Here is a 230,686-nt window from a genome sequence, read left to right as displayed (position 1 = left end):
GACCGCCTCCTCCGGCGAGATCTTCGGCTACAACGAGATCACGCGCCAATATTACGAGCGCTACGGCCTGCCGGTGATGCATACGGAAACCAACACCAGCGAAGGCCCGTGCTGCGACGAGGCTGTGCGCTGGCTTCGCAAGGAATGGGCGAATGTGCTGCGCGTCAGAAACTCCGGCATGCCGATCGTCGGCTTCACATGGTATTCGCTGATCGACCAGATCGACTGGGACATTGCCTTGCGCGAAGCGCGCGGCAGGGTGAATCCGCTTGGTCTCTATGATCTCGACCGCAAGCCCAGAGCGGTCGGAAAAGCCTATAAGCAGCTCATCAAGGACTGGCGCGAAGTGCTGCCGGCGCAAAGCGTCTGCCTCAAGGTGCCGCTCGCGCCCTATGGCCCCGAACGCGCCGAGCCCCGCGCCGTCCAGCAGAAAACGGAAACATCGGAAAATCGGTAGGGGCGCCGAAAAAGCGCCGCGCCTGTTGCCGCGCGCGGCGCGCGTCTCACATGTCTGTCGCGGGCGGCTGAATGGAGTGGCCCCATGTCACGAGAGTCTGCCCCGAATGAGGAAGCCCCCGTCGCGGTCGTCACCGGCGCCTCGGCAGGAATCGGCCGCGCGGTAGCCGTCGCCTTCGCGCGCTGCGGCTATCGCGTTGCTCTCCTGGCTCGAAGCCCGGAGGGCCTGGACGGCGCCTATCACGACGTCGCCCATGCGGGCGGCCAGCCCTTCGAGCTTCTGGCGGATGTCTCCAAAGCCGACGACGTCTTCGCCGCGGCGGAAGCGGTCGTCGCGCGCTGGGGTCACATTCACGTCTGGGTGAATGACGCCATGGAAACGGTCGTCGCCCCCGTCGATATGGTTACCCCTGAGGAATATCGCCGCGTGATGGAAGCGACTTTCCTCGGTTACGTTCACGGGACGCTCGCGGCGCTGAGGCACATGCGCCAGCGCGACGCGGGCCACATTATTCAGATTGGCTCCGCCCTCTCCTATCGCGCCATCCCGCTGCAATCGGCCTATTGCGCAGCGAAATTCGCGATCCGCGGCTTCACCGATTCGCTGCGCGCCGAGCTTATTCACGATCGCAGCAACATCCGCCTCACCATGGCCCAGCTTCCCGGCGTGAACACGCCGCAATTCGACTGGTCGCATACGCATTTTGCAAAGCGGCACCAGCCGATCGGGACCGTCTATGAACCGGAAGCCATCGCGCAAGCGATTGTCGAGGCGGCGCAGGCCCGGCGCGCGCCGCGCGAATTGTGGCTTGGCGCGCCGACCGTGCAGTCGATTGTCGGGCAGATGGTCGCGCCGGGCTTTCTCGACCACTATCTCGCGTGGAACGCTTACGAGAAGCAGCTCTCCAACGACCCGGTTTTACCGGGAGACCCGGACGAGCTCATCGGCCCCGACCACCGGGATCATGGTCCGCGCGGCCGCTTTACGCAAAGGTCGAAGGATCACATTATGGCGGTCGATCCGGCGCATTTGCGCGGCGGCGCCATTATGGCGGGGCTGGGCTTGCTGACGGGCGCCTTTTTATGGGGGCGCGCCTCACGCCCCCATTGAGACGCCGCCTCAGGCGAAATCGGAGTTGAGCTTTTTCGCGGCCTCGATCAGCGTTTTCACGCTGTTCACCGATTTGTCGAACATAGCCTGCTCGATGACGTCGAGCTTGATCTCCATCACCTTCTCGACGCCATTGGCGCCGATGATGGTCGGCACGCCGGCATAAAGGCCGTTCACGCCGTATTCGCCATTGAGATAGGCGGCGCAGGGCAGCACCCGGCGCTTGTCCTTGAGATAGCTCTCGGCCATGTCGATGGCCGCGGTCGCCGGCGCATAATAGGCCGAGCCGGTCTTGAGCAGGCCGACGATCTCGCCGCCGCCTTTGCGCGTGCGGTCGACGATGGCGTCGATGCGCTCCTGCGTCGTCCAGCCCAAGGCGATGAGATCGGGCAGCGGGACGCCGCCGACGGTGGAGTAGCGGACCGAGGGCACCATGTCGTCGCCGTGGCCGCCCAGCACGAAGGCGCTGACGTCCTCGACCGAGACATTGAATTCCTCGGACAGGAAATAGCGGAAGCGGGCCGAATCGAGCACGCCCGCCATGCCGACGACGCGGTTGGTCGGCAGGCCCGAGGCTTTCTGCAGCGCCCAGACCATGACGTCGAGCGGATTGGTGATGCAGATGACAAAGGCGTCCGGCGCATATTGCTTGATGCCGCCGGCGACTTTCGACACGACGCCGAGATTGACGCTCAGAAGGTCGTCCCGGCTCATGCCCGGCTGGCGCGGCACGCCCGCGGTGACGATGACGACGTCGGCCCCCGCGATGGCCGAATAGTCCGAAGCGCCCGAGAGATGCGCGTCGAAGCCGGCGACGGGCGAAGACTGGGCAATGTCGAGCGCCTTGCCCTGAGGCACGCCATCAACAATGTCGAAGAGAACAATATCGCCAAGCTCCTTCAGGCCCGCGAGGTGAGCGAGCGTTCCGCCGATGTTGCCGGCGCCGACCAGAGCGATTTTCTTTCGCGACATAATCAATCTCGTGCTGGGATCTTCGCGAAAACTGCTAGCGCGGTTTGGCGCCGGATGGAAGACGCGCGGACCGCTTTTTCGACACAAGAAAGGCCCGGCGTAACAAAGGGCCCAACTCTGTCGCACTTCGCCCAAATCCATGGCGCCCGCAGGACGGCGCCTCAATCCCGCGCATCCCGCCCCCGGGCGCATGAGCGCAGGGCTTGCGGGCGCAAGCGCCGCTTCCCACCTGCCAAGAAGCGCGTTTCGCAGCGCCTGGAGGGGAACATAAATGGGCGTTTCTGTTTTTCGCAGCCTTATCGTCGCCGCCGCTCTGATGGCCGCCGGCTCCGCCATGGCCGCCCAGGACAAGGACGAGGCGGACCTTTTGCAGCAATTCGACAAGGTCGATGTCTGGCATTTCCCGGTCGATACGACGGTTCGCTACAATAATCAGGACACCATCGTCACGCGCGAACTGGTCTTCCAGCCGGCCCCGCCCAAGGGCGAGCTTTGCTATGTGCGCTTCGACCTCGTGAAGGGCGAAGGCGACTATGGCTATGGGTTCAAGCCCGGCGTCGCCCCGGCGGAACGCAAAAATACGGTCTGGGGCGTGAATGTGCTGAAGCGCGGCACGGTGCTCGACCAGCATTATTCGACGCTGAAGCTGAACGTCGTCTATTTCTTCGTGGAGGGCCCGAAATCGGCCTCGGCCAAGGACATTTGCGAGAAAAAGCAATCCGCGGCGACGGCGGAGGCCGGCAACGCCTACCAGGGTCCCTGGGCCGATCTCGTCACCAAGGCGCGCGCTATCCATGGCTGGCCGGCGCAAAAATAGGGGATAAGTCCCCGCACGACAGAAATTTGACGGCGGACGCAAGACGGCGCTGGACAGGGGCGCCGGCATTTGTTATTCGCACCCTCGTTCCGAGGGCGTGAGCCCGCCGGACGGGCGCATAGCTCAGTTGGTAGAGCAGCTGACTCTTAATCAGCGGGTCCAAGGTTCGAGCCCTTGTGCGCCCACCATTAAAAATCATAGGCTTATATCGCTGATGACTTAAGCCTAGGACCGCGTGGCGCACGGGCGGCGAGCCCTCCCTCGTATCCGTAATAGCCCATCGTGGCAGGCGCAACGAACCATCCAGCAACGACAGATGGACGTGGCCCCAGTCTTAATCGGCGGCGGGTCAGCATGGATCAATCGAGCTACCCCTGAATCTCGCTTGTCCGAAGCGCCGACGACAATAGTCTGATCCGTCCCGGAGGATCGGACAAATGATCGTGAGCAAAATTAAATCACTCGTTCAGAAGGGTCTCGGGCGCTGTGGCTACCGGCTCTCGCCAATCAAACGGCGAATGGAGGCGCCGATCGATTTCCTGGAGCTGGCTCTGATCCAGGCGTCGACGAACCGGCCAGGCTTTTCTTTCGTGCAGATCGGAGCCAATGACGGGATCAAGGACGATCCGCTTCGTCGCTTCGTGCTGAAACATCACTGGCGCGGCCTGCTTGTCGAACCCCAGCGGCGGGTCTTCGAAAGCCTCAAGCAAAACTACGCCTTCGAACCGCAGCTCTCTTTCGAAAATGCGGCGATCGGCGACGTCGACGGCGTCGCAAAGCTGCATGTCGCAGACTCGCCGGATGGCTCGGCGAACCTGACGGTCTTCGCAAGCCTCAAGAAAGACGCATTGCAGCGCGCGGTGCACGATTTCGACGCTGAGACGCGGTCGATCGAGGTACCCTGTCTATCGGTTCGCTCCCTGCTTCGAAAGCACGGCATAGAGTCGGTCGATGTGCTGTTGACCGACGTCCAAGGCTATGACGTCGAGATCGTCGACCAATTCCTCGATTGCGGCGTGAAGCCGCAAATCATTCATTTCGAACATTGCCACTCGACGCGCGCGACGCTCGAGAAGCTCTACCGCAGGCTCCTGAAGGAAGGCTATCGCTTCAGCGAGCTCGAGTTCGACACACTTTGTCTCCTGTCTCAGCTCGGCGAGAGCGTCGCGAATCCCGCCAGCGCAAGGGAAGCGGCGTGAGGGAATGCACGCCCGGCAATGCATCACTTTGTCTTTCCCCGCGATGGGCTGACACGCCCCGCGACGGGCTGATACGAGATCCGCTCCATTGGTTCGACGTCACCCCGACGCTCGCTCGAGCGAGCGACGGGGAATCCAGCGCCGAACCAGCGCTTTTGCGGCGCTAAATTCCCGGTCGGGCTTTCGGCCCGCCGGGAATGATGAAAAAGCCCCAAGCGAACTGTTCAATCGCGAACCGATCACGCCGGACAAACGTCGCTCTCGGCCGCTTTTATCACCTCGGTCAGAATATGTTCGGCAAGGGCGATCCGCCCGCTGTCCTTGTAATAGTGATAGTAGAAACCCGGATCGCCATTTATGTCTATGACTGCGCCATGCGCTTCCCCGAGAGGCTTGCTGATATCCGGCGTCATTATATCCAGACCCACCAATTTCAGGCCGAATATCGCTGCAATATGTTGGCCGATTTCGATCGTCGACACCGCCACACTATCGATCATCGACACATTCTCGTTTGCGGAATTGTCGTTGGCGACATGCTTGATCATGAACTTCTGACCGTCTGTCGGGACAGAGTTCAGGCCGAGCCCTTGCGCGGCGAGCGTCGCTTTCATGTCCCGGTCGATCTTCAGAAGGGATTGGCTGCGTTTGAACCCCTCGGAAAGCCGCAAACGATTCTCCTCTTCGACCAGCTTTCGGACAGTCGAGGTTCCGTCGCCCACGAGACTCGGCGACATTCGCAGCACGCAATCCAAGAGATTGCCATTCAAATAAAGGAGCCGGTATGTGTCTCCTTCGATTTGGCGCTCAACGAGCACGCGGGAGCAATAAGCCCCAGCCCACGCCATTGCATGTCTCAGCTCCGACGCAGTGCGAACATTCGACGTCACCCCGACGCCGCCCGCGGTTCCCGACGCCGGTTTTACAACGAACGATCCGCCGTGGGACTGAATGAACTCCAAAGCCGCCTTGTGCGCATCGGCGCGCAGCACGACGTGGTCTGGAACAGGCGCCCCGAGTTCTCGAACCAGCCGGTAGGTCGCCGGCTTGTCATCCGTTGCCTGAACCGCGGCGTGACTGTCGAGCACGTTCAAGTTTCGGTCCACAAAAATCGGCCGGCGGACGATCTTGTGGGTAATCCGGGAAACGCCTTCCCCGATGCGCGCAAATTCTCCGCCACACGATTGAGCCGCCTCTCGCCAGCATTGCTCATAGAACTGATCGCGAATCCTGTCCGCCTGCGCCTGTTTTTCGTTACGGCGAGCTGAAGTGAGAAACCGGCGAATAAGGTAAGCCCCGCGCAAAATCATTCTGCCTCCAAAATCACAGGGCTTCTCCAAACACCCCGCCGCCTGTACGTTCTCGAGCGCCTTATAATTACGCCTCCGACCTTCTGAGAAAAGGCGCTTCGAGGAGTAGCGCACGGCAAAAACGAATTACGCATCATGACCCGTTCCTTTGCGCGACGGCTTGTGCGAGCAATTCGCTGTCGCAAGAGGGCTCGAGCTATGATGAAACTGTTCGGATCGTGGCGGGACAATTTGAGCGCGTACGCGGATGATTTCGCCGCGAATGGTTTTATCGTCGTCAAACAAGGAATGCACACCGAGTTCCTCGACTATGCGAAGGCGCAGATCGAGCGCTGCATCAGCGGCGGCGACATCTCCCGCTCGAAGCGGCGTCTCAAGCAGGAATATCTCTTTACGTTCCCCGAGCAGCGAGAAGCCGTCGCGGAATTCGTCGAGACGATCGGCCGATTGACCGGGCTGCCCTACACGGATCTCATCATCTCGGAACGGCATTTGAAAGTCTATCGTGAGGACGCGCCGCAAAACCCGCCGCCGCACAAGGACAGGCACGGAACGCAACTCTCGATCGGCGTTCCGCTGGAGGTCGGAGCCGCCTCGCGTCTCATTCTTTATCCCTATCACGAGCGTAGCGAAAACACCTTCGACAGCTACGACGAATTCCTCGCTTCGCTTTCCGAAAGCGAGAAACCCGAAAACGCGTTGAGGGGCGTAGACCCGGTGACGATAGACACGCGGCCAGGCGATTTGATCGTTTTCTGGGGCTCCACGATCTGGCACGAGCGAACCAATGCGGCGGGCGCCAAGGTGCTTTACTTCAAAATGAACGCTTTGGGCCTCGATCCGCTCGGCGAAAACCTGGCGGCTTTACCGCTTGCCGCGCAGCGAGAGCCGCAGAGCGCCGCCGTGAGTTAGCATGTGGCCAGCGCGCGGCCCTCGAATGCGCCGGGTTCCAGCCCCGACATATTCACGCCGACGCATATGTTTCATGACGATCCAAGCCGGGCGGCGACACGAAGATGCGGGCGCATACGTTCGCGCGCTGCGAGGGGCTATGCGCCATGAAGACAGCGCGCCCGCGTGCCGACCCATAAAACCAGCCGGAGAGCGGTTTTACGGCGGACCCCGGCGTCGACGCGGCGTATACTGACGGCGACTCTCCTATCGTCGCCGTAGCGGATCAACGACATGTCCAGCATCGCCGTCGTCAACGCCGGCTCCTCCAGCATAAAATTCGCGGTCTTCGACGCGGCGGCCGCGCCTCGATTGCGGCTCAAGGGGCTCGTCGAAGGCATTGGCGCGACGCCGCGCGCCAGGCTCTCGAACGCGGCCGGAGAAACGCTTTTGACGGAAAGCCCGCCGCCCGAAGGCTTCGACCACGCCGCCGCCACAAGAACAATGATGCGCATCGCCGCAGACTGGCTCGACGGCAAGGACATCTCCATCATAGGCCATCGGGTCGTGCACGGCGGGCCGGATTTCGCCGCGCCCTTGATCGTGACCGGGAACATCGCCGACAGGCTTGCGTCCTTCATTCCACTCGCGCCGCTGCATCAGCCGCATAATCTTGCGGTCATCCGCGCCATGCACGCCGAGCATCCCAACCTGCCGCAGGTCGCCTGTTTCGACACGGCCTTCCATCGCGTTCAGCCGCCGATCGCCCAGGCTTTCGCGATTCCCCGGAAATATTCGGAAGCGGGCGTCAGACGTTACGGCTTTCACGGCATCTCCTATCAATATGTGACGGGCCGATTGAGAGAGATCGCGCCCGAGATCGCGAAGGGCCGCGTCATCATTGCGCATCTGGGCAATGGCGCGAGCCTCTGCGCGGTAAAGGACGGACGCAGCGTCGCGAGCACCATGGGATTCACCGCCGTCGACGGGCTGATGATGGGCACGCGCTGCGGTTCGATCGATCCCGGCGTGCTGCTGCATATGATCGACCAATACGGTTTCGGCCCGCGCGAGATCGAGGATTTGATCTATCGCAAATCGGGGCTCCTCGGCGTCTCCGGCATATCCTCCGACATGCGAACGCTGCGCGCTTCATCCGAGCCCGCGGCGCGGGAAGCGACCGCGCTTTTCGTCTATCGCATCCTGCGCGAGATCGGCTCGCTCGCCGCGGCGCTCGGCGGGCTCGACGCCATCGTCTTTACCGGCGGAATTGGCGAGAACGACAAAGAAACCCGCGCGGAGGTCTGCGAAGGCTGCGCCTGGCTCGGCGTCGCGCTCGACCCGGCCGCGAATCAAACGGGAGAGCAAAGAATTTCCGCCGCGCGGTCCCGCGTGGCCGTTTTTGTCATAAAAACCAATGAGGAACTCGAAATCGCGAAAAGCGCCTGGGAGATCCTGAGCGCCGGATGACGCTTCGCCATCTCCTGTGAACAAGGGCGCCAATGGCCCTGCTCCCGCCGAAAAAATGCTAGTGTTCCGCTCGCGGATGGAATCGCTCCGTTGTGGCGGCGGCCGGGGAATTTGCTCCGATGTCTCGAAGAACCACTTTGATCATCGTCGCGGCTGTCGTCGGCATCGGCGGCTATTTTGGTTATCAATATTGGCTTAGCCGGCAGAATGCGCTGCCCGCGGGCATTGCGTCCGGCAATGGGCGCGTCGAGGCCAAGCTCGTCGACATCTCGCCGAAGGAATCCTTGCGGGTCAAGGAAATCCGCTTTCAGGAAGGCGACCTCGTCAAGCCCGGCGACATTTGCGTCCTGATGGACACCAATACGATTGAAGCGCAGCTCGAGGAAGCCAAGCTCAATGTCGTCGCCACTCAGGAAAAAGAAGCGGTTGAGAAGGCGACGATCGAGCGCATCAAGGCGCAGATCGAGCTTGCAAAAGTAGAGGTCGTTCGCAGCAAGAATCTCGTCGCCCAGCGCGCTGGCTCCCAGCGTGAGCTCGATGTGCGCAATACGCAACTGAAGACCACGACCGCCAGTCTTCAGGAAGAAGAAGCCAAGTTGCGCACGATCCTGCAGGAGGTCGCCGTCGCGCAGGCGAAGGTCGCGACGATCCAGACGCGAATCGACGACGCGACGCTGCGCTCGCCGGTGCTCGGGCGCGTGCTCTACAAGCTCGCGGAGGTGGGCGAAGTTCTCGCGGCCGGCGGCAAGGCGATGACGCTGGTCAATCTCCAAGACGTCTATATGGAAATCTATCTTCCCGCCGCCGACGCGGCGCGCGTGAGGCTCGGCGCGCAAGCGCGCATCGTCCCGGATCATGTCGAGGGCCGCACTGTCGCAGGCTATGTGAGCTTCGTCTCGCCGGAAGCGCAATTCACGCCCAAGCAGGTCGAGACGCGCAGCGAGCGTGAGAAGCTGATGTTCCGCGTCAAGATCAAAGTGCCGGAGAAGACGGTCTCGGCTTTCATCGAATATTTGAAAACCGGCGTGCGCGGGGTCGGCTATGTGAAGCTCGACGATTCCGTCGAGTGGCCGTCGTGGCTGCAGAAGACGCTGGAGCCGCCCGAGACCAATGGCAAGGCGGCCGCCGCCAAAGAGAACGGCCAGTGAGCCGGCGCTGATGCGCCCAACCGACACGCGCGCAGAAGCTCGGAGACCATGAGCACAGAGCCGCCGCTCTCCGCCACAAAGACTGAAACGCCGGGCGCCGTCGTCTCGATCGAGAGCGTCACCCATCGTTATGGCGCGACGGTCGCCGTGGATAATCTGTCACTCGAGATCCCGTCAGGCCGCATGGTCGGGGTGATCGGTCCCGATGGCGTTGGCAAATCGACTCTGCTGGCGTTGATCGCTGGCTCGAAGCAGATTCAGCAAGGCAAGGTGATCGCGCTCGGCGGCGATATGTCCGACGCGCGCCACCGCCGCGAGGCCTGCCCGCGAATCGCCTATATGCCGCAGGGCCTCGGCAAGAATCTTTATTTCGAGCTGAGCGTGCAAGAGAACGTCGACTTCATGGCGCGGCTCTTCGGGCTCGCGAAGCAGGAGCGCGCGAACAAAGTCAAAGAGCTTCTCGACGCCACGGGTCTCGGCCCCTTCCCTGATCGTCCGGCCGGCAAGCTCTCTGGCGGCATGAAGCAGAAAGTGGGCCTGTGCGGCGCGCTGGTGCACGAGCCGGACCTGCTCATACTCGACGAGCCCACGACCGGCGTCGATCCGCTGTCGCGCCGCCAATTCTGGAGCCTGATCGACGACATCCGCGCCAGCCGTCCGTCGATGAGCGTCATCATCTCGACGGCCTATATGGACGAAGCCCAGCAATGGGATTGGATCGTCGCCATGGACGCGGGCAAGGTGCTCGCAACCGGCGCGCCCGCCGAGCTGATGGCGCGCACGGGCGTCAGCGATCTGGAGAAATGCTTCATCCAGCTTCTGCCGGAAGAAAAGCGCACGGGGCATGTCGATCTGACGATTCCGCCGCGCCCGGCAGGCAAGACGGACATCGCGATCGACGCAAAAGGATTGACGCGCCGCTTCGGCGATTTCGTCGCGGTCGACCATGTGACGCTCACCATCGAGCGCGGCGAAATCTTCGGCTTCCTCGGCTCGAATGGCTGCGGCAAATCGACGACGATGAAGATGCTCACCGGCCTGCTGCCGCCAACGGAAGGGACAGCGACGCTGTTCGGCCAGTCTGTCGAAGCCGGCAGCATCGAGGTGCGCAACAATATCGGCTATATGACGCAGGCCTTTTCGCTCTATGGCGAACTGACCGTGCGTCAGAACCTCCTGCTCGACGCGAAGCTCTATCATATCCCCGATGAAACGGCGCGTGCGCGCATCGACACTCTCGTCGAGAAATTCGGCCTCGGCCCCTATATGGACGCGCTTGCTGGCGATTTGCCCATGGGCCTGCGCCAGCGCCTGTCGCTCGCCGTCGCAGTTCTACACGATCCGCCGCTCCTCATTCTCGACGAGCCGACCTCCGGCGTCGATCCGGTCGCGCGCGACAGCTTCTGGGAACTGCTGATCGATTTGTCGCGCAATCAGGGCGTGACGATTTTCGTCACCACCCACTTCATGAACGAGGCGATGCGCTGCGACCGTATCTCGCTCATGAACGCCGGCAAGGTGCTCGCCTGCGACGCGCCGCAGAAGCTCATCGAAGCGCGCAGGGCCGCAACGCTGGAGGAAGCCTTCATCGGCTATATGGAAGACGCAATCGGCGCGGGCGCAGCGGGCAAGAGCGAGGCCGCCGCCACATCCGCGGGTGAGAGCCAAGAAAAGAAAACGCCGCCCCCTCTCTCCGGCATTGCGCTGCGGCTCGAGCGCATGCGCGCCTATAGCGCCAATGAGGCCATGCAAATCCTGCGCGACCCGGTTCGCCTCGCCTTTGCTTTCGTCGGCTCGGCTTTGCTGATGCTCGTGTTCGGTTTCGGCATCACGACGGATGTCGAGCATGTCCGTTACGCGACCTTCGATCACGACCAATCTTTCGAGAGCCGCGCCTATCTCGACGAGTTCCGGGGAACGCCGCGCTATTTCGTCGAAACGCCGGCGGTGGAGTCCGCCGAGCAGGCGCTGAAGCGGCTGCAAGCCGACGACATATCGCTGGTCCTGGAAATTCCGCCCCGTTTCGGACGGGATCTGCGCAAAGGCGCGCGGCCCGAGGTGATGGCCCAGGTCGACGGCGCCAATACGTTTCGCGGCGAGACAGTGTCGCAATATGTGCAGAATGTGCAGAGCACGGCGCTGCGCGATCCCGCCAACGGGCTCGATCTGAAGCCGCAAAAATACAGCGCGAATTTTCAGGAACGCTACATGTATAATCCGACGTTCGAGAGCGTCTATGCGATGGTCCCGAGCGTCCCGCCGATCCTGCTGATCCTGATCCCCGCCATTCTGATGGCGATCAGCGTGGTGCGCGAGAAGGAGCTCGGCTCGATCATCAATTTCTACGTCACGCCGACGCGGCGGATCGAATATCTGCTCGGCAAGCAGCTTCCCTATATCGCCATCGGCATGCTCAATTATTTCATCCTCGTCGCCATGGCGGTCACCGTATTCGGCATACCGATCAAGGGGAGCTTTCTGATGCTCACCCTGTGCACCCTGCTCTATGTCACCTCGACGACCGGCATCGGCCTCGTGATCTCGACCTTCGTGAGCAGCCAGGTGGCGGCGGTCTTCATCACCGCCATCGTCACGCTGCTGCCCACGATCCAATTCTCCGGCATGTTGCAGCCGGTTTCGACGCTCGCCGGCAACGCCAAGATCATCGGCTCGATCTGGCCCACCAGCTACTACATGCATGCGAGCACCGGCGCCTTCACCAAGGGGCTGGGCGCCGATCTCCTGATGCGCGACGTGATCTTCCTCGCCTGCTGCATCCCCGTTCTCTGGACCGTGAGCACGCTCGGACTCAGAAAGCAGGAGAAGTAGCGATGAAGTCGCTGCTCAATATTTTCTGGCTCGGATTGAAGGAGCTTCGCAGCCTCGCCAGCGACTCCGTCATGCTCTTCTTCGTCGCCTATGCTTTCACGGGCTCGATCTATGCGCAGGCCACCGGCACGTCGAGCGAGGTGAATAACGCCTCCATCGCTTTCGTGGACGAAGACCACTCGGCGCTCTCCAAAGAGCTGATGAACGCCTTTTATCCGCCGCGCTTCCAGGAGCCGGAAATGATCACCGCCGATGAGGCGGAGCCGGCGATGGACGAGGGCCGCTATATGTTCGTTTTGTCGATTCCACCGCGTTTCCAGTCGGATCTCAGCGCCGGACGCCATCCCGATATTCAGCTCAGCATCGACGCCACCGCCATGCAGCAGGCGTCGATCGGCGCCGGCTATATCAAGAATATCGTCAATCAGCGCATCACGTCCTTCTTCAGCCGCGCCAGCGGCGCGACGCCCCAACCCATCGACCTCGTCATTCGCCGCCTGTTCAACCCGAACGGCGTCACCGCATGGTTCGCAAGCATTGTCGGCATCATCAATGAGATCACCATATTGACCATCATTCTCACCGGGGCGGCGGTGATCCGCGAACGCGAGCATGGGACGCTGGAGCATCTCCTCGTCATGCCGCTCACCGCCTTCGAGATCGCGATGGCGAAGGTCTGGGCGAACAGTCTCGTGATCCTCTTCGCCACAGGGGCGTCGCTCTATCTCATCGTGATGAAGGCGCTGGAGGTTCCCTTCGCGGGCTCGGTGGCCTTATGGTTCTCCGGCGTCGGGCTCTATCTTTTCTTCGCCACCGCGCTCGGCATCTTCCTCGGCACGATCTCACGCTCCATGGCGCAATTCGCGCTGCTCATCATTCTCGTGGTCGTCGTGCTGGAATTGCTTTCGGGCGGCAACACGCCGGTCGAAAGCCAGCCGGTGTGGCTGCAATACATCACCGTCTTTCTGCCGTCGCGGCACTTCGTCAGCTTCTCGCAGAAGATCATCTATCGCGGCGGCGGCTTGAGCGCCGTCTGGCCGCAATTTGTCATGGTCGCGGCGATCGGCCTGGCCTTTTTCAGCTACAGCCTCTCGCTGTTTCGAAAATCCATCACGGTGACGAAATGATGCGCGCAAAGAAAAAGCCGCGGCCGTCGGCTACTTTCGTCGGAAGCGCCCTTTCTGCGATGGGCCTGGCGTTCGCAATCAGCGGCTGCGCGGTCGGCCCGGATTTCCAGCCGCCGGAAGCCTCGGTCCAGGACAATTGGATCGAAAAGAGCGACAAGCGCGTTTCCAATAAACAAGTGATGAGCAATTGGTGGCGGACCTTCAAGGATCCGGCGCTCGATCGGCTCGTCCATCTCGCCGCCGAGCAGAACCTGCCCGTGCAGATCGCCGGGCTGCGTATTCTCGAAGCGCGCGCCCAGCTCGGCGTCGCCATCGGCCAGCTCTTCCCGCAGCAGCAGGAGGGCAATGGCGCCGCGACCTGGAACAAGATCAGCGAACAGGCCGCGAATAGAGCCAGCCTGCCGACGCACGCCTTCGCCGATTATTCGATCGGCTTCGACGCGAGCTGGGAGATCGATTTCTGGGGCCGCTACCGCCGCAATGTCGAGGCGGCGGAAGCCCAAATGTCGAGCGCGATCGCCGATTACGACAATGCGCTCGTTTCTCTCACGGCGGAAGTCGCGCGCAGCTATGTCAGCGTACGCACTTTCGAAAGGTTTATCGAGATCGCGCGCGAGAACGTGCGGCTCCAGAAAGAGGGCCTGCAGATCGCCGAAGCGCGCTTCCGCGCGGGCGCAACGTCCGAGCTCGACGTCGCCCAGCAGCGCGCTCTGCTCGAAAATACGATCGCCAGCATTCCCGATTTGGAGACGGGTCTGCAGCGCGCCAAGAATGCGTTGAGCGTGCTGCTCGGCCGACCGCCGGGCGGCGTGGATAAATTGCTGCAAGGGCCACGGCAAATCCCCTCCGCCTCGCCGCGCGTCGCCGTCGGCCTGCCGGCGGAGTTGCTACGGCGCCGGCCGGACCTCCGCAGGGCCGAGATGAACGCGGCCGCCGAGAGCGCGCGCATCGGCATTGCGGAAGCCGATCTCTATCCGCGCTTCTTCCTCTTCGGCGAGATCGGCGTGCAGGCCTCGGATTTAGGCAAAATCTTCGCGCCCGGCAGTCTTTTCCTGTCGACCGGACCGAGCTTTCGCTGGTCGCTTCTCAACTATGGCCGCATCGCCAACAATATCCGGGCGCAGGACGCGCGCTTCCAGCAGGCGCTGGTCAATTACGAAGATACGGTGCTCAAAGCCGCCCGCGAGGTCGAGGACGCGCTCATCGGCTTCCTGAAGGCGCAGCAACGCGCCGCCAGTCTGCAAAATTCGGTGAAAGCCGCGGAGCGCGCCGTCGAGCTTTCCTTCATCCAATATCGCGAGGGCGCCGAAAATTTTCAGCGCGTGCTCGACGCGCAGACGCGATTGCTCGAGGAGCGTAACCGGCTCGCTGACACGCGCTCGAACATCGCCACCAATCTTGTCGCCCTCTACAAGGCTCTCGGCGGCGGTTGGGAAATTCGCAATGGCAAGCCGATCGTGCCGGAGATCATGCAGGCCGGCATGATGAACCGCACCGATTGGGGCAATCTTCTACCCGCCGAAACCCCGCCGCCGGCCGATCAACTGACGCTGCCCACGCCGGCCGGGCAAACGCCGCTTCTGCTGCCGCCCGATTACGAAGCGGCGCCCATGCCGCCGGGCAGACCCGCGAATTAGAGCGGGTCCTTTGGCCGGCGGCGGACGGGTTTAAATAGCGCTGGCGTCCGCGCGGGCTTGCGATGCGAAAGCCTCGCTCCTGGCCTTTGATGATCGCCATGCAGCTCCGATTATGAGCACGACGGCTGCGAGAAATCCGACCGTCGTGCAGGTGAAAGTCGCCGCTCCCTGAAGCGAGAAATGAGGCTCGATCGGCGGCGCGTCTGCAGGGGGCTTCGCAATTAGCGCCCACTTCAGAAATCCTAGGGGATTGAAGAAAGCGCCATAACAGCTAGCGCCCATCACCCACCACGGCGGAGTGATCGAATACTGCCGGAAAAGCAGCGCAAAGAGAAATATGAATTGGGCCATCATCAGGTAGTCTATATGCGATCTGATGAGACTGTTGCGATCGACAATGAGCCCTGCGAGTTGCCCGTGCGGGAAGAACAGCGTTACCGCCAAAACCCAGGCGATCGTAAGGGCGATTGCCAGCAACAGGCCGGCAAACGCTAAAAGAAAAGTAATCCGCATTTTTGGCCTTCTTTAAATGACGACGCGTTTCAGCGTCGAATTGCGATCTGAGGAGATTATCGATGGCGGATGCGACGCGCTTGTATAAACGTGCTGCGGGAGTGGAGCAGCCAGCGCCAATTCTGCACGTCGGGAGGGGCTGCGCCTTCTGGGCCGGCGCCACAGCCTACCTCGGCGATCACCAGGGGGGCGCGCCGGTTCTTTTGGCCGGCCTTTACGGGAAGTTTCGTTTGCGCTTGCAAGGCGGCCCTTGGCTTACGTGCCGCGCCGCAATCATTCCCCCTGGCGTCTCGCATGAATTGGATTTTGCCGGAGAGCCTTTCGCCGCTCTCTATTTGGAGCCGAATTTGGGCGCGTCGGGGGTTCTGTCTCCGCTTCTTCGCAATTTTTCGGAGACCAACCGCGCCCTGATCGGCGACTCGGCCGAAATCCCGCTGTTCCGCTCGTTTTATGAAGACTCATCGAGCGTGCAATGGCTTGAAGATGCGCTGTCAGACATAACGATGTTTGCAAGGGAAACATCGAATGCAGAGCTCATCGACCCCCGTCTTTCCGCCGCAGTCGATTTGCTCCACGCGCATTACGCCGACCTGACGCCGGTGGACGATCTTGCGCGGAGGGTTGGATTATCCGCCTCTCGCTTTCAGCACCTGTTTACGCGACAGATCGGCGTTCCGTTTCGTCGGTATCGCGCCTGGAGCAGGCTGCGCGGCGTCTGGCGTCAAGTCGCCGAGGGGGCCTCTCTCACCGAGGCCGCACACGCATCGGGCTTTTTCGACTCGGCCCACTTTGCTCACGCGTATCGGAGGACCTTTGGCAAAGCGGCCTCCGATGGTCGGCGGATCGCACGAACAACGCAATCGACCGACGATCCCAAATGAGATGAGCGTGGAAGCCCAATCGGGCCAGCGCCGCTATTTGTAGCCTCGCGCGCCGGCGCTCGCACAGGCCATTGTCAAAGAGAGCCGGCGACAGCACAAGCACGTCCCGTCCCGAGGAAAACTCAAATACAGATACATTCGCGGGCCAAAACAAAATATTAATCGCCGCGTTCACAATCAATGTATACGTCAGATAAACAAATAAAGGACGCATCCAAGCTGTTTACTATTATAATTCTCTTGACCTGAGCCTTATCTACACATTTAATCTTGAGACAGGTCAATGCCGCTCCGACATCTCGTTCTCCTATGGAGAAGGACGTCGCCCGGATTTTTCCGACCCCGCCCTGGCGGGGCGTGGCGCGTCGACATTTTACCGCGGAGCGCGGCAATAGACGGCGGACATAACGATGAATTATTTCAGCAAAGCCACCAATGGGGATTTCTTCATTGCGCGAGGAGAAGCGGAGCTGTGCGACAACCTGCCTCCGTCATCCGCAAAGAACCGCATCTGGTACGTTTCCGCCTTACATCCAGAAGCGAAGCTCGTGCATTTATCAACTGATCTGAGCCGGATCGTGAGCGCGGAGAGAAGCCGCCTGGCGGGGACGCGGACCTCCTGTCTGTATCGGGTGATCGGCGTCGAGGACAAAAACAAATCCAGACAGCATGCCTACCACAAGAAATACGACCCTGCCGCGTCCGACAATGAAATCGCCTGCCTGTTGAGACTGCTCGACAGCGTCACCGACGGTATTTTGGACACATGCGTCAAGAACGAGGAAATCGACGAAAAAACCAGTCGTTTGATCGATTCGACGCTGAAGTTATTTGTGATCGACAGCGTTTCCTACCTGCTGAACGCCTGCGAGGATCGGACGGCGCCACCCGGGCTGACGGGCTTGCCCGCGAAGCATATGAGCAACATTTTAAGGGAAATTCAGAGGAACTACACAGACCCGCAGCTCTCACCGAGGAGGGTGGCGCGGAACCTGTCGATCACCGTTCGATATGTGCATGCGCTTCTCAAGCAAAGCGGAAAATCATTTTCGGAACGCTTGCAGGAGCTTCGTCTGACCGCCGCCCTCCGCATGCTGAATTCTTCCTGTTTCGATACGAGCCGCATTGGAGACATCGCCTATCAGGTCGGCTTCTCGGACCAATCCCACTTCAATCGCTGCTTCAAAAAACGCTTCGGCGCATCGCCGCGCGAGATAAGGAGGCAGGGCCGCGCCAAGCATGGTCGATATACGCCCCTTGCTCCGCATGGCGCGGTGGTGGAGCCCGAAGACTATCCCAGCGACTGAACGCGCGAGCGCCCATCCTCGCTAGCGCCCGTCCTCGCTAGCGCCATGTCGTAAAACTTGCGAACGCGAGTATCCGGCGTTGCCGGGCGGCGCAGGAGACGCCATTCTTACGACATGAGCTGCTCACTGATGATCCATGGCGGCGCCGGCGCCATAGGCGCGCCCGAGCGCTTCGCTCCCTCGCTGCGCGCCATTGTCGAAACCGGCGCCGACATGCTGACAAAAGGCGCTTCCGCGCTTGACGCTGTGACAGAGTGTGTGCGCCTGCTCGAAGACGATCCGCTCTTCAACGCTGGCCGTGGCTCTGTGCTCAACGCGGATGGCGCCGTCTATTGCGACGCATCGGTCATGGATGGACGCGGCTTATCGGCCGGCGCCGTTGCTGGCGTCAGACGCGTGCGCAATCCGGTCCTGCTCGCCCGGCTCGTGATGGAACGGACGCCGCACGTCTTTCTCATTGGCGAAGGCGCCGAACGCTTCGGCCGCGACCAGGGCGCGGTCTTTGAAGAAGACGCCTATTTTCTCACGCCCGAGAGGCAAGCGCAGCTCGCCCGCGCGAAGGCGCGCAGCGCAACGACGCTCGATCACGCTGCAACAGAGGACGGCAAGCTCGGAACTGTCGGCGCGGTGGCGCGCGACAAAGCCGGCAATGTCGCGGCGGCGACCTCGACGGGCGGCCTCGTCAATCAAATGTTCGGCCGGATCGGCGATTCGCCGGTGATCGGCGCGGGCGTCTTCGCCGATAACGACTCCTGCGCGATTTCCTGCACGGGGATCGGGGAGCAATTCCTGCGCACCTCGCTGGCGCGCATTGCTTCTCTCTTTGTCGAGACGCAAGGCATGACCGCGACGGACGCGGCAACGGCTGCGATTGCCTATCTCGTGAGAAAAGTGAAAGGCTCGGGCGGCCTTATCATCGTTGATCGCAACGGCGGATGCGGCGCCGCCTATTCGACCCCGGGAATGCTCAGGGCCTCTTTCGAGAACGGCAAGATCTCCGTCGCCGCAGGCTGATCCAGCCCGATGGTTGCGCCTCCTGCCTCGACACGCGAGAAGGCTCCCAGACTGTCGATCTTGGAGAGTTTTATGGACCAGTGGATTGCCCATATCGCCAATTCCGTCGGGACCGACCCCGCCATTGCGCGTCTTGCGGTCGGCAACGTCTTCGGCTTCCTCCTCAAGCGCTATCCGCACGGCCCCGCCGACGAATTGATCGACGGCGTTCCCGGCTCGCGAGCGGCCATCGCCGAGGCCGAGGCGGCGCCGCGCAAGAAGAGCCTGCTGAGCGGCGTGCTCGGCGGGATGGGCGGGCTGATGGGCGGCGCCAAGGGCGATATGCTTGCGCTGACCTCCGAGCTTTCGGCGCTCGGCCTCTCGGCGGATCAACTCAAGCGCCTCGCCCATGAGATTTTCGGCGGCGCGGAGCTCATCATCGGCAAGGAGAAGCTGCGCGTGATGACGGACCCTATTCCGGGCCTTTCGCAATTCCTGTGGCCAAACGGATAAAGGCGGTAGGCCGCTGACCGAGGAAAGATCGGCCGCCAAGGTCGCCTCTGAATTCGATTAGCCCTTGCGCTGATATGGCCTCAAAGCGGCGTCACGTGGGGTGTAAAGCGGGTGACGGGGCTCGCCGCGCCACGTGACGCCGAGGCAAACCATATCCTGGACCATGGCCGCCACCTGAGCGCCCCGGCCCTGTAGGTGGCCGTGCACCCCCCACGCGGCGAGCGTTGTTTTCGAGCGGGCGACAGCCTCGTAAATAGCTGTGTCGTTGTCGGCCCCCACGATGTCCAGATGCTTGGCGGCGGCAATCAGGTCGCGCGGATTTGTTGCGCGGTAGGCGAACAGATTCACCACGACAACGCCGTGCAGGCCAAGCTTCCCGGCCAAACCCATGACCTTGCGCAATGTCGGGCGAGGACGATGCGTTGCGTCGCCCGTGCTTGGGTTCAGCCCGATCCAGCAAAGCAACGGCCCGTCGCCCCAACGGCGCTCAAACGACCAACGGTAACGAGGGACGGCTTCAGGCGAATAGCGAGATGTGTCTTCGAAGTCGGATTGCATTGGATCGGAACCCCGCTGGGTCGAGGAGCAACGAGCTTGTAGACGCCTCTGCGGGGTTGAAGTCTGCATCGAAAACAGGCTCCGGGGAGCCTGTTTTCCCATCCTTGGCAGTTTTCTTCTGCGCTGCCCCGACTTTTGAGCGCCGCCGAGGCGAGCGTGCGCCCTAATAGTGAAGCTTTGCCCGGCTAGAGGTGCGATGGCTAAGCCATTTAACCCCCAGCAATTCCGGGAGCCTAGAATTACTGGTTATAATAGGCGACGCAGACGCGCTGGCCGTAATAATCATAGCCCCATTTGGCGCAGCGCGGCGCCGGAGCCGTCGCCGCGCCCACAAGCGCGCCCGTGCCCGCGCCAATCGCCGCGCCCGCCAGCGTGCCGGTGGCGCTTCCGCCCGAGGCCAGCGCGCCGATGCCGGCGCCGCCCAGGCCGCCGATCGCCGCGCCGCCAAGCGCGCGGTCGGTGGGCGAGTTGCAGCCGGCAAGCGGCGCCGCAACGATCGCCGCCGTCAGCAGCAGAATCTTTTTCATATCCGTCTCCTTTCGGGAATGACCGCGCGCGCCTCGCGCGGCGGCCCCAAGTCGTCGCCAAAACCAAGTTTTGAACTCTTCGGCGAAACCGAGTCTTCGACGCAAACGCCCAGGAACCCGCCGCGCAGCTTGGCGACATTTCGATCGACCCGCCGCGCGGGTGACGCGCCAGCGATGCCTCTGGCGCGACGGGAGACTAAAGAAAAGCTCCGCGCGTCGCTGTCGCGAAAATACAACAGGCCGTTTGTTTCCGCCGGGGGCCATTCTAACTTGGCCTTTCGGGCGCCTTTGCGGCGGCGACCGCCTCGGTTGGCTTGGGCGGAGGGCTTGGGCTCGCCAGCCAAATTTGGTAGCAGGGGCGCACCCCTTAAGTTGCAAAGGATAGCCAATGGACGCCGCCCACCGCGCCGAAGAGTTTCGCCGCCGCCTGGATTCCGCCGCCGAAGCGACGGAAGCCGCGCTCGACGCCTTGCTCGGCCCGGCGGCGCTGCCAGACGAAATCACCCGCCCTGCGCGCCTGCTGGAGGCGATGCGCTATTCGACGCTGGGCGGCGGCAAGCGGCTGCGGCCGTTTCTCGTCATCGAGAGCGCGCGCCTCTTTGGCGTCGAAGGCGCGAGCGCGCTGCGCACGGCCTGCGCGCTTGAGATGATCCACTGCTACTCGCTCGTCCATGACGACCTCCCGGCGATGGACGACGACGATCTGCGCCGCGGCCGCCCCACCGCGCATAAGGCCTTCGACGAAGCGGCCGCCATTCTCGCCGGCGACGGCTTGCTGACCTACGCCTTCGACGTCGTGGCTGATCCCGCGACCCACGCCGACGCTGCTCTGCGCGCCGCCTTGGTGCTGGCGCTCGCCCGCGCCGCCGGCCTCGGCGGCATGGTTGGGGGCCAGGCGCTGGACCTCGCGGCCGAGACGGCGGCCGTGCCTCTGACCATCGAAGAGACGCTGCAGATGCAGGCCATGAAGACGGGCGCGCTGCTGCGCTTCGCCGTCGACGCCGGCGCCATTCTCGGCGGCGCGACAGCCGCGCAGGCGTCGGCGCTCACCCGTTACGGCAAGGCGCTCGGCGCGGCGTTCCAGGTCGCCGACGACATTCTCGACGCCGAAGGCGACAGCGCCGCGCTCGGCAAGCGCGCCGGCAAGGACGCCGAACGCGGCAAGGCGACGCTGGTCGGACTTCTGGGATTGGACGGCGCAAAGGCGCGCTGCGATACGCTCGTGAAAGAAGCGACAACCGCGCTCGCCGACACCGGGCTGGCGGAAAAAACCGAAATCCTCGCCGAAGCCGCTCGCTTCGTCGCCGCACGGCGCAATTGAAACGACATGCCCGCGCGCGAAACGAAGCCGCGCCGGTCGCCATTTCTCGCGCCGTGGCGAGTGCTGCGCGCGCACGACAGGCTTGCCGTCTGCGGCGCGATCGGCGCCGCCGCCGGGCTTGCCATCCCGCAAGCGATCGATCGAGCCGAGGTCGCCATCGACTGGCTTCCAACCGAATTTGCGCTCGTGACGCGCGCGCTGATCGGCTGGGATATCGCCGTGCTGCTCTATCTCCTCACCGCGGCGCGGATCCTTCTACGCGCGACGCATGAGTCGATCCGCCGCCGCGCCCAGCTTTCCGACGAAGGCCGCAGCGCGGTGCTTTTCCTCACCGCCACGACAACTTTCGTGGCGATCGGAGCCATCATCGCAGAGCTTGGGCAGTCGAAGATGCTCTTCGCCGACGAAAAAGGCGCGCATATTGCGTTGGCGGTGACAACCGTCGTCGCCTCATGGACCTTCATGCATCTGATTTTCGCATTCCATTACGCCCACGAATATTACAGTGAAGAAGCCCATGCGTCGGATAGCGCCTCGCCGTCGCGCGGCGGCCTGAACTTCCCGAACACGCCCGCGCCGCACTATATCGACTTCCTCTATTTCTCTTACGTCATTGGCGTCGCCTGCCAGACCGCCGACGTGAACATCTGCTCGCGGCCGATGCGGGCCGTGGCGCTCGTGCATGGCGTCGTCTCGTTTTTCTTCAACACCACCATCCTCGCTTTGATGGTGAATATTGCGAGCCAATTCGTCTGATGCTCGGCGCCGACGACAAAGCGCGCATCCGCGCCATTCTCGTTGGCTCGATCGGCAATCTGGTGGAGTGGTTCGACTTCTACGTCTATTCGGCGTTCTCCCTCTATTTCGCCGACGCTTTCTTTCCCGGCGACGATCCCGTGGCGCAGATGCTTTCAGCTTCGGGCGTCTTCGCGCTCGGCTTTTTCATGCGGCCCATCGGCGCCTATATTTTCGGGCGCATTGGCGACGGGCGTGGCAGGCGCGCGGCTTTGATGCTCTCCGTGCTTCTGATGTGCGCAGGCTCGCTCATCATCGCCTTTGCGCCGACCTACGCCACGATCGGCGCGGCGGCGCCGGCGCTGCTGCTGTTCGCGCGGCTGCTGCAGGGCGCGAGTCTGGGCGGCGAATATGGGTCGAGCGCCACCTATCTCGCGGAGACGGCGACGCCGGAAAAGCGTGGTTTCTACGCGAGCTTCCAATATGTCACGATGATTGCGGGACAGCTCCTCGCCCTTGTGGTGCTGCTCGTGCTGCAGAATGTCTTGCTCGACGACCATGCGCTGCGCGCATGGGGCTGGCGCATTCCTTTCGCCATCGGCGCGCTTCTCGCCATCGTCGCTCTGCTGATGCGCCGCGATCTTGTCGAAACCGCCGCTTTCGAAGCGGCGCGCGCGGAGAAGACGCGCGGCTCGCTACACGCGCTGCTCTCGCATAAACGCGAGACGGCTACAGTGGTGGGGCTGACGCTGGGCGGCACGATCGCTTTCTATGTCTATACGACTTATATGCAGAAGTTCCTCAAGCTCTCGGCGGGGCTGAGCGCTGCCGAGACCACATGGATTTCGGCTGGCTCTCTGCTTTTCGCGCTCCTACTGCAACCGATCTATGGGGCGCTCTCCGACCGGATCGGACGCCGCCCCATGCTCATCGCCTTCGGCCTCCTTGGAACGCTCTGCACCGCGCCGCTACTGACAGCCATTCAAGACGCGCGCAATGCCTGGACAGCCTTCGGCCTCATCTGCGTGGCTTGGCTGATCGTCGGGCTCTACACGTCGATCAATGCGGTGGTGAAGGCCGAACTCTTCCCCGCTGCGATCCGCGTGACCGGCGTCGCTTTGCCCTATGCCGCCACCGTCTCGGTGTTCGGCGGCTCGGCGGAATATGTGGCGCTGTGGTTCAAGACGCAGGGCCATGAGAGCTGGTTCTATTGGTATGCGAGCGCGGCGATTTTCGTGTCGCTGGTTGTTTATGCGACGATGCCGGAGACGAGGGAGAAGATGCGGAGCTAGCCGGTAAGCCTGGATTCTTCTAGGGACATATAAATGAGTTCGGCGGCTTCGTTAACACCAACACGATCGAAAGCGTCTGGGCGCTCCTAAAGCGCCTTGCGTTGAGGGCCCACTGACCTGCAGGGCGCTGATCGCGAGAAGAAGAAAACTAAACCGCCCCTGAGGCTAGATATGGCCTTTGGGGAGTTTCTAGCCCGCGCGCTTCAGACTGACCTGACAGAGGTTGAGGAAAGCATCCAGCGTGCGAAAACGAAAAAACCGCCGCAGGAACCCCAGCGGCGGCCACAACGCTCTAAGCGTCAATCAGACGAAAGTCCTAACCGCAGCAGCGTGAATGGGCGCTGACATGCTCAAGGCGGCCAAAGCGGATACGCGTATAGGCGCGCACGCTATGGCAGGCTCGTTTAGCCATGATCCACCCCTCTCATAGAAAGGAGTTGCAAGGTGGGCGGCAGACGTGCGATTCTTGCGGTGCAGTGTGCGCAGGAATCGTGGCCTAACCACCCGGTTGCTTTGCCACCACGAAGGCCGTTACCCGTTGGCGCGGGTGCGGCCTTCTTCGTTAGTAGCCCCTGCGGCACCGGGCGGGACGGCGGCGGGGCTGAACACGTCTGACCATCACTCCTCCAATCTGATTCTTATGTTACGGCCACGTCGGAATCTTGTCAATCAGGACTGATAGTGCTATCAGATAAGCAATCAGCCAATTTCACGCGGCTCGGCGAAAGGTTTATCAGATGGCAGACGATAAGGTCGGCTCCGCTGCGGCGTCTCCTGCAAACAAGAAAGAGCGTAGCCCCTCTTTCCCATACATCGGGCTCCCGAAGGCCCTGGAACGAGCCGGAGAACTATACCTGCATGCGAAGAGGCATGAGGCTCGAACCGCAGACGTCGCCGCTGCGTGGGGGCTTGCCGCCAAAAGCAGTGCGACATTGCAGACGATCGGGGCGCTTATTGCCTTCGGGCTCATTGAGGATCAAGGATCTGGTGACTCACGTAAATTCAAGATTTCAGATCTTGGCTTCCGGGCGCTTCAGGATCAACGACCGGGTGCAAAGGACGCCGCATTGCAGGAAGCGGCGACCCGCCCGAAGCTTATCGCCGAATATGCAGAGATCTGGAAAGGGGGCCGTCCCGCCGACGGAATATGCATAAGCGAACTGCATGTAGAGAGAGGCTTCACAGAAGAGGGCGCGCGAAGCTTTCTACGCGTCTTTGATGATACGATAGGATTCGCAAAAACGGGCGTTGATGATAAGAAAGAAGATAGGAGCGAGCCCGCGCTCGCCGCGAAAGGTCCAAATGCTAAGGTCGGCGACGTTGTTCAGTGGACTAGCGGGGGTGTCGATCAGTTTAGGAACCCGGCTACAGTCGTCGGCGTTTCAGAAGACCGCCAATGGCTATGGGTAGCGGAGAGCCAAACAGGCATCCCGATGAATGAAGTTAAGGTTATCGCGCAAGGTTCGGATCATACCGCAGGAGCGGCTCCACCTAAGCCGGCGACACATCTCGCTAGTGCAAACCCAGCGGCTCCTGCTCTCGGAGAGCGCGAAGAAAAGTTCGCATTGCAAGAAGGGGACGTTACAATTCGTTTTCCTGAGAACTTGTCAGCAGACAGCGTTGAGGACCTAAGCGCCTACATCGACGTTTTTTTGAAAAAAGCTCGGCGCTCTGCCACAAAGAACTGAGCTAGTTACCGTTTATCTATCAGAAAGCCCGGCCCTTGAGCCGGGCTTTTTTCTAGCAGGGTACGACGGGGATAAAGGACAAAAAATGATGCGCTACGCTATCGTCATTGAAAAAGCAGCCGGTAATTTCTCCGCCTACGTCCCAGATTTGCCCGGTTGCATCGCCACGGGCGCCACGCTGGAAGAGATTAAGCAAGAGATCCGCGACGCCATTCGTTTCCACATCGAGGGGCTCGAAGCGGACGGGCTTCCGGTTCCGGCTCCAGCCGCAGTCGCCGAGTATATCGACGCCTGAATCGAAATCGCGCCGTGTTCACGGCTCGACGGTCGGACGGGCACTCACACCGTTACCGTTTGAACAGCTCGCATTCGGCCTTGTCATTCCCGACGCGCGCAGCGCGATCGGGAATCCAGAGCCACAAAAGCGCTGGTTTGGTTCTGAATTTCCGATCGCTCGCTTCGCGAGCGTCGGGAATGACACCGAACCGATCAAGCGGATCTCGTATCAAACCGAAACCGGGCCGACGCCCAAATCCGCCAAGCGGACAGCAAGCTCGGGCGCAAGCATCGGCGTTACCACCGCGCTCGCCGGCGCCTCTATAATTTCCGCATAGCCTGCCGCCCCCAAATGGCGATGAACCCAGATCGTCGCTCGCAGGGCGTCGACGACCCAGACTTCTCGAATGCCATAGGCGGCGTAAATGCCGATCTTGCGGCCCTTGTCGTAATTCAGGCTCGAATCCGCGACCTCGATCGCAAGCAAAACCGCCGCTCCGTCGAGCGCGCTCAAATCGAGGTCGCGCCGAAAGACGCAGAAATCGGGCTCGACGAAGGTTGAGGCGTCGAGACGCAGCATTGTCTCCGGCGCGACGGTCAAATGCTGCGGCGCCACTCTTTGAAAGAAACGGTTGAGCTCAATTTTGATCCACTCATGCCGGGCGCCTTTTGGCGACATGGGCACGACGTCCCCGCCGATCAGCTCGAAGCGCTCGTCCGCGTCGATGATGCCGACGCGGACCATCGCCTCGATCTCGCCCACGCTGAAGCGCCGCCGGAGCATGCCGTCGGCGGCCTGGGTGACGAGAGGCAAAGCCTCTGGTCGCAGATGTGGGTTCATGGCGCAGGATGATAACACGCCGCGCGCCAGGACGGCGTGGTTTTTCTAAATGTGGCGAGCCTGAAGGCTCGCGGTCCTGGGCGCCTCTGGACCGCGAGCCTTCAGGCTCGCATTATCTTCCCTAACTGGGACTCAGTTATCCAAGAAGCTCCGCAGCTTCCTCGACCGACTCGGATGCTTCAGCTTCCGCAGCGCCTTCGCCTCGATCTGGCGGATACGCTCGCGGGTCACCGAGAACTGCTGGCCGACTTCCTCCAGCGTATGATCGGTGTTCATGCCGATGCCGAAGCGCATGCGCAGCACGCGCTCCTCGCGCGGGGTGAGTGACGCCAGAACGCGCGTCGTCGTCTCGCGCAGATTCGACTGGATCGCCGCCTCGATCGGCAGCACGGCGTTCTTGTCCTCGATGAAATCGCCGAGATGCGAATCTTCCTCGTCGCCGATCGGCGTTTCGAGCGAGATCGGCTCCTTGGCGATTTTGAGCACCTTGCGCACTTTTTCGAGCGGCATGGCGAGCTTTTCGGCCAGCTCCTCCGGGGTCGGCTCGCGGCCGATCTCGTGCAGCATCTGGCGCGAGGTGCGGACGATCTTGTTGATCGTCTCGATCATATGCACCGGAATGCGGATCGTTCGCGCCTGATCCGCGATGCTGCGCGTGATCGCCTGACGAATCCACCAAGTGGCGTAGGTCGAGAATTTGTAGCCGCGGCGATACTCGAACTTATCGACCGCCTTCATCAGGCCGATATTGCCTTCCTGAATGAGGTCGAGGAACTGCAGGCCGCGATTGGTGTATTTCTTGGCGATAGAGATGACGAGACGCAGATTGGCCTCGACCATTTCCTTCTTCGCCTGACGAGCCTCGCGCTCGCCCTTCTGCACCATATGCACGATCTTGCGGAACTCGGAGATCTCCAAGCCTGTCTCGGTCGCCAACGCATGGATTTCCGCGCGCAGATCCTTGATGCGGTCCTTCTCCTCGGCGACGAATTCCTTCCAGCCCTTGGAGCGAAGCTGCGCGACGCGCATCACCCATTTGGGGTCGAGTTCGGAGCCGTGGAACTTGTCGAAGAAATCCTCGCGCGCGACGCCATAACTGTCGGCAAGGCGCAGCAGCTTCGTCTCATAGCCGATGAGACGCTTGTTGATGTCGTAGAGCTGCTCGACCAGCGCCTCGATGCGATTCTGGTTCAGGGAAAGAGACTTGACGTCGGTGACAATCTCTTTCTTGAGCTGCTTGTATTTGCGCTCCTGAGCGGGCGTCAGCGTCTCGTTCTTGAGCTTGTTCTCGACATTCTGGTCCTGCAGACGGCGCAGCTTCTTATAGGCGTCGGCGACGCGCGCGAAGGTCTCCAGAACCTTGGGCTTGAGCTCGGCCTCCATGGCTGACAGCGACACGGAATTCTCCATGTCGTCTTCTTCCTCGAAGGTTTCCTCTGAGGGAGCGCCCTCGGCAAGACCTGCCGGCGGCGTGCGCGGCGCGGTGGCCGGCGCCATCTCGCCGCCCTCGCCCTCTTCCTCCTCGGCGGGTTTCGCGCCCGCCTTGCCCTCGGGGCCGGCGTAGGTCGCCTCGAGGTCGATGATGTCGCGCAGCAGAACCTTTCCGGCCTCGAGCTCCTCGCGCCAGATGATGATCGCCTGGAAGGTCAGCGGGCTCTCGCAGAGGCCCGCGATCATCGCCTCGCGGCCGGCCTCGATGCGCTTGGCGATGGCGATTTCGCCCTCGCGCGAGAGCAGCTCGACCGATCCCATTTCGCGCAGATACATGCGCACCGGGTCGTCGGTGCGATCGGCCGGCTCGGACGAACGCGTGGCCACCGCCGTCGCGCGCGTGTTCTCGACGAGCTCGCCGCCCTCGGCTTCCTCTTCCTCGGCGGCCTGCTCTTCCTCGGCGTCGTCCGGATCCTCGCCCTCGGAGACGGTGATGCCCATCTCGGAGAGCATCGCGTAAACGTCCTCGATCTGGTCGGAGGAAACCTCCTCCGACGGCAGGACGGCGTTCAATTCGGCATAGGTGACGAAGCCGCGCTTTTTGGCGGACTTGATCATCCGCTTGACGGCGGCGTCATTGAGGTCGAGAAGCGGCCCATCGGCGGCGTCTGCCGTCACGGCGCCTTCATTATCGACCTTGTCTTCGTCTTTCTTCGCCATACACAGCTCCACACGCTCCCGACCGCAGCGCCTCATGGGGCTGCTGGCCAGGCCTCGTATCTGTCGATCGAGCCGGAGGTCGCGAACTCCGGCTTTCCCCTGCCCGGCGCGCCAAAAGCCCAGGCGCCGGCTCGTATTCCACATTCCGCGCGGGGTCTTAAAGTCCCGCTAACCACACTCAAATTGCGCGCTGGGTCCAGAAAGTCAAAGCGAGCGCGTCGAACGGCCCGAAGAGGCGCCGAACCCCTCCAGAGCCGCTTCCGCGCCATCTAGCGCGGAGAGTTGCGTTTGAATATCCCTCAGGCGCGCTAAATCTTGCTCGCTGGAGTTCGCCGCCAGTCGGGCTTCCACCGCGCGAAGCTCCTTATTTAGCGCCCAGAAACGGCGATGCAAGACCAAAGCCTGACGCAGGCTCTCTGCGGCGTCGGCGGGCGAGGCCTCCGGCCGCACGCTCCAGAGCGCGGCATGCGCGACCATGCCCTCGAGCCGCGACGCGACGCCGCCAAGACCAGACTCTTCAAGGTGTTGCATCAGATCGGCGCGTTCGCCGCCGCCGGTTTCGGTCCAGCGCACGAAGGCGTCGCGCAGGGCGGCGGCCTCGTTCGAGGCAAACTCCAGCCCCGCCACTTCTTCGACCTGGGCGGCGAGCACGTCCGGGTGATTCATCAAAATGAGCAGAATCAGGGCGTCGCGCGGCGCGATCGCCGGCTTGACGCCGCGAAAGAGCGGGGAATTGGCGAGCGACTGGCTGATCCGGACTGGCCCCGCCTCCGCCGCGCCGGGACGGAAGGGGGGACGGCCGCGCCGCGGCGTAAAATCGCGCCCCCTGGCCGGCGCCGCGGGCGCGCGGCCGAAAAGACGGCCGAGGCGGTCGCGCAATTCCTCGCCGTAGTAGCGGCGCAAAGTTTCATCGCCGATCTGGCCGGTGATCTCGCGCAAGCGCCGTTCGAGCCCGGCCCGACGCTCGGGCGTATCGAGGGCGACGCCCTCGGTCTCGCGCATCCAGAGCAAATCGACGAGCGGCAAGGTCTGGCTCACCGCCTGCTGCACGGCGCCCGGGCCGCCGGCGCGCAATAATTCGTCCGGGTCTTGCCCGTCCGGCAGCAGCACGAAGCGCAGCGTCTTGCCGGGACCAATGAGCGGCAGCGCCGTATCGACCGCGCGGAAGGCCGCCTTGAGCCCCGCCTTGTCGCCGTCGAAACAGAGGATGGGCTCCTCGGCCATGCGCCACAGGAGATTGCATTGTTCGGGCGTCAGCGCGGTGCCGAGCGGCGCGACGGCATGCGCGAACCCGGCCGCCGTGAGGGCGATGACGTCCATATAGCCCTCGACGGCGATGACCGTCCCCGCGTCATGGGCGGCTTTGCGGGCATTGTGGAGATTGTAGAGCGTGGCTCCTTTATGGAAGAGCGGCGTCTCCGGGGAGTTCAAATACTTCGCCTGCGCGTCCGCCTCCATGGCGCGCCCGCCGAAAGCGATGACCCGCCCGCCCCGGTCGCAGATCGGGAACATTACGCGGTTGCGGAAACGGTCGTAGGGAACCGGAATATCGTCGCCATGGATGAGGAGCCCGGCCTCGATCATAATCTCGACCGTCGCGCCCTTGCCCGCGAGATAGTCGCGCAGCGCATGGCGTTCGGCCGGCGCGAAGCCGAGGCGGAATTTTTCGCGCGAGGCGGCGGAAACTTGCCGGCGGTCGAGATAGGCGCGCGCCTCGCGCCCGGCAGGGCCCGCGAGCTGCTTTTGGAAGAACTCGGCCGCCCAATCCGAAACCTCTTGCAGCGTTGCGCGCTTTTGCTCCTCGACCCGCTGCTCGTTCGTTTCGAGCGGCATAGGCAGGCCCGCCATGGCCGCCAATCGCTCGACAGCCTCGGGGAAAGAGGCCCCTTCGGATTCGGTAAGAAAATCGAAGATGTCGCCACTCTTGCCGGCCGAGAAATCGAACCAGCGCATTTTCTGGTCGTTGACGTAAAAGGAAGGCGTCTTCTCGGCGTTGAAGGGCGAGAGCCCGCGCCACTCGCGCCCCTGCTTCTTCAGCTTCACCTTATAGCGCACCACCTCGGAGACGGGCACGCGCGCCCGGATTTCGTCGAGGAAGGAGGGAGAGAAGCGCATGAGGGGGGTTTAGCACGAAGGGCGTCGATTTAAGCGCCACTTTTGGTTCTGCTCTCGCGCCAGGCGCGCCAATCCACAGGCTGTGGCTCGGACTCCTCCAGGATTATGGCCCCCGGCGCGCTCCGATCGGTGAAAAGCATGGCGTTGAGGCAGTCCCAGCGGGCGCTCGGCGCCACCAACCCGTCGAAACCCAGGAAATAAGCGGCGTCAGCGACCTCCTGCGTGCGGGCGTAATCACGCTCGCGATAGCGCGCGACGTCGACGCCAAGCGCGGCGAGCGTCGGAAGATCGGCGATGCGCAGCGTCTCCCGGGCCTCGACCTTCAGTCTGTGAGCGTATGAAACGAGCTTGGACGGAAAAACGGGCTGAAGGCTCAGAAGCGCATGGATTTCAGCCAGCGCGCCGTCGCGTTCGAGCGACGTATAGAGGACGTCAAAGGCCCCGTTACACCAACGGCTATTCGAGGCGGAGCCGAGCGTCGGGTCTCGTCCCTCACGGCATATCCGCCAGACCGGCTGGGCAAAGGGTTCTCGCTTGAAAGCGTCGATAGCGTCGAGAAGCGTGATGTCGCGGGCGCGCCGCGACTCAGACATAGGCGCCGGAGTCCAAAGCCTCGATCACGGCGAGCACTTCTTGGGTGCGGCCGGCGTTAATCAGATCGATCGCCCGCTCGCCCTTAAGTAGCGGATGCGGCGTATGCAGCCAGAGGCGCGTCTCCTCGGGCGTATAGAAATCCCCAAGCCTGTCGACCACGTAGCGCAATTCGGCGATGACCGTCTGGGTGCGTAAATCCGGCGTCGCCTTGCCGCTGGACCAGCGGGAGACCGTGGCGGGAGAAACCTCGACAATATTGGCGATGTCCTTCCCCTGAAGGCCGCCGTCCTCCCGAAGGTGGTCGATGATTTTTGCAACTGCCGTGGCCATTTTCCGCTCCGATCCGGGGAACATCATATGGCCAAGGATTTCATGAAATCAATTCCTGAAATCAATATGCAACCCTCAGTTCTTCGCAAACGCCCGGAACGGCTCGGCGAAATTCGGCAGCGTCGTCACCGGCCCGCCGTCGAAGTTCAGCGGCCCCGAGAAGGTCACGCGCACCGCCGGCGGCTCCACGGGCTTGAAATGGCGATCCATCACGCCGACGCCGCAGACCGCGCTCGGCGCGACGCCCGCGCGGCACTGGCCGTAGAGAGGATCGCTCGGCAGCAGCGAGCCATAGCCATAGGTGATCTGGTCGGAGCGCGAATTGAAGATGTTGAAGGCGTCGAGCTGCAGGCGCCAGCCGTCCGCCCAGCGATAGCCGAGCCTGGCGTTGACCGTGCCCGTCGCCGGCGACTTCAGATAGCCGTCCTCGGTCAGCGGGCGGGGGCCGATGTAGCGATATTTGATCGCCCCGAACCAGCCCGTCGCCTCGCCGATCTCCAGTCCGCCCATGGCCGTTATGGCGACTGAATTTTGCAGATAATTGCCGGGCGCATTGCCGAGAAAGGTTCCGTAAGGGAGAGCCTCCGGCGTCAGCAGATCGGCGTAGGCCAGCGCCTGGCCTGTGTCGAAGCCGCGATAGCGCGCATGCACCAGCGCGACGTCGCCGTCGAAATTGATCCAAGACACGGGACGGTAATGGTTGGCGATTTCGACGCCGTAGCGGCGGCTCGGACGGCCGTATATCGTCGTGCCGCTGTCGCCTTCGAATTGGTTCTCGGAGTCGAGATTGAGCCAGAAGAAGCTGACGCTCGAATCGAGACCCTCGATGAATTTGGTGCGCGCGCCAATCTCGGCGCCCCGCGACTTCACCAGCAGCGGAATGGGCGCGACAACCGAGAAACTATCCTGGTCCGAGAGCTCCGAGGTCGAGAAACGCTGCACCGTCCCGCGCGCGTCGGTCGAATGGAAGCCTTCGCCGTAGTTGGCGAAGAGCTCCGTCTTCGCCCAGGGCCCGAGGATGATCGAGGCTTTGGGGCTGAAGAGGGCCGAGTCTTTCGAGCCGCTGTTGAAGGGCCCGGTCCAGAGAAAGGCGGGCAGGCCCGCGCTCGTCGCAACGACAGGAGAGCCCCAGAGCGACTGCAGCGAATTGACGTTGGCGTTGAAATAATCGAAGCGCCCGCCCGTGACCGTTTTCAGCCAGGGCGTCCAACGCACGGTCGTATCGGTCCAGAAGCTGATGCTGCCCTCGCCCACGCCGTCGTTGCGGACCGTCTCGAAGGGCGTGCGGCGGAACGCGTTCTGCAAGCCGAGGCGAATATCGTCATAGCGGCCCTGGAGGCCGATGCGCGTCTCGACCGGCAGGCCGAAACTGTCCCATTTGATACTGTGCTGCGCATTGACGCCCGCCATCCAGCGCCGGTCGAACTGGCGGAACTGGTCGCCCAGATTCTGGTTCGATAGGAAATAAGTGAAGTCGTTGTAGAGATCGAGCGTGGAGCGCACGACATAGGCTTCGACGCGGCTCGAATGATTGCCCTCAGTCTGACTCCATCGGCCCGAGAGTGAGAAGCGGGTGGTGTCGCCGCCGTCCGTCGGGTTCAACGTGCCCCAAAGCGAGAGAAGCCCGCTATTGACCGCCCGCTCGGGGATTTGATCCGTCGAATACCAGCGGTTGGCGTAGCCCATGAAGGTGACCGCCGCGCCGTCTTCCTGCGTGCCGCGCTGCCAGCGAAACACGCTGTTGATGCGGCGCAGATTGTCGCCGCGCTCCCAGGGCCCGTTGTAATATTGAGATTCGACGGCGCCATAGGCCGAGCCGCCGGCAAAATCCTTATAGGGCGCAATGGCGAGCGCGCGGCCATAGCCGAAGCTGCCGCCGGTGACCTGATAGAAGCCCTTGTCGATCTTGTCTTTGTATTGGAGATAGATCGAGCCGGCCGAGGAGAAATCGCCGTCCTGCGCGTCATAGGGCCCCTTGCGGGCGAGCACATAGCCGAGCAGCTCGGGGATCATGAAATTGGCGTCCGCATAGCCCTGCCCGTGGCCATGCGTGCGCATGTTGAGCGGCATGCCATCGAGATAGAGCGCGAGGTCGCTGCCGTGATCGAGGTTGAAGCCGCGTAGATAATACTGATTCGCCTTGCCCTCGCCCGAGTGCTGGGTGACCGCGAGCCCGGGCACGATCTCCAGAGCCTCGCCCGGACGCGCGAAGGGGATGGAATTGACTTCCTTGCCGGTGAAGAATTTCTCGCTCGAGGAGGTGATCGGCGGCGGCGTAGGGCCGGCCGGCGCGGCGGGCGCCGGCTGAGCGACGGTCAAACGCGGCGCCGGCACGACATGGGTGTGGTAAACCTCGTGGGTGTGCGTCTTGCCGCCATGCGTATGGGAAACGGCATGGGTATGGCCGATGGTGATCGTCGGCAACGCCTGTTGCGCATGGGCCGAAGAAACGCCGAGAGCCGCCCCTATAGCGAAGACAGAGACGGACGTGAGACGGTGCTTCATTAGCCTCCCCCAGTCAAACTTTATGCGTGTGATCTTTTTTTAAAAGTTTCTTACGCCAAGTTCAGGCTGTCAATGACGCCGCAACCAAATTGAGGATCACGTCACATTTTTGCAACAGAAATACAGCGTTGCAAAAATCAACGATGCGCATGGCCCGCGCTGGCGGGCCCCAAAGACGGCTTCTCATCCTCGGGCTGCGCGGGAACCACGACAAGCTGCCCATAACGCACGCCGCGCTCGCCGATGAGATGGCTCGCGAAATGTTCGACCTCGGATTTCCGCCCCTTGAGCAGCGAGACTTCGAGACAACTGGCTTCGTCGAGATGCACATGCAGCGTCGCGATGGACATATCGGCGTGGCTGTGATGGTCGTGAACGAGCTTCTTGGAGAGCTGCCGGGTCTCGTGGTCATAGACATAGACGAGCGCGGCCACGCAATTGCGCGCCTCGTCGTCAACCTTGGGCTCTTTGAGCAACCCCGCCCGCACGAGGTCGCGCACGGCTTCCGAGCGGTTCCGATGGCCGCCGGCCTCCATGTAGAGATCGAGCGCGCTCATCAGCTCGTCGTCGATCGTCACCGTCACGCGCTGCATCGTCTTTCCCGCAATGGCCGCCGCCCGCATCCGACGAGCCTTCTAGCTTCGCCCTCCCTGCGCCGCAACGCTCGGGCGATTCGCTCCGCCTTATCACTTGGCCTTGTCGGGGCGAAGCGCCTTTGGCATGGTGCGCGCCAACCATAACAAAAAGGAACGTCGAGATGACCGGGTTCGGGAGGAAACTGGCCGCCCTTCTACTCTTCTGCATGGGGATCGGACTTGCCGCGCCGGCGCTGGCGCATACGCCGGATATTTCCACCGCCAAGATCACGCCGCAGGCGAACCGCGTCTATGTGGTGGACGTCGGCTTCCTCGCGACCGACCTCGAGCGCATGTTCCAGGACACGATGGACGAGCGCGCTGGCGTCGATCTCTCGCCGCCGGGCGTGCTGGAGGAGGAGATCGGCAAATTCGTCGCCAAGCGCGTCGCCATGCGCGACGAGGCTGGCCGCGCCTGCCTCTCCAAGGTCGAGAAGGCCGGCGAAGACCCGACGAACCAGGACAGCGCCCTGATCGTCATGCGCTTCGACTGCTCGGGGACGACCGGCAAGGCCTTCTACGACGCGACCAAGCTTCTCGCCGCCCAGGGCTCCAAGGGTAAGCACCTCGTCTCGCTCTTCGGCGAGAACGCCGGCGAGACCATGCTCTATCCGCAAAATCCGCCGCTCGACCTCTCGCAGCCAATGGAGACGACCGGCCAGCTCATGGTGAAATTTTTCGAGGCGGGCGTCGAGCATATCGTCACCGGCTACGACCACCTCTGCTTCCTCTTCGCGCTGATCCTCTGGGCGCATAGCATCATGCCCGTGGTGAAGATCGTCACGGCCTTCACCATCTCGCATTCGATCACGCTGTCGCTCGCGGCGCTGAACATCTTCACCTTGCCGTCCACGCTGACCGAAGCGGCGATCGCGGCCTCGATCATCTTCGTCGCGGCGGAGAATTTCTGGTCGCGCAAGGTTGATCAGCGTTGGCGCAACACCTTTCTCTTCGGCTTCATCCACGGCTTCGGCTTCGCTTCTGCGCTGACCGAGATGGGCGTGCCGCAAGGGGCGGTCGTGCCGGCGCTCGCGGCCTTCAACATCGGCGTCGAAGCCGGCCAGATCGCCATCGTCATGGCGGTGCTGCCGATCCTGTTCTACATAGACCGCCACACCGACGGGAAACGCCACGACAAGCTCGTCTACGCCCTCTCGGGCCTGATCGCGCTCGCCGGCGCCTTCTGGTTCCTGCAGCGCATCGGGGTCATTCCGGGGGCGTGAGCCAATCCCTCCCCTTTACGGGGAGGGTGGCGCAGCGAAGCTGCGACGGGTGGGGTAAAGCCCCACCAGAGTCGTTGCGGCTTGAACCCCACCCGTCGGCCTTCGGCCGCCGACCTCCCCGTAAAGGGGAGGTATGGGGCCGATCACGCCAGATCGCTATTCGGATAGCTTGCCCGCCGCTCCCCCTGCCCTATCTGCCGCCGCCAACCGGAGCGGCTGCAATGAACGCGCTGAAAACCGACGACTTCCGTGTCGAAAAACAAAACGCCGAATGGATCGTGACCTTCACCCCCACCGGCGCCCGTTTCTTCTTCGGCGACGATGGCATGGAGACGCGCACGAGTGAATCCGACGTGCCGCCCGAAGATTTGCCGACCGACTATGATCCGCTGGAGATCGAACGGATGGCCGCGCGGCTCGCTTATCTCGCCCGTGGTCACGCGATTTGAATTCGGACAGCGACGCCGACATGGCGCGACCGCCGTCATTGCGAGGAGCGTCGCGACGAAGCAATCCAGAGCCACATCACGGCTCTGGATTGCTTCGCTTCGCTCGCAATTACGGCGGAGGTCCACGGCGCTCGCAGTATTACGCCTTCACGCGCACATAGTCGCCCGGCGCGTCGCACAGGATTTCGAGCTTGCCGCCGCCGGGCTCGCGCGCGGGAACCTTGCGCGGCGCCTGGGCGGTGATCCACTCCAGCCAATGCGGCCACCAGGAGCCGGGATGCTCCTCGGCCGCTGCCACCCACTCGTCGAATCCGCCCTTCACCGGCCCGCCGGTCATATAGCCATATTTGCCCTTCGCCGGCGGATTGATGATGCCGGCGATATGGCCCGAGCCCCCGAGCACATAGGTGACGTCGCCGCCGAAGAATTTGTCGCCGCGGAAAACCGAGCGCGCCGGCGCGATGTGGTCTTCCTTCGTCGCGACGGAATAGACGGGAATCTTCACGAGGCGCAGATTGATCGGCACGCCGCTCATCACCATCTCGCCGCGGGTGATGCGGTTTTCGAGATAGCAGCTCCGCATATAGAAGGAGTGATTGGCGCGCGGAATGCGCGTCGAATCCGAGTTCCAGTAAAGCAGATCGAAGGCCACGGGCTCGACGCCCTTCATGTAATTATTGACCACATAGGTCCAGATCAGCTCGTTCGGCCGCAGCATGTTGAAGGCGTTGGCCATCTTCACGCCTTCGAGATAGCCGGTCTTCGCCATGGCCTCGTCGAGCGCCGCCATGCGCGCCTCGTCGATGAGGATTTGGAGATCGCCCGCCTCGCTGAAATCCACCTGCGTCGCAAAGAAGGTGACGCTCTCGATGCGGTCGTCCCCCGTCGCCGCCATATAGGCGAGCGTCAGCGCCAGCAGCGTGCCGCCGACGCAATAGCCCGCCGCCGTCACCTTGCGCTCGCCCGTCGCCTTCTCGATGACGTCGAGCGCCGTGAGAATCCCCTCGTGCATATAGGCCTCGAAACCCTTCTCGGCCTTGCTCTCGTCGGGATTGACCCAGGAGATGATGAAGACGGTGAAGCCCTGCTCGACCGCCCAGCGCACGAAGCTCTTGTCCTTGTTGAGATCGAGCACGTAGAACTTATTGATCCAGGGCGGCATGAGCAGCAACGGACGCGCATAGACCTCCTCGGTCGTCGGCGAATATTGGATGAGCTCCATCACATCGTTGCGCCAGATGACCTTGCCGGGCGTGTTGGCGAGATCGATTCCGAGACGGAATTTGCTGTCGTCGCTCTGGCGAATCTTCAGCACGCCGCCGCCGGCGTTGATGTCCTCGGCGAACATCTTCAGGCCGCGGATCAGGTTTTCGCCCTTGTTCTCGATCGTCGCGCGCAGCAGCTCGGGATTGGTGGCGACGAAATTCGACGGCGACACCGCGCTCGCCAGCAGCCGCGTGTAAAACGCCGCCTTGGCGCGCGTTTGCGGATCGAGCCCCTCGGCCTTGTCGACCATCTCGCCGGCCCAGCGGGACGTATAGAGATAGGATTGGCGCAGCCAATCGAAGAAGGGATTCTGCTCCCATTCGGGCGAGGCGAAGCGCTTGTCGGCGGGATCGGGCGGCACGATCGGCGGAACATTCTCGCCCGTATAGCGGCGCATGGTCTGGCGCCAGATTTCGCTCAAGCCGCCGTAAAGCTCGGCCTGCGCCACGGCGGCGCGGTCGGGTTTCGCCAGCCAATATTCCGCGACGACGCCCAGCGTCTTGGTGGCGTCGGCGACGCTCGCCGCAAGCTCGCTGCGCGGCCCGCCCGCATCGACATTGCCGATGGCGGCGGCGATGGCCTTGCGGCCCTGGTCGACGAGCTTGGCCATGTTCTCGGCCATGAGTTCGAGCTCGGCGCTCGTCATCGGCGATGGAATCGGCGGCATCAGCACCGATTGCGCGCGGGCCTCTGAGGCGCGCGACTCGGCCTTCCGTTCCTTGCGCGGCGCGCTGGCGGCAGGCTCCGCCGCCGTCTCCCGCGTCTTGGCGGCCGCCGCCTTGGCTTTCTTCTCGCCCTTCTTCTTGGATTTCTTCTTGCGCCCCGTCGCCTCCGACGCCGCCTCGATCCCTGGCGGGGCCTTCCGCCCCTCGACCGCAGGCTCTTCGTCGCGCGTGACCGTCATGCTTTCTCCTCGAAGTTTTCCCGCGGGCGGCGGCTTTTAGCGGCCTGGGCGCTATGCCCATAACGACCCGGCGCGCCTCGGTCTATCGGCGTTTTGGCGGTCAAGAAAGCGGCTGGCCGGCCGCGCCGCGCCTCCGCGCGAGCCGAAGGAAGGTATCGTCTATTTCTTACAATCACATAGAACTCCGGACGCCGCCACTCCGCCATGATGTCGCGGGATCGGGCCTATCGCTCAATAGAAAACACCGGGCAATGGCGTGAGCGGCAGCTCATGCGCCGCCGCGACAGGGGCCGAGACGACACGCCCGTCGAAGATGTCGAGCCCCGCGCGCAGATGGGGATCGTCCGCAAGCGCCGCCCGCCAGCCCTTGTTCGCGATCGCGAGGACGAAAGGCAAAGTGGCGTTGTTGAGCGCGAAGGTCGAGGTGCGCGGCACGACGCCCGGCATATTGGTCACGCAGTAATGCACCACGCCGTCGACGACATAGACCGGGTCGGAATGGCTCGTCGGGCGCGAGGTCTCGCAGCAGCCGCCCTGGTCGATGGCGACGTCGACAATGACGGCGCCGCGCTTCATCGTGTGCAACATGTCGCGCGTGACGAGAATGGGCGCGCGGGCGCCCGGCGTCAGCGCGGCGCAGATGACGAGATCGGCGCGCTTGATTGTTTCGGCGACGGATGTGCGGGTGGAATAGATGCTCCGTACAGTCGACCCGAATCTCGCTTCGAGACGGCGCAGGGCCTCGACGTTGCGATCCGCGACGAGCACGCTCGCGCCCATGCCCAGCGCTATCGCCGCCGCCTGCAAGCCGACATTGCCGGCGCCGAGAACGAGAACCTCCGCCGATGGAACGCCCGGCGCGCCAGCGAGCAGCACGCCTCTCCCGCCCTCGCCTTTTTCGAGAAAGCGCGCGCCCACCTGCGGCGCAAGACGGCCGGCGATTTCCGACATCGGCGCCAGCAGCGGCAGACCGCCGCCGGCGGACGTCACCGTTTCATAGGCGATGCAATTGGCGCCGCTCTGCATCAAGCCCCGCGTGAGCGCGGCGTCGGCGGCAAGATGCAGATAGGTGAAAAGGACCGTTCCCGGCCGCAGCAGCGCGATTTCGCTCGGCTGCGGCTCCTTGACCTTCACGATCAATTCGGCGCTCGCAAATATCTCCGCCGGGCCTTCGACGAGTCGGGCGCCGGCCAGCGCATAATCGTCGTCCGTCAGGCCAGCGCCCGCGCCCGCGCCTTTCTCGATCAGCACGTCGTGGCCGGAATGAACCAGCTCCGCGACGGACGACGGCGTCAGGCCGACGCGATGTTCATTGTCCTTGATTTCCCTGGGCGCGCCGACACGCATCCGCCGCTCCGCAAAATTTCTCCATCACTATATGCGAAGCGCGCCGGTCGGGGACAAGGGCTCCGGTGAAGCCGCGTTCACGACGCGCGCGTCGGGCGCGCGCGTCGCATTTGTCGATATTGCTAAGCCGCCCTCGCGCGCTCGACGCTCCGGCCTCGAGCCGCCTGCGAGATGATCTGGCAGTAAAGATCGGCGGTCTGGGCCATGTTTACCAGAATGTCGCTCTTCTGGCTCGCCGACAGGCCCTCGAGCTGGGCGAAGGCTTTCGGCAGATGATCGACGTCCTCCTCGACATGAACCCTCAAGAAGTTGGCGCAGCGCTTGCCGTGCGCGCGCAAAACGCGCTGATAGATTTCAGGGCAAACGGACACCGCGACGCCTTCCAGGAGAAGGATGTAACCAAAGAGCGCGGTCGGATCGAGGCGCTCGATCTTGTAGTATTGCGACTCGTAAAACGCCTTTGTTATGGAATGTTCGGGAAAGTCCTCGAGCTTCGACCCCAGGCCGCGCAGATCGTTCAACGCCAGGCGCTCATGCAGTTTTTCCTCGCCGATATGCTGAACGAAGCGGCGGTGAAGCAGGTCTCTGTCGACCCGGCAAAGGCCCGCCGCAAGACCCAAAAGCCGCGTCGAGTGGCAGACGTAGTAATAGGTCTGCGCGAGAAAATCGGCGTAGGCGTAGGGATTTTCCCAAGGGCATGCCGACATTTCTTTTTTCACGTTGTTGAGAAGAACATCGAGCGCTTCACGCATTTTTCGCCCCCTTGTATCGAGCCCTTTGGATGGGATGTTGCCGCTTGACGCCCCAGAGGTACCGTACTGCGCGGGCAACCTCCGCTTCCCCGCCGGTCATGTTTTGCGGAAAGAAGGCGACGAGATCGACCGGCGAATTGTGGTGGACCAAACCGGTCGCCAGAGGCGTCGCGCCGAGCCGATAGGTCGTCTTGTGCATGCCGCGATCGGCGCGCATGGCGCCCGTCATGGCGTCGGCGCCCGACTCCAAAAAGCGCTGGATGAGAAGGCCCATCATGACGTCTTTCATCGGCAGCCCGAGGGAGTTGCTCCGCGCCATCGGATGGATTGTCAAATTGCAGCAGATGATGATGTCTTTGCCATTGGCGCGCAGCCCATCGATGGCTTCCGTGGGCCACATCTGAAAATAGGAATCCTCGCGCACGCTCGGGAGCTCGATATCCCGCCAGCGCATGAGGCCCAGCGCCAAACATACGGGGCCGCGAAAGACGCAGAGGATTTCGTCTTGCCGGGCGAAATCGTCCGAGAACATTTTGTCGAGCCCATCCAGCTCCCTGAATGTCTCCGACCAGACCATCTTCCACATGGCGTAAGCGCTTTTGTAGTCGCTCAATTGAGCAGACGACGGGTTGGCGCCGGGAAGCGAAACAACGCGTAATGTTGGTAGAATGTCGCTGGCTATCATGTCATTTTTACTCCTAATAATTACAACAATTAAGTATTGCATGGATCTCATGGCATAATGTTGGCAAAAAGTTGACTATTTTGCGAGTTTATTATAGAGTTAATACATAGTACAAGAATCAAACTTCTTTCTCATAAATATATACTGTAACAGCTTGACTATATACTTCAGCAATAAGTGATTGAATGGATATGACTTGATTTCTAGACAGCCATGCCGTGCAATAAGCTCGGCAGAGGCCGCCTGCGGCCTCTCCCAGGCGCAGGGCGCTCGAGCGCCTCGCAAAATTGTTGCCTCGAGACCGGTCTAATTGGGCAGGATGAATATATGCAAAGGGCGCCGCTCGCGAGAGCGGCCACGGTAAAGCCGCCGGCTCGCATTGAAACGGAGAGGAACGGCCATGCCCACAATCAATACCGACAAGGTTTGCTTCATCGTCGTCAAAGCGCGCGAACTCGAAAGCGAGGACGAAGGCATGGACGCCGACGCCTCCAACGCCACCGACGACAATTTCGTGAGCGTCATGACCGAAGAGGCCTTTGCTACGGTGCGTGACGAAATTGCTTCCTTCATCGACGCCATGGACGAAGACGAACAGGCTGAGCTCGTGGCCCTCACCTGGATCGGACGCGGCGATTATGCAGCGGCGGATTGGAACGAGGCGGTGCGTGAGGCGCGCGCCCGGCGTCAGGGCTCGACCTCGGCCTATCTCATCGGCATCCCCCTTCTTTCCTCTCTGCTCGAAAATGGCCTCGGCGAATTCGGCGAAAGCTGCGCGCTCTACGCGGCCGACAGACAATAGAGCGCGCGGGCGCCAAGGGCGACGCTGGAAGGATGACGCGAGCGCGCCATATCGCTTCTGCGGCACGTATTTGAGGAGTCGGTCAAATGAACCGCAGAGTTTTCGCTCTTGCGCTTTCCCTTTCGCTCGGACTGGCCTTCGCGCCACGACTGGCCTTTGCGGAAAACCATCTTTCCGAAGCGATCGCGCATACCAAGCAGGCGATCGACCACGGCAAGCAGGGTCATGGCGACGTGCTCGCCACCCACGCCGAACAAGCGCTGAAACACGCCGAAGCGGCCGAGAAGGAAAAGGCGAACCCGCATATCAAGCAGGGCATCACCCATCTCGAAAAGGCCATCGAGACGGGCAAGGAGAAAAAAGCTGAAGCCGCGACCAAACACGCGGAAGAAGCGCTGATGCATCTCGAGCAAGCAAAATAAGCCGCGCAAAAGGGCGGCTTTGCCCGCTCTTTTGTCGAACATGACAGCGCTGGCGCGATCGCTTATGTGAAGCCTCGGGTATGAAGGGGGCGAGCATGAGCCTGCGCGAACTGGCGCGCGCCAAATCCATCGAGCGTCTTCGATCGGAAGCCGACGGCGCAGGCGGCTTCCCCCGCGTGTTGGGCGTGTGGCAGCTCACCAGCATCGGGCTCGGCGGATTGATTGGCGTCGGCATTTTCGTGCTGACCGGCGTCGTCGCCGCGACGCAGGCCGGCCCGGCCGTCGCCTTGTCCTTTTTGATCGCCGGCGTCGCCAGCGCCGCCGCCGCGCTGTCCTATGCGGAATTCGCCGGGCTGATTCCGGTCGCGGGCAGCGCCTACACTTATTCTTATGCGGTGCTCGGCGAGCTGGTCGCCTGGATCATCGGCTGGGACCTGCTGCTCGAATATGCGCTGGTCGTCGCCGTCGTCTCCATCGGCTGGTCGGGCTATTTGCAGGCGCTGCTCGCCCAACTCGGCATTCCCCTTCCCGATTGGGCGGCCGGCGCGGCGGGGACGGGCCCCGGTCATATGGTCGATCTTCTCGCGGCGCTCGGCGCCTTGGGCGTCGCTGGGCTGCTGACGCTGCGCATCGAATGGGGCGCGCGTTTCAACACGGCGATGGTGGTTGTAAAGGTCGCGGCCGTGCTCTTCGTCATCGCCGCTGGCCTGCCCTATGTGCGCCTAGAGAACTGGCGGCCTTTCATGCCCTTCGGCTTCTCGGGTGTCGCCGAGGGCGCGGCAGTCGTGTTCTTCGCGGTCTTTGGCTACGATACGCTGACGACGGCGGCGGAAGAAGCGCGTCATCCGCAACGCGACCTGCCCCGCGCTGTGCTGCTGTCGCTGGCCATATCGCTCACCCTCTATGTCGCCATGTCGCTGGTGCTCACCGGCATTGCGCGCTTCGACACGCTGGACACGCCGGCGCCCGTCGTCGCCGCTTTTGCCTCGATCGGCCTGCCCTGGGTGGCCTTCATCGTGTCGATCGCCGCCGTCGCCGGCATCACCAGCGTGATGCTGGCGTTTCTCCTGGGCTGCGCGCGCATCTGGTTCGCGATGAGCCGCGATGGTCTGCTGCCGCAGTGGTTCGCGGTGGTGCATCCGCGCTTTCGCACGCCCTATCGGCCGACGCTCATCGCCGGCGCGCTGACGGCGATCGTCGCCGCGCTTTATCCGATCAAGGAAGTGGCCGAACTCGTGAATATCGGCACGCTGTCCGCTTTCGTGGTCATTTGCGTCGCCGTCATCGTGCTGCGCAAAACCCGGCCGGACGCGCCGAGAAGCTTCCGCACGCCTTTCGTGCCTTTCACGCCGCTCGCCGGCGTCGCCTTCTCGCTGTGGCTTTTATCCAGGCTCCCAGCCATCGCCTGGGAGCGCTTTCTTATTTGGATGGCGATCGGGCTGGCGATTTATTTCTTATACAGTCGACGCCATAGCCGACTGGCGCACGGGCTGGGGTAACCCACTTGGTTGGTTCCGTGTCATTCTCGACGCTCGCAAAGCGAGCGATCGGGAAATCCAGAGCAAAACCAGCGTTCTTGTTAGCGGCAGCTCACGGCCACCTGGTCACCTGCAACTCGTGCGTATAGCCCACCGCCTTTGCATTGCGGACGCACGCTTGATGGGTGGCTTCGAAAGCCCTTCTGGAAATCGCGGGTGCTGAAGCGTTAATACGCCCTCCACACACAACAACTTGCCCAGTGTTAGGATTTTTCAAAACATCCTGGCTGAACTTGACAGTTGGATTTCCCGACGTTGCACATCCGCCGACAAATAAAGCAACAATCACCCAAGAGAACTTTAACGCCGCATTTTTCATTTTCTTAGTCCTTGAAATACCGACACAAATAAGTCGCTCGCAGACTGGTGGCCGCTTGTCTGCTTAGATATTCTGGCGCGCTTGAGAACTGGAAAGCCTATAACAAACGGCTAAGCTACTGGCAAGGACTGGAGCGGTCGCGTGCTTCCCAGTGCAGCTATGATCAACTGTCGTTTCTGCCGAAGAAGCGGACGCGCAAGCGCGCCAAAGACGCGCGCACAACGGGCAGCCAGATATGGCGAGTCTCGCCCTGCTATCCCCCGAACAAATCCTTCATCCGCGCGAAGAAACCATGCTCCTCGGGATGCGTCTCGTGCGATGATTCCTTCTCGAACTCCGCGAGCAGCTCTTTCTGCCGCTTTGTGAGCTTCTGCGGGGTCTCGACGCTGAGCTGCACATGCAAATCGCCGTGGTCGCGCCCACGCAGGACGGGCATGCCCTTGCTCTTGGCCTTGATCTGCCGGCCGGACTGGGCGCCCTCCGGCACCTTGATCTTGACCTCCGAGCCGTCGAGCGCATGGACCTTGATCTCGCCGCCCAGCGCGGCGCGGACCATCGAGATCGGCACGCGGCAATAAAGGTCGGCGCCGTCGCGCTGGAAGAAGGGGTGCGGCTTCACGGAAAGGAAAATGTAGAGGTCGCCGGGCGGTCCGCCGCGCATGCCGGCCTCGCCCTCGCCGGCAAGGCGGATGCGGGTCCCGTCCTCGACGCCCGGCGGCACATTGACGGAGAGCGAGCGCTCCACCGTCTTGCGGCCCGAGCCCGAGCAGGAGGGGCAGGGATTCTCGATGATCTCGCCGCGCCCCTGACAGGTCGGGCAGGTGCGTTCGATGGCGAAAAAGCCCTGCTGCGCGCGCACGCGGCCATGGCCGGCGCAAGTGGTGCAGGTCTTGGGCTTGGAGCCCTTCTTGGCGCCCGTGCCGGCGCAGGCCTCGCAGGTCGCCGAGGTCGGAATCTGGAGCGAGGCGGTCTTGCCGTGATAGGCCTCCTCCAGCGTGATCTCCATATTGTAGCGCAGGTCGGAGCCGCGCTCGCGTCCGCCGGAGCGACCGCGCCGCCCCATCACGTCGCCGAAGAGATCCTCGAAAATATCGGCCATGGAGGCGCCGAAGCCTTCCGACGCGCCGAAGCCCCCCATGCCGCCTTGCTCGAAGGCGGCGTGGCCGAAGCGGTCATAGGCCGAGCGCTTCTGCGGATCGGTGAGGGTCTGATAGGCCTCGTTCAATTCCTTGAAGCGCGCCTCCGCCTCCGCGTCGCCGGGATGGCGGTCGGGATGGCACTGCATCGCCATCTTGCGAAAGGCGATCTTCATCTCGACTTCCGTCGCGGTCTTCGAGATGCCGAGGACTTCGTAATAATCGCGTTTGGACATTTCAGACGTCGTCTGTTCCTGCAATGGCGGCAATGCCGATCCTTGGCCGCTGCCGATACACCACTTCACGCGTGGATGTAAGCGCTCGCCGCTAATCTGTCATCGCGTAAGGGTGATCCACGAGCGCGCGGTCGATGGTCACGAGCCTCAATCCCTCGACTTTGCATTGCGCGAGTAGCAAGCGGTCGAAGGGATCCCGGGTCGGAGGCTCCGGCTCGACCTGAATCAAGACGTGCGCAGCCGTAATTTGAAGGAGTTGGAGCTCCATCTGGCTTATCGCCTCGGGAAGCGCCTCTAGCGGCAGCGAGACAGGCAACTTGCCGAGCCGGTTTTTGATCGCGATCTCCCACAAGCTTGCGACGCTGATAACGCCGGAATTTTCGTCGACGAGCCTTCTCACCCGACCCGGCAGGTTGTGCGTCCGATTTTCTGTGATCGCCAGAAGAATATGGGTGTCGAGCAGCAGCCTCATTGTTCCGGCAGCGGTCGTAAAAGAATATCTTCAGGAAGCGGATCATCGAAATCGGCTGGAATATGCGGGAATATCTTTTCAACTCCATATTTTTTCTTAAATTCCTCGATCCCCTCCCAGCGTATCCCCTTGCCGCGCCGATGCGGCACGAGTTCCGCGACAGGCTCCCCGTTACGAGTGAGCACGATTGTCTCTCCCGCCTCGGCCTTTTCAATGAGTTCCGAGAGATGTTCCCGGGCGTCGCTGATCGAGATCTTTTCCATGGGGTTCAGAATGTGGGGCCGGCGCGCGGCGGTCAAGGCGCGGAGGGGCAGAAGCAGAAGGGGCGGCTCGCGCCGCCCCTCAGCCTGCTTACTTCTTGTGGTCGTCGCCGACGTCCTTGAACTCGGCGTCGATCACGTCGTCCTTGGGGGCCTCGGCTGAGCCGGCGCCGGTCGCGTCGGCCTGCTGGGCCTTGTACATCGCCTCGCCGAGCTTCATCGAGGCCTGCGCCAGCTCATTGGTCTTGGCCTTGATGGCCTCGACATCATCGCCTTCGAGCGCGCTCTTCAGCGACGCGATTGCCGCCTCGATCGCGCTCTTGTCGGCGCCGGAGACCTTGTCGCCGTAATCGGCCACGGCCTTCTCTGCCGTATGGATTCCGGCCTCGGCATGGTTCTTGGCGTCGACCAGCTCGCGGCGCTTCTTGTCCTCGGTCGCATGCAGCTCGGCGTCCTTGACCATCTTGTCGATGTCGGCGTCCGACAGACCGCCAGAGGCCTGGATGCGGATCTGCTGCTCCTTGTTGGTGGCCTTGTCCTTCGCCGTGACGTTCACGATGCCGTTGGCGTCGATGTCGAAGGTCACCTCGATCTGCGGCATGCCGCGCGGGGACGGCGGAATGCCCATCAGATCGAACTGGCCAAGCAGCTTGTTGTCCGCCGCCATTTCGCGCTCGCCCTGGAAGACGCGGATGGTCACGGCCTGCTGATTGTCTTCAGCGGTCGAGAACACCTGGCTCTTCTTGGTCGGGATGGTCGTGTTCCGGTCGATGAGGCGCGTGAACACGCCGCCGAGCGTCTCGATGCCGAGCGACAGCGGGGTCACGTCGAGCAGCAGCACGTCCTTCACGTCGCCCTGCAGAACGCCCGCCTGGACCGCGGCGCCGATGGCGACGACCTCGTCCGGGTTGACGCCCTTATGGGGCTCCTTGCCGAAGAACTGCTTCACCACCTCCTGCACCTTCGGCATGCGGGTCATGCCGCCGACGAGCACCACTTCGTCGATCTCGGCCGCCGTGAGGCCGGCGTCCTTGAGCGCCTTCTTGCAGGGCTCGACCGTGCGCTGGATCAGATCGTCGACCAGCGCCTCGAACTTCGCGCGCGTCAGCTTCAGGGTCAGATGCTTCGGACCCGTGGCGTCGGCGGTGATGTACGGCAAGTTGATCTCGGTCTGCGTGGCCGAGGAGAGCTCGATCTTGGCCTTTTCAGCCGCTTCCTTCAAGCGCTGCAGGGCGAGCTTGTCCTTCGTGAGGTCGATGCCCTGCTCTTTCTTGAACTCGCTCGCAAGATATTCGACGAGCCGGTTGTCGAAGTCCTCGCCGCCGAGGAAGGTGTCGCCATTCGTCGACTTCACCTCGAAGACGCCGTCGCCGATCTCGAGAACCGAGACGTCGAAGGTGCCGCCGCCAAGGTCATAGACCGCGATCGTGCCCGATTGCTTCTTGTCGAGCCCATAGGCGAGCGCCGCCGCCGTCGGCTCATTGATGATTCGCAGAACCTCGAGGCCGGCGATCTTCCCGGCGTCCTTGGTGGCCTGACGCTGGGCGTCGTTGAAGTAGGCGGGAACCGTGATGACGGCCTGCGTGACGGTCGAGCCGAGATAGGCCTCCGCCGTCTCCTTCATCTTCTGCAGGATGAAAGCCGAAATCTGCGAGGGCGAATATTGCTTGCCCGCGGCTTCCACCCAGGCGTCGCCGTTATTGGCCTTCACGATCTTATAGGGGACGAGGCCGATGTCCTTCTTGGTCATCGGGTCTTCGAAGGTGCGGCCGATGAGGCGCTTGATGGCGAAGAAGGTCTTGTCGGGGTTCGTCACCGCCTGACGCTTCGCCGGCTGGCCGACCAGACGCTCGCCGTCGTCGGTGAAGGCGACGATCGAGGGGGTCGTGCGCGCGCCTTCGGCGTTCTCAATGACTTTGGGGCTCGACCCTTCCATGACGGCCACGCAGGAGTTGGTCGTGCCGAGGTCGATGCCGATAATTTTGGCCATATGTCGTTCCTTTCGCTTTCGAATTTGGACCCCGAAGCGGTCCCTTCGACGCTGCTGGACGGCGGCTCGCCATGAGCCCGCCGCGCGATCCAGAAGCGCTATCGTTCCCCAAGATTGTGTTCGCCCGAGCCTGCCGCAAGGGTTGGCCGCATATAGAAGAAGGAAACCTCCTCGACAAGCGGCATGGAGCCGGCGCTCAGGGCGCTAGCAAGATTCTGACCGTTCGCCGCCCGTCAGGGCTTGACCGCGCGTGACGAGTGATGAATATTGAAATTCATCAGACGTTACTCCTCCAGGCGAGCGGAGGCTCCCTTCATACAATGGCCAAGCTTCATTCATCAATTCCTTCGGCGGTTGCTGGACTTATCGTCGCCCTCGGGCTCGCGGCCTGCGAGCGTCACGACCAGGCGGGCGACGCGTCCAATGATCGGCCCGTGCTTGTCGCTCAGCCACGGCTCGCGGCGCAGTCGCAGCCGCGGGATTTTGTCGCGACCATCCGCCCGCGCGTCGAATCGGACCTCGGTTTCCGCGTCACCGGCAAGGTTGTGAAGCGTTTCGTTCAGGCCGGCCAAAAGGTGAAGGCCGGCGCCCCCCTGGCGGCGCTGGACGAAAACGACCTCAAGCTCCAGGCGGAGCAGGCCGAAGCCGAATTTGCCGCCGCCAAAATGGTCCTGGCGCAGGCGCAAGGCGACGAGAAGCGCGCGCTTGCCTTGCGCAAGAACGGCTGGACGACCGACGCGGCGCTCGATCGCATTCGCGCCGCCGCGCAGGAGGCGCGCGGACGCCAGCAACGGGCCGAGCGCGCGCTGGAGCTGGCGCGCAACTCGCTCGAATACGCCACCCTTCGCGCCGACGGCGACGGCGTGGTGACTCAAACACTGGTCGAGCCGGGTCAGGTCATGATTGCCGGGCAGACGGCGATCAAGCTCGCTCATTCCGGAGAGCTCGAGGCGGCGGTCGCGCTGCCGGAGGATTTCGTCCCCCTGGCCGACAAAGGGACCGCGACGCTGACGCTATGGTCCAACAAGGGGAAGACCTATCAGGCGAAGCTTCGCGAGCTGAGCCCCGCCGCTGACGCCGCGACGCGCACTTTCGCCGCGCGCTATTCGATCCTCGACCCCGACCAGGCGGTGCAGCTCGGCATGAGCGCGACGCTCGCCATCGCGGCCCCTGGCTCCCAGACCGTTATGAGCGTGCCGCTCTCGGCCCTCTATAATCAGGGCGACGGCCCCTCGGTTTGGAAGGTCGAGGCCGACGGCCGCCTGAAGCTCGCGCCGGTCAAGCTCATCCGCTACGCCTCGGATGCGGCGTTGGTCGCGGGGGAGATCTCCGAAAAAGACCAGATCGTCATGCTCGGCGTCCACAAGCTGGAAGCCGGCCGGAAAGTGCGCGTCATGACGCGCCAGTCGCTTTAGGAGACCGGCGCCATGGGCTTCAACCTGTCGAAATGGGCGGTCTCGCGGCCGGCCCTCATGCTCTTCCTGATGCTGGCGATCGCCGTCGCAGGGGGCTACTCCTATTTGCGTCTCGGACGCGCGGAGGATCCGTCCTTCACGATCAAGGTGGCGAATGTCACTGCGCTGTGGCCGGGAGCGACGGCGAGCGAGATGCGCGACCAGGTTGCGGATCTATGCGAAAAGAAGCTTCAGACGCTGCCCTATCTCGAGAAGATAGACACTTACACGAAGCCGGGCTTCCTGGCGATGCAGGTGACCTTCAAGGATAATACGCCGCCGAAGGAGATTCCCCAGCTCTTCTATCAGCTCCGCAAGAAGCTCAACGACATCAAAGGCGATTTGCCGGCAGGGGTGCAAGGGCCGCTGGTCAACGACGAATATGGCGATGTCGACGCCGTGCTCTACGCCGTCACCGGCGACGGCGCCGATTATAATATGCTGGACAAGGTCGTCGAAGCGCTGCGCCAGCGGCTCATCGAGACGCCGGACGTCGTGAAGGTCGATGTCTATGGCGAGCAGCTACGGCGCATTTTCGTTGAGTTCAACGAAGCGAAAATCGCCAATCTCGGCGTCGAGCCGCAGGCCATTTTCGACTCGCTCGCTAAGCAGAACGCCGTGAACGACGCCGGCGTCTTCGAGACCTCCTCCAATCGTGTCCGCATCCAGGTCACGGAAGAGTTGAAAGGCTCCGACGCGATCGCCGCCATTCCCGTTCCGGCGAATGGCAAAGTGATCCGGCTGGGCGACATCGCCAATGTCTATGCGGGCTTCGAGGACCCGCCGTCATTTCTTGCGCGCTACAAGGGCCAGCCGGCGCTCGTCGTCGGCGCCGTCATGGCGAAGGGCGGGAATGTCTTCAAATTCGGCAAGGCTGTGACGGCCGCCGTCGACGAGATTCGCGCGAAGCTGCCGATCGGGATCGACATAGACCAGATCGCGGATCAGCCGAAGGTCGTCGAGGACGCGGTTGGCGAATTCACCCGATCCTTCCTCGAAGCGCTCGTCATCGTTCTTGGCGTCAGCTTCGTTTCGCTGGGCTTTCGCACGGGCATCGTTGTCGCGCTCTCGGTGCCGCTGGTGCTCGCCTTCGTGTTCATCTTCATGAATCTGATCGGCGTCGATCTTCAGCGCATCTCTCTCGGCGCGCTCATCATCGCGCTCGGCCTTCTCGTCGACGACGCCATCATCGCGGTCGAGATGATGATGGTGAAAATGGAGCAAGGCTACAGCCGCATCAAGGCCGCGACCTTTGCCTGGGAGTCGACCGCCTTTCCCATGCTGAGCGGCACGCTCATCACCGCAGCGGGATTTCTGCCTGTGGGCTTCGCCAATTCCGCGGTCGGCGAATATACGGGCTCCATGTTCTGGGTGCTGCTCATCGCCCTTCTCGCGTCCTGGGTCGTCGCGGTCATGTTCACGCCCTTTCTCGGCGTGAAGCTCCTGCCCGATTTCGGCAAGGGGCATGCCGCGCATGATCCGGACGAGATCTATCGCACGCCGTTCTACAAACGTCTGCGGGCGCTCGTCACTTGGGCGGTGGACCACCGGCTTCTCGTGATCGCCTCGACGGCGGGCGTCTTCGCTCTGGCGATTCTCGGCATGATCGTCGTGCAGAAGCAGTTCTTTCCCTATGCCGAGCGGCTGGAGCTCTTCTTCCAACTGCGGCTGCCGGAGGGCTCCTCGATCAGCGCGTCTTCGGAAGCGGCGCGGCAAGCCGAGGCGCTCATCAAGGACGATCCCGACGCGGCCTTCTACACGAGCTATATCGGCCAAGGACCGCCGCGCTTCTGGCTCGGCCTCAATCCGCAACTGCCGAACGAAGCCTATTCCGAGATTGTCATCGTCGCGAAGGACATTGCGGCGCGCGAACGGTTGAAGAAAAAGATCGAGGCGGCGATCGCCAATGGCGCCGTGCCGCAAGCGCGCGCCCGCGTCGAACGCTTCAGCTACGGCCCGCCGACAGGCTTCCCCGTGCAGTTCCGCATCATCGGCGACGATCCCGAAAAAGTGCGCGCCATCGCCTATCAGGTGCGCGACGTGATGGCGACGGACGAGGGCGTCGACGATCCGCATCTCTCGTGGAACGAGCAGACGCCGAGCGTGCGGCTCGTCATCGATCAGGATCGCGCCCGCCTTCTCGGCGTAACGCCGCAGGACGTCTCCAATCGCCTGCGCATGGTGATCTCGGGCGTCACCGTCACGACGCTGCGTGACGGCATCGACCAGATCGACGTCGTGGCGCGCGCCGAGCCCGGCGAGCGCGGCGACCTTGCGCGGCTCGGCGACATGGTCGTCTATTCGCGCGACGGCAAGCCGGTGACGGTCTCGCAGGTCGCCAAGATCGTCTATGAGCACGAGGAGCCGATTTTCTGGCGGCGCAACCGCAACATGAACATAACGGTCCGCTCGGGCGTCAAGGACGGCGTGCAGGCGCCCGACGTCTCGACGCGCCTTTGGCCGAAGCTCGCCGAAATCCGCGATCAGTTGCCGCAAGGCTATCGGATGGAGATGGGCGGAGCCATCGAGGAATCGGCCAAAGGCAACACCTCGATCTTCGCGGTCTTCCCCATCGTCGGCCTCGCCATGCTGACCATCGTGATGTTCCAGCTCCAGGACTTCACGCGCGTCGCGCTTGTCATGATGAGCGCGCCGCTCGGCCTTATCGGCGCCTCGCTCGCGTTGAATCTGGCGCATGCGCCCTTCGGCTTCGTGGCGCTTCTCGGCCTTATCGCGCTTTCAGGGATGGACATGCGCAATTCGATCATCCTCGTCGACCAGGTGCGGCAGGACCTCGAAAGCGGCGCCAATTATCGCGAGGCGATCATCGGCGCGACGGTGCGGCGCGTGCGTCCGGTGGCGCTGACCGCGCTTGCCGCGATTCTCGCCATGATCCCGCTGTCGCATTCGGCCTTTTGGGGGCCGATGGCGCTGACCATCATGGGCGGCCTGTTCGTCGCGACCTTCCTCACCGTGCTGTTCCTGCCGGCGCTCTATGCGATCTGGTTCCGCAAGCATCTCGACGAGGGCGCCAAGCTCGCGGCGCCGGATGAAGCGGCCCTCCCCGCCGGATTCATCGGCGAGGCGGCGGAATGAGCGCAGTCGAAGACGCCCCCAACGCACGCGAGAACGAGCAGCGCGCGCGGATCGTCGCGACAGCCGAGCGTCTCTTTCGCGAGATCGGCTTTCAGAAGACGACCGTGGCCGATATTGCGCGCGAGCTGCGCATGTCGCCGGCGAATGTCTATCGCTTCTTCGGCTCCAAGTCGGAGATCCATATGGCCGTCGCCCGCCAGTTGATGGGGGAAGTGGAGGCGGCCGCCGAGCGCCTCGCCTCTGGGCCGGGCCCCGCCGCCGAGCGGCTGCGGACGCTGGTGCTGGCGAGCGAAGCCATGAACGCCGAACGCTATTTGGCCGATCGCAAGCTGCACGAGATGGTCGAGGCGGCGCTGAATGAACATTGGCCCTTGATCGACGACCATATCGACCGGTTGGACGCGATCTATGAGCGGATCATCGCCTCGGGCATGGAAAGTGGCGAATTCGCCAAGGGCGACGCCAAGCTCGCCAGCAAGCTCGTTCGCACCGCCTGCGTGCGTTTTTGCCACCCCCACCTGATGGTCGAATTCGCACACCGCCCGCATCCAACGAGCGCGGAAATGGTCGATTTCTGCCTCACGGCCTTACGCGCGGGCGTGGGCTCCTGACCGCGAGGATTTAGCCTATACGCCGCCCGCGGCGCCTGTATAGAATGTCTTATTCGGGTAGAGACGCGCCGCCGCGCGGCTTCAGGAAAACAGCAGAGCGGTAATGAAAGTCACACTGGTTCAGATGAATTCGATTGGCGACAAGGCAGCCAATCTCGCCGCCGCCCGCGCCCTCATCGAGCGGGCCGTCTCCCAGGAAAAGCCGGATTGGATTTGCCTGCCCGAGGTTTTCGACTTCATCGGCGGCTCGCGCGTCGAGAAAATGGCCGCGGCCGAGGAGTTGCCCGGCGGCCCCGCCTATGAGATGTGCCGCGCTCTGGCGCGCGAGCATAAGGTTTTCATCCACGCCGGCTCGATCCTCGAGCGGATTGCGGGCGAAGAGCGGCTCCACAACACCAGCGTCGCCTTCGACCGCGACGGCAAGGAAGTCGCGCGCTACCGCAAAATCCATATGTTCGACATCACCGCGCCGGACGGCGCGAAATATCACGAGAGCGCCGCCTTCAAGCCGGGCGACGAGGTCGTGACCTATGACTGCGAAGGCGTCACGGTCGGCTGCGCGATCTGCTACGATCTGCGCTTCCCCTATCTGTTCCAGGCGCTCGCCGAAAAGGGCGCCGACCTCATCGCGCTGCCGTCGGCGTTCACCCTCGTCACCGGCAAGGACCATTGGGAAGTGCTCTGCCGCGCCCGCGCCATCGAAACGCAGACCTATTTCTGCGCGCCGGGGCAGACCGGCGCCCATAAGGCCGGCCATGAAACGCGCTTCACCTATGGCAATTCGCTGATCGCCGACCCGTGGGGCCATGTCGTGGCCAAGGCGTCGGACGGTCCGGGCCTCGTCTCCACCCACGTCGACGTGGATCGCATCCGCAAGGTCCGGGCGATGATTCCCGTCGCGCAGCATAGGGTGAAGCTGGCGGTTTAGCCGAATCGGATGAGGTTGTGCGGCGCCGTGGCCCCATAAATGTGGCGAAGCGGCGCCACGGCCTTGCATCCCTCTGATTTTTGATTACTATATGGCCTCGTAAGCTGTTCTGCTTGCGAAAATAATCAGTTTCGTCGCGTTGGCCTGAAATTAGAGGAATAGCGTGTCTACGCCGATCCGAAATGATGTGACCGACGCTCGCTTTCGTGTTCGTCCCGCATGGTAAGAAAAATCGACCCAGGCAACACGTTGACGCGCGCCTCTTTGCGGGAGGCCGTCTATAGCTGCTGCCCCACACTCTCCCGTGCGGAAGCGCGCAAGATTCTCGACGCCACATTCGAGGAGATCGGCGAGGCTTTGCTGCGCGGCGAGCCGGTCAAACTGCGTTCATTCGGCACCTTCAACGTGCGCTCCAAGCGGGAGCGCGTGGGCCGTAATCCAAAAACCGGCGTCGAGGCCACAATTACGCCGCGCCGCGTGCTCACTTTCAAAGCGTCTCCCGTGCTTGTCGCGCATGTGAACGGCGACGCCATCATTCCCATAGAGGAAGATTGAGAAGTCGCGCCGGCCGTGCATAGGTGAGGGGAGCGTTATTGCGTCCGCGCCTGTGCGCGCTGACGCCGCCATTCCTTCAAAGGGCCAAAGATGCGAAAACTGAGCGCGGCCGTCGCCGCCTTCGCCGTTCTTGCCGCGCTGGTCGGCGCGCATAGGGCGGACGCCGATCTCTTCATCCTCGCCGTCGCCGCCGGACTCTGCGCCGTCACTACTTGGCGTGGGGCCGAGATGTCGACCTTCATGAAGATTTTCGCCGCGATCTTCTCGACCGAAACAATCGTCTTCGGCCTCACGAAGCTTCTCCAGTCAGAGGAGCTGTGGCCTCAGGCGCTCGCGGATTTCGCGCCGCCCGAGAGCATGGCGGTCACCGTCGCGGTATTCTCGATCCTCGTCTACGCCGTCTCCCGCATCGCTGTCGTCCAGGAGATGACGCGCATCGCGGATCTTTATTTCGACGCGCCCGATCGCGGAGAAGCCCGCGTCTGGCCCTTCCCGCGCTTTACGGCCGGAGAGGCCGCGATCGCGACGGCGATGATCGTCGTTCTCGTGCTGATCAATCAGGGGCAGGTCGGCATCTCCGTGCGCCTCTCCTTCTTCAACCGCGACTGGTTCAACGCCATCCAGGAGAAGAACTCGGCGGAGTTCTGGCGCCAGCTTCTCTTCGTCTTCACGCCATGGGCATTCTTTTACGTCGCCATCGCCGTGATCGAATATGTGCTGAAGTCCATGCTGGTCATTCGCTGGCGCCGCTGGCTCACCGAGCATTACATCGAGCGCTGGCTCAGCTCGCATACGCATTACGGCATGGCGCTGGCGGGCGGCGACGCCGACAACCCGGATCAGCGCATCGCCGAGGACGTGAATCGCTTCATCGACGGCGGCGAGGAAGGCTACGGCATCTATTCCTATTCGATCCTGCTCATCTCGACGATGAGCTCGCTCGTCTCCTTCGCCTTCGTCCTATGGGGGCTTTCGGGCGCCTATCCGCTGCCCGGCACGGATATTCACATTCCCGGCTTCTTGTTCTGGGTTGCGCTCGCCTATGCCTCTCTGGGCACGTTGGTGACGCATCTCATCGGCCGGTCGCTGACGGGGCTCTTCTTCGAGCAGCAACGGCGCGAGGCCGACTTCCGCTTCTCGCTCGCGCGCCTGCGCGAATATAGCGAGCAAGTCGCGCTTCTCTCGGGCGAGCACGCCGAGCAGGGCTCGCTGGTGCAGCGCTTCCGCGGAATCGTGTTCAACTATCTGGGGATCGTGCGCAAGCGCAAGCAACTGGTGAGCTTCACCGCTTCCTATGGCCAGCTCTCGCCGATCATTCCCTATGTGATCACCGCGCCCTTCTATTTCGCGGGGAAGATCCAGCTCGGCGTGATGACGCAAACGGCCAGCGCCTTCGGGCGGGTGGAAGGCGCGCTGACCTTCTTCATCACTTATTACACCTCGCTCGCGCAGTACAAATCCGTGCTGGATCGTCTCGCCTCTTTCGACGCCGCGATCGATTCCGCCGAGGCCAACCGCGCCCATGTCGTTTCCCGCGCGCCCTCCGATCGGCTGGCGCTCGACGACCTCACTTTGTCGCTGCCGGACGGTCGCCGCATCGTCCATATCGACGCGCTCGTCTTCGAGCCGCGTCAGGCGGCGCTGCTCACCGGTCCGTCAGGCTCGGGCAAATCGACGCTGTTCCGCGCCATCGCCGGCATCTGGCCGCATGCCGCGGGCTCGGTCGTCGTGCCGCAGGGCGCGCGGGTGATGCTCGCGCCGCAGCGCCCCTATATCCCGATGGGCACGCTGGCCCAGGCGGTCGTCTATCCGGCGGACATCGAGGATTATGCGCGCGCCGACATCGAAGAGGCGCTCCGCGCCGCGCGGCTGGCGCCCTTCGTCGAGCGGCTGGACGAAAGCAATAATTGGGGCCAGCGCCTTTCCGGCGGCGAGCAGCAGCGCGTCGCCATCGCCCGCGCCCTTCTCGCCAAGCCCGATTGGCTGTTCCTCGACGAGGCCACCTCGGCGCTCGACGAGAAGCTGGAGGGCGAGATCTACCGCATGCTGCGCGAGCGCCTGCCGCAGACGACGATCGTCTCGATCGGCCACCGCTCGACGCTGCTCGATTACCACGACCGGCAAATCGAGATGGAAGCCGGCGCCGACGGCCTCTTCGCGCCACGCGACAAAGTGCTGGCGTAACAGGCCAGAGGGCGACCGGCCCGCCGTCATTGCGAGGAGCGTAGCGACGAAGCAATCCAGAGCAGCTATAGCGGCCCTGGATTGCTTCGCTTCGCTCGCAATGACGATATTCCCCACAGGCTGAAGGTCTGATCTGGATTCCAGCGCAAAACCCGCAAGACTGTGCTACTGGCCTCTGGTTCCCGGTCGCGCGCCGGGAATGACATGCGGAGCGAATGGACATGGCCGAAGGCAAGGGATCGGGGCGCGAGGGCGGACGCTCGCTGAAGACGCGGGTGAAGACCGCGCGCAAGCGCTCGCTCTCCTCCACCCTCTGGCTGGAGCGCCAGCTCAACGACCCCTATGTCGCGCGCGCCAAGCGCGAAGGCTATCGCTCGCGCGCCGCCTATAAGCTCATCGAGATGGACGACCGCTACCATCTCCTCAAGCCCGGCGCGCGCATCGTCGATCTCGGCGCCGCGCCGGGCGGCTGGTCGCAGATCGCCGCCGACCGCGTAAAGGCCAAGGACGGCCGCGGCAAAGTCGTCGGCGTCGATCTCCTCGACATGGAGCCAATCCCCGGCGTGCAATTCGCCGTCAAGGACTTCAACGACGAAGACGCGCCGGATTTCATCAAGGAAATGCTCGGCGGCGAGGCCGACGGCGTGATGTCCGACATGGCCGCCAACGCCACAGGCCATAAGCAGACCGACCATCTTCGCATCGTCGCGCTGGCCGAGCTCGCCGCTGACTTCGCCATGGACGTGCTGGCGCCGGGCGGTTTCTTTGTCGCCAAGGTGCTGCAGGGCGGCACCGAGGGGCAATTGCTCACGCGCCTGAAGCGCGATTTTGCCGCCGTGCGCCATGTGAAGCCCGCCGCGAGCCGGGCGGATTCAGCGGAGCTTTACGTGCTGGCCACGGGGTTCAGGGGCAAGCGCGCAGAGCCCGAAGATATGCGCGCCTGAAGGCGCGCGCAGACTGCTGACAAAGTGGCGGTGACGCCCCTCGTGCTTCGAGACGCCTGCTGCGCAGGCTCCTCAGCATGAGGGGCTTCTGCATCTGGGTCAAACACTTAGGCCTCATCCTGAGGAGCGAGCGAAGCTCGCGTCTCGAAGGACGAGGCCGCCTCGGAGGTTTGTCAACAAACTGAGCGCGCCGCTTTGGACCGCGCGCCTTCAGGCGCGCAAAGCCTTCCGCCCCGTCAGCTCGTCGCCCGCATTCGGCGCAAGGCGCACAAAATTCACGATCGACACCGCCGAGATCGACGCCACCACAAAAAACGCCGGCGGGAAATCCAGCGCCATCAACGTCCCGCCGCCGTGCAGCGCCCGCGCCATCTCCAGCGCCGCCGCGCCGATGGCGACGCCGGTCGAGAGCGACAATTGCTGCCCGACCGCCGCAAAGCTTGTCGCATTGCTCATCGATTCCTGCGGAATGTCGGCGTAGCAAATCGCGTTCAGCGCTGTGAATTCCAGCGAGCGGAAGAAGCCGCCGATAAGCAGCATGGCCATGATCAACCAATGCGGCGTCGCCTGTGTGAAAGAGCCGTTGGCGGCGAGGAAGCCCGCGCAGATCAGCGCATTCACGATCAGCACGCGGCGGAAGCCGAAGCGCTTCAGGATCGGTTGCGCCGTCGTCTTCATGACCATGGCGCCGGCGGCGGCGACGAAGGTCAGCAGGCCCGATTCATAGGCGCTGAGTTCGAAGCCAACTTGCAGCAGCAGCGGCAACAAAAAGGGAACGGCGCCGAGCCCAACGCGAAACAAAAATCCACCATAGATCGACGCCCGAAAGGTCGGGATGCGCAGCAGCGCAAGATCGATGATCGGATGTTCCGCGCGTTGCGCGTGAATAAAATAGGCGTAGAGCGCCGCGGCGCCGACGGCGACGATCGCCGCAACCACGAGAGGCGGCGCGAAGCCGCGGCCGAGAATCGTGAAGCCGAAGACGATGAAGGAGAGGCCCACGCCCGACAACGCGGCGCCGGTCACGTCGAGCGGCCGCACATTCTCTTCGTAGAGATCGGGAATGAAACGCGTCGTCAGCGCGGCGCCGATGAGGCCGATCGGCACATTGATCCAGAAGATATAGCGCCAGTGAAAATAGGTGGAGAGGAAGCCGCCGAGCGGCGGGCCGATCAGCGGGCCGACAAGGGCCGGAATGGTCAGATAGGCCATGGCGCGCACGATCTCTTGACGCGGCGCCGTGCGCAGCAAAACCAGCCGCCCCACCGGCACCATCATGGCGCCGCCCAACCCCTGCACCACGCGCGACGCGACGATCGCCGCGAGTGAATCAGAGAAGCCACAGAGGATGGAGCCAAGCGTGAACACGCCGATCGCCGCGCGAAACACGCGCCGCGCGCCGAATTTATCCGCCGCCCAGCCGGAGAGCGGGATGAAGACCGCAAGCGACAGGAGATAGGCGGTGAGCGCGAGTTTCAGCGCCACCGGGTCTTCGCGCAAATCCGCCGCCATCGCCGGCAGAGCAGTGGCGAGCACCGTGCCGTCGAGTTGCTCCATGAAGAGCGCAGTGGCGATGATGAGCGGGGTGATGACGAAGGCGGGCAAACGGTCGAACTCCGTCATTGCGAGCGAAGCGAAGCAATCCAGGGCGTCATTACGGCTCTGGATTGCTTCGTCGCTACGCTCCTCGCAATGACGGCAGGACTTTTCAAGATGGCGAGGATTGTCAAATCAGCTTCAGCCCCCTGAAGCTGGTCTGCCCATTGCGTCCAACGATCAAATGATCATGCACGGCGATGCCGAACGGCTGTGCGATGACCACAATGTCCTTGGTCATGCGAATATCCGCCGTCGAGGGCGTAGGATCACCGGAGGGGTGGTTGTGCGCGAGGATCAGAGCGCTTGCGCCAAGCTCCAGCGCGCGGCGCACCACTTCGCGCGGATAGACGGGCGTGTGGTCCACCGTGCCGACGCCCTGCACTTCATCGGCGATGAGCGCGTTGCGCTTGTCGAGGAAGAGGATGCGAAATTCCTCGCGCTCGGCATAGGCCATGGCGGTGCGGCAATAATCCGTCACGGCAGAGAAGGAGGAGAGCACCGTGCGCTTTTCCAGCGCGCCCCGTGCGAGGCGCCGCGCCGCGGCCTCGGTGATCTTCAATTCGGCGATCGCGCCCTCGGAGAGGCCGTCGATCTCGCGCAGACGTTCGGGCCGCGCCGCGACTGCCTCCGCAAAGGAGCCGAAGCGCTCGATGAGCGCCTTGGCGAGCGGCTTCACGTCGCGTCGCGGGATGGCGCGAAAGAGCAGAAGCTCCATCAGCTCATAATCGGCGAGGGCGGCGTCGCCGCCCTCCATGAAGCGATCTCGCAAGCGTTGGCGATGGCCGTGGAAATGGGGGGCTTGCGCCTCCTCCAGGCCTGCCGTCGCGTTCTTTGCCGCCTTGCCCTTCGGCTGCTTCATGAGGCCGCGCGAGGCGCGGCCGAGGGATTGTCGAGACCTTTGGGGGAGAGCGTGAAAATTTCCGCTCCCGTTTCGGTGACGCCAATCGAATGTTCAAATTGCGCCGAGAGCGAGCGGTCGCGCGTCACCGCCGTCCAGCCGTCTGAAAGAATTTTCACCTGCGGGCGGCCGAGATTGATCATCGGCTCGATAGTGAAGAACATGCCCGGACGCAGCTCAACCCCCTGCCCCGGCTCGCCGTAATGTAGAATATTGGGCTCGTCGTGGAAGACGCGGCCGAGCCCATGGCCGCAGAAGTCGCGCACGACGGAGCAGCGCTCGCTTTCGGCGTATTTCTGGATGGCGGCGCCGATGTCGCCGGTCGTGGCGCCGGGCTTCACCACCGCGATGCCGCGCAGGAGCGACTCATAGGTGACGTCGATCAGCCGCTGCGCCTTGCGGGGGATTTCCCCCACGGCGAACATGCGGCTGGCGTCGCCGTGCCAGCCATCGACGATGAAGGTCAGATCGATATTGACGATGTCGCCCTCGCGCAGCGGCTTGTTGTCCGGCACGCCGTGGCAGACGACATGGTTGATCGACGTGCAGATCGACTTGCGATAACCGCGATAGTCGAGCGGCGCCGGATAGGCGCCGTTGGCGACGGCGAAATCGAAGACGAGGTCGTCGAGATATTGGGTAGTTACGCCCGGCTTCACGTAAGGAACGAGCATATCGAGCCCCTCGGCGGTCAGCCGGCCGGCCTTGCGCATGCCCTCGAAATCTTCCGGCCCATGCAGCTTGATCTGACCGCTCTTGCGGCCGGCGGGGGCGAGATGGGACTCGATGAAGGTCATACGCGCTCGTTTTCGTGTTTTCGGGGGTCGATGGTTATCGACAAGGTAGTGATTTGGGCGCGCAAAGCAAGGACGGCGCGAAAGGCCCCAAGACTGGGTGAATGGCGATCTGGCGTCGTTAGCCCCAATACCTCCCCTTTACGGGGAGGTCGGCGGCCGAAGGCCGCCGGGTGGGGTTCGCGCCGCAACAGCAGTGGTGGGGCTTTACCCCACCCGACCCCGCCATAGCCCGTCTTTTAAGACGGGCGTCTTAAAAGACGCCCTATGGCGGGGCCACCCTCCCCGTAAAGGGGAGGGATACGCTCACGCCCCAGCGAGCGCCGCAGCCTTATACCCCGACCTTATCGTGCCCTCGATCGTCGCCGGCAGCCCCGTCGCGGTCCAATCGCCCGCGAGGAACAGATTACGCCATTGCGTCGCCGTTCCCGGACGGCGCGCCTCCTGCGCGGGCGTTGCGGCGAAGGTCGCGCGCTTTTCCTTCACGATCTGCCAGGGCGGCAGCTCCCCCGGCAGGCTGGACGCGGTCGCGACCTCGGCCCAGATCTTCTCGGCCAAAGCCTCGCGCGGCGCGTCCATCAGCCGGTCGGCGCCGCTGATCGTGACCGAGAGCCGGTCCTCGAAGGCGAAGAGCCATTCGGAGAGCGAGCCCACCATGCCGAGCAGCAAGGGCTGGCCAGGCGGCGGCGCGATCTTGAAATGCACGTTGAGAATCGCGCGGTGATCGTCCGGCGTGACGAGCCCGGGGATCAGCTCCTCAGCAATCCAGGCCGGAACCGCCAGCACAACGCGATCCGCATCGCCGAGCGCAATCTCCTCATCCGCAAAGCGCAGCGCGCGGGCGCGGGCGCCGTCGAAAACGATCTCGCGCAGCCGGGCGCCAAAGCGCGGCTCAACGCCCTGCGACTGCAGCTTGCGCAGCGCCGGCTCGATGAAGGCGTGGCCGAGCCCGCCCTTGGCGACGAGCGGCCGGCAGGCCGCGCCGCCAGCCGCAAGCGTCTCGCGCAGCACGGCGCCGGCGAGCGTGGCGGCGGCTTCGCTGGGCTCGATATTGAGCGCCGAGAGCATCACCGGACGCCAAAGCTTCTCCCAAAGCAGGCCCTCGCAACGCATGGTCGCGCCGATGGTCGCGCCCTCTTTGGCGAAGAGCAGCTTGCCGGCGTCGAGATAATCCAGCGGTCCCGTGCCCGGCACGCGGCGGTCGGCGAAGAACACCCACCAGGGGAGCTTCGAGTCATTGGGGCGCAGCTTCCAGCGCCGGCCCGTCTCAAAATCCATGAAGTCGAATTGGCACTGTTCAGGGCCCACGAGCGCGTCGCTCGCGCCGATGCGCGCGCCATAATCGCGCGCGGCGGTATTGCCCGAGAGCAGCAGATGGTTGCCGTTGTCGATCGTCAGGCCGAGCGTCGCGTCGACATAGGAGCGGCAGCGCCCGCCCGCCATGCGCGCGGCTTCATACAGCCTGACGCTCTTGCCGTCGTCGGCGAGGCGCACGGCGCAGGAGAGGCCGGCGAGCCCCGCGCCGATGATGTGAACCGCGCCGCTCACAGGAAGGCGTGCCGGACCAGAGCGCCGACGAGCTTCAGCTTGGAAACCCGAACGGGCGCGCGCGGCGGCGCGAAGCCGCGCGTGGTGAGGCCGTCGAGGATGGAGCGGTAGCCGGCGGCCATCAAATAAGGCGCCTTCACCGCCGCCTTCGGCAGGCCCGCCATCACCAGGTCCGCCTGCTCGAAATGTTCGCGCGCGCGCTGCATCACGGGCGCGCAGACCTGATCGAGCGCCGGGCTCGCAAGAGCGGCGTGCGGCGCCTGCGTCGTGACGCCGGCGTCGTCCAACGCCTCGCGCGGCAGATAGAGTCGTCCGCGAGCGGCGTCTTCGTCGAGGTCGCGCAGGATATTGGTGAGCTGCAGGGCGCGGCCGAGATGATAGGCGAGGAGCTTGGGGCCGGTGGGCAATTGGGCTTCGTCTTCTTCGACAAGGCCGAAAGCGCGCACCGACAGACGCCCCACGGCGCTCGCGACGCGGTCGCAATAAAGCTCGAGCGTTTCCCAATCGGGCGCGCAAATGTCTTCTTCGACATCCATCGCCATGCCGTCGATGATCGCCTCGAAATCGGCGCGATCGAGCCGGTAGCGGCGGACGGGGTCGGCGAGGAAGGCGCTGCGCGGGCGGATGCGGCCGGCGTAGAGCTCGTCGAGATCGTAGCGCCAGTGATCGAGCGCCTCCCGGCGCGCCTCGCGATCGCCTTCGTCGTCGGCGATGTCATCCACGGCGCGGCAGAAGGCGTAGATGGCGAACATGGCGTCGCGCCGCGCCGGCTCCAGAATGCGCATGGCGAGATAAAAGGAGCTTTTGACCGCGATGGGCTGCGTGTTCAAAGGCGCGATGTCGTTGAAGCTTTCGATGGTCATTGGGGAACATCCGCCGTTTTGCGGCGCGGGCGGGAGATGCGCCGGATCAAGGCGCCGGCTGCGCCCATCGCGCCCGCGAGCGCAAAGCCGAGCTTGCCTTCATGCACCTTCTCGCACAGCGGATCGGCGATCCGCAACCGCAAGACGAGCCGCTCGGCGAGCGTTTGAATCGCGCCGACTTCCATCGCCAGCCGCGTGTCGTCGATCAGATCGGCGAAAATGCGCGACTCGTCGAGCAGCGCGGCGGTTTTCTCGTTGAGGTCGCGGATAGCGGCCAGAAGCGGCGCGGGCGCGCGCGCCTCGTTCAGCATCTCGACCGCCCCGCCATGGGCGGCGAGCGCCTCGGCGGTGATGTAGACGCGGTTCAAATTGCGATAGTCCTTCGCGCAATCCTGCAAATGGTTGATCACCTGCAAGGCGGCGCAAAGCGCGTCATTGGCGGCCCAGACGCGCGCCGGGTCTTCGCCATGCACGTCGCAGACGAAGCGGCCGACCGGCATCGCCGAGTAGCGGCAGTAGTAGATGAGATCGTCCCAATCGCGATAGCGCAGATAAGTGACGTCGCGCTTGAAGGCGACAATGAGATCGCGGGCGTGCTGCGGATCTAGGCGGCGCTCGCGGCATTGCTCACGCAGCCGCGCGGCGACGGGCTCGTCCGGGCCGCTGCCGATGAGGGCGGCGTCGAGCCGGTCGAGCAGGTCGAGCTTCTGTTCGGGCGTCAGCTCGGCATGGTCGGAGATGTCGTCCGCCGCCCGCACGAAATCATAGAAGGCCAGAATCGGCGCGCGATGGCGCGGCGCGATGAGCGCCGAGGCGACGGGAAAATTCTCGTCGCGATGCGTCTTGCCGGAGCTTGTATCGGCAATCTCGATCATAATGCCTCTCGCTCAGGCGGGCGCCTGGAAACGACCTTTCCACTCGCCGCCACGGCCGCGCATGTGCCGCCAGGCCGAAACGGCGGTAAACCACGTATAACACGCCGCGATTAACGGCAAAGCGAAGGCCCTCGCGCGCGACAGGCCGTAGAAGCGCAAGCTCGGCATATAGGCCTGCGCCATGATCATCCAGGCGACGAGCCCGATCTCCCGGGCCGGCGGCGCCCCGAAGATGGCGAAGAGCGGCGGCGCAAGATAGACGACGATCATGCCGAGCAACGCGCCGGCGAGCTTCACGGGCGAATAATCGAGCTGGGCGTAGGCCGAGCGCGTCACCATTTTTTCGATGTCCGCAAGACGCGGATAGGGGCGCAGGCTGTGGACATCGTCGGTGAGGCCGAGCCAGATCGGCCCCTGGCGCTTCATCAGCGCGCCGAGCGCGCAATCGTCGATCAGCGCCTCGCGTATCGCCGGCAGGCCGCCAGCCTCGGCCAAAGCCTCGGGCCGCACCAGCATCACCCCGCCCGCCGCGCCCGCGACCTTGCTCTTGGGGTCGTTCACGGCGCGGAAGGGGTAGAGCATCTGGAAAAAGAAGACGAAGGCCGGGACGAACCATTTCTCCGCCGCGCTCTCGCAGCGCAGCTTCACCATCAGCGAGGACAGCACCGTCCCGCGCGCCGTGGCGCCGGCGACGAGGCGGGAGAGAACCGGCGGCGCGAAGGCGATGTCGGCGTCGCAGAAGAGCACGAAGTCCGGCTGCTTTTCGAGGCCGCGCACATAAGTGACGCCCCGGTGCATGGCGGCGATCTTGCCGGTCCACCCGTCCGAGGGGCCGCCGGACTGCAGCACGGTGAGGCGCTCGGCGGCGCCAAACTCGGCGGCTTTGGCCCGGGCGACGTCGGCCGTGCCGTCCGTGCTGTCGTCGTCGACGAGAACGACCTCGAAACGGCCGGGAAATTCCTGTTGCAGCAGAGAGGCGACGCTGGTCGCGATCACCTCCGCCTCGTCGCGCGCCGGGACGATGGCGACGACATGGGCGCCCTGCGGAACGACCGCGCCTGCGGGCGCGAATCTTCGGTCGTGCTCGGTGAGCCGCCAGAAACCCGAATTGAAAATCAGGAGATAGAGCCAGGCGGCGAGCGCGGCGAGAGCGAGGAGGGTCAAAACCATGGCGCGGCGGTTTCTACCATCGCGGGCGCCGGCTGGCCAGAGCGGCGCTTCAATCCTCCCGTGCAATCCGGCGAAGGCTGGAAGCGAACCAATCCCTCCCCTTTACGGGGAGGGTGGCCCCGCGAAAGCGGGGTCGGGTGGGGTCAGGCCAAACGGAGTCGATGCGGCTTGGACCCCACCCGGCGGCCTTTGGCCGCCGACCTCCCCGTAAAGGGGAGGTATTCAGCGGCTAATGACGAAAGATGCCTGTGTTCAATCCTCCCGCCGCCGCCAGCCTTCCTCCGTCTTCACATAGCTGCGCTTCACCGCCGCCCAGGCGATCCGATGCGCCGCCTCCTCCTGGCGGGGATCGCCTTCATGATCGGCGAAAGCGTGGTTGAAGGCCTCGCGGAAAATATCCTGCGCGTGCAGCGGCAGAAGCCGCTGGAGATTTTCGGGCAGGTCGTCATTCGTCCGATAAGGCAAGCTTTTCTCCGACAGTTGAATTTGTTTTCGCGCGACGCAAAACTAAAAATAGAGGGCTGGCTGAATTTGGCGCGCCAGCGCCAGAGGAGAGGCCGTCTTGTTTTATCTTGCTGCCTTCTTTCTTCTTGCCGCCGGCGCCGCGCATTGGGCGGCGAATCGCGAGGCGCAAAAACACGGCGAGACGGTCCTGGCGCGGCGCTGGGAGACCTCTGTTTTTTATCGCGACGAGGAATTCATCGGCTGGGTGACCAGCGGCTCCGCCTCCGTCGACGGATATAGAAGCGTCCTTGCGCCTTATGATTTGGCGCTGCTCGCCTGTCTCGGCGCGGCGCTGGCGGCGGGATCGCTCGCGGCCGCCGGATCGCTGCAATGCGTCGACGGCGGCCGTTGGGTTCTTTGTGTGGCGCCCGTCGCCTTCAGCGCGGCTGATTTCGTGGAAGACCGCCTGCTGCTCGCCCGCATGGCCGCGCGGTCGGCCTCGCCCGCCGAGGTGCAGAAGCTGCGACGGGCGACGCTCGGGAAATTCCTGGCTTTGGCGGCGGCCGTGAATCAGACGGTCGCCCTCGCCCTCTGGGCGTTTTTCGCCTGAGAGACGGCTCGTTGTCATTCCCGACGCTTGCGAAGCAAGCGATCGGGAATCCAGAGCCACAAAAGCGCTGGTTTTTACTCAGAGCCCGTCATTGCGAGCGAAGCGAAGCAATCCAGGGCAGCGATGCGGCCCCTGGATTGCTTCGTCGGCTCTGCCTCCTCGCAATGACGGCGGTGGTTTCCTGTGTGTCCAAACTGCGCGAGCGTCGGGAATGGCGCCGATTTAGGCGCCCTCGATCTCCGCCACGATGGCCTGCGCCGCCGCGCGCGGGTCGGCTGCGCGGATGATCGGCCGGCCGACGACGAGATGATTGGCGCTCGCGGCGATCGCCTGGGCAGGGGTGGTAATACGCTTTTGATCGCCGACCTCGGCCCCCGCAGGACGCACGCCGGGGGTGACGAGCAGCATATCCGGTCCGACCAGCGGCCGTATCGTCGCAAGCTCCAGGGGCGAGAGGATGAGGCCGTCGATCCCCGCCGCCTTGGCCTGCCCGGCGCGACGCGCGACGAGGTCGGCGACGCCATAGGCGTAGCCCGCCTCTTTCAGATCGGCGTCGTCATAAGAGGTCAGCGCCGTCACGGCGAGGAGCTTCAGCTCGCCCGCCCCGGCGCGCGCCGCCGCCATGGTCTGCGGATAGGCGTGGATGGTGAGGAAATCCACGCCCATGCGCGCGATCTGCCGCGTGGCGCGCTCGACGGTGGCGCTGATGTCGTGGAGCTTGAGGTCGATGAAGACGCGCTTGCCGGCGTCCTTGAGCTCCTGCGCCAGCGCCAGCCCGCCGCCATAGGCGAGCTCCATGCCGATCTTGTAGAAAGAGACGGTCTCGCCCAGCGTCGCGACCAGCGCGCGGGCGTCCGCGACGGTTTCGAAGTCGAGGGCGACGATGAGGCGGTCTCTGGCGGCTTCCTTCGGCACTCGGCCTCTCCAACGTGAGTTAAAGGACGTCCTCATCCTGAGGAGCTGCCGAAGGCGGCGTCTCGAAAGACGGAGAAGTCCGATCGCGACGTGCTTTTCCTCCGCTTCGTCCTTCGAGACGGCCTCTTCGAGGCCTCCTCGGGATGAAGCGGAGGAAAAGGACCCCTCACCCGACTGCGCTGCCATGGCCGGCCTTGCGATAGCGCCAGACGCGGGCCGGGGGGATGTTCAACAGAACGGGCGCCGAGCCCTTCCCGACATAGGAGCCTTTGAGCCCATGGGCATGGATCGGCATGGGCGAGACGGTCAGGCCATAGGTGAACTGGATGAACAGACCGTCCTCGCCCATCAGCTCGAAGGCCTGATGCAGCAGCTCGACGCGATCACGTTCCGGGCGCACGAGAAGCGGAAGGCTGGAGACCACCGTCGCCACCTGCCCGTCGATCTTGTCCGCGAGCGTCTTCTTCAGCCCATAGGCGTCGCCCTGCACGATCTTCACGCCGGGATAGCGCTCGGCGAGCATGTGGCAGAAGCGCCCCTCATATTCGACCAGCACCAGCCGCTCGGCGGGAATGCCGCGCGCGAGCAGCGCCTTGGTGACGGGCCCGGTGCCCGGTCCAAGCTCCACGATCGGACCTTCGCGGGAAAGATCGACAAAGCTCGCCATGGTTTTGGCGAGCGCGGGCCCCGAGGGCTGGACGGCGCCGATGAGCCGCGGATTTTCGATCCATTGCTTGATGAATCGGGCGCTGTCGGCGAGCGAGGCTTTGGCGTTCTGCAAGGGCGGTTTCCCCGAATGCGGCTGTTATTTTTTGGTTTTGCGGCGCGCAAACGGCCCCGCTGCGGGGGCCGTGGGCGTAAGAATAGAAGAGAGCCCGGATAAAGACAACGCGACGGGTCGCTGGGTTCGCGCCGGTTCGCGAGACAGAAACGAGAATAGCCCCAGCCAGTCCTGCGTTTCATGCGACCCGGGCCGCATGGCGCGGTTCGATCAGTTGGACGCCGCGAGCGTCGGGCCGCCAGTCGCGCCGATATGCCTGGCCAGCGCGCCCCATTTGCGGAACAAGAATTCCATGTCGCGGCGCAGCGGCAGGAAAGCGGCGTCGATGTCGAGGCCCTGCCCCACGCGCTCGGCGACGGCGTTCACCTGCGGCATGCCGAGACACAGGCGCAAGGCCGCCCGGCCGCCGATCAGCACGGGCTGACCGACATGGCAGGCGCGCGGATAGTCGTCGCCGACGAGCGCGCCGCGCGTCGCGCGCAGCGACTCGTAGATCAGGCGCGTCTGGGCCGGATCGCCCTGATTGGCGAGGATCGGAAAGAGCGTCGCGGGCTTGCCGCCAAGACGCCAGTTCTCGGCGTCGAGGAAGTCCAGCTCGGCGTTGCTGGCGACGCCGCGACGGGCGGCCTCCACAAAACGCATCTTGATCTCGTCGCGCAGGCCCGCCTCTATTTTTGCGTAAGTCTCGATTTCCGCCAGCGCGGCGGTCCAGCGCAGCCCCAGTCCGAGATTGGCGGGCGCGAAATTCTCCGCCTCGAAGGCGCGGCCGAAGGATTGCGGCCAGTCGGATTGCGCGGCATAGGCGGCGAATCCCGGCGGCAAGGCCATGTCGCGCAGCGTTTCGGCCTTGTCGGCAGGAATGAGCAAAGCGCCGCAGAACGGCGGCCCGCCGGCGAATTTCGATCCCGTGATCATCACCAGAAAGCCGGCCGCGAGATCGGCCTTGATGTCGTCGAAAGAGCAACGAAGCTGGCTGGCGTCGACGAGAACGAGCGCCCGGCCTCTGGCGCTCGCAAGAATTTCGCGCGCGGCGGCGCGGCGCGGCCCGGCCCGGCCGGTCTTCGAGGAATCGAGCAGATGCAACAGCGTGGCGCGGCCCATGCGCAGGGCTTCGGCGACGGCGAGACCGGCGGCGCGGTCGACTTCCGCCGCCGCGCGCGGATAGCCCGAGGGGTCGCGGATCGCGACGCGGCGCATGACCACATCGTCATTTTCCCAGCCGGCGAGCGGGGCCCCTTTTTCGACATTCGGCTCGAAAGCCGCCGTCCCGGCAAAATGCGCGCCCGTGGCCGCCAAAGGCACGCCGCTGCCGGTTTCTTCCGGCGCGACGACAATCGTCGCGATCGGGCGGCGCAGCAGCGCCTTGGCTACTGCGAGCGCGGCGAGCCCCGCCTCCGTGCCCGAGGCGGTGAGAACGACCTCGACGCCCGGCGCGCCGAAGAGCGCAACGATCCGCGCGCGAATCTCGTCGAACCAGCCCGCAAGATCGGCGCCCGGTCGCGACAGGGCGTCGAGGGCGCCGCCGGCGGCGTCGTAGCCACGCGGGCTGACGGCGCTCGTCGTCGAGGAAGAAAACCAAAGCTCGTCCGGCGCGGGCGCCGCGGGAACGCCGTAGCGGTTGCGGCGCGTGACGGGATCGAGCCAAATCCGCTCGTCGCCGCCGGAGACGAGCATCATATCGAGCCGCGGATTTTTGGCGGCGCGCGCGTCTTTGCCGGCGCGGGAAGCGCTCGCAAAAGCCGGGTCCGCCAATAATCGCCTCGCTGCGTCGCTCATCAGTGCCCGTCGAATCATGGCCGCGCGACCATCGCGCGCCCGGCCAGTCTTGGCGGCGAGTGCTTAACAAAGGCTATGGATGTCGACGCAGGCGCGCCTCAAAACATATCGACGTAGAAGCTGTAGGAAACGCTCAGGCCGAGCATCCATTGATTAGCCGAGCCGAGATTGGTGACCAATGGGCTGGCCGCCGCGCTGCCGACGAGGCGGTTGTAGCGAAGGAAGGCGGTCGTCGACCAATCCTGCGACCAGTCGTATTTCACGGCGGCCATGGCGCCGAAGGATTTCACGCCCCAGGCCGCGACATAGGGTGGAACGGAGCCATTGCCCAGCGCGTCCTTCCAGGTGACGCCGAAAAGCTTGTTCATGTAAGCCTGATCGCCGATCGTCAGGCGCGGGCCGATGGAAAAGGTCCAGGCGCCGTGCTTTTCCACCCAGTCGAGATAAATCTCGGCGATCATGCCGTGATGGCCGAGGAAGCCATGGCGTAGCTCGGCCCGCGCGCGCAGCTTCTGGAACGTCCAGAATTCGGCAAATCCGCCCGCTTCGACCGTCCAATCGATGTCATGGACGCCATGGAGCTCTCCCCATGACGATTGTTGGCGCGGGCCGCGCAACCGGCCGGAAACGCCCGCTTTCAAAAAGCCGTTGTCATAGAGCGCAAAGCCGGGCGCTTCGTCCGGCGCGCTGAAGCCGACCGACGCGCCAGGCCGCCGCATGGACAAGCCCGGCAGAAGGAAAGGCGACAGATTTTTCGACCCCTCCCAGGTCTGCGAGAAACCGCCATGGGCGCTCACGGTGACGATCCATCCGGAGACCGGCTTGGGATCGGCGAGACTTTCCGCTTTTGCAGCCGACACGGAAACAAGGGCGGCCAGACAGCATTTTCCAAGTAATTTCGACATCGACCCGACACGAGGCTCCCCAAAAGGCCCCGCGAAGGTGCGCCGTTAAGCTTACCGCGATGGAAACGAGCATCGTAAACAGAAGGTTACGCGATATAAGCTGAATGGCGCGCGCGATTATCTTTGCAAAATATTTTTTGGCGTCACGATCGAAGCCACATTCCCCTTCCGTTTTGAGCAGCGCGCATTTGGGGCCTTGTCATCCCATGCCCGTCATTGCGAGCGAAGCGAAGCAATCCAGGGCGGCGATGCGGCCCTGGATTGCTTTGTCGGCTCCGCCTCCTCGCAATGACGGCGGCGATTTCCTCTGTTGGCCTTCAGACCGGCGTCAATTCACGAGCCGCGGCACGGCGCCGCCCGTAGAGCCGCCTGCGCCGGCAATCGAATAGGCGGAGCTCTTGAAGCTCCAGTTCAGCGTGTTCAAAATGACCGAGTTGACCACGATCGTCAGGGCGTCCGAGGTGACGTTGGACATGCTGTTGAAGGTGATGTTTCGGCTCGGCAGGTAAATGAGCCCCTGGAAGCTGTGGCCCGCCTGTCCGTTGATGGTGAACCCTGACTGCGCCAGGCCGACGGGCTCGTACATCAGGATATTCGCGTAGGTTCCGGAGGTCGGGGCGGTCAGATTCGCCGTTACGCCGCTGTTGATCTGCATGTAGGACGAATCGGCGAAATAGAAGGTCACCCCATTGCCGTTCATCGTCCAGCCGCTGTTCATGTTCCAGCCGACGCCCTTTAACACATAGAGACCGGGATTGAAGGTGACCGTCCCGCTGCCGTTGAAATTGAATCCGCCGCAATAGACCCCGGGGTTGAGCGTCACATTGCCCGAGTAATTCTGATTGCTGACGGTGCAGGCCCCGACGGAGACCGCCGGCAGCTTGCCCGCAAAGGGATCGGAGACGACCGGGCACCCCGTGCTGAGCGCCGGGATCGATCCGGCGTTGTTGAGGATTTGCGTGCCCGCGACGCAGAGCTTGGAAACGGAGAAGCTGTCGCCGCCGTTGAAGGTCGCCGCAGGCCAGCCCTTGGAGGCGACGTCGATCTCGCAGGTCGGCGCATCGATGACGACACTGGAATTGGCGAGCAATCCAGGGCTCGCGGTCGTGCTGAGCGCCAAGAGGCAAACGCTGTTCGAGCTCGCCGCCCCCGCTGTCCCGAGGCTCGCGGCGGCCTTCGCGCTGACCGTGGTCGAATTGATATTCACAATTCTCATGACCGTCGTCGGGACGACGAGAGCGCCGTTCACCTGATAGAGGCCAGCGGACGGCTCTGTTTCAGAGACGGTCAAACTCAAGCCGCTCGCCGCCGAGCCCATATTCGTGATGACGGACGACTGAGCCAGTTGCTGGCGCGCCGCCTGGGTGAGGCTCGCGTTTCTGGCCGCGACGAGCGCCGCCTCGTCGACCGCGTGCTGCAAACGCGACTTCATCATGGACGCAGAGGCGAGGTCCAAGGCGGCGCCGATCGACGCCATGACCGGCACGGCCGCGAGCGCGAAGATCATCGCAACGGAGCCCGAGCGTGAGCGCCGGAAGAGTCCAGCCAAGTGTGAGATGCAGCGTTTCGCGCGATTCATAACCCCCGCTCCCGATAGGCGTAAGCACAGCGACTAGCTTGACTATGTAAATCCCTTTCCTTTGCAATGGCTTAACTGGATTGGACAGCCGACGGGAAATTGCTCGGGCCGCGCTCGGCCGACGCGACGGCTTCCTTGGGCGCTAGACGGGCGGCGCGTTCGCCGAGCAGAGGGGTTGGCGCCGGCGGCGGGAAACAGCATATTCCCACGAGCTAATGTTTTTACGTTAGATTTTTACTGTGCAATAGCTGCATGTCCAACCGACAGCTCCAGCAGCCTATTGGAGGGATGGTCACCAAACCCTCGGCGCAGCGCAGATTCTATCCCCTTTGCTTTGAACGCATTTTCGCCATGCGTTCAATTTGGGTTCAAGGTCGTGGGCGCGAGTTTCAAAATTGAACGAAGTTTGCGCCAGGCATCTCGTGACAAGCCTCCGATCATCATTAAGGCGAAGCATTCTCCAAGACCTATGAATACGGGAATAAAAAGCACAAGTCTGCCCAAAGCGCTTCTGCCGGAACCTGAAAGGAAATCATCCGTCACGAAGAATGAAACCCACGTGAAGGCGGCAGATGATACAAAAAATATCGATAAGCCCCACCCTGCCAGCCGAAATTTAAACACGTCATATGTCTCGAATAAGCCCTTTCGTAAGGACCGTGAAAACACCATCATCATGAAGATCGCGATTATTTCCACGTAATTCAAAAATACGGCCCCAGTTAAGACTCTACGTAATGGATAGTCGCTCGCGGCGACCTTCGGGGCGAAAATTTCGTTGATCTGCAGCAGGGGCGGCCAACGCCCGACATCGTCCCAGAATGGCAATACCACTAGCAGAAGATATGTGGGGATTCCGAGCATTAAGTAGAAATGAAACCCTAGTTTCGCTGTATTGCTTTCGTTTGCGGACGTTTTGTCGCTGGGGTCGGTCATTGTCCAAATCCCTTATTGAAATGCTAGCATAAGTCGACAGCAGCTTTTATAACTTATACGAGATCCGCTTGATTGGTTCGCAGTCATTCCCGACGCTCACAAAGCGAGTGATTGGGGTCCAACGCAAAACCGGCGCTTTTTGTGGCTCTGGATTCCCTGTTGGGCTTTCAGTCCGCCGGGAATGACACGTGCCCATGCGAGCTATTCAAACGAAAATGGTATTATGTGTGTAGCCCAACCGCAGGATAACCATCAAAACCGCATCCCCCGATTTGCTCTAGATTTCGAGGCAGCCCTGCCCCGATTGACGAAGTTTAGACAAGACCGGAGCTTCAACAGTCCTGCCCGCTAATTTTCAATTGAATCAAACCACTCCGCCTGTGGATAAGTTTCTGGTGCGGGCGGCCGGAATCGAACCGGCACAGGCCTTGCGGCCCTACGGATTTTCATACCCGCTACGGCTTTCGCCGCCCCGCATGCGCGGGTTTGGGGTCTGGACTATCCCTTCGCCGTAGCGCGTTTCGCGCCTTAGGCGCCGCCCGTCTAGTCTCTACACCTTCCCGCCCAAAGGGCGGGCTTGGCTCGGGATCGCCACTTTCGAGGGTTCCCCGACTTTGAGCGGTTCTACTCCGTCGGTTTCCCGGGTGGAGCACTCAAATTTCTTCAAGTCCGTTGCGTCTACCAGTTTCGCCACGCCCGCGATCTGGAACGTCAGGCGCGTTATAGGGCGGCTCCGGCGACGGCGCCAAGCCTCATTTTAGTCTCACCGCCCCCGCGCCGGCTTGTGGATCGGCGCCTGAAAGGAGAGCCCCGTGTCCCAGGGGAAATAAATCCATGTGTCCTGCGAGACTTCGGTGACGAAAGTGTCCACCATCGGCAGGCCCTGCGGCTTGGCGTAGACGGTGGCGAAATGCGCTTTTGGCAACATTTCGCGCACGGCCTTGGCGGTCGCCCCGGTGTCGACGAGATCGTCGATGACCAGCACCTCCTCGCTCGGGCGCGACAGAATGGTTTGCGTGAGCGGCTTCAAAACCTCGAGCGCTTCGCGTTCGGTTTCCTCGTGATAACTGGCGACGCAAATCGTCTCGATGACGCGAATCCCCAATTCGCGCGCGATGATGCCGGCCGGCACCAGCCCGCCGCGGGTCACCGCGACGATCGCCGAGAAGCCGCCGATCGCCGCGAGCCGCCAGGCGAGCGCCCGCACGTCCCGGTGGAACATGTCCCAGGAGACGGGAAAGATTTTTTCCGCTCCATCCTGCATTTGAATCATCTTTTCCGGGCTCATGGCGCGAGTTCTACGAGCATGGCGCGGACGGCGCGCGTGGCAAGGTCGAGACTGGCGGCGTCGCGGCTGCGCAGCACGATCTGGTTTCTGATGCCGGCGCTGGAGAAACGGGGATAGGAGCCGATGCTCACCCCCTCATGCGCCAGCGCGATTGCCTCGAGCTTCAATGCGTAAGTCCCTTCCGGGATCGCGCCCGCTTCGATGGTTTCAACCTGGATGGGCGGGCCGGACCTGAGCAGCGGCCCGACCGTATCCATCATCGATTGCATGATAACCGGCACGCCCGCCATGACGATGACATTGTCGATCCAGAAGCCCGGCGCCTTGGAGGCCGCGTTGCGCACCAGCGCCGCTCCCTTAGGCACCCGCGCCATGCGGCGGCGGGCGGAGTTGAGCTCTTGCTCGGTGAAGCGCTCGCTCAGCAAGGCGATGGCGTCCGGGTCTTCCACAACCTCGACGCCAAAGGCTTTCGCCACGGCGTCGGCGGTGATGTCGTCGTGGGTTGGGCCGATGCCGCCCGTGGTGAAGACGTAACTATGCCGCGCGCGCAGGGCGTTGAGCGCCGCGACGATCTCCGCCTCGTTGTCCGGCACGACGCGCGCTTCGCGCAGATCGACGCCGATCTGCGCCAGATAATTGGCGATGTAGCGCGTGTTGACGTCCTGCGTGCGGCCGGACAGGATCTCGTCGCCAATGATGAGAACCGCCGCCGTCGCGGGCGCCTCGCCTGTTGCGGCTTCTGTCATTTCTGCCGGCCTCCCTGGAGGCATTATGGCGATGACAGTCCGGAACGCCAAGCCTGGCGCCAGAGAAGCAGGCGTGATCTTCGCCGCTCGCTTCCGCGTTCAGCCTTGGCGTGCGGGCGGCGGCGGCGTATCGCCGGCTCTGCGCGGAATGAGATGCAGATGGGCGTGAAAAATTTTCTGCCCCGCCGCCGCGCCGATATTCGAGCCGAAATTGAAGCCCCCCACACTGGGGTCGGCGCGCATGATGTCGCCACGCAGCGCCTCCGCCAGACGATGCATGCATTCGCGCTCGTCCAGCGTCGTATCGAAAACATCGAAAGCGTGTCGCTTCGGCAGAATCAGACTGTGGAGCGGGCGGACTGGATATTTGTCGTGCATGGCGAAAGCGAGATCATTCTCGCAAAGGACAGACAATGAAGCTCGATCGCAAAAAGGGCAGGAAGCGTTCGTCATTTTTAATTCCCATAGAAACAAAAAAGCGCGGAGCCAGGCGCCGCGCGTAGTTTATCAACAAACCTCCGAGGCGGCCTCGTCCTTCGAGACGCGAGCTTCGCTCGCTCCTCAGGATGAGGCCTAAGTGTTTTAGAAGCCCCTCATGCTGAGGAGCCTGCGCAGCAGGCGTCTCGAAGCACGAGGGGCGTCAACGTCACTCTCTCAGCAATCCGAGCGCGGAGCAACGCCTCGCGCGCTGTAAAGATGCAGCCCAAGTGATACTGGATCCGCTTGATTGGTTCCGTGTCATTCCCGACGCTCGCTTGAGCGAGCGATCGGGAATCCAGAGCAACCAGCGCTTTTGTCGCTCTGGATTCCCGGTCGGGCTCTCAGCCCGCCGGGAATGACATCTCCCGATGCGAGCCATTCAAACGGAAAGGGTATGAGCGTTGTCTCGCTACGCGCGACGCGCCAGCGATCTCAAAAACCCTTGCATATCGTCGCTCAAATCCTGCTCGATCGCCGGCGCCATTTTCAGCAGCATGTTGGCGATAAAGGCCTGATCGTTGCGCGTCTCGGCGAGCGCTTCCTGCAGCACCGGAACGCTGTCTTCGATATGCGCAAGGAAGGAGACGCCTTTCTCCAGCGTCTCGCTCCACTTGGCGCGCGTCCACACGGCAAGCGGAAACATGATTTCCTGCACGAAATTGGATTGCCGCGCCTTTTCGAAGAAGCGCAACCCCGCATTCCAATTCTCCCGCGCGCGCATCGGCGGCGGCGGAATATCGCCGCCGAGCATCTTATACGCCGCGGCGCCGACGTGATCTTCGAGGCTCATCGGCGAGTCGTTCGCGGCGCGGAAGCCCCAAAACGCCACCGAACCCGGAAAATCCTTGCCCAGACTTTCAGCCAGCGCGGTCTCGACCTTGTCCACCGCGGCCTTGTCGCCTTTCAGCGCGGCGGTCATGCAAAAGGCGAAGACGGCGTCGTTGCCATAGTTGGCCGCGACGCCGCCCTTCATCTGCTGCGGCGTGAGGGTCGGCGTCACGCCATCGGCCGGGGCTTGAACGTCGCCCGCGCGCAGCGCCGTGATGAAGGTCGTGATCTCCAGCCAGGGGACATAATTGGCGATGAAAGCGTCGGGATCGACATAGACAATCGCAAGATTGATGAGCTTCTTACGCCTTTGCAGCTCGGCCATATCCGTCATGAAAGCGTCCCCTTTCTCATTCGTCTGCAAGCATCACGCCGGTCACGCAGACGTCGCCGTCGTCGATGACGAGCTTGACGGGAGCGAGACGCCGCCCCTGGCAGGGACCGATGAAACATTCGCCCGTGTCGATGTCGAATTGCGCGTGATGCCGGCCGCATTCGAGGAAATTGCCTTCCTCGTCCATGAACTGGCCCGGCTGGGAGTCGAGCCGCAGCCCCTCGTGCGGGCACACATTTTCGAAACCGTAGAAGTTGTTGCCCTTGCGCGTGACGATGATCGGCCAGGGCGAGGTCTCGCCGCTCTCTTCCGCCTTCATCAGCACGAAGCCGTGGGCCTGCGCGTCGTCGATCTCGACTGTTCGACAAATCACAAAAAGCTCGTCCATGGGTCTGCCCCTTTCGAACAATGTCGAGCGCCTCGGGTCGAAAGAGGCGAGTTCGAATTTCGGGTAGCAAGCGATGCGCCATCCGCTTGGACCGCGCGCCTTCAGGCGCGCATTCTGGCGGCGCGCGCAGACCGCTGACAAAGCGCCGCCGACGCCCCTCGTGCTTCGAGACGCCTGCTGCGCAGGCTCCTCAGCATGAGGGGCTTTTGCATCTGCGCCAAACACTTAGGCCTCATCCTGAGGAGCGAGCGACGCTCGCGTCTCGAAGGACGAGGCCGCCTCGGAGGTTTATCGCCGCTGAGCGCGCCTGAAGGCGCGCGGTCCAATCTGCTGGGCCCAGCCTTGACCATATGGTTAAATCACTATAGTTGAACCACGCTCGCGAGCCGAGCGGAAGAACAGGCTCGAACAGGCTTGATAAGATGAGTGAAAGCCAGCCGACGCCGCGACATGCGGAGGATCACATCCTCAAGGCGCAGTTGGTCCATAAGATCGAGGCGCTCCTGAAGGCGCGCGGTCTCAAACAGGTCGAGGCGGCGCGGCTTTTCGGCGTCAGGCAGCCCGACGTCTCCAAGATGCTGCGCGGCGACTTCCGGCAGTTTTCCCTGGAGCGGCTCCTGCGCTTCCTCGTCGCGCTGGGCCAGGACGTCGAGATCGTCGTCACGCCGCACGGCGAGGGCGGCGCGGCGGAGACCGCCACGCTTCGCATCGCATAGCGCTATGAAATTGAGCAAAAAGGACAAACCATGACCGCAGCCCTTCGCGCCAGTGACGCCTCGACCGCAGATGCGCTCGAAGCGAGCATCCAAAGCGCCAAACACGCGCTTCTGGACCTCGGCAAGGCGGACGGCCATTGGTGCTTCGAGCTGGAGGCCGACACCACCATCCCCGCCGAATATGTGCTGATGCGCCATTTCCGCGCCGAGCCGGTCGACGCCGAGCTGGAGCGCAAGATCGCGGCCTATCTGCGCCGCATGCAGGGCGATCACGGCGGCTGGCCGCTGTTCCAGGACGGCGCCTTCAACATCTCGGCGAGCGTAAAGGCCTATTTCGCGCTCAAAATGATCGGCGACGACATCGACGCCCCGCACATGGCGCGCGCCCGCGCGGCGATCCTCGCTCATGGCGGCGCGGCGACCTCCAATGTCTTCACCCGCTCGCTGCTCGCGCTCTACGGCCAGATCCCGTGGCGCGGCGTGCCGGTGATGCCGGTCGAGATCATGCTGCTGCCGAGCTGGTTCCCCTTCCATCTCGACAAGATTTCCTATTGGGGCCGCACCGTTCTCGTGCCGCTCCTCGTGCTGATGACCTATAAGCCGTGCGCGAAGAACCCGAAGGACATTCATATCCAGGAGCTCTTCACGACGCCGCCGGAAGAGGTGAAAGTCTGGCCGAAGGGCGAGCATCAGACCTGGCCCTGGGCGCATATTTTCGGCGAGATCGACAAGCTGCTGCGCCTGCTCGAGCCGCATATGCCGAAGCGCTCGCGCCACTACTCCGTTCAGCTCGCCGAACGCTGGACGACCGAGCGCCTGAACGGCGTCGATGGCCTCGGCGCAATCTTCCCGGCGATGGTCAACAGCCTGCTGATGTATGACGTGCTCGGCATCCCGCAGACCGACCAGCGCGTCAAGGACGCGCGCGAGTCGATCGAGCGGCTGCTCGTCGTCAATGAGACCGAAGCCTATTGCCAGCCCTGCGTCTCGCCAGTGTGGGACACCTCGCTCGTGGCGCATGCGCTGCTCGAGACCGGCGACGCCGACGCGCGCGAAAAGGCGCGAGCCGCCTGCGACTGGCTCGCGCCGCTGCAGGTGCTGGACGTGAAGGGCGACTGGGCGGTTCAGCGGCCCGATTTGCGGCCCGGCGGCTGGGCCTTCCAATACGCCAATGCGCATTATCCGGACGTCGACGACACCGCCGTCGTCGCGACCGCCATGGACCGTCTCACCAGCGCCGAAGAGAAAAAGCCCTATGCCGAGCGCATCGCCCGCGCCAAGGAATGGGTGATCGGCATGCAGTCGAAGAACGGCGGCTGGGGCGCCTTCGACGCCGACAATGTCTATCACTATCTGAACCACATCCCCTTCGCCGATCATGGCGCGCTGCTCGATCCGCCGACGGTGGACGTCTCGGCGCGCTGCATCTCGATGCTGGCGCAGCTCGGCGACACGGTTGAATCGAGCGAATGCGTGCGGCGCGGCGTGGAGTATCTCTTGAAGGAGCAGGAGAAGGACGGCTCCTGGTTCGGCCGCTGGGGCGCCAATTACATTTACGGCGCCTGGTCGGCGCTCTGCGCGCTCAACGCCGTCGGCCTGCCGCATGCGCACGAATCCTATCGCCGCGCGGTGGACTGGCTCGTCTCGATCCAGAACGCGGACGGCGGCTGGGGCGAGGATCTTTCGAGCTACAAGCTCGACTACAAGGGCTATGAGCCCGCGCCCTCGACCTCTTCCCAGACAGCCTGGGCCCTGCTCGGCCTGATGGCGGCGGGCGAGGTCGACCATCCGGCGGTCGCGCGCGGCGTCGCCTATCTGCAGGCGACGCAGGCGCAGGATGGACTCTGGAACGAGCCGCGCTTCACGGCGACCGGCTTCCCACGGGTCTTCTACCTGCGCTACCACGGCTATCGGAAATTCTTCCCGCTCTGGGCCCTGGCGCGTTACCGCAACCTGCTGCAGACGAACAGCAAGCTGGTGCAGGTGGGGCTGTAGGGCCTTTCCGCCGATCGACAATTTCGGTGCGCACCATCCCTCCCCTTTACGGGGAGGGTGGCCCGGCGATAGCGGGGTCGGGTGGGGCCCGGCCGGGATCACGCCCAAAATTGTCGACCCCCACCCCTACCCCTCCCCGCAAGGGGGAGGGAACGATGCGGCCAGCACTGTCGATCGCTTCCCCCGCCTTGCGATCAGCGTTCTTGATGAAGGCCACGCTCAGCCCCCTCTCCCGCGAGAGCGGGGGAGGGTTGGGGAGGGGGCAACCCCCGCCTGCGTCCCTGTTTACCGTTGACTTCGCCTTCCGAAACATCGGAGGTAGGCGCGGTTGCAAAGCAGGGAGACGCCATGACGCTCGTTCAGAGCCGACGCAGGGAGGCGGTGCGGACAGAAGCGCGCGGCCCCGTCCTTGTCGTCACCGGCATGAAGCGCGAAGCCGCCTGCGCGATGGCGGAAGGCGTCGTCGTCCTGTGCAGCGGCGCCAGCGTCGCCCGCCTGCGCGTCGAGCTCGACCGCCTGCATGGGCGGCGTTTCTCGGCCATTGTGAGCTTCGGCCTCGCCGGCGGCCTCGATTACGCGCTGCGCCCGGGCGATATCGTCGTCGCGGACGCCGTCGTTTCCAATGGCGCGCGCCACGAGACGCATGAGCATCTCTCCGGCGCATTGGCGGAAGCCATCGCCGCCAAGGGCTGCAAGGCCGTTTCGGGCGCGATCGTGGGCGTCGATGAACCGGCCATGGATACGATGAGCAAGGCGTGGCTGCGCGAATCGTCGCGCGCCCATGCGGTCGACATGGAGTCCCATCTCGCCGCCGAATACGCCCGCGACTGGAAAATCCCCTTCGTCGCGCTGCGCGCCATCAGCGATCCTGCCTCGCGCGCCCTGCCCCCGCTCGCCGCCAAGGCGCTGACGCCCGAGGGCGACGTGGACGGAAAAATTGTGGCGCGCGAACTGCTCCGCGCGCCACGTCAAATCGGCGAATTGATCCTCGCGGGCCTCGATTCCCGCGCGGCCTTCGGCTCCTTAGGCCGCTGTGGACCGCTTCTCGGACCGCTCGCGCGCCTCATGCTCGCGGATCTCTGAGAGCCGGGCGATGTTCTCGTCATAGACATATTCGGCCGGGCGCTGGTTCTCGAGCGAGATGTCCGCCGCCATCGGTCCCTCGGTGCGCACGCCGAAGAGCGCCACGGCCGCCGCCTTCCACGGGCGCTTCACCGTATCGGCAACGGCGCTCGGCTCGAAGCCGCAATGGACCATGCAGTCGGCACATTTCTCGTAGTTGCCGACGCCATAGGCGTCCCAATTGGTCTCTTCCATCAGCTGCTTGAAGGTCGGCACATAGCCTTCGCCGAGGAGATAGCAGGGCCGCTGCCAGCCAAAGACCGTGCGCAGCGGATTGCCCCAGGGCGTGCAGGCGTAGCTTTCATTGCCGGCGAGGAAGTTCATGAACAGGCCGGACTGCTGAAACGCCCAGGCGCGCCCGCCGCGGCCGCGACGCAGGATGTCGCGGAACAGCTCCTTGGTCTTCTGGCGGTTCAGGAAGTGGGTCTGGTCCGGCGCGCGCTCATAGGCGTAGCCGGGCGACACCGTCATGCCGTCGATGCCGAGCGCCGTGGCCTCGTCCAGGAACTTGGCGACCTTGGCCGGATCGGCGTCGGCGAAGAAGGTGCTGTTGGTGGTGACGCGGAAGCCCTTGGACTTGGCGAGTTTGATCGCCTCGACGGCGCGCTCGTAGACGCCTTCCTGGCTCACCGCCCGGTCGTGCATCTCCTTGTCGCCGTCGAGATGGATCGACCAGGTGAAATAGGGCGAGGGCTTGTACTGGTCGATTTTCTTGGCGAGCAGCAGCGCATTGGTGCAGACGATCGCGAATTTACCGCGCTTCGCAATGCCCTCGACGATCTGCGGCAAATCCTTGTGCAGCAGCGGCTCGCCGCCCGCGATGACGACGACCGGCGCGCCGCATTCGTCGACCGAGGCGAGGCATTCGTCGACCGAGAGCCGCTTGTTCAGGATGTGGTCGGGATAGTCGATCTTGCCGCAGCCGGAACAGGCCAGGTTGCAACGAAACAGCGGCTCCAGCATCAAAACGAGCGGATAGCGTTTCCTGCCCATAAGATGCTGCTTGACGAGATAAGAGCCGATCTTTGCAACGTAACGGAAAGGTATGGACACGGCTTGTTCCTGCTATGGTGCGCGAACCGTCAAGGGGCCGCGAGACAAGAGGCGCCGGCGCGCGTCCTGCTGCGACCATCGCGCCGGTTCGGCCGTCTAACACGAAAAAGCTAGGGAGGAAAACCCGCCCAGCCAAGGGCCTGCAAGCTACTTGGACCGCGCGCCTTCGGGCGCGCATTTGGGCGGCGCGCCTGAAGGCGCGCGGTCCAAAGAGCAGACAGCTTGCGAAGCGGCAAAAATAGGTCTCATTTCCATCGCATCAACCGCGACGGTTAGCGAGCTGGCGGCCGCCGACCTCCCCGTAAAGGGGAGGTATGGGGACAGGCTAGCCAGATTGCCGAGGCCCATGATGCGGGGCTGATTGGAGGAGCGCTATTCAATGACTGCCGCGAGCCCGCCCGCCCGTCCCGCCGTGAGTCCGGCCCCGCGCCGCCTTGCCGCGCTTTTCGCGCCGCTCAAGCGCTTCTGGGCGGGGGACATCGACCTCGGCCGCATCGGCATGGCCGTGACCCTGCCCGTCCTCGCCTGGGTTTTCTACACGACCTCCTCCGGCATGATCGACATCATGCAGAAGGAGCAGGGCGACGTGGTCGGGATCGCCGGCACTTTCGTCGCCACCACGGCGGTGCTCGTCATGCTCGCCTCGACCTCCTGGTCGCTCGGCGCCGACCTCGCGGCGCTGATCGCGCGGCGCCGCATGGCCCGCGAGCGCATGGTGGTGAAGACGGCCGTGACGGCGGCGGTCTTTCTGTTCGTCTTCTCGATCTCGGCCTTTTTTTCTTTCACTTATTATTACAACAACATCTTCAAGCTCTCCTCGCGCAAGATCGTCGCCGAGCTGCAACCCATGGAGCTGGCCGCCGACGTCATCCTGCCGGCGACGAAAGAGATCAACGCCGCCTATGAGGCCGCCTCCGGCAAGATCGTCGCCGACCCCGCCTTCAAATCCTATCTCGACTCGCTCGACGCGCTGATCGACACGGCGCGGACCGCCGGCCCCGCCTTACGCGAGACCATCCGCAAGAGCCAGGAGGCCCAGCAGGCCGTGCTGGCGAAAGCCGCGCAACAGGCGGCGGCGGAGCTCGAAAGCGCCAACGCCGCGCGCCGCCAATTTGACGAAGGCCGCGCCGAGATCGCCGCGCTGGAGAAAAGCGTCGAGAACCTCGACGCCACCATCAAGGCCAAGCAGGAAGAGATCGCCGCTCTTAGCCTCACCGCGCGGCAGGAGGAGCAGCTTGCGGTCGACGCCGAGCACGGCCTCGACAATCGCGGCGCGGCCTGCGGGGTGAACTGCCGGACCCATCGGCTCAAGGCCGAGGAAGCCAATCGCCGCATCGCCGCCATCCGCCAGACCCTCGCCGGCCCGACCGCCGAGCGGGCCGCCGCCCTGAAGAAACGCGACGCGCTGGCCGCCCAGTCCATCTCGCTCAAGCAGAAGGCCGAGCTTGCCGGCGACGCCGCCAAGCGGCCCATGCCCAAGGCGGAAGCCAGCCTCGATCTCGACGCCACGCTGCGCGATCTCACGACGCTGCGCGACCAGCTTCGCGTCGAGCCGACATGGGCGCGCGTCCATGAGGCCAAGCCGCTCTGCGAGCCGATCCTCGCCGCGGCGCGCCAGTCCAATGCGCTGCCCGCGGCGGTCGGCGGCGACTTCGCCTGCGAGCCGCAAGGCGCGGCGCGGGACCTCCTTTCAGCGCGCGAGGAGGCCATCGCCGCCCGCGCCGCCTTCGACAAGAAATGCGGGCTGGAGACGGGCCTGCGCGACGAGCTGACCGCCGTCGTCGCCAAGATCCGCGCCGCCCCGGCCGCCGACAGAACCGCCGCCGCCAATGGTTTCAACGAAGCGAAGGGCCTTGTCGACGCCTGCGTCATGGCCGGCAAGGCGGTGGGCCTCTCCGAAGACGACGTGCGGGAGCTGTTGAAGAAAAGCGACGCTTATTTGCGGGCGCATTCCACCGAGCGTAACAAATTCGAACTCGCCCGCGAGGCCTTCTGGAGCTTCACGCCCGATTCGACCATGGCGATTTGCGTCGCGATGGCGCAGGACGCCTTTCTCTTCATCATGAAGTTCCTGTCGGAAATCTTCAAACGCGGCTTCGAGCCGCGCGAACGGCGTCAGTTCATGACGCCCATGGATTTGACCGACGACGAGGAGGAGCCCGTCGAAATTCGCGCCATGAAGGCAATCTTGCGCGTCGCCCGGCCCATGCGCGGCGATATGAGCACGATCGACCCCAAGGACCCAGCGCTGCAGCTCCTTGCGCAAAATGTGCAGGACAATCTCGTCGCCATCCTCAACCGGCTGGTGCGCGACGAGATCGCCCATGTCGACCGCAAGGGCGCCTATGTCGTCGATAACGTCACGATTTCCCAGGTCGAGTCGCGGCTCTTCGCCGCGAGTAAACCCAGAACCCGCGGGCGTTATGGTTTTGACGGCTTTGCAGCGAACAGCGGTCCCCGCGCCTATTACAGCGATCCTATCCTCGCGCAGGCCCGCCGACGCCGGCCCGCGGCGCTGGAGCGCTATCTGGCGCGGGAAGATGCGGAGTCGGCCGGTCAGCCGGGCGCCCCGCCGGCCTAATTCGTCCTGTCGTATTGGACGGCAGCGCTCAGCGATGCATATTATATGGGCGGTCGAGCGATTGGCCGCCTTTCGCCCGCCCAGGCGCCCGGAGTTCTCCTATGCGCTACTGGCCCTTGCTCCTTGCGCTGCCCATGGCGCTCGCCATTGGCGGGACGGCGCAGGCCGTCGTGCGCGTGCATATCGATCTGTCGGCCCAGCGGATGTATGTCGTCTCGTCCTCGGGCAGTTACGTCTGGCCGGTGTCGACCGCGCGCCGGGGCTATCGGACGCCGCGCGGAAGTTTTGCTGCGAAATCGCTGCAGCGCCTCCATTACTCCAGCAAATATGACAACGCCCCCATGCCGCATTCGATCTTCTTTTCGGGCGGCTACGCCATCCATGGCACTTATGCGACCCGCTCGCTGGGCCGGCCCGTCTCGCACGGCTGTGTGCGCCTTTCCCCAGGGCACGCGGCGATGCTTTACGACATGGTGCGGCGAGAGGGCGCGCGGATTTCGATCAGCGGGGGACGCTAGCCTCCCAGTCTTCCCAACGCAGCGCCCTTGCTTGCCTTGCTGACAGAACGGCTTTCAAATGCGCCGACAAAAAGAAAGAAGAGGGAGGAGATCATGAACAAATGGGTTCTTGCTACGGTCGCGGCCGTGCTGGCGATCGGCGGCCCCGCATCGGCGGCCGGGACGACATGGCTCGTCACCGAGGAGAATATCGCCGGCGTTCGGGGCGCTCAGGGCTCATGGACCGTCAAGAAGGACGGAGACAGACTGACCGGCGACGCCTCGATGCAGACGGACAATGGCAAGTCGCTGACCTACAAGGTCGAGGGCTCGTTCGAGGGCGGCGTCTACACCATCAAGCTGAGCGACCGTAGCGACGGCAAGAAGGACTGCGTCTGGACCGGACACGCCCCGGCCGCCGGCGGCGCGCAGAGCAGCGGGCTGCTCGGCTACGCGGAATGCGAAGGGACAAAGCTCATCATCCGCGCGAGCATCGTGCAGTAAAGACGGGCGGCTTCAGAGCGAGAGCTTCTTCACCATATAGCAGGCGCTTGGCCCGTAGCTCTGCAGCTTTTCGGCGAGCCTGTCGCTGGAAGCAGCCGCGAACCCCATCGCGCGCCAGAAGCGGCCCGTTCCATAGACAGACGCCAACGCAATAAAACCGACGCCCTCCCGGCTGGCGAGGAGGCCGAGCCGGTCCATCAATTGCGCAGCCGCCCCGCGCCCGCGCGCGGCCGGGATCACCGCGGCGTCGTGCAGATAGAGACAGTCGGGCGAGGGCGGCAATCTTTCGAGAAAAGCGTCGAGCGGCGGAATCTCGAAAAGCGCCCAGGGATGGGAAATGGCGTAGCCGACGAGCGACCCGCCCTGCTCCAGAGCAAAGCAGCCGGCGGGGAACAGCCTGAATTTTTCTTCGAAAACCTCCTGCCGCTCGGGCAGTCCGGGATGGACGCCAACGGCGATCCGGCAGACCTCTTCGAGATCGCCTGGTCTCATCGCCCGCCACAAGGGCTTCTCGGCGTCTGATTCCATTTCCGTTTGATTGGCTCGCATGGGGAATCTTATTCTTGGCGATCGGGAATCGAAAACCACAAAAGCGCTGGTTTTGCCCAGAGCCCGTCATTGCGAGCGACGCGAAGCAATCCAGGGCCGCATCGCTGCCCTGGATTGCTTCGTCGGCTCCGCCTCCTCGCAATGACGGCGGTGATTTTCCTGTGTGTCCAAACGATGCGAGCGTCTCGACTGAACTCACACGACCAGCCCTTCCAACACGCTCATCGGCGCCCGCGAGCCCTTCACCCCGGTCACCAAAATCCGCACCGCCGGCGCGCCGGGGCGGGAATAGACCGGCTGCACCGTGACGCCGCCGAGCCGCCCCGCAACCGAAGCGAGGCACTCATATAAAGCGTCGGCGCGGTGGACCATGGCGAAGACGCCGCCCGGCGCAAGCAAGGCCAGGCAGCCGCGCACCCATTCGGCCAGCGGCACGGCGGCGACATGGGCGCGGGCCTTGTCCGGGTCGGGCGTCACCCGCACGCGGTCGGCTTCGTAAAAGGGCGGGTTGGTGAGCACGAGCGCCGCCTTTTCCTCCGCAAGCCCCGCCGCGCGGCGGGATTTGGCCGAGGTCGCGTCGCAGCAGTAAACCGACACGCGCCCCGAAAGCGCATTCAGCGCGACATTCTCCTGCGCCAGCCCGCAGCTCTCGGGGTCGATCTCCACGAGGCCGACAGTCGCAGCGGGCGCGAGCGTGGCGGCCATCAACCCGACAGCCCCCGCCCCCGCGCCAATGTCGAGAATGAGCCCAGATTGATTCGCGTCCGTGAGGGAGGCCAGCAGCACGGCGTCATGGCCGGCGCGATGGCCGCGCCCCTGCATCAGGCGCAGCCTGCCGTCGAGAAAACCATCCGCCGCTTCAATGCTCATTGTCCGGACAGTTCCACGCGCGTCCGCTGTCCACAAGCGTGACGTCGACAATATGAAGTATTTTTAACTTTCCCCCGACCGGGCGGGCATCCCGCTGAAATCCATCGGCTTATGTCTTTGGCGCGGCCGCGCCTTCACGCGCTCGGTAAAATTTTAGCCATTCGATTAAGCTTACGCTCGCGCGCCCCGTGGCAAGACGACGCATGTTCTGCCGCTAATCTCGCCAAAACCGGTCTTTGCCATGACGATCCGCCTCTACGGCAATGTTAAGAATCAGGGTCCCGTCCCGCAAGCGGAGCTCGGCGCCCGGCTGAGCCAATTAGCCATATGCTGCCGTGGCTTGGAATGGGCGATCCAGGATTTATGCGCTGGCGCCGAGACCGACTCCGGCCGCCGCCTCTCCGAACTCGCCTCGCGCCTTGCCGAGCAAAGTGAACGGCTGGCCCAGACGCTGGCCGCCGAGATCGAGGAGCCGCTCGACTAACCGCTTGCGGCGCCCCAAAAAAGCCGGCAAGCAGGCAGGGGAGCCGTCGACTTGCCGGTAAGGACGCAAGGACGTAAATTCCCAAAGCTAGGTTGTTTTGTCCGCAGGGGGGTCCGTGGGTATCGTTATTCCGCTCGAAGAGAAGAAAAGCGCGGGCCTCGAGAGCCTTCTCGAACTCATCCGCCCGGACCTCGAGCGCACCAATCAGCTCATCATCCAGCGCATGGGTTCCGACGTCACGACGATCCCGGAGGTCGCCAACCATTTGATTTCGGCTGGCGGCAAGCGCCTGCGGCCGATGCTGGTGCTCGCGACGGCCAATATGTGCGGTTATAAGGGCGACGGGCATCTCAAATTCGCCGCCGGCATCGAGTTCATGCACACGGCGACGCTGCTGCACGACGACGTGGTCGACGAATCGGACATGCGCCGGGGCAAGATCGCCGCGCGCATGCTCTGGGGCAACCAGACCTGCGTGCTCGTCGGCGACTTCCTGCTCGGTCACGCCTTCAAGATGATGGTCGAGCCCGGCATGATCCCGCCGCTCAGCATCGTCTCCCAGGCCGCCGCCGTCATCGCCGAGGGTGAAATCCTGCAGCTCAACGCCGCCAAGGACACGACGACGACCGAGGACGCCTATATGGGCGTCATCCGCCGCAAGACGGCGGAGCTCTTCGCCGCCGCGGCCGAGGTGGGCGTCATGCTCTCCGGCAAGCCCAAGGCGGATGAGGCCGCCGCGCGCAGCTACGGCATGAATCTCGGCATCGCCTTCCAGCTCATCGACGATGCGCTGGATTATGGCGGCTCCTCCGCCAAGCTCGGCAAGAATGTCGGCGACGATTTCCGCGAGGGTAAGATCACTTTGCCGGTCGTGCTCGCCTTCCGCCGCGGCAGCGAGAAAGAACGCGAGTTCTGGCGGCGCACGCTGGAGAAGGGCGAAATCAACGACGGCGACGTCGAGACCGCCTGCGGCCTGATGAAAAAGCACAAGGCGCTCGACGACACGATCGAGCGGGCCGCGCATTACGGCGCGATCGCGCGCGACGCCATGGAGATTTTCCCGGCCTCGCCGTGGAAGGACGCGCTGCTCGAAGTGGTCGATTTCTGCATCGAGCGCGTCTACTGAACAACGCGCCACGCAAGCATTCGAGACGCCGGCCGCGAGCCCCTCGCGGCCGGCCTATTTTTTAGGCCTTGACGCATTCGGCCTTGAACTGGCGCTTCGCCTTGCCCTTGAGGCCCTTGGCGACAGCCTGATCGGCGCAGCTCTTTTCCTTTTCGGCCTTCGACACGGGCGCAGCAGGCGCAGCCGCCGGAGCGGGCGCGGCAGGGGCGGCGGCGGCCGGAGCGGCGCCAGCGTCGCCAGCCTTCTGGGCGATTTCCGCCGGCGGCTTCCAAACGGTCTCGGCATGGGCCGAAACGACGAGCAGCGCGGCGCAGGCGCCGGCGGCGGAAAGAATCTTGATGCTCTTGTACATGACGTCTCTTTTATTGTTATTGAAGCCCGCGCGGCTTCGTGACTCCCTCGACCACACGCTTACGCGAGCGTGGCCGGGCCAAGATTATGACATTTTTGAGAAAATGTCTCGACAACGCCAGCAAGTTGGAAAACAAGGGAAATATGATCGAGATCAAGAAAAGAAGCTCGGCGCAATTCGATCTGACCGCGACGCCGCCGATCGCCGAACGCCGCCCTTTTCAGAAAACCACCCATGATCGCGTTCTGGACGACGGCTATACTTGGCTCGCCGCGCAGAATTGGCGGGATGTGCTGCGCGATCCGAAGACTTTGCCAAAAGACATCGCCGCGCTCGTGAAAGCCGAGAACGCTTACTGCGCCAAGGTCGTTGCGCCGTTGAAAGAGCTGCGCAAGACACTGGTGACGGAAATGCGCGGCCGCATCAAGGAGGACGACGCGGACGTCCCCGACAAGGACGGCCCCTACGCCTATTACGGCCGTTTCCGCGACGGCGCGGAACATCCGCTCTATTGCCGCACGCCGCGCGACGGCGGGCCGGAGACCGTGCTGCTCGACGGCGAGGCGCTGGCGGAGGGCCACGACTTCTTCGACATCGGCGACACCGCCCAATCGCCCGATCATGCGCAGCTCGCCTGGAGCGTCGACGACAAGGGCTCCGAGCTTTACGCCATTCGCACGCGCGCGCTCTGCGACGGCAAGGATCGCGACGACGTCGTTGAAGACACTGACGGCTCCATCGTCTGGAGCGCCGACTCGACGGCGTTTTGTTATGTGCGCGTCGACGAGAACCATCGCACGGCGCAAATCTTCCGCCATATCGTCGGCGCCGATCCGAAGAGCGACCGCCTCATACTCGAAGAGACGGACAGCGCGTGGTTCGTCGGACTGGACGAAAGCCGCTGCCGGCGCTTCGCCATCGTCACGATCCACGGCCATGACGCTTCCGAATGCTGGCTCGTCGATCTGCGCGACGCCGAGGCGCGCCCGCGACTCGTCGCCAAGCGCGAGCCGAAGTTGCGCTACGGCGTCGAGCCGCACGGCGAGCTTCTCTATATCCACAACAACGCCGACGGCGCGGATGACTTCCGCATTTGCGTCGCGCCGCTCGACGCGCCGCAGCGCGCCAATTGGCGCGATGTCGTCCCCCTGCGCGCCGGCGCCATGATTGTGACCTTCACGGTCTTCAAGCGCTATCTGGTGTGGATGCTGCGCGAGAATTCGTTGCCGCGCATTGTCGTGCGCGATCTCGAAACCAATGACGAGCACGCCATCGCCTTCGAGGAAGAAGCCTATGCGCTGGAGCTCGACGCCGGGCTCGAGTTCGACACCACGCAATTGCGTTTCGTCTACGCGTCCATGACCACGCCGGAAGAAACCTACGACTACGACATGGGCGCGCGCACGCGCGTGTTTCGCAAGCGGCAGGAAATTCCTTCCGGGCACGATCCGAAGAATTACGTGACGCGCCGCGTCTTCGCGCCGGCGCAGGATGGCGAAAGCATCCCGGTCACGCTCCTGCACCGCGCAGATTTCACGCCTGGCGGAAACGGCGCGCCGCTGCTGCTTTACGGCTACGGCGCCTATGGCCATTCGCTCGCGGCGGATTTCGACGAGGATGCGCTCTCGCTCGTCGATCGCGGCTTCGTCTATGCGCTCGCGCATACGCGCGGTGGAACCGATAAGGGCTGGAGCTGGTACGAAGACGGCAAACTCGATAAGAAGACGAACACTTTCTCGGACTTCATCGCCTGCGCCCGCCATCTCATCGCTTGCGGCTATACGCGCGAAGGCGCCATTGTCGCGCAAGGCGCCTCGGCGGGCGGGATGCTGATGGGCGCCATCGTCAATGAGGCGCCGCAGCTTTTCGCGGGCGTTATCGCCGGCGTGCCCTTCGTGGATGTGCTCAACACCATGCTGCGCGACGACCTGCCGCTGACGCCGCCCGAATGGCTCGAATGGGGCAATCCGATCGCCGACGCCGAGGTCTATGACCGGATCGCCTCTTACTCCCCTTACGACAATATTCGCGCGCAGAACTATCCGCCGATCCTCTCCATCGCGGGGCTGACCGATCCGCGTGTGACCTATTGGGAGCCCTTGAAGTGGGTCGCGAAGCTGCGCGCGACCATGACAGGCGGCGGGCCCGTGCTGCTCCATACGCATATGGGCGCGGGCCACGCCGGCGCGTCAGGCCGTTTCGAGGCGCTGGAGGATACGGCGCTCGAATACGCCTTCGCCATCGCCTGCGCGGCGCGCCTTACATAGAGGGGCGCTTGCGCTGGATTTCCTCCGGCGGCAGCCATTCCCGCCCGCCCTGCGTGCCGCGCTTGGCTTCGATGCCGGGCGACCCCGCCGCCGTTCCGCTCGGGCCCGCGACGCCGGCAGGCGACGCGTGTTTCTGCGCCTCCGGATTATCCTTCTGCACCACGGTCGGCGGCTGCACATTCGTGCCCGCGGCGGGGCCCGAGGTGTCGCCGGCTCCATGCGACCCGGCGGCCGTTGCGGGGCCCGAAGCGTCGCCGGTTTCCTGCGAGACGACGGCCGGCCCGGCGCCGCCCGATTCCTCGTTCATCGCGGGTTTTTTCTGCGGCCCTGGGATGACGGGCGGATTGGGATCTCCCTGATCCTGCGCGAGCGCCGGCGCAAAAGCGCCCGCCGCGAGAAGGGCGGAGATCACGACAAACTTCTTCATGGCGTCCACTCCTGCCGCCGCCCCCCGAGGCGGACCGGGCAAGCCCCAAGAGCCTAGATGGGAGAGCCGCCAAAGCCGGCAAGAAAAGATCGCCTTGCGCCGCGTTTTTCGTTTAATTGAGCTTTGCAGGAGGAAATTGCCATGGCCATCGAATCAAAACATCCTGAAACGCTTGCGCTTCATGCAGGCTGGCGCGCGGATAAGTCTACTGGCGCCGTCGCCGTGCCGATCTATCAGACGACATCCTATCAATTCCGCGACGCCGAGCACGCCGCCAATCTTTTCGCCTTGAAGGAGCTCGGGCCGATCTATACGCGCATCGGCAACCCGACGACCGACGTTCTGGAAGCGCGCCTCGCCGCGCTCGAAGGCGGCGTCGCCGCGCTGGCGCTTTCCTCCGGCCAGGCGGCTTCGGCCTTCGCGATCCAGAACATCGCGCGCGTCGGCGACAATGTCGTGTCCTCCACCGGTCTTTACGGCGGCACCTGGAATCTCTTCGCCAATACGTTAAAGGACCAGGGCATCGAGGTGCGCTTCGTCGATCCCGCCGACCCCGAGAATTTCCGCCGCGCCACGGACGAGCGCACCCGCGCCTATTACGCCGAGACGCTTCCCAACCCGAAGCTCGAAGTCTTCCCGATTGCAGAAGTGGCGGCGATCGGCCGCGAATATGGCGTTCCGCTCATCATGGACAATACGGCGGCGCCGCTTCTTGCACGCCCCTTCGATCACGGCGCGGCGATCGTCGTCTATTCCACGACGAAATATCTCGGCGGCCACGGAACGTCGATCGGCGGCGCCATTATCGACGGCGGCAATTTCGACTGGGAGAAGTTCCCGGCGCGCCAGCCGGCGCTCAATACGCCTGATCCGAGCTATCACGGCGCCGTGTGGGTCGAGGCGGTCAAGGCGCTCGGTCCCATCGCCTATATCATCAAGGCGCGCACGACGCTGCTGCGCGATCTCGGCTCCGCGCCCTCGCCCTTCAACGCGTTTCTGACCTTGCAGGGGATCGAAACCCTCACGCTGCGCATGGAGCGCCATGTGAGCAATGCGCAAAAGGTCGCAGATTTCCTCGGCCAGCGTAGCGAGATCACGAAAGTCATCTATCCCTCGCATCAGAGCGGCGAAACGCGCGCCCGCGCCGACAAATTTCTCAAGGGCGGCTATGGCGCGCTCATCGGCTTCGAACTCAAGGGCGGCGCAGACGCCGGCCGGCGTTTCATCGACGCGCTGGAGATGTTCTATCACGTCGCCAATATCGGCGACGCACGCAGCCTCGCGATCCATCCCGCAACAACGACGCATTCGCAGCTCGGCGAGGAAGCGCAGCTCGCGAGCGGCGTGACGCCCGGCTATGTGCGGCTTTCGATCGGCCTCGAGCATATCGACGATATTCTCGCCGATTTGGAGAAGGGGCTGAAAGCGGCGGGGGTTTGACCCCCTCGACTTAGCGCCCCCTCCCCAGCCCTCCCCCACTTCGTGGGAGAGGGAGCGGGTTGTCGCCATCATCGAGAATGCGGATCGCGAGCGTCCCCTCTCCCGCTTTAGCGGGGGAGGGACAGGGAGGGGGCTCTCACGACTTCACCTTCATCGGATACCCAGCCACAACCAGCGCCACATCCTTAGCGATCCTTGCGACCTCCTGATGCAGCAGGCCGGCCGCGTCGCGGAAGGCGCGGGCGAGCGCGTTTTCGGGCACGATCGACAGTCCCACCTCCGGCGACACCACGACCGTCGGCGCCTCGCGCGCAGATAAAGCGGCGACCAGGGCGGCGCGATCCGCAATAAGATCGGCTTCGACAAACATTCTGTTGGAGAGCCAGATGGCAAGGCAATCGATCAGCAGCGGCAAATCCGCGGGCGCGGCGCTAATCGCCTCGGGCAAATGCTGCGGCGCCTCGACGGTGCGCCACTCGCCGCCACGACGCGCCTGATGCGTCGCGATGCGCGCGCGCATCTCATCGTCGAAGGCTTGCGCCGTCGCAATATAGGTCCACGGCCCGGGATGCGCCATCACGAGGCTTTCGGCATAGGCGCTCTTGCCCGAACGCGCGCCGCCGAGGACGAAAGTGAGACGCGGATTCTCAATCATCGCGCACCGTCATTGCGAGCGAAGCAAAGCAATCCAGCAGCCGCGCGGAGACTCTGGATTGCTTCGTCGCCTCCGGCTCCTCGCAAAGACGGGCCCTTGCGGTCATGCCACCCGTCATTCCCGGCGGGCTGAAAGCCCGACCGGGAATCCAGAGCCATAAGTGCGCTGGTTCGGCGCTGGATTCCCGATCGCTCGCTTTGCGAGCGTCGGGAATGACACCGAGCCAATGGAGTGAAATCCGTATTAGACATGCTCGGCTCTTTTGAATCCGGTGCGCGCCAAAAGGCCGCCCTCGCGATCGAAGACGATCACCTCGACCTCTGTTTCGCTGGCGCCCAGCGTCTGCGCCGCTGTCGCATAGGCAAGCCTGGCGATTTCACCCGCGAGATCGACATGCGCACGCTGCGCGATCTGCAACGCCTCCAACGCGCTGTTTGCATCTTCGATCTCGCGCGCAATCTCATCACTCGCGCCGGCCGCCCGCGCGCTCTGCGCAAGCCGCGCGAAATCCACGCTCGACCTGCCAGAATGCAAATCCAACCGGCCCTGCGCGAGCTTGGTCATCTTCGCAAATCCACCGCCGATCGTGACGCGCGCGACCGGATGCGTGCGCAGATATTTTAAGAAACCGCCGACGAAATCGCCCATTTCGATCAGCGCGGCGTCCGGCAAATCATAGAGCTTCTTCACCGCAGCTTCCGACGTCGAGCCTGTCGTTCCCGCAATATGCGTGAGGCCGCTCGCGCGCGCGACATCGACGCCGCGATGAATGCTGTCGATCCAGGCCGCGCAGGAGAAAGGCGTGACGATGCCCGTCGTGCCGAGAACAGACAGGCCGCCGATAATGCCCAGGCGTCCGTTGAGCGTATGTTTCGCCATCTCCTCGCCGCCGGGAATGGAAATCTCGATTTCGGCGTCTGCGCCAACGCCGAGCCGCGAAGCAGCCTCCGCGATTGTCTGGCGCATCATCTGGCGCGGCACGGGATTGATGGCGGGCTCTCCCGGCGGCAACGGCAGGCCGGGACGCGTGATCACGCCCACGCCCTCCCCCGCCTTGAAAGACACTCCCGCGCCCGGCGCCGCGCGGCGGACAGTGGCGCGGATCAACGCGCCATGGGTGACGTCCGGGTCGTCGCCGGCGTCCTTCACGACGCCGGCGCGGGCAAAATCATCGCCGCGCGTAAACTCCGCCAGCGCGAAGGCGACGCGCTTGCCGGAGGGTAGAGCGATTTCCACAGGGTCCGGCGGCGGCGCGCCCGTGAGAAGCGCTTGATAAGCCGCGCGCGTCGCCGCCGTGGCGCAGGCGCCGGTGGTCCAGCCCCGGCGCAGCGGTCGATCTTTTGGCGCGTCTGTCATGCGTCTTCTTTAGCAATTAGCGGCGCAACGCGACACCGGCCGAACGATCCGCTAAAAGGAGCGCCGGTTTCATTCGACAGGAGCTTGGCCCATGAGACGCAGCCTTTCGTCCTTCTTCGCCTTTGCGGCGCTCGCGGCGGCGGACGCCGGCGGCGCGCAGGCCTTCGAGCTGAAAAGTCCGGACCTCGCCGAGGGCAAGACCATTGACATGAAACATGTCTACAACTCCTTCGGCTGCACGGGCGGCAATCTCTCGCCCGCGCTCAACTGGACCGACCCGCCGGCCGGCACGAAGAGCTTCGCCGTGCTTGTCCACGATCCCGATGCGCCGACGGGCGGCGCCGGCTTCTGGCACTGGCTCGTTGTCGATATTCCGCCGGACGTGCGCAGCCTGGCGCAGGGCGCCGGCGACGCCTCGGGCAAGAAGCTGCCGCCCGGCGCCCATCAGCTCGAAACCGATTTCGGCGAGAAGGCCTATGGCGGCCCCTGCCCGCCGCCCGGCAAGCCGCATCGCTACATTTTCACGGTCTATGCGCTGAAGATCGACAAGCTCGGCGACGCGGCGCACGGCCGCACGGCGGTCGCCGGCTTCACCATCAACGGCAATGCGCTGGCCAAGGCGTCCATAACTGGGCTGTTCGGGCGATAAAGGGCGTGGCGCATCCGTCATTGCGAGCAAAGCGAAGCAATCCAGAGCGCCATCACGGCTCCTGGATTGCTTCGTCGCTTCCGCTCCTCGCAATGACGGGGTTGTCATTCCTGGCGGGCCGAAGGCCTGACCGGGAATCCAGGGTGACCGCGCGCGCCTTCGGCTCTGGATTCCCGATCGCCCGCTGCGCGCGCGTCGGGAATGACAGGGTCGTCGTCATGGGTCGTTGCTGACGACCGCATGACCAACGCCGCCACCGCGCTCCTCGCGCTCGCCATCGAAGCTCTCTGCGGCTATCCGGACCGGCTCTTCCGCCGCGTCGGCCACCCTGTCACATGGGCGGGCGCGCTCATCCTAGCGCTCGACAAGCGCCTCAATCTTGAAAGCGACCCCTTCACTCTGCGCCGCGCCAAGGGCGCCGCCGCGCTCGTCGCGCTCGCCGCGACCGCGCTCGTCGCCGGTTCGATTATCGAAAGCCTCGCCCTCTCGCTCCCTTACGGCTGGATCGCGCTCGCCGTCCTCGCATCGAGCCTCCTCGCGCAAAGGAGCCTCTACGCCCATGTGGCCGACGTCGCGCGTGGGCTTTCCCGCTCGCTCGACGATGGGCACCGCGAGGTCGGTAAAATTGTGGGCCGCGACGTTACCCTGCTCGACGAAGCCGGCGTCGCCCGCGCGGCGATCGAAAGTCTTGCCGAAAATTTCTCCGACGGCGTCGTCGCGCCGGCGCTGTTTCTCGCGCTCTTCGGCCTGCCCGGCGCGCTGCTCTACAAAGTGGTCAACACCGCCGACAGCATGATCGGCCACAAATCCGCGCGCTATCTTGCTTTCGGCTGGGCGGCGGCGCGCTGCGACGATCTTTTCAACCTGATGCCCGCCCGCTTGGCGGCAGGGCTAATCGTCGCAGCCGCATGGGCGACCGGCGCGCCGGCGCGGGACGCCTATGAGACCGCCTTGCGCGACGCCTCCAAGCACGCCTCGCCCAATGCCGGCTGGCCGGAGGCGGCGATGGCCGGCGCCTTGGGACTTTCGCTCGGCGGTCCGCGCCGCTATCACGACCTCGAAATCGTTGGCGCTACCCTGGGGACCGGACGGCGCAAGGCGACGGCTGAGGATATTTTTCGCGCCCTGAGGATTTACAAGGCTGCGCTGGCCATGCTTTGGCTTATTATGGTCGTCGGCGCCCTCGCGGGCGCTAGATAGTCTGTTTTTCAAGGATAAACGCGAGATCCTTTCCCCCGGACAACCGGATGGAGCTCGCCCTTTCATTTTCCCGGAATTCGAATATGTTAAGGGGAGATTGTGCAGCGCAACATAACGGAGGCGTAGAAGCGCCAGGAGACGCGTGATTATGGACCGTATGTCGTACCAGGTTTATGAGATGCTGCATCTGGCCTTCGCGCCCGCGCGCGCGGCGACCGACGCCCTGCTCCATACGATCAAGAGCCCTCTCAACCCATTTTCGCATACGTCATTCGGGCGCAGCATCGCCGCCTCCGCCGAGCTCTTCGAGCGCATGACGCGCCGCTACGGCAAGCCCCTCTTCGGACTCGATACGACGACCATCGACGGCGTCGAGGTCTCGATCGTCGAGGAGCATGTCTGGATCAAGCCCTTCTGCGGCCTGCTGCATTTCAAGCGGGCCTTCGAGGGCGAGGAGCCGAAGCAATCGAAGCTGCTGATCGTCGCGCCCATGTCGGGCCATTACGCCACGCTGCTGCGCGGCACGGTCGAAGCCTTTCTGCCGACCCACGACGTCTACATTACCGACTGGGCCGACGCCCGCACCGTGCCGCTGATAGACGGCGGGTTCGATCTCGACGACTACATCGATTATCTCGAGGACATGCTGCGCCATCTGGCGCAGGACGGCAGGCCGGTTCATACGCTCGGCGTCTGCCAGGCCTCTGTCCCGCTGATCTGCGCCATCGCCGCGTTGGAATCCGCGAATGACCCCGCCGCGCCGGACTCCATGGTGCTGATGGGCGGGCCAATCGATCCGCGCGTGAATCCCACGGCCGTGAACCAGCTCGCCGAGAAGCGCGGCATCGACTGGTTCCGTCGTCACTGCATCCACACCGTGCCCTTCCCGCATGCCGGCATGGGCCGCGAGGTCTATCCGGGCTTTCTGCAGCTTTCGGGCTTCATGGCGATGAACATCGAGCGCCATGTCTCGGCGCATCTCGAAATGTTCAACCATCTCGTCGAAGGCGACGGCGACTCGGCCGAAAAGCACCGCGATTTCTACGATGAATATCTCGCGGTGATGGACCTCACCGCCGAATTCTATTTGCAGACGGTCGAGCACGTCTTCATCCGGCATGAGGTGCCGCTCGGCCTGTTGCGCCATCGCGGCGAGCTTATCGACCTCGCGGCGATCCGCCGCACGGCGCTGCTGACCGTCGAGGGCGAGAAGGACGATATTTCAGGCGTCGGCCAGACCTACGCGGCGCAAGCGCTCTGCCCCGGCATCCCCGATGCGCGTAAGGCGCATCATCTGCAATTGGGCGTCGGCCATTACGGCGTCTTCAACGGCTCGCGCTTCCGCCGCGACATCGCGCCGCGCATCTGCGCCTTCACGAGCGAAATCGAGAAAGTCGAAGCCTGAAGGGGACCGCGCGCTTTCAGGCGCGCTAAAGAAAGGGCAGCGAGCCTGAAGGCTCGCCAGCTTTTCGATAAACCTCCGAGGCGGCCTCGTCCTTCGAGACGCGAGCGTCGCTCGCTCCTCACGATGAGGCCTAAGTGTTTGGCGTAGATGCAGAAGCCCCTCATGCTGAGGGGCCTGCGCAGCAGGCGTCTCGAAGCACGAGGGGCGTCATGGCGCTCTGGCGAGCCTGAAGGCTCGCGGTCCCCGCTGCGCTGCTTACAACGTCGGCGTCAGCCCTGCTTTGAGGTTTTCGCGGGCAAGACCAAGGAGCAGATTTTTCGTCTGCTCATCCGCAATCCACGCATCGACGCGCGCATTGGAGAGCCGCTCCGGGCCCGCCTTTTCATAGGTCTTGAAAGACGCCGCGAGATATTGCGGCAGGTTGAGAAAATCGCCGACCGAATTGGCGAGATGGTGGTTCTGCAGCTTGAACAGATAGCCGCCCTGCGCGCCGAACACTTTGGCGATTCCCGGATAGACCGGGAAGATTTCCGCACGCGCGAGGTCGTGGATTTCGTAATAGCTGAAATCCGTCGACGGCGGCTTCAGGCCGACTTTCTCCCACATCCGCCGCGCAATATCGAAGAGCACGAAGCTCTTGGGATGCAAGATGCTGTACATGAAGACGCCGCGGCGCGCCCATTTCATGAGATCTTCCGAGAGATCGACGCCGAAACGCGCTTTCGACGTCTCGAGCAGCTCCCGCGCAGCGTCGTTCCAGACATCGAAATAGCCCAGGGCCTGAAAGACATTCTCATTGAACAGCGCCCGCGCTTCCTCGACCGAAAGCCCCGCGCGGTAGGCGAAAAGGGCGAGCGCCGAATGATAGGGCCCGACCGGCCCGAAGATGAAGCCGTGCAGCGGTTGCGATTTGTCCTCGATATAGATGAGGTCGGGATGAAACGCCGCGAAACTGATCGCGGGCGTCAGCGTCGTCTTCGGCAGACGGCTGCGCAGCTCCTCCGAATCTCCGCCGCCGCGCAAATGGCCGGCGAGAAAATCATGCGTGAAGATGTAATCATACGTATCCAGCGTCTTGACCAGAAGGTCCATCGAGGCCTTGGCGTGGCCGATCGCCGAGAAGTGATCGACCACGGCGCTCGGATTCATGACCTTCATCGCATAGGCGATCCCGAAGGCCTGACAATTGCCGATAACGGCGATTCGCGGCCCCGTGGCGCGGATAACGCGGCCGGTCAGCTTGGCGATGTGCGGCTCGACCGCATATTGGCGCCACGTGCGGAAAATCTGCTTGTCGATTTGAGATAACATACGGTCATTCACCAGTTTCGCCGGGGCGCGTCCCGTCTTCCGGCCCTGGGCTGGTGACAAGAGGCGGCGCCGCGTCTATGGTCCGCTCACACGCAACGGCGCGCCATATGCGCAACGAAGACGAGCGCTACGAGGTCCGTTTGCGAAGATCGATTCGAATCGACGAGGAGTTTGCCCTTGGCAGACAACCCCTATAGCTCCCTACCCGACCATCGCTTCTGGCGCAAGGCTGTGACCGGACTGCCGCCCTTCGCCATCGACCCGGTGATTTCCATGCCCTTCAAGATCGCCCGCGAAGATCGCGTGGCGACTGCGGGAAGCTGCTTCGCGCAGGAAATCGCCCATCGCCTGCAGACGAGCGGCTACACCTATTATCTTGCCGAAAAACCGCCGCAGGGGATGTCGGCCGAGGAAGCGCTGCGGCGCAACTACTCGATGTATTCCTGCCGCTATGGCAATCTCTACACGACCGCGCAATTGCGGCAGTTGATCGAGCGCGTCTATGGGCGTTTCACGCCGTCGCTCGATTACTGGAATCGCCCGGAGGACGGCCGCTTTGTCGACCCCTTCCGCCCGCGCATCGAGCCGGACGCCTATGAGACGGTCGAGGCGATGCGCGCCGATCGCGAAAGCCATTTCGCCGCCGTGCGTCACATGCTGGAGACGATGGACGTTTTCGTCTTCACCTTCGGCCATACCGAGACCTGGCGCCACAAGGCGGATGGCGCGATCTTGCAGCTCGCGCCCGGCGTCGCCGGCGGGACATGGGACGAAAACGTCTACGAGTTCTACAATATGACGGTGAGCGAAGTCGTGCGCGACTTCCTCGCCGCCGTGGATCGTATTCGCGAGGTCAATCCGAAAGTCCGCATCATCCTGAGCGTGTCGCCGGTCGGGATCATCGCGACCTACGAAGACCGGCACGTCGCCGTCTCCAATGTCGCCGTCAAATCTATTTTGCGGGCGGCGGCGGACGAGGTCGTGCGGGCGCGGCCGAACATCGCCTATTTCCCGTCCTTTGATCTCGTCAACATCTCCCCCAATACGGGACGCTTCTATCGCGACGATACGCGGCGCATCAATGCGCATGGCATCGACCGCACGATGAAGATGTTCTTCGATCACTTCACCGACAAGGCGCGCGAGGAGGAGGCGATTCGTTCGCTGAAATTCGACGTCGCGGCGGAAGCGGAAGCCAGCGCCCGCGTCGTCTGCGACGAGGAGGCGATCGAGTCTGCGTGAGACGGCGATCGGCGGATCGGCGTCAGCGCCGATCCGCTGAATTCTTCATCGACCACCGAGCCGACAGCCGATTTCCAGAGGATCGAACATGATCGTAGCTTCGCTTGCGCTCGCCGCTGCGGGGGCTTTTACCGGCGCCTCTCTTTACGTGAATTACGTCGAGCAGCCGGCGCGTCTCGCCTTGAGCGACGATGCGCTCATCAAGGAATGGGAGCCCTCCGATCATCGCGGCTTCATTGTGCTCGCGGGATTGGCGGCGATTGCCGCATTGTTCGGCTTCATCGCCTTTCGCGAGCTCGACGACATTCGCTGGCTGTTCGGCGCCCTGGTTATTCTGGCGTCATGGCCCTACACCTATTGGGCGATCGTGCCGCTCAATAACCGCATCCTCGGCCTCATCGCCGCCGACGCCGCGCATGAGGCGCGCAAAGTGATCGATCTTTGGGGCAAGCTGGAAATCGGCCAGACAGCGATCGGCGTCCTTGCCCTCGCGATCTTCCTTTGGGCGGCCGGCTAAAACCTTTCGTCTGAACCGCGCCCCACGCAAGCAGACTGCGCCTCAGGGCCTTCGGCGCCAATCTTGAAGAGCGGCATTCATGATTTATGATCTTGTCGTGATCGGTTCGGGTCCGGGCGGCTATGTCTGCGCGATCCGGGCCGCGCAATTGGGCCTGAAAACCGCCGTCGTCGAGAAAGACCCGACCTATGGCGGAACCTGCCTCAACGTCGGCTGCATTCCCTCGAAAGCGCTGCTGCACGCTTCCCATATGTTCGAGGAGGCCGGCCACGGCCTTGCGCCGCTCGGCGTGATCGTCGATCCGCCGAAGCTCGATCTCGCGGCGATGATGAAGCACAAGAACGAAACAGTCGGCGCGAATGTAAACGGCGTTGCCTTTTTGTTCAAAAAGAACAAGGTCGACGCCTATCGCGGCGTCGGCCGCCTTGCTGGCGCGGGCAAAGTTGAAGTGACCGGCGCCGATGGCGCGTCGCAGACCCTCGAAACCAGGAATATCGTGATCGCCACCGGTTCGGCGGTCGCGCCTTTGCGCGATGCTTCCGGCGCCGAAATTCAGATCGACGAAAAGCTCGTCGTCTCCTCCACCGGCGCATTGTCGCTGGAGAAGGTTCCGCAACGGCTCGTCGTCATCGGCGCGGGGGTCATCGGCCTGGAGCTCGGCTCGGTCTGGCGGCGGCTCGGCGCGCAAGTGACGGCGATCGAATATCTCGACCGCGTGCTGCCGGGCTTCGATCTCGAAGTGGCCAGCCGCTTCCAGAAGCTCCTCGAAAAACAGGGCTTCGCCTTCAAGCTCGCGTCGAAGGTCACCGGCGTCGCGCGCGAAGGCGATGGCGTCGTGGTCTCCTATTCCTCCGTCGACGGCGCAACCTCGGATACAGTCGCGGCGGACGTCGTTTTGGTGGCCACCGGCCGCATCCCCTATACGCAGGCCCTCGGGCTCGAAGAGGCGGGCGTCGCGCTGGAGCGCGGGCGCGTCATCATCGACGACCATTTCGCCACCAATGTCCCGGGCGTTTACGCCATCGGCGACGTCGTGCGCGGGCCGATGCTCGCCCATAAGGCCGAGGATGAGGGCGTCGCCGTCGCCGAAATCCTCGCAGGCCAGGCCGGCCATGTGAATTACAACGTCATTCCGAGCGTCGTTTACACGAGCCCTGAAGTCGCCTCGGTGGGAATCACCGAGGAAGACGCCAAGGCCAAGGGCCTCGACGTCGCCGTCGGCAAATTCCCCTTCTCGGCCAATGGCCGCGCCCGCTCCATGCGCGAGACCGACGGCTTCGTGAAATTTATCGCCGACGCCGCCACCGACCGGGTGCTGGGGGTCCATATCCTCGGCGCCGGCGCCGGCGAGCTGATCGCGGAAGCGGCTGTGCTCATGGAATTCTCGGGCTCCTCCGAGGACCTCGCGCGCACCTGCCACGCCCATCCCACCATGTCGGAGGCGATGAAGGAGGCGGCGCTCGCCGTGGCCAAGCGGGCGATCCATATCTGACGCCATTTCCGTTTGAGCAGCTCGCATTGGGCCTTGTCATTCCCGGCGGGCTGAAGGCCCGACCGGGAATCCAGAGCCACAAAAGCGCGGGTTTCCCGATCGCTCGCTGCGCGAGTCTCCGGAAGGGGCGCCGAACCAAATTGGCGTTCACGATCGGACGCTTACATTCTTGCCGGACTGCTGCTGGAGCGCCCGATGGAACAAGTGAATGCATTTCTCGGCTGGTTGAAGCCGCGGCTGGCGCGGGCCTTCTGGTTCACGCTGGCGCTTCTCTTCCTGATCGAGAGCTGGCTCTGGGACCATCTCAAGGACGGGCTGCACGCGCTCGAGCGCTGGCTCGGCGTGGAACGGTTAGAGCCCTGGCTGAAAGCTCTTGTCGCGCAGCTCTCGCCGCCCATGGCGCTGGTCCTTTTCGTGGGCCCGATCGCTGGAATATTGCCGCTTAAAATAGCCGCCTTGGCGCTGCTGGCGCATGGCCATATTCTGGCGGGCGTCGGCGTCATTCTGCTGGCGAAAATGCTGGCGCTGGGCGTCGAGGCCTTCCTGTTCGACATCTGCCGCGACAAGCTTTTGCAGATGCCATGGTTCGCACGTTTCTATGCGACGGTCCTCGACGTGCGCGCCTGGGCGTCTCAGCTCGTGAAGCCTTACAAAGAGCGCTTGGCGGAAGGACTCGCCAAGCTGCGCGCCAATCTCGCAGCCTACCTGGGCGGGGACGGGGAACTCTTGAGAAAACAGATCGCCCGCCTGCGCGCCCTGGTGAAATCGCGGGGCGCGGCGTAAGCGCTCATACCGTTTCCGTTTGAGTAGCTCGCATGGGGACGTGTCATTCCCGGCGGGCTGAAAGCCCGACCGGGAATCCAGAGCCATAAGTGCGCTGGTTTTGCTCGGAGCCCGTCATTGCGAGCGAAGCGAAGCAATCCAGGGCAGCGATGCGGCGCGGGATTGCTTCGTCGGCTCCGCCTCCTCGCAATGACGGCGGTAATTCCGATCGCTCGTCTGCGAACGTCGAGATCAACACCGAACCAATCAAGCGGATCTCGTATCACTCGCAGATGGCGTAGCCGAAGCAGAAATCGGCTGCCGCCGCGGAGGGCGATTTGAACAAGGCCCCCGCGCTCGCGAAGCTTGCCGCCACCATCAGCGATAGAAGGCCGAAAATAAGTGATTTTCTCATAAGCCCCTCCCCGAAATGCCTTGCGCCGCAATATCGGGGCTGCCTCGCCTCTCAATTTGCGCGCCTGCGCCCCCTTGGCCGACTAACGCCGATCCTACGGCTCCGGTTCCGAGAAACCGTCCAGGCGCCCTCGAGCGTGCTTAACGACAAAGCGCATAGCCGAAGCAAAAATCGCTCGCATCCGCATGAGCGCTCGAGACGACATAAGCGCCAGCGCCAGCCAATTCGAGCGCGAGAACCAGAAAGACCACGAGCAAAGCGCCCAATCCCGCTGTCTGTCGCATGGAAGCCTCCTTCTATCTCCGCCTCGCCCATCGGCGAATAAGCGCAGATTAGGGAGGCAGGGACGCAGACACAGTGCGCGGGCGCACGGGCCGAAGGGTGGCTCGAAATGAAAGAGCCTCCCCCCGCGGCGGAGGAGGCTCGTCCCGCGGTCATTGTGCGGGATCTGCTCGACTGGTTCGGCGCCATCCCCGACGCTCGCGCCGTTTGGACACACAGGAATCACCGCCGTCATTGCGAGGAGGCGGAGCCGACGAAGCAATCCAGGGCCGCATCGCCGCCCTGGATTGCTTCGCTTCGCTCGCAATGACGGGCTTTGAGTAAAACCAGCGCTCTTGTGGCTAGATTCCCGTCGGGCTTTCAGCCCGCCGGGAATCACAATAGTTTAGATCACGACGACCTTGGTGCCCACCTTCACGCGGCTGTAGAGGTCGATCGCGTCGATGTCGCGCATGCGGATGCAGCCCGAGGAAACGCCCTGGCCGATCTTCTCCGGCTCATTGGTGCCGTGGATGCGGTAGAGCGTGTCCTTGCCCTCCTGATAGAGATAGAGGGCCCGCGAGCCGAGCGGATTGTCCGGGCCGCCCGGCAGGCCGCCGGCGTCGGCGGTCGGCTGCAGATGCGGCCAGCGCTGGAGCATGTCCTTGGGCGGAATCCAGCGCGGCCATTCCTGCATCGCGCCAACATAGGCGCGGCCGCTCCAACCCATCGCGTCCTGCCCTGTCGCAACGCCATAACGAACAGCCTTGCCGCCGGGCATCACGTAGTAAAGGAAATGCGACCTGGAATCGACGATGATCGAGCCAACCGGCTCGTTCGTCTTGTAATCCACGAGATAGCGATCGAATTCGGAGCTGATTTCGGCTTTCGGCGCGAGCGCCAGAAATTCGGCGTCGCGACCCGACAGCTTCGGCTCGGGCAAACGCGTCCCGCTGTAACAGCCAGCGAGCGCGAGCGCGGATAGCGCCGTTGCAACCAAAAGCCTCGAATTCATGCCAACGCTCCTTTCCGCCGCAGGATAGTCACGAAAAATGCTTATCACGAACTCGCCCGGGACAATCCGCCTCACCGCCATATTGGAGCCAATATTCCCTTGGTGTTGCCAGGGCGCCACGTTGCAGCGCGAAGAAATTGTCCCAAGCCGCCCCAAATGAGGACTTGACGTCTTTCATTTTTCACAGACATGGGCGAAAAACACAGGAACAGGGCGGGAATCGTCCGCCCCTTTAGCGGCGATCTTGTGAAAACGCTTCTCGTCACGCATGCGAGCGGTCTCGATCACGAAATGGGTCCGGGGCATCCCGAGCGCCCGGATCGGCTGCGCGCCATAGAGCGCGAGCTGGACGCCGAGCGCTTCCAATCCCTTACGCGCGTGAATGCGCCGCGCGCGTCCCTCGAAGCAGTGCTGCGCGTGCATCCGCAAAGCTATCTCGATGCGCTCGAACAGGCCGGGCCGCGCGAAGGCTATGCGGCGCTCGACAGCGACACGCTGATGTGCGCCAAGACGCTCGAGGCGGTCTGGCGTTCGGCGGGCGGCGCCGTCGCCGCGATCGACGCGGTGATGAGCGGCGCGGCCGACACCGCTTTCGTCGCCACGCGCCCGCCGGGCCATCACGCGAGCGTGCAGACGCCCATGGGATTCTGCTTCATCAATAATATCGCCATCGCCGCGCGCCACGCCCAGGCGGCGCATGGCGTCGAACGCGTCGCCATCGTGGATTTCGACGTGCATCACGGCAACGGCACTCAGGATATTTTCTGGGCCGACGGCAGCGTTCTTTACTGCTCCCTCCATCAGGCGCCGTTTTACCCCGGCACCGGCGGGCGCAACGAAACCGGCGAGCACGACACCATCGTCAATGCGCCATTGCTGGCCGGCTCGTCTGGTTACGCCTTCCAGGAGGCGTTCGTCGACCGCGTCCTGCCGCGGCTGCGCGACTTTGGCCCGGACATCATCCTCATCTCGGCCGGCTTCGACGCCCATGAACGCGACCCGCTCGGCGGGCTTCTCCTCACCGAGCGGGATTTCAGCGAGACGACCAAGCGCCTGATGGACGTCGCCGACAAGAGATGCGGCGGGCGGCTCGTCTCTCTTCTCGAAGGCGGCTACGATCTCGAAGGCTTGAGCCGCAGCGTCGCGGCCCATGTTCAGGCCTTGATGGGCGCCTGAGCGGCGGCCAGAGCCTCCGCCTCGAGATGGGCCCTTTCCGCCCGGGCCAGAATATCGGCGAGGATAAGATCGTCGCGCGACGGCTCCTCCTCGCGGGCCTGCAGCAGCCGCTGCTGCCGCGCCGCCTCCAGGGCGCCCGCCGTCACCTTGCCGGAGGCGCGCTCCCTTTCGAGTTGCTCCACCAGGTCGCGGTTCGCCTGTTCGAGATGCGCCTTCTGATCGGCGAAGCGGCTGCGCTCCGCATTCAGCCGGTCGCCGGCGAGCGCGGCTTTCTGCTCGGATTTTTCGAGCCGGGCGGAGAGGTCGCGCATCGCCCGGATCAGTGAGCGGGCGCGCCTGCTGAGCCGCGCATGGGCGCGCTCGCGGGCGTCCAGCTTTTCCTTGAGCGCCAGCATATCGGCGGCCGTGGCTTCGGAATGTTCCGAAAGACGCAGGAGTTTCTGCTCCAGGTCCTGAACCAGACGCTCGCCGACGCGGCACTGGTCGCTCTTCTCCTGCAGCTCGGACCGCGCTTCGACAAGAAGCCGCTCGGCGGCCTGCGCGCGCGAGACCTGCTCGTCGAGCTTGGCTTCCAGCTCGGCGATCTGACGGCGATGCTCCTCGAGCTCCAGGCGCGAGGCGGCCTGCGCCCTTTGATGCTCCATATGGGTCGAGGCGATCAGCTCCTCGAGCTTGCCGATCTGGCGCCGCTCGGTTTCGAGCGCGATCTCCAATTCGCGGATGCGCTCGACAAGCCCTCCGGCGTAGACCTTCCCCTCCGCCAGCTCGTTCTGCAGCGCGCCTGCGTGCGTCTGAACTTCGACGAGATTTGCTTGCAGGACGTCGGCATGTTGGCGCGCGAAGGCGGCTTCGTCCCGCGCCGCGGAAAGATCGAGCTGCAACTGCGTGATGAGCCGGTCGTTCTTGGCCACCGCGTCCTGCAATTCGTCGAGGTCGCCCTTGAGATGATAGACTTCGGCGCGCTCGGCTTCGTAAGCCTCCTGATACTGAGCGCCGACGCCCTGAGCCTGGCGCAGATCCGCCTCCAGCGTCTCGATCCGCGCTTCATGAGCCTGCGTCGCCTCGCGCAGCCGCGCAGTCTCCAAGGTTAGCAGGCTGTTTTCGGTCCGCGCCTCGTCCCTCTCCTCGTAAAGCGCGCGATTTTCTTCCTTCATGTCGGCGAGCGCGCCCTCGGTCAGCGCGATCATCATGCCGCGCTCGACCAGGGCGGCGTTGGTCTCCTCGCGCGCCGCGAGGATATGGCCGATCCAGTTCGAAATCTCGACGAAATGCGCCTTGACCGCGCAAAGCTCCTCGACCTTCTGGACAAGGTCGATGCAGCGGTTCTTGATCTCCTCGTCCTCCGCGCCAATCTGGTCCAGCGTCCACTCGGGAAAGGACGATGGATTTTGGACGCCGGCGTCGACATGGGCGACGCCCGCGTCCGGAACGACGTATTGCGCGGGGAGATGAAGAAGATCGTTCATATCGAGCCTTCCTGCTGTGCCTTATGCGCCGCCAGGAGGGACGCGGTCGGCAGACCTCTAGGATTTGTCTCGAGCTGAAGATATTCAGGAAAGCATAGCCGACGGAATTCGGCCTTTCGGACACGACCGATACTGGAGAACTACTTAGACCTTTTGGAATAAGCAAAAGCCGCGAGCCTGTCGGCGTCGCGGCTTTTGAAAAAGCTCAATTGCGGGGAGAGCCCCGGAGGCTCAGCCCTGGCGGGCCTTGTAGCGCTTCTGAACCTTGTTGATGACGTAGACGCGGCCCTTGCGGCGCACGATCTGGTTGGCGCGATGGCGCGAACGCAGGGACTTCAGAGAGTTGCGGACTTTCATGGTCTATCCTCGGCAATAGAACACTGGCCGGGATAACGCCCAGCGCCTCGTTACGGCCGGATATGCCAAATTTTACGCCGCCGATCAAGTCGAAACTGCTTGAATGGCGGTACGTTCCAATCTGGCGTCGTTAGCCCCCATACCTCCCCTTTACGGGGAGGTCGGCGGCCAAAGGCCGCCGGGTGGGGCCACGCCGCAACAATTGTGTTGGGGCTTTACCCCACCCGACCCCGCTGACGCGGGGCCACCCTCCCCGTAAAGGGGAGGGATGAGCTCTCGCCCGGCGTTCGCCCGAATTGTCCCTCACAGCGTCGCCACAAATTTCTCCCAGCCCGCCGCGCGCAGCTTGCAGGCGGGGCACTCGCCGCAGCCATAGCCCCATTCGAAGCGCTTGCCGCGCTCGCCCAGATAGCAGGTGTGCGATTCCTCCACGATGAGCTCGACGAGCCCTTCGCCGCCGAGGTCGTGCGCCATGCGCCAGGTCGCCGCCTTGTCGATCCACATCAAAGGCGTATGGATTTCCACATCGGTCGCCATGCCGAGGGTCAAGGCCCGGTTCACGGCGCGAATCGTGTCGTAGCGGCAGTCCGGATAGCCGGAGTAATCGGTCTCGCACATGCCGCCGACGAGGTCGGCGATGGAGCGCCGATAGGCGAGCGCGGCCGCGAAAGTGAGGAAGATGATATTGCGGCCGGGAACGAAGGTATTCGGCAGGCCGCCCTCCCCGAGCGCGACTTCGGCCTCCCGCGTCAGCGCGGTTTCGGAGACGGCGCCGAGCGCCTCGAGCGAGATCGTATGGTCCTCGCCGAGCCGCGACCGCCACAGCGGCGAGAGCGCGCCGAGGCCGTCCCGCAAAGCGGCGCGTTGCGCCAGCTCGATGCGATGGCGCTGACCGTAATCGAAGCCCACGGTCTCGACGCGGGAGAAATGCGCCAGCGCCCAGGCGAGGCAGGTGGTCGAGTCCTGTCCGCCGGAGAAAAGCACGAGCGCCGCGGAGTCCCCGGCGGGATTTGCGTCATGGGTCGTCATGACACGAAGCTAGCGCGCTTTCCGCTCGCATGGAATTAGCGTTCGCCGCGCGATGCGAGCGAATCACGCCGCCGTGCGGCGGGCGGGGCTCTGGGCTGTCGGCGTCTCGAACTTGGGCAGGGCGTTCATCACGCGCTGGGGCGGGAAGATCACGATCGCTTCGGTGCCCTCGCGCACTTTGGACTTCAGCATGAACTGGCCGCCATGCAGCTCGACGAGGCCCTTGACGATCGGCAGCCCCAGGCCCGTGCCCTCGTCGGCGTTCTTCTGCGCGAGCGTGCCGCGTCCGAAGGACGCCATGACGACGGCGATTTCCTCCTCGGGGATGCCGGGGCCCGTGTCCTTGATCGCGACATATTGGCCGCCGGCGCTGGTCCAGCCGACCTTCAGCGTCACCTGCCCGCCCTGCGGCGTGAATTTGATGGCGTTGGTGAGAAGGTTGAGAATGACCTGGCGCACGGCCCGTTCATCCACCCAGATGCGCGGCATGCTCGGCTCCAGCGCCTCGATCAAATTGATGTCGCGCTTCTGGGCGCGGATCGTCAAAAGATGGCGGCACTCCTGCGCGACATTGACGAGCGAGACGCTCTCCTCCTTCAATTCGTAGCGGCCCGCCTCGACGCGCGAGAGATCGAGGATTTCATTGATCAGCATCAGCAGATGCTGGCCGCTCGAATGAATATCGGAGGAATATTCCTTGTAAGCTGGGTTGGAATGCGGGCCGAAAAGCTCGTTTTTCAGCACCTCGGAAAAGCCCAGTATGGCGTTGAGCGGGGTGCGCAGCTCGTGGCTCATGGTCGCGAGGAAACGCGACTTGGCGAGATTGGCCTCTTCCGACCGGCGGCGCGCCTCGTCGGAATTCGCCTTGGCCTGCTCCAGCTCGGCGATGAGCTCGTTCTTCTCGGCGCGGAAGAACAGGCTTTCGGAGGCGAGCTGGTGGAAACGCCTGGCCAGCACGTAGAAAAACACCTGGCTCGCCGCCACCATTGCGACGAGGGGGGCGATGGTTTGGGCGCCGCGCGCGGCGACGGCGATATAGGCGACGCTCGCCAGCGAGGCCGGCAGAATGGCGGCGTAGACGGCGGCCGGAATCGTCGCCGTCACCATGGTGTTGAACGCCGAGGACATCAGCATCATGCAGATGACCAGCGTGCGGGCGTTGGGGTCGTTGACGCTCAGGAGGGTCGCCGCGACGCCGGCCCAGACGAAGCCATGGATAAGCTCGGTCGCGACGAATTTGGTGCGCCACTCCTTGACCGTGATCTTGGAGTCGTCCCGGCTCAGCAGGCTCTTGGCCGTGCCGTAGCAGAGGATGAGGCTGGAAAAGGCGAGAACGAGCCAGACGATGATCCGTTGGCTCGGGACCCAATACAGGGCCAGGAAGGACATCATCAGAATGAGCGCCACCGCCGATACGGCGGAATTGACGCGCGTCTCGGCATAGGCCCGCAGCAGCTCGAGATCAGCGCCGCGATACCCCGTGTCGGAGGTCGTCAGGCGCTCTCGCGCCTGGCGCACGCGCGCGCCGAGCCGACGCTTTTGCGTCGCAGTCTGAGGATCGAGCCCACGACCACGCTCGATCATTTCCGCGGTGATTTCACTCATTTTACACACGCAAGACGTTACTGCGTCGGAAGCCGACGAATGCGATAATTCCCGGTAAATGTTAACAGCCCCCTCACAAGCAGCCACGCTTTCGACTAAATTCTGAATTGCAAGTAAAGAGAAAGGTCCAAAATGCTTCTTTACGATACGGCGCTCGCCCCCAACGCCAAGAGGGTGCGGATTTTCCTCGCGGAGAAGGGGATCTCCATCCCCACGCGCAGCGTCGATCTGCTCGCGCTCGAACAAAAAGGCGAGGATTTCAGGCGTATCAACCCGATGGGCGCCGTCCCGGCCCTGGTTCTCGACGACGGAGAAGTCCTCACCGAATCCGTCGCCATCTGCCGCTATATCGAATGGCTCCATCCTGAGCCGCCGCTCTTCGGGCGCGACGCGCGCGAGCAGGCTTTCGTGGAGATGTGGCAAAGGCGCATGGAGTTTTCCCTTTTCCTGGCGGTGGCCATGATTTTCCGTCATACCCATCCGAAGCTCGCGGCGATGCAGCAGCCCCAGCTCCCGGACTACGCCGAGTCGCTGCGTCCGCGCGCGATCTGGGCCATGCGCTTCCTCGACGGCGAGCTGTCGAAGCGCCCCTATGTCGCGGGAGAGGCGTTCACCATCGCGGACATCACCGCCTTCGTCTCGATGGAGCTGACAGCGCCTGCGGGACTCGCGGTCCCCGACGACCTGCCCCACCTCGCCCGCTGGCGGCAGGAAATCTCGGCGCGTCCGAGCGCGGCGGCCTGATGGCCTCAGGCGCGCGACAGCGGCTGGAGGCGCTTGCGACACGGATTCGCGCCTGCCGCCATTGCGCCGAGGCGCCGTCGCCGCTACCGCACGCGCCGCGCCCGGTCTTGCGGGTTTCGCCCACGGCGCGCCTTCTCGTCGCGAGTCAGGCGCCCGGCAATCTGGTCAATCAGACCGGCATTCCTTTCAACGATCCGTCTGGCGAGCGGCTGCGCGATTGGATGGGCGTCGACCGCGACACATTCTACGATGTGTCGCGCGTCGCCATCGTCCCCATGGGCTTCTGCTTTCCCGGCAATGACGCGACGGGCGGCGATCTGCCGCCGCGCCCGGAGTGCCGCAAACTGTGGCACGACGCCCTGTTCGAGGCGATGCCGCAGATCGAAACCGTGCTCGCGATCGGGCGCTACGCGCAGACCTACCACTTCGCCCGGCTCGGCCATGCGCTGCCCAAATCAGCGGGCGTCTCTGAGACCGTCGCCGGCTGGCGCGCCTTTCAGGGCGGAAAGCCGCTGATCTTCCCCCTGCCCCACCCCTCCTGGCGCAACACCGGCTGGCTCAAGAAAAATCCCTGGTTCGAGGCGGAGGTCCTGCCGGCGCTGCGCGCCGAGGTCGCGCGGCTCGTCGGCAAGCCGGGAAAAGCGCCATGAGCATTGTCTCTGTGGGAGAGGGCGCGCGCGCGGTTTCATTCTGCAATGACCGGCCTCTGGCGCTGATCGCCGGGCCCTGCGCGCTGGAGAGCCGGGAGATGGCGCTCGAGGTCGCGAGCGAGTTGGCGCTTCTGTCGGACCGGCTCGGGATCGGCGTCGTCTTCAAGGGCTCCTTCGACAAGGCCAATCGCACCAGCGGCGGCGCGCCGCGCGGTCTGGGGCTGGACGCCGCGCTGCCCATCCTCGCGGAAGTAAAGGAGAAGACCGGCCTTCCCGTCACCACCGACGTGCATGAAAGCTGGCAGTGCGCCCGCGTCGCCGCGGTCGTCGATCTCCTGCAAATCCCCGCCTTCCTGTGCCGGCAGACCGATCTTATCGCCGCGGCGGCGCAGACCGGGCGGCCGGTGAACATCAAGAAGGGCCAGTTTATGGCGCCCTGGGATATGGAATATCCCGCGCAAAAAGCCCACGCCGCGGGCGCCGCCGGCGTTCTCCTCACCGAGCGCGGGACGAGCTTCGGCTATAATGCGCTCGTCACCGACATGCGCGGCCTCCCCATCATGCAGGAGACCGGCGCGCCGGTGATTTTCGACGCCACGCATTCGGTCCAGCAGCGGGGCGGGCGCGGCGGCGCCTCGGGGGGAGAGCGGCGCTTCGTGGCCGCGCTGGCGCGAGCGGCGGTCGCCGTGGGCGTCGCGGGGCTGTTCTTGGAAACCCATCCTGATCCAGACGCCGCCCTCTCCGACAGCGCCACGCAGCTCCCGCTGCGCGAGCTCGCGGCCTTGGTCGAGACGCTCATGGCGTTCGACCGCCTGGCCAAATCGTTCACGGGAAGTTCATGAGCCAGAGACGAACATCGCCGGTGGCTCCAAGGAAATCCGCCTCGGGGAAGAATGTCTCCCCGGCGCGCCCGCCCGAAAGGAAATGCAGCATGGACAAGAAGACAGCCGGCCTTGTCGGCGCCATATCGGCGCTGACCCCCTTAGCGGCGAGCGCCGCCCCGGCGGTCAAGACGCTGGCGGAAGTGATGGCTCCGACCTCATACGCCGAACTTCTGCAGCCCATTCCCAATGCCGCCGAACTGCTGAAGCAAGCCGCAACCGCGGCGCCCGAGCCGGAGGCCAAGGTCGAGCAGGCTCAGTATTACTATCCGAACTACAACTATTACTATCAGCCGCGCCGGCGCTATTATCATCATCACCACCATCATCATAGCAATTATTGGGGCGGCTACGGCGGTTACGGCGGTTACGGCGGTTGGGGGCGGCCCTATTACCACCACCATCACCATCACCACCACCATCATCATCACTGGGGCGAAGACTGAAGAACTCGCATCGGGAGCCTGTCATTCCCCTCGGGCTGAAAGCCCGGCGGGAATCCAGAGCCTCAAGAGCGCTGATTTTGCTCTGAGCCCGTCATTGCGAGCGACGCGAAGCAATCCAGGGGCGGCGATTCGGCCCTGGATTGCTTCGTCGGCTCCGCCTCCTCGCAATGACGGCGGTGATTTCCTCTGTGTCCAAATTGCGCGAGCGGATGGCGCCGAACCAATCGAGCGGCGCCACGACGAGCGCGCCTTACCCTTCCGATAATTTCCGCGCCGCGCCATGCATGCGGCGATAGGTGCCGTCGAACACCGTGTCGGTCGTCGAAAGCCATTGCGAATCGGCGCCGAGCGTCTCGCGGCTTGCGTAGATGCGCCGCGACTGCAGCTCCCGCTCCGCCGCCTCCTCTTCGCTCATCGCAACCAGCTCGACGTCGCACTCAGCCGGGACCATGGTGAATTGCGCCATGGGCGCGCCCGGCCGGAAGATATGCGTCTGCCCCTCCGGCGGCGCTTTGAAGACGATGAAATAGAGCATCGGCCACCATTCGCGGATCAGCGCCGGCACGGCGATCGGCGCCGTTCCGGTGGTGTCCGTATAGAAGGCCGGATGCGTTTCGACCTTGATCGCATGGCCCGGCTCGGGCTTGAGATCGAGCAGGATCTGATAGGTGTAAAAAGACTCGCCGAAGTTCCGGAACGGCGGCCAGCTCCGGCCGGGCGAGGGCGGCGGGCCGAAGTCGCCCGCCATCGCCAGCTTGCCGCCCCGAGTCGTGACGTGAAGCTCGTTGTCATAGGGGTAGAAGACCTCCACCCCATATTTCGCGGCCTCGGTGAAGGGCACGCAGTGCCAGGCGTATTCATGCGAGCCGTCGGTCCGCCGCTCCGGCTCGCCCGCCCAGCCCGGAATTTCGAGCCTGGTGCGGCGCGGGCGCAAATCCTCGCCGCTCATCCGATATTTGATCTTTTGCATTTCGCGCCTCCGAGCGGTCGAACGCGTTCAAGCACTCTCAAAAAGCGGCAAATTCGGGAAGTGCGCTAACCGCGCCCGCGATAGGGCGGCACGCCCTGATCCGGCAGCCAGAGCCCCTCCGGCGGCGCGCCGGTCTGCCAGAAGACGTCGATGGGAATGCCCCCGCGCGGATACCAATAGCCGCCGATCCGCAGCCATTTCGGCGTCATCGCCGCAACGAGATCGCGCGCGATGCGCAGCGTGCAATCCTCGTGAAAGGCGCCGTGATTGCGGAAGCTTCCCAGATAGAGCTTTAAGGATTTCGACTCGACCAGCCACTCGCCCGGAACATAGTCGATCACGACATGGGCGAAGTCGGGCTGGCCGGTCACCGGGCAGAGCGAGGTGAACTCGGGCGCGGTGAAGCGCACGAGATAGGCCGCATCCTTGTGCGGATTGGGCACGAGGTCGAGCTCGGCCTCGTCCGGCGAAGCGGGCAGCGGCGCTTTCTCGCCGAGGAGAAGCGCGCCTTCATGAGTCTTGGTCATGGGCGTAAAGATAACGCCGCGCCGCGCCCGTCAAGCGCGCCATCCGTCATTGCGAGCGAAGCGACGCACTCCAGAGCCGCGACCACGCCCCTGGGTTGCTTCGTCGCTTCGCGCCTCGCAATGACGGGCGGGAGATCAGGGATCGCGGTCATCCGCGCATTCCCCCGTGCGCAGCGTGATCGGATGCGCCGTCATCCAGCCCGAAAGAAAGCGATTGCCGTCGCCCTTGAGCGCTGCCTGCATCTCGGCGCGGATGATCTCCAGCCATTTCTGACGCCGGTCCGGCGTGTTCATCTCGGCGGGCACGCCAAGATCGATGGCCTTGATCGCGAATTGGAACGGCATGGTGTGCCAGAAGGCGACCGCGCCGCCGCCCTGCATGGCGTCGACAGCCGACTCGGGCGTCTTTGCGAGCTTCTCCTGCTCGGCGAGCGGCACGGGGTCGCTCTTGCCATTGGCGGGCGCGGCGATGACGACGCCATTACGGTAGAACATATTCGTCACGGCGCCCTTGCGCTGGGCGGCGAGATTGCCGCCGACGACGAAAGTGGCGTTGGACTTCTCGACCGCGCATTTCGTCATGCGGTCGAAACAAGCCGCCACGCCGGACATATGGGCGGCGCAGCCGGTCTCGATCCATTTCGCCATTTTCTCGGGGCTGACGTCGAGGATATAGGCGACGTTGCCGCCATAGTCGCAGCGCTGCACCAGCGCCGCCGGCCAGCCCTGGAAATCCTCCGAGACAGGGGCGCAAGTTCCCGCGCGGACGGGAGATTTCTCGAAAATGGCCTTGACGGCGGCGACATGCTCCGCCGTCTGCGCCGCCGCGCCTTGCGCGCTGAAGAGCGCTACAGCCGCCGCTAAGGCGATTTTTCCTTTATCGAAAGCCATTCCCAATTCCTCCCAGCCTATTCTTTGCTTTTCGGGCGTTTCGAGGGCGCCCTATATTTGGTAAAACGCACGGTAACGGCGGCCCCGCGCCAGTCAACCGGCTCGGGAGCCCAGCGCAAAAACCCCGAATACGTCACCTGCCGCGTGACAGCGGGGCGCTTAATGTACGCTTGCCGCGTTAATCCGCCCAGCTAGGCTTCCCCGCGCCGCTTAATGGGGCTAAAAGGCGGCGGCTCGCTTCGCGGCGCATCGAAAAGAGGCCCATATATGACCGAAATCATCGACATCCACGCCCGTGAAATTCTCGACTCGCGCGGGAATCCGACCGTCGAGGTCGATGTGACGCTGGAGGATGGGTCTTCGGGCCGCGCCGCCGTGCCGTCCGGCGCCTCCACCGGCGCCCATGAGGCCGTGGAGAAGCGCGACGGCGACAAGTCGCGCTACCTCGGCAAGGGCGTGCTGCAGGCGGTCGATAATGTGAATGACGAGATCGCCGGCGCGCTCCTGGGCCTCGAGGCCGAGGATCAGGTCGCCCTCGACCAGACGATGATCAAGCTCGACGGCACGCCGAACAAGAGCCGCCTCGGCGCCAACGCCATTCTCGGCGTCTCGCTCGCCGTCGCCAAGGCCGCCGCGGAAGCCACCGCTTTGCCGCTCTACCGCTATATCGGCGGCACGCAGGCGCGCGTCCTGCCGACGCCCATGATGAACATCGTCAATGGCGGCGTCCACGCCGACAACCCCATCGACTTCCAGGAATTCATGATCATGCCGACGGGCGCGGACAGCGTGCGCGACGGCATCCGCTGGGGCGCGGAGATTTTCCACACGCTGAAGAGCGCGCTGAAGAAGGCCGGCCTCAGCACTTCGGTCGGCGACGAAGGCGGCTTCGCGCCGAACCTTCCCTCCGCCGAAGCGGCGCTCGACTTCATCATGAAGGCGATCGAGGACGCCGGCTTCAAGCCGGGCGTCGACGTCCATCTCGCCTCCGACTGCGCGGCGACCGAGTTCTTCAAGGACGGCAAATATGTCTATGAAGGCGAGGGCGTGACCCGCACCATCGACGAGCAGGTCGCCTATCTCGCCAAGCTCGCCAGCGCCTATCCGATCGTCTCCATCGAGGACGGCATGGCCGAGGACGATTGGGAAGGCTGGAAGAAGCTGACCGACGCGCTCGGCAAGAAAGTGCAGATCGTCGGCGACGATCTGTTCGTGACCAACGTCACCCGCCTGTCGCAGGGCATCAAGAGCGGGACGGCGAATTCGATCCTGGTGAAGGTCAATCAGATCGGCTCGCTCACCGAGACGATCGCCGCCGTCGATATGGCGCATCGCGCCGGCTACACCAGCGTGATGTCGCATCGCTCGGGCGAGACCGAGGATTCGACGATCGCCGATCTCGCCGTCGCGCTGAACTGCGGCCAGATCAAGACCGGCTCGCTCGCCCGTTCGGACCGGATCGCCAAATACAACCAGCTCATCCGCATCGAGGAGGAGCTGGGCGAGGCGGCGATCTACGCCGGCAAGAGCGCGCTCAAGCAGCTCGCCTGATCGCGAGCCGCGATCTCGGGGCTCCCCTCCCTCCCCTTTACGGGGAGGGTGGGCGCAGCGAGCCGGGTGGGGCCCGGCCTTGCTGTCCGCATCGTCATTGCGAGCGAAGCGAAGCAATCCAGAGCCCGCGTGACGCCGCTGGATTGCTTCGGAGCTTCGCTCCTCGCAATGACGGAGGGCCCACGCTTACCCCACCCGACCCCGCTTCGCGGAGCCACCCTCCCCGTAAAGGGGAGGGATTTTTGTAACAAACGCCCGGCTTACCCGATGACCATGGAAAAAACCTTCGATCCCCGCTCCATCGAGAGCCGCATCCGCGCCACCTGGGAAGACGCGCAGGCGTTCCGCGCCGGTCGTCCCGAGCGCGCGGACGCCGCCCCCTATTCCATCGTCATTCCGCCGCCCAACGTCACCGGCAGCCTGCATATGGGCCATGCGCTCAACAATACGCTGCAGGACATTCTCGTGCGCTATCACCGCATGAAGGGCCTCGACGTCCTGTGGCAGCCGGGCACGGATCACGCGGGCATCGCCACGCAAATGGTGGTCGAGCGCCAGCTCATGGAGCGCCAGGAGCCAGGCCGCCGCGAGATGGGCCGCGAGAAATTCCTCGAGCGCGTCTGGGAATGGAAGGCGGAATCGGGCGGCAAGATCGTCGAACAGTTGAAGCGCATCGGCGCCTCCTGCGACTGGTCGCGCGAGCGCTTCACGCTCGATGAAGGCCTGTCGCGCGCCGTCGCCAAAGTCTTCGTGCAGCTTTATCGCGATGGGCTGCTTTACAAGGACAAGCGCCTCGTCAATTGGGACCCGGTGCTGCACACCGCGATCTCTGACCTCGAAGTGCTGCAGCAGGAAGTGAAGGGCCATCTCTGGCGCTTCAAATATCCGGTCGTGGACGACGCCGGCAAAGAGACCGGCGACTATATCGTCGTCGCGACGACGCGCCCTGAGACCATGCTCGGCGACACGGCGGTGGCCGTGCATCCGGAGGACGAACGCTACAAGGCGCTCGTGGGCAAGAGGTTGCGCCTGCCGCTCGTCGGCCGCTTCATTCCCATCGTGGCGGACGAATATTCGGACCCTGAAAAGGGCACCGGCGCGGTGAAGATCACCCCGGCGCATGACTTCAACGACTTCGAAGTCGGCAAGCGGCACGGGCTGCGGCTCATCAATGTGCTCGACGCGCAGGCGCGCATGACGCTCGCCGCCAACGCCGAATTCCACGAAGGCGTCGCGCCCTCCGAAGAGCTTGTCACGACTGTCGCTGCGCTCGACGGCCATGATCGTTTCGATGCGCGCAAGCGCGTCGTGGAGATGATGGAAGAGCGCGGTCTTCTCGACGGCATTGACGACCACAAGCATATGGTCCCGCATGGCGACCGCTCCAACGCCGTGCTGGAGCCGCGCCTCACCGACCAATGGTATGTGGACGCGAAGACGCTCGCGCAGCCGGCGCTCGCCGCCGTGCGCGACGGCCGCACGAGCTTCGTGCCGAAGAATTGGGAAAAGACCTATTTCGATTGGCTGGAAAACATCCAGCCTTGGTGCGTGTCGCGCCAGCTTTGGTGGGGCCATCGCATCCCGGCGTGGTACGACGCCGACGGCAATGTCTATGTCGAGGAGAGCGAAGAAGCGGCCCATGCCGCCGCCCGCGCGCGCACCGGCGAGAATGTGACGCTGACGCGCGACGAGGACGTGCTCGACACTTGGTTCTCCTCCGCGCTCTGGCCTTTCTCGACGCTCGGCTGGCCGGATGAGACGCCGGAGCTTGCCCGCTTCTATCCGACGAATGTGCTCGTCACGGGCTTCGACATCATCTTCTTCTGGGTCGCCCGCATGATGATGATGGGCCTGCACTTCAAAAAGGAGATTCCCTTCCACGACGTCTACATCCACGCCCTCGTCCGCGACGAGAAGGGCGCGAAGATGTCGAAGTCGAAGGGCAATGTCATCGATCCGCTGCAACTCATCGACGAATATGGCGCGGACGCTTTGCGCTTCACGCTCGCCGCCATGGCGGCGCAGGGGCGCGACATCAAACTCTCGACGCAGCGCGTCGAAGGCTACCGCAATTTCGCGACCAAGCTCTGGAACGCCTCGCGCTTCGCCGAGATGAACGGCTGCGCGCGCGTAGCGGGCTATGATCCGCGCGCCAACAAAGTGACGCTCAACCGCTGGATCGTCACGGAAGCCGCGCGCACGGTGCGCGACGTTTCCGCCGCGATCGACGCCTATCGCTTCAACGACGCGGCGGGCGCGGCCTATCGCTTCGTCTGGAACGTCTTCTGCGACTGGTATGTAGAGCTCACGAAGCCCCTCCTCACCGGCCCCGACGGCGCCGAAAAGGACGAAACGCGAGCGACCACGGCCTTCGTTCTCGACCAGATTTACGCGCTGCTGCATCCCTTCATGCCTTTCATCACCGAGGCGCTGTGGGCGATTAAGGGCGCGGAGGGCCCCGCGCGCGACAGCCTGCTCGTTCTCGCGCAATGGCCGTCGCTCGAAGGTCTGGATGACGCCGAGGCCGAGAGCGAGATCGGCTGGGTGGTCGACCTCATCTCGGAAATCCGCTCGCTGCGCGCCGAGATGAATTTGAACGTCGAAACCGAGCTTCTGCTGATCGGCGCCGACGCCGGCCTTCAGACGCGCGCGACGCGCTGGGAGGAGACAATCCGCAAGCTCGCGCGCCAGTCGAAGATCGGCTTCGCCGAGGCGGCGCCGAAGTCGTCGGCGCAGATCATCGTGCGCGGGGGCGTCGTCGCCATCCCGCTCGAAGGCGTGATCGACCTCGGCGCCGAGAAGGCGCGTCTCGCCAAGGAAATCGGCAAGCTCGAAGGCGAGGTGAAGAAGCTCGACGCCAAGCTCGCCAATCCGGGCTTCCTCGCCAAGGCGGATGAGGATGTCATCGAGGAGCACAAGGAGCGCCGCGACGAGGCGCAGGCGCGCATCGAGAAGCTGACGGCGGCGATGGGGCGGCTGGGTTAAGAGCCCCCTCCCCAACCCTCCCCCGCTTCACGACGCTTCACGGGAGGGGGAGTTGATTATCGCCTTCATCAACCGCGCTGATCGTGAGCCGCCTCCCTCCCCCTTGCGGGGAGGGGTTAGGGGTGGGGGTCGACAATCTTCGTCGTTATCTCGGCTACCCCCACCCTACCCTCCCCGCAAGGGGGAGGGATGGATCGTGGCCTTCATCACGCGCTACACCGTCATTGCGAGCGCAGCGAAGCAATCCAGAGCTGCAATGACGGAAGACGCCAGCGAAAGTCGGCGCTAAAATGCGCCCATGACACTCACGCACAAGCCCGTCGGCCCAGGCTCTCACGTCTTCCTCGTCGACGGCTCCTCCTTCGTCTTTCGCGCTTATTTCCAGTCGATCCGGCAGGATGCGAAATACAACTATCGCTCCGACCGGCTGCCGACCGGCGCCGTGCGGCTCTTCTGCACCAAGCTCCTGCAATTCGTGCGCGAGGGCGCGGCGGGCGCGACGCCGACCCATCTCGCCATCATTTTCGACAAGAGCGAGAACAGCTTCCGCAAGGAAATCTATCCCGAATACAAGGCGCATCGCAGCGAGCCGCCGGAAGACCTCGTCCCGCAATTTCCCCTGATGCGCGCGGCCGTGCGCGCCTTCGGCCTCACGCCGATCGAGCAGGACGTCTACGAGGCCGACGACCTCATCGCCACTTACGCCGCACAGGCCCGTGAGAAGGGCGCGGATGTGCTCATCGTCTCGGCAGACAAAGACCTTATGCAGCTCATCGGGCCGGGCGTGACCATGTACGACCCGGCCTCGGGAACCGCCGGCGCAAAGGGCTCCCGCGAAGAGCGGCTCATCAATGAGGCGGAGGTCTTCGACTATTTCGGCGTGACCCCGGACAAGGTGGTCGACGTGCAGGCGCTCGCCGGCGATTCGACGGACAATGTGCCGGGCGCCAAGGGCATCGGCATCAAGACCGCCGCCCAGCTCATCAATGAATATGGCGATCTCGACTCGCTGCTGGAGAAAGCGCCGGGCATCAAGCAGCCCAAGCGCCGCGAGGCGCTGACGGACCCGGAAGCGGTCGCGCTCATCCGCCTCTCCAAAAAGCTCGTCGAGCTCGTGCGCGACGCGCCGGTGGAAACGAAGCTCGACGATCTCGGCCTGCATCAGCCCGATCCGAAAAAGCTCGTCGCCTTCCTGCAGGCGATGGAGTTCACGACGATCACGCGTCGGGTGGGCGAACTTTATGGGGTCGACATCCACGAGATCGAGCCCGACCCACATTACCTCGGCCCCGCGGGCTGGCGCGCCCGCAATGGCGAGGTCGATCACGCCGCGGCGCCTACGGCGCCAAAGCCGAAGGAGCCGCGTGCGCCCGCGGCCGAGAAGGCGACGGAAGGCTTCTCGCCCGCGACGCTCGTCGGCGCCCGCAAAGCGGCGGCGCTCGCCGAGAAGATCGACCGCTCGACCTATGAGACGGTCATGTCCGTCGAACGGCTCGAGCAATGGGTCGCCGACGCCTTCGAGGCGGGGATCGTCGCACTCGACACGGAGACGACATCGCTCGATCCGCTGAGCTGCGATCTTGTCGGCGTGTCGCTGGTGCTCGGGCCGGGCCGCGCCTGCTATATTCCGCTTCAGCACCGCGAAGGCGGAAATGGCGATCTCTTTGGCGGCGCCGATCTCGTCGCCGGTCAGATACCGCTCCAAACCGCGATCGAAAAACTCAAGCCGCTCTTTGAGGACGACGCCGTCCTCAAAGTCGCGCAGAATATGAAATATGATCTGCTCGTGCTCTCGCGCTACGGCATCGACGTCGCGCCGATGGACGACACGATGCTGATCTCCTATGCGCTGGATACGGGCCGCAATAATCACGGCCTCGACGAGCTTGCGCAAAAACATCTCGGACATGAGAACATCACTTTCGCGCAGGTCGCGGGCTCGGGCCGCAGTTTCATTGGCTTTGCGCGCGTCGCGCTCGATAAAGCGACGGAATATGCGGCCGAGGACGCCGATGTCTCGCTGCGCCTGTGGCGTGCGCTGAAGCCGCGCCTCGCCGCCGAAGGAAAGACCGCCGTCTATGAGACGCTGGAGCGCCCCATGGTGACGACGCTGGCGCATATGGAGCGGCGCGGAATCACCATCGACCGCCATATGCTCTCGCGCCTCTCGGGCGAGTTCGCGCAGGACATGGCGCGGCTGGAGGCCGATATTTTCGATCTTGCCGGCGAGAGCTTCAATCTCGGCTCGCCCAAGCAACTGGGCGACATTCTCTTCGGCAAGATGGGCCTGCCCGGCGCCAAAAAGACCGCGACCGGCGCTTGGTCGACCTCCGCCAGCGTGCTCGAGGATCTCGCGGCGGAAGGCAATGAATTCTGCCGCCGCATTCTCGATTGGCGCCAGCTTTCGAAGCTCAAAAGCACTTACGCCGACGCGCTGCCCGGCTTCGTGAACAAGGAAACCGGCCGCGTCCATACCTGCTATTCGCTCGCGGCGACGACGACGGGGCGGCTTTCGTCGTCTGAACCCAATCTGCAAAACATTCCCGTGCGCAACGAGGCTGGCCGCAAGATCCGCAAGGCCTTCGTCGCGCCGCCGGGGCGTGTGCTGATCTCGGCGGATTACTCGCAGATCGAGCTGAGGCTGCTCGCGCATATCGCCGATATTCCGCAACTCAAGAAGGCCTTCGCCGACGGCGTCGACATTCACGCCATGACCGCTTCGGAAATGTTCGGCGTGCCGGTGAAGGATATGCCGCCGGAAGTGCGCCGGCGCGCCAAGGCGATCAATTTCGGCATTATCTACGGCATCTCGGCCTTCGGCCTGGCCAACCAGCTCTCCATTCCGCGCGAGGAGGCGGGGGCCTATATCAAGCGCTATTTCGAGCGCTTCCCCGGCATTCGCGACTATATGGACGCGACCAAAAAGACCGTGCGCGAGAAAATGTGCGTGACGACGATTTTCGGCCGCGCGCTGCATTTCCCGCGCATCGCCTCGGCCAATGCGTCCGACCGCGCCTTTTACGAGCGCGCTGCGATCAACGCGCCGATTCAGGGCGCCGCCGCCGACATCATCCGCCGCGCCATGGTGCGCATGGACGCCGCGCTTGTCGAAGCGGACCTTTCCGCGCAGATGCTCCTGCAAGTGCACGACGAACTCGTCTTCGAGGCGCCGGAAGCGGAAGCCGAGGCGACAATCGCCCTCGCCCGCCGCGTGATGGAGGAGGCGCCCCTGCCCGCCGTGGAACTCACAGTGCCACTACAGGTCGACGCTCGCGCGGCCAAGAACTGGGACGAAGCGCATTAGCGCCCACCCTTGATTAAAGCGCTCGATCCTTTAAGGGGATCGGGGGCTTCGTTGTCTTGGGCGGATTTCAATATCTCCGAAATCCAGCTTAGCGATTGCAGGCAGGGGCGTTGAATGCGCGTGCTCATCACCGGCGGAGCCGGCTTCATTGGCTCGGCGGTCGCAAGACGATTCATTTCGCAGACATCCGACGAGATTCTCGTTTTCGACAAATTGACCTATGCGGGGAATCTCGATTCCCTGGCGCCAATTGCGGATGATCCAAGATATTCGTTCCGCCACGCGGATATTTGCGACCGCGCCCAAGTTGCGCAGTCGTTGGCGGAATTTCAACCGGATGTCGTGATGCATCTCGCCGCCGAGAGCCATGTCGACCGCTCTATCGACGGTCCCGCGGCCTTCATCGAGACGAATGTCGTCGGCACATTCACAATGCTCGCCGCGGCGCTGGATTATTGGCGCAGTCTCCCCAAGGAGAAATCTGCGGCTTTTCGCTTCATGCATATTTCAACGGACGAAGTATTCGGCGCCCTGGGCAAGGAAGGTTTTTTCCGGGAGGATACGCCCTACGCGCCAAATTCGCCTTATTCGGCGTCGAAAGCGGGCTCCGATCACCTTGTCCGCGCTTGGCGCGAGACTTATGGCCTGCCGACAATCGTCACCAACTGCTCCAATAATTATGGCCCCTATCATTTCCCTGAAAAACTCATTCCACTGACCATCCTCAACGCAATCGAGGGAAAGCCGCTTCCTGTCTATGGACGCGGAGAAAATATCCGCGACTGGCTCTTCGTCGAGGACCACGCCGCGGCGCTGATGCTGGTCGCGCGCAAAGGCGCCGTCGGCGAGTCGTACAACGTCGGCGGACGCAATGAGCGAACCAACATCGAGGTGGTCAACGCCATCTGCGACATTCTCGACGAGCTGCGGCCGAGCGGCAATGGCTCCTACCGCAATCTTATCACATTCGTGACGGATCGTCCCGGACACGACCTTCGCTACGCCATCGACTGCTCGAAGATCGAGCGCGAGCTTGGGTGGCGTCCGACCGAGACGTTCGAGACCGGCCTACGCAAAACCGTGCAGTGGTATCTGGACAATCCATCCTGGTGGCAGGCGATACGCTCCGGCAAATATCGGGGCGAGCGGCTCGGCCTCACAGCTTAGCGGAACGCCCATCTTCCCGTCTTTCAGACCAATCGAGAGAGCGATGCAATTTCAGGTCACCGACATTCCCGCCGTCATCATCGTCACGCCGAAAAAGCATGGCGACGCGCGCGGCTTCTTCTCTGAAGTTTACAAGCAATCGGAGTGGGAAAAAGCCGGTCTGAACTACGCCTTCGTTCAGGACAACCACTCCTTCTCCGCCCCTGTTGGCACGCTGCGCGGCTTGCATTTCCAGACGCCGCCTTTCGCGCAAGACAAGCTGATCCGCGTCACGCGCGGCCGCATCCTCGATGTCGCGGTGGACATCCGCCGCTCATCCCCGACCTTCGGCAAGCATGTCGCCGTCGAACTCTCCGCGGAAAATTGGCGACAGCTTTTCGTGCCGGTCGGATTCGCCCATGGCTTTGTCACATTGGAGCCGGATACCGAGGTGCAATACAAGGTCACGGCGCTCTATTCGGCTGCGAATGATCGCGGTCTCGCCTATGATGATCCGGATCTCGGCATAGAGTGGCCATTGCCGCCGGGCGGCGCCCTTCTTTCCGAAAAAGATAAGCAATGGCCGCGTCTGCGCGATCTTACGGACGCTTTCGAGTAAGTGGCTAGTTTTCGGCCGGTTCCAACAATTTTGAGGGGCGCCATGCGCGGAATCGTTCTTGCCGGGGGCTCCGGCACCAGACTCCATCCCATGACGCTGGCGGCGTCGAAGCAATTGCTGCCTGTCTACGACAAGCCGATGGTCTATTATCCGCTCTCGGTGCTCATGCTCGCTGGCGCGCGCGACATATTGGTGATTTCGACGCCGGAGGATCTTCCTGCGTTCAAGCGCCTGCTTGGCTCGGGCGCACAATGGGGCGTCGCTTTATCTTACGCCGAGCAGCCGCGTCCGGAGGGGCTCGCTCAGGCCTATACGATTGGCGCGCCCTTCGTGGAGGGACATAATTCCGCGCTCGTCCTCGGCGACAATATTTTTTATGGCCACGGCCTGACGAATACGCTCGCCGCCGCGGCGGCGCGCAAGGACGGCGCGACGGTCTTCGCCTATCATGTGAAGGACCCCGAGCGCTATGGCGTGGTCGAGTTCGGGCCCGACAAGAAAGCCGCGTCGCTCGAGGAAAAGCCCGCGACGCCGAAATCCAACTGGGCGGTGACCGGGCTTTATTTTTACGACCGACGCGCGCCGGAATATGCCGCCTCGCTGAAACCCTCGGCGCGCGGGGAATTGGAGATCACCGATCTCAACCGCGTCTATCTCGACGCCGGCGCGCTGAATGTGGAGCGACTGGGCCGCGGCTTCGCCTGGCTGGATACCGGCACGCCCGCCTCCCTGCTCGAAGCTGCGCAATATGTGCAGGCGGTCGAACAACGGCAGGGCCAACGGATCGCCTGCCTGGAGGAGATCGCCTTCCAAAACGGCTGGATCGGCGCGCAGGAGATGCGCGAAGCCGCCGCGCGCCTCTTAAAGAGCGGCTACGGCGCCTATCTTCTCCAGGTTCTCAAGGAAGCGGAAGACCGGTAGGACTGAGACCGGATTCCCGCCATCGTAATGGCGTAAACGTCGGTTTTTTAGGGGCTACGCTGAAGGCGCCGCCTCGCCGGAGGCGAATCGTCCAACGATCCTAAAAAAGGTCTTCCAATGCAAAACATCGCTCTCCGCCCCCCGGCCAAGAAGGCTTTTCTCGTCGCCGCCGTCCTGATGGGGGCCCTGCCGCTCTATGGCTGCTATACCCCCGGCGAACGCGCGCTCGGCGGCGGTCTCATCGGCGGTCTGGGCGGCGCGGGCATTGGCGCGCTGGCCTCGGGCGGCATGGCTGGTCCGACGCTCGCCGGCGCGGCCATCGGCGCGGCCGGCGGCGCGCTCGTCGGCGCGGCCACGGCGCCCCAGCCGCGGCGTTATTACCGCCGTCCGCGCTACTACTACTGAGCCACTTCGCGGCCCGGCTCGAGCGCCGGGCCGCAGTCAAACGATCTTGCAGAGCTTTTGGGAGCCTTAAACCTAGGCGAAAGGCGCGCGCGGGCCACGGGCGGCGCTGCCCAAACAGTCACATAGCCTCATTCGACAACGATAGACCCATCCCGCCCAACCGCCGGGCGCTGCGCCAAGAGACTGGCGCCCTCATGTCTTATCGCTCTGTCTCATATTGAAATCAGCGCCAGCTTGCTCAGGTACCTTCTGTTGGAACGCGCATCATCCCGCGTCCATGCTCAGGGGGCCCATCTATGGCGAACACCGACGTCTTCGCAGATTTCGTTCACTTCTATAGAGAACGTCAGGCGGCAGAGATGTCGCTCGAGTCCTATCTCCAGCTTTGCCGGGGCAATCCAAAGACCTACGCGAGCGCCGCCGAGCGTATCCTGGCCGCCATCGGCGAGCCCGAGCTCGTCGATACGTCGAGAGACCCGCGTCTCGGCCGGATTTTCATGAACCGCACCATTCGGGTCTATCCGGCCTTCGCCGAATTCTACGGCATGGAAGAGACGATCGAACGCATCGTCAGCTTCTTCCGCCATGCGGCGCAGGGGCTGGAGGAGCGCAAGCAAATCCTCTATCTGCTCGGGCCCGTCGGCGGCGGCAAGTCGTCGCTCGCCGAGCGCCTCAAGGCGCTGATGGAAGCCAACCCGATCTATGTGCTGAAGGCGGGCTCCGAGCTCAGCCCGGTCTTCGAGAGCCCGCTGTCGCTTTTCGATCCCGCCGAAGCCGGCCCCCTCCTCGAAGAGCGTTACGGCATCCCGCGGCGGCGCCTCGGCTCGATCATGAGCCCCTGGTGCCTGAAGCGGCTCGATGAATTCAATGGCGACATCACGCGCTTCACCGTCGCCAAGCTCGCGCCCTCGCGCCTGCGCCAGATCGCAATCGCCAAGACAGAGCCAGGGGACGAGAATAATCAGGACATCTCCTCGCTTGTCGGCAAGGTGGATATTCGCAAGCTCGAGGCGCATGCGCAGGCCGATCCGGACGCCTATAATTATTCCGGCGGCCTGAACCGCGCCAATCAGGGCCTTCTCGAATTCGTCGAGATGTTCAAGGCGCCCATCAAGATGCTGCACCCCCTGCTCACCGCGACGCAGGAGGGCAATTACATCGGCACGGAGAACATCGGCGCGATCCCGTTCTCGGGCATCGTCCTCGCCCATTCGAACGAGGCCGAGTGGCAAAGCTTCAAATCCAACCGCAACAATGAAGCCTTCATCGACCGCATCTACGTCATCAAAGTGCCCTATTGCCTGCGCGTGACCGAGGAGCAGCGCATCTATGAGAAGCTGCTGCGCGAATCCGAGCTGGCGAACGCCGCCTGCGCGCCCAACACGCTGGAGATGCTGGCGCGCTTCATCGTGCTGTCGCGCCTGAGCCCGCACGAGAACTCCAACCTCTTCTCGAAGATGCGCGTCTATGACGGCGAGAGCCTGCGCGAGGTGGACCCGCGCGCGCGCAGCATTCTGGAATATCGGGAAGCGGCGGGCGTCGACGAAGGCATGACCGGGCTTTCGACGCGCTTCGCCTTCAAGGTGCTCGCGGCGACCTTCAACCACGATACTGTCGAGGTTGCGGCTGATCCCGTTCATCTCATGTATGTGCTGGAGCAGGCGCTGCGGCGCGAACAGCTTCCCGCCGAGACGGAGAAGCGGTATATTGAGTTCATTAAAGGCGAACTTGCACCGCGCTACGCGGAATTTATCGGCAAGGAAATTCAAAAAGCATATCTCGAATCTTATCAGGACTATGGCCAGAATCTTTTCGACCGCTACATCGATTATGCAGACGCTTGGATTGAGGACCTGGATTTCAAGGATCCCGACACCGGACAGATGCTCGACCGCGAGCTGTTGAATCAGGAACTAACAAAAATCGAAAAGCCGGCCGGCATCGCCAATCCCAAGGACTTCCGCAACGAGGTGGTCAAATTCGCGCTGCGCTGGCGCGCCTCGAACAAGGGGCGCAACCCGTCCTGGGCGAGTTACGAAAAGATCCGCGACGTGATCGAAAAGAGAATGTTCTCCCAAGTGGAAGACCTTTTGCCGGTCATCAGTTTCGGAACGAAGAAAGACAACGAAACAGAAAGCAAGCATACAGAGTTTGTTAGCCGCATGGTCGCTCGCGGCTACACCGAGCGGCAGGTGCGGCGCCTGGTGGAATGGTACATGCGCGTGAAGCAGGCAGGCTGATAGGGTTTTGCCGGCGACGCGCTTGCAAGGATCGTGAAGGAAGAGATGCGCATCGTCGATCGCCGGCTCAATCCAGGGGGCAAAAGCTTCTCGAACCGTCAGCGTTTTCTTCGCCGTGTCCGAGACACAGTCGAGCGCGCGGTTCGTGAAGCCAGCCGCGAACGCGCAATCGAAGATCTGGAAAACGCGCAGGAAGTGACCGTGCCGGCGGACGGCGCGCGCGAGCCGATGTTCCGGCATACGCGCGGCGAACGCCGCGACTATATCCTGCCGGGAAACCGCGAATATATCGAAGGCGACCTCATCGACCGGCCGACAGGCGAAGGCGGCGGCGGGGGCTCGGAGCCGGGGCGCGGCAACGGCCAGGAGGACGCCTTCAGATTCGTGCTCACGCGCGAGGAATTCCTCAGCATCTTTCTCGACGATCTGGAGCTGCCGGATTTCGCCAAGCGCGGTCTTGTCGACGCGCAGAAGCTCGGCTCGCGCCGCGCCGGCTATTCGACGAGCGGCACGCCGGCCAATCTCGCGCTTGGCCGCACCATGCGAATGTCGCTCGCGAGGCGCATCGCCATGGGTCGGCCGCCGCGCGCGACGGTCGAACAGCTCGAAGAGGAGATTGCCGGGGCAAAGGAAAGCGACTCGCTCGACGTCATGGACGAAAGATTGCGCGCCGTGCGCGCGCGGCGGATGCGCATTCCCTTTTTGGACCCCGTCGATCTACGCTACCGCCATTTCGAGCGCTTTCCCAAGCCGGTGGCGCAGGCGGTGATGTTCTGCCTCATGGACGTCTCCGGCTCGATGACGGAGCATATGAAGGATCTCGCCAAGCGCTTCTTCATGCTGCTGCATGTGTTTCTCACGCGCCGCTATGAGCGGGTCGAGATCGTCTTCATCAGACATACCGACGAAGCACAGGAGGTCGACGAGGAGACATTCTTCCGGTCGACCGAGACCGGCGGCACGATTGTGTCGTCGGCGCTCGCGGAGATGGACCGCATCATCACCGACCGTTTCGATCCGGCCAATTGGAACATCTACGGCGCGCAGGCGTCGGACGGCGACAATATGATGAGCGACAATCAGCGCACGCGTGAGCTGCTGCAGGACAAGATTCTGCCGCTCTGCCAATATTTCGCCTATCTCGAAGTCGCGAACTCGCATGAGGGCTCTCCCCTCTCCTATGTGGGCGGCAGCTCGCTGTGGAACGCCTATGCGCCGCTCGCGACGAGCGAGCGCAATTTCCAGATGCGCCGCGTCTCGCGCCGCGAACATATCTACCCCGTGTTTCGCGAGCTGTTCCAACGCCGCGAAGGCGCGCGCGCGGAGCCCGCCACATGAGCGATGCGCTTCTCTTCACAGGCAAGGACTGGAGCTTCGAGACGCTCCAGCACATTCACGACGCCGTCGAAGTCGTCGGCAAGGGCGAGCTCGGCCTCGATACTTTCCCCAATCAGATCGAGGTGATCACGGCCGAGCAAATGCTCGACGCCTATTCATCGACCGGCATGCCGCTGCTCTACCGGCATTGGTCGTTCGGCAAGCGCTTCGCTCAATATGAAGGGGTTTATCGCGCCGGCCTGCAAGGGCTCGCCTATGAGATCGTCATCAACGCCAATCCTTGCATCAGTTATGTGATGGAGGAAAACAGCGCCACCATGCAGGCGCTGGTGATCGCTCACGCCGCCTTCGGCCACAATCACTTCTTCAAAAACAACTACCAGTTCCGCCAATGGACGGACGCCTCCGGCATTCTCGATTATCTCGCCTACGCCAAGAACTATATTGCAGCCTGCGAAGAGCGCTATGGCGAGCTGGAAGTCGAGCGGCTCCTCGACTCCGCCCATGCGCTTGCGCCGCAAGGCGTCGATCGCTATCCGCGCAAGCGGCCGATTAGTCTTTCAGACGAAGAAAGGCGCGACCGCGACCGCCGCGAGGAGCACGAGCGGTTGTACGACGATCTCTGGCGCACCGTGCCGCGCGGCGCCGAGAAGACAAAAAAGAGCATCGACCACCAACGCGCGCTCTTGCGTCTCCCGCAGGAGAACGTCCTTTATTTCCTCGAAAAGACCGCTCCCAGGCTGCAACCCTGGCAGCGCGAGGTGCTGCGCATCGTGCGCCTCATCGCTCAATATTTCTATCCGCAGCAACAAACCAAGGTCATGAACGAAGGCTGCGCGACCTATTGCCATTACCGCATCATGAACCGGCTGCACGAGAAGGGGCAGATCAGCGACGGCAGCTTCCTCGAATTCATCCATTCCCACAGCAACGCCATTCGACAGCCGACGGCGCATGATCCCTCCTATAGTGGGGTCAATCCTTACGCGCTCGGCTTCGACATGATGTGCGATATTGCGCGCATCGTGCGCGAGCCCACCGAAGAGGATCGGCTGTGGTTCCCCGAGATTGCCGGTCGCAAGGATGAGATGGCGGTGCTCAAGGAGGTCTGGGCCAATTACCGCGACGACAGCTTCATCGCGCAATTCCTCAGCCCGCATTTGATGCGCAAATGGCGGCTGTTCCACATCGTCGACGAGGAAGACGCGCCGAAGCTCAAAGTGGAAAAGATTCACAATGAGCGCGGCTATCACGATCTGAGGCGCGGCCTCGCCGCCGAATATGAGGTCGGCCGGCACGCGCCGGATATTCAGGTCGTCGACGTCGATCTCGCGGGCTCCCGCAAGCTCGTGCTGCATCACCGCGTGTTTTCCGGCAAGCTGCTCGACGTCGTCGACGCCGCGCTGGTCCTGCGCCATCTCACTTTGCTCTGGGGCTATGACGTTCTGCTCGAAGAGGTCGACGCGACGACGAATGAAGTGCTAAAGGCGCATCTGGCGTCGCCCGACCAGTAAGGCGCGCGCCCTCACGAGGGAAAATGTCGACCTTTCGCGCTGAACTTCCGCCCGGGCTCTGGGAGCGCTGGATTTCGCATTCGGCTGATCTGCTCAATTCCTATCACAAGGCCACGGGCCGCGATCTCATGCCACGCGGCGGCGACGCCCACGCGGAGGCCGAGCGCCTGCTCGCCGCGCCTTTCGTCGTCGTCTCGCACGGGACCGAGGACGACCCTATCCTCAACTACGGCAATCGCGTCGCGCTGGCGCTGTGGGAGATGACCCCAGCGCAACTGATCGCGACGCCATCGCGTCTGACCGCAGAAGCGCCGCTCAGGGAAGCGCGCGAGCAGTTTTTGGCGCAAGCCGCGCGCGACGGCTTTGTGCACGGCTATGAGGGCGTGCGCATCAGCGCGACCGGCCGCCGCTTCCATATCGCCAACGCCACGATTTGGAACGTGACGGACAACGCCGGCCATCCCGCCGGGCAGGCGGCGACTTTCGCGCGATGGACTTTTCTGTGAGAGATTGACCCTCGGGAATCGTCATTGCGAGCGGAGCGAAGCAATCCAGGGCCGCCGTGGCTGCCCTGGATTGCTTCGTCGCTTTGCGCCTCGCAATGACGAAAATACGCAGCTCGCCGAGTGTCATTCCCGCGAAAGCGGGAATCCAGAGCAGCAACGCAACGCGCGGGAGTTTCCTTCGCTCGGGCTCATCACAGAGACCCCAGCAAGTCCTGCAGCGCGTCGAGCCCCGCGGGCTTGGTGAGCTGGCGGTCGAAGCCTGCTTCCCTGGCGCGGTCCCGTATCTGGTCCTGCCCCCATCCCGTCAGCGCGACAAGCGTGATGCGGGCGCTATTCGGCAGCGCGCGAATACGTCGCGCCGTCTCATATCCGTCCATGCCGGGCATGCCGAGATCGAGGAAGACCAGCTCGGGCTCGAACGCCTTCACAGCCTCCACGCCGTCCGGGCCGCTGTAGGCGACGCGCACGTCGGCGCCGAATGTCTCCAGAAACATCACGAGGCTGTCTGCGACGTCGTGGTCGTCGTCGATGACAAGGATGCGCCTTGCGCCGCTCGCTTCAACTCCGGTCGTCGCCGGCATAGGGGCCTCCGAACTTTGATTTGTGCCGATGGGCAGACGCACGAGGAAGACGCTGCCGCGGCCCAGGCCGTCGCTATGCGCCTCCACGGTTCCCCCATGCAATCGCAGCAGGCTTTTCACCAGGGCGAGCCCGATCCCGAGACCGCCTTGCGCGCGGCCCAGAGAGCGATCGACCTGCGTGAAGAGATCGAAAACGCGCGGCAGCATTTCCGGCGGTATGCCGACGCCGCTGTCGCGCACGGCGATCGCCGCCTCCCTGCCGCGACGCTCGGCGACAAGCTCGATGATCCCGCCCTGCTCCGTGTATTTCGCCGCATTGTTGAGGAGGTTGGTGAAGACCTGCGCGAGGCGCACCGGATCGGCGTCGAGCTCCATAGGTTCGCTGGGCAGCTCGACCTTCAGCTCGTGGCCGCCGGCGTCGATCATCGGCTGCGCCGTCTCGATCGCATGCCGTAAGACCTCGCCGAGATCGATGCGGCGCTTCTTGAGTTCGATCTTGCCGCGCGTGATGCGCGACACCTCGAGCAGATCGTCGACGAGGCGAATAAGGTGCTCGACCTGCCGGTCCACCATCGAGAGCAGGGTGAGATCGCGTTTTCCCTTCGTCGTCTCCCCCACGTCGTGGCGTAGAATATGGACGGCGTTGCGAATGGGCGCCAGCGGATTGCGCAGCTCATGCGCAAGGGTGGCGAGGAATTCATCCTTCCGTCGATCTGCGGCTTTGAGGGCATCCTCTGCGCGCTTACGCGCCGTTATGTCACGGCTCACCGTCGCGAGGCCGATCCGCGCGCCGGCCTCATCTCTCAGAACGAAGACGTTATAAAGCATCCACAAGGCTTCGCCGGTCTTGAAGTGGCGGAAGCGGATTTCGACATTGGCGTGGTCGTCGCGCATCAGGCACGCGTGAAACTCGTTGAACACGAAGGCGCGATCTTCGGGAAAGAAGTAATCCTGAATGGGCGTGTGCGGCGCCTTCTCTCTCTCCAAGCCAACCAGTCTCGCGCCCGCGGGGTTGATGTAGAGCGGCTCGAATTCGAGGCTGCAAATGCCGATGAATTCCATGCTCTGTTCGGCAAGCGACACGAACTTTTGACGCTCCGCCTCGGCGCGCTTTCGTTCCGTCACGTCCTGAGCGGTGCCGACCATGCGGATCGGTCGACCATTCTCGAAAAACACGGCGCCTGTCGTCGCGATCCAACGCTCCGCCTGGTCGGGTCTCGCCAGACGATATTCGAGAGAGAGACTCCCGCCGCTTTCGGGATCGAGCGAGCGCTCCACCGCGTCCTGCACGCGTTCGCGATCAGCGGCGTGAACGCCCTGCAGGAACAGGGCGTAGCTCACCGCAGCGCCAGCGGGCAAATTCCATTTCTTGCGCAGCCAATCGTCCCAGATCAGCTCGTCGCTTTCGATGCGCCATTCATAGATGCCGATGTTGCCCGAACTCAAAGCGAGCTGCAGGCGGAATTCACTTTCGCGCAACGCCTCCTGCGCGCGGGCGCGTTCGCAAGCGGCCCAGACGCGCTCTCCGACTTCCTGAATCAAGGCGATCTCGAAAGGCGTCCATGCGCGCGGCGCGCCATGCTGCGCGCAGAGGGCGCCGACCCATTGCCCCTGCTTCGTGAGCACGGCGCAGAGCAATGCGGCGACGCCTGTCGATCGCAGGCGCTCCTTCTCTGAGGCGCTGAGACGTTCGTCCCTTGAAATATCCTCAGTGGCGAAAGCCTCTCCGCTCTGAAACGCCGCAAGCGCCGCCTCGCCCAGTGACGCGATCGGCGTCCTGCCGGCGCAGGGCCCCGCACCCGCCGAACTGCGAATGACGAGCTCCTCGCCTTCTATATCCGCGTAGAAAACCCGCTCGACTCGCAGATACTCGGCGAGAAGCCTGCAACCCGTCTCCTGGATTTTTCGAGGGTCGGCGATCTGGCGCAACGCGTCCGCGCATTTCAGCAGGAAGGCCTGGCGCTCCTCGCCTTTGCGGAGCGCGCCTTCGACCTGTTTTTGGAGGCTGATGTCCTGAACCACGGTCACGGCGCTCGGCTTCTCCTTGCCCGGCGTCCGTATCGAGGTCGCCGTGACCCGCGCCCAAAAATGCGTGCCGTCCTTGCGCAGGCAGCGCTTCTCGGCGTCATATGCGGCGGTTTCGCCGCGTTTCATCCGAGTGAGCCGTTCCCAATGCCCCGCGCGGTCGTCAGGATAGGTGAAGTCGCCGAAGGGCCGTCCGACAAGCTCGGATATGTCATAACCGAGCATATTGGCCAAGGTTTCATTGACGCGCAGCAACCGGCCTGTTTCGAGATCGCCTTGCGCCATCCCAACGCCGGCGCGCTCGAACATCGCGCGGAACTGCGCCTCGCTGTCGCGCACAGCGGCGTCGCAGGCCAGTGAAGCGGCGTGTCTGCTTCGTGTAAGGATCGCCCCGCCCTCGGTCAGCGGCGAGTGTTTCGCTTCGACGACGAAAGCTTGCCCCTCCTCCCCCGAGCCGTCGAGATATTCGATCGTGATCTCGCCGGCGGCTCCGCCGGCGATGGCCTCCAATCCGTCGAGCAATCTGCGGCCGTCCGAGCCTTGTGGAGAAGCGCCGAAAGCCTCGAAGAGATTGCAGCCGATCTGCACCGGAGCGCCAAGGAGGGTGGGCGTCGCATTGCGAGCCCATTTTTCGTTTATCGCAACGATAACGCCCGATCGATCGACGGCCAGGCATTCCTGAGGCAGCAGGTCGAGAAAGGGGACGAGAACGGCTTCAATTGCCACGCCCTTATCGACAGCGTTTTTCTGGAATATCAAATCGAGAGCTCCGGCTTGCCGCATCCGTGCCTTCTTAAATTCATAGCGCTTCAATTGCCTAACCGAGATTTAAAGAAAAGCGCCACCTAAACTTTCGGATATTGCAGGATCAATGCGCCCATCTAAGTGTTTTTCCTTAGTTTGGGGAACTAGCAGCGTAGTGTAAAACCGTCGGCGTTACGCAGAAATTTCGAGGTGGCGCCTGTCAGGACCGCATCCGACCGCCCCACCATGCAAGCCTCTTTTTGCGCGACAACACCCGGGATAGAGTGCCACCGTTCGTCGAATATAACGGTTTCCAAGCAAAACCCTTGCGCTTATCGAGAGGTTTTCACCATGCGGTCGGGCACACTCTGCTGTTTGCAACGCGCAGCGCCGGCGCGCCTCTTTCTCCGATGAGCACGCGCGGCCGTCACTTTTTTCAGCGGCTCACGAAAGACGGGCGAAGCGTCGCCTCGGCTTTTACCCAGCCCTTGCCGGTCCGGCTGCTGATCGCCACGCTCGCGGTGGCGATTGCGACAGCGCTGCGACTCGCGATTCAGCCGATCCTCGGAGAGGCCGTTCCCTATGCAACCTATTACTTGGCGGTAGAAGCCTCGGCTTTGCTGGGCGGATGGATTGTCGGCCTTCTCGCAATGCTCGCGAGCGCATTCCTGGCCCATCTCTTGTTTGCGCCCATCGCTTCCGATCGCGCGCAAATGGGACTCGCGCTTTTCCTGGCGAGCTGCGCGTCCCTCTGCCTCCTCACCGGGGTTTTTCGTTGCATATTCAAAGATAAGGGGGTCGCGTTTGCCGCTGTTGCGCCGCTCGCGTGGCAGACGGAGCCCCGGCCGCGTGCGAGGGCGATCGACGCGGCGCAAGACGGCGTTCTGATAATGGATGGCGAAGGCCGTATCCTTTCGGCGAACCGCGCGGGCGCAGCGATGTTCGCCTATCCCGCAGATGAGATAATCGGCGCGACGGCGCAGACCCTCTTCGATTTGCCCGCTGGCCTCAAATCTCCTTTGATTGGACGCGCCCCTGGCCTTAGCATGACGGAGCGAACCACAATCAAAGGCCGACGCAAGAACGGCGCGCGTTTTCCAGCCGAGTTCACGCTCGAAGAAATGGATTTCGACGGCAACAGGCTTTTTGTCGCCATTGTAACGGACGTGACGGATCGCAGAAACATGGAGCGAGAGGTCGACGCGCAGCACGCCAGCCGCCTGGACGCCATCGGCGCTCTCGCGGCGGCGCTCGCGCATGAGATCAACCAGCCGCTCGCCGCAAGCGCCACCTATATGCGCGTCGCGCGGCGTCTTCTGCAAAAATCGGAGCTAGATTGCAGCAATGTTCTAGCTGTTCTCGACAAGGCGACGGCGCAGACGCTGCGGGCCGGGCGTATCGTTTTGAATTTGAAAGACCTCGTGCGTCGCGAGGAACCGGATAAGACATTGCTGAGCATGCACGCGCTTATCTCCGCGGCGCGCGAGGCGTTCCTGTCGGACGGCGCGCCAGCCGGATTCGTCATCGACCTCTCCTGCGCCGCCAAAAAAGACCGGATTTTGGCCGATCGGGCGCAGCTCGGGCAGGTGTTCGCCAGCTTGATGCACAACGCCAATGAAGCCATGCAACTGAACGAAATTGCTCAACTCCTGATTGCGACCAGCAATCCAGATGATAAGACCATTCGTGTGGATGTCGCCGACAGAGGTTGCGGGCTGCCGGACTCCTCGGAAGAAGGCTGTTTCGATTTGTTTACGACGACCAAAGTGAGGGGAATGGGCGTGGGGCTGTCTATTTCGAAATCGATCATCGAGGCCCACGATGGGCGCATATGGGCAATGCCGAACGCCGGCGGCGGAGCCGTCTTCAGCTTCACATTGCCTTTGCAAGACTCGGGTCTCGATTCATGAATAGTCACAAGGTCGTTCACGTCATCGACGACGACGCCGCCGTGCGCGACGCCGTCGGGCTTCTGCTGAGCACGGAAGGCTATAAGGTCCACGCCTATCCTTCTGCGCCGGCCTTTCTCAAGACGGCCGCCGCCCAGGGCGAGGGCTGTGTCGTCACCGACGTTCGCATGCCGGAGATGAATGGCATCGAGCTTATCGCCAAGATGAAGGAAGAGAAGATTTCGATTCCGGTCATCGTCCTGACCGCACATGCGGATGTGCCCTTGGCGGTCGAGGCGATGAAGCTCGGAGCCGTGGATCTCCTTGAAAAGCCTTTCGAGGATGAAGCCCTGCTCGCGGCCGTCGACGCCGCGCTGGAACGCCGCAACGCCGAGGAATCGCGTTCGCGCGAGTCGATCGCCATCAAGAACCGGCTCGCGACCCTCACCCGGCGCGAAAACGAAATTCTGGCCGGTCTGCTGAAAGGGCTTTCGAACAAGGTGATCGCCCATGATCTCGGCATCAGCATCCGCACCGCCGAGGTCCACCGCGCCAATATCATGGCCAAGATGCGCGCCGGCAATCTAGCGGAGCTCGTCAAGATGGCGCTCGCAGCCGAACCGCCTAAGGCCGACTCCGAATAAGCAAGGCTCGCTTTCCCTCCGCTCGTCAGTCAGCGCGTCACCCCCCGGAACATTCGTTCCCGCTTTCCGGTTCCTTCTCCGCCCCCGCCGGCGCGCAAGCGCGGCCAAGCTGGAGGAGCGCGAGATGAATGTCAGCTCCGAACGCAGCAAATCGATCTGGGAAGGCGTTGGCGCGACCGCCGCGCGCTTGCAGGGCGAGATAAAAGCCGAAGTGGCGGTGGTCGGCTCCGGCATCGCGGGCATGTCGGTCGCTTATGAGCTTGCCAAAGCGGGTAAAAACGTCGCCGTGATCGATCGCGGCTCCATCGGCGGCGGCATGACGGCGCGAACCACGGCGCATCTTTCGTCCTATAGCGACGATGGCTTCCGCACGCTCATCGACACCTGCGGCCTCGACGCCGCCAAGGGCTGGCAGGAGAGCCAGGCCGCCGCGATTTCCCGTATCGAAGCCGTCCAGTCCGAGCTCGGCGCGGCCTGCGACTTCCGCCGCCTGGACGCCTTCCTGTTTCTCGCGCCTGAAACCGACCCGAGCATCATCGACTCGGAGCTTGTGGCGAGCGCACAGGTCGGCATGATCGCGCTGCGGCAAGAGGGCGTTCCTTTCACTGGCCTGGAAGCGACCCCAGCGCTGCGCTTTCCCGACCAGGCGACCTTTCACCCGACGAAATATCTCGCCGCGCTCGCGCAAGCGATCTCTCGAAGCGGGGGCCGCTTCTATTCCGAGAGCCCGGTTGCCTCTGTGGAGGAAAATGAAAATGGCGTCGTCCTGACGACGCTCGACGGCGCCCGCCTGATCGCCGATGTCGCGGTCGTCGCCACCAATGCGCCGATCAACGACCGATTGGCGATCAGCGCCAAACAGGCGCCGTATCGCACCTATGTCGTCGCTTTCGAAATTCCCCGCGCCAGCCTCCCGGACGCGCTCTACTGGGACACGCTCGATCCCTATCATTATGTAAGGCTTCAACCGGGCGACGGCGCCTTCGACATTCTCATCGTCGGCGGAGAAGACCATAAGACCGGCGAGAGCAATGACGGAGACGCGCGCATCCGATCGCTGACAACCTGGACGCGGGGCCTTGTTCCCCAGCTCGGTCGCGAGAAGGCGCGTTGGTCGGGGCAGGTTATGGAGCCGATGGATTACATGGGCTTCATCGGGCGCTCGCCGGGGGCCAAGCGCGTCTATGTCGCAACCGGCGACTCCGGCCAGGGCATGACCCATGGCGCCGTCGCGGGCCTGTTGATTTCCGATCTCATCCTGCGCGGCGAAAGCCCCTGGCAGAGCGTCTATGATCCCTCGCGCAAGCCGATGAAAGCGGCCGGAGAGTTCATCAAAGAAAATGTGTCGGCGGCCAAGCATTTCGTCGACTATCTGAAAGGCGGCGAAGTCGCTTCGACCCAAGAGATCGCGCCGGGCCATGGCGCGATCGTGCGGAACGGCCTCGAAAAGGTCGCCGCTTATCGCGAAGCGGACGGAACGCTTTACCTGCGCTCGGCCTCCTGCACGCATGTGGGTTGCCATGTCCATTGGAACGACTTCGAGAAGTGCTGGGATTGCCCCTGCCACGGCTCTCAATTCGCGCCGGATGGCGAAGCGCTCAACGCGCCGGCTTTCTCGCCGCTGCGCAAAATCGAGAGCTGACGCCGGAGCGCCCGATGGCCCAGGACCCAACGGCGCTCATATTGATGTATTTCATCGTTCCGATTTGGTTTCTCGCCGGCGTGGCCGATTGGATGTGTCACAGAGCGACGCATATCGAAACGACATCCGGTCCAAAAGAGTCGCTCCTGCATCTCCTCATGTTCGCGGAACTCGGCCTGCCCTTGCTGGCGGCGATCTTTCTCGACGTGAACGCGCTGGTGATCGCTTTCATGATCGCCATGTTTCTTCTGCATGAGGCGACCGCCTTCTGGGATGTCTCCTATGCTGTCTCGACGCGGCGCGTGACGCCTCTCGAGCAGCATGTGCACAGCTTTTTGGAGATGATCCCGCTCATGGCGCTGCTTCTCATCATCGCGCGCCATTGGCCGCAATTTCTCGCCCTTTTCGGCGCTGGAGAAGAAGCGCCCAGAACGGCGCTGGCGTGGAAGCCCGAACCGCTGCCCCAAGGCTATATCGTCGCCGTTCTCTCCGGGGCGACCCTGCTCGGCCTCCTGCCCTATCTCGAAGAATTATGGCGTGGGCTCGCGGCGCGCCGTCACGCGCCGCGCAAGGCGTTCTGACGCGAGGATCACGCTCTCCCCGACTGCCCGAGATCCGCGCCCGTCGTCGGATCGGCCATGGGGTTCGACATGGTCCGAGCCGCAAAGCTCGACAAATCGCTGCGTTCGGAACTCGTCAGGCCGACGCTCGCATCGCCTTCGCCGCCATCGACAGGAATGGCGCCGATAACATCGTCCATGCGCCGCCACTGCTCGCCCGAGTTCCACGGACCCATCGTATCGCCCTCGCCCTGCGAAGTGTTGACGTAAAGGTCGGCGTATTCGGGAATGCCCTGCAGCTTGCCGGGCGGGAAGTTGCCTTCGATCGAGTACAGCGCCTTCTCGAAAGATTTCTGATGCGCGATCTCGCGCGTCATCAAAAAGCCGAGCGCTTCCTTGACGCCCGCATCGTCGGTGACGTTGATCAGGCGCTCATAAACAATCTTGGCGCGCGCCTCCGCCGCAATATTGGAGCGCAGATCGCAGGCGGGATCGCCGACCGTGTCGATATAGGCGGCGGTCCAGGGGACGCCCGAGGAATTGGTCAGGCCCGGTCCGCCGCCGTAAAGAATCGCCTGCGTATGACTGTCGCCGCCCTGAGTCAGAGAGCGATAGAGATCCGCCTCCGATTGCGTCGCCTCCGCCAGCTCGCCTTTCACGCCCTTGTTCAGCATGGCGACGATGCTGCCGATAACTTCGAGATGGCTCAGCTCTTCCGTGGCGATGTCGAGCAGCATGTCCTTACGGCCGGGATCGTCCTCGGCGAGCGCCTGCGTGAAATAGCGCATGGCCGCCGCAAGCTCGCCCTGCGGGCCGCCGAACTGTTCGAGAATAAGGCTCGCCAGCACAGGATTCGGCTCCGAGACGCGAACCGTATACTGGAGCTTTTTATTGTGCGTGAACATGGCCGTCTCCTGTCGCGGGCGCTCCCGGCGAAACGCTTGTCGGCCAACCCGGTTCCCAATTCGGAGCGCATGCGATTAGTGCGTCATTCCCGACGCTCGCGCCGTTTGAACACAAAGGAAATGACTGCCGTCATTGCGAGGAGGCGGAGCCGACGAAGCAATCCAGGGCCGCATCGCCGCCCTGGATTGCTTCGCTTCGCTCGCAATGACGGGCGCTGAGTAAAACTTAGCGCTTCTGTGGCTTTCATTACCCAATGCAAGCCATTCAAACGGAAATGGTGTTACTCCGCCGCCACGGCGCTCGCCAGCGCACGGTTTTTCGGCGGCGCAACCTCTGCGCAGATGCGACGGAACGAGGCGAGCGCCTGTCCGACAACCTGGTCCATATTATAGTAGCGGTAGGTTGCAAGCCGCCCGACGAACCAGACGTCCTTCTGCGCCAGCGCGAGTTTCTCGTATCTCTTATAGAGCTCCATATTCTCGGCGCGCGGCACCGGATAATAGGGATCGCCGCTATCGCACGGATACTCGAAGGTCACGCTCGTCTTCTCATGGCGCTGTCCGGTCAGATGCTTATATTCGGTGACGCGCGTGTAAGCCTCCGTCTGCGGATAATTCACGACGGCGACGGGCTGGAGCCACGGCCGGTCGAGCGTCATATGTTTGAACTGCAACGACCGATAGGGCAGCTTGCCGAAACGGAACTCAAAAAACTCGTCGATCGGGCCCGTGTAGATGAGACGCCGATAATCGACTTCATCGCGTATCTCCTCGAAATCCGTTTGCAACATGATCTTGATGTTCGGATGATCGAGCATGCGTTCGAACATGCGCGTATAACCGTCCGTGGGCATATATTGATGGCTATCGGTGAAATAGCGATCGTCCCTGTTGACGCGCGTCGGCACGCGCGCCGTCACGGATTTGTCGAGCTGCGACGGCTCGACGCCCCATTGCTTCTTCGTGTAACCCTTGAAGAATTTCTCATAGAGTTCGCGTCCCACAGTGGTGACGACGACATCTTCGGAGCTTTTGATTTCTTCTCTCTTCTCGGCGCGCGCCGCAAACCATGCGGCGAGGCCCTCGGAATCGAGCGAAAGGCCAAAAAGCTTGTTGACCGTGTCGAGATTGATCGGGATCGGCAAAAGCATCCCATCGACCTTCGCCAGCACACGGTGCTCATAGGGACGCCACCGCGTGAACTTCGAAAGATAGCCGAAGATCGCTTCGGAATTGGTATGAAAAATATGCGGTCCGTATTGATGAATGAGCACGCCGGCTTCATCGTGCCGGTCATAGGCGTTTCCGCCGATATGCGCCCTTTTGTCGATGAGAAGAACCCGCTCTCCGCGTTGAGACGCAATGCGTTCCGCAAGAACGCTTCCGGCGAAACCCGCGCCGACGATCAGCCAGTCAAACACGACGCGCCTCCATGCCTCTGTGCGAGATCGAATTCAGATGCCCCGCCATCCCCGCCCATGTGCTGTCCCACGACATGCCGGAAAGATGCGCGTCGACCATTCTCAGCCAGGGCCCTTTCGGTCTGCGCAGCAGATATTCGGCGCGTTCAACGAACTGTTCGGCCGTTCTTGCGATCTCCACGAGCCCCGCCTTTCCATAAGGCTCGACGACGTCGGCGATCGGCGTCGACACCAATGGGACGCCAGCGGCAAGAAACTCGGGCGTCTTTGTGGGGCTGATAAAACGCGTCGCCTCATTCAGCGCGAAAGGCATAAAACCAACGTCCCACCCCGCGAGGTAACGCGGCAGCGACTCATAGCTTTTGCACCCGAGCCAATGGATGTTTGGCGCGAGGGGAAGCCGCGATGGATCGATCTTCGCGGTCGGGCCCACCATCACCAATTGCCACTGCGGGCGAAGCGCGGCAACGCCGGCGACGATGTCGAGATCCATCCGCTCGTCGATAACCCCGAAAAATCCCATGCGCGGATGCGGAATGAGCGCTTGATCCTCGGGCGCGTCGCGCATGGTCCGCGCCACACGAAAATGCGCGACGTCGACGCTGCTGGGATAGACGTGGATATTTGGATGCCGATTGCGTTTGGCCTCGTAAAGCGAACGGCCGCCGACATAGACGACGTCGCATTTATCGAGCAAGCGGCGCTCCCAATCGGCAATGTCGCCCGGCGCTCCGACAAAGGCGGAGAGTTCATCCATGTTGTCGTAGACGCAGCCATCGGGCTCGAGCTCATGCGTGAAGCGGAGCGCCATGGGCGTGTAATACCAGGCAATCAATCGCTTTGGCTGAATCCGCGACAAGAGCCGCGCCAAAAGCGCTTTCAATGTTTCGTTGGTCTCTGCATCGTTCAGCCCTTTCGGCACGAGCGGCGTGACGACCGAGACGTTGCACGCTTCATCCGTCTCTATGCGCAAGACAGGCGGCCCGTCGAAAAACTCGGGCTCCTCGAAATACCAGGTCTGGAACTCTTTCGCCGCGCGGCTCATGAGATGTTGAGGACGCTGAAAAACAAAACGCCAACGCAAATGTGAAAAGCATAAAAGGTGGGATGAAGCGCTCGTCTCATGTACCGCACGCGCCATTGGTGACTCCTTGTCCGCGTAGCTCCCGCTCGCATCGTCTTTGCACGGGCGTTGCTCTGCCGCCCTTGTCGAAACAGCTCGGAAACGCTTTTGTTCCAAGGGGCCGCATAGCCGGCAGCCAGCGCAGCGCCCGTACGGGGCGCATGTCGAACTTCAATGCCGCGTGCGAAAGTATCGCAGATCGCCCGTCGTGATGACGTGATCGTCAGGGAGAAGTTCGTGCGGCTCTATATCGCGCGCCGCCTGCAGCCGATCATAAAACGCGCCGAAATCCTGGTAGCATTGATCGAGAAGCTGCTCGAAGCTGTCGATGACGAAATAGATCTGCTGATAATCGCTGATGACATATTTCGTTCGCATGATGCGAAAGAGATCGAAAGCGATTCGATTGGGCGACGTGTCTTCGAGCGAGAAAACGGTTTCGCCCGGCGACGACAATATGCCCGCGCCGAAAATGCGCAGCCCGTCGCTGGAGCGGATCAAGCCGAACTCCACCGTATACCAGTAGAGCCGCGCCAGATTGTGCAATTGGCCTCTACTCAGCGCGCGCTGGCCGCCCTTGCCATAGGCTTCGAGAAAACGCGCATAGACAGGATCGGCCAGCAGCGGCACATGGCCGAAGACATCGTGAAACACGTCTGGCTCGGAAAGATAATCGAGCGCGCGCTCCGAACGGATGAAGGCGCCGGCGGGAAAACGGCGATTGGCGAGACAATCGAAAAAGACGTCGTCGGGGATAAGTCCCGCGACGGGCGCGATGCGCCAGCCCGTCAGACGGGAGAGGCGATCGCTCACTTTCGAGAAATCGGGAATGCAATGGCGCGGGAGCTTCAGCGTCTCTTTGGCTTCGAGAAAGGCGTCGCAGGCGCGGCCCGGCAGAAGCTTTTCCTGCCGCGCGACGAGACGGCTCCAGCGGTCGTGTTCGTCCTGCGTATAGGAGCGCCAGTTCTGCGCAATCGTCCAGCCGCCGTTTCGCGGCGTCTCGGCGGCGCGATTGTGTGACTGTGACGCTTCGGCCATGGAAGACCTCGCCATCCCCCCACGCTTCTATCTATGTCGGAGGCTGACGGCGTGTAGCGGCGCGGCAAGCGCGCTCCGGGGCGCGCGAAAAATCAACAATCTTGAAAAAATGAGAAGGCGCGGACGAAACGCCCGCGCCGATCGATCAGTGCTTGCGCTTCTTGCCGCCCGACGGAGGCGTGGTCTCGGACGCCGGCGAGGCAAGGCCCAACTCGGTGCGGCAGGCTGGGCTGATGCTGGCCGCGCTGGCCCGCAGGCATTTCTCGATCGCGACGGCGTCCGGCACCTGGGCCTGGCAGAAACGGTAAGCGTCGTCCTCGCAGGCGGCGCGCTGGGAGGCGGTGCCCTCAGCCAGGGCCGGCGCCGCCACGGTGATCGCCAGCAAAGCCGAAAGCCGGATAAAAATGCGCATTCACACGTCCCTTCTCGATTGATTTGGATTTCCTGCGGTGCTCAGCGCAGGCTGAGCGGATCATACGCGATTGGAAGCCTTGGCGAAACCGCCCTGACTGCGGTCGCCGCCCGGCGAGGGCCGAAAAACGCCCATCGGGCCAAAAAAAGAGCCGCTGGTCGGCCAGCGGCCCAAGTTCAGGGAGGAAATGCCCAAGGAGAGCACACGACGATTGCACGCGTGAGCTATGGCAAAACTGTGTTCGGCGGGGGCCGAAGCTCCAAAAAAGCTGTGCTGTTGCAGCTTTACCACAACCGGTCAGCGGGGCTTGCTGCCCTCGAATGTGCGTAGCTCGGCCGTGGAGGGCGCCTTGATGCTGGCGTTGAGCTTGCGCAGCATTGTGAGGCACAGTTCCTTCACCGCGTCGTCCTGCACCGTGTCGGTCAAACGCGCGACATGGTAAAAGGCCATCGCCCGCTGGGAAACGAGATCCTCGTAGCTGAAGGGGTCGGACAGGCCGTCCATATCGTCATGGGTGTTGTCAGTCATAGAGCCCTTCCGATCGTTTCGCCTGCATATTGGGATGGGAGACGATAAATTAAAGGGGACCGGCGGCAAGCGCCGCTTGGCGCAAAATCCGCAAAAATCGACAGGCTTTTTGCAAGCACGCGCTCCAGCTTCTGCGCGCGCTCGATTTCCTACCGAGGCGACGAGTCCATCCGGGAGGAAAACCCGCCCGGCGTGGTTAAGGCCCCATAGGTGGCCTGACGCGCCTCCTGATGTGGACTGAGCGCATAAAGAACATATGACGAGAGCGAGACCGCCGTCGCCGCGACAATGACTCCGAGAAGGCTCTGCCTGGCCCGCAACGAGGTTCGCGCCGCCGGACCGGCGAGGGCGAACAGGCCGACAAGGCCGATGAAAGCGCTGAGCAAAGCGGTGAGATAAAGCGTCTCGACGGCGACGACCATTGCTTCCTCCGCCGGATCACGCGCCGGGCCGGCGAAAGACGCCCGGCGCCCATTGGCTCCTAACGCGCGCTTGCGAAAGAAGGTCCGGAGCGCCGAATCATCGCCGCCGGGCGGCGTCTTCCGGCGGCGGCCGTTCCGCCGTCCCCCTGTCGGCTGGCAAAAGCGCATTCAGGAAGCTGGCGTAAAAGTCGTGCGCCTTGATCGCCTGATCGAAGAAGCTCCGATACGGGAACAGGGACAGCTCCGGCGCCGCCGATCTGGCCTTCTCCTCGAGCCGGCCGCGCAGCGAGGCCCAAAGCCGGCGCATCTCCCGGGCGGCGACGCCGCTCGGGTTGAGCTCCCCGACCCCGAGGCCGAGGCGGATGGCGTCCTGATAATCGACGCGGGTGGAGACGAGCGGCGCCAGCAGCGCCCCGAGCTGCTGCAAGGCCTGCGCGCCGCGCTCGACGCGAACGCCCTGCTGGGCGGGCGGACATTGGTTGAGAAGGAAAGCGTAATCCTTGCCGCACGACCGCACCTTGGCCAGGGTCGCTTCGCTCGCCCATATGTCGAGCGTGTTGGGCCGCGCCGGGATCACGCAAAGATCCGCGGCCCGTATCGCCTCTTCGCAGGCAGCCGGATCCGCCCCCGGCGTGTCGATCACCGCCAGCGTCACGCCCTTGCTTGCCAGCGCCGCCAAGGCGGGCGCGAGCTTGCCCGGCGGGATATGTTCGACCGGAACGTCGACCGCCTTGCGCGCCTTCGACCATTTGACCAGCAATTGCAGCGGGTCGAGATCGCAGATGAAGACGCGCTCGCCCGCAAGATGGCCGGCGACGGCGACATTGCTCGCGAGCGTGCTTTTCCCGGAGCCGCCCTTCTGGGCGACGAATGCGACGATATGCATGCCCCCGCCTGGTTCAGGGTTGGAACGCCGGGAACTGACGCGCGACGCTTGGCGCCGCCAGAAGCTGTAAATTGGCGGCCGCCCGCTTCCGTGCCGAGGGAAGCATCGGGAAAGATACAACCGGCGATGGCGTTGCTGAAAGAAAATTTCGTAACTTTCAGTGGTCCGAAACCACGCTTTTCCCCTTTGAAGTCTCAAACCTACCCGTAAAGCCCCTCTGACAGTGAAGCTCGCGCGTCTTCTCTCCAACGAGCCATACGCGAAAAACTGCCGCCCTGGGTATATTATGTCCATGGCGCAGCTTGAAATTCCGGCCTCCACCTGCTTGGGGAGGCATAGCCGAAACGGCTCTCGCGGCGCGTTCAAGGGGTTAGCGAGGGCTTGGCGGTTTCTCGCGGCGACGGGAGTTGCGGCACATGTTATCCGCGTTGAGTGAATGGCTGTTTGGCGCGTCCGGGCTCGCGCCCCACGGCTATTGCCTGCTTTGGGAACCCGAGCTGATTTGGCTTTATGCGATTTCCGACACAGCCATCGCGGTCGCTTATTTTTCCATCCCCATGGCGCTCGGCATTATCGGAAGACGGCGCCGCGATCTCATCTTTCCTCCGATGCTGTGGCTGTTCGCCGCTTTCATCATGCTTTGCGGCACCACCCATTGGCTCGATCTGGCCACGCTTTGGACGCCGCTCTATGGCATTCAGGGCGTCGTCAAGGCTGCGACGGCGCTGGCCTCGATTTCCACGGCGATCGTGCTGTGGTGGAAGCTGCCGGATTTTCTCTCTCTCCCGTCGATCGCCCAATTACGCGACGCCAACGCCGCCCTGCGCGAGAGCGAGGAACGCCTGGCGCATGCGCAGAAGATGGAGGCGATCGGGCAGTTGACGGGCGGCATCGCGCATGACTTCAATAATATGCTTCAGGTGATCGTGGGGTCGATCAGCGTCATCGAGCACCAGATCGAGATCGGGCGCGCCCAAGACATCAAGCCTGCCGTCGCCGCCATACAAAAAGCCGCGAACAACGCCTCGAGCCTCATCAACAGATTGCTCGCCTTCTCGCTGCGCCAGACGTTGACGCCGCGCGTCATCGAGCCCGGCAGGCTCGTCGCCGGAATGGAGGAGTTGCTGCGTCGGACTCTGGGGCCCGAAATCGAGCTGCGGCTGTGCCTGGCGCCGGCGCGCTGGAACGTCGCCTGCGACCCTTCGCAGCTCGAGAGCGCTCTGCTGAATCTCGCCATCAATGCGCGCGACGCCATGCCCGAAGGCGGCGCGCTTCAAATCGCCACGGCGGATCGGGAGCTGATCGCCGACCCGGACACCCCCGGCGCGCAGCCGGGAAACTATGTCGAGATCGCGGTGACCGACAGCGGCGAGGGCATGACCCGTGAGGTCCTGAGCCGGGTGTTCGAACCTTTCTTCACCACCAAGCCGACGGGCAAAGGCACGGGCCTCGGCTTGTCCCAGATATATGGTTTCGTCAAACAATCCGGCGGATTCGTGCGGATCGAGAGCCATCCTGGCGGGGGAACGCGCGTGAGGATTTATCTTCCCGGCCGCGGGCCCGTAAAGGATTGCGTCGCCGCTGAAGATCGCCCCCGCATCGAAGCAGCGGCTTTGTCCGAGTCGACCCATCGTGGAAAAGCTCTCGTCGTCGAGGACCAGGCGGAGGTGCGCGCGCAAATCGCCGAGGCGGTCGCCCGAATGGGCTTTACCGTCGTCGAAGCCAGCGAGGGCCTGGCCGGACTGAAGGAATTGGAGTCCGACGCGCCGCTGGACCTGCTGATCACCGACGTCTGCCTGCCGGGCGTGAACGGTCGCCAGCTCGCCGAAACCGCTCAATCCAAGCGGCCGGAGCTACCGGTGCTGCTGATTACGGGCTATGCGGGGAATTCGTTGGAGACGTTGCGGCTCGCGCCAAATATGCAAATCCTGCGCAAGCCGTTCCTTCTGGACGAATTGACCGCCAGGGTCCGCGCGATGGCGGGAAACGCCGCTTCGTAAATGAGACAGGCGCGCCAGCGTCTCACGCTCGAATGGTGCGGGCTCGGATCTTTCGCAAGCCCAAAAACGCTCTGCTGCCCTTCCCAGACTATTTCTGCGTCCCCGCGAATGGAAATGGCGACGCGATGCTCTGTTCAGGGCAAGAGAAAATGGATGGGCGCCACGCGCGCACGGCTGAATTTTTCAGGGGACAGGCGGCGCGCACGACGGCCAGCTTATCAACCAGCCCACGGCAGGCCTGGAATCATCGGCGCGCCGGTCGTGCGAAACGCCATGCGTCTCGGCAAGCAGGTAGGCAATGGCGTCGTAAATGACCGCGAAGGCGAGCAAGGAGGCGACGCGGCCGCTGGCCAGGCAATAGGCGCAGCATTTGGTCTGATCGTGATCGTGACCCGGCACCGGCTGGTGGCCGCCATCGGGATTGCACAAAGCGCCTGCGGCCTCAGCGGCCGGAGAAAAGTCTGGCGCATCCGCCCATTTGCCGAGGCCAGAGAGCGGCGCGAAATGGAACGTAAGCAAGCAGACGAAGGCGCAACGATCGCGCGCCGAAAGATATCGTTTTTGGTCCGCCCCAGATACATGGGCGGCGAAAAGGCTCAAAAGCTAGCTGATTAGAAAAGCTCGGCGAATAGAGCGCGTGCCGGTGCGCGCCCTTCGGTGAGGAGGGCGTGTCAGCCTGGAGCGGATCATGGCTTAGCGATTTACTCACGACCGCCTGTCTGTCAGCAAGTCAGTCCGCTCGCGGATTCTCTAGTGGCCCACTCGATTTAGCCAGACGGGCAATGAAGGAAAAGCGATCGGGTTATCCTCGCGAAATTTCGTTAATTCCTCCGAGAAGAGAACCTGATGCAAAAAATACGACGGCGTAACCGCAGCAACCCCGATATTTTCGGGCGTATAAGGAATGACTGCAGTTGGGCTCTGAGCGAACTTTACCGGCGTTGAATTCAAGAATGTACCCCTCATGATACCAGCGAGCGCGATGCTTGGGGGACCGATACTTATCGATCCCGGTTGACGATCGATCCCCAGGTAGAAAAACACCGGGGAACCACTATTGCCGCCGAATGACTGCGTTTCGAGTAGATAGAGTTTCACGAGCGCTGGCGGCTTTGAAGGGTCATCCACCCATTTGAGCGGCTCATCGGGAAGCATGGCAACGCGGCCGAAGCGAAACACAGGATAATTGCGATGCTCGCCTGCGAATTGGACCATCAACCCCGCAAAAAATACTTCTGACCCTTCGGCGATATGGAGCTCTGAAAACTTTTCCTCCGTTGTGAGCATGTCTTCTGGAATGATCTTGAAATCAAACTTTGCTTGGTCTGGCATCCAAGGAACCATCGCTATGTCAACGCTTGCATCTGAGTGGGTATAGACGGTTTTTTGTCCCTTATTGAGCAGGTCGAGGGGGATGTATTCTACATCTCCTCCTTTTTTATCGAGGCGGACAAACACTCTGCTAAATAAATTTCCAGTCGCGTCCGCGAGCACATGCTTAGCGGTAACAAAATAACCATAAATTCCTTTATTCGGCTGCTTGGCGTTAACACCTACAAAAAAGCCCGTTCCGTAAGGGATCGGCGAACCAGTGCTATCATGTTTTAGATTTCCTTGCTCGTCTGCCAAGAATACGAAGGTCACGACCTTCTTAATATCCGGCGGGACGGTCGCGGCCAACATTTCCGTACAGGTTGTGACAAGGAGGAGCAGGCTCATTGCGAGTAGCGGGACGAGGCGAAATCGCATTCTAAAACTTCCGCTCAGGTTTGGTTAATATGCCACGATCTAAGCCTTGGAGAGCGCCTGTTGCAAGGTCCAATCGCAAACGCATTTTGAGCAAAGTTCCGTCCCCATCCCATCTCTCTTCGGGAGGAATAACGCATCCGGGGAGGCGAGGTTGAGGCCTGCAACCGGGGCCCTGAGGGCGAACGCACAGGGAACAATTTCCCCCGATTGCACAGGGAAATTTGTTTTTCGTTCGCTGGGGAGAAGGGGAGTGATCACTCCCCTATCGTCTCGTTTCTCAGCATTTCAATGGTGGGCGATGCAGGGATTGAACCTGCGACCCCTCCCGTGTGAAGGGAGTGCTCTCCCGCTGAGCTAATCGCCCGTCGCGTCGGACGCGAGGAACCCTCCTGTAAGAGAGGGCGGGGCGTTCCGTCAAGTGCGCGTGAAGGCGGAGGGCGGGAGAATCGACTCCGCCGCCGCCCAAAGCTCGTCGAAATGCGAGATCACCCGGTCCGGCGCGAGCTCGGTCACGGGGATCTCCGTATAGCCGAAATCGACCGCCACCACCGGCGCGCCGGCGCCTTTGGCGGTGTCGATGTCGGTCTTGGAGTCGCCCACCATCACCGCCCGCGCCGGGTCCCCGCCCGCGGTTTCAATGGTCAGCTCCAAAGTGCGCGGATCGGGCTTGTGCATGGGGAAAGTGCCGCGCCCGCAGATCGCCGCGAAACGATCGGCGGCTCCGAGCTTCTCCAACAGCAGTCGCGCCATCCGCTCGGGCTTATTGGTGCAGACCGCAAGCTTGAAGCCGGCATCCCCGAAGCGATCGAGCGCCGCCAGCGCGCCGGGAAACAAGCGGCTTTCGTCGGCGATATGGGCCTCGTAATGGGCCAGAAACTCGATCACCAGCGGCTCCACCCGGTCTGGCGGCAGCGGCGCGCCGCTGAGGGCGAAGCCGCGCTCGATCAGCGCCCGCGCCCCCGCCCCCACGATGCTGCGCGCCGACGCGGGCGCCGCCATCGGCAGGCCCTCGCGGGCTAGCAGCACATTGAGGGTGGCGATGAGATCATGGGCGGTGTCCGCCAAAGTGCCGTCGAGATCGAAGACGAGAATGGGCGCGCGCTGGGTCATGCGCCTGGGCCTAAAGGGCACGTGCCCGCCGATCAAGCGCCGCCGCCCGATTTTCGCGCCGAAAGGCGGCGTGTAGACTGCGCGCAACCGATTCGCGACAGGAGAGAAGGAATGCGTCTTTCGCAATTTTTCGGTGGCCGGGGACGCCGTTTGCGCGCAGCATCGCTCGCCCTCGGGCCGCTCCTGGCGACGGGCGCTGCGCTCGCGGCCGGAAACTACGAATTTCTCGCCGCCCCGCAGACCGACCTCAACCGCGTCTTCCGGCTCGACAAGGCGACGGGCGAAATCGGCGCCTGCCAATATGGCCTGAAGGAAGGCACCGCGATCGGCGTCACTTTGTGCTATCCGCCGGGCGAAGGCGCCAAGGCGGGAACCTTCAGCGAATATGCGCTCGTCGCTTCGCGCCATACGGGCGAAGGCGGCGTGTTCCGCGTCGATCTGCGCTCCGGCATGATGTCGATCTGCTTCGTGCTCAACGAAAGCTCGGTCGTCTGCACGCCCCAAGCCAAATGAAGCCTCTGGCGCAGGCGACGGCGGTTGAGTTCGCGAGCGTTCGCTTCGTTCTCACGGACATGGACGAGACGCTGACCTATCGGGGCCGCCTCCACGCCGATACATATGCGGCGCTGGAGCGGTTGCGCGACGCCGGCGTGACGGTCATCCCGGTGACCGGCGCTCCGGCGGGCTGGTGCGATCAGATGGCGCGCATGTGGCCCGTCGACGGCGTCATCGGCGAGAATGGCGGGTTCTTTTTCCAGCGCGATCCCAGCGGGCACGACATAGCGCGGACATTTTGGCATCCGGACGCGGCGCGCGCCGAGGTCGCCGCCCGCTTGCAGGCGATTGCCGGCGCCGTGCAAGACGCGCTTCCGCAGGCGCGGCTTGCGCAAGACCAGCCATTCCGCCTGACGAGCCTCGCCTTTGCGCGGCCGGACGACCCCGTTCTTTGCGGCAAAATTCTCTCCGCGCTGAGCGACGCCGGCGCGGATGCGACGGTCAACAACCTCTGGGTTCTCGGCTGGATCGGCGGCTATGACAAGCTCGCAATGGCCCGTCGCATCCTCGCCGAAACATTCCGTCTCGACATCGACGACGATCGCGACGCGGTGCTCTATTCCGGCGACTCGACGAATGACGCGCCCATGTTCGCCTTTTTCCGTCACACCGTCGGCGTCAGCACCGTTCGCGACTATCTGTCGGAAATCCCGACGCCGCCAGCCTGGATCACGCAAGGCCCCGGCGGCGCCGGCTTCGTCGAAATCGCCGACGCTGTGATACAGGCTAAAAAACGCGCTTGAGCAGCATTAGCGGCGGGCCGCCCGGGCGATTGCGACCGCGACGATTGATTTTGCGTCCGCAAGCTCCTATTCGCGGGTTTCGCCGCCTCTCCCGCGGCGCGGGATCACACCATGTCGCCCTTTTCCGCTGACGCCATGAAGCGCGCCGCCGCCGAGGCGGCGCTTCAAAAGGTCACCCACGGCATGCGCCTTGGGCTCGGCACCGGCTCCACCGCCGCGCATTTCGTCGATCTGCTCGGCGCCCGCGTGCGCCAGGGGCTGGAAGTGGTCGGCGTGCCGACCTCCGAGCGCACGCGCGTCCAGGCCGAGGGGCTCGGCGTCACGCTCTCGACGCTCGATGAAACGCCGGAGCTCGATCTCACGATCGACGGCGCCGACGAGTTCGACGCATCGCTGCGGCTGATCAAAGGCGGCGGCGGCGCTTTGCTGCGCGAAAAGATTGTCGCGGCGGCCTCCAAGCGCATGTTCGTCATTACCGACGCCACCAAGGAGGTGGAGACGCTTGGCGCCTTTCCGCTGCCCATCGAGATCGACCGTTTCGGCGCGCGCTCGACGAAGCTGCATATCGAGCGCGTCGCGCGCGGCCTGGGGTTAGAGGGCCCGATCACGCTGCGCATGAGCGCGCCGGACGCGCCCTATCTCACCGATGGCGGGCATTATATCTACGACTGCGCCTTCGGCGCCATCGACGCGCCCGAGACGCTCGCCGAGCGGCTGCGGGCCATTCCCGGCGTCGTGGACCACGGCCTCTTCATCGGCCTCGCCACGGCGATCTTCGTCGCCGGCAAGGATGGCGTGCGCATCATCGGCGACGTGACAGGCGGCGCGCTATGAGCGACTTCGATTACGATCTCATCGTCATTGGCGCGGGCTCCGGCGGCGTGCGCGCCGCGCGCGTGGCGGCGAGCCATGGCGCCAAAGTTGCCATTGCCGAGGAATTCCGCGTCGGCGGCACCTGCGTCATCCGCGGCTGCGTGCCAAAGAAGCTTTATGTGCTCGCAAGCCGCTTCAAGGACGAGTTCGAAGACGCCAAGGGCTTCGGCTGGCATGTTGGCGAGACCTCCTTCGACTGGCCGACGCTCGTCGCCGCGAAAGAAAAGGAGATCAGCCGCCTCTCCGGCCTTTATGAGCAGACGCTCGGCAATGCGAAAGTAGAGTTGATCCGCGCCCGCGCGACCATCGCCGGTCCTAACGCGGTGCATTTCTCCGACGGGCGCACGGCGCGCGCGCGCTACATCCTCATCGCGACAGGCGGCGCGCCGGTGCTGGCGCCGCATATTCCCGGCCTCGAATGGGGCCTCTCGTCGAATGAAATCTTCGACCTGCCGACCTTCCCGCAGCGGCTGCTGATCGTCGGCGGCGGCTATATCGCCGTCGAATTCGCAAGCGTCTTCGCGCGCCTCGGCGCGGAAGTTTATCTCGCCTATCGCGCCGATCTCCCCTTGCGCGGCTTCGACGAAGACTTACGCAAGCGCGTCGCCGAGGCGCTGACGTCGGCAGGCGTCGCGCATCACGCCGGCGCGCTGCCGACGCGCATCGACAAATGCGCCAAGGGCTACGCCGTCTCCATGAGCGACGGCGAGACGCGCGAGGTCGACGCCGTGCTGGTCGCCACCGGCCGCCGGCCGCTCACGCAACATCTCGGGTTGGAGCGCGCGGATGTCGCGACGCGCGAGAATGGCGCGATCATCGTCGACGCGCAGTCGCGCACCAATGTGCCGTCCATCTATGCGGTGGGCGACGTGACCGACCGCATCAATCTAACGCCGGTGGCGATCCGCGAGGGCCATGCTTTCGCGGATACGGTCTTCGGCGATCTGCCGACGACCGTGAACTACGACAATGTGGCGAGCGCCGTCTTCACCACGCCCGAGGTGGGCGCTGTGGGGCTGACGGAGGCCGCCGCCCAAGAGAAATACGCCGCGCTCGATATTTACGAGACGAGCTTCCGCCCCATGCGCGCGACGCTCTCCGGCCGCGCCGAGCGCATCTATATGAAGCTCATCGTCGAGGCCGAAGGCCAGCGCGTCGTCGGCGCGCATCTTTTCGGCCCGGAGGCTGGAGAGATGGCGCAGCTCCTCGCCATTCCCCTCAACATGGGCGCGACCAAGCGCGACTTCGACGCGACCATGGCCGTGCATCCGACGGCTGCCGAAGAGCTGGTGACGATGCGGGCGCCGGCGCGCAGGATCAGGCGCGAGGGTTAGCGGGAGCTGCCAGCGCCTTTGCCGTGGTTATGGACCGCGAGCCTTCAGGCTCGCATTGCGGGGCGAGCCTGAAGGCTCGCGGTCCAGAGGCGCCCATGCTTTCTCGCGCTCTCCCCTTCTCTCGCTTGCGGGAGAAGGTGGCCCTCGCGTGAGCGAGGGTCGGATGAGGGCCTATCTCGCCCGCTCATTTTATCCCCACCCTCCAAAGCTCCCCTATACTCGCTCCCGCCTCGCCAACTTGCAGGGGCGTCGTCAGGGTCGGCGGCGCCGGCGGGGTCGGTTAAGCGCGGGACGCGACCCTCGTTCCGTGCGGGACTCCGGCGCCGCCCGCCGGGTCTCTCCTTCGTGGGGAGATTGCGTGGAGAAATCCACGCAAAGGCTGGGCATAGTTTTCGCGCCCGCGACACGCGGCCCGAGTACCGAAAGGGAAAGCGCCGGCGGGCCGGAGGCGGCGCATGTCGAGGCCCTTGCGACGCGCTCGGGAGGTTCAAACCTCCCGGGAAAGAAGCAGGCGCCGTCTGGCGGCTGCGCCGGACGGAGGAACCGCCACGAGATGGCGCTACTTCGGCCCGGAAAGGTGCGCGCGAATAAAGACCGCAGCCGGGACGCTCTGGTTCCGATGCGCTTATTTTTCACGCTACCGGCCGAACGGGGCCGGGGCGTCCCGGCTTCCTGTATCGCCTCGCGTCGGAAATCGGCGGCGGGATTTGTGGCGCTGCATTGCCCCCTCCCCAACCCTCCCCCGCTTCGCGGGAGAGGGGGTAGATTGTGGCCTTCATCAGCAATGCAGATCGCGAGCGTCCCCTCTCCCGCTTGCGGGGGAGGGACAGGGAGGGGGCGTTTCAGTGATGGAAATGATGCCCATTTCCCTGCGCGTAGCCAATCAGGGCCGGGGCGTCCAGCGAGACGCCGGAAAGGGTCGCGCCGTCTCGAATTTTCCTCTATAAGCGCCTTTCACGCCAAAGCCGTGGCCTCACCGGGCCATCCGCTCGCGGCAAGATTTTCGTGGAGTTTGGAAAGTGGAACGCTGGACGCCGGGCAGTTGGAGGAATTTGCCGATCGAGCAGACGCCGGTCTATCGCGACCAGGCGGCGCTCGCGGATGTCGAGAGGCAGCTCGCCGGCTTTCCCCCGCTCGTTTTTGCCGGCGAGGCGCGCAATCTGAAGCGCCAGCTCGCCGATGTGGCGGCCGGCAAGGCTTTCCTGCTTCAGGGCGGCGATTGCGCCGAGAGCTTCAACGAGCATTCGGCCGACAACATCCGCGATTTCTTCCGCGTTTTCCTGCAGATGGCGGTGGTGCTGACCTATGCGGCGGGCTCGCCCGTGGTCAAGGTCGGCCGCATCGCCGGGCAATTCGCCAAGCCGCGCTCCTCGCCCTTTGAAAAGAAGGGCGATCAGGAGCTGCCGAGCTATCGCGGCGACATCATCAACGACCTGGAATTCACGCTCGCCTCCCGCGAGCCCGATCCGCAGCGCCAGCTCCTGGCCTATCGCCAGTCGGCGGCGACGCTCAATCTGATCCGCGCTTTCGCGGCCGGCGGCTTCGCCAATCTCGAAAATGTGCATCGCTGGATGCTCGGCTTCGTGAAGAACAGCCCGCAATCCGCGCGCTATCAGAAGCTCGCCGACCATATCACCGAGACGCTCGGCTTCATGCGCGCGATCGGCCTCGATCCCGAGCACCATCCCGAGCTGCGCGGCACGGATTTCTACACCTCGCACGAGGCGCTCCTGCTCTGCTACGAGCAGGCGCTGACCCGCATCGATTCCACGACGGGCGATTATTACGCGACCTCCGGCCATATGCTGTGGATCGGCGATCGCACGCGCCAGGAGCAAGGCGCGCATGTCGAATTCATGCGCGGCATCAAGAACCCGATTGGCCTGAAATGCGGTCCGAGCCTCACGCCGGACGGATTGCTGCGCCTCATCGACGCCCTCAATCCCGACAATGAGGCCGGGCGGCTCACGCTCATCTGCCGCTTCGGCGCGGATAAGATCGGCGACGCCATGCCCGCGCTCGTGCGCACCGTCACCCGCGAGGGGCGTAATGTCGTTTGGTCCTGCGATCCGATGCACGGCAACACGATCAGCGCGGCGGGCTACAAGACGCGGCCGTTCGACCGGATCATGTCGGAAATCCGCGGCTTCTTCGAGGTCCATCAGGCCGAAGGCAGCTATGCCGGCGGCATTCATCTCGAAATGACCGGCAAGGACGTCACCGAATGCACCGGCGGCGCCCGGGCCATTTCGGAGAATGATCTGCGCGACCGCTACCACACCTATTGCGACCCGCGCCTCAATGCGGAACAGGCAATTGAAGTGGCGTTCCTCGTGGCCGAGTTGCTCAAGGCGGAGCGGGTTTCCCGCGGCGTCCCGGAGCAACACGCGGCCGAGTAAAACCATTTCCGTTTGAACAGCTCGCTTAGGGTCATGTCATTCCCGGCGGGCTGAAAGCCCGACCGGGAATCCAGAGCCACAAGAGCGCTGGTTGTGCTCTGGATTCCCGATCGCTCGCTCTGCGAGCGTCGGGAATGACAACCGGGCCAATCAGCGGATCTCCGTTCGCGCCGCCCCCAAGAGGCGCGGCGTAAGTCCGTCACGCTATATCTCTCCCCACCCGTCGCCGCTCCGCTAAGATAGCGGGCGACGACGGGGGATGAGATGTGGGGTGGCGGCCATGAGCGCTCCGGACAACAACGACCCTTTCAATCTGCAGCGCTTCATCGAGGCGCAAAGGGGCTCTCACGCGCAGGCGCTCGCCGAGCTGCGCGCCGGGCGCAAAACCAGCCATTGGATCTGGTATGTCTTTCCGCAACTGACGGGTCTCGGCTTCAGTCAGGCCAGCCGTTTCTACGGTCTTTGCGGCCTTAATGAAGCCCGCGCCTATCTTGCCCATCCAGTTCTTGGCCCGCGGCTGCGCGAATGCGTGGACTCCATGCTGGCCACGAGCGCTCGCAGCGCCGAAGAGGTGCTGGGCTCTATGGACGCATTAAAATTCCGCTCGTCGATGACGCTGTTTGCGCATGCCGCGCCGCAGGAGCCGCTTTTCGCAAGGGCTCTGGCGCGTTTTTTCGACGGCGCGGAAGATCCGAAAACGCTCGAATTGCTAAAAGAAGAAGGGCGGTGAATGCGCCCTTCAGTTTGTTTACGAACTTCGGAGGCGGCCTCGTCCTTCGAGACGGGCGCTTCGCGCCCTCCTCAGGATGAGGCCTATGTGTTTGGCGCAGATGCAGAAGCCCCTCATGCTGAGGAGGCTGCGCAGCAGCCTTCTCGAAGCACGAGGGGCGTCAATGCCACTTTGTCGGCGATCCTATCTGCGAAAGCGGCGTCAGCCGACCGTATCTTCGACCTCGCGCACAGTCATGGCGTTGCCATGCCAGACGAAATCGTCGAAGAGCAGCGCGTCGACGAACATCACCGGAAGCAGCAGATCGCGCATCGCCAGCGCGAAGGGCGTGCGCCAGTCGAGCGGGAAGCGGCAAACGCGCGCCAGCCACAATTCGCCGCCATGCAGCGCGCCGACAATCGCTGTGGCGGTGAAAGCAGCGGAGGCCGCGTCGCCGCCGAACTCCAGCGCCGCGTAGGCGCCGAGCACCACGGCCACGAAGCTGCCGTTCATGAACTCCGGCGCGTAATGGGCGGGAAACGTCACGCGGCGCAGGCGCGCCCAGCGGACATGGCGGGAATAGACCTCATGCGCCGTGCGCTGGCCGAGCGGCTGCTCAAAAGGCATGTCGACGAGGCGCACCCGCATGTTCTGGGCGCGGATGACCTTGGTCGAGGCGGCGTCCTCGGCGATCTCGGCGCCGAGCGCGCGAATGCCGCCGGCGCGGTCGAGCACCTCGCGCCGCCACATCATATTCTTGCCCTGGGCGAAGCCCGCGCCGATCGCCTCGGCGCCATATTGCCAGCGCGCCTGGAAGGTGTTGAGGATCGCGCATTCGACCGCGCCCCAGAAGCCGACCGGGCGGGAGCCTATCGGCATGGAGACGGTCATCGCCGTGTCCGGCCGGAAGGCGGCGAGCATGGTCTGCACATAATCACGCGGCGGCAAAGCGTTGGAATCGGCGAGGATCACATAGTCGTAGCGCGCCGCCTCCCAGCCCTTGACGCAATTATTGAGCTTGGGATTGGCGCTGACGTAATCGTCGCCGATCAAGAGCCGCGCCTCGCGTTCGGGATGCGCCTCGATCAACCGCTCGACGAGCGGGATGATCGGATCGCTCGGCGACTGCACGCAGAAGATGATTTCATAATGCGGATAGTCGAGCTCGAAGGTCGCGCCGAGCGTCTCTTCCGAGAAGGTCTCGACGCCGCGCACCGGGCGCACGATGCTGACCCAGGGCGCATCGGCCGGAGCTGGCATGTTCCGCTCGCGGGCGCGGCATTTGCGGCCCATGAGCCACATGCTGGCGAAGTTGAGGACGAGGATGAAGGCGCACCATCCGGCGCAGATATAGGCGAGGATCATCGAGTTTTTCGGCTCACGCGTCGACTTGGGCGGATTGGCGGCGCAGGCGAAGGCTGGCTTCGGTCTGACGGTTGGCGCGGCGCGCCAGGCCCGGACGCGGCCAGCTCAATATTCCGACTGACAAAAACGTCGGCTCTTGGCAAAAGGGTTGCGGCGCGGGATTCTTTTCCCTGCCCTCGCTTTGCGAAAACTCCTGACGAAGCTTCCTCATGACCTCTCCGATCGTTCGTTTCGCGCCGTCCCCGACAGGCCGCATCCATATCGGCAATGCGCGGGTCGCGTTGTTCAATTATTTGTTCGTCACAATGCACCATGGACGATTCATACTGCGGTTCGATGACACTGATTTCGCCCGATCTACCGAGGAATTTGCAGGTTCGATCGAAATCGATCTCGCCTGGCTCGGCGTCGCTCCGGACGCGATTTTCAGGCAGTCAGAGCGCATCGCGCTCTACGAGGCCGCGGCCGCAAAATTGCGCGAAGAGGGTCGCCTCTACCCCTGCTACGAGACGCAGGACGAGCTGGAAAAGCGCCGCAAAATGCAGCAGGCGCGCGGCCTGCCGCCAATCTACGATCGCGCCGCGCTGCGCCTTTCCGACGCCGAGCGCGCCAAGCTCGAGGCCGAGGGCCGCCGGCCGCATTGGCGCTTCAAGCTCGCGCCGGGCGTCGTGGAATGGAACGACCTCATTCGCGGGCCTGTGCATATCGATTGCGCGGCGCTCTCCGATCCGGTGCTGATCCGCGAGGATGGGAGCTTCCTCTACACCCTGCCCTCCGTCGCCGACGACATCGACATGAAGATCACCCATGTCATTCGCGGCGAGGACCATGTGACCAACACGGCCGTGCAGCTCCAGCTCTTCGCGGCGCTTGCGCCGCAGGCGCCGCCGCCCGCTTTCGCCCATCACAATCTGCTGATCGGCGCGAGCGGCGAAGGGCTTTCCAAGCGCACCGGCTCGCTCTCCATCGCCTCGCTGCGCGAGGAAGGCTATGAGGCGCTGGCCGTCGCGGCGCTCGCGACGCTGACCGGCTCCTCCGATAATGTGCAGGCCGTGCGCACGCTCGCCGAGCTGGGGCGGCATTTCGATCTCGCCCATGTCTCGCGCAATCCGGCGCGCTTCGATCCGGATGATCTCGCAACGCTGACGCATCGCACGCTGGCGCTCTTCGAATTCGAGGATGTGCGCGACCGTCTCGCCGCGCTCGACGTCGTCGGCCACAAGGCGGAGCCGCTGTGGCGCGCGGCGCGCGGCAATCTCTCGACCTTCGACGATATTCTCAAATGGTGGCGCGTGGTCGAGGGCGAGATCGCGCCGGTCCGCGAAGAGCCGGAGTTCCTCGCGCAGGCCGCCGCGCTTCTGCCGCAGGAGCCTTGGGACGAGACGACCTGGTCCGCCTGGGTCGGCGACGTGAAGACGGCGACGGGCCGCAAGGGAAAAGCCTTGTTCCACCCGCTGCGCCTCGCGCTTACGGGGGAAGAAAGCGGTCCCGAGCTCGCGGCGCTCCTGCCGCTGATCGGGCGCGCGACGGCGCTCGCGCGCCTTGCCGGCTGACGAGGCCCTCTTCCGAAGTCATGTGAATTTTGGTCGACTGCTGCTGTCATTCTCGACGCTCGCGCAGCGAGCGATCGGGAATCCAGAGCAACCATTTACTATTTTGGCTCTGGATTCCCGGTCGCGCTTCGCGCGCCGGGAATGACAGATATCAATGCGAGCAATCCAAGCAGGAATTTATGTCGCTCAGCGCAGAACGGCGACGCCGAAGAGATAGGGGTGCAGCAAAAGGAACAACACATAAAGCGCCGTGCCGGCGCCGAGCGCGATGGCGTCGCCCTTGGTGAAGGCGTCGAGACGCGGCGCACCGAGGTCGCCGCGCCGCTTGACGGCGATTCGGTCATAGACGCCGAAGCCAAGGAAGGAGCCGAAAAGCAGCATGCCGCCGAGATCGCCGTTGACGAGAAGATGCGCGGTCGCCCAGCTCTTCAGCGCGACGAGCGTCGGATGACGCAGCCAGCCCCTGATGCGCGAGGGCGGCGCGCGGCGGCTGGCGAGCGCCACGAAGGCGATCCACACCAGCGGCATGGCGATATGGCGCGTCCAGGACGGCGGGTCCCAGATCTGGATGATTCCTTCGGCGCGATAGCGCGAGAAGCCCCAGACGATCAGCACAAGACCGAGAAGCGCGACAGCCGAATAAGCGCCCTTATAGGCCTGCAGGCCATATTGCGCGACGAGCTGGCCGCGCGCGCCGCGCAGGGTGGAAAAGACATGGACGCCAATGAAAAGCGCTATGCCGAGAATGAGAACGAGCATGTTGGGTTGGCTCCTCGCCGTTGGCAAAAAGAGTTATACGCCTCAAAAACAGCGCACTTGCGCTTCGGCCTGCGCGCGACGCAGCGTTTCCAACGTATCGCGCGCGGCGCCCGTGTTGCGCATCATCATGCCGATCTGTCCCGGCTGCTGATTGACGCTCGCGACCGTCTCGGCGGCGACATAGCTGTCATAAGGCAGAATGCTCGCGATCACGTCGATGGAGCAGGAGCATTGCTCGAGCGACAACCGCGAATCGCCGTTTGCTTTCATGCAGGCGAACACATAATCGGCGCGCGCCGAGGTGGGGTAGTCGTTTATGTCGGCCGCCGCCGCAGGGGCGGCCGCGAACAAGAGCATAGCGAGCACAAGACGCATCGCGCTTTCCCATCCTTAAAGAAGTCTGTTTTGCAGTCTATCGCTTCGCCCGCGCGACAACCAGCGGTCGCCGGCCAAGGTGACGCAACGTCGGCGCAATGTCATTTCCCCGTCACCCTGCCCCTCTAAACCGGCCTTAGAACCGCTGGGCGACAGCTCGGAAGTTCTAAAAACGCCGGGCCGGAGGTACGCCCGGCGTTTTTTTATGCCCGGCATTTGCGAGATTCTCGCAACGCCAAAGGCAAAAAGATTTGTTATTTTAAGGTCTTGCGCCAGACAGCCGAAATCGGACATTGTAACCCGGGAGGGGACGATGGTCGGTTCTGTCAGGTTCGCAGGATTTTTTTACAGCGCTCAGACCGGCTTACAACGGGATGGCGTCCCGATTCACCTCGGGCCCCAGGCCCGACAACTGCTCGAACTTCTTCTCGAGTCGAATGGGGGAGTCGTCTCGAAGGCCGAGATCGCTTCCCGACTATGGCCGGATCGCCCGCCGTCGGACGATTCGATCGACCGCTGCGCCTATCTCTTGCGCAAGCCGCTGCGAGAAGCCGGCTCCGGCGATCTGATCGCGACCGCCTATGGCCGGGGTCTCTCCCTGCGCGCGAAGGTGCAGCCGGCCGACCCTGAGAACGAGCCTATGCGCGCGCCGCCTGAGGCCATCGAGGGACGCATTCTCGATCTTTGGCGGACGGCCTATGAGCTCGCCGGAACGCATTCCCGCGACGGCTACGCCCGGGCGCAAGCGGCGATCGCGGCCGCGGTCGAGAACGGGGGCGAATCGCCGGCGATCTGGTCGCTTTCCGCCGATATCGCGGCCGGCCGCGTCGTTCGCGGGCATCTGCGCCCCGCGCAAGCGGCGGCGATGATCGAGGCCGACGCCGGCCGCGCGCTCGCGCTTTCCCCTGATTTTCCTCCCGCTTTGGCCGCGCTGGGCTGGGCGCGCGCCACGCTCTCGGCGCGGCTCGACGAGGGGCTGGAGATGCTCGACAGAGCGCTGGCGCAAGACCCTGATTACGGCAGGGCGCGGGCTTACCGCGGCTGGGCGCTCGCGGGCGGCGATCGGCTGGCCGAGGCGATCCGGGACGTCGAAGCCGGGCTGCGGGTTTGCCCTTACGATGAAACGCTTCTGAGCTTGCGCGCCTGGCTGGAGCTCTGCGCCGGCGATCCCGAAGCGACCGACGCGCTGGCCCGCCGGGGGCTGCATCTGCGGCCCGACGCCGCCAGCCTGCGCGTTGTCGCCGCCACGGCGTGCAGCCTGTGCGGAAAGCATGACGACGCTCACGAAGCGGCGCGACACGGATTGCAGGCGACGCCCAACGACCCGCTGCTTCTCGCCGCCTTTTCCTATGTGCTCGCGAGAGCGGGACGGCACGACGAGGCCGAAACGGCCCTTGCCGCCTGTTCGTCGAATGACGACGCGGCGCCGCCGCTTCTGTTCGAAACGGCCGCGAAACTGGCGCTCGGCCGAGACGCCGAAGCGAGAGAGTCGCTCCGTCGGGCGCGCGACGAGGGCTGCCCCTGGTTCGTTTTCGCGCCGCATGAACCGCGCCTCACGCCTCTGCGCAGCGAAATAAGCAGCTTGCGCGGCAGCCCGATCCAGATCGTCGAGGACGGTTGATATTTGTCCCGCCGTGGCCTTAATGCCGCGAGCAACATCGCGGCGTCGCCGCTCGGCTTGGGGAAATTAAAGAATGATCGGTCGTCTCAATCACGTCGCTATCGCCGTCGCAAGCGTGGAAAAAGCCTCGGCGGTCTATCGCGACGCGCTGGGCGCAAAGGTAACGGAGCCCGAGACGCTCGCCGAACACGGCGTTACCGTCGTTTTCGTCGAACTGCCGAACACCAAGATCGAGCTACTCGAGCCCTATGGCGAGAATTCGCCCATCGCCGGCTTCGTCGCCAAGTCGCCGTCCGGCGGCGTCCATCACGTGTGCTATGAGGTCGACGACATCCTCGCGGCGCGCGATCAACTGAAGGGCGCGGGCGCCAGAGTTCTGGGCGACGGCGAGCCGAAGATCGGCGCCCATGGCAAGCCGGTGCTCTTCCTGCACCCGAAAGACTTCTGCGGCACGCTGATCGAACTCGAGCAGGCCTGACCCATGCCCTTCCCGCTTCCCCTCGCCCTGGCGATCTACGTCACGATCTGGTGGATCACCCTGCTTGCGGTCCTGCCGCTCGGCGTTCGCTCGTCCGAGGAAGCGGGCGAGGAGCTGCCGGAAGGCGCCGATCCGGGCTCGCCCGTCGCGCCCCAGCTCGCCAGGAAAGCCGCGATCACCACAGTGGTTGCGGCCCTGATCTTCGGCTTGGTCGTAATTGCCGCCAATTTCATCGCCGGTTAGCTTTTTGGGGCGATTGAAGGCGGAACCGGCCGAAGCGGGGTTGACCCGCCCCGCGGCGGCCGGTAGTTGAACGCTAGCCGCGCCAGCGGCCGGCAAGCGGACCGACCCGCCTGCCTACAGCCCCGCCGCCAGATGTGACGGGGCAAAACGGTTAGAGCGCGTAGCTCAGTCGGTAGAGCATCTGACTTTTAATCAGGGGGTCCCGGGTTCGAGCCCCGGCGCGCTCACCAACAAAATCAAAGATATAAGCGTCGCGTGGTATCTGCGCGCTATAGGCTGGTGACCACATGGTGACCACTCGCGCCTCACTGAAAATTTATAGGACGCCGCGGGCGAGCCCGATAAGTCAGGGCCCGAACAACTGCATCTTTAGCTTCGCCATGAGCGTGTAGAAATCCTCACATTCACCGGCCGCGCCACGGGCGTGCGCAACTATCAACGGCTGCGCGCCGCCTTCGACCTCCTGCAATTGACGAACGCCGTGACTTCCATCCGTCAATGCACCGAGCGCCGGCGACGGCGCTTCTCCTCGACCAACGAATGGAAGGAGACCGCCGATCCGAGCGGACGCCCTATCGGCGTCGAACTCATCATCCCCGACTGGTTCTATGTGCACGTCATCAACGAAGCCTTGGTGGTCACAATCGACGGGGCTTATCTGGCTTTATCGCCTCGTTCGCAAGGACGCCGGCAATCACCAGGGCAGCTGGAGCTTCGATTTCACGCATCTCCACGCCAAACCGGCGCGCTTTCGCCGCTCAAACATTTCGCCTTCGATCTGCGCGACATCGTTCGGCGCCAGCCCATTCCCAATTACCGGCTCGACATTCGCCGAGGGCTGTTCGACCGCGAACTTCTGGTCTTCGCGTCGCTCACCACCGATCCGCTCGAGCGCGCCGTTCAGCGCCTCGATCGTCGTCTCGCCGCTGTGGAAAAGCTGTGAATAGCCTCGTGCTATCAGGGACCGAAGCTATCGTGCTATCGGGGACCAAATCCTCGTGCTATCGGGGACCAAAATGGCGCCCAAGCCATTGTCGCGGCGTCATTCACGGCGCTCTTAACTTACTAACTTCGGAATCCTTCGGATTCCTTCTAACGGCGGGCGCCTCCCGCTCGACTGTCGCCCCACGAGCAAAAGGCCAGCCGGTAAGAGAAGAAGGCGCACCCGCAGCTCGGCGCCCACGCCGCGCGCGCAGAGCCGACCATCCGGTCGACGGCGACGCCGTCATCCCTTCGAGACAACGACCCTTCGCAGACAGAATTCGGCCCGCGTCTCCCTTCGACCATGAGTCGAACGGAGGCCGGTCATGAGCGCGCCGACCGAAGTCGAACTCTATTTCGTCAGAGGCAAGATTGAACGCTGGCTGCGCTTTGGCAAGCCGATCAGCGAGCAAACGCTCATCGCCGGCGACGCGTCGCGACATTCACGCCGGGCGCCATCTTCGCCTTCATCCGCTGGGCGTCGAATGCACATGGAACGCTCGTCTCGCGGGTCGACATCCTGCGCGCCTGAGACGACGGCGAGCCCTGCACCACCGTTCCGGGCGTAAAGCCCGGCGCCTTGGAGCGACGCCCATGAGGACACTCGCTCTTGCTTTCGTCGTCGTCTACGCAATCGCGTCGATCTTCGCCAGCGGCTGTGAGCCGCTTCTCGTCTGGAACGCGTCCGCCAATGCGCCCATGGGACTCTAAGCTGTCCGTCCACTCGGCGCGCTCGCCATCACTGATCTCATCGTCGCGCGGCCGCCCGACCCCCTCGCCAGCGGCTCACCGCGCGCGGATAGCTGCCCAAAGGCGCGCTGCTCATCAAGCGAGTGGCGGCGCTCCGCGGACAGAACGTCTCCCGAGCTGACCTCACAATATCTGTTGACGGCAGCGTCGTCGCAGAGGCGAATGCGCGCGATCACGCGGGCCGCGATCTGCCGCGTTGGAGCGGATGCTTTACGCTCAAGCCCGGTGAAAACTTCCGGCTCAATTGGGATCATCCAGCCTCGCTCAACGGGCGGTATTCGGGGCGCTTCCGATTGACGCTGTCATCAGCCGAGCGCGACCGATCTGGACGGAGGCGGAGTGATGGTCGATCCATCCCTCTGCAGAGACGTAACTTGCTGCGGCGCTTCCATCCGCCGGGGTTCGGCAAGATTTCAAGCGAGTGCGCGCGCCCTGCTCTGCGTCTTTTCGGCGCTTCCTGCTTTTGCGGAGTCCACAGGCGGCGACGCTATAGCGAACGAAAAATCGCGCCGTCTCGCCATCAAAAGCGCACTGACGGAGGCGTCCAATCGCTTCCGTCTCCCTGTCCATTGGCTGCGCGCCGTCATGCGCGCCGAGAGCGACGGCGACGCCAAATCCGTCTCCAGCAAAGGCGCGATTGGCCTCATGCAACTCATGCCGGCGACCTACGCCAAGTTGCGCACGCGCTACGGCCTCGGCGCCGACCCGTTCGACGCTTATGACAATATTCTGGCTGGGGCCGCCTACCTTCGCGAATTGCTCGACCAATATGGCGAGCACGGCTTTCTGGCGGCCTATAACACCGGTCCAGGGCGCTATGAGGACTATCTTCGCGGTCGCGCTTTGCCGGCCGAAACGACGGATTATGACCGAAGGATTGCGTCCGCACTTTAACTCGGCGGTCGCTCCGCGGCACCTTTTTTTGGTTTCCTCCTGCAACCGCGCCTCTATCTTCGTGGCGATCACCGCGTCGGGCGACGATAAACAGTCGATACACAGCGCGGATACCGCTCTCAGCGCCAACGGACGAACACGACGTTCTCAAATTCCGGCGCGGCCAGATGTCAGACTATTTGCAACAGATTTGCGCGCAACAGGTCGCCTCAACGCTGCGTCGCCTGCTGCTCCTTCGCGCGCCTCCGACCTTTTCGCTATTCGCCAGTCGTCTGGAGCGTCCCAATGACACCGCTCCCCCATTTTCGTAGAATTGCGCATGTCCTCGCGCCTTTGTGCGCGAGCGCTCCCGAGGGAGCGCCAGCGACCGACTTATCGCAAGATAAAAGGGACAGCCTGCGGCTTTGTCCGGCGGTCGGTTTGTCGTTGTGCTTCAATGCATTCACACAGGCTGCGTTTTCGACGCACAGCCTTTCACTCGCAGCAGGTCCCTGTAACGACGCGCCAATTTCCACCTCGTCTGCGCTTCGCCATGTCGAGTGACGACGACATTCGCGTTCGGCCCCGCCGCATCCGCTCGACGAAGCCGGGAAGAGCGAAGAGCTTCGTGTCGCGCGTGCTGGCCGCGACACAGAAGGCGGGCGGTCTCCATCATTCGGGCGCGCGCGGAAAGGGGCGCGTCGCCTTCGGCCGCGGCCGGGCGACGAGCGTCTCCGGCGCTGCGCGGCCTGACCTCCCATTCGCGCGGCGTTGTGCTCAAGGCGCGGGTTGTGCGCCACGGCCCGAAGTCGGCGCCGCTCACGACGCATCTTCCTATCTGCAACGCGACGGCGTCACCCGCGACGGTGCGCCCGGACGAATGTTCGACGCCGCTGGCGACGAGGCGGACACACGCGACTTCGCGGGTCGCTGCCAGGGCGACCGTCATCATTTCCGGTTCATCGTCTCGCCCGATGACGCCCAGGAGCTCTCCGACTTGCGCGCCTTCGCCCGTGATCTCATGGGCGAGATTGGCCCCCGATCTCGGGACCATAATCGACTGGGCGGCGATCGACCATTGGAACACCGAGCATCTCCACATCCATGTCCTGGTGCGGGGCTGAGCCGACGTCGGCGATCTCGTGATTAGCCGCGACTACATCAGCTGGGGTCCATGGTCATCCTCCGATGATGCTTGGAACCGACGAAAGGTCGGGCTCCGTTTCACACCGCAATTCTGAAGGATGAAAAGACCTCCTCACAGCGAAGCCTCCGAGTCGCTGCGGCCCTTTACGCCATCTAATCAGCTATGAAACGATAGCCGATCCCCGTCTCGGTAAGAACAATCCGGGGCGTCGCGGGATCGTCCTCTATTTTGGCCCTCAACTGGCCGATGAAGACGCGGAGATATTGCACATCGTCCTGATGCGACGCCCCCCACACGGCGCGAAGTATTTCCCGATGCGAGAGAGGCCGCCCGGCGTTACGCGCGAGGATCGCCAAAAGGTCGAACTCCTTTGGCGTGAGGCGCAAGTTTTGTCCGTTCCTGGTCACGAGCCGCTTGGGAATATCCACGCATAAGGCACCAGCCGTAATGGTTACGGGCTCCGCGTCTGCGGCATGCGCGAGGCGCAGCGCCGCGCGCATGCGCGCGAGGAGCTCGCCCATGGCGAACGGCTTTTCGACATAGTCGTTGGCGCCGAGATCGAGCGCTGCAATCTTTTCGGATTCCCGCTCGCGGGCCGAAAGAATGATGACAGGCGTTTTCGTCGTCACGAGCCGCAGCTTGCGGAGCGCCTCCTTGCCGTCGATATCCGGAAGGCCGAGGTCGAGGATCACGAGGTCCGGCAGGCGCTCGGAAATTCGCATAAGCGCGTCATGGCCGCTTGCGGCTTCCTGCACCTCGTAGCCGCTCGCGATCAAGGAAGGTCTGAGAACGCGCCTGATCTGTGGCTCGTCATCCACAATGAGGACGCGCAGCTTGTTCATGCAATTGCTCTCCTACTGCTCGGACACGGCAGGGAAACGCATGACGATCCTCGTTCCTTTTCGTCGGATCGCGGGACTTTGCGCGATGATGGTCCCGCCCATTGCGCTCACCAAACCGCGACAGATCGACAGGCCGAGGCCCGTGCCCGCCTTGCGCCCATCGATGCGACCGCTTCGATAAAACTTCTCGAAAATGCGCTCGAGATCGGCGGGCTTCACGCCCGACCCCTCGTCGGTCACCGTGACGACTACATCTTTCTCTTCGCGCCGCGCATGGATGACGGCGCCGGTCTCTCCGCCATATTTTTGTGCGTTGTCGACAAGGTTGAAGAGAACCTGCTCGAGCAGATTGGCATCCCCACGAATAGGCGGGAGATTGGAGGCGACGCTGATCCCCAGTTTCTGGCCAGGAAAAGCCTTTTTGCATCTTTCGACAAGTCGCCGGATGACTTCCGCCACATCGACAAGATCGCGACGCGGCGAGAGAGCGCCCGACTCGATTCGGGACATGTCGAGAAGATTGGCGACGAACCGGGTGAGCCGCCCGGCTTCTTCTTCGATCGACAACAAGAGATCGTCACGATCGGCCTTCGGCAGTTTTTCGCCGAGCTCTCGCAGGCTGGTCACTGCCCCGGTGATGGAGGTGAGAGGCGTGCGCAAGTCGTGAGACAGCGAGGCCAGCAGCGTTGTGCGCAACTTTTCGTTTTCCTCCAACGCCGCCGCCCGGATCGATTCGCCGACGAGCATCGACCGGTCGACGGCGACGCCAGATTGTTCGATCAGCGAGGTCAAGGCACTTTCCTCCTCGGCGGAAAAGGGCTCGCTGGGATAACGAGGCTCGACGCCGCAAACGGCCAGGACGCCCCGCGCCGCCGCCAGCGGACGGAACTGGAGGCGGACATTCGGGAGCGTCCCGGTCCGCCACCCGGCGGCCTCGCCTTTTTCGAGCGCCCACCGCGCCGCGGCGGCCTCGCCGGCGTCGAGCTGGTCCAGCGGGGGCCAAGCGGCGGCAAGACGCAGTTCGCCCTCGTTGGGCATGAGCATAACGACGCTTGGCGCGTTCAGGGCCTTCTGGATTTGCACGGTGGCGGCCCAGAGCACTTCGTCGAGGTCCTTGGCGGCGGAGAGCTTGCGGGAATATTCGAAAAGCCCCTGCGCCGCTTGCGCCCGCCGCCGCATGTTCTGCGTCTGCTCGCGCATTTTGCTCGCCAAGGCGCCGGTGATCACAGCGACGACCAGGGACACGACGAGCGCCAGAAATTCCTGAGGCTCCGAAATGGTGAAAACGTAACGCGGCTCGATGAAAAAGAAATCGCAGGCGAGAAAGGACAGGAGGGCGGCCGCGATCGCCGACGTCAGCCCCAATCGGGCGGCGCACAGGACGACAGGCAGAAGGAAGACGACAGACAGGTTGGGCGGATGCAGCCAGCGATCGAGACCATAGGCAAAAGCGACGGTGAGCGAGACCGCGCCAATGGCTCCCAGAACCGAAACCCAGCTTGGGGTAAGACTCGGCTGCCGCCATCGGCGGGGACGCGGCTCGGCAGTCCCGATATCGTCGACGACGACATGGACGGCGATATCTTGGGAGCGCCTGACGATTTCGTCCGTGAAAGATCGGCCGAGGAGACGCGCCAGACGCCCGGCGCGCGAGCGCCCGAGAACAATCTGGGTAATATTCTCCCGGCGCGCATATTTGAGCACTTCCGCGGCGAGGTCGTCTCCGGCGATGCGCTCGACCTGCGCGCCGAGCCGCTCGGCCAGGCGTAGCGCGGCGTCGATATGTCTGACGGTCTCGGGGGACTGTTCCTCCCCGCCAGCGGATTGAACATAAAGCGCGACCCACGGGGCGTTGAGGCCGGTGGCGAGGCGCGCGCCGGCGCGCACGATCGCAAGCGTCGTCCTGTCGTGGCCGACGCAAACCAGAAGGCGCTCCGAGGTCGCCCAGGGGCCCTCGATGGCGCCCTGGCGCAAAAGATCAACCATCTGATCATCGACGCGCTCGGCGGTGCGCCTGAGGGCAAGTTCGCGGAGGGCCGTCAGATTGCGTGGCGTAAAGAAGTTCTGCGTGGCCCGCCTGGCCGTCTCCGGAACATAGACCTTCCCCTCTTTCAGGCGCTGGAGCAGCTCCTCCGGCGTGAGATCGACGAGGATTACGTCGTTTGCGTCCTGCAACAGACGGTCGGGCACAGTCTCGCGGACGGCTACGCCGGTAATGCGAGTCACAACATCGGCGAGACTCTCTAGATGTTGGACATTCATCGCTGTCCAGACGTCGATCCCCGCCTGAAGCAATTCCTCGACATCCTGCCATCGCTTCGGATGCCGGCTATTGGGGGCGTTGGTATGGGCGAGCTCGTCGACGACGATGAGCTGGGGCTTGCGCGCGAGGGCGGCGTCGATGTCGAATTCATCGATCGCGCGCCCTTTATATTCGCTGCGCCGACGCGGCAGGACGTCGAGCCCCTCCAGCAGCGCTTGCGTCTCGGCGCGGCCATGCGTTTCGACAAGGCCGACCACAATATCCACACCGTCGGCCTTTGCCGCACGAGCGCGCAGGAGCATGGCGTAGGTCTTGCCAACGCCCGGCGCCGCGCCAAGGAAAACGCGCAGCTTGCCCTGCCCCTCCTTCTCGCTCAAGGCGAGGAGAGCGTCGGGGTCAGGGCGGCGATCGAACTCGTCCCGCGACAAAGGCGTCTCCGCTCCGCCTGATCTCGGTTTATTTTAGCGCGTCGAGGGCAATGTTGAGCAGGAGGACGTTAACGCGCGGTTCGCCGATCACGCCCATGAGCCGCCCTTCCGTATGCTCCTCCACGAGGCGCCGCAACCGATCTTCGCCGAGCCCGCGCGCCTTGGCGACGGCGGCTATCTGAGCCAACGCGAATTGCGGCGAGATATGGGGATCGAGGCCCGACCCCGAGGTCGTCACGGCGTCGGCCGCAACGACATCGATGCGCCCTGCCGCAAATTCGGCCTCGATCGCCGCATTGACGCGGTCGACGAGCTTCTTCGACGTCGGGCCGAGATTGGAACCGGCGGAGTTCGCGGCGTTGTAGGGGACGTCCACGGTCTTGCTGGCGTCGGCAGGGTCATAGCCGACGGTCGCCGAGGGGCGCCCGTGGAAATAGCGCTCGGACGTAAAATTCTGGCCGATGAGGGATGACCCCACGATCACGCCGTTGCGCTCGATCATGCTGCCATTGGCCCGCTCGGCGAAGACGAGCTGAGAGACGCCAGTGATGGCGAGCGGATAGACGACGCCCGTAAGGGCGGTAAACAGCGCCATCATGACAATTGCGGGACGAAGTTGGGAAAGCATTCTTGCCTCGTCAAGCGAGATGAAGAAGAGAGACGACGAGGTCGATCGCCTTGATCCCCACGAAGGGGACGATGATCCCGCCGAGGCCGTAAATCAGCAGATTGCGACGCAGCAGCGCGGCGGCGCCAACGGGGCGATATTCGACGCCCCTCAAAGCGAGCGGGATGAGCGCGATGATGATGAGCGCATTGAAAATGACCGCCGAAAGGATCGCTGACTGAGGCGACGCCAGCTTCATGACGTTGAGCGTCTCGAGCTGGGGATAGGCGGCGACGAAAAGCGCCGGGATGATCGCAAAATATTTCGCGACATCGTTGGCGATCGAGAAGGTCGTCAACGAGCCGCGCGTCATCAGAAGCTGCTTGCCGATCTGCACGATCTCAATGAGCTTCGTCGGATCGCTGTCGAGGTCCACCATATTGCCGGCCTCGCGCGCGGCTTGCGTGCCGGTCTGCATGGCGACGCCGACATCCGCCTGCGCCAGCGCCGGGGCGTCATTGGTGCCGTCGCCGCACATGGCGATGAGGCGCCCGCCCTGCTGCTCCCTTCGGATATAGGCGAGCTTGTCCTCGGGCTTCGCCTGCGCGATGAAGTCGTCGACGCCCGCCTCGCCCGCGATCGCCGCCGCAGTGATCGGATTGTCGCCGGTCACCATGACCGTCTTGATCCCCATGGCGCGCAGCGCGGCAAAGCGCGCTTTTATGTCGGGCTTGATGATGTCCTTCAGATGCACCACGCCGAGCAGCCGGCCGTTTTCCGACACGGCGAGCGGCGTTCCGCCGGCGCGGGAAATGCGCTCGACCGCCTGATCGAATTCGACGCGCGCGCGATCGACCACGCCGGCAGAGAGCATTGTCGTTCCGCCGCCGTTCCACTCGGAAACGGAAGTCGTCGCCTGCGAGACCACCGCATCGACGGCGCCCTTGCGCAGCGAGCGGCCGGGAAGATCGACGCCCGAAATGCGCGTATGCGCCGAAAAGGGAACGATCGTCGCCTCGGCGCAGAGCGTCGGACCCGCGAGACCGTAGCGGCTCGTCGCCAGCGCGACAATCGAACGGCCCTCTGGCGTCTCGTCGGCGAGAGACGCCAGCAGCACCGCTTCGGCGAGGTGATGCTCTGAAACGCCGCCGACAGGCACGAATTCGTCGGCCATGCGGTTACCGAAGGTGATCGTGCCTGTCTTGTCGAGCAGGAGCGTATCGACGTCGCCCGCCGCTTCCACCGCGCGTCCCGAGGTCGCAATGACGTTGAAGCGGATGAGGCGATCCATGCCAGCGATGCCGATCGCTGAAAGCAGCCCGCCGATCGTCGTCGGAATCAGGCAAACGAGCAGCGCAATGAGCACAGTGATGGAGAGATACGCGCCCGAATAGGCCGCAAGCGGCCACAGTGTCACGCATACGATGAGAAAGACGATCGTCAGGCCAGAAAGCAGAATGGAGAGGGCCAGCTCGTTCGGTGTCTTCTGCCGCTGCGCGCCCTCGACGAGCGCGATCATCCGGTCGATGAAAGTCGAGCCGGGCGCCGCGGTGATCTTGACCTTGATCCAGTCGGACAAGACGGTCGTACCGCCTGTGACGGCCGAACGGTCGCCGCCCGCCTCGCGGATGACGGGAGCGGATTCGCCGGTGATGGCGGACTCGTTGACGGAGGCGACGCCTTCGATCACCTCGCCGTCGCCGGGAATGAGATTGCCAGGCTCGACGAGCACAACATCGCCGACGCGCAGCTCGAGCGCGGAGACGCCTTGAAAGACTTCTTTCATGCCGGCTTCGCCGTAGGGGTCTATGAGTCGCTTGGCGTGTGCATCGCTACGGGTCCTGCGCAGCGCGTCGGCCTGCGCCTTGCCGCGCCCTTCCGCCACGGCCTCGGCAAAATTGGCGAACAGCACCGTGAACCAAAGCCAGGCCGCGATCTGGCCCGAGAAGAACGCCTGGCCATTTTGGGCGACGAGGTCTCGCACAAAAAAGGCCATGACCAGCACTGAAACTATTTCCGTGACGAAGATCACCGGATTGCGCGCCAGCCGGCGCGGATCGAGCTTCTTAAAGGCGTCGATGCTGGCGCGTTGGATGATTCCGGCGTCGAACAAGCCGGGAGCGGCGACTTTCGAAGACATCAGCGCGCTCCTTTCAGAAGGTTTTTCCGGCGGTCATGAGCAAGTGCTCGACAATCGGCCCGAGAGCCAGCGCCGGGAAATATTGCAGAAGGTAGAGGATGACGATCACGCCGAGCAGCAGGCCGATGAACAGCGGGCCGTGCGTCGGAAACGTGCCGACCGAGGCCGCAGCCCTCTTCTTCGCCGCGAAGGAGCCCGCCATCGCGAGCAGCGGAATGACGAAGAAGAAGCGGCCGACGAACATCGCGACGCCCAGCGTGGTGTTATACCAAAGCGTGTTGCCCGAAAGACCCGCGAAGGCGGAGCCATTGTTGTCGTTGGCCGAGGCGAAGGCGTAGAGAACCTCGGACAATCCATGGGGCCCCGCATCGTTCATGCTAGCGAGGCCTGTCTGCAACATGACGGACGCGGCCGTGAAGCCCAGGACGGTCAGCGGGTAGATCAGCACCGCCAGCATGGCGAGCTTCATTTCCCGCGTTTCGATCTTCTTGCCGAGATATTCCGGCGTGCGCCCGACCATCAGACCCGCCACGAAGACAGCGATGACCGCCAGCATGAGGAAACCGTAAAGCCCGGCGCCAACTCCGCCCGGCGCAATGCTGCCCATCAGCATGTTGAACATGGGCAGCAGACCGCCGAGAGGGGTGAAAGAGTCGTGCATCGCGTTGACGGCGCCGCAGCTTGTTCCCGTTGTCGCGGCGGCGAAAAGGGCGCTGGTGGCGACGCCGTGGCGGACTTCCTTGCCTTCCATATTGCCGGGCGAAGGATCGACGCCGATGTCCGTCAGAAGCGGATTGCCCGCCGCTTCCGCCCAATACACTAAAAGCGCGCCAAAGAGCAGCACGATCCCCATCGCCGTCGCGACCGCGCGCCCTTGTCGCGCATCGAGAACCGCGCGCCCAAAGGCAAAGACCGAGGCGAAAGGAACGACGAGAAGCGCCCATATCTCCAGCATATTGGAAAGCGCGTTGGGGTTTTCGAAGGGATGCGCGGAATTGGCGTTGAAGAAGCCGCCGCCATTCGTGCCAAGCTCCTTGATTGCCTCTTGGCTGGCGACAGGTCCGAGCGCGATCACCTGACCAATGCCTTCGAGCGTCGTCGCCTGAGTGGAGCCCGCAAGCGTCTGCGGAACGCCGAGCGCGACAAGCGCGAACGCCAGGACGATCGACATGGGCAGCAGCACGTAAAGCGTCGCGCGCGTCAGATCGACCCAGAAATTCCCGACTGTCGAAGACTCGCTGCGCGCGAAGCCGCGAACCAGCGCAAAGGCCATCGCAAGTCCTGTCGCGGCGGAGATGAAATTATGCACAGTGAGGCCGAGCATCTGTGTCAGATGGCTCATGGTCGTCTCGCCGGCGTAATTCTGCCAATTCGTATTGGTGACGAAACTTACCGAGGTATTGAAGGCGAGGTCGGCCTGCACGCCTGCGAAGCCTTGCGGATTGAGCGGCAAAACGCCCTGCAGCCGCTGCAGCGCATAGAGCGACAGCAAGCCGACTATGCTGAATGCGAGCATGGCCATCGCATAGGCGAGCCAATTCTGCTCACGCGCCGGATCGACGCCGGATAATTTGTAGAACCCGCGCTCGATGGGCGCGAGCGCTGGCGTAAGCGCTGTGCGCTCTCCGCCCATGACTCGGGCCATATAGGCGCCGAGCGACATGGCTGCGGCAATCACGGCGAGAAGGACGATGGCGATCTGCGCCAGTCCGATTGCGGTCATGGCGAACACCCGGACGGAGCCGGGCCTCCCTCATCAGAATTTTTCGGGACGCAAAAGTGTGTAGGCGAGATAGACGCCGAGAAGAACGGCGACGATCAGGCCGATGGCTGGTTCCGACATGCCGCCGCTCCTTCAAAGACGACCGCACGCGCGCGCATAGGCGGCGGCGACAACAAAAAGAACGACGTCCAAGGCGACGTAGACAAAGTCGAGCATTCGTCGCCTCCTCAACTGCGCCGTGTCTTTCTATCCCGTCGCCATTTGATCTCCTGGACGAGATTGTTTCCGACGGTGAATACAAGGCGAAAAGGCCTAACGCGAAGATTGGCTCTGGCATGACAGAACTCCATGGCCTGCATTATCTGTCAGTTCGAGTTTGTCGCCGAAGGACCGATCAGACACGATGGAGGATGGCCGCAAAAGACATAAGGAAGCCATTAAGATTTTCGGATGGCTGTCCGGAGCGGGAGAGAAGCAAGGCGCGCCGCCAGAGAATTCGTGGTCAATGAAGCATGGCCGCGCGACGCGATAAAGCAGGCGACGACGCCAATCTGACGGCTCATGGTCTTGCCCGCCGAGCCCGTGTATTGCCGCACGAGCCGCAGGGGGCTTTGCCCAGCTTCAGGAACCCTGTCTCGTCGACGACGAGAACCGTGTCGTCATCGGCCAGGGTTTCGAGCGCGTAATCGCGCACGATGCCGCCCGACGCATCCGCGTCCCAGCATGCACGGCCAAGGATCGCTTGTTGTCGTCACGGCCCCGGATCGCCGGCCTCCTCGGCGAGCATTCAACCGGTAACTCGGAGGAAGTTATCGCGTTTGCAGGCGGGCCCGAGGTGCATGATTGACCATCCCCTCGCCGTTCTCATGCACTGCCGTCAAGCGCGGCGGCGAGGCTCGCGCCAATCTTATCTGCAGCGAGACGGACCGGGTCGGCGTCGAGATGCGCGTAGCGCTGCGTTGTAGCAGTTTGCATATGGCCTAGAAGCTTGCCGACAATCGGGAGCCCAAGCCCCGCCCCGGCTCCGACGCTGGCAAAGGAGTGGCGCAGATCGTGAATGCGTAATCCCTCAAGGCCGGCCGCCTCCGTGACGGCTAGCCAAGGCTTCTTGAGGTCGGCTCGCGGGACATTGGGATTGGCGCCGGGAATGACGCAGTCGCCAAGGCGTTCCAGCGAGCTCAGCACCATCATCGCCGGCGCATTGAGCGTGATTGTCTTTTTGCCGGTCTTCGAGTCGGGCAAGAACAAAAGCCCGCGGTCGAGATCGACATGCTCCCAGCGCAGGTGGAGGATCTCTCGCAGCCGAGCCCCGGTGAACAGTAGCAACCTCAACGCGGCGACCCCTTCTCGGAACCGCCCGTCGCCTTCGAAGCGTCGGAATGCTTCCCCGAGCCGCCCCAACTCCTCCTTACTCAAAAACCGTTCACGTCGGCTTTCCGGAAATCGCTCGATACGGCTCGCCGGATTATACGCTTCGGGCGTCAGTCCCATCCGCTCGCCAAACGAATACATGCTGGCGACCACCGCAAGCAGCCGGTTGGCCTGATAGGGCTGCTCCTGCATGGACAGATGGAGGCGCGCAAGATCGGGCCGAGACAGATCATGCGCTTTGCGGGCGCCATGCTTTGGAACGAGATAACGCTCAATCAGGCTTCGATAGTGAATGGCTGTCGTACCCTTCCGTTTCGGCCCGACATGCTCCGCCAGAAACCGCCGCGCCAGCTCCGCGACTGTTATCGCCGCGCGCTCCCGGCGTCGCTCTTCCGCCGGATCGTGCCCCGTACGCACCTCGGAGAGCGTCGCCTGCGCCAGCCCCCGCGCTTGTTCCGGGGTCAAGGGGCCAAACCGGCCGACCGCCACAAATCGCTTTCGCCCGGCAGCCCGATATCGGACCAGAAATGTCTTCGTGCCCGAGGGCTCGACCCTCAGGCCGAACCCTTTGAGGGCGCTATCCCAGATGACATAGCGCTCGGCGTTTGGCGCCGCCGCGTCGACGACGCGCTTTGTCAGCTTCGCAATTCGCTCGCTCATCTCGCCTCCTTCGGTGACCAAATGGTGACCACTTGAAAGATAGTCGCTGGCGGCAATCGGAAACGACGTCGAAGATAATGTCAATATAAATCAATACACTATCGCACTATGGCTGGGAATCGGATAGTGCCGGATAGGCGGAAAATGAGACTTTTAATCAGGGGGTCCCGGGTTCGAGCCCCGGCGCGCTCACCAACAAAAACAACCAGTTGTATTGCCTCGTTGGGGCCAATTGGCGTCCAAGGGAAGTGGATGATCAGGCGGAAGATCATTCCGCCAGCCGCATGCCCCCCTGAAATCCTGTCAACAGCCAAACCTTCGCGATGTCCTTGAAGGGGAACCTTGACCCACTACGTGATGCAGGGGTTTCGATTACCTCGAAGCCGTGGCCTAGAAGGACGACCGAATGACGAAGGTTGTTTTGAACACGGGTGAGATTCAGGAATTGATGAAACAGCCCGCTGCGAGCGCCTCCGACGGCGGCTTTCAGGCGCTGATGGTAAGATTGCAGAGTAGCGTCGACACGAAGACAGGCGAACTCGACCTGTCCGCGTCGGACTTGGAACGCATCCCCCGCTATGCCTTCGATTACAACAATGGCGGTTGGGAAGATCGACTGATCCGAGCCTTCGGACGGACGCTAGGGCCGAAACTAGGCCGACCGTAGCCTGTCCACCGAGGTTTGCGCGTAGACGGGATCGATCTCGATACCGATCCCGTCGCAACCAAGCTTCTGCGCGGCTGCGAGAGTAGATCCAGCGCCGAGAAACGGGTCAAGGACCACCGGGTTCTGCCGCCCATGCAGACGAATGCAACGCTCCGGCAACTCGACTGGGAAGCCAGCGGGGTGACCGAACTTCTGCGACTTCGACCGGACCGTTCTGTAGGGGATGAACCAGACGTTTCCGCCGCATCGCTTATCTCGCTCGTGGCCCCATCGAGCGATGTTCGTCTTGTCTTTGAACGGAACCCCGATCGCCAAGCGGTCGAGCTCCACACATCCTGACTTCGTGAAGTGGAAGACGGACTCGTGGTTGTGATTCAAAAAGCGCTTTCCGGAGATCGGCTTGAAATGCCCAACGGAATCGTTTCCGATCGAAATGGACTTCACCCAAGTGAAGTTGTTCTGCATCGTGAAATGTTCACGAAAGACGTTGGCGACGTCCATCGCCACCCACGGGTCCGAATTTGTACTCCCGACATTGAGAAACAGCGAGCCGTCGTGTTTCAGGACGCGCGAAATCTCAACGGCGATCCGTCCAAGCCACTGGAGATACGCCTGCCTTGGCTTGCGGTCGTCGTAGGATCGATAGGTGACGCCTATGTTATAGGGTGGCGAGGTGACAACAACGTCGACGCTCCCGGCGGGGATTCCGGCGAGGAGGGTCTCGCAGTCACCGAGAACGACCTTCTGCTTACCGACAGTCCACGATTGCGGTGCGTTCTTCGAAACGCGATCGCGAGTCCTATCAAGCACTTGCAACATGCGCGCGCACTCCGCCCAGATCCCTCGACGATAGGATCGGGTGGAAGGTACAAGTTCTCGGTTAATCAATGCTGTATGATGTGCCGCTGGCGGCCTCATCCCATCCGTCGAACCACGCCTCCCAAGCCGGAGTACCGTATTGCCATTCGTCTTAGGGGTTCGAATGGCGCGGAATACCGCGACGAAAATCATCGCCGCCAAGGAAATATGGATCGTTATCGTTAGCCGAATCCATGACAGTATTCTAAGCGATTTCGTGGACGCTTGCTCTTCAAGTCTAAGGTCGCCCACCGCATTCTTCTTCGCCTAATAGAGGAAGATCGTCCTACTTGTCGTGGGCCACCTCGATGTCATGCACTTTCACGACCTCGGACCTGGTATCGATAAGCTCCCCGCGCTCACCAAGAAAATCAAAAGATAAGCTCCACGCTGCGGTATGGCGAGCACTCGCACCCTGCGAGCCCCCCAGGCGGGAGAGGCCTGATCGTTCCCCGCAGTTGAACGCGCCGCGCGAATCGATATGAGTCGCGCAATGATTTTTGGTTCCCTCACTGCCGGGCGGGCGCTGCGATGACGCCGTCCCCCAAGATTTCCATCGACCTCGGCGCCCGCGCGGGCGGGGCGACGGCCCTGCTGGATCTCGAGGAGCTGCTGACCACGCGCCTGCTGGTGCAAGGCAATTCCGGGTCCGGCAAGTCGCATCTGCTGCGCCGCCTGCTGGAGCAGAGCGCGCCATGGGTGCAGCAGGCGGTCATCGACCCGGAGGGCGATTTCGTCACCCTGGCCGACCGCTACGGCCATGTGGTGGTCGACGCCCAGCGCAGCGAAGCGGACCTCCAGCGCATCGCCGCGCGGGTGCGTAAGCACCGGGTCTCGGTGGTGCTCAATCTCGAAGGGCTCGAGACCGAGCAGCAGATGCGCGCCGCCGCCGCCTTCCTCGGCGGCCTGTTCGAGGCCGAACGTGAGATGTGGCATCCCGTTCTGGTGGTTGTAGACGAGGCGCAATTGTTCGCCCCCACCGCCGCGGGCGAGGTGTCCGACGAGGCCCGCAAGGCGTCGCTCGCCGCCATGACCAATCTCATGTGCCGCGGACGCAAGCGCGGCCTCGCGGGGGTCATCGCAACCCAGCGCCTCGCCAAGCTGGCGAAGAATGTCGCGGCGGAGGCTTCCAATTTCCTCATGGGCCGCACCTTCCTCGACATCGACATGGCCCGCGCCGCCGATCTCCTCGGCATGGAGCGCCGCCAGGCCGAGATGTTCCGCGACCTGGAGAGCGGCAATTTCGTCGCCCTCGGCCCGGCCTTGGCGCGCCGCCCGCTACCCGTGCGAATAGGCCCGGTGGAGACCTCGGCGCGCTCGACCAATCCCAAGCTGGCGCCGCTGCCGGAGCCTCTGGCCGCGGAGGACGCCCATGATCTGCTGTTCACGCCCGGCGCCGAGGAGGCCCGTCTCTCGGTTCCGCGCCGGCCTGCAGCGGTGACGCCAACAGTGGACGTGCTGGCCCAGCTCGCCCGCAGCGCGCCGCCGTCGCCGCCGCCTGTCGCCGAGCCGCCGCCCGGCCTGTCGCCTGAGGAGCGCCAAGCGGCGATCGACGCGGCGGTCTGCGATATCGTGAGCGAGGGCGCCGGCGAGTTCCGCGCCGCCGCCGCGCTTTACCAGGACTTTTTGGCGCGCTGCCGGATTCGCCGTATTGGCGGCGAGCCGCTCAGCCTGGCGTCGTTCCGCCGGCGACTCGCGGCGGCCCATGCGGGCGTCGACCTCGCCGAGGCGGAAGCGGAGGGCTCTCCTTGGGCCGAAGTGCTGGCCATGGCGGACGCGCTGCCGGAGGACTCGCAGGGCGTGTTCCTCTCCCTTGCGCGGGCGGCGTTCGACCGCCGCCCCTGCCCCTCCGACGCAGAGGTCGCCCGCGCCTATGGCACCAACTCCCCCCGGCGGGCGCGCCGCCTTTTGGCCTATATGGAAGAGCGTGAGGCGATCGTCTGCCGCCTCGACAGCCTGGGCAGGCGCATCGTGGCTATTCCCGGGGTCGCATGGGAAACCGATCCAGGCGATCCCAACGCCGCGACGAGCGCGGAGACCGCTGAGGCGGCGCCCGCGGACTGAACCGAGGGCATGCTCCGCAGGCGGCGCGGCCCGGCTTATCGCCGGTCCGCTCGGAACTGCACCGGCACGTCGAAAGACAATCCTTGGTCGGCGATGACCGCGGGGGGCGGCGGCACCGGATCGGCGCGCTTCATCATGGCGAGCGCTGCCTCGTCGAAGAGCGGGAGGCCGGAAGAGCGATTGACGCTATAGGCCAGCACGTGACCGAGCCGATCGAGCGTGAAATGGACGCTCGCTTCCGCCGCACGCCTGCCGCCACCCGCCGGATAGCGTTTCGCGCGGTTAAGATGCGCCATGAGCGCCTTTTGCCACGTCAGCTTGACGGCGTTCACCGCCGCATCCGCGCCTTGCACCGGCGCGGCGGGGCGATCTGCGACTTTCGCAGCTTCCGATTTCGGCGGCGCGGTCGCTTCGGACGCAGCGGACTCGCTCGAAACGACCTGCTGGGCCTGCTGCGACTTTTGGTTTTCGACCGGCCGTTCCGGTTTGGCGTCGCGCGACAATTCCGCGTCTTCCGCCTCGGCGCGCGCAATTTGCTCTTCGGTGCTTTCCTTCGTTTCGGCGGAGGAGACGGAGGGCGCCGCGGCAGCGGATTCGTCGGTGACGGGGCCGGGCGGCAGATCGGTCGGCTCGGTCTCGCGCGCCGCGACGGGTTCGAGTGAAAGCTCGATCGCGGGCGCGCCGCTGGCGTCGTCTTCGATGTCGCCGCGCAGGGAGAGGAGCGCCGTCGCCGCGCCGCCGACATGCAGGAGTATCGCGCAAAGCGCCGCGAGGCTCCAGAGCCTGTTGTTGGGCGCTTCGTTTCTCAGAGCCGTCGCGCCGCTCATTTCACGGCGCTCGCGTCTTTGCCGCCCGCATCGAGCGCGACAAGCGCAACCTTCAGAAAGCCGCCGGCGCGCAACCGCTCCAGCACCGCCATCATCTCTCCATATGGCACCGCGCTGTCGGCGCGCAAATAGATGCGTTTGTTCTTGTCTCCGAGCTGACGTTCCAGCGTCGTGATAAGATCGTTGCGCTTGACCGGCGTGTCGCCGATCGCGAGCGCAAGATCGGATTGGATCGTCACATAGACGGGCTTGTCCGGTTTCTCGTGCGGCGCGGCGTTGGAGGCAGGAAGATCGACGGGAAGATCAACGGTCGCGAGCGGCGCCGCAACCATGAAGATGATCAGCAAAACGAGCATGACGTCGATGAAAGGCGTGACGTTGATCTCATGCGTTTCCTGAAGGTCGCCCTTGCCGAGATGCGCGGCCATGGTCGTTTACTCCGCGGCCTGGATCTTGTTTGCATGATGTCCGCGATCGAGGTCGCGGGAAACGATGCGCAGCAGCTCGCCTGAGACATTCGTCACGAGTTCGAGATAGGCGCCGGTCTGGCGCGCCAGATGGTTGTAGATCAGCACCGCGGGAATGGCCGCAAAGAGGCCGACGGCGGTCGCGAGAAGCGCTTCGGCGATGCCGGGCGCGACGACGGCGAGATTGGTCGTCTGCGCTTTCGAAATGCCGATGAAGCTGTTCATGATGCCCCAGACTGTGCCGAACAAGCCGACAAAGGGCCCCGTGGAGCCGACGGAAGCCAGCAATCCCGTCCCGCGCTTGATCGACTGCGCCTCGGCGCGTTCGACTTCCGCAAAACAGGAGGCGATACGCTCCTTGACTCCAGGTCCGGAGAGAATGTCCGAGGACAGCTTCAGTTCCCGCGTTGCTTCGGACAGAAGAGCGGCGGTCAAACGACCTGCATTGCCCAAGGCAAGTCGCGCCTCCGAAAGTCCGCGCGCCTCGGAGAGCCTGGCGATCGCATCGATGGCGCGCTGGCGCGCGCGCTTCAGCTCGATCGTCTTGGCGATCAGAACGGTCCACGTTCCCATCGAGGCGAGCAGCAAGCCGATCATGACCACTTTGACGACGATGTCCGCGTTGTAAAACATCGCCCAGACGGAGAGGTCGTGAGTCTTGGCTGCATCGACTGCGCGCGCAGCCGAGGGGCTTTGAGCCGCGCAGGATGAGACGAAGCTCCCGAGAGCAAGCATTCCGAGGAACGCCGATCGCATTATGCTTTTCATGCTTCCGCCCATATCCGAATGAGATTGTGATAGATGCCTGTCAGCCGCACGCAAGCCGGGTCGCCAGCGCCAAGCCGATTGCTCAAGGACTGGATCGCTTGGTCTAGATCGAAGAGCAAAGCGCGCGCCACATTGTCCCGGATCATGCTTTGCAGCCAGAAAAAGGAAGCGACGCGCTCGCCGCGCGTGACCTCACGGACGAAATGAAGGCTCGTCGACGGGTAAAGGACCAGATCGCCTGCAGCGAGCTTGACCTCCTGCTGCCCCACGCGGTCCTCGATCACAAGCTCCCCGCCGTCGTAATCCTCGGCCTCAGAGAGGAAGAGGGTGCAAGACAGATCGGTGCGAATGCGGACCGCTGCGCCGGGAACGCCGCGAATAGCGTTGTCGACGTGGAGGCCGAAATTGTGTCCCGTGCAATAGCGATTGAAGAGCGGCGGAAAGATTTTCAGCGGCAGCGCCGCTGACACGAAAGCCGGCGAATTGGCGAGGGCCTGCAAGACATGCTCGCCCAATTCCCGGGCGGCGCCGCTGTCCTGCGGAAGCTGCAAATTGCTCTTCACGAGCGATGATTGTGCGCCGGCCGTGGCGCGACCATCCTCCCAATCGGCAGCCGACATGGTCTCTCGAAAGAAAGCCACCTGTTGTTTGGTCAATACCTCGGGAATGCAGATCAGCATGGGCGCCTACGCTTCTCCCCAGATTCGGATGAGGTTGTGATAGACAGTCGTGAGCTTGCGCATGTCGGGGTCGTCCCCATCGATACGCGGCGAAAGGTCCTGTATCGCCGTATCGAGATCGCAGATCAGATCGCGCGCCTCGTCCGACTGTATCATGCTCTGCAGCCAGACAAAGGATGAGATGCGCTCGCCTCTTGTGATGGGCGTCAACATGTTCAGGCTGCCAGCGGAAAACAGCACTGCATCGCCGGCGCGGGGCTTGAAATCACGAGAGCCAAACATGTCTTCAACGACGAGATGGCCGCCGTCATATTCCTCGGGCTCCGACAGGAGGAGAGTCGCTGCGAGATCGACGCGGATGCGCGCGCCGGTCATGGCGTCTCCGCGCACCGCATTATCGACATGTGGATCGTAGCGATCCCCCACTTCGTGACGCTCGAAAAGAGGTGGGAAGATTCTCAGTGGGATCGCCGCCGCAACGAATGCCGGACTGGCGAGCAGGGCTGACCCCACCGCCGCCCCGAGCTTGCGCGCCAATTCGGAGTCGGGCGGGACCTGGCTGTTTCGCTTCGCCGTTTTGCTTGCTCCTCCCGATGGCGCGCCGTCCTCCCACGGCGCGCCGGCGAGCGCGTCACGAAAGCGCAGGACTTCCGCCTTTCCGAGCGCCATTGGAACATATGCGAGCATCGCAAGCCTCCTAGAACTTCACGCTGGCTTCGAGATAGGCGGCGCGACCGGGCGCCATCTGCGCGAAAGGCGCGGCAGTTTGGTAGAAGGAGTCGTAGTAGGTGCGGTTGAAGAGGTTTGTCACCGAGAATTTGAGCGTCGTGTAGGGGCCGATCTTCGCTTCGGTGAAGACATCGAACCGCCAGTAGGACGGAAGTTGCGTTGGCACATTCACGTAGGGATTGCTCGCGGTCGGCGTCGGCCAGCCAAAAGCGTTGAAGCTGGTTCCGCCATTGGCGACGAGATTGTTGCCGCCGTAGATTTTCGAACGGTAGATTGCTTGTCCGCCGAACTCCAGGACGTCGGGATTAAGCCCAAGCACGTCTCCGAATTTGTATTTGGAGAGCATGCTGAATGACTGGTGGGCGACATTGGCGAGCTGCAAGCCGACATTGGTCGGAGCATAGGAGCTCGTCACCTTGGACTCCATCAGGACGAGCCCGCCCATCGCGCTCCACTTTTCCGTGATGTTGCCGGCCAGTTCGAGATCGACGCCCTGAACATAATAGGCCGCATTGCCGGTGGTCACGCCGGCGTTCACTTCGCGTGCGCCGGTCACGTCGGTCCGGAACAAGGCCGCAGTCGCGAGCAGATGCCCGAACAGCTCCCATTTGACGCCCAACTCCTTCGCACGGTTGTATTGAGGCGCGAAAATCTGGGCCGCAGTCGAAAGACCGCCGTAATTTGCAGCGCTTCCGTCGAGCTCGGCCCCCACGGGATTGCTCGATGTTGCGTAAGCCGCATAAAGGCTGACGTTCGGCATCGGCTTCACGGTCAGGCCGACATTGTAATTGACCATGCCGGAGTGATTGGCCGCGAAGGTCGTGTAGGTTTCGTTGCGGCTCGTGATCGTGTAATCGTCGTAGCGGACGCCGCCGTTGGCGAGAACGAGATCCTGATAATTCGCCGTCTCGATGACATATCCCGACTTGGAGTCGACCGCTATGCGCGTGGGATTGGCTGTCAGATAGGGGTCGCTCAAGAAAGGCAGATATGTCGGCGGCAGATACAGGTTGCCGACAACGCTGCCGTTCGCGGGTCCTGCGGCGTTGAGCTCGGATTGCAAACCGGAATAAGTGTTTCGCGTGAGTCCTTCGCGGGAAAACTCGACGCCCGTCACGACCGCGTGACTGACGGGGCCTGTGCTGAACTTGATATTCGCCTCTGTTTGATTATCCAGTACGCTCGTAACCTGATTTCGGCTTTGCGGGCTGAGCGACACGGTCCCCGAAAAGATATTGGCGTTTTGCGCGAGCGTGCCGATATAATCCAGAACCGATCGCCCCTGGCGAAAACGGCTGCTGAGCGTCACGTTTTCCGACACTTTATATTGAGCGGTGAAGGTGCCGAAGTCCTGCTGCGAGGCTTGGAAATCCCGGCCAAGGAGTCCGTACCACGTATAACGCGGGACGAGGTTTTCGGTGACCGGGCGATTGGCGATTCGATTGTAGGGCACGCCAAAGTCCGGCAGCCCACGTAGATAGACGTGGTTATATTCCGCCGTCAGCGTCAGCCCCTCGATCGGCTTGAAAACGACAGAACCCGCGACGCCGTTGCGGTCGTCGACGACATAGCTGCGCCCGGCCACATTGGCGCCCTGATACATGGCGTTGAGACGCACCGCCAGGATCGGGCTGATCGCTTTGTTGACGTCCAGCGTGACGCGCTTCGTATGATCCGAAAAGCCGCCCATGAAGTTCAGATCCGTGAAATCACGGTCGGTCGCCTGTTTGGTCACGATATTGACCGCGCCGCCGGCAGTGCCGCGACCGGCGAATGACGAGCCAGGGCCGCGCAGGATTTCGACCTGCTCGGTGTAGAAATTTTCGCGGATGCTGACACCCGGATCACGAACGCCGTCGATAAAGATGTCGTTCCGCGCATCGAAGCCGCGTATGAAGAAACGGTCGCCGAAGGCGTTGCCGCCTTCGCCGGTTCCAAGCGTCACGCCCGCCGTGCTGCGGCCGATCTCGCGCAGAGTCGTGGCGTTCTTGTCCTGGAGCACTTCCTTTGTGAGGACCGTTATGGTGCGCGGCGTATCGAGTATCGGCTGCGTGAATTTATTCGACGAAAGTCGAACAGCACGATACGGCGCGACCGGATCCGCATAGGGGTCGGCGTCGGCTGCGCCAACGAAGAGCGGAACGCTCGGCGCGCCGCCCCGCCCGCCTGCCGAAGCCGCGCTCGCAGACGTCGTACCGGCGCTGCGCTCTCCCGCCGATGCATGAGACTGGGCCGGGTGTTGGGCTGGTTGCGGCTTCGCGGCGGCGACCGGCGTGGGTTTCGGCTTCACGGGAGTGACGACTGGGCGCGGCTTCTCTCGAGGCGCGTCGATTTTGACAGGCGGCAGGGTCGTCGACGACTCCTGCGCCAAAGCCGAGACGCTGACGCCGGTGGCGACAATCGCAGCGCCGAGCGCTTTCGCCGAGGCGCGTTCCGAGAGGCCGGGGAGAGACGCGTGCAATGCTCGGAGCGAAACGGGAGATTTGACCTTCTTCATTCTGAATCCATACTGTCTGTGTGCGTCTGCGCCACGTCGAAGCGCAATGTCTGTTGACTAAAGCTAGTGCTGTAGCTTGCCATTGGTCAATTATTCGCGGGCCTAGAATGGAACTCTTACAATAAGACGCTTTCCGACAGGCCGCTGTACGGATTGTTTTATTTCAAACAAGGTCGATTCCCAGTTAGGAATCGTTCCAGTTAGCAAAATATACTATCTTCTCGGGGAGGCTTGAACTCTCGACGAGCCGCGCAAAAGCGGGCGAGCGCGGCCAAGCGTCGAAGCGGCGCGCAAATTTCTCGAAGGCTAGAAGGGCCGATCAGCGCTCACTGGCGAGATTGTCGCGCGTGGCCATTCAGAAGGAACTGTGGGAAGATATCGGGAAATCTGGCGCCATGAGCGTTGCACTGTATATTAACTTGAGCTCGGTAGTCGCGCCGGCTGATTCGCCTCTCGCTTCAGACCTCCACTGAAGGACGTCGATCCTTGGTCAAGGAACGCACCGGGAGGCCGCGCGTCGCGCGTCAACTGGCCAAAGCATTTTACGAGAAAAATTGGGGCCTTGATGGGAGCTGCTGGTGCGAAGAAGAGGGGCGCGGCGTGTGTCGCGATCGTCCTTTCGACCCTGTCGGCCGGATGCGCTGTCGGCCCTGACTTCGCAACGCCGCAGGCGCCGATCGCCGACGCCTGGATCGAATGGCGCAACCACTCGCTCAAAAGCGGTCCTGCCGAATATCGGGACTGGTGGCGGGTCTTCCACGATCCGGTCCTCGACCGGCTCATCGACGCCGCCTACGCGCAGAACCTGACTCTGCTGAGCGCCGGTACGAAAGTGCTTCAGGCGCGCGCAGAGCTGGGCGTCGCGATCGGAGAATTATTTCCGCAGAAACAAGCGCTTTCCATCTCGACGTCGTACAATCGCTCGAGCAATGCGACCACGCCGTCGCAAGGCGGAAACTCCTCCACGCTCGGAAATTTCTGGGCCGACAATTGGTCGGCGGCCGCCGTCTGGGAACTCGATTTCTGGGGGAAATTCCGGCGCGGCGTCGAATCAGTCGACGCCACTTATCTCGCCTCGATTGCGAGCTATGACGACGTGCTCGTCACGCTGCTCGCCGACGTCGCGCAGACCTATATCGGCATTCGCACGCTCGAACGCCAGATCGCCATCGCCCGCGAAAATATCACGCGGCAGCGCGAAGCGGTCCGCATTGCGCGCGACCGCTACAAGGGCGGCGCCGCCACGATGCTCGACGTCCACCAGGCGGAAAATGTGCTTGCGACGACCGAGGCGACCGTCCCGCAACTGACGCTCCAGTTGCGCACGGGGCAAAACGCATTGGCCGTGCTCCTCGGCATGGCGCCCGGCGAGATCGGCGCCATGCTCGCCTCTTCCAGCGGGAAAATCCCATCCGCCCCGGACAAAGTGGTGGTCGGCGTTCCGGCGGATCTGCTGCGCCGCAGACCGGATATTCGCGCCGCCGAATTGAAGGCCGCGGCGCAAAGCGCGCAGATCGGCGTGGCGCAGGCGGAGCTCTATCCGGCGATCAGCATCACAGGCGGCTTCGGCGGGCTCGCGTCCACGGCCAGCGGACATAATCTGGCTCAGGCGTTCCACCCCATCGGCCGAATGTTCACCGTCGGGCCGTCGTTCAAATGGAACGTGCTCAATTACGGCCAGATCGCCAATAATGTGCGTCTCCAGGACGCGACCCTGCAGCAATATCTGGTCGACTATCAGAACGCTGTGCTCGTGGCGCAGCAGCAAGTCGAAGACGGCATTTCCAAATTCACGCTTTCCAAGACGCAGGCGCGCTATCTGGCGCGCAGCGTCTTGGAGGCGCGCGGCGCAGTCGATATCGCGCTGCTGCAATATCAGCAGGGAACGCAAGACTTCACGACGGTCCTGACCTCTGAAGAAAATCTTTTGACGGCCCAAAACAATCTCGCGGCGGCAAGCGGCAATGTGGCGACCGGGCTCGTCGCCGTCTTCCGCGGTCTCGGCGGCGGCTGGCAGATCCGCGAGGGCAAAGGCTTCGTGAACGAGGCCACCGCTCGCGAGATGCGCAGCCGGACCAATTGGGGCGAGTTGCTATCGCCCGAGGGAGAAACGCCGCCGCCGGACCCCGGTCTGCCTGGGCCCGAGGACCGAGGCCCCACAATCCGCCTGCCGGAATGGTGAGGACGAAGGCAAAAGCAAAGGGCGATTCGCGATGATGGTCATTATTCATTTGGCGCGAGGCGCGGGCTGCTCAAGAGCTCGCAACGGGACGTCGCGTCCTGGCGCCGCGCTGGCCGTCGTCGGCGCGCTCCTTGGCGGATCGACGCAGCCGTGCCTCGCGGAGTCGGCATGGAGCAAGCTTTTCGGCGCAAGCGATAGTTCCCAACCCCCGGCGCAGGAAAAAACCGCGCAAAGCTCTGCGAGCAAGCCGACGGCCGTGGTCGCCGCTCAATCGGCGGGTCCGTCGGTCCCGGTCGTGCGCCCCAAAGTTCAAAAGGTGACCGAATATATTCAGCTCACCGGCAATGCGACGCCGATCAACACGGTCAACCTCATCGCCCGCGTCGAAGGCTATCTCGAGAAGATTCACTTTCTCGACGGCCAGATCGTCAAGAAGGGCGACATTCTGTTCACGATCCAGCAGCAGCAATACAAGGATCAGCTTCAACAGGCGGAAGCCCAGGTCCGCGCGCTGGAAGCGGCGCTCGTCTATGCGAAGATCGAGACCGCCCGTTACGAAGCGCTGCAAAAGAAGGGCGCGGCGGCGCAGGTCGTCGTCGATCAGTGGAATTTCCAGACCAAAAAAACCGAGGCCGATCTCGCCTCGGCCAGAGCGCAAGTCGACATCGCAAAGCTCAATCTCAGTTACACCGAGGTTCGCGCCCCCTTCGACGGCCAGATGAGCAAGCGTTATGTCGACCCGGGCAATACGGTCGGGGGCTCCGGCCAGCGCACCGTCCTCGCCGACATCCTCCAGCTCGACCCGATCTATGTCGTGGCCAACCTCAGCGAAACGGAATTTCTGACGGTTCGAAAGAACCTGAATCAACGCATGCCGAGCCACGCCGAACTTATGCAGGTTCCCGTCGAGGTCGGCATGGAGAACCAGGGCGATTATCCCTTCCGCGGGACAATTCAATATGTCGCGCCCGGCATCGATCCCAAGACCGGGACGCTCTACGTGCGCGGCGTGCTGGATAATCCCAACCACAGGCTTCTGCCCGGCTTTTTCGTGCAGATTCGTTTGCCGAAAGCCCGCGTATTGCCGGGAGCGTTGCTCGTGCCGGATCGCGCCGTGCAATCGGATCAAGTCGGCCGCTTTCTCTACGTGCTGAACAAGGATGATGTGGTCGAGCAACGCTATGTTCAGCTTGGCGATCTCGACGGCAACCTTCGCGTCATCCTCTCCGGCATTCAGAGCGACGATCGCATCGTCGTCGGGGATTTCTGGCGCGTTTCGGCCGGAGTCAAGGTCACGCCCAGGCTGACGGCAATCGAGGGGAGCGCCGATCAGCAATGATCTCGAAATTCTTTATCGAACATCCCATCCTCGCAAACGTCATTGCGGTCGTGATCGTGGTAATCGGCCTCGTTGCGATGCGGAGCCTGCCGGTCGCCCAATATCCCAATATCGTTCCGCCGACCGTGGTGGTCTCGACCAACTATCCGGGCGCCAGCCCACAGACGGTGATCGACAACGTCGCCCTGCCCATCGAGTTGCAGGTCAATGGCGTCGACAATATGCTTTACATGTCCTCGACGAGCGCGGCCGACGGCAGCTACCAGCTCATCGTGACCTTCAAGATCGGGACGGACCCCGACATGGCGCAGGTGCTCGTCCAGAATCGGGTATCCAATGCGCTGTCTTCGCTTCCTGCCGCCGTACAGTCGCAGGGCGTGACCGTTCAGAAAAAATCCACCGCGATCCTACAGATCATTGCGCTGAATTCGCCAAAGGGAACCTTCGACGCCTCCTTCCTCAGCAATTACGCGACAATCAATCTCGTGAACGAGCTGGCGCGCCTGCATGGCGTCGCCAATGTCACCGTCTTCGGCGCGGCGAAATACGCCATGCGGGTCTGGATGGATCCGCGCAAGCTCTATTCCTTCGGACTGACGCCCCAGGATGTCAGCACCGCCATCAATCAACAAAGCCAGCTCGTGGCGGCCGGACAGACAGGCATGCCGCCCGCCGCGAAAAATCAGGATTTCCAATACACGGTCGATATTCGCTCACGCTTCAACGATCCCGGGGAGTTCGAGAACATCATCGTGAAGTCCGAAGGGACGGTTCAGGGCGGACGTCTCGTCAGGGTCAAGGATATCGGCCGAGTCGAGCTTGGCTCGCAGAACTACTCGCAACAATGCAAGATGAACGATCGTCCCGCGGGCTGCATCGCCATTTTCCAGACGCCGGACGCCAACGCGATTCAGGTTTCGCAGGAGGTGCGCGCCAAGATGGTGGAGCTGGCGCGGCGTTTCCCGCAGGATCTGCAATATACCCTTCCCCTCGACACCACGGATTTCGTCAAAACCTCCATCAATGAGGTTTACACGACGCTGTACGAGGCCGGCATCCTCGTCCTTGTCGTCATTCTGGTGTTTTTGCAAAACTTCCGCGCGACGCTCGTCCCCGCGACGACCGTGCCGGTGACAATCATTGGCGCCTTCGCCGGCATGGCGGCGCTGGGTTACAGCATCAACATGTCGACCCTGTTCGGCGTCGTGCTGGCGATTGGCATTGTCGTCGACGACGCCATCGTCATCGTCGAGGGCGCGTCGAAATATATCGAGCAGGGCATGTCCGGCCATGACGCCGCGATCCGCGCCATGAAAGAGTTGTTCGGGCCGATCATCGGCATCACCCTCGTCCTGATGGCCGTTTTCGTCCCGCCCGCTTTTTTGCCCGGGCTCTCGGGCAAGATGCTCGCGCAATTCGCTGTCGTCATCGCGACGACAGCGCTCATCAGCGCGATCAATGCGGCGACCTTGAAGCCGACGCAATGCGCCCAGTGGCTGCGCCCACAACAGGCTGAAAACACCAACGCCTTTTATCGCGCCTTCAACATTGCCTATAATTACCTCGAAGGCATCTACATCCGCTTCGTCGGCGTGCTGGTGGCGCGTTCGAAAATGGTTGTGCTGATCGGTCTCGCGATTTCGGCTTTGGCTGTGTGGGGGATCGCGCGTTTGCCGAAAGCCTTCATCCCCAACGAGGACCAGGGCTATCTAATCGTGGTGGCGCAACTGCCGGAAGGCGCGTCGCTCGAACGCACGGCCAACACTTTGAGCGAAGCGGCGCGCAGCGGGATGTCGACGCCCGGCGTGAAGAATGTGATCACCATCGCCGGCGTTTCGGTGCTCGACAACAACGCCGTGCTCTCCAACGCCGGAGTCGCCTATTTGGCCCTCGATGACTGGGACGCGCGCGGAAAGGCCAAGGACCAGGACATAGCGTCGCTTACGAAAATTGTACAGAAGAAGTTGGCGAGCATCTCGGACGGCCTGGCGGTCGTGGTGGCGCCGCCCGCCATCCAGGGCGTCGGAAACGCCTCTGGCTTCCAGATGCAAGTGAATTTGATGGGCGGCAGCTTCGACTATGCGAAACTGGGCGTGGCGGCGCAAAACATGGTGAAAAATGCGCAGGCCGACGCCGCGCTGCAGCAGCCTTCCACCACTTTCCGGGCCAATTCGCCGCATGTCGGGCTGAACGTCGACCGCGTTCAGGCAGAGACGGTCAAAGTTTCCGTCGGAGACGTCTTCTCGGCGCTGACGTCTTATGTCGGCTCCTCCTATGTCAGCCAATTCACCAAGTTCGGGCAGGTCCTGCAAGTCTATGTGCAGGCTGACTCGCAATTTCGCCTTCAACCGGAAGACCTGTTGAACATGTATGTTCGCGGGACGGACGGGAACATGGTGGCGATCGGAACGCTCGCGCAACTGACGCAAACCTCGGCGCCTCCCCTGATTACGCTCTTCAATCTCTACCCCTCCGCCACGATCACGGGAGGGTCTGCGCCGGGCGTCAGCTCGGGCCAGGCGATGGAGCACATGGAGTCCGTGGCCGCCAAAACCTTGCCGAGCGACATGGGCTACGCGTGGAGCGCCGTCTCCTATCAGGAGGAGATCACGGGAAACCTGCTTTATCTGGGTTTCGCCATGTCCGTGCTTCTCGTCTATCTCGTGCTCGCGGGTCAATATGAAAGCTGGCTGCTGCCGCTGGCGGTGATCGCGGCCGTTCCCCTGGCTCTGGTCGGGCCGGCCTTGACCCTGACCAGCCTCGGCATCGACAATAATCTTTATGTGCAGATCGGACTGATGCTGCTGATCGCCCTTTCGGCCAAGAACGGCATCTTGATCGTCGAGGTCGCGCGCGAAGCGCGCCTCAATGACGGCAAGCCGATACTGGAATCGGCGATCGACGCGGCGCGCTCGCGCTTTCGTCCCATCCTGATGACGTCGATCGCCTTTATTCTCGGCGTTCTCCCGCTCGTTTTGGCGACGGGCGCCGGCGCCAATTCCCGCAGGTCGCTCGGCACCAGCGTCTTCACCGGAATGATTTCGTCGACCGTCCTCGCGGTTCTCCTCGTGCCGGCGTTCTTCGTGGTGCTGCAGACGCTGGACGAGCGCTGGCGCGGAAACTCTCACACCCCGAAGAAGACGGAGCCCAAGACTCTGGAAGAAATGGAGGCGGAAATTGCCTGATCCCCTGCGGGCGGCTTAGGCGAGATCCGCTTGATTGGTTCGGTGTCATTCCCGACGCTCGCGAAGCGAGCGATCGGGAATCCAGAGCAAAACCGCTCTCGTGGATCTGGATTCCCGGTCGGGCTTTCAGCCCGCCGGGAATGACAAGCCCCAATGCGAGCTGTTCAAACGAGGCGGCGACCTTCGGAGATCAGCGCTCGCTCTTGGGAGAGAAACGCCACTTGCCGTTTCGGATCGGCAGGAAACTGCCGTCATCCACGCCCACTTCGTTCGCAACCAGCGTGTTGAGCTTGGCGTTGAGGGCCATGATCAGTTCGCCTCGCTCCTTGGGTTTCATGGCGAGATTCTCGACTTCCTCGGGATCGCTCTTGTGGTCGAAGAGCTCGAGGTCGTTCCTGGCCAGTAGCTCTTCCATTGTCGTGGGCGTGTTGAACTGCAAGGGCGAAAAGTAGCGCGAGAAACGATAGCGCCCGTCGAACACGCTGCGCATCGACACCCGGTGGTGAAAGTTCGGCTCTTTCTGTTTCAGAGCCTTGATCTTTTTCTTATCGGGAACCTTCGCCGACTCCATGAAGTCGTACAGATTGGCGATCCAGAAGGCGTCCTGAAACAGCAGCATGTCGAAGCAGAACAGCGCGCCGGACCGCAGCGTGTCTTCCTTCGCTGTCGCTGGGCTCTTCAGAAGCGCCGAAATGTCCCTGCCCTTCAACCCCTCCGAAGCCTGCTTGATTTTTTCCTTATCGAGCCCCGTCAGGCCAAGGATGGTCGGCGCGAGGTCGATTTGCGATGTGACCGCGTTGCACTCCACGCCGCCCGGATATGCCGGATGATAGATCATGAGCGGCACGTGGTTTTGCTGGCGGTAGGCGGAATTGCCCTTGCCCCGCATCTGATGGCAGCCGCCATACTCGCCATGGTCCGAGGTGAAGATAACAATCGTATTCTTGTCGAGCCTGTGCGCCTTCAACGCCTCCAGGACACGCATGACCCGGCGGTCGCAGTCGCGAATGCAGTTGAAGTAATAGTTCTGCAGGAGACGCCAGCGGCGGTCTTCATCGGGCCACTCGCCAGAGAAGAGATATTGAATATCGCCGTAGATCTTGTGGGCCTCGGGACGGCCTGGCGCGTCGAGAGGCTGGCTGCGCGTGCTGGGTAAAGGAACGCCGTCCCAACTGGCCGAGTAAATCTCGTCATCGGGCGGCGGCGCAATGCCAAGTGCGTGCTTCTTGCCTTGGACAGGGCGCCCGGGAAGGTCGGCATCGATATACATCACATCGTGTGGATTGACGAAGTTTACGGCCATGAACCAAGGCTTGCCCTCGGCCCGCAGTTTCTCGCCCTCGGTTCGCATCCAGGTGATCGCGATCGACGCCGTATCCGCGTCGTACCGGTAGCCGCCGAGTTCCTTATCGATGATGTCGCCGTAGCCGAAAAAATCCTTGAAGCCATAGCTCTCGAGGATTTTCCGGTACTCCTGCACCGGCGCCTCAAACGGGCGCTTGGCCTGATCGAGGTTATACGAGAGGTGCCATTTGCCCTGGTAAACCGGATAGTAGCCGAGCTGCTGCAGGCGGTCGCCGACGGTTCTCACCTTCGTCGACATGTCCGGCTGCCACAGATAGTTCATCAGATCGAAGACGCCCGTGTGTTGAATATGCTGGCCGGTGTAAATGACCGAGCGGGCCGGCGAGCATACCGAGGCGCCAATCTGGTGGTTGTTGAATGTGACGCCGTTCTTCTTGAGCCACTCGCGGGCCGGGACCGGGAATGGCCACTTAGGAAAAAACCGCTCCTGATCCACCAGGATGAAAAGGATGTTGTAACCTTGCGGCGGCAATTCGGGCGCGGTGGCGGTGTTGTTTTGTGGAAGCTCGCTGTGAGCGTTGGCCTGCGTCTGAGGAACGACGCTCGCGCCAACAAGGGTGGCGCTGGACGTCAGTATGGCGCGACGAGAAGGATTTGTCAGATCGTCACCGTTCTTCATCGCGCTTCTCTCGTGACTAAACGTGTTGGGCCAATCGACGGCGCGGCTAGGCGCCGTCGCCGCCTAATTTGAACAGCTTCTGCGCGTTCGTTCGGCCGATTTTACGGCGGTCGCCTTCGCTCATATCGACCGCATCGAACCAAAGGGCGGCTTGGTCGATGTTTTCGAAAGGCCAATCCGTCGAGAACAGGACGTGGTCGGCGCCCAGTTCGGCAATCGCGCACATCAGCGTCGGCGTGTGAAAGTTGCCCGACGTCGTCAGGTAGAAGTTTTCCTGGAAATAGTCGCGAAGGCCGCGCTTCGCTTTGTGCTTGGGCGGCGCCTTGGCCCATGCGTTGTGATGATCGACGCGCCAGATGCTGTAAGGGAGCCCTTCACCGAGATGCCCCATGATGATGGCCAGGCCAGGATGCTCGTCGAAGAGGCCCGATCCCATCAAGCGCAAGGCATGCACCGCCGTTTCGCTGCCGAAGGCCCAGGTGGGCCCCATGAGCCATTCCTGCCCCTCGTAAACGCCGGCGTTGCGCGGCAGCGGATTACGCGGATGAAGGTAGAATGGCGCGCCGAGTTGCTCCATGAGCGCCCAGAACGGACGGTACCTCGGCATGTCGTAATACAGAGCCTCACGGTCGGCGCCAAGCTCGGTGAAGCCGTTCACAAGGGCGCCGCGAAAGCCGAGGGCGCCGATGCAGCGCTCCAACTCAACACAGGCCGCGTCCGGGTCCTGCATCGGCAGCGCCGCAAAGCCTTGAAACCGATCCGGTCGTTTGGCGACCTGTTCCGCAAGATAATCGTTCAAGCGTCGGGCGGTTTCGATGGCCGTGGGGGCGTCTGGAATCTCTTGTATTCCGGGCGAGGTCAGCGACAGGATCATCATCTCCATGCCGTATTCGTCCATCAGCCGCAGACGGCGGTCGTGGATGTCGAGAATCCTGCTTTTCAGCACGTCCCAACGGTCGGCAGGCACGACGCCTTCGGAATCGTGAAGAAAATCCGCCGTGCCGAAATGCTCCTCGAGCCCGATCTTCCCGTCCATGATGTCCCTCTGCCGCTTCTGCCCAAACATTGCCGGAGGTGACAAGCTTAGCGTGGATCTGTCAACCGACGCTTACTATTTGCACGGGCATTCGGTAAGTCGGCGTTTGCTAAGGGACTGCTTTCCAGACGCCGGGTTTGAGATACATATTGAGCACGTCCTTTCCTTTCGCTCGGGCGGGCGAAAGGTGACGACGATGGAGAAGTGAACGTGGCGAGCGCAGCTCATCGAATGATCCGCATGCTCGCTTGGGCATGCGTCTTGGCGATCCTGGCGCTTTCACTGGCGCCCGGCGACGCTCGCCCGCACACTGCTCTGCCGGGAAAGCTCGAACATTTTATCGCCTATGCAGGAACGGGGCTCCTTTTCAGCATTGCGTATCGACGCCGTAGAACGCGGGCGCTGATTTGGGGCGCGCTCGTTATCGCGAGCGTCGTCTTGGAGGGGATTCAGAGTTTCATCCCCGGGCGGTCGCCCGACCTTCTCGACGCCTTAGCCAGCTCAACGGGACTGACCGTTGGGCTCGCATGTGGCGCCGCCTTGGCGCGTCTCTGGCCCCGCGCCTGACCCAGAGCCCGTCATTGCGAGCGAAGCGAAGCAATCCAGGGCAGCGATGCGGCGCTGGTTTGCTTCGTCGGCTCCGCCTCCTCGCAACGACGGCAGTATTTCCGATCGCTCGTTTTGCGAGCGTCGGGATCAACACCGAACCACAAAGGCCTACACCGGCCCCGCCATCGACTTTGTAACCACGCGCAAGCTCGGTTGATCGTCCGCCGGCAAGCCCACGCCCTTGATCAAAGCGTAGATCGCCGGAATGACCAAAAGCGTCAGCAAGGTCGACGACACCATCCCGCCGATCATCGGGACCGCGATGCGCTGCATGACCTCCGACCCCGCGCCGGTGCTCCAAAGGATCGGCACGAGCCCGGCCATGATGGCCACGACCGTCATCATCTTTGGGCGCACGCGCTCCACGGCGCCGAGCATGATGGCCTTGTGAAGATCCATCTTCGTGAAGGCTTTCCCTTCCGCGGCGCGTTGGGCCGCGATCTCCTGCCGCGCGGCGTCGAGATAGATGAGCATGACGACGCCGGTCTCGGCCGCGACGCCTGCAAGCGCGATGAAACCCACGCCCACGGCGACTGACATGTTGAAGTTCATGAACCACATCAGCCAAACGCCGCCGACAAGCGCGAAGGGCAAGGACAGCATGACGATGAGCGTCTCGGTGATCTTGCGGAAATTCAGATAGAGCAGCAGGAAAATGATCGCGAGCGTCACCGGCACGACGACGCGCATGCGCGCTTCCGCGCGTTCGAGATATTCATATTGGCCGCTCCAGACAGCATAGGAGCCGGCGGGGAATTGAACCGCCTCGGAGACGGCCTTTTGCGCCTCGGTCACGAAGCCGCCAATGTCGCGGTCCCGAACATCGACGAAGATATAGACGGCGAGCTGCCCGTTCTCCGTGCGGATCGACGTCGGGCCGCGAACCAGCTCCACCTTCGCGACCTCGCCCAGCGGGATCGTTCCGCCCCCAGCGAGCGGGATCAGCACGTCGCTCGCAATCGCCCTTGGACTCGATCGGAAGTCGCGCGGATAGCGGACGTTCACGCCGTAGCGCTCGCGCCCCTCCACTGTGGTGGTCACTGTTTCGCCGCCGAGGGCCGTGGCAATGGTCGCCTGCACGTCGTCCATCATCAGTCCGTAACGCGCGAGCGCTGCGCGATCAGGGATGATGTCGAGATAGTAACCGCCCATGACGCGCTCGGCATAAGCGGACGCGGCGCCACGAACGCCTTTCACGACCTTCTCGACCTGGCGCGCGAGTCCTTCGAGCTGCGCGAGATCGCGCCCCATGATCTTGACGCCGACGGGCGTGCGAATGCCGGTGGCGAGCATGTCGATGCGATTGCGGATCGGCATGGTCCAGGCGTTGGAGACGCCAGGAAATTGCAGCGCCGCGTCCATGTCGGCGACGAGACTTTCGACGGTCACGCCGGGCCGCCACTCCGCTTTCGGCTTGAGATCGATGACCGTCTCGAACATTTCGAGCGGCGCCGGGTCTGTCGCCGTCGCTGCGCGGCCCGCCTTGCCGAAGGTGGATTTCACTTCCGGAAAGGATTTGATGATCCGGTCCTGCGTCTGCAGCAATTGCGCGGCCTTGGTCACCGAAAGCCCCGGCAGCGTCGTCGGCATGTAGAGCAGCGCGCCTTCGTTGAGCGCCGGCATGAATTCGGAGCCGAGCTGGCGTGCGGGAATGATCGTGACGGCGACGGCCGCGAGCGCCAGAACGACGGTTGGAATTTTCGAACGCATCACGAGGCGGATGATCGGCCGATAGATATAGATGAGCGCCCGATTGATCGGGTTTCTCTCCTCGGATACGATCTTGCCGCGCACGAAAATCACCATCAGCGCCGGAACCAGCGTGACCGACAGAAGCGCCGACGACGCCATGGCGAAGGTCTTCGTATAAGCGAGCGGACTGAAGAGACGCCCTTCCTGCGACTCCAAAGTGAAGATCGGCAGGAAGGACACGGTGATGATCAGCAGGCTGAAGAACAGCGCCGGGCCGACTTCGGTCGCGGCGTCGATCAATATATCGATGCGCGGCGTATCGGGCGGGGCGCGCTCCAGACGTTTGTGCGCGTTCTCGATCATGACGATCGCCGCGTCGACCATGGCGCCGATGGCGATGGCGATGCCCCCGAGGCTCATGATGTTGGAGCCGAGCCCCAGGGCCTTCATTGCCGCGAAGGCCATCAGCACGCCGACCGGCAGCATGATGATGGCCACCAGCGCGCTGCGGAAATGCAAAAGGAAGACGACGCAGACGAGCGCGACGATGACGCTTTCCTCGACGAGCGCGCCGCGCAGCGTTTCGATCGCCGCATGGATGAGCTCTGAGCGGTCATAGACCGGGACGATCTCGACACCCTTGGGCAGGCTCGGCGCAAGCTGCGCCAGAGCCGCCTTGACGTTGTCGATGACCGTGAGGGCGTTGGCGCCGTAGCGTTGCAGCGCAATGCCGCTCGCGACCTCGCCCTCGCCGTTGAGCTCCGTGATGCCGCGGCGCTCATCGGGGCCGAGCTCTATGCGCGCCACATCCTTGAGGAGCAGCGGCGTGCCTCCACCGACGCGCAGCACGATGTTTTCGAGGTCAGTGACGCCCTTCAGATAGCCGCGGCCGCGCACGATGAATTCGAACTCCGAAAGTTCGACCGTGCGGCCCCCAACATCAGCATTATTGGCGCGGATGACTTCGCGAATGCGCGAGAGCGGGATGTTGAGCGCGCGCAGGCGATTGGGATCGACGACGACGTTATATTGACGAACAAAGCCGCCGACGCTTGCGACCTCGGCGACTCCTTCGGCCTTGGCGAGCCCGTAGCGCAGCGTCCAATCCTGCAGCGAGCGCAGTTCGGCGAGCGTCATTTCCTTGGCGACGAGCGCATATTGATAGACCCAGCCGACGCCCGTGGCGTCCGGACCGAGCACCGGCGCGGCGCCCGCGGGCAAGCGCTTTGTCGCCGCGCTCAAATATTCGAGCACGCGCGAGCGCGCCCAATAGACGTCGACCCCGTCCTCGAAGATGACATAGACGAAAGAGACGCCGAAGAAGGAGAAGCCGCGCACGACTTTGGAGCGCGGCACAGTGAGCATGGCGCTCGTGAGAGGATAGGTGACCTGATCCTCGACCACCTGCGGCGCCTGCCCAGGATATTCCGTATAGACGATCGCCTGCACGTCGGAGAGATCCGGGATGGCGTCGAGCGGCAGCGTGCGCAGCGCATAGAGTCCCGCGGCGACGGCGAAGGCCGTTCCCACAAAGATGAGCACAAGATTGCGGGCCGACCAAGCAATGAGGCGGCCAATCATTTCCCCGCCTCACTGTGATCGAGCGCCTGCAGTGCAGCTTTGAGATTGCTCTCGGCGTCGATCAGGAAATTCGCCGACGTCACGATGCGGTCGCCCTCAGCAAGGCCGCTGGCAATTTCCGCATAGCCGTCGCCGCGCTTCCCGATCTTGATTTCGCGCGGCTCGAAATGCCCCTCACCCTTATCGAGGATGACGACCTGTCGCTTGCCGGCGTCGATGATCGCGCTCTCGGGCGCGGCCAGAACCTTCTCCTTGCCGCCCGCTTCGATCTCGACGTCGGCGAACATATCGCCGAGCAGGCGCCCTTCCGGATTTGGCAGCTCGATGCGCACGCGGGCCGTGCGCGTCTCCATATTCAGATGCGGATAGATGAGCGCGACGCGTCCTTTGAATGGATGATCGGGGTAGGAGCGCGCGCGGATGATCGCCGTTTGCCCCGGCGCCACGGCCTCCACGTCGCGCTCGGGTATGTCCGCCAAAATCCAAACGATGCTGTGGTCGACGATGCGAAACAGCGTCTCGCCCGGCGCCGCGCGCATCCCGCTCAGCGCCGTGCGCTCGATGACATGGCCGTCCTGCGGCGCGGGCCAGTCGATGACGCGCGGAACGCGGCGGCTGCGGGCGATGGCGGCTATCGTCGCGTTGTCGAGTCCGAGATTGACGAGGCGGCGCCGCGCCCCTTCCATGCGCGCCGCCGAATGCGCGTTGAGCACGGCGACATATTCCGCGGCTGCGCTGGAGAGGTCGGGCCCATAGACGCGCATGAGCGGCTGGCCCTTATGCACATAATCGCCCTCGGCGACCTTCTCGACGGATTCGATGAAGCCCTCGAAGCGCAGCGCGACAACCGCGGTGCGCCGCGGATCGAAATCCACACGGCCCGCGGCGCGAACAGGAACGGTCACAGCCCGTCGCTCGACAGGCTCCGAACGCACGCCCGTCTTTTGCAGCTTTCCAGGGCTGATGGTGACGGTCGAAACGTCCTGCGCTTCGTCCTCATAAACCGGGACATAATCCATCCCCATCGGGTCTTTCTTGGGAACGGGCGACGTGTCCGGAAGGCCCATGGGGTTGCGATAGTAGCGAATGCGCCGGCCGGACGATTGCGTTTGCGCAACTTCCGGCGGCTTGTCCTCGAAGGAGACATCCTCGCTGGCGCGGACAGCGACATAGTCCTTGCCGGCGGCGTTCTTCTTCGGCTTTATCGAATAGAAGGGGCCATCCGGATCACGGTAGTAGATGATTGGGCCGGTCCCTTGCGCATGCATCTCGCCGGCGTTGCGCGGCGTCTCTGCGCGCCACAGCCACAGGCCGGCGGCGCCGAGCGCGACAGCGGCGAGGACGGCCGAAAAAATGAGTTTTGCGCGGCTCATAGCGCGCCTCCTGCCAGACGTTCGAGGTCGGCGTATTTGCTCTGCTCCTCGACCTTCAAAGCGAGAAGCTCCAGTTCGACGGCGCGCAGGCGCCGCTCGGATTCGAGAAGCGTCGCGAGATTGGTCGTTCCGGCGTCGAAACCGCTGCGCGCCGTCTCGACAGACAGCCGCGCCGGGGGAAGCTGGCGCTGCTCGAAGATTTTGATCGCCTTGCGGATGGCCTCCAAGCGATACCACGCCTCGGCGACGTCTCCGTCGAGGCGGATACGAAGCGCGTCGTTGCGCGCCTGCGCGGCCCCGAGACTGGCGCTGGCCGCGCGCTGCTCGGCGTCCTTCGCTTCATATTGCAGCGGCACTTTGAAGCCCAGCAGGAACATGCCGCTGTTTTCGCCGCTCTGGCGCTGCACGAAATTCGCGCCGGCGGTGATGTCCGGATAGTAGTTGAGGTCGGTCAATTCCTTCTTGGTCGTGGCGGAGCGCACCTGCGCATGCGTCGCCGCGAGCTGGGGATTCGACGACCGGGCAAGATCCTGGACGCCGGAGAGCGTCAGCTTTGTTCTCAGCGGCGGAAAGCCCTTGGACGGCGCCAGCGGCGCACGCGCGTCGCGGCCGATGAGCGCATTCAAGCGCGCGGCCGATGATTTGACGTCCCCTTCTCTGCGGGCGACGTCGGCGGCCGCGGTGGCCGCCTCCAGCTCGGACCTGATGACCTCCTGCTGATCGACCGAGCTCGCGCCATAACGCAGCCGCAGCAGCTCCAGGAGCTGATCGACGCGCTGCTGGAGCGACCTCGATAATTCCAGCGCGCGCTGGGCGGCGCTGTATTGAGCATAGGCCGTCTTCACACGAGCGACGAGATCGACCTCCATCGCCTGGCTCTGATGCCGCGACGCATCGGCGTCCGCCTGGGCGACGCCTTTTTCGAGGTCCGTCTTACCCCAGAGCCTGAAGGTCTGCTCGACGCCGATCCAGCGCTGGCCGACGCCCTTGCTGTTCACGTCCCATGCCTGCAGGGTGACCGTCGGGTCGGGTTGAACCCCGGCGGCGCCCACGCGCTGCAAGGCCGCGTCGGCGTCGAGAACCGCGGCCGCGAGCTCTGGACTGAGCCGCCTGGCCAAGGCCACCACGCTCTCCGCCGTCGCGCCGGGCGGACTCCTTTCCGCCCCCGAAACAGGCGAAGCGAAAACGCCTGTCGCGACGCAGATCGACAAAAAAACGAGTCGCCTCATGGAGTCGCCTGCAAGATCAGCCGGCCCTGGAGCGTTCCGGTCTCTCCCTGAATCTTCGCCGCGATGGACATGCGCCAGCGTCCCTCATCCGTCAGATCGACCTTGAAGCGGTAAAGGCCAGGCTCAGGGCTTTGCGTCAGTTCGATGGCGCTCGTCATCGATTCCATGTCGTCCGGCGCCATGTCGAGTCGCGTGGCGAAAATAATGGCGTCGCCAACAAGTTTGCCGTCCGGTTTATGGACCAGGCGCACATCGGCGAAGCTTTGCCCCGTTTTGATTCGAGTTTGAACCAGTTGAAATGCGTAATCGTCGACCGCCGCGCGGGCATATCCGAGGCCGAGCGCGAAGACAGCCGTCGCGCCGACAAGCCGCAAGAAGTTCTGTCGCATCTGAGTTCTCTCACGCCTCACGCGCAAGCGTCGCTGCGCGCAAGTGGGCTACCGCCCCGCTGGGGGCCTGATATGAGATCGTAAGACGGAGAATCCGGGCCGCCCGCGCGCATTGGCCGGTGGCGCCAGCCACCGAGGCGCCCATGATGGCGCATGCGCAGAGAGCGGGCCTAGGTGGGCGCTCAGAGAATCGGGGGACGAAGGTCCGGCGGCGCCGTGAGCCCTCGATAGGCCGCGTCGTCGAATATACGACGCGCCGGTGAGAGCGCGGCCGTGATCGTCGGCACAAGGGCGCTAGGCGGCGTCAACTGAATAGCGCCGCACATGAGAGAATCGCAGTGCCGCGGCGCCGTCGCATGGTTGGCCGAATGGTCGGGGCAGTCGTCCGCTGCGGTCATCGCCGCACAGGCATGGGGCGCAGGCGTAGCGTAACCCGGCGCCGCCGCCCACAGAGCGGCGATGACGAGCATCGCAGAGACGATAAGGCGCAGCCAGTTGAGCTTCATTGCGTTTCCCGGCCACACAATAACACAGAAGGTCCGGCCGGCAACCATCGGGGGACGGCGAACTAAACCGCGGATCGGACCCGCCACCCGAAGGCGCTCATCGGCAAATCCAGACCCAGCCCTCGCCCTCGTCCCAATCCCAGCAGACGCTGTGCACATGGCGCCCTTTCTCGCCGCTCCAGTCGCGGTGCATATGGCGGTAGTGGCCGCCGAGGTGCTGCATGGCGCTATGTTCCCGGTGCTCCAGGCTTTGCGACGCCGCGGGCAGGGTCGTCGCGAGCAGAAGCGCCGCCATCATCATCAACCGCTTCGGCATGTGTCCGCCTCTTCGATAAAGGCGCCCGGTCGGCCGTTCGTTGCTTTCCGAACGGCCGGCGGGACGCGCGCCTACTGCCGCCCAAGCCAGGACGTCACGCGATCGCGCAGCTCCGCGAAGCTGTGCTTCGCCGCGAGCGACCGCGCCCGGCGGGCGACCTGTTCGCTGATTGGCTGCCCGAAATGCAAGACGCCGCCATAATGGCAGTCGCAAAGGAGTTCATGCGCCTCCGACAAGGACAGCTTGAAGAAGGAGACGCCGTCGCCGACAGTGTCCCCCGACAGGCCTTCTAGCCGGAAGATCGAATCCTTGAAGGCGATGGCCAGGGGCGATCCTTCCTGCCGCAGAGCGAGGCGCCTTTTTTTCGGATAGCACTCCATCGTCGAGAAGAGCCGCACCGGCTCACTCTCAGCTTCCATCAAGCTCGCCAGACGTTCCAGTCTCAGTCGCCGGAGCGCCCAATCGGGGCAATCCGGTCTCGAAACGGGAGCGCATGCCGGCGTGTCTTTAATAGAGCGGCGTTCCATGTCGCACCTACTATGATCCAAGGGGGCCTTCGCCAGAACCCGGACATCGTCCGCGAGGTTCCGAATGGACCAACATTCCTTGCTCGGGCGCTCCGAGACGCTCATGCGCTAGCTTTCGCTGCGATATGCGTGCGTCGCGCTTCGATAACGCCAAAAATAGATGTCGAACGACGTTCCAGAAACGACACGCCACGCGTCCCAGAAAAGAAGGGAGGAGATTCGTCCTCGCCGATTTTTCTGTGTGGTGGAAAATGAACGAGACAACGGCCAAAAGCGAGTGGAAGAAAACAACGGCGATTACGATCGTCATGGCCGTGAAAGCGATCGACGCCGGCAGCCCCGCAGTCGCGCATGCCTCGATGACCAACAGGGAAATCGCACAGGCGGTCAAAACCTACCAGATTCCTCAAAGCTCGATGGATGTTGCTCTCAACCGGTTGGCGGATGCGAATGGCCTTCACGTTCTCTATCATTCGCGTCTAACGGAAAATCTCACAACGCCGGGGCTAAACGGAGATTATACGCTCTCTGGCGCGCTCGACTCGCTGCTGTCGGGAACAGGGCTCAATTACCGGCTCAGCGAGAACGGGGAAGCGATTTCGATCGTGCTGGCCCAATCGAACAGGACGATGAGCGACGCAAGCCCGCGCAATGCGCAAGCCTTGCCGCCGATCGAAGTCGGCGCATCCCCTCAGTCAAATGAACAGGCGCCTCATGGGAGCGGAGTCGGCCGGTCCGCCGCAACCGCCTCGCGTGACCAAGGCTCCGGAAAAGATGGTCTCGGCGGACGATTCACCGGCTACATGTCGGACACGGCCGGCACAACGCTGAAAACCGACGCGCCGCTGCTGAAGACTCCCTTCTCGGTGCAGGTCATCACGCGCCAGACGATGGACGATCAGCAGGCAATCGATCTCAAAGATGCGGTTGTGGGCAATTCGAGCGGCGTGCTCGCCGTGCCCAACAGCTCATTCTACACAGGACTGATGATTCGCGGTTTTTCCACGAACACAAGCGTTTATTTCAACGGTCTGCGCCAGTACCAGCTTATGAACGTCGATACCGCCAATCTTCAGTCGGTGGACGTTTTGAAAGGTCCGGCAGCGATGCTCTATGGGCGATCCGAGCCCGGCGGCTTGGTTGATCTCGTGCCGAAACGCCCCTTGGACACACCATATTATTCCGTGCAGCAGCAAGCCGGGTCATATGGCTTTACCCGGACAACGGTGGACGCCACCGCGCCTTTGAACAAGGAGAAGACGCTCGCCTATCGCTTCAACGGCAGCTATGTGCGCTCCGACTCCTACCAGGATTTTGCAAACAAAGAATATTACTTCCTGGCGCCGACACTCTCCATCCGCCCGAATGATCAGTTCAGGGCCAATATCGACTTGCAATTCATGCATGACGTGTTCGTGCCCGAGTCAAACACCGTCGCGGTCGGCAACAGGCCCGCATCGATTCCAATCACGCGCTATCTTCAAGACCCATCATACACCGGCAAGCTTCCGCAGCGGTTCGACCTTAGATACTATGGCTATGACTGGACGTTCGACATCGATAAAAATTGGAGCCTGACGAACAGGCTCTATTATCGGAGTCAGGGGCAAGATTTGTCGTCGGTGTCTTTCATCGGCCTCAACCAAGCGACAGGCGCCCTGACGCGCGGCTCCTATTACCAGTCCATCACCAACCAAGGCATGGCCACAAATCTGGATCTGAAGGGCAAGTTCGTCACCGGGCCCTTGAGCCATTCCACGCTTGTCGGGTTCGATTATTACAGCAACTATCAGCCGCTCGCGCCCTTCTATCTTGTCGTTCCCGCGTCGAAATATCTGCCCGCGTTCAACATCTACGCGCCGATTTACGGAAGCAGATATACCGGCGTAACGCCCAATCTTTTCACGACAAATTCAGAATCCTGGAAGGGCGTCTACGCCCAGGACACGATTTCGTTCTGGGACGATAAAGTCCATCTGCTTCTCGGCGGCCGATATGATTGGGCCGAGACCAACTGGCAGGTCAAGAATAATGATCTGCGCACCGCTTGGATCGTGAGCCCGAATTTGAGCAAGGCGTTTAGCCCACGCGTGGGTCTAACCATACAGCCGATGCCTTGGCTTTCCTTATACGCCAATTACACGAAGTCGCTGAACGCCGACAATGGGCTCAACGCCGGCAGCGCGATCCCGTCGCCCTTGCCTCCGGTCCGATCCTATGAATGGGAAGGCGGCGTCAAGGCGGAGTTTTTGGATAAGCGTCTCTTGCTGACACTGGCCTATTTCGATCTCGTCAAGACGAATGTCCCGGGGCCTGATCCGACCAATCCCGGCAACACGCTGGTGGCGGGCGAAGCCGAAAGCAAAGGATTCGAGGTCGATCTAAAGGGCCAAATAAACGAAAATTGGAGCGTGATCGCCAATTATACACATGACGACGCACGCGTCACCAAAGGCTCGCTCTACAATCCGCTCACCGAGATCAACACTCAGTTATTCATTGCCGGGAACCGGCTTCCAACCGTTCCCAAGAACATGGGCAATCTTTGGGTCAAATATGACGCTGACGGCTCATTCCAAGGCCTCAGCATCGGCGGCGGCGCGCAAGTCGTGGGAAGCGCCTTTGGCGACAACGCCAACTCCTTCACCATTCCGGCTTATGCAATCCTGAATGGAATGATCTCTTATCGCTTCGACGTCGGTCCCGCGCATCTCACCGCGCAGCTCAACGCAAAGAATCTCCTGGACACGACATATTATGCGAGCGCCGCGTCCCGGTTCCAGATCATGGCCGGCCCCCCGAGAACCATACTTGGTTCCTTGCGTCTGGAATTCTGACCATCGAGCGGATTTCCGGCGGTGTGGTTTGATACGAGATTCGCTTGACCGGTTCCCTGTCATTCCCGACGCTCGCTTGAGCGAGCGTCGGGAATACAGAGCCCAAAAAGCGCTGGTTTTACTCAGAGCCCGTCATTGCGAGCGAAGCGAAGCAATCCAGGCAGCGGCGCCGCCCTGGATTGCTTCGTCGGCTCCGCCTCCTCGCAATGACGGCGGTAATTCCCGATCGCTCGGTTTGCGAGCGTCGGGAATGACAGCGAACCAATCGACATTTCAGAGCACTGACCGCGGCGTTTCCCCATCTCCCCGAGGCGCTTTCGCGACTTCATCGAATTTTCAACTGCGCGGCTGTAGCCCCCCGCTACAACCAACCGCTTCCTCTGAGCCGATCGGCGCTTCGGCGTTGCGGCGCGGCGCCCTTCTTTGCAGCTTGCTCATGACGAGATAGATCACCGGCGTCGTATAGAGCGTCATGATCTGGCTGAGAAGCAGACCGCCGACAATGGTGACGCCGACCGGGCGGCGCAATTCGGCGCCGACGCCCGTCGCCAAAGCGAGGGGGAGCGCGCCCAGCATTGCTGTCAGCGTCGTCATCAGGATCGGGCGGAACCGCTCGGCCGCCGCCGCCAGTATGGCGTCGTGCGGCGAGAGGCCCTTCTCATGCTCTGCCTGAAGCGCGAAGTCGACGAGCATGATGCCGTTTTTCTTGACGATGCCAATCAGCAGCAGAACGCCGATCAAGGCCATGGTGGTGAATGGCGTCTGAAACGCTTCGAGCGCGACCAGCGCGCCCAGCCCGGCTGACGGCAGCGTCGAGAGGATCGTCAACGGATGGATAAAACTCTCGTAGAGCATGCCGAGGATAATATAGACGGCAATGAGCGCGCCGAGCACGAAGAGCGGCGTCCCCTTCACCGTCTTGATGAAATCCGCCGCGTCGCCGGCGAATTCGGCATGTAGCCCATCTGGAATGCGCAGATCCTCGACCGCCTCGCGCACCGCCGCCGCGGCGGCGCCGAGCGAATAGCCGGGAGCCGTGTTGAATGTCAGCGTGATGGCCGGCGAGACGCCCTGATGATTGACGGCAAGCGGCATGGCCCCGCTCTCGATACGCGCGACCGCGGCGAGCGGCATGATCTGTCCGCCGGTCCCCGTCACATAGACGCTTTCGAGATCGGGCAGGCTGCGCTGGCGCGATTCGGGCGCTTCGACAATCACGCGATATTGGTTGCGCTCCGTGTAGATGATCGACGCCTGCCTTTGGCCAAATGCGCTGTTCAGCGCGGCGTTGATCGACGAGATTGCGACGCCCATTCGGGACGCAGCGTTGCGATCGATCATCACATTTGCTCGGAGGCCGCCTCTCTGCACGTCGCTCGACACATCAGCGAGCTGAGGCAACGCTTTCAGACGCTGAAGGACTTTAGGGGTCCATCGTCCCAGCTCCTCGACGGAAGCATCCCAAAGCGTGAATTGAAATTGCGCCTTGCTCTGCCGGCCGCCCGCGCGAAAATCCTGCGCCGGGATCATGAAGAGTTTCAAGCCGTCGATCTCGGCAAGCTTCGGCCGCAGCCGCGCGACAATCTCGGCGCTCGTCGCTTTGCGCTGGCCCGCCGGCTTCAGCGCGATAAAAAACCGCCCCTGATTGCCAAGCATGCCCAAGCCGCCGCCCAGGACCGAACCGACCCCCACGACGTCCGGATCGGCGCCGATCACATCGGCGGCTTTCCGCTGCAGCTCGACCATGCCCGTGAAAGATATCTCGGGCGAGGCCTCAGACGTCCCGTTGATAAGGCCGATGTCATCCTGCGGCATGACGCCCTGAGGTATGGTGAGATAGAGCCACACAGTCACGCCTATCGTCGCCAGGATCACGAGGAGCATCGCGCGCGGATGATCCACGACGGGCCGCAATGTTCGTGCATAGAGCCGCAGGATCGCGCCGAGCGCGCCGCCCACGATCCGGTCCATGACCGACGGACTCGCGGGACGAGCCGAACGAAGATGTGCGCAGATCATCGGCGTGACCGTCAAGGACACGAGCATCGACGCAACGATTGCGAAGCTCAGCGTGAATGCGAATTCCCGCAGCATCATGCCGACGGTGTCTCTCATGAAGAGCAGAGGGACAAACACGGCGACGAGAGACAGGCTGATGGAGACGACCGTGAAGCCGATCTGCCGCGCGCCCTCGAGCGCCGCCGCGAGCCGCCCCATCCCGCGCTCGATATTCCTTTCGATGTTCTCGATCATCACGATGGCGTCGTCGACGACGAAGCCGACAGCGATCGTCAGCGCCATAAGCGAAAAATTGTCCAGCGTGAATCCTGCCGCCCAGATCGCCACGCAGGCGCTCGCAAGAGAGAGCGGGACGGTGATCCCCGCCGCAAAGGTGGGCGCCGCGCGGCGAAGGAAGAGAAACACCACCAGCATGACGAGGATAACCGAGATCAGCAAGGCGCGCTGGATCTCCGAAACGCTGGCGCGGATCGTCTGCGTGCGGTCTGTGAGCACCGAGATGTCGACGCCGCTCGGAATCCAGTTCTGCAATCTCGGCAGCAACGCCTTTATCTGATCCACCGTCTCGATCACATTGGCGCTCGGCTGCTTGGAGACGACGACGAAAAGCGCAGGCTTGCCGTTGTACCATCCGGCCGACAGCCGGTTGCGCGGGCCCAGCTCGACAGAGGCGACGTCGCCGAGCTTCGTCACGGCGCCGGCCGAGGAAGCGACCACAATCTGACGAAATTCCTCGGGCGTCGACAGGAGGCCGTTTGCGCCGAAGGTCAGGGAACGCGCGTCGCCGTCGAGCGCGCCGAGCGGACCGAGGACATTGGCCTTCCGGATCGCCTCGCTCACCCTGTCGATGCTGAGGCCCATGCTTGCAAGCCGCGTCGGGTCCGCCTGGATGCGGATTGCCGGCTGCTCGGCGCCAGCGATCCTTACGTCGGCGACGCCTGGAATCTGCGCGATTCGCTGGGCGATGACCGTGTCCGCTATGTCATAGATCGCGCTGGTCGGCAGCGTATCCGACGTCATCGCGAGGGCGAAGACCGGCGGCCCGGCCAAGCTGGCCTTGCGGAAGGAAGGCGGGGACGGCAGGTCGGACGGAAGATCGGTCATCGCCGCGTTGATCGCAGCCTGCACGTCGCGCGCCGCCGCATCGATGTTTCGGTCGAGCCCGAATTGGAGGGTGATCGACGTCGAACCGTATGAATTGGCGGAAGTGAGCTCGGTAACGCCGGATATGCCCGCGAGCCGCCGTTCCAACGGCGCAGCCACCGAGGCCGCCATGGTGGCCGGATCGGTCCCCGGACGATTGGCGGAGACGCTGATGATCGGCCGCTCGACGGACGGAATGCTGGCGACCGGCAGAAAAAAATAGGCGAGCGCGCCGAGCAGGAAGAGGGCGGCGGCAATTAACGTGGTGGCGACGGGGCGTCGAATGAAAGGCGCGGAGACGTTCATCTCGCTTCGCGCCACAGGGGCGGTTGCTGGGCGCCGTGAAATGGAAAGGACGAGCGCATGAGGTCATCACAATATCGGAGCCGTTGCGGCGTCTCTTTTCTCATTATTTCTCCTTCGACGCAGAGAGACCGGAAATCACAGGCGCTCGAACGTCAATACAAGAAGGTCGCGAACGGCGTCAGACGAATGGCGCGCAGACCGAGCGACATCTCGATTTCGCTAATGATCTGCGCCGCGTCCGCGACGTCGAAAACACCAGAAACGCGGCGACTGCAAGCTGAAGGCTCGACGCAATAAATAAAGCCGCGATGGTAACGCCCAACCGTCGCCAGAACGTCGCCGAGCGGCAGCTTGGTCACGATCAGCTTCCCGCGTCGCCAGGCGGTCGCCGCCTCGACGTCCACGGTTTCGGGCGCGCGCGCCGCTGCGTCTCTCTCATAAGCGCTCTGTTGGCCCTCCTCCACCACGACCGAGGCTCCCCCGCTCACGACCAGCACGCGATGTTCATTCACTGTGACGCGCGCGCCGGAACCGTTCAAGGCGACGTCGAAGGCGGTGCCGAGCGCTGTCGCCGATCCTTCGCCAGCCTCGACGATAAAGGGACGCGCGGGGTCGCGCGCGACATCGAACCAGGCTTCGCCGGACAGCAGGATCACGCGCCGCTCCGCAGCGCCGTAGCGGACCGCGATAGAGGAACTCGCATCGAGCTCCGCCTTTGAGCCGTCTTCCAAGGCGACGACCTTCCTTTCGCCGACGCCGGCATAGTGATCTGCGCGGAGTCGCGTAGCGACGTCGCCCAAGGACAGCAGTAGCGCGAGAGCCGCCCCCAGTCCGGCGACCGCGGCCGCGGCACGGCGTCGACCGCCATGGCGCGGCGTTTGGGCCCGACGCGACGGGCTCATCCCGGCGAGATGGCCAAACATCCGCAGGACCTCCTCGAAGGCCGCCGCATTTTCCGCGTCTTTGGCGCGCCACTGCTCGAAAGCCGCCTTTTCCTCGTTGGACGACAGTCCCGCCCTCAACCTCACGAACCAGTCGATGGCTTCGTCTCCAGCATCGTCGGAGTCGGAGGGCGGTGTTTCAGTGCCAGGCATCATTGATCGAACCGAAATTGCTGCTCTTCGTCTGCTCGCATGGCGCTCAGTCGAGAGAATACTCCTTGCGCGCGAAATGCAAGCTGACCCGGAAATCCGATCGGAATCGCGTAACGCATGGGTTGGCGTAAATATTCTCTCCAGGAAGGCGCTGCATTGGCGCCTGTCGACGAGGCCGGCAAAAGATCAGCGCCCAAGGAGGGCGTCAACAAAGAACATGCGCCCGGCAAAGAGGAGCCGCGAGACACGGCGAGCGCAGATGCGCCAGCATCGGTTTCAGCACAACTGAAGGTGCGGGTTCGAAGATGGCGGCGCCTCTCGCGCGCTTTCCGCTCGCATGGGATCATGCGAGCGACGAGAAAGCGCGCAGCTTCAAAAAGCTGGAGCGCATTCATTTCGCAAAAGCGCACCACTTTGCGGAATGCGCTCTATGACGAGGCGCCGCCTTCTCGCTAATTCGACGCCGCCGCCTTTTTCCAAGGATCAGAGAACCTTGGCGAGGTCAGCAGAGTCTCGTCAGTGAGAGTTTTCAGGAAGGCGACGAGATCGGCCTTTTCCTGCGGCGTCAGATCGATCTTGACGATCAGGCCGCTTTTGAGCGGGCTCGCTTGTCCGTCGCCGGCGTTCGGCCCTTTCTCGATCTTACGGCCGCCCTTCGAATAAATCTCGATGACGTCTTCGAGCGTCGCGACGGTTCCGTCATGCATGTAGGGGCCTGTCACCGCAATGTTGCGCAGGCTGGGCGCGCGGAATTTGCCCATGTCGTCAGGATCGGACGTTATATCGAAGAGACCGCGGTTCGGAAGGGGATATCCGCCCTTGCCGTCGATGTCGTAAAGCCCGGTGTTGTGGAAGGGCGTCTCGGCCTCGCGCGTCTTCACGTGAACAAACTGGTCATTTAAATTCACGCTGCCGTGGCAGTGATGACACTCCGCTTTCTCGCCGAAATAAAGATCATGCCCCCGTTGCTCGGCCTCGGTCAATTTGAGCTTGCCTTGCAGGTACTGATCATAGCGACTGTTGAACGACACGACCCCCCGCTCGAATGCGGAAATCGCCTTGACGATGGTCTCCAGGGAGATCGGATCGATCTTGTCGGGAAACGCCTCCTTGAACCATTTTCGATAATCCGGGTCGGCGCGAAAGCGCGCAAGGATCTCGTTCTTGTTCGAGTCGTTCACGCCCATTTCGATCGGCCGCTCGCCCATCAACGGGTTCGTCATCTGCCGCTCGAGCGTCACCAGCGCCGGATTGGCCCAGGTCAGCGTCCCATGCCATCCCGAATTGATAATCGAGGGGGCGTTTCGGGGCGTATTCTCGCCGGTCGAGCCGACGCTCACCACGCGGCCGTCCGTGAAGGCGCGCTCCTGCAGATGGCAGGAGCTGCAGGAGATCGCCCCGTTCCCCGACAAACGCTTATCGTAGAACAAGCGTCTGCCGAGCTGGAACTTCTCCTCCGACATCGGATTGTCCGCAGGAACGCGCGGCGGCGGAACATAATTGGGCAGGTCCCATTTCCAGCCGGTTTGCTTGGCTGGCTCGGCCATCGCGAAAGACGCGGCGGCGAAACCCAGCAAAGCGATCGCGAAAAGCTGCCCGCGCCTCATTGCTTGCCTCCCGCCAATTTCGCGAGGCCGGCCTTGAAGACCGGGGAGGCGCCTGGCTTCGTTTGCTTGCCTGCCGTCCCGTCGGCGCCCGTGAGATTGAGGCCAAGCGCGGCGAAAATCGCGGGGCATTCCGGATCATCGAGCCCGCTCATGCAACCGACCGCGCCGCCCTTATCGACAAGAAGGTCGCTGTTCTCGAAGAGCCGGGTGAGGTCGAATTCGACGCGCTGCGTCTTCGGGTCGAAACGGTCGAAGGTCACAGTGAAACGATTTTCATGCGCACAGGAAACGATTTCGCCCGTGGCGGGATTACCCTTGCAGCCCGTCGAGCCCAGATGCACCGTCCAGGTCTTGGTCTTGGAACCGTCCGCTTTGACGATCGGAGACGGCGGATCGACCTCGAACACCAGGAATCGACGCCCGGCCTGCCAATTCCACGCCATGCCGGCGACATCGAGCGGCGGCGGCGCCGTCTCGACGTTGGAATGGTTGATGGAGACGGGCTTTCCGTCGATAATCGTCTCCACAGGCGCGCCGACGGAAAATTCCAGACCGACATAGGCGCGGCGCGGCGCGGTCCCGGAAATCCTCGCATTCTTGGCCGGATTGCTCTCCGTGCAGGGAGCGTTGCCGCCGCGCGCGTCTTTGAAGTCGACCAAAGCGACGTCGCCGTACTGCCATTCATTTTGCGCGAGCGCCACGGGCGTACGTATGCCCTTGGCGTCGATGAGCTTCACGCCATAGATGTAAAAACGCGCCTCATGGAGCTTGGCCTGCAGATGGGCGACGCCGAGATTGGCGAGCGGCGCCCCGCAACCGACATCCTTTCCATCCGCCATCAGTCCGAAGTTGATGGCGACAGGCAAATCTTTCGCTGCGGCCTCTCCGACGCCGGCGAGCGCCGCGAGCGTCAATAGCAGCCAAAATGCAGTCCTTCCAATCGATCCCAACATCGCTTCGATCCTCATTCGCAGACCGGAAAACACATACGGCGCGCGGTTAATCTTCTATACGTCTTGACGCGCCCTCATCGAGCCAATGGTCGCACTCCCCGTCAGATCATCAGAGCTATAGGTTGTCCCAAGCTCCTTAGACGCATCAGATCGAGAATAAGGAACCTCGCCGCGGGAATTTTTTTCTGCAGTGGGCTCGTGTCACTCTAAAGAAGATTTGAGCGCGGCGCGGCAGGTCCGGAAAGCCAGGCTGAGATGCTTACGCACCATCCTGTCGGAGATCTCTAATTTCCGCGCAATCTCGTGGAGGGGAACGTCTTCGTAGATATGAAGCTTGAAAACCTCCCGGCACCGCGGCGGCAGAGAGCTGACAGCCACGTCGAGCAGGCGGGATTTACGTTCATAATCCAGACGTTCGTCGGCGGGAGCATCTGCGGACGGCGCTTCGACCAGATAGTCGCCAAATTGGATGTAGCCCGCTTCGGTTCTCCGGCGGCGCACAAAATCGCGCGCCAGATTAGTCGCGATCGTTTTTAGGAAGGCCGGCGGATCGTTGATTCTCTCCGGCTTTTCCAGCCGGACGACTCGGACAAAGGTCTCTTGAAGAAGGTCCGGCGCGTCGGTCGAGCCGACCTTTCGCGTGAGGTAGCGGAGAAGGTCTCCTCGGCTCGAAAGAAAGACCTCGCGAAGCGAATAAGCTTCCCCAACGGGAGCATGCGACTGCTCGCCGCTCGATGAAACGGTTGAAAACACGTTGCTTCTCCCTGACGGCGCTGTCGGCCGCGAGAACCGAAATTATCTTGCGCAGACTCTGGCTGCGTTCGGTCGATCAGGAGAAGAAGGGTGGCGCGCGAGACGACCAGCTATTCAACCGGCCCGGGATGGGCCAGGGTTCGTCCAAGAGGCCATAAGCGGCGATTTGGCGCTCGGGGAACAAGTCCAGGATAGCGAAGCAAGTGACCGCGAACGCCAGAGCAGACGCCGCGCGGCCGCTCGCCAAACAATGGTCGCGGCATTTGGAATGATGGCTGTCGCCATGCGCCGGAGCGGCGTTATCGCCCTCCAGGCTGCACAAGGCGGCGGCTTCCGAGGATGCGTATAGACCGATGACCCCGGAAAGCTTTATCGCTCCCGCTAATGACGCGAGCTGAAGCATAAAAATAGATAGCGTGGCGCAAGCGATAAACGCGCGCCGAAAGCTGCTGTATTTTATCCGCCGCCAAGCCATCGCCCCCTAAAATGGCCGAAGTCTGTAGAGTGTCAAGCTCCATGGTCGCGCTTGTCCTATCCACCCTTTGCATTTGGATAAGGCTCTGAAAATCACGCCTTTCAGCGACCGTCGGCGTGAAATCTGGAACGCGGACGAGACCTTGGCGGGTGGGAGAACGAAAGATCGTAACGCGGTCGGTCGAGCAGATCGCCACGGGAACCGCCCCATCCAGGCCGAGAACTCGTCCATCCCGAGCGTAAAGACATTTTAGCAACTTATAGTTTAATCTTTTCCAATAGGCGCCATCTCCGTCTTGACCGCGACTACACCCCATCCCGCCAAAGTTGATCGGCTTTTGCGAAAAGAATGCGCTCCAGTTCTTTGTATCTGTGCGCTCTTATATCGCTCGCACGATTCCATACCACCGGAAAGCCCGCTAGGGCGCCGCCGGAAACAATTTCGCATGGGCAGGGTTGTTCCCGCGTCTCAACCTGCGGAGAAGCCTCATGCACACTCAGGAGATCATCGGGACGCATCCAGACGTAAAGGGGCAGACCAACCAAGCCCTGATCCGCGCGATCGAGGAATGCTACGACTGCGGACAGAGCTGCATTTCCTGCGCCGACGCTTGTATCGGGGAGCAAGAGGTCACGCGCCTCAGGCAGTGCATCCGCCTCAACCTCGATTGCGCGGACATTTGCTTTGCAGCCGGGGCGATCGCAACGCGCCGCACGGGAAGCAATGAGGAGATCATCCGTTCGACGCTGGAGAGCTGCATGCTGGCCTGCCGCCTCTGCGCAGACGAATGCCAGAAGCACGCGCAGTCGCATGAGCATTGCCGTATCTGCGCGGAGGCCTGTCAGAGCTGCGAACAGGCGTGCCAGCAAGCGGTTCAGTCCCTCGGCGCCGCGCACTGAAGCGAGCGCGCAGAGTGAGAGGCGCTACGCATCAGCGTTCGTGTAGCGCCTCTTGCCCTTTCAATATCGGTTTGAGCAAATAGTCGAGCACTGTTTTCTTGCCGGTCTGAATATTGACGTCGGCGACCATTCCGGGCTTGATCGGGAGGGGGCCGTCCGGACCCTGCAACGCAGCCGTGTCGGTGAGCACGCGGACTCTATAATAGGGGTCGGCGTCCTTCCGCGTCTCGTCCTTGAGGGTGTCGGCGCTGATAAACACAAGCTCTCCGGTGAGCATCCCGTAGATCGTGTAATCATAAGCCGTGATTTTGACATTGGCGCGCTGACCCGTATGCAGGAAGGCGACGTCCTGGGGCCTGATTTCGGCTTCGACATAGAGCTGATCGTCGAGCGGCACGATTTCCATGATGGTCTCGCCGGGAGAGACGACGCCGCCGCGCGTCGTCACTTTCAAATTCTTGACGATTCCCCGCACCGGAGATTTTAGCACAGCATGCGTGAGCGCGTCGCGTTTCTGTTCGCGCTGCTGAGTCAGGCTCGCAAGCTCCGCGCTCTTTTTGGTGATCTGGTCGTTGATTTCCTGAAAGTAGGAATTGCGGGCTTCCGCCAGTTGCCCCTTCAGATCGGCCAGAGTCCGCTCCAATTCGATCTGTTTCAGCCTGCTCGACGCGCCCCGCTCCACCATCGGCTTGAGCAGCTCGAGCTGTCGGGATGTCAGTCCGATACGTTCGTCGAGAGAAGAAACCGCTTCCGAAAGATGTTGCCGCCGCGCATTGAAGAGGCTGATTTCGCCTCGGATGATCTCGTCGTTGGCCTTTACGTCCCGGTTGAAGTCGATGTGATCGGCGCCGCTCAACTCCGCGTAAAGCCGGCTCAACGCGGCCTTCAAAGCGATCGTCTGGCCGTCGAGATCCTGATAGGCGGCGCGGAACTGCGTATCTTCGATGACGGCGAGCTTCTGGCCGACCGCGACCTCCTCGCCCTCCTGAACGGCAAGGGATTCCAGAATTCCCCCTTGTAGACTCTGGATCACCTGGCTGCGGCTCAATGGCTCGACCTTCCCGGCGCCATTGGTGACCTCGTCGAGCGACGCATTGGCGGCCCAGACCAAAAAAACCACGAGACCAAGCGCGGTGATCCAGAGAAGCGGCCGCGACATTCTGTAGCGATCGGAAGCCTCGTCCTCCATCGCGGCGGCGATCAGCGCAGCCGCATTGGCGCCGATGCGTTTTATATCCATCACTCGGCCTCCTTCGAGGGCTGTGGATGACGGGCCGGGCCAGCCGTGCGATTGGAGGCAAGCGCCGCAAGCACGCCCTCCACAGGTCCGTGGGCGGCCGGGCGGCCAGCGTTGAGCACGATGGCGCGCTGCGTAAGGGCGAGCACCGGTTGGCGATGGGTGGCGACGACGAGCGTGCGGCCGGCGGCCCATTCCCTGATGCGGTTGATGAGCACGAGCTCCAGCGCGTGGTCGATCGCGGCCGTCGGTTCGTCGAGCAGGACAATTCGTGGATCGCGCAGCCATATGCGGGCCAGACCGATCGACTGCCGCTGTCCCCCGGAGACGCCGCCGCCGCCTTCGGTGATCATCCGGTCGAGGCCGAGAGGATGTTCCTGGACGAGGCCCTCCGCGCCGACGAAAGCCAGAGCTTCCAGCAATTCCTCGTCCTGCTTCGTCTCGAGCCCGAGACGAAGATTATCCCGCAAGGTGCCGTGAAACAGCCGCACATCCTGCGGCAGATAGGCCACTGATTTCCGCACATCCGCCGGGTCGATCTGCCTGATCTCCGCGCCGTCGAGCAGCAATTGCCCCTGCTGGACGTGATACAGCCCCGCCAAAATCTTCAGCAGCGTCGATTTTCCCGATCCATTGGCGCCGAGAAGAGCTGTCGACGTGGCGGCCTCGAATGAAAGCGTTGGAATCTGCAGCGCCGGGTTGCTGTCCTTGTCATAGGCGAAAGCGACATTTTCGAAACGATAGCTACCCATAAGCCGCGGCCGGTGAACGAACTTCCTATCCGCCGGACGGTCGACGGGCGCCTCCATTACCGCGTCGAGGCTGTTGAGCGCGGCGCGCATGTGCTGCCAGCGGGCGAAGATGCCGGCAAGTTGCGTGAGTGGCGCGATCGTCCGCGACGAGAGAATCGAGCAGGCGAGCAACGCCCCGACCGTCATCTCGCCGTCGGCGATGCGATAAACGCCGACGACCATCACCAGCACATAGGCGATCTGCTGAACGGCGGTCGCGGAGAACATCAGCAAGCTGGAGATGGTGCGCATACGCACGCCGTTTTGCGCGAGCAACGCCGTATATTCCTCCCATAATCGCTGGAAGCGGCCCTCTGCTTGTGTCGCCTTGACCGTTTCGATGCCCGAGAGCGCCTCCATCAGCAAGCCATGGCGGATCGCGCCTTCGCGTAAGTGCTGCTGCGACAGTTCGGAAATCGGCCATTGCGCGATCACGCCGGGAATGACAATCAGCGGCACGGCGCAGGCAAGAACGATCGCGACAGGTCCGCCGATATAAGCGACGATCACGATGAACAAGATGAGGAAGGGAATGTCGCTCAGGGCGCCGATCGTCGCCGAGGTAAAGAATTCGCGCACCGCATCCATTTCTTTGAGCTGGCTGGCGAAAGAGCCGACCGATCGTGGCCGGGCTTCCAGCCGCAAGCCGAGCGCCCTTTCGAAAAGGCGCGCCGATAACGTGAGATCCAGCCGGCGACCGGCGACGTCCATCAGATGCGCGCGCAATATCCGCATGACCGTCTCGAGGACGATCGCAAGACCGACGCCCAGGGCGAGCACCCATAAGGTCGCGAAAGACAGATTTGGAACGACCCGGTCATAGACCTGCTTGGCGAACAGAGATGTTGCGATGGCGAGGAGATTGGCGACGCCCGCTGCAAAAGCCACTTCCAGGAAATTCGGCCAGTAGCGCTTGATTTCGTCCCAGAACCAGTGCTTGTCCGGCGCATCTCCAAACCCGTCGGCGCGGGAGTCGCGCCGCGCCCGAGGCGCGGCGAGGACGACGAGGCCGCTGTGGCGCGCCATCAGGCTCTCGACCGGCGCCGACATTTCGCGCGTGGCCAGTTCGGGCAGAACGATCTTCGCTTTGCCCTCTTTGACGCTGAGAAGCGCCGCTACGGAGCCGTCCTTCATCAGGAGCAGCACGGGCAGAAACCCCGAAACGATCGCGCTGATGTCCTTGCGGCGGACCTGGACGTCGAGGTCTGCGCGGGCGCCGGCGCGCCGGAGCAGATCGGGCGTAAGGCGCCCGCCGTCGAGCGGCAGGCCCGCCGTTAGTTCCGAGGCGCTCGCAGGCCGATTGTAAAGTTGGCAGAGCAACAGCAGCCCATCCAGCAAGGAATCCCGCTCGTCGGACTCGCGCGTGCGGGCGCCGGCCTTGATCGACTGAACCTTCCCCAGCTCGGTCATTTCTTCTGCTCCCCGGCGGCGATGTCGAGCAACTGCAGGAGCCTGCCGAGCGCGCTTGCCGCCGAATATTGCAGATCGGAAATCGCATATCGCGCTTCAGCGCCGTTGCGTTCGATGCGATAGACGTCCCCCTGCACCGATGCGAGGTCGGTGAGCGTGCGTTCCCCGAGCAGGAACTGATCTTCATAGATTTTGCGCAGGGCCTTGGCTTTGCGCAGTTGCGCCTCGAGAATACTCACTTGGCTGCGCAGGGTCGGCGCCTTGTCCTGGAATGCGCGGACATCCTCCACCGCCTTGCGGATGGTCGTCTCGGCCGCCCATTGCGCGCTGTCGGCCTGCAGGTGAGCAGCTTCGACACGCTTGAAATTGCTCAGCCCGACGAAGGTCGGCGCAACGAGCCGTAGACCTACGCCCGCGTCGGTCGTGCGCGTATAGGGGTACTGCGAGTTGGAGTACGAGTTATTGGGATATTGCCGCACGAAGCCTTCCGCGGTGAGCTTCGGGAAGAGCTCCGCTTTCGCAGACGCCACGGCATGTTCCGCCGCCCTGCCCTTCGCCAGCGAAGCGGAAGCGGCCGGGGCCAGAGAGGCTTCGGCTCTGACATCCGTTATATCGCCAAGCGCGAGATTGAGGTCTGGAATATCCGAGAGCTGCTTCGGCTCATATCCGACTTTCGACAGGAAGATGCTGCGGGCGTTGCGCAACAGCCCGTTGACATTTTCGAGTTCCGACATCGCCTCGGACTGGTGAACGCCAGCGAGCTCGACTTCGCTGTGGTCTCCGACGCCGCCCTTCGCGCGTTCCTTCGCAAGCTTGGTGAAGCGCTCATGTGCGGCGAGATTATCCTGAGCGGCGCGAACGATCGCCTCGTTTCGCTTGACCGATATATATGCCTGCGCCGCTTCGAGCGCGGCCTTCTCGTGCTCCGCCGCAAGCTCCAATCCCGCCGCTTCGCTTTCCGCATGGGCGCGGTCGACGTCGGCGTCGGTCTTTCCCCAATCGTAGAGCGGCTGACTCACGGTGAATTGGAAATCCGGCAGGCCGGCCGCGCCGAGATTGCGGTAGGCTGAATGTTTTATGCCGCCAGCGGAGCCCTGCAGCGTCGGCTGATAGCCGGCCCGCGCAATATCGATATTGACGCCCGACAAGGCGAGCTGCGAGCCGGCATGCCGAACGCTCGAGCTGTAATCGAGCGCGGCTGAAACGGCTCCGCGCATCGTGTCGAGGCTGGCGGGACGTTCTGGGACGGCGGGCGGGGCTGAAGCCTCCTTTTTGGGAATAACCTTCTCGCTCGCCACGGCGCGAGTCACGACTTCCGCGGCCATCTCAGGCGGCCCGTCATTTCCGACGCTGGAGCAGCCGTGAAGCGCGACGACGGCAAGAAGACAAGCAAACAGGTGGGGCCACATTCCCGACGCTCGCAGAGCGAGCGACCGGAAACCCCGCGTAAAACCATAACTATTTTTGCTCTGCATTCCCGGTCGGATTTCCGGCGCGCCGGGAATGACAAACTCCAATGCAAGCTGTTCAAGCGGAACGAGGAAGAGGCGCCTCGTGAGGCGCCTGACACGCTTTCTCAAGCAGAATTCTCCCGGAGTAAAAATCTCTCGACAAATAAAGCTCTCCACTCTGCGCCCGCATGCGCGCGGAGCATCGACGAAAGCCGGTTCCCGCTCCTGATCAGGGATGCGAGCCCCCGCCTCTGCATCAGATAGCTCGCCTTGGCGCTTGTCATTTCCGACGAGCCGGAGGTCCGATCGGTGATGACGCCGAACCAATCAAGCCGATCGCGTCTCAGACAACCACTATTCCCTGCTGAATCCAGACATCGCCAAATGTATGGGCCGCATCGAGCGCGCTGTTGTGATAAACATCGAAGGTCACGGAACCCACGGTCTGCGTGTTCGTAACCGACCACGCGCCGCCGCCATCGATGAGATTCACAGTCGACGTTGCGCTGCCCGCAATCTCGATATGGCCGAGCGTCGACGCCGCTTCGGGTTCGTTCAACACGTCGGACAGACGGATATCGAGCTCATTGCCGCCGCTTCCCAGGTCGAACTTCTCGAAGCCCTGGACCCTGTCGCCATAGGCGCCAAGGTTCAGAACCAGACCAGACCCATCCAGCGCCAGAGTATCGATCCCCTCTCCGCCATCGACGCGCGTGAAATTGAGGCCGGCAAGATGGATCGCATCGCTTCCCTGCCCGCCATAGGCCACGTCGTGCAAGACGCTGGTCGCGGTCGTGCCGGTCGTGTCCGTGCCGATGCCGAGTATCGTATCATTGCCCAGACCGCCGCTGATCCGATCGACGCCGTCAACAATCGACGCGGCCCCGATCGTCGTGCCTCCGGCAACCAGCGTATCGTTCCCGACTGTGAAGGATTGGGTGAGCGCGCTGGTCGATCCCAGGAAGCTGTAGAATCCGCCGGCGCCCGTATTGATCCCCCAGGCGCCGATGGCAAAGTCGCTAATGCCGTCGCCGTTCCAATCGCCCATAGCCGTGCTGACGCCAAGGAGAGAACCAGCGCCCAAATCGTCGAGCCTTACGGCGGTCCCGCCGGAGACCATCGATTCGAGATTGCCGCTTACAAAGCCCCCGCCCGCGGCGCCATAGACCAAATATACGCTGCCGCTGTCGGTCCCGCCCGCGTCGATCCCTGGCGCGCCGATCAGGAAATCATCGACGCCATCGCCATTGACGTCGCCGGCGCCGCGAATATCGTAGCCCAGCCAGCCGTTTGTTGCGTTGGTCGACAGGCTGCTGGTCAGCGTGAAACCTGTGGCGCCGCTCGCCGCGGTCGCAATCGACCCGGAGGCCCATCCAGATTGGCCGCCATATAGCACGTACACACGCCCTGGCGCGAAGCCATCCTCTAGCCCATCGCCCCATTCGGGAGAGCCGATCGCAAAATCCCCAAACCCGTCGCCATTGATGTCGCCCAATGCGGCGATCGTATTTCCTTCGCCCGAGCGCCACGCATCAGCCGAGCCGTTATTGCCGTAGTCCAATTGAACGCCGCCGAGGTCTTCTCCGGCCTGAGAGCCATCGAGACGAATGGCCTGTCCGGCAGAAAGCAGAGAAGTAATATTCACGTCGGAGGCGAGACCGCCCTGCTGCCCAAAAACGAGATAAGCAGCGCCCGAATTCGGCGTGGTTATGTCGCCCAGCCGCGGATCGGTGACGACGAAATCGAGAATCCCGTCGCCATTCACATCACCCACATTCTGGACCTTGCCGCCGAAGTGCGCGGCGCCCGTGTCGTTGGTGCCAATCGTGGTCTGGGCGCCCGCTCCCAACTGGGTGTTGCTCACGGAGTCGTATAGACCGTTTCCGTTTCCATATAGATTCGTCCAGACCGCCGCCCCGGCGCCCGAATGGCCATAGAGCACGTGCAACGCGCCGGCGGTCAACGTGCCGACGGGCGACGACTCGGCCGAGTAACCGCTGGGATCGCTCAAAAGCAGATCCGCATAGCCATCATTGTTCAAATCCGTGCCGCCGGCCGCGGCCCCAAACAAAGGGGAGCCCGCGACGCCGTGGATTGCGAAACCGTCGCTCGTCGCGGTTGTATCCATCGAGCCCAGGCTGATCGTCCCTGTGGCCGCAGCGCGTCCCCAGATGACAAAGGCGCCGTCGTTCAGCACAGATGTCACGAGAAGGTCGCTAAATCCGTCGCCGTTCAGGTCGCCGATCCCCTGAACTTGCAAGCCCTGAATGTCTTGGTCCCCCGAAACGCCCTGCCCAGTGATATGCAGCGCCTTCGACGCCGATAGGCTATCGGCGTCGCTGGTCGACGGCAAACCATTGGCGGAGCCATAAATCAGGTAGAGTTCGGACGCTCCTCCGACCGTATCGCCAAAGTGGGCGTGCGGGCCCGAAACCGCATAGTCCATGTATCCGTCGCCGTTGAAATCCCCGGCCGGGCTCGCCGCAAAGCCGAGACCGTCGTGAGATTGCACGGAATAACCCGCATTCGCGGTCGTAAACGTCCCGGTCGAAATTGTGAGCAAGCTTCCGGACGTGCTCGAGCTATCGAAATACCCCGCCTTTGCATTCCCCGCCGGGTCGGTCATTTCCACTTTCAAATTATAGACGGCGTCCGGAAGAGACGGCAGCGTGAAGCTAATGACCGCCGACGAGCCGGCGAACTCCGCGCTGAAGTTGTCGTTGCTGACCAGCACCCGCTCGCCAGCGTCGATAACATTGTTGTTATTCGCGTCATCCCACAAGTTGAGGGTCGTATTGCCTGCTTCGATCGAGGCGCCGTCGGCCGCGTTGACGCCGCTGACATATACTGTGACTGTCGGCGTCGAGAGGGCGGTGATGTTGTCGGTGGTGCTCGGACCCGTGTCGCTCGCACTGGCAAGGTCGATCAGGAGCGTGCCGGAGGGCGCCGTCGTATCCACCGCCACAGCGAAGGGCGACGAGGCCGTCCCCTCATTGCCCGCGGCGTCCGCCACCACGGCCGTGTAGCTGTGCGTTCCCTCCGGAAGGCCGGAGAGTCCCAGCGTCCAACTCGTCCCCGAGACGCTCGCCGTCCCAATGAGCGTCGCGCCTTCGTAGACCCGCAGCTCCTCGCCCGCCGCCAGCGGCGCCGAGAGCGTTCCGTTCAGAACCGGAGACGAATCGTCCGTGCTCGTCGCGCTGGGGTAACCGCCTTGGTGCAACCCGACATTGTCGGTGAAGGTCGCAATCGTCGCCGTCGTTACCGGCGCCGTCATGTCGACTGTCACCACGAAGGGCGACGACGCGGTCCCCTCATTGCCGGCGGCGTCCGCCACCACCGCCGTGTAGCTGTGCGTCCCCTCCGAGAGGCCAGAGAGCGCTAGCGTCCAGCCTGTCCCCGAGACGCTCGCCGTCCCGACCAGCGTCGCGCCTTCGTAGACCCGCAGCTCCTCGCCCGCGACCAACGGCGCCGACAGCGTTCCGTTCAACACCGGCGATGAATCGTCCGTCGGCGTTCCGCTGGCGTAGTTCCCCTGCTGCGTCCCGACGTTGTCGCTGAAGCTGGCGATGACAGTGGTGGTCGCCGGCGCCGTCGTATCCACCGCCACAGCGAAGGGCGACGAGGCCGCCCCCTCATTGCCGGCCGCGTCCGCCACCACCGCCGTGTAGCTGTGCGTCCCCTCCGAGAGTCCGGAGAGTCCCAGCGTCCAACTCGTCCCCGAGACGCTCGCCGTCCCAATGAGCGTCGCGCCTTCGTAGACGCGCACTTCCTCGCCCGCCGCCAGGGGCGCCGACAGCGTTCCGTTCAGAACCGGCGATGAATCGTCCGTCGCCGTCCCGCTGAGGTAGTTCCCCTGGTTCGTCCCGACATTGTCGGTGAAGCTTGCGATGACGGTGGTGGCCGTCGGCGCCGTCGTGTCGACTGTCACCACGAAGGGAGACGAGATCGGACCGTCAATGCCGGTTGCGTCCGCCACCACCGCCGTGTAGCTGTGCGTTCCTTCCGAGAGGCCGGAGAGCGCCAGCGTCCAGCTCGTCCCCGAGACGCTCGCCGTCCCGACCAGCGTCGCGCCTTCGTAGACCCGCACTTCCTCGCCCGCCGCAAGCGGCGCCGACAGCGTTCCGTTCAGAACCGGAGACGCGTCGTCCGTGCTCGTCGCGCTGGGGTAATCGCCCTGGTGCAACCCGACATTGTCGGTGAAGGTCGCAATCGTCGCCGTCGTTACCGGCGCCGTCATGTCGACTGTCACCACGAAGGGCGACGACGCGGTCCCCTCATTGCCGGCGGCGTCCGCCACCACCGCCGTGTAGCTGTGCGTCCCCTCCGAGAGGCCAGAGAGCGCTAGCGTCCAGCCTGTCCCCGAGACGCTCGCCGTCCCGACCAGCGTCGCGCCTTCGTAGACCCGCAGCTCCTCGCCCGCGACCAACGGCGCCGACAGCGTTCCGTTCAACACCGGCGATGAATCGTCCGTCGGCGTTCCGCTGGCGTAGTTCCCCTGCTGCGTCCCGACATTGTCGGTGAAGCTGGCGATGTTGGTGGCGACAGTCGGCGCCGTCGTATCCACCGCCACAGCGAAGGGCGACGACGCCGTCCCTTCATTGCCGGCGGCGTCCGCCACCACCGCCGTGTAGCTGTGCGTCCCCTCCGAGAGCCCGGAGAGCGCCAGCGTCCAGCTCGTCCCCGAGACGCTCGCCGTCCCGACCAGCGTCGCGCCTTCGTAGACCCGCACTTCCTCGCCCGCCGCAAGCGGCGCCGACAGCGTTCCATTCAGAACCGGAGACGCGTCGTCCGTCGCCGTCCCGCTGAGGTAGTTCCCCTGCTGCGTCCCGATGTTGTCCGTGAAGCTGGCGATGTTGGCGGCGACAGTCGGCGCCGTCGTATCCACCGCCACAGCGAAGGGAGACGAGGCCGTCCCTTCATTGCCGGCGGCGTCCGCCACCACCGCCGTGTAGCTGTGCGTTCCCTCCGAGAGGCCGGAAAGCGCCAGAGTCCAACTCGTCCCCGAGACGCTCGCCGTCCCGACCAGCGTCGCGCCTTCGTAGACCCGCACTTCCTCGCCCGACGCCAGCGGCGCCGACAGCGTTCCGTTCAGAACCGGAGACGCGTCGTCCGTGCTCGTCGCGCTGGGGTAATCGCCCTGGTGCGCGCCGACATTGTCGGTGAAACTGGCGATGTTGGCGGCGACAGTCGGCGCCGTCGTATCCACCGCCACAGCGAAGGCCGCCGACGCGGTCCCCTCATTGCCGGCCGCGTCCGCCACCACCGCCGTGTAGCTGTGCGTCCCCTCCGCGAGACCGGAGAGCGCCAGCGTCCAGCCCGTCCCCGAGACGCTCGCCGTCCCGACCAGCGTCGCGCCTTCGTAGACCCGCAGCTCCTCGCCCGCCGCCAGCGGCGCCGACAGCGTTCCGTTCAGAACCGGCGACGCGTCGTCGGTGCTCGTCGCGCTGGGGTAATCGCCCTGGTGCGCGCCGACATTGTCGGTGAAACTGGCGATGTTGGCGGCGACAGTCGGCGCCGTCGTATCCACCGCCACAGCGAAGGCCGCCGACGCGGTCCCCTCATTGCCGGCCGCGTCCGCCACCACCGCCGTGTAGCTGTGCGTCCCCTCCGCGAGACCGGAGAGCGCCAGCGTCCAGCCCGTCCCCGAGACGCTCGCCGTCCCGACCAGCGTCGCGCCTTCGTAGACCCGCACTTCCTCGCCCGACGCCAGCGGCGCCGACAGCGTTCCGTTCAGAACCGGAGACGCGTCGTCCGTGCTCGTCGCGCTGGGGTAATCGCCCTGGTGCGCGCCGACATTGTCGGTGAAACTGGCGATGTTGGCGGCGACAGTCGGCGCCGTCGTATCCACCGCCACAGCGAAGGGCGACGAGGCCGTCCCCTCATTGCCGGCCGTGTCCGCCACGACCGCCGTGTAGCTGTGCGTCCCCTCCGAGAGCGCGGAGAGCGCCAGGGTCCAGCCCGTCCCCAAGACGCTCGCCGTCCCGACCAGCGTCGCGCCTTCGTAGACCCGCAGCTCCTCGCCCGCCGCCAGCGGCGCCGACAGCGTTCCGTTCAGAACCGGCGACGCGTCGTCGGTGCTCGTCGCGCTGGGGTAATCGCCCTGGTGCGCGCCGACATTGTCGGTGAAAC

Annotated in this window: 197 protein-coding genes, 3 tRNA genes and 3 pseudogenes (1 of these 203 cut by a window edge); 96 read left to right on the top strand and 107 right to left on the bottom strand. The window is 63.3% G+C overall.

Annotated elements, in window-relative coordinates; translation table 11 throughout:
• Positions 1-457, top strand: the final stretch of a protein-coding gene (locus JJT62_RS08210) for a family 1 glycosylhydrolase (RefSeq protein ID WP_202072230.1). 815 nt of this gene lie to the left of the window's left edge; 457 of the gene's 1,272 nt are visible here — the last part of the coding sequence; its start codon lies beyond the left edge, outside the window; it ends in the stop codon at positions 455-457.
• Between the two features lie 84 nt (positions 458-541).
• Positions 542-1,567, top strand: a complete 1,026-nt coding sequence (locus JJT62_RS08205) for an SDR family oxidoreductase (protein ID WP_202072229.1) — start codon at positions 542-544, stop codon at positions 1,565-1,567.
• A gap of 9 nt (positions 1,568-1,576) precedes the next feature.
• On the opposite strand, the gene mdh is transcribed toward JJT62_RS08205, so the two are convergent.
• Positions 1,577-2,539 (bottom strand): malate dehydrogenase, encoded by a 963-nt coding sequence (gene mdh, locus JJT62_RS08200; protein WP_202072228.1) that lies wholly within the window; start codon positions 2,537-2,539, stop codon positions 1,577-1,579.
• A gap of 271 nt (positions 2,540-2,810) precedes the next feature.
• Here mdh and JJT62_RS08195 point away from each other — a divergent pair, with 271 nt between their 5' ends.
• The 3 genes from JJT62_RS08195 to JJT62_RS08185 all read left to right on the top strand — a co-directional run bounded on the left by JJT62_RS08195 (position 2,811) and on the right by JJT62_RS08185 (position 4,555).
• Entirely contained in the window at positions 2,811-3,356 is a 546-nt protein-coding gene (locus JJT62_RS08195; protein ID WP_202072227.1) for a hypothetical protein, read from the top strand.
• 112 nt (positions 3,357-3,468) lie between these two features.
• Positions 3,469-3,544: transfer RNA gene (locus JJT62_RS08190), tRNA-Lys, on the top strand.
• Positions 3,545-3,793: 249 nt separating this feature from the next.
• Positions 3,794-4,555 carry an FkbM family methyltransferase gene (locus JJT62_RS08185; protein WP_202072226.1) on the top strand — a complete coding sequence of 254 codons (762 nt, stop codon included), beginning with the start codon at positions 3,794-3,796 and terminating at the stop codon, positions 4,553-4,555.
• A gap of 239 nt (positions 4,556-4,794) precedes the next feature.
• Here the strand turns inward: JJT62_RS08185 and JJT62_RS08180 are convergent, their stop codons facing one another.
• Positions 4,795-5,649, bottom strand: a complete 855-nt coding sequence (locus tag JJT62_RS08180) for a hypothetical protein (protein ID WP_202072225.1) — start codon at positions 5,647-5,649, stop codon at positions 4,795-4,797.
• A gap of 447 nt (positions 5,650-6,096) precedes the next feature.
• Between JJT62_RS08180 and JJT62_RS08175 the strand changes: the two genes are divergently transcribed.
• The 6 genes from JJT62_RS08175 (at position 6,097) to JJT62_RS08150 (ending at position 14,967) form a co-directional block, all read left to right on the top strand.
• Positions 6,097-6,777 (top strand): hypothetical protein, encoded by a 681-nt coding sequence (locus JJT62_RS08175; protein ID WP_202072224.1) that lies wholly within the window; start codon positions 6,097-6,099, stop codon positions 6,775-6,777.
• 273 nt (positions 6,778-7,050) lie between these two features.
• Positions 7,051-8,226, top strand: coding sequence for an acetate/propionate family kinase (locus JJT62_RS08170; RefSeq protein ID WP_202072223.1), 1,176 nt, complete (start codon positions 7,051-7,053; stop codon positions 8,224-8,226).
• Positions 8,227-8,345: 119 nt separating this feature from the next.
• Positions 8,346-9,374 (top strand): HlyD family secretion protein, encoded by a 1,029-nt coding sequence (locus JJT62_RS08165; protein WP_202072222.1) that lies wholly within the window; start codon positions 8,346-8,348, stop codon positions 9,372-9,374.
• 48 nt (positions 9,375-9,422) lie between these two features.
• Positions 9,423-12,203, top strand: coding sequence for a ribosome-associated ATPase/putative transporter RbbA (rbbA, locus tag JJT62_RS08160; RefSeq protein ID WP_202072221.1), 2,781 nt, complete (start codon positions 9,423-9,425; stop codon positions 12,201-12,203).
• Positions 12,204-12,205: 2 nt separating this feature from the next.
• Positions 12,206-13,330 carry an ABC transporter permease gene (locus JJT62_RS08155; RefSeq protein ID WP_202072220.1) on the top strand — a complete coding sequence of 375 codons (1,125 nt, stop codon included), beginning with the start codon at positions 12,206-12,208 and terminating at the stop codon, positions 13,328-13,330.
• Between the two features lie 59 nt (positions 13,331-13,389).
• A complete protein-coding gene (locus tag JJT62_RS08150) occupies positions 13,390-14,967 on the top strand; it encodes an efflux transporter outer membrane subunit (RefSeq protein WP_246744778.1) in 1,578 nt (525 codons plus the stop codon).
• Positions 14,968-14,997: 30 nt separating this feature from the next.
• Here JJT62_RS08150 and JJT62_RS08145 read toward each other — a convergent pair whose 3' ends face one another.
• Positions 14,998-15,480 (bottom strand): hypothetical protein, encoded by a 483-nt coding sequence (locus JJT62_RS08145; RefSeq protein WP_202072219.1) that lies wholly within the window; start codon positions 15,478-15,480, stop codon positions 14,998-15,000.
• A gap of 347 nt (positions 15,481-15,827) precedes the next feature.
• On the opposite strand from JJT62_RS08145, the gene JJT62_RS08140 reads away from it, so the two are divergent.
• The 4 genes from JJT62_RS08140 to JJT62_RS08125 all read left to right on the top strand — a co-directional run bounded on the left by JJT62_RS08140 (position 15,828) and on the right by JJT62_RS08125 (position 19,174).
• Positions 15,828-16,361 carry a helix-turn-helix domain-containing protein gene (locus JJT62_RS08140; RefSeq protein WP_246744777.1) on the top strand — a complete coding sequence of 178 codons (534 nt, stop codon included), beginning with the start codon at positions 15,828-15,830 and terminating at the stop codon, positions 16,359-16,361.
• 410 nt (positions 16,362-16,771) lie between these two features.
• On the top strand, positions 16,772-17,668 hold the full coding sequence (locus JJT62_RS08135; protein ID WP_202072217.1) for an AraC family transcriptional regulator: 897 nt from the start codon (positions 16,772-16,774) through the stop codon (positions 17,666-17,668).
• A gap of 129 nt (positions 17,669-17,797) precedes the next feature.
• Positions 17,798-18,682, top strand: a complete 885-nt coding sequence (locus JJT62_RS08130; protein ID WP_246744776.1) for an isoaspartyl peptidase/L-asparaginase family protein — start codon at positions 17,798-17,800, stop codon at positions 18,680-18,682.
• A 72-nt stretch (positions 18,683-18,754) separates the two neighbouring features.
• Entirely contained in the window at positions 18,755-19,174 is a 420-nt protein-coding gene (locus tag JJT62_RS08125) for a DUF2267 domain-containing protein (RefSeq protein WP_202072215.1), read from the top strand.
• A gap of 57 nt (positions 19,175-19,231) precedes the next feature.
• Here the strand turns inward: JJT62_RS08125 and JJT62_RS08120 are convergent, their stop codons facing one another.
• Positions 19,232-19,732, bottom strand: coding sequence for a DUF1643 domain-containing protein (locus JJT62_RS08120; RefSeq protein ID WP_202072214.1), 501 nt, complete (start codon positions 19,730-19,732; stop codon positions 19,232-19,234).
• 239 nt (positions 19,733-19,971) lie between these two features.
• Positions 19,972-20,259: a hypothetical protein gene (locus JJT62_RS08115; RefSeq protein WP_202072213.1), complete on the bottom strand. Its 288-nt coding sequence runs from the start codon at positions 20,257-20,259 to the stop codon at positions 19,972-19,974.
• 388 nt (positions 20,260-20,647) lie between these two features.
• Between JJT62_RS08115 and JJT62_RS08110 the strand changes: the two genes are divergently transcribed.
• From JJT62_RS08110 to JJT62_RS08090, 5 genes are all read left to right on the top strand, one after another.
• Positions 20,648-21,580, top strand: a complete 933-nt coding sequence (locus JJT62_RS08110) for a polyprenyl synthetase family protein (protein WP_202072212.1) — start codon at positions 20,648-20,650, stop codon at positions 21,578-21,580.
• A gap of 6 nt (positions 21,581-21,586) precedes the next feature.
• Positions 21,587-22,336, top strand: a complete 750-nt coding sequence (locus tag JJT62_RS08105; RefSeq protein WP_202072211.1) for a DUF1345 domain-containing protein — start codon at positions 21,587-21,589, stop codon at positions 22,334-22,336.
• Complete coding sequence (locus tag JJT62_RS08100; protein WP_202072210.1) at positions 22,336-23,607, top strand: MFS transporter; 1,272 nt, start codon at positions 22,336-22,338, stop codon at positions 23,605-23,607. Before JJT62_RS08105 ends, JJT62_RS08100 begins: the two co-directional genes overlap by 1 nt.
• A gap of 737 nt (positions 23,608-24,344) precedes the next feature.
• Positions 24,345-25,295, top strand: coding sequence for a hypothetical protein (locus tag JJT62_RS08095; protein WP_202072209.1), 951 nt, complete (start codon positions 24,345-24,347; stop codon positions 25,293-25,295).
• Between the two features lie 88 nt (positions 25,296-25,383).
• Positions 25,384-25,590: a type II toxin-antitoxin system HicB family antitoxin gene (locus JJT62_RS08090; protein WP_202072463.1), complete on the top strand. Its 207-nt coding sequence runs from the start codon at positions 25,384-25,386 to the stop codon at positions 25,588-25,590.
• Positions 25,591-25,800: 210 nt separating this feature from the next.
• On the opposite strand, the gene JJT62_RS08085 is transcribed toward JJT62_RS08090, so the two are convergent.
• From JJT62_RS08085 to nikR, 7 genes are all read right to left on the bottom strand, one after another.
• Positions 25,801-26,430: a Uma2 family endonuclease gene (locus tag JJT62_RS08085; RefSeq protein WP_370568504.1), complete on the bottom strand. Its 630-nt coding sequence runs from the start codon at positions 26,428-26,430 to the stop codon at positions 25,801-25,803.
• A 114-nt stretch (positions 26,431-26,544) separates the two neighbouring features.
• Positions 26,545-28,563, bottom strand: a complete 2,019-nt coding sequence (gene rpoD, locus JJT62_RS08080; protein WP_202072208.1) for an RNA polymerase sigma factor RpoD — start codon at positions 28,561-28,563, stop codon at positions 26,545-26,547.
• 204 nt (positions 28,564-28,767) lie between these two features.
• Complete coding sequence (dnaG, locus tag JJT62_RS08075) at positions 28,768-30,678, bottom strand: DNA primase (RefSeq protein WP_202072207.1); 1,911 nt, start codon at positions 30,676-30,678, stop codon at positions 28,768-28,770.
• Between the two features lie 29 nt (positions 30,679-30,707).
• On the bottom strand, positions 30,708-31,271 hold the full coding sequence (locus JJT62_RS08070) for an RES family NAD+ phosphorylase (protein ID WP_202072206.1): 564 nt from the start codon (positions 31,269-31,271) through the stop codon (positions 30,708-30,710).
• Entirely contained in the window at positions 31,264-31,602 is a 339-nt protein-coding gene (locus JJT62_RS08065; RefSeq protein ID WP_202072205.1) for an antitoxin Xre/MbcA/ParS toxin-binding domain-containing protein, read from the bottom strand. The genes JJT62_RS08070 and JJT62_RS08065 overlap by 8 nt, the downstream gene beginning before the upstream one ends.
• Before the next feature lie 75 nt (positions 31,603-31,677).
• Positions 31,678-34,107, bottom strand: coding sequence for a TonB-dependent receptor (locus JJT62_RS08060; protein WP_202072204.1), 2,430 nt, complete (start codon positions 34,105-34,107; stop codon positions 31,678-31,680).
• A gap of 137 nt (positions 34,108-34,244) precedes the next feature.
• Positions 34,245-34,700, bottom strand: a complete 456-nt coding sequence (gene nikR / locus JJT62_RS08055) for a nickel-responsive transcriptional regulator NikR (RefSeq protein WP_202072203.1) — start codon at positions 34,698-34,700, stop codon at positions 34,245-34,247.
• A 164-nt stretch (positions 34,701-34,864) separates the two neighbouring features.
• Here nikR and JJT62_RS08050 point away from each other — a divergent pair, with 164 nt between their 5' ends.
• On the top strand, positions 34,865-35,965 hold the full coding sequence (locus JJT62_RS08050; RefSeq protein ID WP_202072202.1) for a HupE/UreJ family protein: 1,101 nt from the start codon (positions 34,865-34,867) through the stop codon (positions 35,963-35,965).
• A 221-nt stretch (positions 35,966-36,186) separates the two neighbouring features.
• On the top strand, positions 36,187-36,414 hold the full coding sequence (locus JJT62_RS08045; RefSeq protein WP_202072201.1) for a hypothetical protein: 228 nt from the start codon (positions 36,187-36,189) through the stop codon (positions 36,412-36,414).
• Positions 36,415-36,553: 139 nt separating this feature from the next.
• Here the strand turns inward: JJT62_RS08045 and phaC are convergent, their stop codons facing one another.
• The 4 genes from phaC to JJT62_RS08025 form a co-directional block, all read right to left on the bottom strand.
• Positions 36,554-38,584, bottom strand: coding sequence for a class I poly(R)-hydroxyalkanoic acid synthase (phaC, locus tag JJT62_RS08040; RefSeq protein ID WP_202072200.1), 2,031 nt, complete (start codon positions 38,582-38,584; stop codon positions 36,554-36,556).
• A 231-nt stretch (positions 38,585-38,815) separates the two neighbouring features.
• Complete coding sequence (gene ald / locus JJT62_RS08035) at positions 38,816-39,931, bottom strand: alanine dehydrogenase (RefSeq protein WP_202072199.1); 1,116 nt, start codon at positions 39,929-39,931, stop codon at positions 38,816-38,818.
• 122 nt (positions 39,932-40,053) lie between these two features.
• Entirely contained in the window at positions 40,054-40,683 is a 630-nt protein-coding gene (locus JJT62_RS08030) for an iron-containing redox enzyme family protein (protein WP_202072198.1), read from the bottom strand.
• Positions 40,676-41,368, bottom strand: a complete 693-nt coding sequence (locus tag JJT62_RS08025) for a hypothetical protein (protein ID WP_202072197.1) — start codon at positions 41,366-41,368, stop codon at positions 40,676-40,678. The genes JJT62_RS08030 and JJT62_RS08025 overlap by 8 nt, the downstream gene beginning before the upstream one ends.
• A gap of 400 nt (positions 41,369-41,768) precedes the next feature.
• Here JJT62_RS08025 and JJT62_RS08020 point away from each other — a divergent pair, with 400 nt between their 5' ends.
• The 3 genes from JJT62_RS08020 to JJT62_RS08010 all read left to right on the top strand — a co-directional run bounded on the left by JJT62_RS08020 (position 41,769) and on the right by JJT62_RS08010 (position 44,091).
• Positions 41,769-42,170, top strand: coding sequence for a DUF3775 domain-containing protein (locus JJT62_RS08020; RefSeq protein ID WP_202072196.1), 402 nt, complete (start codon positions 41,769-41,771; stop codon positions 42,168-42,170).
• Between the two features lie 86 nt (positions 42,171-42,256).
• A complete protein-coding gene (gene smbP / locus JJT62_RS08015) occupies positions 42,257-42,592 on the top strand; it encodes a small metal-binding protein SmbP (protein WP_202072195.1) in 336 nt (111 codons plus the stop codon).
• Positions 42,593-42,687: 95 nt separating this feature from the next.
• Positions 42,688-44,091: an amino acid permease gene (locus JJT62_RS08010; protein ID WP_202072194.1), complete on the top strand. Its 1,404-nt coding sequence runs from the start codon at positions 42,688-42,690 to the stop codon at positions 44,089-44,091.
• Between the two features lie 91 nt (positions 44,092-44,182).
• Here the strand turns inward: JJT62_RS08010 and JJT62_RS08005 are convergent, their stop codons facing one another.
• The 5 genes from JJT62_RS08005 to dnaK form a co-directional block, all read right to left on the bottom strand.
• The gene (locus JJT62_RS08005) at positions 44,183-44,449 is read right to left on the bottom strand and encodes a hypothetical protein (protein ID WP_202072193.1); all 267 of its coding nucleotides are present in this window, start codon (positions 44,447-44,449) and stop codon (positions 44,183-44,185) included.
• 253 nt (positions 44,450-44,702) lie between these two features.
• Positions 44,703-45,821, bottom strand: a complete 1,119-nt coding sequence (gene dnaJ, locus JJT62_RS08000; protein WP_202072192.1) for a molecular chaperone DnaJ — start codon at positions 45,819-45,821, stop codon at positions 44,703-44,705.
• A gap of 91 nt (positions 45,822-45,912) precedes the next feature.
• Positions 45,913-46,293 carry a type II toxin-antitoxin system VapC family toxin gene (locus JJT62_RS07995; RefSeq protein ID WP_202072191.1) on the bottom strand — a complete coding sequence of 127 codons (381 nt, stop codon included), beginning with the start codon at positions 46,291-46,293 and terminating at the stop codon, positions 45,913-45,915.
• Positions 46,290-46,556: a type II toxin-antitoxin system Phd/YefM family antitoxin gene (locus JJT62_RS07990; RefSeq protein WP_202072190.1), complete on the bottom strand. Its 267-nt coding sequence runs from the start codon at positions 46,554-46,556 to the stop codon at positions 46,290-46,292. The genes JJT62_RS07995 and JJT62_RS07990 overlap by 4 nt, the downstream gene beginning before the upstream one ends.
• 88 nt (positions 46,557-46,644) lie before the next feature.
• Entirely contained in the window at positions 46,645-48,543 is a 1,899-nt protein-coding gene (dnaK, locus tag JJT62_RS07985) for a molecular chaperone DnaK (protein WP_202072189.1), read from the bottom strand.
• A gap of 320 nt (positions 48,544-48,863) precedes the next feature.
• Between dnaK and JJT62_RS07980 the strand changes: the two genes are divergently transcribed.
• The 7 genes from JJT62_RS07980 (at position 48,864) to JJT62_RS07950 (ending at position 58,315) form a co-directional block, all read left to right on the top strand.
• Positions 48,864-49,958: an efflux RND transporter periplasmic adaptor subunit gene (locus JJT62_RS07980; RefSeq protein WP_202072188.1), complete on the top strand. Its 1,095-nt coding sequence runs from the start codon at positions 48,864-48,866 to the stop codon at positions 49,956-49,958.
• Positions 49,959-49,970: 12 nt separating this feature from the next.
• Positions 49,971-53,093 carry an efflux RND transporter permease subunit gene (locus JJT62_RS07975; RefSeq protein ID WP_202072187.1) on the top strand — a complete coding sequence of 1,041 codons (3,123 nt, stop codon included), beginning with the start codon at positions 49,971-49,973 and terminating at the stop codon, positions 53,091-53,093.
• On the top strand, positions 53,090-53,704 hold the full coding sequence (locus JJT62_RS07970; protein WP_202072186.1) for a TetR/AcrR family transcriptional regulator: 615 nt from the start codon (positions 53,090-53,092) through the stop codon (positions 53,702-53,704). Before JJT62_RS07975 ends, JJT62_RS07970 begins: the two co-directional genes overlap by 4 nt.
• A 103-nt stretch (positions 53,705-53,807) precedes the next feature.
• Positions 53,808-54,632, top strand: coding sequence for a carbon-nitrogen hydrolase family protein (locus tag JJT62_RS07965; RefSeq protein WP_202072185.1), 825 nt, complete (start codon positions 53,808-53,810; stop codon positions 54,630-54,632).
• Positions 54,633-54,851: 219 nt separating this feature from the next.
• Positions 54,852-55,187 (top strand): integration host factor subunit alpha, encoded by a 336-nt coding sequence (locus JJT62_RS07960; protein WP_202072184.1) that lies wholly within the window; start codon positions 54,852-54,854, stop codon positions 55,185-55,187.
• Between the two features lie 90 nt (positions 55,188-55,277).
• Positions 55,278-57,371: an ABC transporter ATP-binding protein/permease gene (locus JJT62_RS07955; RefSeq protein ID WP_202072183.1), complete on the top strand. Its 2,094-nt coding sequence runs from the start codon at positions 55,278-55,280 to the stop codon at positions 57,369-57,371.
• A 221-nt stretch (positions 57,372-57,592) separates the two neighbouring features.
• Complete coding sequence (locus JJT62_RS07950) at positions 57,593-58,315, top strand: RlmE family RNA methyltransferase (protein WP_202072182.1); 723 nt, start codon at positions 57,593-57,595, stop codon at positions 58,313-58,315.
• A gap of 210 nt (positions 58,316-58,525) precedes the next feature.
• Here JJT62_RS07950 and JJT62_RS07945 read toward each other — a convergent pair whose 3' ends face one another.
• The 8 genes from JJT62_RS07945 to JJT62_RS07910 all read right to left on the bottom strand — a co-directional run bounded on the left by JJT62_RS07945 (position 58,526) and on the right by JJT62_RS07910 (position 66,527).
• Positions 58,526-59,938, bottom strand: a complete 1,413-nt coding sequence (locus JJT62_RS07945; protein WP_202072181.1) for a DHA2 family efflux MFS transporter permease subunit — start codon at positions 59,936-59,938, stop codon at positions 58,526-58,528.
• Between the two features lie 103 nt (positions 59,939-60,041).
• Positions 60,042-60,773, bottom strand: a complete 732-nt coding sequence (gene radC / locus JJT62_RS07940) for a DNA repair protein RadC (RefSeq protein ID WP_202072180.1) — start codon at positions 60,771-60,773, stop codon at positions 60,042-60,044.
• Complete coding sequence (gene map / locus JJT62_RS07935) at positions 60,770-61,609, bottom strand: type I methionyl aminopeptidase (RefSeq protein WP_202072179.1); 840 nt, start codon at positions 61,607-61,609, stop codon at positions 60,770-60,772. The genes radC and map overlap by 4 nt, the downstream gene beginning before the upstream one ends.
• A gap of 303 nt (positions 61,610-61,912) precedes the next feature.
• Positions 61,913-63,154 (bottom strand): hydroxysqualene dehydroxylase HpnE, encoded by a 1,242-nt coding sequence (gene hpnE, locus JJT62_RS07930; protein WP_202072178.1) that lies wholly within the window; start codon positions 63,152-63,154, stop codon positions 61,913-61,915.
• A complete protein-coding gene (gene hpnD / locus JJT62_RS07925) occupies positions 63,151-64,017 on the bottom strand; it encodes a presqualene diphosphate synthase HpnD (protein ID WP_202072177.1) in 867 nt (288 codons plus the stop codon). The genes hpnE and hpnD overlap by 4 nt, the downstream gene beginning before the upstream one ends.
• Positions 64,014-64,892, bottom strand: a complete 879-nt coding sequence (gene hpnC / locus JJT62_RS07920) for a squalene synthase HpnC (protein ID WP_202072176.1) — start codon at positions 64,890-64,892, stop codon at positions 64,014-64,016. The genes hpnD and hpnC overlap by 4 nt, the downstream gene beginning before the upstream one ends.
• A 12-nt stretch (positions 64,893-64,904) precedes the next feature.
• Positions 64,905-66,062, bottom strand: coding sequence for a glycosyltransferase (locus tag JJT62_RS07915; RefSeq protein WP_202072175.1), 1,158 nt, complete (start codon positions 66,060-66,062; stop codon positions 64,905-64,907).
• Positions 66,063-66,314: 252 nt separating this feature from the next.
• Positions 66,315-66,527 (bottom strand): ChaB family protein, encoded by a 213-nt coding sequence (locus tag JJT62_RS07910; protein WP_202072174.1) that lies wholly within the window; start codon positions 66,525-66,527, stop codon positions 66,315-66,317.
• A 97-nt stretch (positions 66,528-66,624) separates the two neighbouring features.
• On the opposite strand from JJT62_RS07910, the gene JJT62_RS07905 reads away from it, so the two are divergent.
• Positions 66,625-67,116: a hypothetical protein gene (locus JJT62_RS07905; protein WP_202072173.1), complete on the top strand. Its 492-nt coding sequence runs from the start codon at positions 66,625-66,627 to the stop codon at positions 67,114-67,116.
• 222 nt (positions 67,117-67,338) lie between these two features.
• Here JJT62_RS07905 and pyrF read toward each other — a convergent pair whose 3' ends face one another.
• The 11 genes from pyrF to JJT62_RS07850 all read right to left on the bottom strand — a co-directional run bounded on the left by pyrF (position 67,339) and on the right by JJT62_RS07850 (position 78,072).
• Positions 67,339-68,031 (bottom strand): orotidine-5'-phosphate decarboxylase, encoded by a 693-nt coding sequence (gene pyrF, locus JJT62_RS07900; RefSeq protein WP_202072172.1) that lies wholly within the window; start codon positions 68,029-68,031, stop codon positions 67,339-67,341.
• A gap of 166 nt (positions 68,032-68,197) precedes the next feature.
• Positions 68,198-68,812, bottom strand: coding sequence for a class I SAM-dependent methyltransferase (locus JJT62_RS07895; RefSeq protein WP_202072171.1), 615 nt, complete (start codon positions 68,810-68,812; stop codon positions 68,198-68,200).
• A gap of 210 nt (positions 68,813-69,022) precedes the next feature.
• Positions 69,023-70,588 (bottom strand): hypothetical protein, encoded by a 1,566-nt coding sequence (locus JJT62_RS07890; RefSeq protein WP_202072170.1) that lies wholly within the window; start codon positions 70,586-70,588, stop codon positions 69,023-69,025.
• 98 nt (positions 70,589-70,686) lie between these two features.
• A complete protein-coding gene (locus tag JJT62_RS07885; protein ID WP_202072169.1) occupies positions 70,687-71,493 on the bottom strand; it encodes a MipA/OmpV family protein in 807 nt (268 codons plus the stop codon).
• A gap of 328 nt (positions 71,494-71,821) precedes the next feature.
• A complete protein-coding gene (locus JJT62_RS07880) occupies positions 71,822-73,072 on the bottom strand; it encodes a TadE/TadG family type IV pilus assembly protein (RefSeq protein ID WP_202072168.1) in 1,251 nt (416 codons plus the stop codon).
• Positions 73,073-73,429: 357 nt separating this feature from the next.
• A complete protein-coding gene (locus JJT62_RS07875; RefSeq protein ID WP_202072167.1) occupies positions 73,430-74,008 on the bottom strand; it encodes a hypothetical protein in 579 nt (192 codons plus the stop codon).
• A gap of 763 nt (positions 74,009-74,771) precedes the next feature.
• Positions 74,772-75,272, bottom strand: coding sequence for a xanthine phosphoribosyltransferase (gpt, locus tag JJT62_RS07870; RefSeq protein ID WP_202072166.1), 501 nt, complete (start codon positions 75,270-75,272; stop codon positions 74,772-74,774).
• 20 nt (positions 75,273-75,292) lie between these two features.
• Positions 75,293-76,042 (bottom strand): molybdopterin-binding protein, encoded by a 750-nt coding sequence (locus tag JJT62_RS07865; protein ID WP_202072165.1) that lies wholly within the window; start codon positions 76,040-76,042, stop codon positions 75,293-75,295.
• Between the two features lie 99 nt (positions 76,043-76,141).
• Entirely contained in the window at positions 76,142-76,456 is a 315-nt protein-coding gene (locus tag JJT62_RS07860) for an HIT family protein (protein ID WP_246744775.1), read from the bottom strand.
• Positions 76,457-76,931: 475 nt separating this feature from the next.
• Entirely contained in the window at positions 76,932-77,684 is a 753-nt protein-coding gene (locus JJT62_RS07855) for a hypothetical protein (protein ID WP_202072163.1), read from the bottom strand.
• A gap of 16 nt (positions 77,685-77,700) precedes the next feature.
• Positions 77,701-78,072 carry a Rieske (2Fe-2S) protein gene (locus tag JJT62_RS07850; RefSeq protein ID WP_202072162.1) on the bottom strand — a complete coding sequence of 124 codons (372 nt, stop codon included), beginning with the start codon at positions 78,070-78,072 and terminating at the stop codon, positions 77,701-77,703.
• 422 nt (positions 78,073-78,494) lie between these two features.
• On the opposite strand from JJT62_RS07850, the gene JJT62_RS07845 reads away from it, so the two are divergent.
• The 3 genes from JJT62_RS07845 (at position 78,495) to JJT62_RS07835 (ending at position 81,866) form a co-directional block, all read left to right on the top strand.
• Positions 78,495-78,788, top strand: coding sequence for a helix-turn-helix domain-containing protein (locus JJT62_RS07845; RefSeq protein WP_202072161.1), 294 nt, complete (start codon positions 78,495-78,497; stop codon positions 78,786-78,788).
• 30 nt (positions 78,789-78,818) lie between these two features.
• Positions 78,819-80,783 (top strand): squalene--hopene cyclase, encoded by a 1,965-nt coding sequence (shc, locus tag JJT62_RS07840; protein ID WP_202072160.1) that lies wholly within the window; start codon positions 78,819-78,821, stop codon positions 80,781-80,783.
• Positions 80,784-81,131: 348 nt separating this feature from the next.
• A complete protein-coding gene (locus JJT62_RS07835; protein WP_202072159.1) occupies positions 81,132-81,866 on the top strand; it encodes a phosphorylase in 735 nt (244 codons plus the stop codon).
• On the opposite strand, the gene hpnH is transcribed toward JJT62_RS07835, so the two are convergent.
• Complete coding sequence (hpnH, locus tag JJT62_RS07830; protein ID WP_202072158.1) at positions 81,807-82,958, bottom strand: adenosyl-hopene transferase HpnH; 1,152 nt, start codon at positions 82,956-82,958, stop codon at positions 81,807-81,809. The two genes, JJT62_RS07835 and hpnH, sit on opposite strands and share 60 nt — an antisense overlap.
• A 379-nt stretch (positions 82,959-83,337) precedes the next feature.
• Between hpnH and JJT62_RS07825 the strand changes: the two genes are divergently transcribed.
• The 3 genes from JJT62_RS07825 (at position 83,338) to JJT62_RS07815 (ending at position 86,540) form a co-directional block, all read left to right on the top strand.
• Positions 83,338-85,539: a hypothetical protein gene (locus tag JJT62_RS07825; RefSeq protein WP_202072157.1), complete on the top strand. Its 2,202-nt coding sequence runs from the start codon at positions 83,338-83,340 to the stop codon at positions 85,537-85,539.
• A 101-nt stretch (positions 85,540-85,640) separates the two neighbouring features.
• Positions 85,641-86,057: a L,D-transpeptidase gene (locus JJT62_RS07820; RefSeq protein WP_246744774.1), complete on the top strand. Its 417-nt coding sequence runs from the start codon at positions 85,641-85,643 to the stop codon at positions 86,055-86,057.
• Between the two features lie 93 nt (positions 86,058-86,150).
• A complete protein-coding gene (locus tag JJT62_RS07815; RefSeq protein ID WP_202072156.1) occupies positions 86,151-86,540 on the top strand; it encodes a hypothetical protein in 390 nt (129 codons plus the stop codon).
• A 12-nt stretch (positions 86,541-86,552) separates the two neighbouring features.
• On the opposite strand, the gene JJT62_RS07810 is transcribed toward JJT62_RS07815, so the two are convergent.
• Positions 86,553-87,068 (bottom strand): GNAT family N-acetyltransferase, encoded by a 516-nt coding sequence (locus JJT62_RS07810; protein ID WP_210340603.1) that lies wholly within the window; start codon positions 87,066-87,068, stop codon positions 86,553-86,555.
• Positions 87,069-87,284: 216 nt separating this feature from the next.
• Positions 87,285-87,959 carry a tRNA1(Val) (adenine(37)-N6)-methyltransferase gene (locus JJT62_RS07805; RefSeq protein ID WP_202072154.1) on the bottom strand — a complete coding sequence of 225 codons (675 nt, stop codon included), beginning with the start codon at positions 87,957-87,959 and terminating at the stop codon, positions 87,285-87,287.
• 241 nt (positions 87,960-88,200) lie between these two features.
• On the opposite strand from JJT62_RS07805, the gene JJT62_RS07800 reads away from it, so the two are divergent.
• Complete coding sequence (locus tag JJT62_RS07800) at positions 88,201-88,443, top strand: hypothetical protein (RefSeq protein WP_202072153.1); 243 nt, start codon at positions 88,201-88,203, stop codon at positions 88,441-88,443.
• 115 nt (positions 88,444-88,558) lie between these two features.
• Positions 88,559-89,569, top strand: a complete 1,011-nt coding sequence (locus JJT62_RS07795) for a polyprenyl synthetase family protein (protein WP_202072152.1) — start codon at positions 88,559-88,561, stop codon at positions 89,567-89,569.
• A gap of 61 nt (positions 89,570-89,630) precedes the next feature.
• Here JJT62_RS07795 and JJT62_RS07790 read toward each other — a convergent pair whose 3' ends face one another.
• A complete protein-coding gene (locus JJT62_RS07790; RefSeq protein ID WP_202072151.1) occupies positions 89,631-89,921 on the bottom strand; it encodes a PsiF family protein in 291 nt (96 codons plus the stop codon).
• Between the two features lie 143 nt (positions 89,922-90,064).
• On the opposite strand from JJT62_RS07790, the gene JJT62_RS07785 reads away from it, so the two are divergent.
• Positions 90,065-92,188 carry a S9 family peptidase gene (locus JJT62_RS07785; protein ID WP_202072460.1) on the top strand — a complete coding sequence of 708 codons (2,124 nt, stop codon included), beginning with the start codon at positions 90,065-90,067 and terminating at the stop codon, positions 92,186-92,188.
• On the opposite strand, the gene JJT62_RS07780 is transcribed toward JJT62_RS07785, so the two are convergent.
• Complete coding sequence (locus tag JJT62_RS07780) at positions 92,181-92,615, bottom strand: hypothetical protein (protein WP_202072150.1); 435 nt, start codon at positions 92,613-92,615, stop codon at positions 92,181-92,183. The two genes, JJT62_RS07785 and JJT62_RS07780, sit on opposite strands and share 8 nt — an antisense overlap.
• Positions 92,616-92,756: 141 nt before the next feature.
• Here JJT62_RS07780 and JJT62_RS07775 point away from each other — a divergent pair, with 141 nt between their 5' ends.
• Positions 92,757-94,055, top strand: a complete 1,299-nt coding sequence (locus JJT62_RS07775) for an O-acetylhomoserine aminocarboxypropyltransferase/cysteine synthase family protein (protein WP_202072149.1) — start codon at positions 92,757-92,759, stop codon at positions 94,053-94,055.
• Between the two features lie 136 nt (positions 94,056-94,191).
• On the opposite strand, the gene cobU is transcribed toward JJT62_RS07775, so the two are convergent.
• A complete protein-coding gene (gene cobU / locus JJT62_RS07770) occupies positions 94,192-94,710 on the bottom strand; it encodes a bifunctional adenosylcobinamide kinase/adenosylcobinamide-phosphate guanylyltransferase (RefSeq protein WP_202072148.1) in 519 nt (172 codons plus the stop codon).
• A gap of 243 nt (positions 94,711-94,953) precedes the next feature.
• Positions 94,954-96,066 carry a cobalt-precorrin-5B (C(1))-methyltransferase gene (locus JJT62_RS07765; RefSeq protein WP_202072147.1) on the bottom strand — a complete coding sequence of 371 codons (1,113 nt, stop codon included), beginning with the start codon at positions 96,064-96,066 and terminating at the stop codon, positions 94,954-94,956.
• 91 nt (positions 96,067-96,157) lie between these two features.
• Here JJT62_RS07765 and JJT62_RS07760 point away from each other — a divergent pair, with 91 nt between their 5' ends.
• The 3 genes from JJT62_RS07760 (at position 96,158) to JJT62_RS07750 (ending at position 99,320) form a co-directional block, all read left to right on the top strand.
• A complete protein-coding gene (locus JJT62_RS07760) occupies positions 96,158-96,715 on the top strand; it encodes a YbhB/YbcL family Raf kinase inhibitor-like protein (RefSeq protein ID WP_202072146.1) in 558 nt (185 codons plus the stop codon).
• A gap of 201 nt (positions 96,716-96,916) precedes the next feature.
• On the top strand, positions 96,917-97,915 hold the full coding sequence (cbiB, locus tag JJT62_RS07755) for an adenosylcobinamide-phosphate synthase CbiB (protein ID WP_246744773.1): 999 nt from the start codon (positions 96,917-96,919) through the stop codon (positions 97,913-97,915).
• Positions 97,916-98,063: 148 nt separating this feature from the next.
• Positions 98,064-99,320, top strand: a complete 1,257-nt coding sequence (locus JJT62_RS07750) for a polyhydroxyalkanoate depolymerase (protein ID WP_202072145.1) — start codon at positions 98,064-98,066, stop codon at positions 99,318-99,320.
• A 255-nt stretch (positions 99,321-99,575) separates the two neighbouring features.
• Here the strand turns inward: JJT62_RS07750 and JJT62_RS07745 are convergent, their stop codons facing one another.
• Positions 99,576-100,631 (bottom strand): WcbI family polysaccharide biosynthesis putative acetyltransferase, encoded by a 1,056-nt coding sequence (locus tag JJT62_RS07745; RefSeq protein ID WP_202072144.1) that lies wholly within the window; start codon positions 100,629-100,631, stop codon positions 99,576-99,578.
• A 177-nt stretch (positions 100,632-100,808) separates the two neighbouring features.
• Between JJT62_RS07745 and JJT62_RS07740 the strand changes: the two genes are divergently transcribed.
• From JJT62_RS07740 to JJT62_RS07725, 4 genes are all read left to right on the top strand, one after another.
• Positions 100,809-101,873 carry a GSCFA domain-containing protein gene (locus tag JJT62_RS07740; RefSeq protein WP_202072143.1) on the top strand — a complete coding sequence of 355 codons (1,065 nt, stop codon included), beginning with the start codon at positions 100,809-100,811 and terminating at the stop codon, positions 101,871-101,873.
• Positions 101,874-101,961: 88 nt separating this feature from the next.
• A complete protein-coding gene (locus tag JJT62_RS07735; protein ID WP_202072142.1) occupies positions 101,962-102,390 on the top strand; it encodes an anthrone oxygenase family protein in 429 nt (142 codons plus the stop codon).
• 79 nt (positions 102,391-102,469) lie between these two features.
• Entirely contained in the window at positions 102,470-103,882 is a 1,413-nt protein-coding gene (lpdA, locus tag JJT62_RS07730; RefSeq protein WP_202072141.1) for a dihydrolipoyl dehydrogenase, read from the top strand.
• A 195-nt stretch (positions 103,883-104,077) separates the two neighbouring features.
• Positions 104,078-104,665 carry a hypothetical protein gene (locus JJT62_RS07725; protein WP_202072140.1) on the top strand — a complete coding sequence of 196 codons (588 nt, stop codon included), beginning with the start codon at positions 104,078-104,080 and terminating at the stop codon, positions 104,663-104,665.
• 262 nt (positions 104,666-104,927) lie between these two features.
• Here JJT62_RS07725 and JJT62_RS19365 read toward each other — a convergent pair whose 3' ends face one another.
• From JJT62_RS19365 to JJT62_RS07715, 3 genes are all read right to left on the bottom strand, one after another.
• A complete protein-coding gene (locus tag JJT62_RS19365) occupies positions 104,928-105,059 on the bottom strand; it encodes a hypothetical protein (protein ID WP_255537213.1) in 132 nt (43 codons plus the stop codon).
• 140 nt (positions 105,060-105,199) lie between these two features.
• Positions 105,200-105,343, bottom strand: a complete 144-nt coding sequence (locus tag JJT62_RS07720; protein ID WP_202072139.1) for a hypothetical protein — start codon at positions 105,341-105,343, stop codon at positions 105,200-105,202.
• Positions 105,344-105,726: 383 nt separating this feature from the next.
• Positions 105,727-106,335: a L,D-transpeptidase gene (locus JJT62_RS07715; RefSeq protein WP_202072138.1), complete on the bottom strand. Its 609-nt coding sequence runs from the start codon at positions 106,333-106,335 to the stop codon at positions 105,727-105,729.
• 246 nt (positions 106,336-106,581) lie between these two features.
• On the opposite strand from JJT62_RS07715, the gene JJT62_RS07710 reads away from it, so the two are divergent.
• Positions 106,582-107,511 (top strand): histone deacetylase family protein, encoded by a 930-nt coding sequence (locus JJT62_RS07710; RefSeq protein WP_370568503.1) that lies wholly within the window; start codon positions 106,582-106,584, stop codon positions 107,509-107,511.
• On the opposite strand, the gene JJT62_RS07705 is transcribed toward JJT62_RS07710, so the two are convergent.
• From JJT62_RS07705 to JJT62_RS07690, 4 genes are all read right to left on the bottom strand, one after another.
• Positions 107,490-108,977 carry a hypothetical protein gene (locus tag JJT62_RS07705; protein ID WP_202072137.1) on the bottom strand — a complete coding sequence of 496 codons (1,488 nt, stop codon included), beginning with the start codon at positions 108,975-108,977 and terminating at the stop codon, positions 107,490-107,492. The genes JJT62_RS07710 and JJT62_RS07705 overlap by 22 nt on opposite strands.
• Positions 108,978-109,208: 231 nt before the next feature.
• Complete coding sequence (gene ykgO / locus JJT62_RS07700) at positions 109,209-109,334, bottom strand: type B 50S ribosomal protein L36 (protein ID WP_036283477.1); 126 nt, start codon at positions 109,332-109,334, stop codon at positions 109,209-109,211.
• Positions 109,335-109,637: 303 nt separating this feature from the next.
• Entirely contained in the window at positions 109,638-110,363 is a 726-nt protein-coding gene (gene queC / locus JJT62_RS07695) for a 7-cyano-7-deazaguanine synthase QueC (RefSeq protein ID WP_202072136.1), read from the bottom strand.
• 63 nt (positions 110,364-110,426) lie between these two features.
• A complete protein-coding gene (locus tag JJT62_RS07690; protein WP_202072135.1) occupies positions 110,427-111,968 on the bottom strand; it encodes a HAMP domain-containing sensor histidine kinase in 1,542 nt (513 codons plus the stop codon).
• Between the two features lie 132 nt (positions 111,969-112,100).
• On the opposite strand from JJT62_RS07690, the gene JJT62_RS07685 reads away from it, so the two are divergent.
• The 4 genes from JJT62_RS07685 (at position 112,101) to JJT62_RS07670 (ending at position 114,689) form a co-directional block, all read left to right on the top strand.
• A complete protein-coding gene (locus JJT62_RS07685; RefSeq protein WP_202072134.1) occupies positions 112,101-112,712 on the top strand; it encodes a glutathione S-transferase family protein in 612 nt (203 codons plus the stop codon).
• A complete protein-coding gene (locus JJT62_RS07680) occupies positions 112,712-113,362 on the top strand; it encodes a uracil-DNA glycosylase family protein (protein ID WP_202072133.1) in 651 nt (216 codons plus the stop codon). Before JJT62_RS07685 ends, JJT62_RS07680 begins: the two co-directional genes overlap by 1 nt.
• Positions 113,359-114,204: a 3-deoxy-8-phosphooctulonate synthase gene (gene kdsA / locus JJT62_RS07675; RefSeq protein WP_202072132.1), complete on the top strand. Its 846-nt coding sequence runs from the start codon at positions 113,359-113,361 to the stop codon at positions 114,202-114,204. Before JJT62_RS07680 ends, kdsA begins: the two co-directional genes overlap by 4 nt.
• A gap of 89 nt (positions 114,205-114,293) precedes the next feature.
• Complete coding sequence (locus tag JJT62_RS07670; protein WP_202072131.1) at positions 114,294-114,689, top strand: hypothetical protein; 396 nt, start codon at positions 114,294-114,296, stop codon at positions 114,687-114,689.
• Positions 114,690-114,939: 250 nt separating this feature from the next.
• Here the strand turns inward: JJT62_RS07670 and JJT62_RS07665 are convergent, their stop codons facing one another.
• The 3 genes from JJT62_RS07665 to JJT62_RS07655 all read right to left on the bottom strand — a co-directional run bounded on the left by JJT62_RS07665 (position 114,940) and on the right by JJT62_RS07655 (position 117,077).
• A complete protein-coding gene (locus tag JJT62_RS07665) occupies positions 114,940-115,659 on the bottom strand; it encodes a hypothetical protein (protein ID WP_202072130.1) in 720 nt (239 codons plus the stop codon).
• A gap of 65 nt (positions 115,660-115,724) precedes the next feature.
• Positions 115,725-116,186 (bottom strand): preQ(1) synthase, encoded by a 462-nt coding sequence (queF, locus tag JJT62_RS07660; RefSeq protein ID WP_202072129.1) that lies wholly within the window; start codon positions 116,184-116,186, stop codon positions 115,725-115,727.
• Between the two features lie 135 nt (positions 116,187-116,321).
• Complete coding sequence (locus JJT62_RS07655; RefSeq protein WP_202072128.1) at positions 116,322-117,077, bottom strand: hypothetical protein; 756 nt, start codon at positions 117,075-117,077, stop codon at positions 116,322-116,324.
• Between the two features lie 267 nt (positions 117,078-117,344).
• Between JJT62_RS07655 and eno the strand changes: the two genes are divergently transcribed.
• From eno to JJT62_RS07600, 11 genes are all read left to right on the top strand, one after another.
• A complete protein-coding gene (gene eno, locus JJT62_RS07650; protein WP_202072127.1) occupies positions 117,345-118,628 on the top strand; it encodes a phosphopyruvate hydratase in 1,284 nt (427 codons plus the stop codon).
• A gap of 273 nt (positions 118,629-118,901) precedes the next feature.
• Positions 118,902-121,613, top strand: coding sequence for a valine--tRNA ligase (locus JJT62_RS07645; protein WP_202072457.1), 2,712 nt, complete (start codon positions 118,902-118,904; stop codon positions 121,611-121,613).
• 298 nt (positions 121,614-121,911) lie between these two features.
• Complete coding sequence (polA, locus tag JJT62_RS07640) at positions 121,912-124,917, top strand: DNA polymerase I (protein ID WP_202072126.1); 3,006 nt, start codon at positions 121,912-121,914, stop codon at positions 124,915-124,917.
• A 114-nt stretch (positions 124,918-125,031) separates the two neighbouring features.
• A complete protein-coding gene (gene rfbB / locus JJT62_RS07635) occupies positions 125,032-126,084 on the top strand; it encodes a dTDP-glucose 4,6-dehydratase (protein WP_202072125.1) in 1,053 nt (350 codons plus the stop codon).
• A gap of 43 nt (positions 126,085-126,127) precedes the next feature.
• Complete coding sequence (gene rfbC, locus JJT62_RS07630; RefSeq protein WP_202072124.1) at positions 126,128-126,682, top strand: dTDP-4-dehydrorhamnose 3,5-epimerase; 555 nt, start codon at positions 126,128-126,130, stop codon at positions 126,680-126,682.
• A gap of 42 nt (positions 126,683-126,724) precedes the next feature.
• The gene (gene rfbA, locus JJT62_RS07625; protein WP_202072123.1) at positions 126,725-127,603 is read left to right on the top strand and encodes a glucose-1-phosphate thymidylyltransferase RfbA; all 879 of its coding nucleotides are present in this window, start codon (positions 126,725-126,727) and stop codon (positions 127,601-127,603) included.
• Positions 127,604-127,720: 117 nt separating this feature from the next.
• The gene (locus JJT62_RS07620) at positions 127,721-128,008 is read left to right on the top strand and encodes a hypothetical protein (protein ID WP_202072122.1); all 288 of its coding nucleotides are present in this window, start codon (positions 127,721-127,723) and stop codon (positions 128,006-128,008) included.
• A 296-nt stretch (positions 128,009-128,304) separates the two neighbouring features.
• Positions 128,305-130,248 carry a PrkA family serine protein kinase gene (locus tag JJT62_RS07615; RefSeq protein WP_202072121.1) on the top strand — a complete coding sequence of 648 codons (1,944 nt, stop codon included), beginning with the start codon at positions 128,305-128,307 and terminating at the stop codon, positions 130,246-130,248.
• A gap of 45 nt (positions 130,249-130,293) precedes the next feature.
• A complete protein-coding gene (locus JJT62_RS07610; protein ID WP_202072120.1) occupies positions 130,294-131,586 on the top strand; it encodes a YeaH/YhbH family protein in 1,293 nt (430 codons plus the stop codon).
• Positions 131,583-133,100 carry a SpoVR family protein gene (locus JJT62_RS07605; protein WP_202072119.1) on the top strand — a complete coding sequence of 506 codons (1,518 nt, stop codon included), beginning with the start codon at positions 131,583-131,585 and terminating at the stop codon, positions 133,098-133,100. The genes JJT62_RS07610 and JJT62_RS07605 overlap by 4 nt, the downstream gene beginning before the upstream one ends.
• A 23-nt stretch (positions 133,101-133,123) precedes the next feature.
• A complete protein-coding gene (locus tag JJT62_RS07600) occupies positions 133,124-133,606 on the top strand; it encodes an MEKHLA domain-containing protein (RefSeq protein ID WP_202072118.1) in 483 nt (160 codons plus the stop codon).
• A gap of 191 nt (positions 133,607-133,797) precedes the next feature.
• Here JJT62_RS07600 and JJT62_RS07595 read toward each other — a convergent pair whose 3' ends face one another.
• Complete coding sequence (locus JJT62_RS07595) at positions 133,798-136,971, bottom strand: PAS domain S-box protein (protein WP_202072117.1); 3,174 nt, start codon at positions 136,969-136,971, stop codon at positions 133,798-133,800.
• A gap of 395 nt (positions 136,972-137,366) precedes the next feature.
• Here JJT62_RS07595 and JJT62_RS19545 point away from each other — a divergent pair.
• The 5 genes and pseudogenes from JJT62_RS19545 to JJT62_RS07575 form a co-directional block, all read left to right on the top strand.
• Positions 137,367-138,092: pseudogene (locus JJT62_RS19545) on the top strand (PAS domain S-box protein); the annotation flags it as partial.
• Positions 138,093-138,251: 159 nt separating this feature from the next.
• Positions 138,252-138,866, top strand: a complete 615-nt coding sequence (locus JJT62_RS19110; RefSeq protein ID WP_246744771.1) for a sensor histidine kinase — start codon at positions 138,252-138,254, stop codon at positions 138,864-138,866.
• Complete coding sequence (gene fixJ / locus JJT62_RS07585; RefSeq protein ID WP_202072115.1) at positions 138,863-139,489, top strand: response regulator FixJ; 627 nt, start codon at positions 138,863-138,865, stop codon at positions 139,487-139,489. The genes JJT62_RS19110 and fixJ overlap by 4 nt, the downstream gene beginning before the upstream one ends.
• A 124-nt stretch (positions 139,490-139,613) precedes the next feature.
• Positions 139,614-141,131, top strand: a complete 1,518-nt coding sequence (locus JJT62_RS07580) for an FAD-dependent oxidoreductase (protein ID WP_202072114.1) — start codon at positions 139,614-139,616, stop codon at positions 141,129-141,131.
• Between the two features lie 14 nt (positions 141,132-141,145).
• Entirely contained in the window at positions 141,146-141,712 is a 567-nt protein-coding gene (locus JJT62_RS07575) for a diguanylate cyclase (protein ID WP_202072113.1), read from the top strand.
• A gap of 8 nt (positions 141,713-141,720) precedes the next feature.
• Here JJT62_RS07575 and JJT62_RS07570 read toward each other — a convergent pair whose 3' ends face one another.
• From JJT62_RS07570 to JJT62_RS07535, 8 genes are all read right to left on the bottom strand, one after another.
• Positions 141,721-142,596 carry a manganese catalase family protein gene (locus JJT62_RS07570; RefSeq protein ID WP_202072112.1) on the bottom strand — a complete coding sequence of 292 codons (876 nt, stop codon included), beginning with the start codon at positions 142,594-142,596 and terminating at the stop codon, positions 141,721-141,723.
• Between the two features lie 281 nt (positions 142,597-142,877).
• Positions 142,878-144,017 carry a UDP-galactopyranose mutase gene (gene glf / locus JJT62_RS07565; RefSeq protein WP_202072111.1) on the bottom strand — a complete coding sequence of 380 codons (1,140 nt, stop codon included), beginning with the start codon at positions 144,015-144,017 and terminating at the stop codon, positions 142,878-142,880.
• Positions 144,010-145,062: a glycosyltransferase gene (locus JJT62_RS07560; RefSeq protein WP_202072110.1), complete on the bottom strand. Its 1,053-nt coding sequence runs from the start codon at positions 145,060-145,062 to the stop codon at positions 144,010-144,012. The genes glf and JJT62_RS07560 overlap by 8 nt, the downstream gene beginning before the upstream one ends.
• Positions 145,063-145,311: 249 nt before the next feature.
• On the bottom strand, positions 145,312-146,178 hold the full coding sequence (phhA, locus tag JJT62_RS07555) for a phenylalanine 4-monooxygenase (protein WP_202072109.1): 867 nt from the start codon (positions 146,176-146,178) through the stop codon (positions 145,312-145,314).
• 145 nt (positions 146,179-146,323) lie between these two features.
• Entirely contained in the window at positions 146,324-146,590 is a 267-nt protein-coding gene (locus JJT62_RS07550; RefSeq protein WP_202072108.1) for a hypothetical protein, read from the bottom strand.
• A gap of 297 nt (positions 146,591-146,887) precedes the next feature.
• Positions 146,888-147,118, bottom strand: coding sequence for a hypothetical protein (locus JJT62_RS07545; RefSeq protein ID WP_202072107.1), 231 nt, complete (start codon positions 147,116-147,118; stop codon positions 146,888-146,890).
• Positions 147,119-147,267: 149 nt separating this feature from the next.
• Complete coding sequence (locus tag JJT62_RS07540; protein ID WP_202072106.1) at positions 147,268-147,540, bottom strand: hypothetical protein; 273 nt, start codon at positions 147,538-147,540, stop codon at positions 147,268-147,270.
• Between the two features lie 97 nt (positions 147,541-147,637).
• Entirely contained in the window at positions 147,638-148,426 is a 789-nt protein-coding gene (locus JJT62_RS07535) for an AAA family ATPase (RefSeq protein WP_202072105.1), read from the bottom strand.
• 416 nt (positions 148,427-148,842) lie between these two features.
• On the opposite strand from JJT62_RS07535, the gene JJT62_RS07530 reads away from it, so the two are divergent.
• Positions 148,843-150,426: an ATP-binding protein gene (locus JJT62_RS07530; protein ID WP_202072104.1), complete on the top strand. Its 1,584-nt coding sequence runs from the start codon at positions 148,843-148,845 to the stop codon at positions 150,424-150,426.
• Between the two features lie 273 nt (positions 150,427-150,699).
• Positions 150,700-151,041, top strand: a complete 342-nt coding sequence (locus JJT62_RS07525; protein ID WP_202072103.1) for a hypothetical protein — start codon at positions 150,700-150,702, stop codon at positions 151,039-151,041.
• A gap of 135 nt (positions 151,042-151,176) precedes the next feature.
• On the opposite strand, the gene JJT62_RS07520 is transcribed toward JJT62_RS07525, so the two are convergent.
• From JJT62_RS07520 to JJT62_RS07510, 3 genes are all read right to left on the bottom strand, one after another.
• Positions 151,177-152,175 (bottom strand): serine protease, encoded by a 999-nt coding sequence (locus JJT62_RS07520; RefSeq protein WP_202072102.1) that lies wholly within the window; start codon positions 152,173-152,175, stop codon positions 151,177-151,179.
• A gap of 289 nt (positions 152,176-152,464) precedes the next feature.
• Positions 152,465-152,539, bottom strand: a tRNA-Val gene (locus JJT62_RS07515).
• Positions 152,540-152,589: 50 nt separating this feature from the next.
• The gene (locus tag JJT62_RS07510; protein WP_202072101.1) at positions 152,590-153,285 is read right to left on the bottom strand and encodes an HAD family hydrolase; all 696 of its coding nucleotides are present in this window, start codon (positions 153,283-153,285) and stop codon (positions 152,590-152,592) included.
• 111 nt (positions 153,286-153,396) lie between these two features.
• Between JJT62_RS07510 and JJT62_RS07505 the strand changes: the two genes are divergently transcribed.
• From JJT62_RS07505 to JJT62_RS07480, 6 genes are all read left to right on the top strand, one after another.
• The gene (locus JJT62_RS07505) at positions 153,397-153,798 is read left to right on the top strand and encodes a hypothetical protein (RefSeq protein WP_202072100.1); all 402 of its coding nucleotides are present in this window, start codon (positions 153,397-153,399) and stop codon (positions 153,796-153,798) included.
• Positions 153,795-154,583 (top strand): HAD-IIB family hydrolase, encoded by a 789-nt coding sequence (locus JJT62_RS07500; protein WP_202072099.1) that lies wholly within the window; start codon positions 153,795-153,797, stop codon positions 154,581-154,583. The genes JJT62_RS07505 and JJT62_RS07500 overlap by 4 nt, the downstream gene beginning before the upstream one ends.
• Before the next feature lie 111 nt (positions 154,584-154,694).
• Positions 154,695-155,417, top strand: a complete 723-nt coding sequence (rpiA, locus tag JJT62_RS07495) for a ribose-5-phosphate isomerase RpiA (protein WP_202072098.1) — start codon at positions 154,695-154,697, stop codon at positions 155,415-155,417.
• Positions 155,414-156,790: a glutathione-disulfide reductase gene (gene gor / locus JJT62_RS07490; RefSeq protein ID WP_202072097.1), complete on the top strand. Its 1,377-nt coding sequence runs from the start codon at positions 155,414-155,416 to the stop codon at positions 156,788-156,790. The genes rpiA and gor overlap by 4 nt, the downstream gene beginning before the upstream one ends.
• Before the next feature lie 1,019 nt (positions 156,791-157,809).
• Positions 157,810-159,189 (top strand): class II 3-deoxy-7-phosphoheptulonate synthase, encoded by a 1,380-nt coding sequence (locus JJT62_RS07485; RefSeq protein ID WP_202072096.1) that lies wholly within the window; start codon positions 157,810-157,812, stop codon positions 159,187-159,189.
• A gap of 280 nt (positions 159,190-159,469) precedes the next feature.
• On the top strand, positions 159,470-159,919 hold the full coding sequence (locus JJT62_RS07480; protein WP_202072095.1) for a DUF1810 domain-containing protein: 450 nt from the start codon (positions 159,470-159,472) through the stop codon (positions 159,917-159,919).
• A 201-nt stretch (positions 159,920-160,120) separates the two neighbouring features.
• Here the strand turns inward: JJT62_RS07480 and JJT62_RS07475 are convergent, their stop codons facing one another.
• The gene (locus tag JJT62_RS07475) at positions 160,121-161,263 is read right to left on the bottom strand and encodes a ceramide glucosyltransferase (RefSeq protein ID WP_202072094.1); all 1,143 of its coding nucleotides are present in this window, start codon (positions 161,261-161,263) and stop codon (positions 160,121-160,123) included.
• A gap of 209 nt (positions 161,264-161,472) precedes the next feature.
• Between JJT62_RS07475 and gltX the strand changes: the two genes are divergently transcribed.
• Positions 161,473-162,816, top strand: coding sequence for a glutamate--tRNA ligase (gene gltX / locus JJT62_RS07470; RefSeq protein ID WP_202072093.1), 1,344 nt, complete (start codon positions 161,473-161,475; stop codon positions 162,814-162,816).
• 186 nt (positions 162,817-163,002) lie between these two features.
• Here gltX and JJT62_RS07465 read toward each other — a convergent pair whose 3' ends face one another.
• On the bottom strand, positions 163,003-163,575 hold the full coding sequence (locus JJT62_RS07465; protein ID WP_202072092.1) for an NnrU family protein: 573 nt from the start codon (positions 163,573-163,575) through the stop codon (positions 163,003-163,005).
• 42 nt (positions 163,576-163,617) lie between these two features.
• On the bottom strand, positions 163,618-163,950 hold the full coding sequence (locus JJT62_RS07460) for a hypothetical protein (protein WP_202072091.1): 333 nt from the start codon (positions 163,948-163,950) through the stop codon (positions 163,618-163,620).
• A 313-nt stretch (positions 163,951-164,263) separates the two neighbouring features.
• Between JJT62_RS07460 and JJT62_RS07455 the strand changes: the two genes are divergently transcribed.
• The 8 genes and pseudogenes from JJT62_RS07455 to JJT62_RS19540 all read left to right on the top strand — a co-directional run bounded on the left by JJT62_RS07455 (position 164,264) and on the right by JJT62_RS19540 (position 168,917).
• Complete coding sequence (locus tag JJT62_RS07455) at positions 164,264-165,571, top strand: winged helix-turn-helix domain-containing protein (RefSeq protein WP_202072090.1); 1,308 nt, start codon at positions 164,264-164,266, stop codon at positions 165,569-165,571.
• A 73-nt stretch (positions 165,572-165,644) separates the two neighbouring features.
• On the top strand, positions 165,645-166,049 hold the full coding sequence (gene mce / locus JJT62_RS07450) for a methylmalonyl-CoA epimerase (protein ID WP_202072089.1): 405 nt from the start codon (positions 165,645-165,647) through the stop codon (positions 166,047-166,049).
• A 3-nt stretch (positions 166,050-166,052) separates the two neighbouring features.
• Positions 166,053-166,292: a DUF1467 family protein gene (locus tag JJT62_RS07445; protein WP_202072088.1), complete on the top strand. Its 240-nt coding sequence runs from the start codon at positions 166,053-166,055 to the stop codon at positions 166,290-166,292.
• A gap of 154 nt (positions 166,293-166,446) precedes the next feature.
• A tRNA-Lys gene (locus tag JJT62_RS07440) sits at positions 166,447-166,522 on the top strand.
• 194 nt (positions 166,523-166,716) lie between these two features.
• A complete protein-coding gene (locus tag JJT62_RS07435; RefSeq protein ID WP_370568502.1) occupies positions 166,717-167,235 on the top strand; it encodes a replication initiator protein A in 519 nt (172 codons plus the stop codon).
• Between the two features lie 417 nt (positions 167,236-167,652).
• Positions 167,653-167,805 (top strand): DUF2840 domain-containing protein, encoded by a 153-nt coding sequence (locus JJT62_RS07430; RefSeq protein ID WP_246744796.1) that lies wholly within the window; start codon positions 167,653-167,655, stop codon positions 167,803-167,805.
• Between the two features lie 301 nt (positions 167,806-168,106).
• Positions 168,107-168,253, top strand: a pseudogene (locus JJT62_RS19105) (S26 family signal peptidase); the annotation flags it as partial.
• Positions 168,254-168,365: 112 nt separating this feature from the next.
• Positions 168,366-168,917 carry a lytic transglycosylase domain-containing protein gene (locus JJT62_RS19540; RefSeq protein ID WP_202072087.1) on the top strand — a complete coding sequence of 184 codons (552 nt, stop codon included), beginning with the start codon at positions 168,366-168,368 and terminating at the stop codon, positions 168,915-168,917.
• Positions 168,918-169,359: 442 nt separating this feature from the next.
• Here the strand turns inward: JJT62_RS19540 and JJT62_RS07415 are convergent, their stop codons facing one another.
• The 9 genes and pseudogenes from JJT62_RS07415 to JJT62_RS07380 all read right to left on the bottom strand — a co-directional run bounded on the left by JJT62_RS07415 (position 169,360) and on the right by JJT62_RS07380 (position 180,077).
• Positions 169,360-169,848, bottom strand: a complete 489-nt coding sequence (locus tag JJT62_RS07415) for a hypothetical protein (RefSeq protein ID WP_202072086.1) — start codon at positions 169,846-169,848, stop codon at positions 169,360-169,362.
• Positions 169,849-170,195: 347 nt separating this feature from the next.
• Complete coding sequence (locus tag JJT62_RS07410) at positions 170,196-170,885, bottom strand: response regulator (RefSeq protein ID WP_202072085.1); 690 nt, start codon at positions 170,883-170,885, stop codon at positions 170,196-170,198.
• A 12-nt stretch (positions 170,886-170,897) separates the two neighbouring features.
• The gene (locus JJT62_RS07405; protein WP_202072084.1) at positions 170,898-173,576 is read right to left on the bottom strand and encodes a sensor histidine kinase KdpD; all 2,679 of its coding nucleotides are present in this window, start codon (positions 173,574-173,576) and stop codon (positions 170,898-170,900) included.
• Positions 173,577-173,604: 28 nt separating this feature from the next.
• The gene (gene kdpC / locus JJT62_RS07400) at positions 173,605-174,204 is read right to left on the bottom strand and encodes a potassium-transporting ATPase subunit KdpC (RefSeq protein ID WP_202072083.1); all 600 of its coding nucleotides are present in this window, start codon (positions 174,202-174,204) and stop codon (positions 173,605-173,607) included.
• A gap of 10 nt (positions 174,205-174,214) precedes the next feature.
• Positions 174,215-176,323 (bottom strand): potassium-transporting ATPase subunit KdpB, encoded by a 2,109-nt coding sequence (gene kdpB / locus JJT62_RS07395; RefSeq protein ID WP_202072082.1) that lies wholly within the window; start codon positions 176,321-176,323, stop codon positions 174,215-174,217.
• Between the two features lie 13 nt (positions 176,324-176,336).
• Positions 176,337-178,046 (bottom strand): potassium-transporting ATPase subunit KdpA, encoded by a 1,710-nt coding sequence (gene kdpA / locus JJT62_RS07390; RefSeq protein ID WP_202072081.1) that lies wholly within the window; start codon positions 178,044-178,046, stop codon positions 176,337-176,339.
• Between the two features lie 33 nt (positions 178,047-178,079).
• Entirely contained in the window at positions 178,080-178,166 is an 87-nt protein-coding gene (gene kdpF, locus JJT62_RS19535) for a K(+)-transporting ATPase subunit F (RefSeq protein ID WP_202072455.1), read from the bottom strand.
• Between the two features lie 389 nt (positions 178,167-178,555).
• Positions 178,556-178,833: pseudogene (locus tag JJT62_RS19095) on the bottom strand (transposase); the annotation flags it as partial.
• 77 nt (positions 178,834-178,910) lie between these two features.
• Complete coding sequence (locus tag JJT62_RS07380) at positions 178,911-180,077, bottom strand: site-specific integrase (protein ID WP_202072080.1); 1,167 nt, start codon at positions 180,075-180,077, stop codon at positions 178,911-178,913.
• Between the two features lie 406 nt (positions 180,078-180,483).
• On the opposite strand from JJT62_RS07380, the gene JJT62_RS07375 reads away from it, so the two are divergent.
• Positions 180,484-180,744 (top strand): aspartyl-tRNA synthetase, encoded by a 261-nt coding sequence (locus tag JJT62_RS07375; RefSeq protein WP_202072079.1) that lies wholly within the window; start codon positions 180,484-180,486, stop codon positions 180,742-180,744.
• On the opposite strand, the gene JJT62_RS07370 is transcribed toward JJT62_RS07375, so the two are convergent.
• Positions 180,730-181,563 (bottom strand): site-specific DNA-methyltransferase, encoded by an 834-nt coding sequence (locus JJT62_RS07370; protein WP_202072078.1) that lies wholly within the window; start codon positions 181,561-181,563, stop codon positions 180,730-180,732. The two genes, JJT62_RS07375 and JJT62_RS07370, sit on opposite strands and share 15 nt — an antisense overlap.
• 570 nt (positions 181,564-182,133) lie before the next feature.
• Between JJT62_RS07370 and JJT62_RS07365 the strand changes: the two genes are divergently transcribed.
• Positions 182,134-183,666 carry an ATP-binding protein gene (locus JJT62_RS07365; RefSeq protein WP_202072077.1) on the top strand — a complete coding sequence of 511 codons (1,533 nt, stop codon included), beginning with the start codon at positions 182,134-182,136 and terminating at the stop codon, positions 183,664-183,666.
• 35 nt (positions 183,667-183,701) lie between these two features.
• Here the strand turns inward: JJT62_RS07365 and JJT62_RS07360 are convergent, their stop codons facing one another.
• From JJT62_RS07360 to JJT62_RS07335, 6 genes are read right to left on the bottom strand one after another with little or no spacing between them, the layout of a single operon-like run.
• Complete coding sequence (locus JJT62_RS07360; protein WP_202072076.1) at positions 183,702-184,493, bottom strand: energy transducer TonB; 792 nt, start codon at positions 184,491-184,493, stop codon at positions 183,702-183,704.
• On the bottom strand, positions 184,490-184,921 hold the full coding sequence (exbD, locus tag JJT62_RS07355) for a TonB system transport protein ExbD (RefSeq protein WP_202072075.1): 432 nt from the start codon (positions 184,919-184,921) through the stop codon (positions 184,490-184,492). Before exbD ends, JJT62_RS07360 begins: the two co-directional genes overlap by 4 nt.
• A gap of 6 nt (positions 184,922-184,927) precedes the next feature.
• A complete protein-coding gene (gene exbB / locus JJT62_RS07350) occupies positions 184,928-185,716 on the bottom strand; it encodes a tonB-system energizer ExbB (RefSeq protein ID WP_246744770.1) in 789 nt (262 codons plus the stop codon).
• An 8-nt stretch (positions 185,717-185,724) separates the two neighbouring features.
• On the bottom strand, positions 185,725-186,408 hold the full coding sequence (locus JJT62_RS07345) for a Fe2+-dependent dioxygenase (protein WP_202072073.1): 684 nt from the start codon (positions 186,406-186,408) through the stop codon (positions 185,725-185,727).
• A gap of 6 nt (positions 186,409-186,414) precedes the next feature.
• Complete coding sequence (locus JJT62_RS07340; protein ID WP_202072072.1) at positions 186,415-187,095, bottom strand: Fe2+-dependent dioxygenase; 681 nt, start codon at positions 187,093-187,095, stop codon at positions 186,415-186,417.
• A 10-nt stretch (positions 187,096-187,105) separates the two neighbouring features.
• Positions 187,106-189,634: a TonB-dependent siderophore receptor gene (locus JJT62_RS07335; protein WP_202072071.1), complete on the bottom strand. Its 2,529-nt coding sequence runs from the start codon at positions 189,632-189,634 to the stop codon at positions 187,106-187,108.
• 565 nt (positions 189,635-190,199) lie between these two features.
• On the opposite strand from JJT62_RS07335, the gene JJT62_RS07330 reads away from it, so the two are divergent.
• Genes JJT62_RS07330 through JJT62_RS07320 form a run of 3 tightly spaced genes read left to right on the top strand, consistent with a single transcriptional unit; the run spans position 190,200 to position 196,340 of the window.
• Complete coding sequence (locus tag JJT62_RS07330; RefSeq protein ID WP_202072070.1) at positions 190,200-191,816, top strand: efflux transporter outer membrane subunit; 1,617 nt, start codon at positions 190,200-190,202, stop codon at positions 191,814-191,816.
• A 31-nt stretch (positions 191,817-191,847) separates the two neighbouring features.
• Positions 191,848-193,155: an efflux RND transporter periplasmic adaptor subunit gene (locus JJT62_RS07325; protein ID WP_370568501.1), complete on the top strand. Its 1,308-nt coding sequence runs from the start codon at positions 191,848-191,850 to the stop codon at positions 193,153-193,155.
• Complete coding sequence (locus tag JJT62_RS07320; protein WP_202072069.1) at positions 193,152-196,340, top strand: efflux RND transporter permease subunit; 3,189 nt, start codon at positions 193,152-193,154, stop codon at positions 196,338-196,340. Before JJT62_RS07325 ends, JJT62_RS07320 begins: the two co-directional genes overlap by 4 nt.
• Before the next feature lie 190 nt (positions 196,341-196,530).
• Here the strand turns inward: JJT62_RS07320 and JJT62_RS07315 are convergent, their stop codons facing one another.
• Positions 196,531-198,324 carry a sulfatase-like hydrolase/transferase gene (locus tag JJT62_RS07315; RefSeq protein WP_202072068.1) on the bottom strand — a complete coding sequence of 598 codons (1,794 nt, stop codon included), beginning with the start codon at positions 198,322-198,324 and terminating at the stop codon, positions 196,531-196,533.
• 46 nt (positions 198,325-198,370) lie between these two features.
• Positions 198,371-199,360, bottom strand: coding sequence for an amidohydrolase family protein (locus tag JJT62_RS07310; RefSeq protein WP_202072067.1), 990 nt, complete (start codon positions 199,358-199,360; stop codon positions 198,371-198,373).
• Positions 199,361-199,591: 231 nt separating this feature from the next.
• On the opposite strand from JJT62_RS07310, the gene JJT62_RS19530 reads away from it, so the two are divergent.
• The gene (locus JJT62_RS19530; RefSeq protein ID WP_370568510.1) at positions 199,592-199,927 is read left to right on the top strand and encodes a VanZ family protein; all 336 of its coding nucleotides are present in this window, start codon (positions 199,592-199,594) and stop codon (positions 199,925-199,927) included.
• A gap of 150 nt (positions 199,928-200,077) precedes the next feature.
• Here the strand turns inward: JJT62_RS19530 and JJT62_RS07300 are convergent, their stop codons facing one another.
• From JJT62_RS07300 to JJT62_RS07270, 7 genes are all read right to left on the bottom strand, one after another.
• Positions 200,078-203,242: an efflux RND transporter permease subunit gene (locus JJT62_RS07300; protein ID WP_202072065.1), complete on the bottom strand. Its 3,165-nt coding sequence runs from the start codon at positions 203,240-203,242 to the stop codon at positions 200,078-200,080.
• Entirely contained in the window at positions 203,239-204,615 is a 1,377-nt protein-coding gene (locus tag JJT62_RS07295) for an efflux RND transporter periplasmic adaptor subunit (protein ID WP_202072064.1), read from the bottom strand. Before JJT62_RS07295 ends, JJT62_RS07300 begins: the two co-directional genes overlap by 4 nt.
• Positions 204,612-205,844: a TolC family protein gene (locus tag JJT62_RS07290; protein WP_202072063.1), complete on the bottom strand. Its 1,233-nt coding sequence runs from the start codon at positions 205,842-205,844 to the stop codon at positions 204,612-204,614. Before JJT62_RS07290 ends, JJT62_RS07295 begins: the two co-directional genes overlap by 4 nt.
• A complete protein-coding gene (locus tag JJT62_RS07285; RefSeq protein WP_202072062.1) occupies positions 205,841-206,233 on the bottom strand; it encodes a FixH family protein in 393 nt (130 codons plus the stop codon). Before JJT62_RS07285 ends, JJT62_RS07290 begins: the two co-directional genes overlap by 4 nt.
• Before the next feature lie 182 nt (positions 206,234-206,415).
• Positions 206,416-206,739 (bottom strand): hypothetical protein, encoded by a 324-nt coding sequence (locus JJT62_RS07280; RefSeq protein WP_202072061.1) that lies wholly within the window; start codon positions 206,737-206,739, stop codon positions 206,416-206,418.
• 97 nt (positions 206,740-206,836) lie between these two features.
• Complete coding sequence (locus tag JJT62_RS07275; RefSeq protein ID WP_202072060.1) at positions 206,837-207,055, bottom strand: hypothetical protein; 219 nt, start codon at positions 207,053-207,055, stop codon at positions 206,837-206,839.
• A gap of 71 nt (positions 207,056-207,126) precedes the next feature.
• Positions 207,127-207,474: a hypothetical protein gene (locus JJT62_RS07270; RefSeq protein ID WP_202072059.1), complete on the bottom strand. Its 348-nt coding sequence runs from the start codon at positions 207,472-207,474 to the stop codon at positions 207,127-207,129.
• Between the two features lie 359 nt (positions 207,475-207,833).
• Here JJT62_RS07270 and JJT62_RS07265 point away from each other — a divergent pair, with 359 nt between their 5' ends.
• Positions 207,834-210,419 carry a TonB-dependent receptor gene (locus tag JJT62_RS07265; protein ID WP_246744769.1) on the top strand — a complete coding sequence of 862 codons (2,586 nt, stop codon included), beginning with the start codon at positions 207,834-207,836 and terminating at the stop codon, positions 210,417-210,419.
• 336 nt (positions 210,420-210,755) lie between these two features.
• Here JJT62_RS07265 and JJT62_RS07260 read toward each other — a convergent pair whose 3' ends face one another.
• The 5 genes from JJT62_RS07260 to JJT62_RS07240 form a co-directional block, all read right to left on the bottom strand.
• Positions 210,756-213,887 (bottom strand): efflux RND transporter permease subunit, encoded by a 3,132-nt coding sequence (locus JJT62_RS07260; RefSeq protein ID WP_202072058.1) that lies wholly within the window; start codon positions 213,885-213,887, stop codon positions 210,756-210,758.
• A 152-nt stretch (positions 213,888-214,039) separates the two neighbouring features.
• Complete coding sequence (locus tag JJT62_RS07255) at positions 214,040-214,984, bottom strand: FecR domain-containing protein (protein WP_202072057.1); 945 nt, start codon at positions 214,982-214,984, stop codon at positions 214,040-214,042.
• Between the two features lie 449 nt (positions 214,985-215,433).
• Positions 215,434-216,588 carry a methanobactin export MATE transporter MbnM gene (locus JJT62_RS07250; protein WP_202072056.1) on the bottom strand — a complete coding sequence of 385 codons (1,155 nt, stop codon included), beginning with the start codon at positions 216,586-216,588 and terminating at the stop codon, positions 215,434-215,436.
• Positions 216,585-217,541 carry an MbnP family copper-binding protein gene (locus JJT62_RS07245; protein WP_202072055.1) on the bottom strand — a complete coding sequence of 319 codons (957 nt, stop codon included), beginning with the start codon at positions 217,539-217,541 and terminating at the stop codon, positions 216,585-216,587. Before JJT62_RS07245 ends, JJT62_RS07250 begins: the two co-directional genes overlap by 4 nt.
• 201 nt (positions 217,542-217,742) lie before the next feature.
• Positions 217,743-218,294, bottom strand: coding sequence for an RNA polymerase sigma factor (locus tag JJT62_RS07240; RefSeq protein ID WP_202072054.1), 552 nt, complete (start codon positions 218,292-218,294; stop codon positions 217,743-217,745).
• Between the two features lie 963 nt (positions 218,295-219,257).
• On the opposite strand from JJT62_RS07240, the gene JJT62_RS07235 reads away from it, so the two are divergent.
• A complete protein-coding gene (locus tag JJT62_RS07235) occupies positions 219,258-219,668 on the top strand; it encodes a four-helix bundle copper-binding protein (protein WP_202072053.1) in 411 nt (136 codons plus the stop codon).
• 31 nt (positions 219,669-219,699) lie between these two features.
• Here JJT62_RS07235 and JJT62_RS07230 read toward each other — a convergent pair whose 3' ends face one another.
• The 4 genes from JJT62_RS07230 to JJT62_RS07215 form a co-directional block, all read right to left on the bottom strand.
• Entirely contained in the window at positions 219,700-220,908 is a 1,209-nt protein-coding gene (locus JJT62_RS07230; RefSeq protein ID WP_202072052.1) for an HlyD family type I secretion periplasmic adaptor subunit, read from the bottom strand.
• Positions 220,908-223,106, bottom strand: coding sequence for a type I secretion system permease/ATPase (locus tag JJT62_RS07225; protein WP_202072051.1), 2,199 nt, complete (start codon positions 223,104-223,106; stop codon positions 220,908-220,910). The genes JJT62_RS07230 and JJT62_RS07225 overlap by 1 nt, the downstream gene beginning before the upstream one ends.
• Entirely contained in the window at positions 223,103-224,515 is a 1,413-nt protein-coding gene (locus JJT62_RS07220) for a TolC family protein (RefSeq protein ID WP_202072050.1), read from the bottom strand. The genes JJT62_RS07225 and JJT62_RS07220 overlap by 4 nt, the downstream gene beginning before the upstream one ends.
• Before the next feature lie 385 nt (positions 224,516-224,900).
• On the bottom strand, positions 224,901-230,686 hold a 5,786-nt coding region (locus JJT62_RS07215; RefSeq protein ID WP_202072049.1), incomplete at its 5' end, for an Ig-like domain-containing protein.

This window comes from Methylocystis sp. Sn-Cys (assembly GCF_016745395.1).
In the GTDB taxonomy this organism is placed as follows: domain Bacteria; phylum Pseudomonadota; class Alphaproteobacteria; order Rhizobiales; family Beijerinckiaceae; genus Methylocystis; species Methylocystis iwaonis.
This window is presented reverse-complemented; position numbering and strand designations above follow the sequence as displayed.

Excerpts from the sequence above, each read along its gene's own strand:
- JJT62_RS07665 (WP_202072130.1), bottom strand. The coding sequence starts at position 115,659 with ATGCAAAAGATCAAATATCGGATGAGCGGCGAGGATTTGCGCCCGCGC.
- shc (WP_202072160.1), top strand. The coding sequence starts at position 78,819 with ATGACCGCAGCCCTTCGCGCCAGTGACGCCTCGACCGCAGATGCGCTC.
- JJT62_RS07720 (WP_202072139.1), bottom strand. The coding sequence starts at position 105,343 with ATGCGACAGACAGCGGGATTGGGCGCTTTGCTCGTGGTCTTTCTGGTT.
- radC (WP_202072180.1), bottom strand. The coding sequence starts at position 60,773 with ATGAAGCAGCCGAAGGGCAAGGCGGCAAAGAACGCGACGGCAGGCCTG.
- JJT62_RS08170 (WP_202072223.1), top strand. The coding sequence starts at position 7,051 with ATGTCCAGCATCGCCGTCGTCAACGCCGGCTCCTCCAGCATAAAATTC.
- JJT62_RS07765 (WP_202072147.1), bottom strand. The coding sequence starts at position 96,066 with ATGACAGACGCGCCAAAAGATCGACCGCTGCGCCGGGGCTGGACCACC.
- JJT62_RS07915 (WP_202072175.1), bottom strand. The coding sequence starts at position 66,062 with ATGGTTTTGACCCTCCTCGCTCTCGCCGCGCTCGCCGCCTGGCTCTAT.
- JJT62_RS07975 (WP_202072187.1), top strand. The coding sequence starts at position 49,971 with ATGGGCTTCAACCTGTCGAAATGGGCGGTCTCGCGGCCGGCCCTCATG.
- JJT62_RS07540 (WP_202072106.1), bottom strand. The coding sequence starts at position 147,540 with ATGGTCGTCGCCGTCGAGACGCTTTATCTCACCGCTTTGCTCAGCGCT.
- kdpA (WP_202072081.1), bottom strand. The coding sequence starts at position 178,046 with ATGACCGCAATCGGACTGGCGCAGATCGCCATCGTCCTTCTCGCCGTG.
- JJT62_RS07715 (WP_202072138.1), bottom strand. The coding sequence starts at position 106,335 with ATGAATTCGAGGCTTTTGGTTGCAACGGCGCTATCCGCGCTCGCGCTC.
- JJT62_RS07370 (WP_202072078.1), bottom strand. The coding sequence starts at position 181,563 with ATGTTGCAAGTGCTTGATAGGACTCGCGATCGCGTTTCGAAGAACGCA.
- fixJ (WP_202072115.1), top strand. The coding sequence starts at position 138,863 with ATGAATAGTCACAAGGTCGTTCACGTCATCGACGACGACGCCGCCGTG.
- JJT62_RS07475 (WP_202072094.1), bottom strand. The coding sequence starts at position 161,263 with ATGATCCTCGCCTATATCTGCGCCGGATGGTGCGCCTTCATCCTCGTC.
- JJT62_RS07235 (WP_202072053.1), top strand. The coding sequence starts at position 219,258 with ATGCACACTCAGGAGATCATCGGGACGCATCCAGACGTAAAGGGGCAG.
- JJT62_RS07825 (WP_202072157.1), top strand. The coding sequence starts at position 83,338 with ATGACTGCCGCGAGCCCGCCCGCCCGTCCCGCCGTGAGTCCGGCCCCG.
- JJT62_RS07960 (WP_202072184.1), top strand. The coding sequence starts at position 54,852 with ATGGTAAGAAAAATCGACCCAGGCAACACGTTGACGCGCGCCTCTTTG.
- JJT62_RS07375 (WP_202072079.1), top strand. The coding sequence starts at position 180,484 with ATGACGAAGGTTGTTTTGAACACGGGTGAGATTCAGGAATTGATGAAA.
- rbbA (WP_202072221.1), top strand. The coding sequence starts at position 9,423 with ATGAGCACAGAGCCGCCGCTCTCCGCCACAAAGACTGAAACGCCGGGC.
- JJT62_RS08125 (WP_202072215.1), top strand. The coding sequence starts at position 18,755 with ATGGACCAGTGGATTGCCCATATCGCCAATTCCGTCGGGACCGACCCC.
- JJT62_RS07465 (WP_202072092.1), bottom strand. The coding sequence starts at position 163,575 with ATGCTCGTTCTCATTCTCGGCATAGCGCTTTTCATTGGCGTCCATGTC.
- JJT62_RS07995 (WP_202072191.1), bottom strand. The coding sequence starts at position 46,293 with ATGAGGCTGCTGCTCGACACCCATATTCTTCTGGCGATCACAGAAAAT.
- cbiB (WP_246744773.1), top strand. The coding sequence starts at position 96,917 with ATGACAGGGTCGTCGTCATGGGTCGTTGCTGACGACCGCATGACCAAC.
- JJT62_RS08045 (WP_202072201.1), top strand. The coding sequence starts at position 36,187 with ATGAACGCGCTGAAAACCGACGACTTCCGTGTCGAAAAACAAAACGCC.
- JJT62_RS08165 (WP_202072222.1), top strand. The coding sequence starts at position 8,346 with ATGTCTCGAAGAACCACTTTGATCATCGTCGCGGCTGTCGTCGGCATC.
- eno (WP_202072127.1), top strand. The coding sequence starts at position 117,345 with ATGACCGAAATCATCGACATCCACGCCCGTGAAATTCTCGACTCGCGC.
- rfbA (WP_202072123.1), top strand. The coding sequence starts at position 126,725 with ATGCGCGGAATCGTTCTTGCCGGGGGCTCCGGCACCAGACTCCATCCC.
- polA (WP_202072126.1), top strand. The coding sequence starts at position 121,912 with ATGACACTCACGCACAAGCCCGTCGGCCCAGGCTCTCACGTCTTCCTC.
- map (WP_202072179.1), bottom strand. The coding sequence starts at position 61,609 with ATGACCTTCATCGAGTCCCATCTCGCCCCCGCCGGCCGCAAGAGCGGT.
- JJT62_RS07325 (WP_370568501.1), top strand. The coding sequence starts at position 191,848 with ATGATGGTCATTATTCATTTGGCGCGAGGCGCGGGCTGCTCAAGAGCT.
- JJT62_RS07265 (WP_246744769.1), top strand. The coding sequence starts at position 207,834 with ATGAACGAGACAACGGCCAAAAGCGAGTGGAAGAAAACAACGGCGATT.
- JJT62_RS07990 (WP_202072190.1), bottom strand. The coding sequence starts at position 46,556 with ATGGAAAAGATCTCGATCAGCGACGCCCGGGAACATCTCTCGGAACTC.
- mce (WP_202072089.1), top strand. The coding sequence starts at position 165,645 with ATGATCGGTCGTCTCAATCACGTCGCTATCGCCGTCGCAAGCGTGGAA.
- JJT62_RS07315 (WP_202072068.1), bottom strand. The coding sequence starts at position 198,324 with ATGAAGAACGGTGACGATCTGACAAATCCTTCTCGTCGCGCCATACTG.
- JJT62_RS08115 (WP_202072213.1), bottom strand. The coding sequence starts at position 20,259 with ATGAAAAAGATTCTGCTGCTGACGGCGGCGATCGTTGCGGCGCCGCTT.
- JJT62_RS08095 (WP_202072209.1), top strand. The coding sequence starts at position 24,345 with ATGGCAGACGATAAGGTCGGCTCCGCTGCGGCGTCTCCTGCAAACAAG.
- JJT62_RS07550 (WP_202072108.1), bottom strand. The coding sequence starts at position 146,590 with ATGCGCATTTTTATCCGGCTTTCGGCTTTGCTGGCGATCACCGTGGCG.
- JJT62_RS08050 (WP_202072202.1), top strand. The coding sequence starts at position 34,865 with ATGACCGGGTTCGGGAGGAAACTGGCCGCCCTTCTACTCTTCTGCATG.
- JJT62_RS07250 (WP_202072056.1), bottom strand. The coding sequence starts at position 216,588 with ATGAGGCGCGGGCAGCTTTTCGCGATCGCTTTGCTGGGTTTCGCCGCC.
- JJT62_RS07980 (WP_202072188.1), top strand. The coding sequence starts at position 48,864 with ATGGCCAAGCTTCATTCATCAATTCCTTCGGCGGTTGCTGGACTTATC.
- JJT62_RS19530 (WP_370568510.1), top strand. The coding sequence starts at position 199,592 with ATGATCCGCATGCTCGCTTGGGCATGCGTCTTGGCGATCCTGGCGCTT.
- JJT62_RS08065 (WP_202072205.1), bottom strand. The coding sequence starts at position 31,602 with ATGGCCACGGCAGTTGCAAAAATCATCGACCACCTTCGGGAGGACGGC.
- JJT62_RS07360 (WP_202072076.1), bottom strand. The coding sequence starts at position 184,493 with ATGAGCGGCGCGACGGCTCTGAGAAACGAAGCGCCCAACAACAGGCTC.
- phhA (WP_202072109.1), bottom strand. The coding sequence starts at position 146,178 with ATGGCCGAAGCGTCACAGTCACACAATCGCGCCGCCGAGACGCCGCGA.
- JJT62_RS07320 (WP_202072069.1), top strand. The coding sequence starts at position 193,152 with ATGATCTCGAAATTCTTTATCGAACATCCCATCCTCGCAAACGTCATT.
- JJT62_RS07745 (WP_202072144.1), bottom strand. The coding sequence starts at position 100,631 with ATGTTATCTCAAATCGACAAGCAGATTTTCCGCACGTGGCGCCAATAT.
- JJT62_RS07230 (WP_202072052.1), bottom strand. The coding sequence starts at position 220,908 with ATGGATATAAAACGCATCGGCGCCAATGCGGCTGCGCTGATCGCCGCC.
- JJT62_RS07520 (WP_202072102.1), bottom strand. The coding sequence starts at position 152,175 with ATGCGATTTCGCCTCGTCCCGCTACTCGCAATGAGCCTGCTCCTCCTT.
- JJT62_RS07570 (WP_202072112.1), bottom strand. The coding sequence starts at position 142,596 with ATGTTCACGCACAATAAAAAGCTCCAGTATACGGTTCGCGTCTCGGAG.
- JJT62_RS07335 (WP_202072071.1), bottom strand. The coding sequence starts at position 189,634 with ATGAAGAAGGTCAAATCTCCCGTTTCGCTCCGAGCATTGCACGCGTCT.
- JJT62_RS08145 (WP_202072219.1), bottom strand. The coding sequence starts at position 15,480 with ATGCGGATTACTTTTCTTTTAGCGTTTGCCGGCCTGTTGCTGGCAATC.
- JJT62_RS07705 (WP_202072137.1), bottom strand. The coding sequence starts at position 108,977 with ATGAACGATCTTCTTCATCTCCCCGCGCAATACGTCGTTCCGGACGCG.
- rfbC (WP_202072124.1), top strand. The coding sequence starts at position 126,128 with ATGCAATTTCAGGTCACCGACATTCCCGCCGTCATCATCGTCACGCCG.
- JJT62_RS07620 (WP_202072122.1), top strand. The coding sequence starts at position 127,721 with ATGCAAAACATCGCTCTCCGCCCCCCGGCCAAGAAGGCTTTTCTCGTC.
- JJT62_RS07290 (WP_202072063.1), bottom strand. The coding sequence starts at position 205,844 with ATGAGGCGACTCGTTTTTTTGTCGATCTGCGTCGCGACAGGCGTTTTC.
- JJT62_RS08060 (WP_202072204.1), bottom strand. The coding sequence starts at position 34,107 with ATGAAGCACCGTCTCACGTCCGTCTCTGTCTTCGCTATAGGGGCGGCT.
- JJT62_RS07445 (WP_202072088.1), top strand. The coding sequence starts at position 166,053 with ATGCCCTTCCCGCTTCCCCTCGCCCTGGCGATCTACGTCACGATCTGG.
- JJT62_RS07810 (WP_210340603.1), bottom strand. The coding sequence starts at position 87,068 with ATGGAATCAGACGCCGAGAAGCCCTTGTGGCGGGCGATGAGACCAGGC.
- exbB (WP_246744770.1), bottom strand. The coding sequence starts at position 185,716 with ATGCGATCGGCGTTCCTCGGAATGCTTGCTCTCGGGAGCTTCGTCTCA.
- JJT62_RS07500 (WP_202072099.1), top strand. The coding sequence starts at position 153,795 with ATGAAGCCTCTGGCGCAGGCGACGGCGGTTGAGTTCGCGAGCGTTCGC.
- rfbB (WP_202072125.1), top strand. The coding sequence starts at position 125,032 with ATGCGCGTGCTCATCACCGGCGGAGCCGGCTTCATTGGCTCGGCGGTC.
- JJT62_RS07460 (WP_202072091.1), bottom strand. The coding sequence starts at position 163,950 with ATGCGTCTTGTGCTCGCTATGCTCTTGTTCGCGGCCGCCCCTGCGGCG.
- JJT62_RS19365 (WP_255537213.1), bottom strand. The coding sequence starts at position 105,059 with ATGAGAAAATCACTTATTTTCGGCCTTCTATCGCTGATGGTGGCGGCA.
- JJT62_RS07345 (WP_202072073.1), bottom strand. The coding sequence starts at position 186,408 with ATGCTGATCTGCATTCCCGAGGTATTGACCAAACAACAGGTGGCTTTC.
- queC (WP_202072136.1), bottom strand. The coding sequence starts at position 110,363 with ATGACGACCCATGACGCAAATCCCGCCGGGGACTCCGCGGCGCTCGTG.
- JJT62_RS07300 (WP_202072065.1), bottom strand. The coding sequence starts at position 203,242 with ATGATTGGCCGCCTCATTGCTTGGTCGGCCCGCAATCTTGTGCTCATC.
- JJT62_RS07775 (WP_202072149.1), top strand. The coding sequence starts at position 92,757 with ATGGCCATCGAATCAAAACATCCTGAAACGCTTGCGCTTCATGCAGGC.
- JJT62_RS07615 (WP_202072121.1), top strand. The coding sequence starts at position 128,305 with ATGGCGAACACCGACGTCTTCGCAGATTTCGTTCACTTCTATAGAGAA.
- JJT62_RS07865 (WP_202072165.1), bottom strand. The coding sequence starts at position 76,042 with ATGACAGAAGCCGCAACAGGCGAGGCGCCCGCGACGGCGGCGGTTCTC.
- JJT62_RS07670 (WP_202072131.1), top strand. The coding sequence starts at position 114,294 with ATGGACAAGAAGACAGCCGGCCTTGTCGGCGCCATATCGGCGCTGACC.
- JJT62_RS07780 (WP_202072150.1), bottom strand. The coding sequence starts at position 92,615 with ATGAAGAAGTTTGTCGTGATCTCCGCCCTTCTCGCGGCGGGCGCTTTT.
- rpoD (WP_202072208.1), bottom strand. The coding sequence starts at position 28,563 with ATGGCGAAGAAAGACGAAGACAAGGTCGATAATGAAGGCGCCGTGACG.
- JJT62_RS07410 (WP_202072085.1), bottom strand. The coding sequence starts at position 170,885 with ATGAACAAGCTGCGCGTCCTCATTGTGGATGACGAGCCACAGATCAGG.
- gltX (WP_202072093.1), top strand. The coding sequence starts at position 161,473 with ATGACCTCTCCGATCGTTCGTTTCGCGCCGTCCCCGACAGGCCGCATC.
- JJT62_RS07330 (WP_202072070.1), top strand. The coding sequence starts at position 190,200 with ATGGGAGCTGCTGGTGCGAAGAAGAGGGGCGCGGCGTGTGTCGCGATC.
- JJT62_RS07685 (WP_202072134.1), top strand. The coding sequence starts at position 112,101 with ATGCTTCTTTACGATACGGCGCTCGCCCCCAACGCCAAGAGGGTGCGG.
- JJT62_RS07560 (WP_202072110.1), bottom strand. The coding sequence starts at position 145,062 with ATGAGCCGCGCGGCGAAAGAGTTCCAGACCTGGTATTTCGAGGAGCCC.
- JJT62_RS07855 (WP_202072163.1), bottom strand. The coding sequence starts at position 77,684 with ATGACGGATATGGCCGAGCTGCAAAGGCGTAAGAAGCTCATCAATCTT.
- ald (WP_202072199.1), bottom strand. The coding sequence starts at position 39,931 with ATGCGTGTCGGCGCGCCCAGGGAAATCAAGGACAATGAACATCGCGTC.
- dnaJ (WP_202072192.1), bottom strand. The coding sequence starts at position 45,821 with ATGTCCAAACGCGATTATTACGAAGTCCTCGGCATCTCGAAGACCGCG.
- JJT62_RS07880 (WP_202072168.1), bottom strand. The coding sequence starts at position 73,072 with ATGAATCGCGCGAAACGCTGCATCTCACACTTGGCTGGACTCTTCCGG.
- JJT62_RS07735 (WP_202072142.1), top strand. The coding sequence starts at position 101,962 with ATGATCGTAGCTTCGCTTGCGCTCGCCGCTGCGGGGGCTTTTACCGGC.
- JJT62_RS07845 (WP_202072161.1), top strand. The coding sequence starts at position 78,495 with ATGAGTGAAAGCCAGCCGACGCCGCGACATGCGGAGGATCACATCCTC.
- JJT62_RS07380 (WP_202072080.1), bottom strand. The coding sequence starts at position 180,077 with ATGAGCGAGCGAATTGCGAAGCTGACAAAGCGCGTCGTCGACGCGGCG.
- JJT62_RS07535 (WP_202072105.1), bottom strand. The coding sequence starts at position 148,426 with ATGCATATCGTCGCATTCGTCGCCCAGAAGGGCGGCTCCGGGAAAAGC.
- JJT62_RS07295 (WP_202072064.1), bottom strand. The coding sequence starts at position 204,615 with ATGAGCCGCGCAAAACTCATTTTTTCGGCCGTCCTCGCCGCTGTCGCG.
- JJT62_RS07525 (WP_202072103.1), top strand. The coding sequence starts at position 150,700 with ATGCGTCTCGGCAAGCAGGTAGGCAATGGCGTCGTAAATGACCGCGAA.
- dnaG (WP_202072207.1), bottom strand. The coding sequence starts at position 30,678 with ATGCGCTTCTCTCCCTCCTTCCTCGACGAAATCCGGGCGCGCGTGCCC.
- kdpB (WP_202072082.1), bottom strand. The coding sequence starts at position 176,323 with ATGTCTTCGAAAGTCGCCGCTCCCGGCTTGTTCGACGCCGGAATCATC.
- JJT62_RS07790 (WP_202072151.1), bottom strand. The coding sequence starts at position 89,921 with ATGTACAAGAGCATCAAGATTCTTTCCGCCGCCGGCGCCTGCGCCGCG.
- JJT62_RS08205 (WP_202072229.1), top strand. The coding sequence starts at position 542 with ATGTCACGAGAGTCTGCCCCGAATGAGGAAGCCCCCGTCGCGGTCGTC.
- JJT62_RS07575 (WP_202072113.1), top strand. The coding sequence starts at position 141,146 with ATGGCCCAGGACCCAACGGCGCTCATATTGATGTATTTCATCGTTCCG.
- JJT62_RS08100 (WP_202072210.1), top strand. The coding sequence starts at position 22,336 with ATGCTCGGCGCCGACGACAAAGCGCGCATCCGCGCCATTCTCGTTGGC.
- rpiA (WP_202072098.1), top strand. The coding sequence starts at position 154,695 with ATGTCGCCCTTTTCCGCTGACGCCATGAAGCGCGCCGCCGCCGAGGCG.
- JJT62_RS08090 (WP_202072463.1), top strand. The coding sequence starts at position 25,384 with ATGCGCTACGCTATCGTCATTGAAAAAGCAGCCGGTAATTTCTCCGCC.
- JJT62_RS19110 (WP_246744771.1), top strand. The coding sequence starts at position 138,252 with ATGCGCGTCGCGCGGCGTCTTCTGCAAAAATCGGAGCTAGATTGCAGC.
- JJT62_RS08150 (WP_246744778.1), top strand. The coding sequence starts at position 13,390 with ATGGGCCTGGCGTTCGCAATCAGCGGCTGCGCGGTCGGCCCGGATTTC.
- JJT62_RS07800 (WP_202072153.1), top strand. The coding sequence starts at position 88,201 with ATGACGATCCGCCTCTACGGCAATGTTAAGAATCAGGGTCCCGTCCCG.
- JJT62_RS07605 (WP_202072119.1), top strand. The coding sequence starts at position 131,583 with ATGAGCGATGCGCTTCTCTTCACAGGCAAGGACTGGAGCTTCGAGACG.
- mdh (WP_202072228.1), bottom strand. The coding sequence starts at position 2,539 with ATGTCGCGAAAGAAAATCGCTCTGGTCGGCGCCGGCAACATCGGCGGA.
- JJT62_RS07415 (WP_202072086.1), bottom strand. The coding sequence starts at position 169,848 with ATGATGACGGTCGCCCTGGCAGCGACCCGCGAAGTCGCGTGTGTCCGC.
- JJT62_RS07875 (WP_202072167.1), bottom strand. The coding sequence starts at position 74,008 with ATGACCGACCCCAGCGACAAAACGTCCGCAAACGAAAGCAATACAGCG.
- JJT62_RS07365 (WP_202072077.1), top strand. The coding sequence starts at position 182,134 with ATGACGCCGTCCCCCAAGATTTCCATCGACCTCGGCGCCCGCGCGGGC.
- JJT62_RS07530 (WP_202072104.1), top strand. The coding sequence starts at position 148,843 with ATGTTATCCGCGTTGAGTGAATGGCTGTTTGGCGCGTCCGGGCTCGCG.
- JJT62_RS08020 (WP_202072196.1), top strand. The coding sequence starts at position 41,769 with ATGCCCACAATCAATACCGACAAGGTTTGCTTCATCGTCGTCAAAGCG.
- JJT62_RS07510 (WP_202072101.1), bottom strand. The coding sequence starts at position 153,285 with ATGACCCAGCGCGCGCCCATTCTCGTCTTCGATCTCGACGGCACTTTG.
- ykgO (WP_036283477.1), bottom strand. The coding sequence starts at position 109,334 with ATGAAAGTCCGCAACTCTCTGAAGTCCCTGCGTTCGCGCCATCGCGCC.
- JJT62_RS07580 (WP_202072114.1), top strand. The coding sequence starts at position 139,614 with ATGAATGTCAGCTCCGAACGCAGCAAATCGATCTGGGAAGGCGTTGGC.
- JJT62_RS07965 (WP_202072185.1), top strand. The coding sequence starts at position 53,808 with ATGAAAGTCACACTGGTTCAGATGAATTCGATTGGCGACAAGGCAGCC.
- JJT62_RS08135 (WP_202072217.1), top strand. The coding sequence starts at position 16,772 with ATGAATTATTTCAGCAAAGCCACCAATGGGGATTTCTTCATTGCGCGA.
- JJT62_RS07275 (WP_202072060.1), bottom strand. The coding sequence starts at position 207,055 with ATGCCGAAGCGGTTGATGATGATGGCGGCGCTTCTGCTCGCGACGACC.
- kdpF (WP_202072455.1), bottom strand. The coding sequence starts at position 178,166 with ATGTCGGAACCAGCCATCGGCCTGATCGTCGCCGTTCTTCTCGGCGTC.
- JJT62_RS07255 (WP_202072057.1), bottom strand. The coding sequence starts at position 214,984 with ATGATGCCTGGCACTGAAACACCGCCCTCCGACTCCGACGATGCTGGA.
- JJT62_RS07600 (WP_202072118.1), top strand. The coding sequence starts at position 133,124 with ATGTCGACCTTTCGCGCTGAACTTCCGCCCGGGCTCTGGGAGCGCTGG.
- smbP (WP_202072195.1), top strand. The coding sequence starts at position 42,257 with ATGAACCGCAGAGTTTTCGCTCTTGCGCTTTCCCTTTCGCTCGGACTG.
- JJT62_RS07310 (WP_202072067.1), bottom strand. The coding sequence starts at position 199,360 with ATGGACGGGAAGATCGGGCTCGAGGAGCATTTCGGCACGGCGGATTTT.
- JJT62_RS07545 (WP_202072107.1), bottom strand. The coding sequence starts at position 147,118 with ATGACTGACAACACCCATGACGATATGGACGGCCTGTCCGACCCCTTC.
- cobU (WP_202072148.1), bottom strand. The coding sequence starts at position 94,710 with ATGATTGAGAATCCGCGTCTCACTTTCGTCCTCGGCGGCGCGCGTTCG.
- JJT62_RS08005 (WP_202072193.1), bottom strand. The coding sequence starts at position 44,449 with ATGAAAAATGCGGCGTTAAAGTTCTCTTGGGTGATTGTTGCTTTATTT.
- JJT62_RS07280 (WP_202072061.1), bottom strand. The coding sequence starts at position 206,739 with ATGAAGCTCAACTGGCTGCGCCTTATCGTCTCTGCGATGCTCGTCATC.
- JJT62_RS07220 (WP_202072050.1), bottom strand. The coding sequence starts at position 224,515 with ATGTGGCCCCACCTGTTTGCTTGTCTTCTTGCCGTCGTCGCGCTTCAC.
- JJT62_RS07835 (WP_202072159.1), top strand. The coding sequence starts at position 81,132 with ATGACGCTCGTTCAGAGCCGACGCAGGGAGGCGGTGCGGACAGAAGCG.
- JJT62_RS07805 (WP_202072154.1), bottom strand. The coding sequence starts at position 87,959 with ATGAGCATTGAAGCGGCGGATGGTTTTCTCGACGGCAGGCTGCGCCTG.
- JJT62_RS07890 (WP_202072170.1), bottom strand. The coding sequence starts at position 70,588 with ATGAGCGACGCAGCGAGGCGATTATTGGCGGACCCGGCTTTTGCGAGC.
- JJT62_RS07245 (WP_202072055.1), bottom strand. The coding sequence starts at position 217,541 with ATGTTGGGATCGATTGGAAGGACTGCATTTTGGCTGCTATTGACGCTC.
- JJT62_RS08030 (WP_202072198.1), bottom strand. The coding sequence starts at position 40,683 with ATGCGTGAAGCGCTCGATGTTCTTCTCAACAACGTGAAAAAAGAAATG.
- JJT62_RS08070 (WP_202072206.1), bottom strand. The coding sequence starts at position 31,271 with ATGTCTGAGTCGCGGCGCGCCCGCGACATCACGCTTCTCGACGCTATC.
- JJT62_RS07945 (WP_202072181.1), bottom strand. The coding sequence starts at position 59,938 with ATGACGGAGTTCGACCGTTTGCCCGCCTTCGTCATCACCCCGCTCATC.
- JJT62_RS07480 (WP_202072095.1), top strand. The coding sequence starts at position 159,470 with ATGAGCGCTCCGGACAACAACGACCCTTTCAATCTGCAGCGCTTCATC.
- JJT62_RS08105 (WP_202072211.1), top strand. The coding sequence starts at position 21,587 with ATGCCCGCGCGCGAAACGAAGCCGCGCCGGTCGCCATTTCTCGCGCCG.
- JJT62_RS07285 (WP_202072062.1), bottom strand. The coding sequence starts at position 206,233 with ATGCGACAGAACTTCTTGCGGCTTGTCGGCGCGACGGCTGTCTTCGCG.
- JJT62_RS07340 (WP_202072072.1), bottom strand. The coding sequence starts at position 187,095 with ATGCTCGCATATGTTCCAATGGCGCTCGGAAAGGCGGAAGTCCTGCGC.
- kdsA (WP_202072132.1), top strand. The coding sequence starts at position 113,359 with ATGAGCATTGTCTCTGTGGGAGAGGGCGCGCGCGCGGTTTCATTCTGC.
- JJT62_RS07455 (WP_202072090.1), top strand. The coding sequence starts at position 164,264 with ATGGTCGGTTCTGTCAGGTTCGCAGGATTTTTTTACAGCGCTCAGACC.
- lpdA (WP_202072141.1), top strand. The coding sequence starts at position 102,470 with ATGATTTATGATCTTGTCGTGATCGGTTCGGGTCCGGGCGGCTATGTC.
- JJT62_RS08110 (WP_202072212.1), top strand. The coding sequence starts at position 20,648 with ATGGACGCCGCCCACCGCGCCGAAGAGTTTCGCCGCCGCCTGGATTCC.
- JJT62_RS08195 (WP_202072227.1), top strand. The coding sequence starts at position 2,811 with ATGGGCGTTTCTGTTTTTCGCAGCCTTATCGTCGCCGCCGCTCTGATG.
- JJT62_RS08130 (WP_246744776.1), top strand. The coding sequence starts at position 17,798 with ATGATCCATGGCGGCGCCGGCGCCATAGGCGCGCCCGAGCGCTTCGCT.
- JJT62_RS07225 (WP_202072051.1), bottom strand. The coding sequence starts at position 223,106 with ATGACCGAGCTGGGGAAGGTTCAGTCGATCAAGGCCGGCGCCCGCACG.
- JJT62_RS07270 (WP_202072059.1), bottom strand. The coding sequence starts at position 207,474 with ATGGAAGCTGAGAGTGAGCCGGTGCGGCTCTTCTCGACGATGGAGTGC.
- JJT62_RS08185 (WP_202072226.1), top strand. The coding sequence starts at position 3,794 with ATGATCGTGAGCAAAATTAAATCACTCGTTCAGAAGGGTCTCGGGCGC.
- JJT62_RS08025 (WP_202072197.1), bottom strand. The coding sequence starts at position 41,368 with ATGATAGCCAGCGACATTCTACCAACATTACGCGTTGTTTCGCTTCCC.
- hpnC (WP_202072176.1), bottom strand. The coding sequence starts at position 64,892 with ATGATCGAGATTGCCGATACAAGCTCCGGCAAGACGCATCGCGACGAG.
- JJT62_RS07950 (WP_202072182.1), top strand. The coding sequence starts at position 57,593 with ATGGCCGAAGGCAAGGGATCGGGGCGCGAGGGCGGACGCTCGCTGAAG.
- JJT62_RS07760 (WP_202072146.1), top strand. The coding sequence starts at position 96,158 with ATGAGACGCAGCCTTTCGTCCTTCTTCGCCTTTGCGGCGCTCGCGGCG.
- JJT62_RS07645 (WP_202072457.1), top strand. The coding sequence starts at position 118,902 with ATGGAAAAAACCTTCGATCCCCGCTCCATCGAGAGCCGCATCCGCGCC.
- JJT62_RS07610 (WP_202072120.1), top strand. The coding sequence starts at position 130,294 with ATGCGCATCGTCGATCGCCGGCTCAATCCAGGGGGCAAAAGCTTCTCG.
- kdpC (WP_202072083.1), bottom strand. The coding sequence starts at position 174,204 with ATGCTTTCCCAACTTCGTCCCGCAATTGTCATGATGGCGCTGTTTACC.
- phaC (WP_202072200.1), bottom strand. The coding sequence starts at position 38,584 with ATGACGGTCACGCGCGACGAAGAGCCTGCGGTCGAGGGGCGGAAGGCC.
- JJT62_RS07885 (WP_202072169.1), bottom strand. The coding sequence starts at position 71,493 with ATGTCGAAATTACTTGGAAAATGCTGTCTGGCCGCCCTTGTTTCCGTG.
- JJT62_RS07680 (WP_202072133.1), top strand. The coding sequence starts at position 112,712 with ATGGCCTCAGGCGCGCGACAGCGGCTGGAGGCGCTTGCGACACGGATT.
- JJT62_RS08010 (WP_202072194.1), top strand. The coding sequence starts at position 42,688 with ATGAGCCTGCGCGAACTGGCGCGCGCCAAATCCATCGAGCGTCTTCGA.
- exbD (WP_202072075.1), bottom strand. The coding sequence starts at position 184,921 with ATGGCCGCGCATCTCGGCAAGGGCGACCTTCAGGAAACGCATGAGATC.
- JJT62_RS07260 (WP_202072058.1), bottom strand. The coding sequence starts at position 213,887 with ATGAACGTCTCCGCGCCTTTCATTCGACGCCCCGTCGCCACCACGTTA.
- JJT62_RS07970 (WP_202072186.1), top strand. The coding sequence starts at position 53,090 with ATGAGCGCAGTCGAAGACGCCCCCAACGCACGCGAGAACGAGCAGCGC.
- JJT62_RS07820 (WP_246744774.1), top strand. The coding sequence starts at position 85,641 with ATGCGCTACTGGCCCTTGCTCCTTGCGCTGCCCATGGCGCTCGCCATT.
- JJT62_RS07725 (WP_202072140.1), top strand. The coding sequence starts at position 104,078 with ATGGAACAAGTGAATGCATTTCTCGGCTGGTTGAAGCCGCGGCTGGCG.
- JJT62_RS07690 (WP_202072135.1), bottom strand. The coding sequence starts at position 111,968 with ATGAGTGAAATCACCGCGGAAATGATCGAGCGTGGTCGTGGGCTCGAT.
- nikR (WP_202072203.1), bottom strand. The coding sequence starts at position 34,700 with ATGCAGCGCGTGACGGTGACGATCGACGACGAGCTGATGAGCGCGCTC.
- JJT62_RS07785 (WP_202072460.1), top strand. The coding sequence starts at position 90,065 with ATGATCGAGATCAAGAAAAGAAGCTCGGCGCAATTCGATCTGACCGCG.
- gpt (WP_202072166.1), bottom strand. The coding sequence starts at position 75,272 with ATGCAGGATGGAGCGGAAAAAATCTTTCCCGTCTCCTGGGACATGTTC.
- JJT62_RS07815 (WP_202072156.1), top strand. The coding sequence starts at position 86,151 with ATGAACAAATGGGTTCTTGCTACGGTCGCGGCCGTGCTGGCGATCGGC.
- hpnD (WP_202072177.1), bottom strand. The coding sequence starts at position 64,017 with ATGACCATCGAAAGCTTCAACGACATCGCGCCTTTGAACACGCAGCCC.
- JJT62_RS07955 (WP_202072183.1), top strand. The coding sequence starts at position 55,278 with ATGCGAAAACTGAGCGCGGCCGTCGCCGCCTTCGCCGTTCTTGCCGCG.
- dnaK (WP_202072189.1), bottom strand. The coding sequence starts at position 48,543 with ATGGCCAAAATTATCGGCATCGACCTCGGCACGACCAACTCCTGCGTG.
- JJT62_RS08155 (WP_202072220.1), top strand. The coding sequence starts at position 12,206 with ATGAAGTCGCTGCTCAATATTTTCTGGCTCGGATTGAAGGAGCTTCGC.
- JJT62_RS07850 (WP_202072162.1), bottom strand. The coding sequence starts at position 78,072 with ATGGACGAGCTTTTTGTGATTTGTCGAACAGTCGAGATCGACGACGCG.
- JJT62_RS07505 (WP_202072100.1), top strand. The coding sequence starts at position 153,397 with ATGCGTCTTTCGCAATTTTTCGGTGGCCGGGGACGCCGTTTGCGCGCA.
- JJT62_RS19540 (WP_202072087.1), top strand. The coding sequence starts at position 168,366 with ATGGTCGATCCATCCCTCTGCAGAGACGTAACTTGCTGCGGCGCTTCC.
- queF (WP_202072129.1), bottom strand. The coding sequence starts at position 116,186 with ATGACCAAGACTCATGAAGGCGCGCTTCTCCTCGGCGAGAAAGCGCCG.
- JJT62_RS07750 (WP_202072145.1), top strand. The coding sequence starts at position 98,064 with ATGGACCGTATGTCGTACCAGGTTTATGAGATGCTGCATCTGGCCTTC.
- JJT62_RS08120 (WP_202072214.1), bottom strand. The coding sequence starts at position 19,732 with ATGCAATCCGACTTCGAAGACACATCTCGCTATTCGCCTGAAGCCGTC.
- gor (WP_202072097.1), top strand. The coding sequence starts at position 155,414 with ATGAGCGACTTCGATTACGATCTCATCGTCATTGGCGCGGGCTCCGGC.
- JJT62_RS07655 (WP_202072128.1), bottom strand. The coding sequence starts at position 117,077 with ATGGCTTTCGATAAAGGAAAAATCGCCTTAGCGGCGGCTGTAGCGCTC.